Below are 230,686 nucleotides of genomic sequence, written 5' to 3' on the forward strand. Positions count from 1 at the left end.
GCCGTCACTGTCTTTATAAGCTACGCCTTGTTGTTTGATTATTTCCTGAGCTGCCGGCGACAAATCATCCCATACGTGCGGTAGCAGGTCTTCAATGATTTTTACTTCTTCATCTTCGAGCGGGGCGCCTGAATCCCCTTCCACACAGCATTCTCCTTTACAAGCAGATAAGTCGCATAAAAAATTTTCCTCTATTATATCCGATGCAACTATTGTATCGCCTATCTGAAACATTTATCTTTCGGTTTTTTCTTTCCTGTTCTGACTCTAATACATTTTTCGCCCATAAAGATACGCTTTTGTATTTACATGCGATATATTTTTATCTGTTAATAAAGCTTTACAAGCCTTTATATGATATATTTCATATTCCGTCTTTCAATATAAGAACATGAATTTATAAAATCTATTTGCCTTATCTCAGAAATTCTCTTATTTTTGCACAGGATTTACAAGTTGAAGAGTTGTAATACCATGGCGCAGTAGTTCAATGGATAGAATAGAAGTTTCCTAAACTTTAGATTCGGGTTCGATTCCCGGCTGTGCTACTAAAATTAACCATGCAAACCAGAACTATTGTAATTTCTTCTTTGTTAATATGTTGAAATATTAAAAATCACAAAACTAAAAAATTATGAAAACTAAATACTCTTTCGCTTTAGGACTAGTATTGTTGCTGAGCATTTTAAGTATATCCCCGGTTTTTTCCCAGATCGTAAGATATGGACTGAAAGCAGGAGTAGACGTTGCTGACCATAAGGTGAATTCAAACATATTGAATGTAAAGAACCGCGTGGGCTTCCAGATAGGCGGTACACTGGAACTTAATGTGCCATTGACCGGGTTCGGAGTGGAAACGGGCTTGTCTTACGGAAATAAAAACTACAATGTAGACAATGTTGAAAAACAAGGAGATATCAAAAACCTGAATTACCTGACTGTACCTATCAGCCTGAAAAAAAGATTTTCTATCCTCGGTGTTGCCGGAATCTATGTTTCAGCCGGTGTGTATGGCAATCTGCGACTTGGCGGCGGAGAACTTACAATCGACGGAGTAGAATATGGTCAGAAGAAAGCACAGACAGGCTTCGTTGCGGGTCTGGGAGTAAGCCTGCTTAATCATCTCGACTTGGGAATGAATTACCGTTATAAATTTACAGATACTTACGATCAGGAAGCTGCTCATGATTTCAGAAAGGTCGATAGACAGACCTGGACTGTAAGTCTGGCATACCTATTCTGATAAATGATATTATACGCCGACGTAGTATTACCTCTTCCGTTACAAGGACTTTATACCTATATCATCCCGCATGAATTTGCCTCATCGGTAAAAGAAGGTAGCCGAGTAATTGTACAATTCGGCAAGAAGAAATATTATACGGCGATAGTCTTCAAGATATATAAATCGGAAGAAAAGAAAACTCCGGTTAAAGAACTAACTTCGATTCTCGAAGATTACCCGATAGTGACCCGTTCCCAGCTTAAATTCTGGGAATGGGTTTCATTTTATTATATGTGTTCTCTCGGGGACGTCTACCGGGCAGCACTCCCGTCCGCTCTGAAACTGGAAAGTGAAACACATGTCTTTCTGAATCCGGATTTCGAAGCGGCAGAACCGTTTACACCAAATGAGCAGAAAATTTTTTACTTTTTATCTGCGGATAAAGCTAAGACAATAACCGAGATAGAAAAACATACCGGAATATCGAATGCGATTAACGCTGTAAAATCATTGGTGGATAAAGGGGCTGCATTTATCGATGAAAATATCCGTAACTTTTATTCACCAAGGAATATATCAGCAGTCAGGCTTCCATCGGATTACAGCGATAACGAATTAAGCGATATTTTAGACAATCTAAAACGGTCGAAAAAGCAGCAGCATTTGTTATCTGTTTTCTTGCATCTTAGAAATGAAAATAAAGTTATTCTGAAAAAGCATCTGTTAGAAGAGGCATCTGCTACAGCATCTGTATTATCGGAACTGTTAAAAAAGAATATACTCGAAGTATATAATATAGAAACAAGCCGCTTCGATTATGGAGATACGGACTTGGATTCTGCCTTTGCTCTAAATTCGTATCAACTGGAAGCTTACGAAGAGATAAAGGAATCCTTTAAGGAAAAGGATACGACATTGCTGTATGGGGTTACGTCGAGCGGAAAGACCGAAATATATATTAAATTAATCACGGATATTATCAATCAGGGTAAACAGGTACTTTATCTGCTGCCGGAGATAGCGCTTACCACCCAGATTACAAACCGGTTAAAAACCGTATTCGGAAATAAACTCGCTGTATATCATTCCCGTTTTAACGATAACGAGCGCGCCGAAACATGGAAAAACCTGCTTAAAAACGGTGAAACGCAAGTCGTTCTTGGCGCACGCTCTGCTATATTTCTTCCTTTCTCAGACCTTGGGTTAATCATCATCGATGAAGAACATGAAAGTTCGTATAAGCAACAGGAACCGGCTCCCCGTTACCATGCGCGTAATGCGGCGATTGTTCTTGCAGGCATATTTAAGGCAAAAGTACTGCTGGGAACGGCCACTCCGTCTATAGAAACATACACTAATGCGCTACAGGGCAGATATGGTCTGGTGCGCCTTACAAAAAGGCATGAAGATATTGCACTCCCGCAAATTGCTGTGATTAACACGAAGGAGTTAAGACGGAAGAAGCAGATGAAGTCGATTCTTTCCCCACCGCTTATCGATGAGGTCAGAGAAGCACTGGCAAAGAAAGAGCAAATAATTCTTTTTCAGAACAGGCGCGGATTTTCTTCGATGCTGGAATGCAAGAACTGTTCATGGACGCCTCATTGCCTGCATTGCGATGTCAGCCTCACTTATCATAAAGGGCAGCGGATGCTCGTTTGCCATTATTGCGGGGCAACCTACCGCGTACCGGAAGTTTGTGAAGAATGTAAGACCCCGACACTCGAGTTTCTAGGTTATGGAACAGAGCGGATTGAAGAAGAGGTCGAATCGTTTTTTCCGGATACGGCAATAGCTCGTATGGATTTAGATACTACAAGGGGCAAAAGGTCTTACGAACAGATAATATCCAACTTTGAAGAAAACAGGACAAATATACTCATCGGTACGCAGATGGTATCGAAAGGCCTTGATTTTGATAACGTGTCTGTTGTAGGTATTCTGAATGCCGATAACTTACTGAACTATCCCGATTTCCGCGCATATGAAAAAGCATTCCAGCTTATGACTCAGGTGAGTGGCCGTGCAGGACGCAAGAATAAACAGGGGCTAGTCATGCTCCAGACTTCGCACCCGTCGCATCCGGTTATCAATTGTATAAAAAACAATGATTACGAATCGTTCTATACTGCCCAGATGCAGGAACGCAAAGTGTTTCGCTATCCGCCTTTCTTCCGCCTGATAAATATTATAGTCAGAGGACGAGAGGAAAATATTACCGAGAGGGCTGCAAAACAATTTGCAGAAGCACTGCGACAATCATTCGGTGAGAGGATTCTGGGGCCGGGCAAGCCACCTGTTTCAAGAATCCAATCATTATATATCCGTAATATTTTAATAAAGATTGAGAATAATGCTTCTATACAGAAAGTCCGAGAGATTATTTATACTCATCAGGCTGCGGTATTTTGCAATAATGAATTCAAATCTGTTATTCTGCACTACGATGTAGACCCTGTATGATATACGCTTCGTGTTTTTATTCACATTTCTACCCAACAATTTAAATAATTAATAGCGAAACTTTATCTATAATAAGGAGCTGTTAGCTTATAGTTCTTTGAATTGAAATATTAGACACAAGTAAACCAGTAAACGAGTAGACAAGTTTTTAATCTGTATCTCGTATCTTGTTTGCTTGTCTACTAAAACATCTGTTACTTTTGTTACTTTTTAACAAAATATAGTTAAGGAATGTAAAATAAATTAGGAGTTGGAAGTTATGAGTTTTGTGTTATCATTTAGTGTCATTGGCACATTGGCACATTTACTAATTTACACATTGATTTCTGTTACTTTTGTTACCTTTGCAAAAATTATTTTCTATGGCATCTATTTTACAGGTAGACGGACTTACAAAAAGCTTTGGAGATTTGGTTCTGTTTCGCGAAATATCTTTCGGAATAGCCGAGGGAGAACGAATCGGCCTGATAGCTAAAAACGGCTCTGGAAAGACTACCCTACTCAATATACTTACAGGCAAAGAATCACACGACAACGGCGCTGTTGTATTCCGTCGGGATATTCGTGTGGCTTATCTCGAGCAAGACCCGATATATCCCGGAGAACTGACCGTATTGCAAGCCTGTTTCCAATCGGGTAATGAGATAACAGACCTGATTGCAGAATATGAGAAGGTTATCAATTCTAAAGACCAATCCAATCTGGATGCTATACTGCAAAAGATGGATATATTGCAGGCCTGGGATTATGAGCACCGTGCCAAACAGATTCTGGGTCAATTGAAAATCACGGATTTCGACCAGAAAATTTCCGAACTTTCGGGGGGACAGCTTAAGCGTGTAGCTCTTGCCAATGTCCTTATTACAGAACCCGACCTGATTATACTGGACGAGCCGACCAATCACCTCGACCTCGATATGGTGGAATGGCTGGAAGAATACCTGCAGCGTTCGCGCCTCAGCCTGCTGATGGTAACGCACGACCGTTATTTCCTCGACCGTGTCTGTAATGAGATTATTGAGATAGACCAGCAACAGATATATCAGTATAAGGGGAATTATTCTTATTATCTGGAAAAACGGGACGAACGCATCAGCGCACAAAATGCAGAATTAGACCGCGCCAATAATTTACTCCGCAAAGAACTGGAATGGATGCGCCGTCAGCCACAGGCACGCGGTACGAAAGCCAAGTCGCGCATCGATGCATTTTATGATTTAGAGAAGAAAGCCCAGCAGGCACGTGACGCAGGCAATGTACAACTACAGATGAAAGGCTCGTATATCGGCAATAAGATATTCGAGGCACAGCATGTTTACAAATCGTTCGGGGATATCAAGATACTCGAAGACTTTAATTATGTCTTTGCCCGCTACGAGAAACTGGGAATTGTCGGCAATAACGGTACAGGAAAATCTACTTTCATAAAGATGCTGATGGGAGAAGTCGCTCCCGATAAAGGGCAATTCGATATCGGGGAAACGGTAAAATTCGGTTACTACAGTCAGGACGGGCTGAAGTTCGATGAACAGATGAAAGTACTGGATGTAATACAGAATATCGCAGAAGTTATCGACCTTGGAAATGGCAGCCGCCTGACGGCTTCACAATTCCTGCAACATTTCTTATTCCCACCCGAAAAGCAGCATAACTTTGTATACAAGCTTTCGGGAGGAGAAAAACGCCGCCTATATTTGTGTACCGTTTTGATAACTAATCCGAACTTCCTTGTACTGGATGAGCCGACAAACGATCTGGATATTGTAACACTTAATATACTGGAAGAGTATCTGCAGCAGTTCAAAGGATGCGTCATTGTTGTTTCGCACGACCGTTACTTTATGGATAAAGTTGTAGACCATCTGCTTGCGTTTCAGGGAAATGCCAATATAAAGGATTTTCCGGGTAATTATTCCGATTATCGCGAATGGAAAGAGATACAAGAAACTCTGGAAAAGGAAAAAGAATTGACAGCCAAACCAAAAGAGGAGAAGCCGCAGCCACAAGTTTCCAAAAAGGAAGAGAAGAAAAAATTGTCGTTCAAGGAAAGAAAAGAGTTTGAAGAACTGGATGCGCAAATACCTCAGCTGGAAGAGGAAAAGGCGAAACTGGAAACAGAGTTATCTAGTGGTACGCTCTCTAACGAAGAACTATTAAATAAATCGAACCGTATCAGCGTATTGATTGACGAAATAGACGAAAAAACAATGCGGTGGATGGAACTAAGTGAGTTGTTGTAGTGTTAATTTGCTATGGAACTAGAGGAAACTAAACCAAGACTTTGGTCGCTAAGCTATCTGAATGTTTGTCTTGCAAACTTTCTGATGGCATGTTCATTTAATCTGTTGATGCCGTCTATTCCGCTCTATATTACCGAGCAGATGGGAGTAGCGCAGTCAAAGACGGGTATTGTACTGGCATCTTATGCCATAGCCCTGATGTTTGTGCGACCGTTTTCGGGTTATCTGGTCGACTTACATTCACGAAAGAAAATCCTGCTGATCGCTTTTTCGTGCTATGTATTGATTTTCTTCGGTTATTTCTGGGCTACCACAGTAATGCTATTTGTTCTCGTAAGGTTTCTGCACGGTATCACATGGGGGTTATCGACAGTTTCATCGAGCACACTGGCAATAGACGTCGTACCGTCCGAGCGACGCGCCGAAGGAATAGGCTATTACGGTACATTTATGAATGTGGCAATGGCAATAGGGCCGTTTGTAGCAATACATATATATAACAGCTGGGGATTCGATACTTTACTTTGGTGTGCTATAGGAATGGGTGCATTGGGAATTCTTGCAACAGCACTGATAAAAGCACCGACAAAACCGAAAATCGAACAACCGCAGAAAATGTCGCTTGACCGTTTCTTTTTATTAAAGGGATGGCCGATTTTCCTCAATCAGTTGCTTCCTTGTTTTGCATGGGGCACAATAGGGCCATTCGTAGCGCAATACGGAAAAGAGATAGGAATCTTCAATGCCGGAATATTCTTCTTATTCTGGGCAGGAGGTATTATTGCTTCACGTGTATTTGCAGGCAAGCTTGTCGACAAAGGAAAAATACATCAGGTGAATGTTTCCGCAATGGCCATTGTGGCTATAGCATTCTTCACCTTTGCCACGATACACAATATTTATGCCTTTTGCATATCGGGTCTGTTTATCGGAGTAGGTTTCGGAATGATGTTCCCTGCCCTGCAGACACTATATATCAACCTTGCTGAAAACAGCCAGCGCGGTACAGCCAATTCAACATACCTGATAGGTTTCGACCTCGGACTGGCAATCGGCATGTTGCTTGGAGGGTATATTACAGGATATTTTTCTTTCAATACTTTATACCTGATAGCCTCAGGCCTATGCCTAATAAGTATTGTTATTTACTGGACTTCATCGAGAGTTGTGTTCGAAAAAAAGCGGCTCAGGTAAAGAAGATATCAGGTTCTTTCCGTTCTGCATAGCTGGATTCGAACTTTTTTCGAACCATATTATAGACTAATCCTTTAAACCGTCGCGATTGTTTTGGGCAAGCCGCGATACACCGTGCGCAGGCGATACAGATATCCTTATTCGTCTTTTTAGGATTACCTTCAGGTATAGCATGTGTAGGGCATAACTTTACACAGGTACCGCAATTATCACATGTTGAATCGGCTTTTGGAACAAAGGGAATATTAGACGGCTCCCTGTAAGGGTGGTTTCCTCTAACTTTCAACTCCTTATCTTCATCTATATTCAGATTTAAGAACTCTGAATAACATTTCTCCCCGAACTCCATTAATTGAAGTTTATCCTGATCATCAGGACGGTTCTCGGCTATTTTGGGAAATATAGAATGACGTGCTATAAATGCTGCTCCTGCAAACGGAATGAATCCATTTTCCTTCGATAAATCTGCCAATTCCAGCAAAGCATCATCATAATCACGATTGCCATACACGCAGACCAAAACAGCCGGTGTATTTTCTCCTTTTATCTTCTGAAAAATATCGACAAAAGGTGCCGGAACTCTTCCCGAATACACTGGAACACCTAATATAACAAGGTCCTCCTTTCCGAAGAGCAGAGGCTCTCCTACTCCCTGAGTAATGTCATATTCCTTTGCGGGGCTTGCAATTCCTTTTCCTATAATCCGTAGAATTTTACGTGTCGAAAATGCCGGGCTGTAATAAACTAAATGTACCTTTTCCATTTTGTAGATTTATATCTATGTGAGTGAAGGATGTAATAACTAATTGATCAGAACTTTATTGTCATTATTGACAGTAAATGACATTGTGTAATAAGTAACCGTCTGAGATTTGGAACCGTTTGCTTTTATCCCTGCCTTATGAGGAATACGAGTGGTGATTTCATTTTTTTTGACCTCTTTGCACTCAAACACACTGTCTTTATCCACAGGAGCAACTTCTACTGTAAACGAGCATTTTCTGTATTTTGATCTTGCATCGAAAGATATATAACGAATGTTCAGATAATTATATGCTGGCGGAATCATAGCCAGAGCTTCCTTCAGATAAGATGACATTAATTTCAGTTCTATCTTATTTGGTATTTGCGGTTCTTGAGTCAATACCGTATCTCTTTTTGTAAGTATGCCGCCGAAATCATATTTCACATTTACTTTGATTCCATTATCGGGATCGACCCCGACAAAATTAATAAAATCAACGATGCTAGTACTGTCCGAACTGTTGAGAGTCAGATGCGTTATATTGAGATCGTCTCCTGCCAGAGAATCTATCAATTGCTGTATATACCCTAAACCGTTTTCCGTATCCATAATCATTTCTGCCCGGTTTAACTTGGAACAGCCCGGGAAAAGAAATATACAGATTAAAGATATTATCGGCAGATTATTAATTAATCTTTTCATTTAATTGTATGATCTTCAGAGTTATGTTTGCATTAAGATTTTAAAAGGCAAATAAATGCTAAGAATGTACTAATTTAATGAAAATTTTCAAATAATCCTCTGTTTCAGGCAGTAAAACAATTGGAAAAAGATTTGTATGAATGATTATTCAGAGATTGCCCCTTATATTTTTTATGCTACTTTTGTATATACAATCTTTGTGAATGAATACATCAACTGATATATTTGACCGCATCCTTAATTGTACAAAAGGATTTTACTCCGGCATAGAATCGCAGGTAATAAAAATAAATAATAGTAAATCTCAAAAAGCGATTTGCTGGATTATTGTTATTACTATATGTTTTTCAGCCCTGCTTGTTCTAAACCTACTCACACCCCTGATTTCGGATGACTTCTCTTATATGTTCATCTACGGAGAAAATACACGCATCGCTTCTGTCAGTGATATAGTACAATCTCAGATAAATCATTATCATCTATGGGGTGGGCGTAGTGTGGCGCATTTTATAGCACAGGTTTTGTTGTTGCTGCCTTCGTATATAACCGATCTGGTAACCTCAGTTGTTTATATGCTATATGTGGTTTTAATTTATTATCACATCAAAGGACATAGTAAACACAGCCTATCCTTATTCATAGTAATCAATCTTGCCATATGGTTTTTGCAACCTGTATTTGGAGATACGATTCTATGGATCACCGGCTCGGCTAATTATTTATGGTGTACTTTCATTATCCTGTTATTCTTACTGCCATACCGTTTATACAAAGGTAATAAGCAAAATATTCCGATAAGTGTATTATCTTCTTTTGTCCTTCTTGTATCAGGAATAATAGCAGGCTGGACAAATGAAAATACGGCCGGAGCCATGATCCTGATAATTATTCTCTTTTTCTTTTATTACAGATCGAAGAACATTAAAATTCCCGTATGGGGAATATGCGGTCTGATCGGAGCAATTGCAGGATATGCCATATTGATATTTGCTCCCGGAAATCTGGAAAGAGCCGGAGAATCAGCAATAACATTTTATACTGTTATTTACCGGATATTTAATTGTACACTAACATTCTTCTTCTACTCGGGAACGGCACTGTTGGTTTGTCTGATTACTTTCATACTATACAATAAATTTCACAGGGAAGAAAAGAATAATAAATTCAAACTAAGCCTTATATATTTCATTGCTGCTATTGCTGCTGTGTATGCTATGTTATTCTCCCCCACCTTCCCGCGCAGGGCACTGTTTGGTGTAGTCACTTTTCTTATAATAGGGGCAGGAATATTATATTATAATCTGGATTTCCGACATAGATTTCTCCGACAGTTACGAATGGCTGTTATAGCAATTGGACTCATCTGCTTTACTTTTACTTTCTATCTGGCTGCTAAAGACATTAATATTTTCAGGAATATGATGCTGGAAAGGGAAGCTAAAATTGATGCTGCTAAAAAAGCAAACGCTTCTTCCTGTGAATTTGAAAGGTATGAAGGAAGTACATTTATACACGGAGAAGACCCTTTTTCAGCCGAACTGATGAGTCGCTACTATGGAATAGAAATCAGATTTAAAAATCAGGATTAGAAGATATCGATACCCATCAGGGAGCCCGTAATAATACCCGCGATTCCTAATCCGATAAGAAGAAGGCCAATAATTCTATTAAATATCTGCAGTCCGCGTGGATTGAATCTGCTCCTGAGCTTATTTACGAAATAAGTGACCCAAAGCCACCAAAGGAAAGCGCCAATACCGATAAATAAGATAGTTATAAGGTCGTAACCGAAAGGTTTCGTGGAATCGATAACATTGAACCGGGCAAATAAGGCTATGTAAAGAAACAGAGTTGCAATATTGGAAACCGTAAGAATAAGTGACGAGACAAACACCTTCCATGCCGACATTGTGTTCTCTTTCAGTTTTGCAAGATTTCTCGAAGGGTTTTTATTATAGACAATATATCCGAAAACAATAAGTATAATACTACCCACGACCTTTAGCGGTCCTTCGTGTTGCTGGATAAATTCCGTACTAAATCCCAACCCAAGTGCAGCAATAATCGCAAGCAAAGCTATAAGCATATCTCCTGCCACCGCCCCAAGACCGGTAATCAATCCGTTTTTCCTGCCTTCGTTCAGGGTACGTTGCACACACAACATACCAACAGGCCCCATAGGAGCTGATGACAGGAAGCCGATAAATAATCCTTTTATAATGATGTAAACCATTAAGTACCTTTTATAACAGCCGTTTCTCCTTTGTAAAGAATGTTTGCAACAATTTTTTACCGAACAACTGACTGTTCTATAGTGCAAAGATAGTACCAAAATCCCGGAAACATATACAATAGAGGTCAAAAGCAAGTGATTTGTTATACATTTTTAATCTAATGACACAGGCATGTTAAATATATAAGGTTTATTTTCAACAGAATACATATGGTATATAAATACTCAATGATTAAAATGATAGGCTCCCATATTCATTATACCGATATCCGGTGTAAATAAAAGAGATAATTTCCCTGATTAATTTTTCTGCTTTATTTATTATTGAGTAAATTGCGACCGTTTTTCCTATACAGAAACTATTATAAAACAATATCAAGGTGAAGACTGTCTCTATTCTGAACTTTAACAAAATATACAAGACTGTTATAGAACCCGTAATATATTAAAAATCATGAATTATAATGTCAGCGGCAAATGAACCATTTAAGTTTTTTTATCTACGATATTGAAACGTTTTATTTAAATTTGCAGACTGATTAGATTTACACTTACTATATGGACGATAAGAAAGCGAAATCGAAAAAAAATAAACTTTCCGGCAAATTCTCATCCAAGAAAATTGTAAAAAAACTATGGATTGCTTTTGCCTGTATTGTTGTATTAATAATAGGACTATTTGCAGGAATAGGGGTAGGCGTCATCGGGTATATGCCGGATGTGGAAGAACTGGAAAACCCTATCGATAAATATGCATCTCAGATATATTCTTCGGATGCCGTGCTTCTCGGCACGTATTCGCAAGCAAAAAACAACCGTATATATTCCAATTACAGTGATCTTTCGCCATACCTAGTACAGGCCCTTGTAGCTACCGAAGATGCCCGTTATTATTCTCACTCGGGTATCGATGTATATGCACTGGCACGCGCAGTAGTCAAGACTGTAATATTACAGCAATCGAGCGGTGGTGGCGGCAGTACAATCACACAGCAGTTGGCAAAGCTGCTTTATTCTCCTCCGGCCGAAAACTGGATGGTGCGTGTTTTCCTGCGAAAGCCTATCGAATGGGTTATTGCTGTTAAGCTGGAACGATATTACACCAAAGACGAAATTGTAAACCTGTATCTGAATCAGTTCGACTTTCTCAATAATGCCGTAGGCATTCAGTCTGCATCACAGGTATATTTTAATAAAACGCCGAAAGACCTGACTATCGAAGAAGCGGCTACACTGATCGGCATGTGTAAAAATCCTTCTTATTTCAATCCGAGAAGGCATGGTGAACGCACACAGGGACGACGCAATGTGGTGCTCGATCAAATGCGAAAAAATAAATACATTACACAACATCAATATGATTCACTGAAACTGATACCATTAAAACTTGATTTCAGAAGAGTAGATCATAAAGACGGGCTTGCACCCTATTTCAGGGAATATCTGCGCCTGACCTTAAATGCAAAGAAGCCTGATAGGGCAAATTATGCATCGTGGCAAAAAGACCAATTCACCATCGATTCTATAAACTGGGAAACCAACCCGATGTACGGTTGGTGTAATAAGGTAAAAAAACCGGACGGATCAGCTTACAATCTGGCAACCGACGGACTTAAGATATATGCAACAATAGACTCCCGTATGCAGCAATATGCAGAAGAGGCGATGACCGAACATATGAGCAAAGAAATACAGCCGGATTTCGACAGGGAAAAAAGAGGCAGATCGTATGCCCCATATTCTTATTCTGTAGCCAAACAGGTAGACACATTACTACATAAAGCAATGAGAAATACAGACAGATACAGGGCTATGAAAAAAGGCGGTGCTTCCGAAAAGGAAATAATGGCAGCATTCAGAAAGCCTGTAGAAATGAAAGTATTCTCGTGGAGAGGCGAAATAGATACCATTATGACGCCGCTCGATTCGGTACGTTATCATAAAGGATTTCTCCGTTCAGGATTTATGGCAATGGATACGCACACCGGATATGTAAAAGCGTACGTAGGCGGAATAGACTACCGCTACTTCCAGTACGACATGGTAAATATGGGACGCCGTCAGGTTGGATCGACTATAAAGCCATATCTCTATGCCCTGTCTATGCAGGAAGGTATGACGCCTTGCGACCAGATGCAATACGAGCAGCAGGTTCTGGTAGATGAAATCGGCCGTACACATCCGCCACGAGGACTGAGAGCATCGAAGGTAGGAGAAATGGTCAGCATAAAATGGGGGCTGCAAAACTCCGATAATATGGTTACTGCATACCTGATGAACAGGACATCACCCTATGCTTTTGCACGGTTCCTGCGTTCTTTTGGATTGACAGGCCATATTGATCCGGTACCGGCCATGTGCCTGGGAACACCGGAAGTAACAGTTGCGGAAATGGTAGCTGCATATTCGGCTTTTGCCAATAAAGGTGTTCGCGCAAACCCGATATATATTACACACATAGAAGACCGGAGCGGAAATATCATAGCCAACTTTACTCCAAAATTGGATGAAGTATTCGGAGAAGGCACTTATGTAAAAATGATCGATATGCTTCGCGGTGTTATCGACGGTGGTACCGGAGGCCGAGTAAGACGCAATTATGGAATAACCGCACCAATGGGAGGCAAAACAGGTACGACACAGAATAATTCCGACGGATGGTTTATGGGCTTCACCCCTACCCTTTCTGCCGGTTGCTGGGTTGGCGGTGAAGAACGTGCCATACACTTCGACCGTACTACCGACGGACAAGGTGCCGCCATGGCTCTTCCTATTTATGGCCTTTTTATGAAAAAAGTATATGCCGACCCTAAGCTGGGTTATAAGCAAACCGAACAGTTCGGAACAGTTTCGGGATATGGTGTTTGTGATAAGATAACAGAAGATATTCCGGATGCTCCTGCTCCTTCGACGGCTGTAGGCATCGATAAGATGTTTAATTAAAAGAATATTTTCCTAAATCAACCCGAGCTTTACAAATCTTAGAACATGATAAAATACTATTATATAGACGATATATCGAAACAGCAATGCGGCCCGTTTCCGATAACAGAGTTGACAACAAAGAGGATTCGCCCCGAAACAATGGTGTGGAGATCGGGAATGGCCGACTGGGCGAATGCGGGAAGCATTCAGGAACTGTCTTTTTTATTCGATACTAAAATACCTGTACCCGAGGAAAAGAAAGAACCTGTAAGACCAAAACCGGAAGTACCTGTCAATACCGTCAATCCTCAGCCGCAAGCGGTACGGCCTCAGCCTGCACCTGCAAGCAATCCGCAAGCTAATTATAATAACCGACCGAGCGATAATCAGGAAAGATGGAACGATATATTGCCTATGCCAAAGAACTGGCTGGTAGAATCGATCCTGTTGTCTATATTCTGCTGCTCTCCTATCAGTGTAGTCGGTATCTTTTATGCATCGAGAGTTGAATCTCTGTATTATGCTAAAGATTATGACGGAGCTTCGCGGGCAGCCGAGAATGCAAAGAAATGGGCGTTAATAGGTATTCTTTTCCTCCCTGCATGCTATGTTATTTTTTCTATTTTCGGAGCAGTAATAATTGCAATGTTCAGTTAAGTGTCGGGTGAAATAAAATCAAAATATTTACCAAAGATACTCGTTATTAGTATTTTGCTTTTAATTGTAAGTATCGTTTATTACCTTTTCAGTCCCGAAGAATCCGTATTTTTTCCTCAATGTCCGTTCCATTCACTTACCGGATTGGATTGTCCGGGATGTGGCAGCCAGCGGGCAATACATCATTTATTACATCTACACATCAAAGATGCTTTTTTGAGTAATCCCCTTTTAATACTGGGAATACCTTATATTTTATTCTGCCTGTATCTGGAATACTTCGGTGGGAAACAAAAGCATCCCAGTATAAGGAAAATCCTATATAGCAGGAATGCTGTTTATGCTGTTTTAATTATTATTATCCTGTTCTGGATAGGCAGAAACCTTGTATAAATTATTTTACAGGTTCTACAGTATAACCTTTCTGAGCCAACTGGTTCAATAAGCCCTCTTCTCCTGCCAAATGCATCACACCAACAGCAACAAGGCTCGAAGCATCACTCATTATCTGAGGAAGTTTGAGCATCCATTTGTCATTTCGCTCCTTACCTAATGCATAAGCTTGTTTCTGTGACAATTGGCAAGGGTCATCCGGATTATTGAAAGTCAAGTCATATAGAGCGACCAGCTTACCGGCCCTGTAATATGTTTCGAACTTCTCTAATTGCTCCTTTGCCTGATCTACAGTTTTCGCTGCGCAAACCAACGCTTCGGCCTGTTCTTTTAACGGTTCGAAATCAAATAAAGCATAAATCTGATCTTCTACCGTTTCCAATCCCGAAACAGCCTTATTATTTTCTTTTGCTATCCGTTGAACATACAAGTCGATCGGTTCGTGCGACATGGGATTAAATCCCGGATAAAATTTTGAATAAAGTTTGATGGTAAAGGCTACAGAGATCATTCCCGGCTTGAACATCCCGAATTGATCCAGCCCCACTCCTATTATTGATTTGAGGCCTTCATCCAGTGTTGCATAATCTTCCTTTGACAATAATTTGTCATAAGTTTGTCCGGCCGGCATCATAGCAGCCTGCTGTACCTTTGCCTGCATAGCAGCCTGATCCGATAACAACAATTCACCTACTGTTTGTTGAGTATTCTTCATTGCATCTTTCAGTCCGGGTATGCTATCTACAAAACTTACATGCGTAAGGTGATGCGTCCCCAATATATACGAGGGCTGAGACAAGCCATTACCGGAAACTTTCCAAAGCAGCGCACCGTCAAATTGTTTCGCTTTCTGCGCCCAGCCGGCAGACACACTGAGAAAAAATAATATTACAGAAAAGATTACTGATGTAAGTGTTTTCATTTATTATAAAGATTAAAAATTAATCACTGATTATCTTTTTCAAATTCTTTTATTTCTTTAATCGAAGCTTCCAGTTTTTTTATATTTTTCGTGTACATATATTTATACAATATTAAAGTCACTGTGATACATAAAATAACAGCAGCAAAAAACTTGATAGCTACAATAGTCATAACACTGACAGAAGAATCGTCCGTATCAATTGTCAGATAAGAATAAGATGCAAAGAAAATAAATATGACAATCACGCCAACAATAATTTCCCTGTTTATATAAATCTTATACTTATTTACGTGTGACGATATCTCTAATATATTCATATTCACCACATTCAGTTTCTTCAAAAAGTTAAGTTTATATACTTGCCATATAAAACCCGATACCAATATACATGCGAGCATAACAAACAATGTAAAATGTATATTCCATGCAAGAATCAGTATCAATGAACAGGGTATAATCAGGAATAAACCTAATTTCTCATACCTCAACAGTTTTCCCAATGAACTGTGACCTTCATTAGAAATCATTTTCTGTATCTTTTCGTCATTAATGACAGGCTTTATATCAGTTTCCTGCCACGTTTTCTTTATATTGTCCAAATCCATAATGATCAGGTTTTTACGTTCGACATTTCTCTCAGTTTATCCTTTATACGGCTTATGCGTGTAGCTACATTGGTCAGCGTCAGTCCTGTTATCTCGGCAATCTCTTTATAGGATTTATCATCGAGATAAAGCAAAACCAAAGCGCGTTCTATTTTGCCCAAGCGGTTTATAAGTCTATAAAGTTCCTGTATTTCTTCTTTATTTTCAGTTACATCAGGTATATCCATCGAAATATCCACATATGTAATATTTTTCTTACTTCTGCGGTAAAACGACACACATGTATTCAATGCAATCCTGTATATCCATGTAGAATATTTACTCTCTCCCCTGAAAGACGGGAATGACTTCCACAGGTTGAGTACCACTTCCTGATAGAGGTCGCCTATCGGATGTTCAGCATCTGTATAAAAAGAGGTAACCTTGTAAATGATACCTTCATTCTGCCGTATCATTTCCAAAAACTGAGCATCCTCTTTTGCTTTATGCACCATCCTAAGAATAACGTTTTTAATTATTTGTCGCAATATCTAACGATAATGTCACATCCAATAGCTATTTTTTACTTTTTTAAACTAAAACTTATACGCTACCATCGTTTGATATCATTCAAATATAGTCTGTTTTTCGTACCTTTGTATCAAATCACAATTTTTATACCGGTGAAAAAAATAATTTTTGTGCTTTTCTTAAGCACGGTTCTTTTTGCTTGTAACTCAACAAAATATATGACTAATAAAGAAAAAACTATAACTAACAGTCACGGCGCGGATACCCCGTTCAGAGTCTTACAGACCGACAATTATGACGATTCCCTGTTTTTAAGACAAAAAAGTACGGATATAGATGTAAAAAACATTGCAGAAAATAAAGACTGGCAACATTTTATAGAACGTCTTAAGTTGACACTGGCAGTAGAATCGGGTGTCGGTATAGCCGCCCCGCAGGTAGGTGTAGCACGTAACCTGTTCCTTTTTATACGGATAGACCGTGCCAATAAAGCAGTTCAGGTAGCTATTAATCCACGTATAGTAAATTATTCAGATGAAACATTTTGCTTCGAAGGTGACGGATGCCTTTCTATCCCTGATTTGGCAGGAAGCACTAAACGTCATAAATGGATAGATGTGGAATATTATAACGAGAAAGGCGACTTCATTAAAGAACGCCTCTACGGAGCTTCCCGCGAAGGTGATTTTACAGGCGTGATTTTCCAGCATGAGTTTGACCATCTGTCAGGAATTTTATTTACCGACAGGCTGTTTGACTGTGCGGCAAGCCTGCATAGAAGCAAATAGGCAAGTACAAAAATAAAAATCAAACTAATTATCAATTTTATCATCCTTATATCACTGAAAATAGTATTTTTGTGGGATAAATAATTCTATCAATATTATTGACTGATAAAACTTTTACTAATATGAATACAATAGACTGGTCAAATCTGTCTTTCGGATATATAAAGACAGATTACAATGTGAGAAGCCACTACAAAGATGGCAAATGGAGTACACCAACCGAAACTACTTCGGAATCTATTGATATTCACATGGCAGCAACTTGCCTCCACTACGGTCAGGAAGCTTTCGAAGGACTGAAAGCGTTTAGGGGAAAAGACGGTAAAGTACGTATATTCAGAATGCGCGACAATGCTTTGCGTATGCAGTCGTCGAGCCACGGTATCCTGATGGAAGTACTTCCGGTAGAAATATTCGAAGAGGCTGTAGTAAAAGCAGTGAAACTGAATGAACGTTTCGTACCTCCTTACGGAAGCGGAGCATCATTATATATACGCCCTTTACTTATTGGTATGGGTGCGCAGGTAGGCGTAAAGCCGGCAAATGAATACCTGTTTCTGGTATTCGTTACGCCTGTAGGACCTTACTTCAAAGAAGGTTTCAAACCTACACCGGTAGTTATCCTGCGCGGGTATGACCGTGCTGCACCATTAGGAACAGGAACTGTAAAGATCGGCGGCAACTATGCAGCCAGTCTGGTAGCAGGAAATAAAGCCCACGAAATGGGCTATTCTGCAGTATTGTATCTGGATGCAAAAGAGAAAAAATATCTGGACGAATGCGGTCCTGCTAATTTCTTCGGTATAAAAAACAATACATATATCACTCCTCTTTCAACTTCTATCCTACCGTCTATCACCAACAAGAGTCTTATGCAATTGGCTAAAGACACGGGAATGGCTGTAGAACAAAGACCGGTCTTGGAAGAAGAACTGGCTACGTTCGAAGAAGCGGGACAGGTAGGAACTGCGGCTGTTATCAGCCCGATATTGAGAGTGGATGATATAGATGAAAATAAATCATACGTAATATCCAAAGACGGTAATGCCGGCCCTGTCAGCACGAAACTCTATAACAAGCTGAAAGGCATACAGCAGGGTGACGAGCCGGACACTCACGGGTGGGTGACTGTTTTGGATTGATATATTCTAAAAACAGGCATAGAGCAAATGCAGGCAGAACAACATATGGTGCTACGCACCGAGAATCTTGTTAAACGATATAAATCGAGAACAGTCGTAAACCATGTTTCAATCGATGTGAAACAGGGAGAGATTGTAGGTTTACTCGGCCCCAACGGAGCGGGTAAAACTACTACGTTCTATATGACTGTAGGGCTTGTGATGCCGAATGAGGGAAAAATATTCCTGAACGAACAGGAAATAACAAAATTTCCTGTCTATAAACGGGCCCAGAACGGGATCGGGTATCTTGCCCAAGAAGCTTCTATTTTTCGCAAGATGACGGTAGAGGACAATATCCGCTCGATCCTCGAGATGACAAAAACTTCACCTGCCTATCAAAAAGAAAAACTGGAAAGCCTGATAGAAGAATTCGGTCTGCAAAAAGTAAGGAAAAATCTGGGAGACAGGCTCTCGGGAGGAGAAAGACGCCGCTCGGAAATAGCCCGCTGTCTGGCTATCGACCCCAAATTCATCATGCTCGATGAGCCATTTGCCGGAGTAGACCCTATTGCCGTGCAGGACATCCAGGAAATAGTAGCAAAACTGAAATACAAGAATATCGGCATCCTCATCACCGACCACAATGTGGATGAAACCCTTAGTATTACCGACCGCGCCTATCTGCTTTTCGAAGGTAAAGTACTCTTTCAGGGAACGGCAGAAGAATTAGCCAATAATGAAATAGTACGGGAAAAATATCTGGGACGCGACTTCGAATTGAAACGCAGGAACTTCGAACACCTGAAAAATTCGGACGATGATGATGAGAGTAGCGGAATGGCCGATATCATACAAACTGGTATGGATTTGTTCCTGTAAGTGGTATTTACCTGATTTTCATGCAAAGAAATAAAGATTTTTTATCTACCTTTGCAACTTGATATGGGACGATTTTTGGCTTTAGATTACGGTACAAAGCGGACAGGAATAGCAGTTTCCGATATTCTTAAGATTATAGCAAACGGCTTGACTACTGTCCCTACACATACCCTATTCGATTATCTGAAAATCTATTTGGAGAGAGAAGATGTGGAACGCATCATTGTAGGGCTTCCTAAACAGATGAATAATGAATATTCAGAGAATATGAAACATATTCGGCCGTTTGTTAAGAAACTACAATCACTTTATCCGGACATTCCCGTTGAATATTACGATGAACGTTTTACATCAGCCTTAGCTCAAAAAACAATAATTGATGCGGGTCTTAAGAAAAAAGACAGACAAAACAAAGCGCTTGTAGATGAAATCAGTGCTGTTATTATTCTGCAAAGCTATATGGAAAGTCTGCGATTACAAAACAAATGAACAATAACATATGATATTACCCATATATTTGTACGGCCATCCGATATTAAGAAAAAAGGCTAAAGAGATTACGGCCGATTATCCCAACCTGAAAGAACTTATCGATAACATGTTCGAAACCATGTATAATGCAGACGGCATAGGACTGGCTGCACCGCAGGTAGGGCTTGACATCCGCCTCTTCGTTATCGATCTGGAACCTTTGGCCGAGGATAACCCGATGTATTCAGGCTTTAAGAAAGTTTTTATTAATCCTGTAATTGTGGAAGAAACGGGTGAAATAGTAAAACTGGAGGAAGGATGCCTCAGTATTCCCGGGATCAATGAAAACGTAGACCGCGAAGAAAAAATAAGAATCCAGTATTTTGATGAGAACTTTGTTGCCCATGATGAAACATACGAGGCGTTTTTTGCCCGTTGTATCCAGCATGAATACGATCATATAGAAGGAATACTTTTTATCGACAAAATATCGGGTATACGTAAGCAGTTGATTAAATCGAAATTAAACAATTTGATAAAAGGACGGGTAAACTGCCGTTATAAAGTAAAACCTTCGGATAGTAAAAATTGAGAAACCGGATATATAATTTATGAAAAGCGTCACGAAAGCACTTTTGTTATTATTCTGTACCATTTGCTTTTTCAGTTCCTGTATAACGAACAAGCAAACTGACTTGTTGCAGGATATCAAGCTAAATTACCCTCAGTTGATGGTTAAAGCCGAAGAATACAAGATTATTCCGGGCGACCAGCTAAGCATTATAGTTTATGCATGGGATCCCGAAACCGCAAATATGTTTGCCGGCTACAGTCCTCAATTCACATACAGAGGTATAAACGAATCGACGGGTGTAAGTGTCGGTTCTGAAATAAGAAGTTTGGAAAACACATGGAATATCAGGCCCACCAATGTTTACGCTGACGGTACAATCAACTTTCCTTATATCGGAAAAATATATGTTCAGGGTATGACACTTTTACAAATAAAAACTACTATAAGTCAAAAACTGAATACTTTTTCGGAAGGAACTATGGCCGATGTTACGTTAGCAAACAGATATTTTAGTATATTGGGAGAAGGAGGCGCTAATAGGATTACCATGACTAATACATCGATGACAATATTTCAGGCGTTGGCTATTGCATCTAATATAGGTCCTTATGGAGACAGGTCTAAAGTTACGATCATCAGGCAAAATGCAAATGGTTCAATAACTAAAACTTTTGACATTAGAAGTAAAGAAATTATAGATACAGAATTCTATTATATACAACCCAACGATGTTATTTATGTACCACAGACAAAGAGCAAATTCTTAGGTGCAACAACATCTTTTACCGGAGTCTTCGGATTGTTGGCATCATTAGCCGGAGTTGTAATACTAATTCTTAGAATTTTTTAATATGAAATACACAATATATTTTCTGATATTCTGCATATCTATTACCGGACTGTTTTCTTCATGTATATCCAGTGAGGAAACAAACTACATGCAAGCCATAAACAAACAATATCCAATGCAGGATTTTACAGAATACAAATTAAATGTGGGCGATATGATTACCTGTGCCATTTCATCTAGTGACCGTGAGCTTGTTGCTACATTTAACACCGTACTGACCAGTAGCCAAAATATATTGAAAACTTACACGATCTATGAAGACAGTACTGTTATTCTCCCCTTTTTCGGTACAGCCAAGATTGCAGGCCATACGATTCAAGAATCGGAGATCATTATCCAAAGAATTATGCAAGAATCTGTAAAGGATGTACAAGTGAAAGTAACAATGGCAAATAATTTCTTTTATATTTACGCTAACGATAAAAGAGGAGCATATCAAGTATATAAAGAAAACTTAACTATATATCAGGCTTTGGCTATTTCTCAACAAACAACAGGTTTAATGGATCTGACCAAAGTAAGCATTGTAAGAAAAAGTGAAGACGGAAGCACACAGGTTAAAACATTTGATTTGAGAAGTCAGGATGTAATACAATCGGAATTTTATTATATAAAACCGAACGATGTTATTTACTTCCCAACAAATAAGAACTCTTTCTTTAATATTAGTTCGCTAAGTTCATTTGTAACGACAATGACCATACCACTGCAATTCCTGCTTTATTCAATTATATACAGAGGTTTCTAACTGAGTTTAGTTACGGATTATAGAAAAAGGCTATAAATATGGATAACAATAATAAGAAAGTAATAGAATCGGATCCCTATTTTGAGGAAGTAAAGACAAAGACAAATATATCGTTTGACTTTGTTCTTTGGTTCTACCGCATCCTCAAATATTGGTATCTTTTCATTATATCGGTCGGATTATTTTTGGCTTATGCATATATTAAAAATAAGTCATGGGTTCCCGAATATTATGTTCAGGCACTGATGATCCTAGAAGACCGTAATTCGGCCAGTGTAGTCGCAGGATCGGTACCGACAGGAACACTTTTGCGCAATACGGAAAACCAACAGATTGTGTTGAGGTCATACGGATTGACTGAACTAACTGTAAAAAGTCTTCCGTCTAAAATGCGGATAGACTATTATATACAAACCCGTTTCAAATATATTAGTCTGTATAGCGACACGCCTATCGAGGTTGAAATGATAGACATAAAGCCGGAAGCTTATTATTACTCGTTCGATATCTCATACATAGATGAAGATAAATGCGAAATCAGCTATAAGGAAAATCCCGAATCGGAAACTAAGATATCTCTCATAGTGCCTTTCGATCAGGAAATAGATTATAAACTTTTCAAAATCAAACTGCACAAAACAGCTCATTTCAGGACGGATATAAAAGGTGCTTTCAAACCGGATATTTCTACTTTCAGCTTCCGATTTCTTTCTGAAAGCCAGTTGATCGGTATGTATAGCGGGCGAATCCAATCCTCTCTCCAAAATAATTCTTCCATTTTGGCTATTTCTCTATCGGGAACAAATCCTACGAGAGATATCGATTATCTGAATGTCCTACTCGATGAGTTTGAAAAATATAATCTGGGTCTGAAAAATGAACAGGCTGAACTGACCATAGCCTTCCTCGACAATCAGCTCAAATTAATAAACGATTCATTAGATATTTCACGTTTCAAATTAGAAAAATTCCAAAAAGAAACAGGGGTATATGATGTCTCGTCGCAATCCTTACGAATAGCACTCGATAGTGCCGACAGAGAAAAGGATGCCTTGTCTTTGCGGGAGAAATCAATATTACTTCTTACCGAAAAAATGAAAGAAAAAATCCTCGGTACCGATGATCTGATGGATCCTGCCAGCATGAATATACGAAATGTAAAACTGAGTGAGTTTGTTAGAAATTATAACGAGTTATTACAAAAAGCAAGGAATCTGGGAGCTAGAAATCCTCTCTACAATAAAACTGTAGACGAATTGAATGACTTAAGAACCAAGATTCTGCAGGAAATTCAGGTTGTTCAGATTAATCTACAAAATCAAAAAGATGCATTGGTCAGGAAATATGAAGTATTACAGTTAAAGATTGACAATCTGCCTCCTCAGGAACGTGATCTGATAAAGTTCCAAAGAGAATTCCGCGTCAATGAAATGTATCACCAGTATTTGACACAAAGACAATACGAAGCAAAAATACAAAAGGCATCAAACACACCTGATAACTTTGTATGGGAAGCTCCTCGCCAAATGGGCGGTGCAATAAACGGCGGTATAATAGGTCAGAATTACACCTATTATTTCATGATAGGACTTATACTCCCTTTATGTTTTGTAGTTTTAAAAGAGGAAATACTTAATTTCTCGATTACAACAAAAGAGGAATGTGAAAAGATATCCGGGCTACCGGTTATCGGAACGATAGAAAATGTGTCAAAGAAACTCAGCAATGGTGTCGTCCTCGTCAAGAATTATCCAAAATCGAGCTTTGCCGAATCGTTCCGTAATATGCGTGTGCGTATAGAATACATGGCGCAAAGGGAAAATAAGATCATGGTTCTTGTTACCTCGACCGAACCTGCTGATGGGAAAACTTTTATTGCTACCAATATTGCATCTGTATATCAGCTTATGGGTAAGAAAGTTGTAATTGTCGACTTAGACTTAAGGCGCCCATCCGTAGCAAAAACATTACAGATAGATTCCCAGAAAGGAATATCGAATTATCTGATCGGACAAGTATCGCTTGAAGAAATAATCTATACACACCCCGATTATGGCTTCGATGTAATACCGGCAGGGACACTGCCGCCAAACCCTAGTGAGTTGATAAAAACAGCAAAAACTAAGCAGGTATTGGAGTATCTTAAAGAACAGTACGATTATGTTGTTGTCGACTGTAGCCCTGTCGGACTGGTATCCGATGCATATATCTTATCCGAGATTGCCGATACTACACTGTTTGTCGTTCGGCGCGCCAAAACTAACAAATCATTCTTCAAAAGTGTGATCACTCAATTGAAATATGACGGTGTAGAAGATATAGCCCTTGTGTTCAATGATGTAAAAGGAAGGGAAGGGTATTATGGTACGTCCCGCTATTACGGAGACAGGACATATTATCTGAAAAAGAACTCTTATTATCACGACGATTATTTCGAAAACTAAAAAATATATTAAAAAGAGAGACTGTGATAGCCTCTCTTCTTTTTTGTTAACGTATTATTCATATATTTGCTGCTCAATGATTAATACAATCTATCGTGAAGAGATTTATATTTTCGTTACTACTTCTCATCAATAGTCTTTTTACTATTGCGCAGATTAACACAGACCGCGTTATACTGATAGGGCGGAATTCGCTCTACTTCGAAGACTACGTATTGGCAATACAATATTTCAATCAGGCAATAAAAGCAAAGCCATATCTGGCTGAGCCTTACTTCTACAGGGCCATTGCAAAATATTACCTCGACGACTATAAAGGTACAGAAGACGACTGTACACTTGCCCTGGAGCGCAATCCTTTTATGTCAAAAGCATATCAGCTGCGCGCCGATGCACGACAGAACCAGAACAAGTACGATGGTGCGCTCGAAGATTACAAAACATCGCTGGAGGTATATCCGAACGATAAGTTTGTGCTCATAAATATGGGTATAGTCAACATACAGAAAAAGGATTATGATGAAGCTGAAAAGTACCTTAATACTTTGTTGAAATCATATCCGTCTTATACTCAGGGTTACCTTACCAGAGGGGCGCTATATCTGGAAAAAGGCGATACGATACAGGCATTTGACAATTATAACCAAGCTATAAAACTCGATAAATATCTGCCACAGTCTTATTCGATGCGCGGTTTATTATATTACTACAAAAAAGATTTTGACAAATCACTTGCCGATTTCGACGAAGCCGTACGTTTAGAACCGCTTCAAGCCGGTAATTATATCAACAGGGGATTAGTGCGCTATTCTAAAAATGACTTGCGTGGAGCGATGTCTGACTACGACAAAGTCATCGATCTGGATCCGAATAATATTATAGCACGCTTTAACCGTGGTCTGTTAAGATCGCAAGTAGGTGACGATAATCGGGCAATAGCCGATTTCGATGTGGTTATTAATTTCGAACCGAACAACTATATCGCCTATTTCAACCGTTCACTGATTAAAAATAATATTGGTGACTACAGCGGAGCATTGGACGACCTGAATACAGTTCTGGCAGAATATCCTGAATTCTATCACGGATTTTACGCAAGGGCGGAAATTAAACGCCGCCAAAACGACCTGAAAGGAGCGGAGCGCGATTTCAATTATGCGCGTAACGAAGAGAGCCGTAAGAATAAGGAGATTGCGGCAGGACAAACAGAAGAGCAAGCAGAAAAAACCAGAGAAAAATCAGATAAAGACATCGATAAATTCAACCTGCTTGTCGTAGCCGATAAGACAGAAGAAGAAAAGAGCAAGTACAACAATGACAGCAGAGGCCGTATACAGAATAAGCAGGTGAAGCTCGATCTCGAACCTCAGTTTGTAGTATCATACTACGAAAAGCCTAACGATATACGTCGATTTGTCTACTTCAGCCAGTTGATAGATAACCTGAATAAACGGACAGTATTGCCTAAAAAACTGCGGATAACCAACAGTGAGGCATCACTCAATGAATTTCAGATAGAAGAGCACTTCAAATCTATAGATGATCTGTCGAAAAGAATTGCCGAGCAGCCTGCAAACGCCGACCTTTATTTCGCACGGGGAATGGATTACATGCTTGTTCAGGATTTCGTAAGTTCTGTTGAAGACTTTAATAAGGCTATCAGCCTCGATCCAAAATTTACATTGGCATACTTCAATCTGGCGGTTGTATATACTAAACAGCTGAACCTGAAAGAAAACGTTCCTGAATATGAAAAGAAGCCGGAACAGACAGACTTCACTACGTTGGGAGGAGGGAAAAAAGACCCTACACTGCCGGCAACGACTGTTATTGATCCGGGCAAAATGGAATATGACCTAATAATAAAGAATTATAATAAAGTTATTGAACTGAACCCTGAATTTATCTACGCATACTATAATCGTGCCGGAATACGATACAAACAGAACGATTTCCGCGCAGCGATTCTCGACTATAACGAAGCATTGCGTCGCGACCCTGAGTTTGCCGAAGGCTATTACAACAGGGGTTTGGCACGTTTTCAGGTGAAGGATAAGAACCGCGCGCTGGACGATATGCGCAAAGCCGGAGAAATGGGCGTTGTGGAAGCATATAGCATTATTAAGCGGATGACCGAATGATTATAAAGCAGCAAATTAAATTTGGTGGTACGGATAAAGATATAGATGAACTTGCCCAAAAAGTTTTATCCGGAGAAAAAACTGCAACTTCGTCATTGCTTGCCTACTATAAGGCGGGGCTTAAAGAATTAAGCACGGTAGGCGATCTTTTATCTGTTTTGGATTCGTCGGATAATATAGTCACTATTGTTAAGGTTACCCGTATACAAATTATCAGATTCGGAGATATCACAGAATCGTTTGCTATCGAAGAAGGTGATGAAAGCTTAGCCAACTGGAAAGCGATTCATCACCCATATTATATGCAACAGTTAGCTGAAATAGGAGAAACTTTGACCTATGATACAGAACTTGTCTGCGAATGGTTTCATATAGTAGATGAAGAATTTAAAGATTGATTGATCTTTATTCAATCGGAGATAATATTTTATTCTTCTTCATATTTGTCAAGTCGTTTTTCTAATCTTCCAATCTGTTTTTGCTGGTCTATAATATATAAAGTTAATTCTTCTACTTTTTGTAATAATTTCATCTGCATATCATTTACACTCACCCCCATTTCTTTCATTTGTTTTTCGGATGGAATTTCGGGCAAATGCTTGTTATCTTTAACGAAAGCCTCAACATCTGATAGCGGCTTTAATTTATAATCAGATTCAAATACAAAATCGGGTGCCTTATTGACTTTTATTTCCACTTCATCAGCGATTATTTTTCCTCTCACATCTAGTTTAGCCTTAGGATTTTCTGTCCCGAGACCAATATTTCCTGTTTGATCAGTTGCTGAAAAAACCTCAACAGGATAAGCTCCTGTAACATCTGTCTTACCGGCAGGATCATAAAAACTTACCGGAAAATATTTTGTTCCAACTAGAACATTAGATTGCACCGGATTTAACAAAATGGATTCTATATAGAAAGTAGCCCATTTGTGCGCAATTTCTACTACAAAATCATATGCATTATCAGATTCATATATTTTAAACACATATGTATGAGCATCATGACTACCTCCATTTCTATGCATAACTACTCTAAGGCCGTTTCTTATAGATATCATATAGTTAGATTCACCCAGATTGGCATTTCCCACTGTTCCTCCAAAAATTTTTATATTTAATTTACTGCGAGGCGTCGTTGAGCTTTTAGATAATGATCCCAATAATAACCATTTTGTACCGTCTTCTTCTTTAAAATATGAGTATCCCTGAGCATTGGAATAAGAAAAGGCAATAATTAAAAGACTCGTAATCAATAAAAGTTTTTTCATAGCTATAAAATTTTAGATTATTTGAAAATTATGATTTGTCTCCTTTTATAGATAATTTTAGTCCGCAAAGATATTCGTTTTTATGGTTTTATCAATATTTACTAATCATATATATTTTTCACCCTAAAATATGAAGGACATTATCATTAAGTGTGCAAAAATGATTACTTTTGCAAGTTGGAAAAAGCAGCTTGTTTGTAGAAGCTGCATAATTAAAATAGAAACTAAATGATAAAAATTACATTTCCGGATGGTTCTGTACGCGAATTTGCGAAAGGAATTACATCGATGCAGATTGCAGAAAGCATCAGTTCGCGTCTGGCGCAGGAAGTCCTCGCCGCTAAAGTCAATGGTGAAATATGGGATTTGACCCGCCCGATTGACACAGATGCGACGGTCGAACTGCTGAAATGGGAAGACGACGATGCAAAGCATGCATACTGGCATTCTTCGGCCCACCTGATGGCCGAGGCTGTACAGATATTGTATCCACATGCTAAGTTCGGTATCGGCCCGGCTATCGAAAACGGATTTTATTACGATATAGACTTTGGCGATACTCCGGTGAAAGACTCCGATTTCCCTAAGATAGAGGCAAAAATGATGGAACTGATTGCCAATAAGGAAGAGATTAAACGCCAGAGTATTTCGAAAGCAGATGCATTGAAAATGTTCGATGACCGTCACGAAAATTATAAGGTCGAACTTATCAACGACCTTGAAGACGGGACTATCACTACATATACACAGGGTGTGTTTACAGACCTGTGCCGTGGCCCGCATTTGCCAAATACATCTTACATTAAGGCAGTAAAAATCCTGAGTGCAGCAGGTGCGTACTGGCGTGGCGATGAGAAGCGCAAGCAGCTTACCCGCCTTTACGGTATCACTTTCCCTAAAAAGAAAATGCTGGATGAATATCTTGTGATGCTGGAAGAAGCGAAGAAACGCGACCACCGCAAAATAGGTAAAGAACTGGAATTGTTTGCTTTCTCTGAAAATGTAGGTAAAGGGCTTCCATTATGGCTTCCACGGGGAACACAGCTGAGACTGAAACTGGAAGATTTCCTGAAAAAAATTCAGAAGAAATTCGAATATCAGCAGGTAATGACTCCGCATATCGGCAACAAGACATTATACGTAACTTCGGGGCACTATGAGAAGTACGGAAAGGATTCTTTCCAACCTATCCATACACCGGAAGAAGGCGAGGAATTCTTATTGAAACCGATGAACTGCCCTCACCATTGTGAGATATACAAACTGTTTCCGCGCTCATATAAAGACCTGCCTGTGCGCATGGCCGAATTCGGAACAGTGTACCGCTATGAACAAAGCGGGGAACTTCATGGTTTAACAAGAGTTCGTGGTTTTACTCAGGATGATGCGCATATCTTCTGTACTCCGGAGCAATTGAAAACAGAATTTCTTAAAGTAATGGATATTGTTTTCATCATATTCAAAGCACTTGATTTTGAAAACTTCGAAGCACAGATATCTTTACGCGACCCTGAAAACCGCGAGAAATATATCGGTAGCGACGAAAACTGGGAAAAAGCTGAACGCGCCATTATCGAGGCCTGTGAGGAAAAAGGCCTGCCTGCAAAAGTGGAGCTTGGAGAAGCTGCTTTTTACGGTCCGAAACTCGACTTCATGGTAAAAGATGCTCTCGGACGCCGCTGGCAGCTGGGAACCATACAGGTAGACTATAACCTGCCCGAACGTTTCGAACTGGAATATACCGGTGCCGACAACCAGAAGCACCGTCCGGTGATGATACACCGTGCGCCGTTTGGTAGTATGGAACGTTTTATAGCCGTACTTATCGAACATACAGCAGGTAAATTTCCGTTGTGGCTGGCGCCTGATCAGGTAGTAATCCTGCCTATCAGCGAGAAGTTCAACGATTATGCTTATCGTGTAAACGGTTACTTTAATCAACAAGGCATTAGTTCACAGGTTGATGACCGAAACGAGAAAATCGGGCGTAAAATACGCGATAACGAATTGAAAAGAATACCATATCTTCTCATTGTGGGAGAGAAAGAAGCAGAAACAGAAGAAGTTTCTGTAAGAAAACAGGGCGAAGGTGATAAAGGTTCGATGAAATTTACTAACTTTGCTGCCCGATTGAATGAAGAAATGGAAAAAATGATGAATGCATGGGAACATCAGTCCTAAGTATTCATTATTTATATATTTGATAATTAAAATTTTACAATAAGAAAAAAAAGAAATTCTAACAGTTTTTGAATGAGGAACAACAGATTTAATAATCGTAAAGAAGAGTTACACAAAATCAATGGAAACATCCGGGCCAGAGAAGTCCGTCTAGTCGGTGACAATGTAGAACAAGGTGTATACACCATACACGAAGCCTTACGGCTGGCTGATGAACTTGAACTTGATTTAGTTGAAATATCTCCAACAGCTGATCCCCCTGTATGTAGAATTACTGATTATCAAAAATTTCTTTATCAATTAAAGAAAAAACAGAAAGAAGCTAAGGCGAAGTCTGTGAAGGTGGTTGTAAAAGAAATACGTTTCGGGCCACAGACGGATGATCATGACTTTAATTTCAAGTTGAAACATGCGAAAAGCTTCCTGGAAGAAGGATCGAAAGTAAAAGCTTATGTATTCTTCAAAGGCCGTTCCATCCTGTTCAAAGAACAAGGCGAAGTGCTATTGCTACGCTTTGCTACCGAACTGGAAGATTACGGAAAGGTAGACCAGCTGCCTGCACTCGAAGGTAAGAAGATGATCATGATGATGTCTCCTAAAAAGCAACCTGTAAAAGCGGCTCCGGTAAAACCGAAAGAAGGTGAGAAAAAACCGGATAAGAAAGAACAGCCGAAAGAGGAAGAAAATAGTTCTGAAGAATAAACAATACATCAATATGTATTTGTGTTTTTAAATAATTAAATTAAAAAACTGAGATGCCAAAAATGAAGACTAATTCCGGTGCCAAAAAGAGGTTCGCCCTTACCGGATCAGGAAAAATCAAAAGAAAACATGCTTTCAAAAGTCACATTCTGACTAAGAAAACGAAAAAACAAAAGAGAAACCTTACTCACGCAACTCTTGTTCACAAATCTGACGAGAACGCAGTGAAGAAATTGTTAGCTCTTAAATAACCATTCGTTTACTAAAAAGCAAGTTAAAAGATTTATTAACCGGATGTATGCACCAAAGAGTTCCGAAAGGGAGCCGCTAACATTCAAAACATCGTAAATTATGCCAAGATCAGTCAATCATGTTGCTTCACGCAACCGCAGAAAAAAAGTACTAAAACTAACAAGAGGTTACTACGGAGCCAGAAAAAATGTTTGGACAGTAGCCAAAAACACATGGGAAAAAGGTCTTACCTATGCATTCCGTGACCGTCGCGCTAAAAAACGTAACTTCCGCGCATTGTGGATACAGCGTATCAATGCAGCTGCACGTCTCGAAGGAATGTCTTATTCCCGCCTAATGGGCGCGCTTCACAAAAACGGAGTGGAAATCAACCGTAAAGTCCTTGCCGACCTTGCAATGAACCACCCAGAAGCATTCAAAGCAATTGTAGATAAAGTGAAATAAATATACTTTTTATATAAAAAGACCGGATAAAAATATCCGGTCTTTTTTATTTTAATTTATGTCCCGTCCTAAAATAGGTTTACAACAAAAACAACTTATTATGGAACATCAAGAAAATGAGTATTATGTCAAACGTACTCAAAAAGACTACAGCCTATCTTTTAAACTTCAAGTGGTTCAAGAAATTGAATCCCGAGAGCTCAACTTAACTCAAGCAGCTCTCAAGTATGGCATTCAATCAACCAGCACAATTCGCACTTGGCTCAGAAAATTTGGTACCTTAGACCGAGAATTACAAGTCAAATTTACTATGGAAAAGACTCCTGAACAACGGTTAATGGAACTGGAAGCTAAAGTTCGTCTGCTTGAAAAGCAAAAGGCGAGTTTAGAGAAGCAGCTTGAATTTCAACAGGATAAGGCAATCATGTTTGATATTATGATCGACATAGCCGAAAAAGAGTTTAATATTCCCGTCCGAAAAAAGTCTGTACCCGAAGCATCGAACGCTTCAAAGAAGAAAGGACAGCAACCATGATTTATTCATGTGATGTCTTCGGGATCAGCCGACAGGCTTATTATAAACGAGTTGACAGAGCTAAGCAGAAACAAGCTTATGGCGAGTATGTTATATCCAAAGTTCAGGATGTTCGAGTGGCTATGCCCAGACTTGGAACTCGCAAATTATATTACCTGTTGGGTTCTTCTTTGAATATTGGCAGAGATAAACTATTCAGTATCCTCAGGGCCAATAAAATGTTAATAAGTCCTGTTCGGTCATATACCAAGACTACTATGTCAAAACATTGGCTACATAAACATCCCAACCTGTTAAAGGATATGATTGTCTATCGCCCCGAACAGGTTTTTGTGAGTGATATAACCTATATTAAATCAAAACAAAAGACACATTATCTGTCTTTGATTACTGATGCCTGTTCCAGAAAAATAGTTGGATATCATCTAAGTAATGATTTGGGTGCACAAAGTGTATCTAAAGCTCTGAAAATGGCGATAAAGACTAGAGTTTACCATAACCCTTTGATTCATCACTCTGATAGGGGATTACAATATTGCTCTGAATTATATCAGAAAATATTAGCTAAGAATAAAATTACTCCATCGATGACTGATGGCTATGATTGCTATCAAAATGCACTGGCTGAGAGAATTAATGGAATACTAAAACATGAGTTCTTATTTACAAAATGCAATAACTATCAGCAATTAAGCCTGTTAATTAAACAATCTATTGATATTTATAACAATAAAAGACCACATTTGGCTCTGAATATGAAAACGCCTAACTTTATCCATCTGAAACAAAAAACCAATGAACATAAATCCATCGGTTCTTATACTATTTTAATATAAATCCTGTAAACCTATTTTAGGACGGGACATTAAGTGAAATATTTCATAATATTTGTTCTGCAAATTGTTAAAAATTAGATACATTTGTTTGCCAAACATTTATTTAATATACCATTAAAAGTAATTATCATGAAACGCATTATTTTATTCGCGACAGTATTGCTGATAACTTGCAGTATCTCGGTTTTTGGAGAAAACAACAGTAAAAAATGGAAGCCTCTTTTCGGAACAAACCTCTCGGAAGCACAATACAATGCTGAAGTATGGAGTGAAGAAGGCGGGGTACTCTCCGCTGTAAAAGATGAATCTATCTGGACAACAACAGAATATGAAAACTTTGAACTCGACTTGGAATTTAAAACAGACGTAAATACCAATAGCGGAGTAGTGATATACTGTACCGACAAAGTAAAATGGATACCTAATTCGGTAGAAATACAGATAGCCGACGACTATGGCGATCATTTTACAAATGCAAAAGCTAACGAAAAGTGCGGTGCTATCTATGGTCACTTAGGTGCAACACAGGACAAAGTGGTGAAAAAACCGGGAGAATGGAACCATATGCGCATTAAATGTGTAGGACAGAATATTACTGTAACCCTTAACGGAAAGAAAGTAACTGAAATGGATATGAGCAAATGGACTTCAGGAACTACAAACCCAGACGGGACAAGCATTCCAAGCTGGTTACCAAAACCATTTGCCGAACTACCGACAAAAGGCTATATCGGTCTGCAGGGCAAGCATGGAAAATCTCTGATCTGGTTCCGTAATGTGAAAATCCGCGACGCGAAATAATAGTATAATCATTCCATAATATTGAAAGAGCATATCCTGACAGGTATGCTCTTTTTCTTTTCCCCGAAAATGTCCTTTTTATCCAATTGGGCCTAAGACAGATATTTTAACTTTGTCCCCATTTCTTTTATTTATAAATTTGTATTGATGGAAATATTCAATATCATACAACCTGCACCGGTTCTGGCTCCGTATATCAAGCATTACTGGACACTGGAAATCGACAGTATAATATCCGTTTCGGAACGGATTGTTCCCGTCGGGTGTATGCAGATAGTTTTTCATCGTGGCGACCGGATGAATTCCCTCACCGACAGAAAATTACAACCGCAATCCTTTATCTGCGGCCAGTCCGATGGCTTTACCGACCTGATATCCACCGGAAAGGTAAATATGCTGGTCATTGTCTTTCATCCGCATGGAGCAAAGGCATTTTTTCCGATGCCGATGAGTGAATTCCACAAAATGGACATTCCTACAGGCGAGATAGGTGATATAGCGCTTCGGGAACTGGAAGAAAGGATATATGAAGAACCGGACAACACGAAAGCAATAGCATTAATTGAATCGTACTTTATCTTCCAACTTAGAAAGACTTTCGACAGCTATAATCACAAACGTATCCATGAAGTACTGAAAGCGATAAACAGGGAGCATCAGCCAAATATCACCTCATTATCGGAAATAGCCTGTCTCAGTTACAAACAGTTCAACAGGGTATTTACCGAATATATTGGTGCAAATCCGAAAGAGTTTACACGTATTGTCCGTTTTCAGCGGGCTTTATATATGCTGCAGCAAAATCCTGAGATCAATATTACAGAACTGGCTTTCGACTGCGGATACTACGACCAGCCGCACCTGATAAAGGAATTCAAAAGCTTCTCGGGCCATACACCATATGAATATATGGCTGTCTGCAGTCCTTATTCCGACTACTTTTCCTAACATCTAGAATGTCCTTTTTTTACAAGACTCGGAAATCCGGATGCACTAATTTTGTAAAGTCAAACCAATCAAAAAAAACAGATTTTATGAAAAGACTAGTAGCATTCTTCGAAATCCCCTGTAATGATTTCAACAGGGCAGTAAAATTTTATGAAACAGTATTCGGTATCAACATGAGTAAGTTCGATTGCGAACACGAAAAAATGGCATTCTTCCCCGAAGAAGAAGGCATATGCCCTGGAGCAATCTCATGGGCAGAAGATTTCAAACCCTCGCAGAACGGTGTACTTATCAGTCTGAATTGTGAAGATATAAGTCCTACCCTATCGACTATTGAAGCGAATGGCGGTAAAGTTGTTATCACGAAAACAAAGATCGAAGCAGAAGGACGCGGATACTTCTGCATTTTCGCAGACTGCGAAGGAAACCATATAGGCTTATACTCTGATAAATAAGAATTTAATTATGTAATAGAAGAGGCTGAATATATCCAGCCTCTTTTTTGTATACTAAAATATATGAGAAAACTTAACACTCCTTTAATATTCAAAAATAGCTAAACAATCTTTCAAAACTTATTGTTAGCAATATAAAACATTATAAACCTTTACGTTACTGAACACAAAAGCTATAACTGTAAATTTATAATTAAAACATAAAGCTTATGACATTAAAAGAAAAGATTAAAAAGCTTGCGAATGAAACAAATAATCCATGTGTAACAATCTCATTGAACACACACAGGACGCATCCCGATAGTCTGAAGGATGAAATATTATTGAAAAATTTATTGAATGAGGCCGACAAACGTGTAACAGATGAGTATGGAAAAAGATCTGCAGCCACAGTATTAAATAAGATATCTGATGTCGCAGATAAAATAAACAGGGATCATAATCTGGATAGCCTGCACATTTTCCTATCGCAGGATACAGAAGAGATTATCAAATTATCATGGCCGACTTATCAGGATAAAGTCAGTATAGGCAATACTTTTGATGTGCGCCCGTTAATTAAAGCTTACAACCGGAGCACAGAATATTTAATTCTTGTATTATCGCAGGGCGGTGTCACTCTATACGATGCAGTTAATGACAATATAACAAAAGAAATAAAAAACGATGATTTCCGTTTTGGAGAAACTCCTTACTATATTCCCGATAGAGAAGAGAGAAGCGATGCTAAAAGAGTTGACGACATGATCCGCGAATTCTTCAATCAGGTGGATAAAGCACTTATAAAAGTAGCAAATGAAAAAGAACTGAAATGTATTGTAATCTGTACCGAAGACAATTTCAGCAAATTGATGGAAGTCTCTGATAATCCTGAAACTTATACAGGACATGCGCTGATTGATTACGATAAATCCAAGCCGCACGATGTCGTAAAACAGGGCTGGGAGATTATCAAAAATTTACTGGAAGAACAAACGAAAACTGCCATCGCAGAAATGGATGATGCCGTTTCGCAACATAAAGTGCTGACCGATTTACAAGAGATATATCAGGCGGCAATCGACGGTCGGGGCGATGTGCTAATCATATACGAAGATTTTTCTCAGCCTGTACGTATGAATGACGAAAGAACTTTCGAGTTTATAGCCGAGGCTACTTCACCGGAAGAAAACGACGATATTATCAGCGATATCGCATGGGAAGTAATGTCGAAGGGAGGAAAGGTATTTTTTACCAAACAGGAAGAAATAAGAAAGTTTGGAGACATTGTATTAAGAACCAGATATTAAAAATAAAAAAGCCCTATTTTTTAAATAGGGCTTTTTTATTTACATCTGTATTATCAGCACGATGTACAATTTATCGGTTTCAACTGCTGGAAGAAGTCATTTCCCTTATCATCCACAAGAATGAATGCAGGAAAATCGACCACTTCTATTTTCCAGATAGCCTCCATACCCAGTTCTGGATATTCGAGACATTCGAGGCTCTTGATACTGTTCTGCGCCAGAATAGCTGCAGGCCCACCTATACTGCCGAGATAAAAACCGCCATGCTTCTTGCAGGCATCAGTTACCTGCTGGCTGCGGTTGCCCTTAGCAATCATAATCAAGCTACCGCCATGAGATTGGAATGAATCTACGTATGAGTCCATACGACCTGCTGTAGTCGGCCCCATAGAACCGCTCGCATAGCCTTTAGGCGTTTTAGCAGGACCGGCGTAATAAATAGGATGATCCTTTATATATTGAGGTAAACCTTCTCCGTTGTCGATTCTTTCCTGCAGCTTAGCATGAGCGATGTCGCGGCCTACGATAATTGTTCCCGTAAGCGAAAGACGTGTAGATACCGGATATTTCGTAAGCTCTGCCAGTATTTCTTTCATCGGGCGGTTAAGGTCTATTTGCACCCCTCCTGCTTCGCCTGCGTTGCGTAGTTCTTCAGGAATCAGACGAGCCGGATTATCTTCCATTTTTTCCAGCCATATACCGTCCTTATTAATTTTTCCTTTGATATTTCTGTCTGCAGAGCAGGATACACCCATACCGACAGGACATGAAGCGCCGTGGCGCGGAAGACGTATCACACGGATATCATGCGCAAAGAACTTACCACCGAACTGGGCGCCGAGTCCAAGCTCCTGAGCGGCTTTCAATAGCTTCGCTTCCATTTCCAGGTCGCGGAATGCACGGCCGCCTTCATTTCCCGAAGTAGGCAGTTCGTCATAATATTTGGTAGAAGCCATTTTCACAGTCTTCAGGTTTGTTTCAGCAGAAGTGCCGCCAATGGCGAATGCAATATGGTAAGGTGGGCAGGCTGCAGTTCCCAGCGATTTCATCTTTTCGATAAGGAACGACTCTAATTTTTCAGGAGTAAGCAATGCTTTTGTTTCCTGATATAAATATGTTTTATTGGCCGAACCGCCACCTTTTGCCACAAACAGGAATTTGTATTCGTTACCGTTCACGGCATATAAATCTATCTGTGCAGGCAAATTTGTACCCGTATTTACCTCTTTATACATATCCAGCGGAGCATTCTGGGAATAACGCAGATTATCTTCCGTAAATGTATTGTATACACCTTTCGACAAAGCTTCTTCATCATTACCGCCAGTCCATACATTCTGACCTTTTTTACCCATTATAATTGCCGTACCGGTATCCTGACAGAACGGAAGAACGCCCTTTGCAGAAATTTCCGAATTACGGAGGAATGTAAGAGCCACAAACTTGTCGTTATCGCTGGCTTGAGGGTCTGAAAGTATTTTTGCTACCTGTTCCTGATGTTCTGGACGAAGCAGGAATTCTACATTATGGAAAGCATGCTGCGCCAGCAAAGTAAGCGCTTCTGGTTCCACTTTCAGTATTTCCTGACCTTCGAAGCTTGCTGTAGAAACGAAGTCTTTCGATAAGAGATAATACTCTGTCGTATCCTTTCCTAAAGGGAAAGTTTCCTGATACTTAAACGGAGGCGTTGCCATGAATTGATAGTTTTTTTAGTTGATTGATTTTGTATGCAAAAGTAGCAAATATCCGCAACCTTATCAAGAATATGTGTTTATAAAAACTTAAATTGAATAACAATATTTGAGAGATATTTTTATCTATATTATATAAAAGCTTTTAGCAGTTAGCTGATAGCTCTTTGAAATGAAATATTAGACACAAGTAAACCAGTAAACGAGTAGACAAGTTTTTAACCTGTATCTCGTATTTTGTTTGCTTGTCTACTAAAATATCTGTTACTTTTGTTACCTTTTGCGACTTGGTGTCTATATTGCAAGAGAATCATTGTTAACTGATAACAGTTGACTGATAGCTGATAATTCGGTTACCTTTGTTACCTTTTAACAATATATTGTTAATTAATATAAAAATTGAATTCAGGAATATTATCTACCGTTAACAATAAAATGTGATATGCTAATTTTTGCAAGAGTAAAATTTCTTTCGGGAAAAACTTGTATCTTTGCTAAAGATATATTAATTAGGTGTATTGTATCAAAACATAAATTACATAAAGAGACACAAATGAGTACATGCAAATATATAATATTATTAATAATCCTGTTAGTACTTCCTTTCCTCGCGGAAGCTCAGATATACCGCGCTCCGACAAAGGTAGAGGCCGAGCAAATAGGAAAAAAAATATATGTCATCAGTACCGGTGATACCACACGCGTTGTAAATACAATCAGCGGAGGATTGACCGATGAATATTCAAAATTCCTGTTCCGAAAGAGCAATAGTGCCGAAGTGGATTCTATCCTCTCCGAAGGAAGTACGGATTATAATAATCTGGAAGAAGCTGTTTTGGATATCGACAGGCTATTGCGTGAAGTCGGTAATGAGAAAAAGGCAAATAGCGAGAGAAACAGTGCATTGGGCTTCCGTCTTGCCCGTGAAAACAGAAACCAGAGGAAGAAAGAACAAACTGCCATGCGCATAGCTGACAGCCTAATGAGAAAAGATGCAACAATAGAAGACCTTACACGCATGTATATCGGCTTCAATGGAAAACCTACTTATTATATTAATGGGCTTGAAGTGCCACAATCGATAACAAACAAGTTATACCCTGAAGAAGTTATCAAACGTGAAATGAGGGTGTCGGATACCGCTTCCGGAAATCCTTTTGGTGAAGTATGGTATATTGTATCGGAAAAAACATTAAGCCGGATTAATATCCCGATTCACCTGACAAATAATAATTTGTTTGAAACAAACGTAGCAAACTCAGTATCGACTCCGGCTATTGTTGCACCGGCAACAAAAAAACCTCCCAAAGCCCCTGAACCTGTGATAAGAAGAGAAATAGGCGCCGACGGTAAGCAGATAGACAGGGTGGTAAAGGCAAGTCCGGATAAAAATACTTCCGAAACTCCCGAAACGGAAGTCATGGACAATACACCAAAGACTACAACGCGCGTTATATCTAGAACTGTGAATGACGAAAAAGTAGGCACAGATAAAAATGCTACTTATATAATGAATAGACCGGGAATCAAGCGTGTAGCCAATCCTCCGCAATCTTCGATAAGACAGCAGCATTACGGCAATACGAATGAAGAGAATGTGAGAACAGCCCCGCCTGTGCGGAATGAGCCTTTGCAAATTGAGGAAAAGGCAGATGAGGACAAGCCGAAAAGTACTCCTAAAAAATCGGTAAGAAGAATAAAGGAAAGGTTACAGAACCAATATAAGGATAGAGACTAATCTTTCAACAGTTTATCTATAACAGCAGGAAAGTGCTTATACTCCAGTGTATGCACTTTTTTTGCGACATCTTCGTATGTATCCGTCGGTAATACAGGGCATTTGGCCTGAAAGATAACGGCGCCTTCGTCATAGTTCTCATTCACATAATGGATAGTTATACCCGATTCACTGTCTTTGGCATCTATCACAGCCTTATGTACATTATCCCCGTACATGCCTTTCCCCCCATGCTTGGGAAGCAGGGCAGGATGTATATTGATAATCTTATCCGGATATACATGTAAAAGATTAGCAGGCACTTTCAGCAAAAATCCTGCAAGGACGATAAAATCAATCCCTTTCTGTAATAAATATTCAGGAACTTTATCTGTATTACAGAAGTCGCTCTTTGAAAACGTAACCGATTCCACACCCAGATCTTTAGCCCGGTGATGTACATAAGCATCTTCCTTATTAGATACTACAAGCACCACAGACGCAGATTTACTGTTTTGGAAATAACGAATGATGTTTTCGGCATTAGTTCCTGATCCTGAAGCAAAAATGGCAATTCGAGTCATTCAATATATTTTAAGATGTTTGCACACAAATAAAAATAATGTGCAATTTTAACTATTTTATCAACAAAATATTTGTTTCATATATATAAAAAACTGTTACTTTGCACCGACAAAATTAGAAATAAAAATTTATTATTAATCAAAACTAAAAATTATGTCAGAAGTAGCATCAAAGGTGAAAGCAATTATTGTTGATAAGTTAGGTGTTGAAGAGTCTGAAGTAACAGATACTGCAAGCTTTACTAACGACTTAGGAGCTGATTCACTTGACACAGTAGAATTAATCATGGAATTTGAAAAAGAATTTGGCATTTCTATTCCGGATGATCAAACTGAAAAAATCGCTACAGTAGGAGATGCTGTCTCTTACATTGAAGCAAATGCAAAATAATTTTTTTTCCAATATTTACTTATGGAATTAAAAAGAGTAGTAGTAACAGGTCTAGGCTCAGTATCCCCATTAGGCAACGATGTCGCAACAACATGGGACAATGCACTGAAAGGGATGAGTGGGGCTGGACCTATTACTCATTTTGATGCGTCAAAATTTAAAACACAATTCGCCTGCGAGGTTAAAAATTTCGATCCGGCTTTATATCTGGATAGAAAAGAAATCCGCAAATGCGATAGATATACATTAATGGCTATCGGTTCTTCGGAAGAAGCCATTGCAGATTCAAAACTTGACTTTGAGAAATTAAACTGCGACCGGATAGGCGTAATCATGTCGGCTGGTATAGGCGGTATCAGGACTTTCGAAGAAGAAGTCGGATATTTCTATACACACGAAGACATGGGACCTAAGTTTAATCCGTTCTTTATCCCGAAAATGATTTCGGATATTGCTGCCGGATTAATCTCGATCCGTCATGGTTTAAGAGGTCCTAACTATGGAACAGTATCAGCTTGTGCATCTTCTACGCACAGTGCCATATCTGCGTTCGACCACATTCGTCTGGGTAAAGCCGATGTAATAGTTGTGGGTGGTGCAGAGGCAGCCATATCTGTATCGGGAGTAGGTGGCTTCAATGCCATGACAGCGCTTTCTACCCGAAATGACTCTCCCGAAACGGCTTCACGCCCGTTCAGCGCAAGCCGCGACGGATTCGTAATAGGTGAAGGCTCTGCCTGTCTTATTTTCGAAGAGTTGGAGCATGCCTTGGCCCGTGGCGCTAAGATATATGCAGAAGTTGCAGGTGGCGGTATGTCGGCAGATGCTTATCATATGACTGCATCACATCCCGACGGTCTGGGAGCTAAGCTTGTTATGAGAAATGCTCTGCAGGATGCGCACATGGATGCAACTGAAATGGACTATATAAATGTACACGGTACTTCTACTCCGGTAGGTGATCCTTCTGAAATCAAAGCGATTAAAGAAGTATTTGGAGAGCATGCTTACAATTTAAACATTAGTTCTACAAAATCGATGACAGGGCATCTACTTGGTGCTGCAGGTGCTTTGGAAGCTATGTTCTGTGTATTGGCTGTTCAGAACGACATCGTACCTCCTACAATTAATTTTACAGAGGGTGATGAAGATCCTGAAATAGACTACAAGTTGAATCTTACTTTTAATAAGGCACAACAAAGAACTGTTAATGTAGCACTTTCTAATACATTTGGTTTTGGTGGACATAATGCATGTGTAATAGTGAAAAAGTTTAAGAAATAAGGACACAACGTGTTTAAAAAGATATATCGAGGTGTAAGGCTTCTTCCTAAAAGAGGGAAGGAGCCTTATGTATCTTTTTATAAAATACTTGGCTTTTATCCTTTCAATATAACCTTGTACGAACAGGCCCTGCTTCACAAGTCGTCGTCTATAAAATTAAGGGACGGCAGGTGGATTAACAACGAGCGTCTCGAATTCCTCGGGGATGCTATTCTGGATGCCATTGTTGCGGATATTGTATTTAAGGAATTCGAGTATAAGAAAGAAGGATTCCTTACCAATATGCGCTCTAAGATCGTACAAAGGGAAACGCTGAATAAGCTGGCGCTCGAACTGGGGATCGATAAGCTCATTAAAACATCGACCCGAAATACGACCCCGAACACTCATATGTATGGCAATGCACTGGAAGCATTGATCGGAGCCATATATCTTGATCAAGGGTATCGGGCTGCTAAGAGGTTCGTATTTGAGCGATTAATTCAGGAGCACCTCAATATAGAGTCTGTGGCCGAACTTGAAGCCAATTATAAATCAAGGCTTATCGAGTGGAGCCAGAAGCAGAAAATATCCGTCAGCTTTGACCTGATAGATAGTTTTGTTGACGAGAATAACACGCCGATCTTCAAAACAGCGGTGATCATACTTGGAGAACAGGCCGGAGTGGGCACAGGTTATTCCAAGAAAGAATCGCAGCAGAAAGCAGCAAAGGAAGCTTTCAATAAGTTGCAGATTAACAATACATTCCGAAATCATATCTTTGAGTTGTTTGAACAGCAACAGCAGCTTCACAACGAGAAATATGTCAATTCATCAGAACAAGAGAACGTATAATAAATGAGGCCACCCTCTCGGATAGCCTCTCTATATACTATCAGTATTTGAAACTGCTTCCACCCAAAAACTCCCTGAGTAATGATGTTGGCGGCAGTTCCCTGTCATTTATATAGTTAAAGTACTTTAGGAACTTGAGCAAGCGATGTGCTTCCGCATACTCGGGCGCACTATTAGGTACTTGCGATAATATCGGCTCGGCATAACGTCGTAAGGCTGCAAACTCATACATCATAGCCGAGTTGAACATTACATCGGCATTTTCCTGATACGGGAATATCCACTTATCTTCCCCTTTGCGTACACTTGCCCAACGCGACAAAGTATCTATAGCCGAATAACTTCGATAACGGTAGTCACGAATCAGACGACGTAAAAGGCGATTATCTGTAGTAGGTATCCAGTTGTGGTTATCAAGTGATATAGTAGTCAATGCTGACACATATACTTTGAACTTCTGATAATCAGGTATACCTGCTGTAAGATCAGGATTTAACCCGTGTATGCCTTCGATTACCAATATAGAATGTTCATCCAGCTTAAGTGTATCACCTTTATACTCCCGTTGACCTGTTGTAAAGTTGAATGTAGGCAAGGCAACTTCTTCTCCTTTCAGAAGGCTTTCAAGGTCCTCATTGAACTTCGGGATATCAAGGGCATATAGTGATTCAAAGTCATAATCCCCATTCTCATCCAACGGTGTTTGATCCCTGTTTACAAAGTAGTTATCTAAAGACAATCCTACAGGCTTCAGTAAGTTAACCATTAGCTGAACTTCGAGCCTCATCCGGAAAGTAGTCTTACCCGATGATGAAGGCCCCGAAATAAGTACTACACGAACACCGCTCTCAGACTTTGAGGCAATCTGTTCTGCAATATTGGCTATTGTCTTTTCCTGATAAGCTTCTGAAACCTTTATCACTCCCGGCATAGCTCCTATCTCATTCGCCTTGTTCATATCGCCTACATTGTCAAGGCCAATTATATTAAGGAACTTAAGATGCTCTTTGTATACATTATACATTTTCGGTTGCTCAATAATAGGCTCAAGCTCAATTGGATTACTGCGGTTAGGCACACGCAAGAGCAATCCGTCATGATATAAGTGTAAGTCGAATATATTGATATATCCCGTAGAAGGGACAAGACATCCATAGAAATAATCGACGGTGTCACCCATACGATAATATTTGGAATACAACTCTCCGGAAGTTTCCAGCAAGATTGCTTTATCGTCGAAGCCTCTTTCCCTAAACATCTTCACGACCTTTTCGGTTTCTTCTTCCACTCCTTCGAACTGCATATCATCATCAATATATTCCTGTATTTTGGCTTTGATAGCTGCTATAGCTTTTTCATCAACAACCGACGATACGTTTATGATACGGCAAAAGTAACCCAACGAAATCGGATGTTCTATATATAGTTGTCCTTCAGGAAAGACCTCTGCCACAGCCTTTGCTAATAAGAAGCATAAAGAACGTACATAGGTGCGCATACCCGAAGGTTCAGTCATATCGACGAATGTAACCGTCTTATTATGGTAAGCCTGATAATCTAAAGGCTCCGTCTTATTATTTACTCTTGCATTGACAACCGGAAACTGTGTTTGTAAAGAGAAGCCTTTCATGATATCGATAAGGCTTGTTCCTGCCGCGAAGTCTTTGTAGCTGTTAGTGTTTGTACAGTGGATCGTAACTTTATTTTCCATGTTCTGCTTATTGAATTAATTGAAAAGACAAAGGATGTTCTAAAATCGAAACATCCTTCGTTTATAAAGTTAAATAAAATTATTTATATCCTGCCGTTCAATCTCGCCTTTCAAGGCTTTAAGCGGACTGATTTATATCTTTTTATGAAAAATCAGATCAATGGCATGCCCAGGCTTTCAGCCTCAACACGCATTTTCTCCGGCCATATTCCTGCCTGTATTTCCCCTATATGACCTTTACGCAAGTAGAACATACAAAGGCGTGATTGCCCGATACCGCCACCGATAGACTGCGGTAATTCACCATTCAACAGGCGTTTGTGGAAGTATAACTCCTTGCGGCTCTCTTGTCCGGACTTTTTCAACTGCTCCAGCAGTATCTCTTTATTGACACGGATTCCCATGGATGATAGTTCCATGCCCTGGCACAAAACCGGATTCCATACAATAAGGTCACCGTTCAAACCATGATAACCATTCTCCGACCGGGTAGTCCAATCATCGTAATCCGGAGCACGCCCGTCGTGTGGCTTACCATTACTCAGGTCGCCGCCAATACCAATGATAAAGACAGCTCCGTTTTCTTCCGCTATTTTGTTCTCACGCTCTTTGGCTGTCAGATCCGGATACTTTCTAAGTAATTCCTCAGCATGGATAAATGTAATCTCGCTCGGCAAAATAGGCACTATAGATGGAAACACTTCATATACAAGATATTCTGTGCGCACCATAGCAGCATAAATACGGTTAACTACCTCTTTTAGGAAATCAAGATTCCTGTTCTTTGGCGACATCACCATTTCCCAGTCCCACTGATCGACATACAGCGAATGCAGGTTACCCAATTCTTCATCGGCGCGTATTGCATTCATATCAGTATATATACCGTATCCCTCATTTATACCGTAATCTGCAAGGGTCAGTCTTTTCCATTTTGCCAATGAATGTACTATTTCGGCACGTTCGTCACCCATATCTTTTATTGGGAAGTTGACAGCACGTTCCACACCGTTGAGATCATCGTTGATACCCATACCTTTCAAAACAAACAAAGGAGCTGTAACCCGTCGCAGGCGCAGCTCAGATGATAAGTTTTGCTGGAAGAAATCCTTTATTCTTTTGATACCCAGCTCAGTTTGCTGCAGATCAAGCAAAGCACAGTACTGTTTAGGCTTAATTAAATAGCTCATTTTTAAGTTTCGAATATTTTTAATGTTAAAAGACTAGCAAAGTTAGCGGTTTAATATTAATATGGAAATATTTTTCTGTATAATTTAGACAATATGATAAAGTGTTAATAATATTGTTTTACATTAATTAACAATACATTGTTAAAAAGTAACGAAAGTAACGGATTTTACAATTAGTCAACATTATTTCTCGCAAAGACGCTATGTCGCAAAAGGTAACAAAAGTAACAGATATTTTAGTAGACAAGCAAACAAGATACGGATACAGGTTAAAAACTTGTCTACTCGTTTACTTGTGTCTAACATTTCATTTCAAAGAACCAACAGCTAATGGCTACAAGCTATCAACTAATACTATAGATAAAATTCCCAACACATATTTAATACAAAAAAGAAAAGTTAAAAGTTAAGAAAAAACGCGAAAACCCGCATGGGGACGGAATTACGTTTGTATCGTGTATAAAAAAAATCTACCTTTACATTTAATAGAGTATACTTTTAAATGAAAAACAATCTGGAACAATAAATCTTCATAAACACTAATGCCAAGTAAAAAAATTAACCGCAGAAAGTTTCTAAAAATTGCGGCAGCAACAGGTGTAGCAGGTGTTATCACCGCTACAGGAGTATATAAACTCACAGAATTCTCAAGTAAAGCAAAAGGTAAAATAGTCATTATCGGTGGAGGCGCAGCAGGACTTAGCATGGCCGCGCTGTTAGGCCGTTGGCTGGACAATCCCGACATAACGTTAATAGATCCCAGCGACCGCCAGTATTACCAACCGGGATTTACCCTTGTGGCCTCAGGAGTATACAAACCGGAGGATGTATGGAAAGAACAAAAAGACTGTATCCATAGCCATACCAAATGGATAAAGGACATTGTAAAAGAAGTAAAACCTGTTTCAAATCAGGTAATAACCGCCGAAAACGGCACTATTCCATACGATTTTCTGGTACTAACTCCCGGTTTACAAATAAATTGGGAAAAGACTGAAGGAATTACTCAGCAAACCTTGGGACTGGGAAATGCACATACAATATACGATTTCGAAGGGGCTCAAAAAACATGGGCAGCTATACAGGAATTCTCAAAGACAGGAGGAAAGGGTATTTTCACCGATACTTATACAAAGCATAAATGTGGAGGTGCTCCGAAGAAAATATGCTTGCTCACCGAACATTATACACGTAAACAGGAAACAAGAAATAACGTAGACCTGCATTATTATACAGCATCGCACGAACTTTATGATGTACCTTATTATACACCGCGCCTACTGGAAATTTATAATGAAAGAAATGTGCCTATTAACCTGAATACGCGCCTGAAAGGAGTGGATACCTCTGCTAAACGTGTATATATGGAACGTATAGAAACTATAGGTGATGAAAAGATCACTATTCCTTTTACTGAAGATTATGACTTTCTTCACTTTACCCCGCCTATGTCAGCGCCTGACTTTGTGAAAGAATCGGGCTTGTCATGGACTGAGGGCAAATTAGCAGCAGAAGGCTGGGTAATGGTCGATAAAGAAACATTGATTCACAAAACATACTCTAATATTGTTTGTCTGGGCGATTGCGCAGGTATACCTACCAGTAAGACTTCGGCTGCAGTGCGTAAACAGGTGCCTGTGGCTGCAATGAACCTGATTTCACTTATGGATGGGAAGACTCCCGAAACAAAATATAACGGGTATGCAGCTTGTCCGATAATAACGGATTACGGCCATGTACTGTTATGCGAATTCGACTATGATAAAAATCCGCAACCATCTACTCCGTTTACTCATCTCGATATGTCGAGAGAACAGGCTGCGGCATGGCATCTTAAAGTAAGTGTTCTGAAACCAATGTACTTCAATGGCATGCTCAACGGATACGGTATGTAACGATTTATAAAAGAGCGATATAAATAAAAAGCCGCTTTGTTAATGCAAAGCGGCTTTTTTATTTGTTATTCTGTCCCGTCCTAAAATAGGTTTACAACAAAAACAACTTATTATGGAACATCAAGAAAATGAGTATTATGTCAAACGTACTCAAAAAGACTACAGCCTATCTTTTAAACTTCAAGTGGTTCAAGAAATTGAATCCCGAGAGCTCAACTTAACTCAAGCAGCTCTCAAGTATGGCATTCAATCAACCAGCACAATTCGCACTTGGCTCAGAAAATTTGGTACCTTAGACCGAGAATTACAAGTCAAATTTACTATGGAAAAGACTCCTGAACAACGGTTAATGGAACTGGAAGCTAAAGTTCGTCTGCTTGAAAAGCAAAAGGCGAGTTTAGAGAAGCAGCTTGAATTTCAACAGGATAAGGCAATCATGTTTGATATTATGATCGACATAGCCGAAAAAGAGTTTAATATTCCCGTCCGAAAAAAGTCTGTACCCGAAGCATCGAACGCTTCAAAGAAGAAAGGACAGCAACCATGATTTATTCATGTGATGTCTTCGGGATCAGCCGACAGGCTTATTATAAACGAGTTGACAGAGCTAAGCAGAAACAAGCTTATGGCGAGTATGTTATATCCAAAGTTCAGGATGTTCGAGTGGCTATGCCCAGACTTGGAACTCGCAAATTATATTACCTGTTGGGTTCTTCTTTGAATATTGGCAGAGATAAACTATTCAGTATCCTCAGGGCCAATAAAATGTTAATAAGTCCTGTTCGGTCATATACCAAGACTACTATGTCAAAACATTGGCTACATAAACATCCCAACCTGTTAAAGGATATGATTGTCTATCGCCCCGAACAGGTTTTTGTGAGTGATATAACCTATATTAAATCAAAACAAAAGACACATTATCTGTCTTTGATTACTGATGCCTGTTCCAGAAAAATAGTTGGATATCATCTAAGTAATGATTTGGGTGCACAAAGTGTATCTAAAGCTCTGAAAATGGCGATAAAGACTAGAGTTTACCATAACCCTTTGATTCATCACTCTGATAGGGGATTACAATATTGCTCTGAATTATATCAGAAAATATTAGCTAAGAATAAAATTACTCCATCGATGACTGATGGCTATGATTGCTATCAAAATGCACTGGCTGAGAGAATTAATGGAATACTAAAACATGAGTTCTTATTTACAAAATGCAATAACTATCAGCAATTAAGCCTGTTAATTAAACAATCTATTGATATTTATAACAATAAAAGACCACATTTGGCTCTGAATATGAAAACGCCTAACTTTATCCATCTGAAACAAAAAACCAATGAACATAAATCCATCGGTTCTTATACTATTTTAATATAAATCCTGTAAACCTATTTTAGGACGGGACATTCGAAAAAATTATTTCTTCAAAATATACATATCTGCCATCTCTCCGGTAATCCTGTTACCCTCCATGTCCAGTTGAGTAAGCATGTTTTCTCCTACAAAATATTGATTTGGTGATTCTTTCACACCGTCAAGTATTACAGTATTACCAGCAGGATTCCAGGTATATTTACCTTTTTCTTCCGATTTACTGTTTTTCTTGCCTACATATTCAATATTTTTTACGTAAGTGCTGTCATCAAGCTTAATTGACACTATCATACCCTCTCCACTTGCAGTAGGCACTTTTCCAGTGTAAGTACCCTTATAGTCGAGTGAGTTTTTGGCATTATGTTGATCAGTTGTATTTTTTGCAACTTCCGAAAACTCATCCACAGATGGTTTTTCTTCCTGATTTTTTTGAGCGTTTCCACCACCGCAACTATATAGCATACCCATAGCTGCTATGATTACAAATAATTTTTTCATTTTAGTTTCTATTTTTTCTGTTCACTATTATGTAGCTTTACCTCATAGCCCAATTTTTCAATGGCAGCCTGAAGTTTTTCTACAGTTGTTTGAGCACTCTTGAACTCAATCTGTACAGTTTTATTTTCCAGATCGATCTTCATATCTGTTACTCCTTTTTCAAATGCAATATTTTTTTCAATCTTCTTTACACAATTCTCACAAGTCATAGATACATCGAATGTTACTATTTCCTTACCATTTTTTACAGGTTTCTTATCCTGAGCTTCCATAGTCGTTCCTATACCAAGCATTAAAACCAATGTAATTAATAAAATTCTCATCATAGTTTTTTGTTTTTGTGTTTAATAATAAACAGATTAGCACCAATAAAGTTTATTTACTCGCTGAAATAGCCGGAAATTTATAAAAGTTTAACGCCCAGTCAATTCCGCAATTTTAGCAGACATCTGATCTGCATCTAATCCTCGCTCAATAATCATGCCGTCTTTATCTAAAAGGAGGAGATGAGGAATTCGGTTTATACCATAAAATAACTTAAATATTATCGCGTCAGTTTGGATAACTTATTTTCTCCTGCTATTGGTATATTACCCCCTCTCTCCATTATTACCCCGTCTTTATCAATTAAAATATAATAGGGGATTAAATCAATCCCATAAGCAGAAATAGACTCGCTATCCCAACCTTTAAGGTCCGATATCTGAGGCCACGTAATATTGAGTTCCGCCATTGCCTTTTTCCACTCTTCCACATCTTTATCCAGAGATACTCCTACTACTTCAATATCTTTATTCTTGAATTGAGTATACCGCCCCAAAAGATATGGTATTTCTCGCCGACAAGATGCAAGGTTCCACGAAGCCCAGAAGCTTACCAGCACATACTTTCCCTTCCCCACATAATCTGATAAGGCAACATCATTTCCTTCCGGTGTTATCCCTTTTACATCTACATACTTTTTGCCTACAGATGTCTCTTCCCGCTTTTGTAATGTTTTTTCCATATTCTGAACAGCCTTATATTTTAGCAGTTCAGGCTTAAAGGATGCCAGTATATCTCTGACTTCACTTACATCCAGAAGCCGCGCATTACATGTGAGAAAGTATGCCCCAAGCAGATTCTGATTATTCTTTTTTGTAAATTCAGCAAGTAACTCACTATCGGGAGCCTCTGAACGAGCCATAGCAGAAAAGAAATCACGAACAGCTTCATTCATCGAAGTTCCCTTTATGTCCACCATTCTTCCCGAATCGTCCACACTCAGTTCAATATTGCCTGGTTCGATAAAAATCGGAATCATTGTAACCGTTTTTTCTTCTGGAGAATCTTCAAACGTAATAAAACAAAGACTTTCACTTTCTTTGACTGTTCTCTTAAACGTAAATTTTCCTCCTTTGACATATGTCGTATCTATATTCACCTTATCTTTCCAAATAGAATCCAGCGCTTGTAAATATACGGCCTTACCCTCATATTCATTACCGGCTACAGTACCCGATATAGTATATGTATCTTTCTCTGCACAAGACGTCATTAACAATATAATGACTGCCAAAAACAATGTTACTTTTTTCATATTATATAGATTAGTTAGCTAATATCTTATCCCATATCACACAGACATGTAATAAGATTCCTGTCTCCATAAGCATTATCTATACGTGCCACATTAATCCAGAACTTGTTATTCTTTACAAATTCGAGCGGATAAGCAGCTTTTGAGCGCGGATAAGCATGTTTCCATTCATCTGCGCAAATTTCATATTCGGGATGTGGAGCATTTACCAGTACATTATCTTCTTTGGTATATGTACCGTTTTCCACCTCTTTGATTTCTACCCATATCTGGTTCATTGTATCCACAAAGCGGTCAAGTTCAGCCAAGCTTTCACTTTCGGTAGGTTCTATCATCAATGTTCCGTGCACAGGGAACGATAGTGTCGGTGCATGGTAACCGTAATCCATCAAACGTTTGGCAATATCGGACTCTGTAATACCGGAAGTATCTTTTACTTTACGGCATTCGAGAATCAACTCATGCCCTACCCTACCTGTAGTACCACGGTAAACCACTCCGTAAGTATTTTTGAAACATTCTGCCAGATAATTAGCGCTTAGTATGGCAATCTTAGTAGCACGTGTCAGTCCCTCGGCACCCATCATACGAATATAACCGTAAGTGATAGGCAGAATACCCGCACTACCGAACGGAGCAGAAGCCACCGTATTTACCGTACTGCCGTCGAGTTCAGGATGATGAGGCAGGAACGGTACCAGATGTTCCGCAACGCATATAGGGCCTTCGCCCGGACCACCGCCACCGTGAGGTATAGCAAATGTCTTATGCAGATTGAGGTGACAGACATCCGCTCCAATAAAGCCCGGATTGGTAAGTCCTACCTGTGCATTCATATTTGCCCCGTCCATATATACCTGTCCGCCTTTTTCATGGACAACTTTACACATCTCCTTGATTTCTTTCTCGAAGATTCCGTGTGTAGACGGATAAGTAATCATGCAACCTGCCAGATTATCTTTATGCTGGTCAGCCTTTGCCTGCAAATCTTCCAATACGACATTGCCTTGTGCATCACAATCTACCGTTACTGTTTCATATCCGGCCTGTATAGCAGATGCCGGATTGGTACCATGTGCCGATGCAGGGATAAGAATGATATTACGGTGTCCCTGCCCGATACTTTCCTGATATTTGCGGATTGTCATCAGCCCGGCATATTCGCCTGCTGCACCCGAATTCGGTTGGAAACTTACGCCTGCAAAACCAGTTATCTCTTTCAAATATTCGCCGAGTTCACCGATAAGTTCGGTATAGCCCTGAGTTTGCGACTGAGGAGCAAAAGGATGTATATTTTGGAAACCGGCATGACCGAGAGGCAACATTTCAGATGCCGCATTCAATTTCATTGTACATGAGCCTAATGAAATCATCGAATGAGCAAGTGATATATCTTTTCTGTCGAGGCGTTTTATATAACGCATCAATTCGGTTTCGGTATGATAAGAGTTGAATACCTCATTTGTCAGGTATTCACTTTTGCGCAAGAATTTATCTGAGATAACCATCTTTTCCGGAAGGTCGTCTATCATGTATACTTCGCTGCGTCCGGCAGCCAAAGAGAAAACGGCTAGAAGTTCATGCGCTTTGTATTCGGTAATCGTTTCATCTATACTAAGGCCGACTTCGCCCGCTTCGTAATAACGAAGATTGATATCACGCATTTCTGCATATTCGCGAATAGAATATTGAGAAACTCCGCTTGGAAAACCGATTTTCAAGGTATCTAAATACTGCTCGTTAAGAATAGTATATCCCAGTGCTTTCAGTTCGTCCGCAATGAGAGCCGTCGCCGAATGAATCCGCTTTGCTATATTCTTCAAACCCTCAGGCCCATGATAAACGGCATAGAATCCGGCCATGGTAGCCAGTAAGGCCTGAGCCGTACATATATTAGATGTTGCTTTCTCACGTTTGATATGTTGTTCGCGGGTCTGTAACGCCATGCGGTACGCAGCCTTTCCGTAAGCATCTTTGGACACGCCGATGATACGTCCCGGCACATTACGTTTATAATCTTCTTTAGTAGCAAAGAATCCGGCAGACGGCCCACCATAGAACATTGGGATACCAAAACGCTGACTGCTTCCGAATGCAATGTCTGCACCCCATTCTCCCGGAGGAATGAGCAATGTCAATGCCATAAGGTCTGTAGCGACCGCTACTTTACATGCTGCATCATGCGCTTTTTCAGTGAATGCTGTATAATTTTCGATATTTCCGTTAGAGTTTGGATATTGGATAATAGCTCCGAAGAAGCTGTTATCGAATTCGAACGACTTGTAATCACCAACGACTACTTTTATTCCCTGCGGTTCGGTACGGGTATTGATTACTGCCAGTGTTTGAGGAAAGATATTTTTATCTACAAACAACTTGTTTGCTTCATTCTTTATCTGGTCACGACTGCGAAGCGCATACATCATAGCAGCAGCTTCGGCACCGGCTGTAGCTTCATCCAATAGCGAACAGTTCGACAAAGGCAAACCTGTGAGTTCGCTCACCATTGTCTGGAAATTCATCAGGGCTTCAAGGCGTCCCTGTGATATCTCAGCCTGATAGGGTGTATATGATGTATACCATACCGGATTTTCGAATACATTGCGAAAAATAGGTGCAGGGCAAACAGTATCATACCAGCCCATGCCGATATATGAAGCACATATACGGTTTTTCGACGCCATCAACGCCATTTCTTCGGCATATTCGTGTTCACTCAGGGCCTCCGGCAATTTCAATCCGCTTTTAAGACGTATATTCTGAGGAATAGTCTGGTCTATCAATTCATCGAGCGAGTTCAGCCCGATTTTAGCCAGCATAACTTTTTCTTCTTCTGCACTGATGCCGATATGGCGATCCTGAAATTTTTCGCTTTCCATGGTATTTTCCGTATGTTATTTATTGTAGATAAAAATTACTTTTCATTTCTTCTCCGATTGTAGTTAACGGCCCGTGACCGGAATAGACTACTGTTTCTCTCGGTAATGTCAGCAGTTTCTTTTTAATGCCGTCTATCAGTTTTTCGTGACTGCCTCCTGCAAGGTCGGTACGACCGACACTTCCGCGGAACAATACATCGCCTGCAAATACGCATCCGGCATCCTGATTATAAAACACAATACTACCCGGCGAATGCCCGGGTATCTCCAATACTATCATCCGCTGGTTGCCAAATGTAACCACGTCGTTTTCTTTAAGATATTTTCCAATCTTCGGAACCTCCATATTTTCATTTTTGAAACCGAACATCTGCAATTGTGTAGGCAATTGCTCCAACAGGAATTCATCCCCTTTGTTTGCTTCGGTGTCGAGATGAAATTGCTCTTTTATAAAATTGTTCCCGAAGATGTGGTCGAAGTGAAGATGCGTATTCAACAAATGCTTTACGACAAGGTCGTTATCGAGGATAAAATCCAGCAAGTGTGCTTTTTCGTCTGGGAAGAAACAACCCGGGTCGATGATAACACACTCCTTTGTTTCGTCGTATGCGACGTATGTATTTTCACTTATCGGGTTAAATTCGAATATTTTTACTTTCATATTTTATTTAAATGACTATCTGTTAAAAAAACAAGTTAAAGATATAATTTTTTTGTTGTAAAGGTATCTGGTTATATGCATAACTTATGTTATAACAATACAAAAAGGCAGTACATTTTAATAATTGTACTGCACTGTACTTTTAATGTGATATATGATCTTATTTCCATAAAGGAAATATTTCATGCATAATCACAGCATTTCCCCTTAAAAAGACCCTGTTATCAGGAGCAAGTTCACATTCTATACATCCCGACCTCGCGGAAGCCTGAAACCCATACATCTTTGTTTTCCCTAGCTTTTTGGCCCAATAAGGAGCCAGATAACAATGGGCTGTACCCGTTACGGGGTCTTCCGGCACTCCTACTCCCGGAGCAAAATATCTGGAGATGAAATCGTATTTGGGCAAATCTGACTTTACAGTTATAATAAACCTGCCTAAATCATCTGATTTGAGCAGTTCAAAATCAGGCTGTATAGACAGTAGCTTTTCATAACTTTCTATTTCAATCAGATATCTGTTGTCATTTTTGCCAATATATAGCGGCCTGATGTCAAAGGCTTTCTCTACAATTTCATTACTTTCAATTTCATCAACAAATAAGCGGGGAAAATTGAGCTCTATCTTATCTCCGGTCTTTCTCACCGTTAATGTTCCGCTTGCAGATATAAATTCGATACTTTCCGAAGAGTCACAATATTGCAATTCGTACAAGATGTGAGCGGCAGCCAGTGTTGCATGCCCACACAGATTAACTTCCATTTTAGGAGTAAACCACTGTATTTTATAGGAATCGTTTTGTGGAAAAACAAATGCGGTTTCCGAATAATTTATTTCCCTCGCTATTAATTGAATTAATTCTTCCGGAATTTCATTATCCAGAATACAAACTCCCGCCGGATTACCCGAAAACGGCCTGTCTGTAAATGCATCGACTGTAAATATTCTCATTTCACCTATTTTTTACAAAAATAGGATTTATTTTAAAATCAAATGAATCAATAACCGGCAGTAAAACGCTGGCGTGAATATTTATGATTTTCCAATTCGTCTACTATGGCTACCGCCAAATCCTGTACGGAAATAACAGAATCACCTTTTTCATTAAATACAGGGCTTTCGGTAGCCAACCGGTATTTACCTGTCCTCTCTCCCGGAAACATATCCAATGCCGGAGAAACGAAAGTCCAGTCCAGGGTTGTTTCCTTTTTCAATATATTCAGATAATCGCGTGCTGCAGTTGCTCCGGCTTTAAATTTGTCCGGAAAATCGGGGCCGTCCACTATTTGCTTTCCGTCGATAAAAAGGCTTCCACCTCCACCGACGGTGATATAACGCTTTACTCCGGCATCTTTAGCTGCCTGCTGTATAGCTTCCGACCCTTTAATAAAATCATCGTATATATTCGGATTAGACCAGCCCGCATTGAAAGCGCTTACTAAAGCATCACTACCTTTTATAGCTTCCGTTAATGCTTTTACATCAGTTACATCGACTGCAACTGTTTTAGGCTTTCCGTCTTTCACGGGAATTTTATCTACCGAACGGGCGAGCGCCGTCACCTCATATCCTCTGTTTATCAACTCCTGTAACAGGTGTGAGCCGACAAAACCTGTTGCTCCTATTAATGCTACTTTCATAATTCTTCTTTTTAATGTTATTCTGATTTAAGAACAACCCGATACGAAAGAAGGTTCGGCATTAATAATAAGAGTACAATATTAACTATTGAATTTCAGAGGAATAGGACAGAATTAATCCGGATATCAAATCAGCACATATACAATCTTCTTTGTCTTAAAATATTCTTCTTCGAAGAACATAGACAAGTCATCGGCCTCGGCAGTCTTTTTAAATGGTTTCAATTCACCTTCCAGATTACCGCCTTTAAGGCATATCAGCCCGTTAGGCAGGGCATTGCGCTGCTCTTTAGATATGTTTTTCTTTACAATTTTTACAAGGTCGGGTAAAGGCATTACAGCACGACTGACTACAAAATCGAATTTTTCTTTCACGTCTTCTGCACGGCAGTGTCGGAATTGTATATTCTTCAATCCGATAGTTGTAGAAACTTCTGTAGCCACCCTTATCTTTTTACCGATACTGTCCACCAGTAAAAACTCACATTTTGGAAAAAGTATGGCTAGTGGCACACCGGGAAAGCCGCCGCCTGTACCGACATCCATTATTTCAGTGCCGTCGGTGAACTGAATCAGCTTTGCTATAGCCAACGAATGTAATACGTGGTGGGTATACAAGTTTTCTATATCCTTGCGGGAAATGACGTTTATTTTTGAGTTCCAGTCGAGATATAAATCATAGAGTGCAGCAAATTGCTTTTTCTGCTCTTCGCTGATATTGGGGAAGTACTTAAGAATTATCTCCATATTAATCTTCTACGAATATCGATACAGGTGAATCTTCTTTCAGTATATTCCTTATTTCTTCATAAGGCAGGTACACTTTTATTTCCCCTACCGACGGTGCCGAATATTCTCCCGGATTGAAGATATAGGTCACACCATTGCTATCGACATAAAAATTTTCATTCGATGTAAGGTCTTCAATGCCCCAATAACCAAATTCGAGCAGGTCTTCCGGTTTCTGAACCTTATTCTGAGCAACTATCTTTCTGATAAGAAGTGTATTCAATATCTTCTTGTAATCATGCATAAAGATATCCTGCTCGCTCAGCATCTTTCCAGTCTTGAGGTCTATAACTACATTCCGGTAAGCAGTGGAAGAGTTCGCACCACCTTTATAGTCCATAGAAGATATCTGATACGAAAGGAGATTGTCCATATCGAATATCACTTTCGTATTTAATGTCTTATAATAGGAAAAATAATCTTCGGTATCACCCGATTCGCGCCAATCCGGAAACTGTTCTTTTGCATCACGCCTGTATTTATCGATATAATCCTCGATATATTTATTGACGGCATCCTGCGGAGTCATGCTTTCATACTTTTCATCTTCCATAAGGGCGAAATTCAACTCTTTCTGCATGTCTGCAAGAACCTTTTCGTCTTCAAATTTTACAGGAAAGATATAATTTATCTTCAGTGAACAGGAAGGCTTGGTTGAATCATTATCCAGATGATATATTTTAGCAACCGAAATGGAATCGTAAGTTATAGCATTAGGCTCATTAGTCTTTTTATCCGGTTTACACGAGATAAAAAGGACGAAAGTGAGTATTAATAAGCCGGCAAATGTTTGTATGAGTTTCATAAATACTATTTTTAACAAGACAAATATACGACAAAAACAACGAAAGCGGTTTTTTGTCCGGCATTTTTGCATGTACAAATTTTACATCCCTTTTCTACAGAGCGTTCCGGACGGAAAGAGCTACTCTCTACATCGGTGAAAGCAGCTCTAACATAAAAACAAAAAACTTAACGGATTTGTTCGTGCATGTCCACGAAAGACACTAAGAAATTTATTTGCTTATCGTATATCCTTTTTGGTTGGCAAATGCAAGTATAGATTCGTTTATTGCAGCACCGAGATCATCGCCTGTTGCATCTTTTTTCGACTGTTCATCGATGTATGCCTGACGTTTTTTTGCCAAATCGCTTATTTCTCTCTGAATGGCAGCACGTTCTTTTTCCTTCTCAGCTATCAGTCGCTGAACTTCGGCCTTTGATTTATTTTGCAGTTCGCGCGGGAGTTCCGACTGTTTGATTTCATTCAGGGCATTCCTGTCTTCTTTTACTTTGTCGACCAAATCCCATTCGCTGTTGCTGTATACACTTTTGGATTTGCTTACTGCACGTTCTGCAAAATTAGAACGCGATATTTTACTGGCATTTACATCCTGAGCAACCTGCATTTCTTTACGTGCATAACCTGCATGACCATATGACATATAAGTCGAATTCAGGCGGTCGTTGCAGGCGCTTATCCTGTCATCATACGGAGTATCATAATAACGTACTCTTGCATTATGGTTGATATTGAAATATTTGCCCTTTCCCCTGATAGCCGCATCGCGCCACATGCCCTGCACACCATCACTATCTCTTCCACAATGTATAGTATTTACAAATATATTTTTATTCAACGCCCTATCAATGGCTGTTTTGTAAGATATCCGGCCTTGCGTGAAAGGTTCGTTGCCGGCAATGTAAATCAGTTTCATATCGGAACTGTTATTTCCCCAATCGAGTCTTTCCACTGCTTTACTGATTACAGCACCGCAATATTCGTCACCGCCGTATGTAGTAAGGGAAAACAGTTTCTGAGAAATGAGATCGAGGTCGGTAGTCATAGGAGTTATCTGCCGTATATAATCACTTGTGCGGATATTATCGTTCCCGTATTCATACAAAGCTATCTCAATACGTGGTGACTGACCGTTATACTTAAGTGTAGTAAGGGTATTTACAATATTCCATAAACGAGATTTTGCCTGTTCTATAAGCCCGTCCATACTGCTCGAGGTATCGAGGAGAATGGCTACCTGTATCTTTGTACCACGATTCTGTACATCATTAATAATGTTTGTTTCTGAGACATCTTTTTGTCCGAAATTTTCTGATAATGTATTTGCACTGACAGTAGATGCAAGAGCTAAAGCCATCAGTAACGATGCGGATAGTATAAACTTTTTCATATCATTGTGTTTTAATTGGTTTCTTGCTCAAATTTATAGTTATAAAAAAAGAAAAAACGGGCAAAATGTGTGAACCAACGTTTTGAATTGGTGAAATATAAGGAATAAATGTTTTAAAAGTATTTACTTTACAATCTCAAGTAAACAGAATAAGATATGCACCTGAAATACATACTGACATTCATTTCTTTTCTCCTTTCATCCGCATGCTGGACACAGCCACCGCAGGATTCGAAAAGTGCTTCAAAAATGAAAGTATCGAGGGAGAATATGCGGATACAGGAAGTATCCAAAGCCATAGAAGAGGGAAAATCGGATATGGAAATTGCCGCAGGTTATGAAAAACTGGCAAAAGAATTATCCGCCAAAGGTGAGCATGCAAGAGCAGAAGATTACCTAAACAGAGCGAAAAGAATATATCAGGCCAAAAAGGATAAAGAAAAGCTGGCAGCAGTAGAACGTGAACTGGCAAAAGTACAGGAAGCGCAAAATAAATTGGAGGCAGCATATTTTAATTTCAGCAATGCACAGGCAAATACATCCAACATAAAACTTAAGAAACTGAGTGCTAATGACATGCAACGGGTTGCCAACACTAATAATCCCGAAGTGCAATCGGCATTCATCAGTCAGAATATAGCACTATCGGAAGAACTGGGCGATACTGAAGAGCAAGTATTGGCATACCAGCAAATGGCACAGGTAAACAAAGAAATGGACAATGCGCCGGAAGCCATTAAAAATCTGGAAAAAGCATTGGTTACCGTCAAAGACAAGCCCGAAGCATCAATGAACATAAAGAGGGAGATAGCCAATACATATGCTGCAGATAATCAAATAGGGAAAGCCATTGCTATAAACAAAGGCCTTGTAGCCGATGCAAAAGAAACAAATAATCCTAAAGCTGAAATACAGCAATTGCAGGCGCTATCGGAAAACTATCTGGAAGCCAATAAACTAAAAGAAGGCGTTACTACATTGCAGCAAGCCTATGATTTGGCAATAGATAAAGGTCAGACTATCGAGGCAAAAAACAGTTTGGAACTGCTTGTCGAACAATATAAAAGGATGCGGCAACCACAAAAGGCACTGGACATCTATTCCGACTTTATGACAAAACTGGAGGTTCTGGTGAAGAATGATAGTACCCTCATCGATGAAAGGTTCTTTCAGGTACAGGAAGAGAAAATACTGCAACTGGAAAAAGAACGGGAATTGAAAGACAAGCTTATTTCAAAATCCAATACATTTAATTATGTGCTGCTTTTAGCTATTGCACTCATACTTATATCGCTGATATTTATTGCCAAAGCGCTTTATTCGATAAAAAAGAAAAATAAAAGGATTGCATTGCAGTCATTACGCCGCGAGATGAATCCTCATTTTATCTTCAACAGCCTCAACAGTGTAAATCAGTTTATTGCACAGAATAATGAATTGGAAGCCAATAAATACTTGTCTTCATACTCGAAACTAATGCGTAATATTATGGAGAATTCCAATAAAGATTTTATTTCGCTGACCACCGAAATGGAACAGATGAAAGAATATCTCGATCTGGAATACATGCGCTTCCATGATAAGTTTACATATAAGATTGAAGTCGATAGCAGCCTCGATACCGATGCGGTCTTTATTCCGAATATGCTTATACAACCGCAACTCGAAAATGCCATATGGCACGGATTGCGCTATAAGGACAGTATGGGATTGCTTACGCTGACAGTAAAACCTGAGGGTAATCATCTCTCAGTTATTATTGAAGACGACGGAATTGGCCTCACTAAAAGCAAGGAATTGAAAACCAAACATCAAAAAGAACATAATTCGCGCGGACTGAATAATACGCAGGAACGCATCAATCTCTTAAATAGCCTTTATGCCGCAGATATATCTATTTTTATCGAAGAAAAGACAGGTGAAGAAAGCGGAGTTATAGTCAGATTGCAATTTCCCTTAATGAACAAAAACCTATGAACACACTGCAAAGAATAAAGAGCGTTATCATTGAAGATGAATCGGCAGCACGCGAAGCATTGAAAAACTACCTGACAAAATATTGTCCGCAGATAGAAATCATAGGGGAGGCACATAATTGCAAGGATGCTGTCCCTTTATTGCATGACTTAGAGCCGCAACTCGTATTTCTGGATGTGGAAATGCCGTTTGGAAATGCTTTCGATGTACTCGAAGGGTGCAAAGATTTATATTTTGAAACAATATTTGTAACTGCTTTTTCCGAATATTCATTAAGAGCATTAAATCAGAGTGCTGCATACTATCTGTTGAAACCCGTAAGTATCGAAGAACTCATCCTTGCTGTGAACAAAGTGCAGCAACATATTATGAATAAAGAAATCTTTAACCGCAACAGGATACTTGTCGAAAATTTTAAAGAAACAAAACCCGAAAAACAACAAGTGATACTTCCTACTCTCGAAGGTTTCGAAGTGGTGAAGATGGAAGATATTGTGCGACTACAAGGTAATGGCAACTTTACCGATATTTACCTTAGAGATAAAAGTAAGAAAATGGTCTGCCGTTTTCTCAAACATTTCAGCGAGATACTGCCCTACCCTTTCATCCGTGTGCATAAATCGCATATAGTCAATTTCAACTTTGTAAAGTCATATCATAAAAATTCGGGCGGATATGTAACTCTTGAAGATGGTACTGAAATAGAGATATCATCGAGTTATAAGGAAAATTTTCTGCAATTATTTAAACCGTAAAGAATTATTACCAAAGAGAGTATTATTTTTCTGATTATTTCTTGTCAAGCGTCAGCCTGCGCCATTAGCTTCACGGGCGGGGTAAAGGCTGAAAAACGAAAACGTGTTTGAGCTTATTTTCCGATTCGGATTTTGCAATCTTCCGGGCGAGTTTTTTGCCTCGCCTTCGCTTCGGCGAACGTTGTTTCGTTTAGCCTTTAAGCCCGTTACGGGTCGTACATTGAAGCGGGGCGCTAAAGCGTTTTTGGTTCCTTTTGGGGATTAGGTCAAAAGGAACGTAAGTAATCTTTGATTACGCGCAGCAAATGCTACTTTATTTATTAAAAAAACACAATTAATACCCATTTTAATTATCCATTAATCCATTTATTAATTGGTTGGTGTTTAATTTGTGTTTGTTAATTACCAAAAAAATTTAAAACACTATTATGAAACTTAGTAAACTGTATTTTTTATTTTGTGTTGTTATCCTTTCAACTTTCAATATCAAAGCTGAAAACAAAAACACAAATAAAGAGCAACCTGTCGACTACGTAAATCCTTATATGGGAAATATCAGTCATCTGCTCGTTCCTACCTATCCTACGATACATATGCCTAACAGCATGCTGAGAGTATATCCCGAAAGAGGCGATTTTACAGGAGATGTTATCAGCGGACTGCCCCTGATAATTACCAGTCACAGGGGACGTTCGGCCTTCAATCTAAGCCCGTATAAGGGAAGCAAAGAAAACGTAGCGCCTGTTATCAGATACAGCTACGACAACGAAAAAATAACTCCATATTCATATGAAGTAGACCTCGACGACCAGTTGACACATGTACAATATGCACTATCGCATCAGTCGGCTATCTATCAGATAGACTTTAAACAAGCGAATACTCCTGCTTACCTGATTCTCAATTCCCGTAACGGTGAGATGAAAGTAGATGGCAATGCAGTTAGCGGATACCAGAAACTGGCAAATAATACGGTTGTATATCTGTATCTGGAAACAGAACAGAAACCGCTTCAATCCGGAACATGGAAGAACAACGCCATAGACCAGAGTTCGAAAAAAGCAGAAGGTAACAACGCTTATGTCGTTCTTTATTTCGGAGATAAGGCACAGACCGTTAATATTCGTTACGGTATCTCTTTCATCAGCGAAGAGCAAGCCAAAAATAACCTGCAGAGGGAACAAAAAGATTACAATGTAAAACAACTTGCCGAAAAAGGGCGTGCCATATGGAATGAAGCCCTTGGCAAGATAATGGTAGAAGGAAACGACGATACCGAAAAGACATTGTTCTATACATCTATGTATCGTTGCTATGAGCGTCCGGTATGCATCAGTGAGAATGGCCGCTACTTCAGTGCCTTCGACGGAAAAGTACACGAAGACGGAGGAAAACCTTTTTACACCGACGACTGGATTTGGGATACTTACCGCGCTACACATCCACTACGTGTAATGATAGATGCCGGAACAGAAGTTGACATTATCAATTCATTCCTGCTGATGGCCGAACAAATGGGCAAAAACTGGATGCCTACTTTCCCTGAAATCACCGGAGATTCGCGCCGTATGAACTCCAACCATGCCGTGGCCACCGTAATCGACGGATATGCAAAAGGGCTGAGAGGCTTCGATCTGGAAAAAGCATATATTGCCTCGAAAAAAGGTATAGAAGAAAAAACATTGATTCCGTGGTCAGGCGCACCTGCCGGATGGCTGGATGAATTTTACAAAGAAAAAGGCTATATTCCTGCACTGCATCCGGGAGAAAAAGAAACAGTTGCCAATGTTAGCGGTTTCGAGAAAAGACAGCCTATAGCCGTTACGCTGGGTACTGCTTATGACCAATGGTGTCTGGGACAGATAGCTCAAGCTTTAGGTAGAAAAGAAGAAGCAGATTATTACCTGAAATGCTCTTATAACTACAGAAACGTTTACAATCCGGAAACTGCATTTTTCCACCCGAAAGATAAAGACGGGAAATTTATCGAGCCGTTCGATTACCGCTGGTCGGGAGGTATAGGAGCCCGCCAATATTACGGGGAGAACAACGGATGGATTTACCGCTGGGATGTTCCCCACAATGTAGCCGATCTTATCAATCTGATGGGCGGGAATGAAAAATTTATCAATAATCTCAACCAGATGTTCGTTGAACCGTTGGGCAGAAGCAAATATGACTTTTATGCACAGATACCGGACCATACCGGAAATGTAGGACAGTTCTCAATGGCTAACGAGCCTTGTCTGCATATTCCTTATCTGTACAACTACGCAGGTCAGCCATGGAAAACCCAGAAACGTATCCGTACATTGCTGAAACAATGGTTCAGAAACGACCTGATGGGTATGCCGGGCGATGAAGACGGCGGCGGTATGTCTGCATTCGTAGCATTTTCTATGATGGGGATCTACCCTGTGACCCCGGGAATGCCTGTATATAACATCGGCAGTCCCGTATTCAAGGATGTGAAAATGAAAATGAGCAATGGCAAAGTGTTTGAAATAGAAGCACAGAATTATTCCGAAAACAATAAATACATACAATCGGCAACGCTTAACGGAAAAGACTGGAACAAACCATGGTTCAATCATTCCGATATAGAAAACGGAGGCAAACTGGTATTGGTTATGGGCGACACTGCAAATAAGACATGGGGTGCAAATAGCGCTCCGCCGTCAGCTGCCCCACTTAAATAATATTAGGTAAAATAGGGATTGATAGGGAAGGCTGTAGCCTTCCCTACTTTTTTGTATAAGTAGTTTATACTATAAATTATGTTATCCTTCGGGCAGTTTTACGAGTTATATAATTATTAATTGTTCCTTCTTATTATTAATTGTTTTTCGCTACTTTTGTCACTATAATTTTTTCACCTCATAAAAACGTCATTTACTTATGAAAAGAGACACAGCTATTTTTGATATTATCGAAAGAGAGTATCAGCGTCAACTGAAAGGTATTGAGTTAATCGCGTCGGAAAATTTTGTCAGCCAGCAGGTAATGGAAGCTATGGGTTCATGCCTGACTAACAAATATGCCGAAGGCTATCCGGGGAAACGGTATTATGGGGGATGTGAAATTGTAGACCTTAGCGAACAACTTGCAATAGACCGCCTGAAAGAAGTCTTCGGCGCCGTATGGGCAAATGTGCAGCCTCACTCGGGTGCACAGGCTAATGCTGCCGTATTTCTGGCATGCCTGAAAGCCGGAGATAAATTCCTCGGGTTGAACCTGTCGCATGGCGGACACTTATCGCATGGTTCTCCCGTAAACTTTTCAGGATTGATGTTCCATGCTTTAGAATACAATGTCCGTCAGGATACGGAACAAGTGGATTACGAACAAATGGAGCAGGTTGCCCGTCAGGAAAAACCGAAACTTATCATAGCAGGTGCATCGGCCTATTCACGTGAATGGGATTATGCCCGCATCCGTAAAATTGCAGACGAAATAGGTGCAATCTTTATGGTAGATATGGCACACCCGGCAGGACTTATCGCTGCCGGACTGCTGGAAAATCCATTACCGCATGCACATATAGTGACAACCACCACTCATAAAACACTTCGTGGCCCTCGCGGAGGCGCTATACTCTTAGGAAAAGACTTCGAAAACCCTTGGGGAAAGAAAACACCGAAAGGCGAAATACGCATGATGTCGGCATTGCTCGATTCTGCTGTTTTCCCGGGAATACAGGGCGGACCGCTCGAACATGTTATTGCTGCTAAAGCCGTTTCCTTTGCTGAGGCTCTCGACCCGTCATATAAGGTTTACCAGACACAGGTAAAGAAAAATGCTGCGGTAATGGCGCAAGCATTTACGGATAAAGGATACAAAGTTGTATCGGGCGGTACAGACAACCACTCTATGCTTATCGACCTTCGCCCTAAGTTCCCTGAACTGACAGGTAAAATTGCAGAAAAAGCGCTTGTGGAAGCCGATATAACAACTAACAAAAATATGGTTCCTTTCGATAGCCGCAGCCCGTTCCTTACTTCGGGGCTTCGCTTCGGTACGCCTGCAATCACCACACGCGGAGCAAAAGAACCGTTGATGACCGAGATAGTGGAAATGATAGACACAGTGCTTTCAAATCCTGAAAACGATCAGACAATTAAGAGTGTTCGCGACAAAGTGAATTCTATTATGAAAGAATATCCTTTATTCGCTTGGTAATAAATAATTATATTTCTGTCCCGTCCTAAAATAGGTTTACAGGATTTATATTAAAATAGTATAAGAACCGATGGATTTATGTTCATTGGTTTTTTGTTTCAGATGGATAAAGTTAGGCGTTTTCATATTCAGAGCCAAATGTGGTCTTTTATTGTTATAAATATCAATAGATTGTTTAATTAACAGGCTTAATTGCTGATAGTTATTGCATTTTGTAAATAAGAACTCATGTTTTAGTATTCCATTAATTCTCTCAGCCAGTGCATTTTGATAGCAATCATAGCCATCAGTCATCGATGGAGTAATTTTATTCTTAGCTAATATTTTCTGATATAATTCAGAGCAATATTGTAATCCCCTATCAGAGTGATGAATCAAAGGGTTATGGTAAACTCTAGTCTTTATCGCCATTTTCAGAGCTTTAGATACACTTTGTGCACCCAAATCATTACTTAGATGATATCCAACTATTTTTCTGGAACAGGCATCAGTAATCAAAGACAGATAATGTGTCTTTTGTTTTGATTTAATATAGGTTATATCACTCACAAAAACCTGTTCGGGGCGATAGACAATCATATCCTTTAACAGGTTGGGATGTTTATGTAGCCAATGTTTTGACATAGTAGTCTTGGTATATGACCGAACAGGACTTATTAACATTTTATTGGCCCTGAGGATACTGAATAGTTTATCTCTGCCAATATTCAAAGAAGAACCCAACAGGTAATATAATTTGCGAGTTCCAAGTCTGGGCATAGCCACTCGAACATCCTGAACTTTGGATATAACATACTCGCCATAAGCTTGTTTCTGCTTAGCTCTGTCAACTCGTTTATAATAAGCCTGTCGGCTGATCCCGAAGACATCACATGAATAAATCATGGTTGCTGTCCTTTCTTCTTTGAAGCGTTCGATGCTTCGGGTACAGACTTTTTTCGGACGGGAATATTAAACTCTTTTTCGGCTATGTCGATCATAATATCAAACATGATTGCCTTATCCTGTTGAAATTCAAGCTGCTTCTCTAAACTCGCCTTTTGCTTTTCAAGCAGACGAACTTTAGCTTCCAGTTCCATTAACCGTTGTTCAGGAGTCTTTTCCATAGTAAATTTGACTTGTAATTCTCGGTCTAAGGTACCAAATTTTCTGAGCCAAGTGCGAATTGTGCTGGTTGATTGAATGCCATACTTGAGAGCTGCTTGAGTTAAGTTGAGCTCTCGGGATTCAATTTCTTGAACCACTTGAAGTTTAAAAGATAGGCTGTAGTCTTTTTGAGTACGTTTGACATAATACTCATTTTCTTGATGTTCCATAATAAGTTGTTTTTGTTGTAAACCTATTTTAGGACGGGACATTCAATATATACAAAGAGCCGCCAATTTATTTTGACGGCTCTTTTTTTATTTAAGATTAATCTTATAATTTATCTATCTGGTCTTTAAGATGCTTGCGATAATAGAGATGCTCTGCATCTTCGATTACTTCCTTCACATCGAAATCGACAGCATACTTCTCTATAAACTCTCGAATCTGCAACTTATTTACAGCCCGTTTATCACTGAGATAATCAGCTAAGCGCAGCAGCAAGACCTTTTGCTTCTCCAATGTTTCCTGTGCCAGTACCTCAGCTTTATTCAGCATTTCTTTGGCCTCGGCATTGATACCCGTCCTGTCGTCATCGAAAATGATGGCGGGTGCTTCATCCATATGTTCATTGCCAAAAGTTGCCAGTGTATTGCCCATACCACATGAATAAAGGATATGAGTAGCCAACTTTGTAGCATTCGTCAAATCGACATTCGAACCAATAGTTATATTCTCATCGCCGAAAACAATACGTTCGGCAACCAAACCGCCCATAAGTACTGCCAAACGATTTATGACCTCTTTCTTCGATACATAGTTCCATTGTGGACGAGCCAATACAAAACCGAGACTATTGCTGTCGGCAGTAACTGAAAATACCGAATCGGGTATTGTTTTCATCAGAATAGAGGATAATACTGCGTGACCACTTTCGTGTACGGCAGTAATAGCCTGCTCATCATTCAGTTTTTCTTTTCGTAGTTTGCCCAAGACAAGCGCCTGTTTTTCTGTGATGCTGTGAATCGACTGTTTATCTTTTATAAAATCGATACGGATAGCTGTGATATCCTTTGTCGATTTGGCTTCATCAACCGTAAAATCAATAGAATCTATTTCCAGACCTTTCAGGAAAATCTCATTCAGCACATTACCCAAACGTGTATTTATAACCTGATGAATAGTCGTGAATAACGGACGGGTGCCCTGTGTAGGATAAACCCCTTCTTCATAAATCAGATTCTCTATCTTGCTGTCGAAATTTGCATTAATCTGATATATATCGTTCAACTTTTTCTTTATTTTATTCAGTTCGAGCCGGATAATACCATGAAACGCCTTCCTGTTAAATGTAGGATAAATGATATGGATATTACCAAGACGCGCAATCTGCTCACTCCGGAAACGTGTCAATAACGCATTCTTAACCTGTGTCACAGTAATCTTTGATGATTGTTTATGAAATTCATCCGCATTCATATCGGGATTGAAGTCATAGGTCATTGTGTATACTTCATCCAGATTACCCATTACAAACACAAGGGCTTTAGAACAGTCGACCGTCTTCGGCTTCAATGATTTCTTATACAAATATATCAGATAGCTGATTGTTTCTTCCCCGTCCAGCTCGTTAAGTTTATTTCTTAACTCTGCTTTCGACAGGAACATATCCGATACGACATAGAAAATGGTAGTCAGATTATTTTCTGGTAGGAAGTATACTTTCTTTTCTTTTTTACCTCCGTTTTCTACTGCACCTTCTTCATCGTCATCCAAATCATCACCAGTATTGTTATCATCTTCGAGTTCCAATATATCTTTATGGATATCGAACTGGGCCGTGACAACTCCGTTCTCTACTTCAACACCCTTTGCCAGAGCAAGGTCGAGTTTCTTTATCAGCTTGTTAAAGACACCCATATTGTAATTGAAATCGAGAAGATCGAATTTGCCGCTATCCAACAAATCCCAGATAGCCCGTGAAGAAGCCTTGTCAACTTCCTCCTGTTTTTCATTTAATGTACGTGCCAGTTGGAATTCATCCAGACTGATAATAAACGGTTCCTTGTCGCAATTTTCGTAAATATCGCGGAAAGAATCCTGTATATCGTAATATTTGCCGGAACTTTCACCCAGATCGAAACGATAATAACGTTCATTGAAATCTATTAATTCGGCTAAGCGTTTTACAAGAGAAGTTTTACCAATACCTGTCAATCCCCAAAGGTTTATTACTACAGGTTTTTCCTGCATTTCAGGAAAGTAAAGCCATGAACTCAATGCGTCGGATATCTGATCTATTACATTATTAATTCCGACAAATTCTTTTTTTAGTTGAGCTACGGCATTTTCGAGCAGTGCTTTTTTATCAAATAGGTGCTCTCTATATTGTTCGATAAGTTTTTGTTCCATACTGTATTAAGAGTTTATAAGAGTCCTTCATCCTCTTATATAGGTAATATAAAGTTATGAAAATAAATAGAATAGGAAGCGGTGTATCATTATTTATTTTTCCTATCCCTATGCAATGTAGATTAGTGAAGTATCCTATCTTTTTGTTTAGTAATATATTATAAATTTATGCTCCGTAAATTATTAACTATTCGACATATAATACCAACCCTTTCAGATATTCTCCCTCGGGATGATAAATGTTCACCGGATGATCGGCAGGCTGTGTAAGCTGATGCAATATCCTTACTTTCCGCCCCGTCATTGCAGCAGCACTGAATACGGCTAGTCTGAATGCCTCTTTTGAAATCACCTGCGAACATGAAAATGTGAAAATGATTCCACCTTTAGCTATTCTCTCGAATGCTGCTGCATTCAGCCTTTTATATCCCTGCAATGCATTTTTTATGGCTCCCCTGTGCTTGGCAAAAGCAGGCGGATCAAGTATTATAAGGTCGTATTCATCTTCTTTTACCTTAGCCAGATATTTGAAAGCATCTTCTGCAAAAGCTTCATGCCTCTTGTCTTCCAGAAAGTTTATTTCTATATTTTTATTCGTCAGCATTATTGCTTTGGATGAGCTGTCTACCGAGTGCACGAGTTTGGCATCTCCCCGCATAGCATAAAATGAAAAACCTCCTGTATAGCAAAACATATTCAGTACCGAACGTCCTTTTGCATAATGCTCAAGCAACGACCGGTTGTCGCGCTGGTCTACGAAGAAGCCTGTTTTCTGCCCCTTTATCCAGTCAGGATAAAATTTTAGTCCATTCTCTATTGCTATTTCATTAACATCCTTACCACCGTGCAGATACTCATTTTCAGCACCGAGATTGGCTTTAAACGGCAATGTGGTCTCCGATTTATAGTAAATATTCTTTAAAGAGTCCCCCAATACGGCTTTTAATGCTTCACAAATCATCATCCGCGATTCGTGCATACCTACCGAATGCGACTGTATTACAGCTGTTTCAGCATATATATCTATTATCAGTCCCGGAAGGTTGTCTCCCTCACCGTGTACTAAACGATATGAATTATTATTATCAGAAATAAGACCAGCTGCTTTTCTCAGGTCTAATGCCGAAGACAGACGTTTTTCCCAAAAGGATGCATTTATCTCTTCTTCTTCAAATGAAAGGACACGAACTTCAATACTGCCTACCTGATAATGCCCGACTGCAATAAACTCATCGGCGGAAGTATATACAGAAACTACTTCGCCTTCTGTCAGGTCGTTATCTTTTTGTTGTACAGCGCCGGAGAATATCCATGGGTGAAACCTTTTCAGGGATTCTTCCTTTTTGGGCTTAAGCCTTATTTTTTTATAGTTCATATCCGAGATGATAGTATAAGAGGCGCAAAATTACAACTTTATTTCCAATAAAAAGATGAATAATTGTCAATTATGGTTTATCCCAAAAAGGCAATAAAATAATATTAGATTAGTCCACAGACCATTATAAAGGGATGTTTTTATGAATTAAACCATAAAATATTTGTGAAAACAAAAGAAAATTGTTTATTTTGCCATTGAGAATAGACATTAAAGACAAATTACAAATCCCTTTTTCAGGGGCATTTTACAAACACATACCCTAATGCAAATTTTCATTCAGGATGATATGGAATTAAAACCTATACTTTACATAAAAAGTATAGCAATTAAGCATAATAACAAAACTTTTACGACAAATCAAAATCATTCATACACACATTCACAAACTTGATAATAACCGGCATTTTTCCTCTTAATAAACAAATATTTCATACCAAATATTAGAATTATTTTTAGTATAATCCCGAAAGACAACATCAAAATATTGATACAAATTATGAAACTACCAAAACTTAAGAAGCGGCTATATATCTATATCCTTTTGTTTACAGCGCTTTTGTTTTCCGAAAAATTTAATGCACAGGTCACAGTCGGATCAAACGTTCCGTCAAACAAGGGCGCTTTACTCGACCTGAAAGAAGACGGTAATCTGCAGGAAAATGCAAAAAAAGGGCTATTACTTCCCCGAGTGAATCTGCAGGCTGTAAATATTCTCCCTCCCGAAAACGGGACTTTTACCGAAAAAGATATACATGTAGGCCTTACGGTATATAACCTGAAAAACAATACAGGCTATGCAACACGTAATGACCCCGACATGCTCTGTGAAGGCCCCTACGTATGGGACGGAGACAAATGGGTAAGACTATGGAAAAAATGTATGTGCGAATACCAGATCATCGGCTGGGGCGATGGTAAGACATATAATATATTGTGTGACGATTTTGAAAACATTACACAAGAGCAGGCAATCAATACCTGCAAGGGTGCAGCCAACGATAAATATTCATATCATCTGATGACATATGAAGAATATCAGCAGATATGGTCGCAACCTGTTTCTGTAGACGCTGTCCCGACTACCGACTATGGCTTTTCGAGCGGTATAGATTACTTCGTTCACAAAAAGAGTTCAATAACACCTGCTTTGGGATGGGTAACGGTAGGTTTTCAATCCGGGACAAGTTCAGGTGATACAAGAGAAGTCTTAGCGTGGGACAAACTCGGATATCAGGTAACCGCAACAACAAGTAAATATTTTCCGGGAGGTACTCCTATCGGAGGAGAATTGAGTAGAAATCTGGTGCGTTGCATAAGAGATTAACCAACGTAAACGAAGTAATTAAAGCAAATACACACAAACATAATACTGGCGAAATGAAAGATATAAAATATACAAAAAAACTATATACAGGTAAACGCTACTTTTTAGCCATACTTCTATTACTGGCTGTAACAAAAGTATCGGCGCAAAATTGTGATTTCAGCGTTAATATAAAAACAAAATCCGCATATTGCGGTCTAGACGGAGCTATAGAGGTAACCGTAAGCAATCCACAAAACTTTGGAGAAATTTCCTATCAAGTTAAAAATTCAACGGGGGGAATAGAAGTCCCTGCTCAGACGACAAATAATATTATGTCAGGCTTTGCAGCAGGAAATTATACATTGACTGTATCAGCGGCTTGTAAGAGCCTCCCTGCTGGCGCTCCTCCTGTAGAGCAGGAATTTCCTTTTACCATAAATCCCGGAACATTAGCAGGCAACCCTTTAACCACCAGCTTTAACCGGACTAAATCAAAATTGACTTCCTTCTCCAGCTGGAATGTAGGTAAATTAACCTTCGACCTATCGGGTGGTACCAAAACTTACATTATGGAGATAGTCAAAAAACCGGCAGCATACGACGGCCCGACCAGATTTATGTATTCAGGAGCCGGTTCACATGTCATAGATAGCCTTGCTCCATGCTCCGGTAGTGAGTATTATGAAATAAAAATAACGGACGGGTGTGAAACATATTATTATAACCAGATATTAATAAAACCTGTGACTTCGGAATTTCCGAATCTGACCGACAAAAGAGATATTTCATTTACATATTCACAGGTACCTCATATGGTGCCCCAACGGCCGGCATATCCTAATGACGATCATAAAAGCATATATGTGGATACGTTTAATCCCCAAGTTGTTCCCAGCGCCGGTTTGGGGACTGAAAATGGCGACGGGACAATAAACCTGAATGATTTTTTTAATTCTACCGATCTGAAAAATTATTACGAATTAGGCTTTGCATACACAACAAATCCAGATGCAGTACAGGAATGGCACCCGGCAAAGCAAGGTTATACATTATTTAAAGGTAATTATTATTATTCTCAAATATATAAAAATCCAACTGTAGGCCCCAGCGGTACATTACCTTATATTTTCTTACGATTAAAAGGTGCTCCTAATAAATATAGAGTCTATAATATAGCTACCCTTAATGATAATGAGTGGTTTCCTCAAGGTTCATTAAATGTTGAAGCAAAAACAGAAGGCCTAAAAGTAACCATGTCTTATTTTTATAATACAATTTTAACTTTACCATATGAATTTATAGCTACTAATACTTCGACGGGTGTTATAAAAAAATTCACAGCTCAGGTTCCCAGCGATCCCAGCGATCCTTACAATTATGAAATAGATCCATTCATAATTTTAGACTGGGGTTCCGGTAAATGGCAATTAAGCTATAAAGGTATTTCGGGAGGCGATACAGGAATGGATATTAAAACTATGACTGTAACTGTAGGAACCCGGGATGAGTACTTCAAGGGTATAAAATGGATAAGCTCAATTGGTAGCGATCTGACTTGTGGATCAAAATTCGGGAATTACTCTTTGAAAGTAGAGTACGAAATACCTAATGTAGTAAGTGGATACAAATATACAGGTCAGGTCGTTCCTGTTTTCTCAAAAATGGTTATAACTGAAAATCAGCCTAATCCAAACGGATTCCACTCTTCATATACTATTACCGACTTCGACTATAATCGCTTCTTTTTGTCCAGTTCAACTATAGATGGACAGGACCATACTATTAAAGTGGTAAATCCCGGAACATATACTTATACCACTCAGATATACGATGGCAATACACCATATCCGGGAAGCAATATTAGTTTCAACGTAAAGGAAATGGGAGGAGTCAGGATCGTAGGAACAAAATTAGGCGTTACTAATTCTGCTTCAGAGTGCTATGGGAGGAAAATCACTGTAAATATGGCTGATCTGAAGGCGATGGGAGAGAAACGACTTTCGGGAAGTAATACATGGCAGCCAGGTAATATCAAAATCTATTTCTTAAAGATAACAGGAAAAGACTCTAATGGAAATCCGACATATTCGCAGATAGTAAAAGTAAGTCCGTATAACTTTTCATTCTCCGATGCCAGTATTAAACACGAAAACTTTTTATTATCCGATCTTACTGGCAAATCAAATCTGGGAGCAAAAAATCCTGAATTTTTAATAACTGAAGAAGGCGAATTTGTTGTCGGCGTAGTTGCTTATTTCAATTCGGCTGATAGACCATCAGCGTCTATCAATTCTTTTACTGTCAGCGGGAACTGGTCTTCAGGTAGTGAATGTAAATTCACATCAACACCTTTTGTTATCACTCCGGAAGATTTATCCTTAGTAAAACTTGATCCTACTAATTCGGGAGGATACCGATGTAATGTTACGACAGCAGGATATTTCAGGGCAGTAGTTACTTCGACCGCGCCAACCAATACCATGTTAGAATACACGCTTACTGCCGTAGATAAAAACGGGAATCCGACAGGTGCATATATTCCTAACAGTGTAGCTACTACTATGAACAAAACACTTCTAAGAACAGACATACCTACCGGAATAAATTATATAAAGCTGGATGTAAAGCCTATACTTTCAGGATGTGTGGTATATCCGGTTACATATACTATCCCTATCTACAATTTATCCACATCGCCTCTGCTGAATTATACAGGCGGCCCTCTCTGCTCGTTGGGCGGAGGCCTGGGAGGCATGAACGACCTTACATTGATAGCAACTCCGATAATCAATACGAATTATAAATGGTTTTTCCCGGATGGCACTGCTGTTCCCGGAGGAACCGTTTCAACAGTTACGATCCCCGCAGCAAATGTCCAAGTCGGAACATATGTTTGTGAAGTAACAAATACTGTATCTTGTCCGGGAGAAAAATATATTCACAAAATAACCGTATCGGAAGACGGTTCTATCACCTACTACTGGGCTGTAGATGCTACCAGTCCTAACTGGAACTTTATAGGAAACTGGCGTGACGGAAGCGGTAACGAAGTAACCCGAATACCGGACAAATGTGTCAATGTGGTGATACCGGGCAAAGTGGACAGATACTATCCTGATTTGAGCGCATCATACACTACCGGAATAGCTATTTGTCACAATATTACTTTCCGCTACGGCGGACAGGTATATCATACCGAACGTCTCGATTATGACAACGCTTTCGTAGAATATAATACCAACTATTACGGTACTCTGCCTAGCGATGATACGACTCCATCTCAACCGGGTATAAACTTTGACGAAGGCCCTCAGCCTGAAGCTGGTGTAGGCAATCAGGTTACCGGGCTTACTGCAATGGCGCGTAACCGCTGGTGGATGCTGTCGGCACCGATAAAAGGCATGTATACAGGAGATTTCCAAATGGATGGGGCTCCATTCACATACTTGGGATTATATAACCGGACAAAAAATAATGCTTCATCCTATATTTATAAAGTAAACCCATCCGATACCGAATATATATCTGTCGTTAATGACAATACTATGAACTTAAGCAGTAATTATAATGCGCTTATGCTATGGGTACCTGCATTTACATTTGCTACAGGTGGAGGTCAGGGAAATTTGGAAAATGTCAACGGTAAAATTGTAAGTCCATCCAAAGATGACAAATTCAACAAATTTGATATGAAATCTTTGTCTATTACCGGAAACAATAGCGTTGCAAAAGGGACATCGGCCGGACGTTTCATTTACGAAAATTCGTCAAATCAACCGGGCACCGATTATACAATGTTGATAGGACCGGACATCAAACGTACAAACGGACTGGTAATGATCGGTAATCCATTTATGGCGCCAATAAATTTCAATTCACTATATGCTTATAACAACTCTTTAATCGAAGATAATTTCAAGATATTGACGGCTACAGGTTGGAAAGAGTATAATTCATCATCGGGTAAGGATGCTATAATAGCCCCTCTGCAAGGTTTTGTGATCAAACTTAAAAATCCGACTGCCGCTGCATCGATATTCTTCAACTTCCTGATGTCGCCGCCTATGGCTGACGGATTTAATATATGGCCTAAATAATAAAAAAATTATCCGGTCTTAAAGTATTGTTTTAAGACCGGATTATATAAAAGACATCTGTTCGTAAATCAGAAAGTATAGCCCAATCTCAATTGAAAAATATCCACTTTAGCTCTATCCTTATCCTGATATTTTTCATAAACAATCTGTCCAAAGAAAGATTTGTTATTTTTAGTCATATAATCCAATCCAATAGCCAGATTATAACCATAATAAAAATCAGAAGGAAGGAAGCTATCTTTATGTTCTGATACATCGAGGTATCCCAAATACCGATGTTCTGTATATAGCTTGCTCGAAGAAGCGAATAAAAACATAAATCCACCACCGCCCTGAATTGCGGGCCTGAATCTGCTATTTATCGGTATTATATATTTAGCATTCACTTTAAAAGTACCCATCATTGCATCAAAGCTATATCTGTCATAATAGGTTTGTTCCCGCAGATGATCTTCTGCCCCTTTTAGGGCTGAAAAAGATAAATCGGCCTGAAAACTTATCCATCTCGACCATCTCGGGTTTGAAATACTCATCAGTCCACCAATTACCGGAGATACAGACTTCATGGATTTATAAGGGCGGTCTTCCGGCAAGAAGGAATAACTTGCCACTTGCACTCCGGCATACACAGAAAACTTAAGAGGAATGAAATTTCTTTTATAATCATTTTCGAATACAATACACGATTCGCCGGAAGTACATGTAAGATCGTGGTACTGCTTGGTCAGTTCCACAAGAGAGCCACGGTCGAACGGTGTTTTTTCCACCTTTTCTGCCATACCGGGATATGTACCGAACATATACCTGAGAATATTTATATATCTGTTGTCTTCTTTAATTTTTGAGTTAACTATTTCATTTGGATGCTTTGTAATCTGCATCATCTTGCCGTTTTCATCCATAAAGAAATAATATTGGCGGTTGTTATCCGAATTTCTGTAATAATACAGATTCATCATGCCTTGCAAAAGATATTCAAGAAAGACCGTTTTCGTTTTTCCTTCTATTTCAATCTTCTGAGAGACGTAGTATTTACCTTCATTTATAAACCGATATTTCAGAATATCTTCGGGATAAAACATCTGCTCTTCAGCACTGTCCGATATTTTAAAACGGCAGGATTCTCCGCTCGCTTTATCAGTCCTGAAATCGATCAAGCCCATTATACTGTCGTTATCGTTTGTTATTATATAACCGGATTTATAATTGCGTTGAGCATAAAGATTTCCCGTTAATATCAAAAGTGTAAGTATTATATATAAAATTTTCATATTATATTAGAATGATATTTGTAAAAGAACGGAATTAAATAGTTCCTGCCATTTGTTTTACTGTTACTGCTTTTACCTGCTCATATTCTCCCTTGAATTTTATTACGGCTGTTCTCTCTGCAGGTTCTTCATTATTAGAATAACTAAAAGATACTATATTTTCAATCTTTTTTATATTCGTTATCCAGTCAGCTTCACACTCCACCTCATAACTTACATTTGTCGAAACAGTAATGCTCTTTTTTCCCGAATTATTACTTATTTCTATATAGTCTTTATCAACTTTTAAATAGGCATCTTCCGATAAGGTGTTCAGAGTCATATCAATTTCCAGTTTTTGTCCGCCCCTGAATCTGGCATCTTTAGATTGGGAAGTATAGCCATCTTTACTGAATACCAAAAAAGCCGTTCCGCCCGACGGCATATTAAAAGAATAATAACCATTGGATGATGATTGTGTATCGATATTACCGGACGTCGATTCCACTTTTACAGTCACACCTTGGATTCCTTCTCCGGATGAATTTTTTATAATACCCGATATTAATACAGTGTCGTCTGTTTTATCGATAACGCAAGATGCTTGAGCAAGACATAGTATTGCTGTAAGAATAAATGAAAGGTTACGCATGTTAATTATATATTGTCTAATTTTCGGCTGCAAATATTATACTTTTTTAGATATAAATAAAATTAATCACATATTATTTTAATAAACTTTTACTTTCTATTATTGAATATCTATTTATTATAGATTTATGCCTTCTGATAAAGCTTTGATATACAAAAAAACAATAGTGCATCAAGCTTAACAAATGTTGGGAAAAGAATATGTATTGGTGTCCCTGATAACACAAACAAAAAAACTCTATCTTTGTTATATTTTTGATCCAAACTAAAAAATTCATATATGAATTATTTCAACTATAAGAGGCGTCTGTCATCTGAAACGAGGATAGGGAATATTCCGATGGGGGGCAGCAATCCGATTCGTGTGCAGTCGATGACCAATACCAACACAAACGATACGGAAGCCAGCGCCGAACAGGTAATAAGGATTGTAGAAGCCGGCGCAGACTATGTGCGTCTTACAGCTCAAGGAGTACGTGAAGCAGAAAACCTCAGGAATATAAAGGAAATTGTAAGGGAACGCGGATATGACACGCCACTTATCGCAGACATACACTTCAATCCGCGGGCAGCTGAGGCAGCAGCAAGAATAGTTGAAAAAGTGCGCATCAATCCCGGAAACTTTGTCGACAGGGTCAAGACTTTCCAGACATTCGAATATACAGATGAAGAGTATGTACAGGAGATAGAAAAAATCCGCGCAAAACTTATTCCTCTGCTCAATATATGTAAAGAGCATCACACAGCGATACGTATTGGAGTAAATCACGGCTCCCTGTCGGATCGCATTATGAGCCGTTACGGAGATACACCGGAAGGAATGGTCGAATCATGTATGGAATTTCTTCATATATGCACCAAAGAAAATTTTAGAGATATAGTGATCTCGATGAAAACTTCCAATACTGTAGTAATGTCGCAGGCAGTCAGGCTCCTGATTGTAAGAATGGAAAAAGAAGGACTTAATTTCCCGCTGCATCTGGGAGTTACAGAAGCGGGTGACGGAGAAGACGGCCGTATAAAATCGGCTGTGGGTATAGGATCACTTCTTGCCGATGGCATAGGTGATACAATACGCGTATCATTGAGTGAAGATCCCGAATTCGAAATACCTGTAGCAAAAAAACTGGTTGCTTACATTAAGGAAAGAGAAAATCATCCCGAAATTATAGCGGAGGCAAGTGGTAAATTCTCCCCGTTTTCTACCGATCGCAGGGAAACATATACTGTAGGAAATATCGGAGGAGACAATCTGCCTGTAGTTATATCCGACCGTTCGCAGGGAAACTTTGAACTGAATAGTCACTTCCTGCCCGATTATATATATGTAGGGAAAGAGTTACCGATAGCTGCTCCGCGTGCCATTCCGTCTATTATAGATATCGATGGATGGAAAGCGGAAAAGAATACTTATCCTCTCTTCAACAAATCCAATTGGGAAGGTATAAAAGGTAATAATGCAGCTATTAAGTTTTTACAGCTATCATATCCTGAATTAGATAATGATATCATTTCATTATTAAAAGCCGATACATCGATTGTTATTATCCTTACTGCCAATCATCTAAATGGCGTGGGTGAGCAACGCGCTTTTATCCATACCCTGATGAATAATGATTGCAATACTCCGGTTATACCTTGCCGGCAATACCAAGAAAATGAAGATGAAGATTTACAGATAAAAGCTGCTACCGATTTCGGCACGCTTTATCTCGACGGTTTCGGAAACGGGATAATGCTCCAAAATGAAGGAAATATATCGTTAAAAAATATTGACGCATATATGTTCGGCATACTTCAGGCATCACGTATACGCACCAGTAAGACCGAATATATTTCATGTCCAAGTTGCGGACGCACACTTTTCGATCTGCAAACAACCGTAGCACATGTCAAAGCAGCGACATCGCATCTGAAGCATCTCAAAATAGGGGTTATGGGCTGTATAGTAAACGGGCCGGGAGAGATGGCTGATGCCGACTACGGATATGTAGGAGCAGAAAAAGGCAAGATATCGCTGTATAAAAAGAAAAACCTGATAGAAAAGAATATTGCCTCCGAAGAAGCGGTTGAAAGGCTTGTCCAACTGATTAAAGATAACGGTGATTGGGCAGAACCGGAAAAATAAAAGATAAGGAGTAAGTTTCAGAAATTTACTCCTTCTTTATATAGACCTATAAAGTTGATCGTAACATTAAATTAACAGACCCATATTAAATTTGTATCTTTATAGCAGTAACTTTATGCCTTTTTTAAACAAGCATTACCAGCTTATTGTTAAATAATACAGTTCACATATATAAAGAATAATGGAAGGAAAAAAGAATCTCACCGGACTTACTGATAATCAGGTAAAAGAAAGCAGGCAAAAGCATGGTGCCAATATACTCACGCCGCCTAAAAAAGTACCACTATGGAAGCTATTCCTTCATAAGTTCGAAGACCCTATAATACGTATATTATTAATAGCGGCATTCCTTTCTTTGGGCATCTCTATCATACATAACGAATATATAGAAACGATCGGGATCTTCTGTGCCATTCTTTTGGCAACAGGCGTATCCTTCTGGTTCGAAATGGACGCAAATAAAAAGTTCGATGTCCTAAATCAGGTAAACGATGAAGACTTGATTACCGTTATGCGCAACGGAAATATACAGCAGGTTCCTAAAAAAGATATCGTTGTAGGCGATGTCGTATTCCTTGAAATGGGGAATGAAGTGCCTGCCGACGGGGAACTGATCGATGCCGTATCTATGCAGATAGATGAGTCCTGCCTCACAGGTGAACTCAGTATCGATAAGACGATAGACCCCGAGCATTTCGAAGAAGGCGTCACATATCCATCCAATTGGGTGCTACGCGGTACGAAAGTTATCAACGGACATGGAGTTTTCGAGGTTTCAAAAGTGGGCGATGCAACAGAATTTGGTAAAGTTGCAGAAAAGGCGACCGAGAAAGTAGAAGGAGAAACACCGCTGAACCGCCAGTTGGATTCGTTGGCTAAATTTATCGGAGTTATCGGACTTGTACTGGCTATACTTACGTTCTCTGTACTCTTTATTAAGAATATCTTCAACGATCCAACCGTCTATGTCACATTAGGTGAGTTAGGTTTACTTGGCGCTGTGATGATAGGTGTAGCGATTGCTATGATAAAAGTATGGCTTCCTATTATCTATGACGGGCTGGAACTTACAGGAAAAAAGATAAAATTACCGAAAGCGGTTGCTGAAGGTAGTTGGCTAAGATGGCTTCTGACAGGAGCTATAGTTGCAATACTACTGATTTGCTCGGGATATCTCTTCGGGGTAAATCCGCTCGATGACGATTCGTGGATAAGTATCGATGTCGCTGCGAATATACTTCAGGCATTTATGGTAGCTGTCACTTTGGTTGTGGTAGCTGTGCCGGAAGGCCTGCCGATGAGTGTTACACTGAGCCTTGCGCTGAGTATGCGCCGTATGCTGAAAATGAACAATCTTGTTCGCAAGATGCATGCTGTAGAAACAATGGGCGCAACCACCGTTATATGTACAGACAAGACCGGAACATTGACGCAAAACCAGATGCAGGTAGCCAGTACTAATTTTTACGGCCTCCCCGATCAAAGGCTGACTGATAGCGAAATCAGCAGGCTGGTCATCGGAAATATTTCTGTTAATTCTACCGCGTTTTTAGATTTTTCAGATCATCAGAAAGTGACTGCCTTAGGTAATCCTACCGAAGGCGCTTTACTTTTATGGTTGAATAAAAATAAAATACTGTACAGTAATATACGTACCAAAGAAGAGGTAATGGATCAATTGCCTTTTTCTACAGAGCGTAAATTCATGGCCACGCTTGTCGATTCGCCTAAACTTAAGCGTAAGGTGTTATATGTAAAAGGAGCACCCGAAGTAGTATTTTCCAAATGTAAGACTGTAGCCACTACCGACGGAAATCTTCCTGTCGTGGATTTCAAGAAAACAGTTGAAGAGCAACTTCTTCAATATCAGGATCAGGCTATGCGTACCCTTGGGTTTGCCTACAAATATATAGATTCGGAAACAAGCCAATCTGTAGAGGAACTTGCATCGGACGAGCTTATATTTTTAGGCATTGCAGGCATTTCCGACCCTGTACGTGCCGATGTTCCGGAAGCTGTAGGGCGTTGCCTGAATGCCGGTATCGGAGTAAAAATAGTTACAGGTGACACATACGGTACAGCAAAAGAGATCGGTCGGCAGATCGGCATCTGGCATGACAATGAAGATACAGACCTAAATATTATAGGCGGGGTGGATTTTGAAAATCTGTCCGATGAAGAAGCCTATGACAGGGTAAAAGACCTGAAAATAATGTGTCGCGCCCGTCCTACCGATAAGCAACGGCTTGTACACCTGCTGAAAGAAAGAGGTGAAATAGTCGCTGTTACGGGTGACGGAACAAACGATGCTCCTGCACTGAATTATGCCGATGTAGGACTCTCTATGGGTTCGGGAACTTCGGTTGCAAAAGAAGCCAGTGACATCACGTTGCTCGACGACTCATTCAGCAGTATTGCTACGGCAGTAATGTGGGGGCGCTCGCTATATAAAAACATACAGCGTTTTATATTTTTCCAATTGACGATAAACGTAGCTGCATTGTTGATTGTTTTCCTCGGTTCCATATTCGGGCAGGAACTGCCATTGACTGTAACGCAGATGTTATGGGTAAATCTGATAATGGATACATTTGCTGCCGGAGCGCTGGCCTCTCTCCCGCCCGACCCAAATGTAATGAATAGTAAGCCAAGAAAAAACAGCGACTTTATTATTACTCCCTCTATAGCAAAACATATATTGACTACGGGAATAATATTTGTCATACTTCTGTTGGGTATGATGTACTATTTCTCCTCTCCTGAACATCTGAACTCGTTCTTTAGCTATATACCTGAAGCCGAACGTGGGGCTTATTTCTTATCATATTTCTTTACTGTGTTTGTTTTACTTCAGTTCTGGAATATGTTCAATGCAAAGGCATACGGTACGGGGAAATCGGCTTTTGCCGGAATGAGTAAAAGTGCCGGATTTGAAGTCGTCGCTCTTATAATACTTGTCGGACAGATACTGATTGTCACTTTCGGAGGTGAGGTATTTCGTACTGTACCACTTACTATACAAGACTGGGGTATCATTATCGGAGGTACTTCATTCGTATTGTGGATAGGTGAACTGATCCGCTTAGTAACTAAAAAATAACGCATTTATAGTCAGATACTTTATCTATACCCTGTAGGCTGAGGCTTGCAGGGTTCTTTGATATATACAGAAAATAATTTAAAAATCTGTTACTTTTGTTACCTTTTGCGATTAGCGTATGTGCAAGAGATTGATTTGCATTGAATTCTAACGGCTAAAAGCTATTAGCGAATAGCTATAATCCGTTACCTTTGTTACTTTTTAACACTGTATTGTTAAAATATATAAAATGCTAATGATTGATAATTACGAGTCCAAATTTTCCCGCTTTGCGCAATCGGCATATTGGCACATTTGATAATTGGCATATTAATTTTCTATCAGCTTTTCGCCTGTATAATCTTTAGGCACTACGCCAAACTGTGCCTTAAAGCATTTGGCAAAATAGGACGACGAATTGAAAGCCACGGCATCGCATATTTCCGATATAGACATATCGCCCTGAAGCAATAATTCTGCAGCCCTATTCAGGCGGAATACCTTCAGATAGTCATTCGGAGACATTCCCGTGACACTCTTTATTTTGCGGTAGAAGCTGGAACGGCTCATAAACATGGTTTCGGCAATGATATCTATAGAGAAGTCCGGTTCGGTGATATGATTCATTATTTCGGTATGCAGTTTCTCCATAAACTCCCTGTCTTTTTTAGGCATGGAGATATCTATTGCTGCAGATGAAGTGCTTTCACCCAATAATTTACGCAAGGATATTCTGAGTTTAAGGAGGTTCTCTATCTGTTTGCGTAATTGCCTGATTGAAAATGGTTTTTCGAGATATACATCTGCTCCATACTCCAGTCCTTCTATTTTTGCTTCGAGAGTTACTTTAGCAGTAAGTAGAATAACAGGGATATGGCTGTAATTGATATCGGACTTTACAGTCTTACACAGTTCGAAACCGTCCATTTCAGGCATCATAACATCGCTGACAATCAAGTCTACACTCTCTGAAGAAAGGGTATCCAGTGCCTGCCTTCCATTGGATGATTTCAAGATGGTAAAGTAAGGTTTTAACGAATCCTCTATCATATTAAGAAGTTCGGTATTATCCTCTACCAGCAGTATTCTGAAATCTTTGAAAGTAGCATCTGTTTCTTCGATTATCTCTTCGGTGTCGGATTCTATAATTTCGGCTACTTGTGTTTCCGAATCATTTAGCTGAGCATATAAGACAGGAATAGATAACATAAAGCAAGAGCCGCCATACTGACTATCTTCCAATGAAAGAGTACCGTTGTGATTTTCGGCAAGCATTCTTGAAAAAGCTAGTCCTATTCCTGTTCCTTCACTCGTTTTAGATACCTCTTCCGACTGATAGAATGCAGCAAAGACTTTTTCTTTCTCATTATCGGGAATACCTTTACCATCATCTATCACACTTATGCGGAATGAGTTATTCGAAACTTCAAGGCTGACTTCAATTTTCGTATTGGCGAACTTCACAGCATTGCTGAGAAGATTAGTGATAATCTTGGTTATCTTGCCTTTATCAACGAGCGTAATCACCTCATCGGACGGTAGAGTAATAGACATAGCTATATGTTTCAGTTCGGCAGGATGTACAAACTGCATATATATTTCATGCAGCAAAGTATTGATATTCTCCTCTCTAAGTGTAAGTGTATTGTTCTGATTCTCCAGTTTCTGGAAGTCGAGAAGCTGATTTACGACATTGAGCAGATAATTGACATTCTTGTCGATAGCATGGAGGTATTTCGATGTCTTGTCATCCTGATAATTCTTTTCTGTAAGTTTATCCAACGGTAATTTAATGAGGCTCAGAGGAGTCCGGATTTCATGCACCAGATTGATAAAGAAACTTATCTTCGACTGATAGACTTCTTTCTCTTTAGCAATACGATACTCGTCCATCTGTCGCCTCAATTCTTTCTTTGACTTTTGTACAAAGTATCGGCTAAAGAAATACAGCAAGGCTAGAAAGCATAAGGCATAAAAGGTATAAGCGTATGCAGAACGCCACCATGGCGGCAATACAGTTATTTTTAGGCTAGTACCCTGTTCATTCCATTTGTTGTCGTTGTTCGCGCCCCTTACACGGAAAGTATATTCGCCCGGCGGCAGATTTGTATAAGAGGCGGCATTCGAGTTCCCGCTGTTCACCCAGTCGCGGTCGAAACCTTCCAAGGTATACATATAACGGTTTCTGTTCGGTTCCTCATAGCTAAGCGCACCAAATTCGAGTACGATACTGTTGTTGTCGTAAGGCAGGGATATCTGCTTTGCAAGATATACAGGCTCACTCAGGTTCAACAATTTGCGGCTCTCACTCTCATCAGTATTATACAACCTGATATCGACAAGGTAAACCGGCGGCACATAATTATTCTCTCTGAATTCATTCGGATAAAAAGCATTGAATCCATTGATGCCTCCAAAATAGAGTTTCCCGGTACTTGCCTTTAACGAAGCTTTGAAATTGAACTGGTTGCTTTGAAGGCCGTCTTCCTGCGTAAAGAGTTTACGGTCAGAGGGATCGTTCGGATTTACTCTGAGAAGGCCGCCATTGCTGGATATCCAGAGGTTAGCCTGATTGTCTTCTTCTATGGAATAGATGACTTTATTAGGCAGTATTTCGTTCTGTGGGTCGAAATCAATGAATGTCTGCTCTTGCTCGTTGAAATAGCTTAAGCCACCGCCATTCGTTCCAAACCAAACTATTCCTTTAGAGTCTGTAAATAATGTGATTACGGCATTACTGGTAATCGATTGCGGATTCTTCTCGTGGCGGGTAAAATGCTTCCATTCGTTAGTCTGCGGATTAAATCTGAATACTCCCGAATTGTAGGTAGCTACCCATATATGTTTATTGTGGTCTTCAGTAATATCCGATACCGAGGTCATGCTGCCGACAAAGGTCAACGTTTCGAATATGTCCGATTCGGGTTTATATCTGCATAGCCCCCAGCTGGTACCTACGTATATATCGTTCTTGCTGTCCTTGAACAGTGATTGCACTTCGTCACTGCAAATGGTCGCGGACGATTCCCGCGAATGATAATACTCCGTGAGCCTCTTAGTGTTGACATTATAGACTTTCAACCCTTCGGAATATGTACCTATCCAGAGATTGTCTCCATCGAGCAGTAAGGAACGTATATCGAGTTTCTGTACTTTCAACGGAAGTAAAAATGGCTCCAATTGCTGATTGCCGATACTCAGAAACTTTAAACCGTCTTGCGAACCGACCCATATATTGCGGTACTTATCTTCGCAAAACTGGCTGATAACCTTGCCTGTACTTAAATTAGCATCAGATGTAGGACTATAATACTCAAAGACTTTGGTTTGCTGCGGCAAATAATTTACTCCCCCCAGATAGGTTGAAATCCAAAAGCCGCCTTCCGCATCTTTTACAATGGAATAGATAGACTGGTCACTAAGGCTACGGGAATCTAGAGGATTGTCGACACGGGTAAAGTCTCCGTGCTGAATATTGAAAATATAGAGGCCGTTGTCGGAACCGATAAGCAGTTCCCATTCTGAGAATTGGGAAATCGCCCTTATAGTACCTATATTCTGATTATTGTTATAGTAAGTGACCTGCTTGGTATTGTTGTTAAGCAATCCCAGATTATTAGTGCCTATACTAAACCAAATTTTATCCCCTACAACTTGTATGCAATTAATTTTCAGGCTACTAAAATCATTCTTATCGGGAGAGAATGTAAAGGATTCGACATATTTGCCTTCACGGTCGTAACAGATTAACCCTTCCTGTAGTGAGGACGAATATATATTCAGTGCGTTATCTTCTGCAATATCCCAGACAAAAGATGTGTAGCGGCTCTCCTGAACAAGCGTTCCGCTTTCGGGGTCATAACTGAAAATTCCTTGCCCCAATGTTGCAATACGTATAACACCCTTCCCTGTTCGTATTATTCTTTTTACTTCGGCACTTATCGAAACTCCGTATTGTGTCTTATTCTCAAAGCGGCGAAACTTATCGGTCTGCCTTTCATAGATATAAATGCCACTGCTGGTTCCTACCCAGATATCTTTGTTTCGGTCTTCATAAAGGGCCTGCACAGAATTATTACCCAGAGAAAATTTATCCTGAATATCATTCCGGTATATCTTGAATTTCCTTCCATCGAATCGGTTAAGTCCGTCACTTGTACCGAACCACATGAAACCGTAACTATCCTGCAATGTACACCAGACACTATTATGCGACAAACCGTCTTCCACCTGATACTTCTTAAAAAAGAACTGCTGTGCATGCAGTGTACCGGCAAAAATAGAGAGTATGAGGCAAAATATACTGAGTCTTTTCATTGTGCTTGCTGTGCGAAGATCGTACTACTTAATACCAGAGGGCTTCTTTATTTTGTCTATTTCCGACAAGGCTTCACCCAACACCGGGAAACCGTCATCCCCCCACTCCATTTTCTGCATACGTGGCGAACGCGTGTCCACGTCTTTTGCGGGAAGTGAACCATAAGGCTCTTTATCGACAGGCCGTGCCTGATAAAGAAAATAAACTTCCTCACTGTCGGGCGACGGAATAAAGCAAGGGCTTCCGGTCGAATAAACCTGGTTCTCTTCATTCTGAGAAAAGACTGGATTTTCCGATTTAGTCCATGAATCAGGGTTCAGTAAATCACTGTTTGTATCGGCATATAATAGTCCCACGGCATAATACGGAGTCCATATTCCGCTTGCCGAATAATATATCAACACCTTGTCTTTATCTTTTGTATGGAAGTAGTGAGGGTCTTCATTTACATAAATAGGATACCCGGCCTTGCTTCCGTCGGGACTTATCCATTGTCGTTCCCATTCATATTCGGGTTTGGATATCAGTACCCGTTCACTTGCCAGAGTCCACGGGTTTTCCATACGGGCGATATATATGCACTGGGTTTCGGCTTCTATCCTGCGTTTTTGCCATCCCGACCATATCATGTACAAGCTATCCTTGTGGGTAAATACGCTTGGCAGAATTGCCCAGTTATTATCCTTATCTGTCTTTACCCTTCCTTTCATAATAAACTCACCTTCGAATGGATCCTCCGACGAATTCTCAATCACATATATCTGGTGATTGTCCGTATTGCCGTCATCAGCCGAGTAATAGATATACCATTTATTATCTATACGGTGTAGTTCCGGGCCCCAAATGTGGAAAGCATTGCTTTTCTCTTTCGGTATCCAGATATTTTTGCTGGGTGCATTCTTCAGATCAGTAATATCCTCTGTCTGCCACATTACGATTTTATTCTCCGCATCCTGAAGATAATAGTATTTACCCTTATAAAAAACAGCCCATGGACGTCCTCCGTCCGGTAATAAAGGATTGGTATATGTATTTGCCGGAATACTATTTTCCTCGTGCTGATTATTATCTTTCTTCTTGCAAGAGAAAGATAAAATCATACAGAGTGTTATCAGAATATAGCTTATATTAGTCCGGTACATAATAATTTTCAAGGTATCGTAACAGGTCTTTTCATTTGAAATAAATGAGGGCGTAAAGTTAAGATTTTTTGCCTGATAAAATGAATAAACGACGATTCTGTAATCTTTTTTTAGAAGCTTTATCTATATATTGAAAGCGATAATCATTTTTTTATTTTACAAAAATGTACATGTTCATTCATCATATCAATTATAAAAAAATCTACCGGCAAAAATAGCCGGTAGATTAACCATAACATTCTCTATTTACCGAGAAATACCTATTTTAAAAACCTGTCGCTTAACATTTTCATATAATATCCGCCGACTACAGAGCGGGCCTTGAAGCCTACGTGCGTCTTACTGTCGGTATTATACCAGTCACTCATCGGCACACGGTCTGTCGTTTCATTCATAAATTTATATAATGGAGAGACAAATTTCTGGAATGTGGCATCATCATCTGCAAGGGTGGCTGTCCAGATAATCCAGTCCGATTTTGTATAATTCTTACGGCTGTCGAGTGGGAGTCCGTATTCGTTCTGTTTAGTCAGATAATACGGGATTTCTTTCTGAGCAACACTTTCAGGGAATACATCCAGCTTAAGAACCTTATTCCAGATCAGGTTGTACTTTTGGCTCCATGTTCCCGGCTGGTCGAATGTGAGGCGATAATGATCACCGTCGTCTGCCATTTTCATCCATTCCTGAGCCATCTCTTTAGCCTTATTAGTATATTTCTCCGCTACATCCTTTTTGCCCAGTTTATCGGCAAGGTAACCGTAAGACGCAATACCCATTATTGCTTTTACCGAAAGATTAACATTGTGAGCAAAGTGTCCGGCGAAGTCATCGGTACAAAGCTGATTTTCAGGGTCGAGACCTTTTTCTACCAGATAGTCAGTCCAGACAGTCAGTACATCCCAATGTTTCTCAGCGTATTTGGCATTGCCTTCTACAGCAGCTATAGCAGCAGTCAAAGACAGCATATTCCCGGCCTCTTCCACAGGCATGTCTCCGCCGTATGTCTGGCCGTTTGCCCAAGGGTAAGTACCCACATCATGAGAAGGGAAAGGCTTGGTCCATTTACCGCTTTCGCTGTAATAGAATATCTGATTCATCATACCTTTCAACAACTCCGGGTTGTAGTAAAGATACATAGGAGAAGAAGGATAAGTGATGTCGACAGTACCGATAGAACCGTTACTGTTATTCTCTTTCGATAAGAAAAGCAGGTCTCCATTCGGTGCTTCTACCAGCTTATGAGCCGATATAGACTGACGGTACGCAAGTGCACAGAGTTCGGCATATTCTTTTCCGCCTGCCTGTTGTGCATCTGTCATGAACTTGTAATCGAATTCGGAGCACTTTTTGCTAAGAGCCGGATAATCTTTGTTTGCTTCTACAAAAGCCTGTTCGATTGTCTTATCGCCATTCTTGTTCCAATAGCCACGGAGGTTATCTCCGAAATACTGGATTGAATAGATATCGTCATAGCCAATCAGTACTTTACCCGAGGCAGACTTACTATTACCCAACGATTGGGATATAGCCAGGCTGGCATCATTCTTAGAAGTTACATCGCCTGCCAGCTTTCCATTCTTAACAAACTCATTCCTCATCTGGTACGGATCACCTACGTTATAAGTTGAATTCGCCTTTTCTCCGCTCAAATAGAAATATCCCCAGTCGATACGGATATCATCACCTCTTTTACCCAGTACTTTCTGGCTGGTGCTACCTGTTTTCAGGAACAGAAGTCCATCTTTTTCATAACCCTCGGCTTTGCTTTCCTGAGATGCCATATTCAATGCCCAGTTTGGAGAGGCCTCGAAGTATATCTGTATATCATGCTCTTTGCCATCCAGCGAATTGATATCATAGGATATGTAATTAACAGGACGGGACATCAGATTAAGATCTTCCATCAACAATGGTGCAAGGAAGGACAGATTGAGTTCCACATTTCCACACTGAAAAGTATAGCGGGTCTGTGTTGCCTGCACGTCTGCCGACTTTTGCTCTGCAGTGGTTGTAAGGAAAGTCTCTACATTATCCTCTATATATATTCCGAAGTCGACAAGAGCACCGCCTGTCTTATTATTACAATGCGCAGCGATGACATTCTTGCCAGCTTTAAGAGTCTTCTTTACTTCGTCGGAAAGTTCTACTTGTACATCTTTTCTCCATTCATAGCCGGTTTTAACCACCTGTATTCCGTTTATATACAATTCAAATGTATCGTCGTGAGAGTATATAAGGAATACCTTTTTATCGGTCAGATCCTGCTCGAGGTTTATGCTTCTGCGTACCCATACATCTTTAGTTTCCCAAAGCGTATTGACGTTCATTTCGTCCGGCGTACCGAAAGCAGCCTGTCCTTCCTTCCAGCTGTTATCGTTAAAGCCTGTCATTTCCCAGCCTTTGGCCGGAGCAGTAAACGTATACTTTCCTGCCCACGGAGCGGTCGTTGACATGCCAGCAACAGCTTTAATCGGCGTCTGTTCTATCCCCATAAAACGATACACTTCTCCATCGACACGGATCACTCCTAAGAGAGGAAATTCCTTCCCGGTCCAGTGTTTAACCGATTCATCATACAACCTGTCGGTAGCAGACCATGCTGAAGTATAAGGGTCGATGCTTACCAAAGGATAAGCCGGAGCCCGCAGGTCGTTCTTCATTATTTTTGCCGGGTCTTTCTTTGTGCCATCGCAACTGAACAGCCCGACAAAGCATAATAGATATAATAAATGTTTCATCCAATCTTATTTTAATGAATTACATATCTCTAGATTTATCTGACGAAGACGAGGCTCTTCCAGTTTAATCACTTTACGGTCATAAGTCATCAATCCGTTTACTTCACCTTCAACATCTGTTGTCTGAGTATATACGGCGGCAGTAAATCCTCTTTTGATATAGCCTTTCAATGCTTCTGCATATTTGATATATTCATCGGTTACTTCTTTCGAATTCTTGAACTGAACATATCCCCAGTTCCTGTCTGTTTGCCACAAGTGGTCTTTAAGCGGCAAACCGATACCGCCATATTCACCCAGTACATTCGCACGTTTCGTATCGAACAACTGCATAGCAGGCCCCGGGTAGTTGTGCAAGTCTATCATATCACCTACATGATAGAAGTTACCGCCACTGGCAGGATTTACAAGACGGGACGGGTCATGGCTTTTAGTCCATGCAACAATTTCCTCTGTCTTGAACTGTCCCCATGCTTCATTAAACGGTACCCATACTACTATAGAAGGATATGAAATCAGATAATCCATGATCTCTTTCCATTCTTTGCGGTATACATTTTCTGACTCGATAGAGCGTTGTACTTCTACTCCATCGAAGTAGTCCTGGTTTTGCCAGCGTGGAGAAGGGCCGCCGTTAGGCATATCCTGCCATACCAGCATTCCCAGACGGTCGCAATGTGTATACCAGCGTGCAGGCTCAACTTTCACATGTTTACGGATCATATTAAATCCGAAGTCTTTTGTTTTCTGTATATCATATACCAAAGCTTCATCCGTAGGAGCTGTGTATAGTCCGTCAGGCCACCAACCCTGATCGAGCGGACCGAACTGAAATAAGTCTTTATTGTTCAACTGGAAGCGGTAAATACCATTTGCATCTCTTTTCGAGGAGATTTTACGCATTGCCGCATAGCTTTTTACTTTGTCAGTTGCTTTACCTTTGTCGAGAAGGGTAACTTCCACATCGTAAAGGAATGGAGAATCCGGCGACCAAAGTTTCATATCGGGGATATTGATATCTACCGGTTGTCCGGCGGCAAACTTACTGGATGCTACAGTTTTCGAACCGTCTTTCACCACAACTTCCAATACATCACCATTTGTTGTACCTTCTGCACATACATCAATCGACAATTGGTTAGTGTCAATATTCGGAATAGTTTTGATTGCTGCAATATGTTTCTGAGACACCGGCTCCAACCATACAGTCTGCCAGATACCGGATACAGGAGTATACCAGATTCCTTCGGGATTCTTCACTTGCTTACCTCTTGCCTGATCTCCGTCATTGGTAGGGTCCCATACTTTGACAACCAGTTTCTGATTGCCGGATGTCAGGTATGGAGTGATATCATAAGAGAATGGAGTATATCCACCTGTATGAGTACCTACTTTAATATCGTTTACAAACACTTCTGCTTTCCAGTCTACAGCACCGAAGTTAAGCATGATGTTCTTTCCTCTCCATCCTGAAGGAATGGTAAAAGTACGCTTGTACCAAAGTTCTTTTTCTTTTCCCAGTTCTTTTTGTACACCCGAAAGACTGGATTCTACTGCAAACGGAACCAATATCTGTCCGTCGAAAGTCTGAGGTTCTGCCTTGCCGACAGGAAGGATAGCATATTCCCATAGCCCGTTAAGATTCGACCAATCTGCACGCTCCATAATTGGACGCGGATATTCGGGCAATACATTATTAGGGTCGATAGATTCGGCCCATTTTGTTTTCATCTTATCGCCAGCAGGCTTCCACTGGGCAAACATACTTGTGCTGCATAGCACCATCGCTAATAAAAGGATTTTCTTCATTTAGATAAATGTTTAGTGATAGGTATTATAAAATAAGTATTTCGATTCTCTTTTTTCATGGACTCAGTATGGGCCTAACTTAGATTTAAATATTCTTTCTGAATTAAACACAAATATAGAGCGACTGACAGAAAAAGGGTAAAAGATATTGTTCAAAAAACAAAAATATCCGGTCATCACCTGTTGAGGGTCACCGATTTAGTTACTGTAGATGGAAAAATGCAGGATTTCTTTTGTTTTTTAATAAAATTGATATACTTTTGTACCGCCTTTCGGGCTACAGGATTGTCTCGTGGTGTAATGGTAGCACTGCAGATTTTGGTTCTGCCTGTCAAAGTTCGAATCTTTGCGAGACAACTGAATTAGCTTTAACAAGCAAATTAGAAAGATAAGCTCCTGGTATTTTCTTATAAATAGATAATATCAGGAGTTCTTATTTGGGGGAAGATTACTATAAATGCTTTTTTCTGCATTGATCCTATTTTTTGCATCCATTATAATTTTTGTAATCGCCGGTGAAGGTATTTTTATTTCTTTCATTGTAATAATTCTTGCTATCTCCATAGCTTTCTCGGGCTGCCCTTTTTCATCATATATTTTCATTCTCCAATAGAGAGGATAAAATCTGTTGGGGCACATATTCGAGGCTAACATGTAATGTTTTTCAGACTCGTCAAGATTATCCAGATTATAATAATTATCAGCCAAAAGCATCTGAACATCATAATCGTTGAAATAATTTTCACATTGATGAAGGATATCTAAGCTGCTCGTGTATTCTTTTCTATGATTTAACACAGCTCCATAGTTATACAAGAACAAAGGGTTGCCATTCCAATTGTTATGCAAATATTTGTATGGAGAGAGTACTTTTTCGATTCTCCCTAAAGAAATGGGTTTCGTAAGTTTTTTCCATCTATATTCAAAGGATACATCTTTAACCAGAAAATATGATCCGAGGGCACAAATAAGTATGATTATTACAGACAGGATAGAAGTTGTAAGTTTTTTCATTGTAAATATAATCGGAGTTTTTTTACTCATTTCTGCCAAACAATAAGCCAAAATAAGCCATACAAAAGCATACCGCAGAGGATACGAAAAACAGGCAAAAACAATAATGGATAATAATGCTATCAAATGAGGCGATTTGTCTTTCAGATTATATTTAAAACCAATAAAAATAACAACAAAACACAACAATAAACCTATTAACCCGTATTCAACGGTGACAAGTAAATATTCGTTAAAAGGATGGGCTACATTGTCCGCAAGTATAGAAAATTTGTTTTCGGGATTTTCTTTAAAAAAGTTTGCCTGATATGTCATGTATTTGGAACGAAAAGAACAGTTGCCTTTGCCAAACACAGGGTTATCTTTAATCATGTTCGAACTTACTTTCCATATCAATAGTCGCCCATTAGATGAGTCTTGTTTTAATGAAAACAGAAAGCCCAAAAACACTAATACCGAGATAAATAAAACGGATAAAAAATATTTGCTTTTTTGTCTAAACAAACCTTTAATATCTTTGTAGTAAAAGAAAATTGCAGCAATAAGTATACTCAAAATACCTGCTCTCGACTCGGATAGAACTATAGCAGTAATAATTATTATAGATGCTGATATTTTCAGATATTTACTTACTTTGGATTTTATATTAATTGTTAAGCAGAATGGGAAGCCGATTGCTAGACAAGCTGCGAAGCCTGCTGGATTGTCAAACTGCCCTACTATGGGGAATTCGGTATAATTATTTACAATGTGTGCATACTGCAATAGTCCATAAATGGCAGTTATTATGCAAGAAATCGCAATAATAGAATTTATAAGATGGCTTTTATTATACAGCTTGAAAAAATAAAACAATAATAAAAAACAAATACTGTATAATGCTGTAATATCAATGATTGGAGAAAAACATAAATTAAAAAACATATATACGAAAAAAGTCAATATCGCTACTGATAATAAGTCAAATTTACATTTTTTGCCAATGATTGATTTTACAATAATTAGACCTGCAATTAAAGCAAACATGCAAAAAACTATTCGCTGGGGGGAAATTTCTTTATCTACAAATAGACTTGAATTAAGGAAAATGCTTCCAAAAAAAAGCAATAATGAAAATATGATATACAATATTTGTTCAATATTATTCTTTATCATCCTGATTGTGTTCTTATTAAGAAGCATCCTTTGATTTTTTTAATCAATAGAAAGATTAGTTAAAGTAAAATTAAGAAAAAGGAGGTGCCTTCTAAAAAAGACACCTTCTTAACCTAAGCTTGAATATAAATTAGAGTCTATTAGTTTTAGTAGGCGGTGTGTGTCGGGCTCTGTAAAACTCGTGATAGTATCTAATCCTTCATCAGAGTCATTGCTACATGATACTAGCGTCATGCCGGCTATTACAAAGAGAAATAAATAAAATAATTTCATATTGACATAATTTTTAAAATGATTAATTATATATATTCAAATTTATGGTTCAAATGGTGAATATTCTGCTGTTATTGGCTTACTTGTAGTAGTAATTCCACCCGTAATACCAAAAAATATTTGATCGAAAAAAACGCCTATGCCTTCGTCAGAAACAATGGCTATAGATTTGTATTTAACACCTTTGTAGCTCCATTCTGTTTCTAAAAATTCCCAGCCGACACGAACAGCGTAATTAAAGGTTTGCCTTAATTTATCCCTGTCTATTAAATAAGGGGCTTCTATAGCTTTTCCTACCGTTATTATATCAAATAGTGGATATTTTGTTTTCGTAATTGTACGCCTATCTTCCGAATAGGTGGTATCTGTAACAATAATAGGCGGTAGTTCTATCGGAAAGGGGGCATCGGGAGACAACATGGAATCAATTATAGCAGATTTGACACTTTCAGATTCAATCACACCTTTATAGGTATAATCAATTAAAGTCAAATATTTACTATCGCCTTTTTCTTCTTCATCCGGAACTCTGTTTTTTGCATACTCTACTTTATCCTTCCAGGTTATTAGAGAGTCTTGCAATGATTGAGATGCAGCTATACTTGCATATAGAAAGCAACTTACTAATAAAAACAACTTAATTTTTTTCATAGAGATCCTAGTTATGTTAATCTTTTTAGGCATGTTATTTGAAATTATTTTATTATTTACCACCATATTGGTTTATTATTTTCATTTATTCAAACAATATTTTAAATAAGAATCAACATGTAAGAGCACATTAATTATGTAATATGCTTTTTTTGTTGTAAACGTTTAATTATCGGTGCAATATCCATCACATTAATATTTTGACCTTCAAAAATTCAAAAAATGAATGTGTATAAAAAAAGACTTATTATAAGTATAAATCCTATTATGCCTATAATAAGTCTTTTTTTAGTGATTTGGGGAGGTTTGTTTATAACATTCATCTTCAGCTATTACCATTACATTTATAATATTCTTGTAAACTTAAAACGCATTTTACGCATGCAGCTGCACCGACGTAATTCCACACCAAGCACTATCGCTACTAATATCTTTGCCGATTAGTTTTTTCACTCATCAACCATATCATCAATGAGTTTTGCAGCTCTTTCAATATTTCCTTTGTATATTAATTTACTTTCCTTGTCAAAAATAAGAACAGTAGGAAAAACTTCTACTCCAATACCTTCTTTTAATACTGAATTTTCAATATCAATTGATAAAGCAGGAAGAGAATATCCATTTTCACTTAAGATACGAGCTCCTGTTTGGACTGACTCATCTCTGTCTTCCATACGGCAGTGAAGTGAATATATTTTAATAAGTGAGTTGTCCTTATATTTGTCATATGTTTCCTGTACATAAGGAAGTTCCTGATAACATACTCCACAAAAGCTATGCCAGCAGTCTAAAAGAAGGTATCTGCCTCTAAAATCCTTAATTGAAAGGGTATCGCTGTCTGTATTGTTGAATGTCAGATTATAATCAGTATCGTCCGTTACTTTTCCTGTAAAAGTATGAAAGTTTATTTTATGCAACCACATCTCATATCCCGGAATTGACAACCAGGCAGCAACCAATAGACTGAGTACGGTTAATGTAATTTTGAAATATATTTTTTTGATATAGAAACAACTAAAACCCAACAAAATACCTAGTAAATGGATAAAATATTCAGGTAAGGAGATTAATCTCGGTTCAAAATCTGCGGCATGCATCGGCACGGTAACAATTGAAACACCAAGTAATATCGCTCCTAATATCTTTGCCGGTTTAATTTTTTCATTATACTTATATGTAATATAATAAGTAAAAGAATAATAAACCACAAAACCCACAATGGATGATAATAGAAATCCGGTAATCTCTCCAATTTCTATATATCCTCCTCTTAATGGAGATATTATGAGAAAGATCAAAAATGATAAAAGAAAAATTTTAACTAATGGTTTCATACAATAATTTATATTTTTCACAAGAGGTTGTCTGACAATTCAGAGCAACCTCTTGTAAGTGTTTTTTATTAATATTTCTAGAAACTCAGGTTTTAGTCTTTACTAAATGAGTAAATTTATTTTAACCCGGATAACATTCTCCGTCACATGGTGAATTCCAAAAAGCCCCGCATCCCTTTTTCTTTTCTCTACATGGATTTTTAGGATCAAGTCCTCCTTTGTAACACTTGAAACCAATCATATTTGAACATTTTGTAAAAACAGCATCATAATTACAGTCACAATCCTGTTCACCCATAGTCTTTAATGTCGTTGTCTTTTGAAAATCCACTTTCAAATCTCCCTCTGTATTTATCAAGAATCTCCCGTCAAAGATTAAAGCATATATAATCTTATCCGTCCAGCCGAGTTCCTCCCGCGCATACTCTATCCACTTATAGATGAAAATATTCTCTTCTTTAGTCGTTTCTGTACTAAAATTGATATTTCTACTGAGATAGTTTTGAATTTCTTTTAAATGAGCCTTCTCTTTCTCATTCCAATTTAATTTTAAAGCTTCATCCATTTTTTGCATCCAAAAATTCTTTTTCTGATCAGGGACAAAAGCTACATATGCAGCCCTTTGCAAGCCTACATCTACATTAAGCCACTCGCTACGTGTCATTTTCCGGATATCATCCAGATTATCTTTTGCCCATTCATTTGCTTCCGGGTCACAGCTGTAATACTCGTCGTCTCCCGAACATGAGAACAAACCTAATCCACACAAGACAAGTAAAATACTTAATAATTTAACTTTCATAAATTAATGTTTTTAATTAATAATAAATTAATACTGAAAAGGAATATCTCTTATTCCTTCATTTTTTAATTTCGCCCGTTTTGTGTAGTAGTTTCATAGCATTCCTATAAATCTATTTATCTGTCCATTGTCAATTTATTAATCAATTTTTCCGCTCCATCTATATCACCCCTATAGATAAGTTTACTATTTTTATCGAAAATAAGAACAGTAGGGTATGATTTTACTCCTATTTCTTTCAATATAGTATCATATATATTAACTGACAAAGAAGGTAAATCAAAGCCTTTCATTCTTAATATTTCATTTCCTGTCGAAACATTCTCATTATAGCTTTCTATGCGTGAATGACAGGAATAAATAGAAATAGTCCCATCGTTTTTGTACTTATTATATAATTGTTGTACTTTTGGAAATTCTTCGTAACACCCATTACAATATGTAAACCAACAATCCACAATCAAATATTTTCCTTTAAATTCGTTTATTGAAACTTTGGTATTATTAGCAATATCAAAAGTCAAATTATATATATTATCATCTGAAACTTTCCCCCGAAAAGTTCCATATGCCAGTTTGTAATTCCAAAAATTATATCCGATCGTCGATAGCCATAAGCAAACATTAAGGCTGATTATCGTGAACCAGACCCTAGATTTTTTAGTCTTTATTTGAGAACATAAAAAAGCGAGTAAAATACTCAAAATCCTTATAATATATTCTAAAAAAGATGTTGAATTATGTTTCAGATCAAAAATATAAAGTGGTAAAGAAAATATTGAGGCTCCTAAAAATATACTAATAATAATTAAAAGCTTCGGTATTTTATCTTCATATCTGATAATCAACACTAAAGTAATGAAATAATAGCCTATCATTCCAACTATAGAAGAGGTCTGTACTCCTTGAAGATTACAAAAAGTTATAATTTCCCCTCTAAAAGGAGAAATTAATATGAAGAAAAGTAATGATAATAAGAATATTATTAATACTTTTCTCATTTTATAGGCCAAATAAAGGATAACATCTTCCATCACAATCAGTTTGCCAGGCCCAACTACACCCTTTTTTACCTTTACATATAGAGACTTGAACACCCATACATTGTTTATTATTATTTTTGTTACAACTTTCGGGCTGCCCTATTGTAGGATTAGTTAGACAATCACATTTGGAAGATTCACTATAAAACTTAAGCCTTTTTGTAGAGATTTGTGCAATTTCCATATTTCCTTCTTTGTCTAATAGTTTATATCCTTCCATATACATTGACGAAATAAGATTATCATTCCATCCAAGCCTATCTTTAGCAAATTCGGACCATTTATAAAAGAATATATCTGCTTCCTTTAATATTTGCTCTGAAGGTATATCATCGTCAAAAAAATCAAGATTATTATTGAAGAAATTATATGCTTTTTTCAAATGTTCTGCTTCCATATCAGACCAACCCAAAGCCATTATTTCATTTGTTTTTTCTAACCAGAAAACTTGTTTCTGTTTTGCTGTAAACGCTAGATATGCTACCTTTTGAAGATCCACATCTACATTAAGCCACTCGCTACGGGTCATTTTCCGGATATCATCCAGATTATCTTTTGCCCATTCATTTGCTTCCGGATCACAGCTGTAATACTCATCGTCTCCCGAACATGAGAACAAACCGAATCCACACAGGACAATAAAAATACTTAACAATTTAATTTTCATAAATTAATGTTTTGAATTAATACAGAAAAGGAATATTTCTTATTCCTTCATTTTTTGATTTCTCCCGTTACGCGTAGTAGTTCAACATCATTTTCGGCATTCGATTTTACATATACATTTTTAGTGAAGTGCCCTGTAAGCTGTTTTGTATCCAATGATACATTTACAATTCCTCTTTCCCCTTTTAGGATAGGCTTATCGGGTATCTTAGTGGAAACACATCCACACGAAGCATCTGCCTTAGTAATAATCAAAGGCTTTTCATTCCGGTTGATAAAGACAAACTCTTTGGATATGAATTCATTGTCTTTATCATTAGCGTTTACTGAGCCAAAATCATATTCATCTTCTTCAAATAGAATGAGGAAACCATTTTTAGCAATTTTCTTTTCTTTAGCTATTTCTTCATTTTCCTTTACTGACTTGTTGCTACAGGAAAGAAAACTCAGAATAAGAAAAGCCATAAATACAATTCTAATAATTCTACTTTTTTCCATAATTATACCATTTACCACCATATTTGTTTATTATTTTCATAAGTAAAAATCCGTTCTTCCTTTCCTTTTGTATGGTTGCGAAGCAGAAAGAGTGCATTTGTGGGGCAATTCTCATATTCTATGTAAAAATCTTGGGCTGTTTTCTTACCCATTGATACCCATGCATCTTTGCCCCAATACAATAGTTCATATTCATTTTCCGGTTCTACGCAGTTACCATCGCCCCTTGCTATACACACAATCCTGTTAATAGATACAGGTTCTCCAAAATCCATTCCCACCCAGGCACCAGATGTACTAGGCGATTCGAAGAATGTCAATAGAGTTTTATCAAATGCCAATTCTTTTTTATCTGATTCGTTTCCAATGGCCCGTCCATACGTAGGTTTAACTGAATCTTTCTCGAAAAAGGCCAGTTCAGCTATGCTGCAAAAACTCCAATCAGAAGAAAAATATCTCCAATAGCGATAAGTGAGACTGTCGCCTGACAACCGGATATCTTCCACCTGTGTAGCTTTGGGGATTGTATGAACAGATCTTAAATCCTGAAAGAGAGAATCATTAGAAGCTTGTAATTTCGCACCTACCATACGTTTTCCTCCAAAGTCGGTATAAGTAAGCTGCGGATATTTTCTATATAGCTTTAATGTTTGTTTATGAAGTGTATCGGCAATAAGTTCTTTTGTATCTCCTTTTGCAGTAATAATAAAAGGTACGGCAGCAGCCTCAATTCCTTTCACAGTATAATATACCGGTAAATAAGCGATATCCCGTCCCATATTATTAAAGGTTACGGTATTCCCTTTACATCTGCCCCAATGTATTGGTTGCCATTGCTTGTTGTCAAATACAGTGAGATATGCATAAGAATGTTTATTCTTGTTATCGATATTTATAGTCACATTCCGTGTTGCCATATATTCAGGAGTGACATCTTTAATAAAGGGAAGATCAAATACGGAAGGAATAAATTTTTCACTTTCATGTATATCTTCTATTTCCTTATTTATAGCATATGTTCTCCGAAAAACTTTTGCCATTTTATGATCTTCTTTGTGTAATGTTCCGGGACTGGACATCGCGCCTTCAAAAACCATATGTTTACCAAAATTATTTAGCAAGACATTCCATGAATGCCCTTTGCTTTGAAACGGCCATTGGGGCGTAAAGTCTATGGCGGTCGGTATTCCCTTAGCCCGCATGACGGATAAGGCCAGAATGGAATATTCATCACATGTGCCATATGGTACTTTTGTTAAGGTATTCATTTTTAATATAGGATAGCCATCTACTGATTTTAGATGGGGACGTATTTCGTGAGATAAATCGTTGTTGACACAGCCACATGCCAAATATGCCATATTTTTATGCTGGTCGCAATATATTTCACTCACTGTTTTTTCACAATATCCGGAGAAATACTCTTTCCAGTTATCCAGGATTTGACCTTCGGTAATTTTATAGGGTAATATATATTCACAAAACTCATCAAAGTTTATATGTTTTGCCCAATTACCATCTTTCCACAGAGAGAAGGATTCTTCTATATTTTTGATTAGATAATCTGCAGTTATAATCTCTATATCGGACACATAGCTTGGTTGAATATCCTTATATTTGTTATTAATTATCAGAAACAGTGAATCCCTTTTATCATGTTTGGGAAAATCATATAATTTTGCTAAAGAATCGATTTCATTATAATAAGCAATAATTGTTAATGTATCTTTAATAGATAAATGTCCCGGCATATTCTCAATAAGAAAGCAGGCTGCCTTATACTTCAAACTGTCTTCGATATTTTCACTGTAGTGTTTCAGTACCTTTTCTAGCTCTGGCTTATTTTCTTTTGCTTGTTTAATAGCATTTTCCAATCTGTTTTCTTTGAGTGAACAGGAGTAAAGGAATATTACAAAGGAGAGTAATATCAGATAGATTTTGTTGGGCATAATATAATGATTAGTATAATAGTCAGATTGATTACTTGTTAGTAAACGAGTAATACATTAAATCTTAACTAAAACAAATTTATGTAAATAGATATTAGGGATTAAACACAGATGTAGCAAATAATATAACAAATGCCGCAATTACGAGATATAATCTGTCTGTATTTGTTTCTCATAATCGGAATTATTACTTTAATTATCACTCGGTATCATGTAGAAAATAAAGCCGCACCCGAAGAGATGCGGCTTTAAGAACTCCAATAAATAATCTGATATTATATAAATCACATAGGTTTAAAACGAACTACCGCTCCCCCGTCAACAGCAAGTGGCAATTCCAAAATATCTTTAGCCGTCAATTGTTTTATTTCTTTCTTCAAATGATTCGGATTTGTTTCAGCATCGGGAGCATCGGTATATACTTCCGCTTTGTATGTTCCTGTACCCAAGAAATCAAGTTTAATATCCAATATCCGTCCTTTACTATTATTTATAACTCCCAGATACCATTCTCCATCTTTCTGTCGGGCAACTGCAACATACTCGCGTAATGATGCATCAGGTACGACAGTCTTATCCCATATTGTAGGCACATCTTTCAGAAAGTCAAATCCCGGCTGTCCTTCATATGCCTCGGGCGTATCGCAAACCATCCCCAGATAACTTTCCAACACTATATACATAGCCAGCATATGGCAGCGCGTACTGGTAACGAAAGGATTTACATATTGTATCTTAAACTCCGAACGGGGAAGAGCCCTGAATCCTCCTAAGTGATAATCAGCCGCTCCTGCCAGCAAACGGGTAAATGGCATATTGATATCATGATCGGCATTCACCTGTTCCGCATTCCATTTATATACTTCGTAGTTGAGTGTTCCTTCCCGGGTAAATTCATTGGGATAGGTACGGTGCAATCCTGAAGGTTTACTCGAGCCGTGAAACTGTATGTATAGCTTATGCTTTGCTGCTTTGGTCAGAATTTCTTCCTGAATAAGGATCATCTCCTGATCATCCCTGTCCATAAAGTCTACCATCATGCCCTTTATACCCCACTCTTCAAATCTGGCGAATGCTTCGTCCAATTTAGGATACAATGCTCTCCAGTTGAGCCAGACATGGATGCCTACACTTTTACTTTTTGCATAATCGCAAATATATTTCATATTCAGCGGTGCAATCGGCTTCGTTATATCTACCTCTGTACCAATAGTACCGAAGTTAAAGCCGTTATCGGTATACCACGGGGTTTCGGCATAACCATATATAGAATGATAATCGAGCCCGTTGCGGGAAGCAAAATCTATATAATACTTATTGGTTTCAAAGTTATTTCCCGGTGAAAATGTTGTATCGGGAACCACGTTGCCACTCCACCACGTAAAGGTAGTTTTTCCCGGTTTTATCCACGAAGTATCTTCTATTTTGCATGGTTCGTTGAGGTTGGTTAATATATCCGATTCTATCAATGCGCCAAGCCTGTCACTTATCATCAGTGTTCTCCAAGGAGACTTATGAGGCAATGCAGCTTCGACTTTTATGCGCGCATCTCCTAGTTTCGGCGATAATTTACCGTAAAGCATACCGTTTTCCTTGCTTAACATCATTCCTGCATAATCACGAACGGAAGCTTCGGTTATCGACATATAGATACCATAGCCAAAGCGGAATGTAGCCGGCATATCCATTAACTTGTTTTCTTCGATCCCCTTGTATTTTCCATATGTATATTCCCCTTCATGAGAAGATATAAATCCGGGTAAATGCAGCCGCAATACATCCGGATTACCTACCGCATTAAAGGTGGTGGCTTCGTTATATATTACATGTGAAGAACGTCCCTTTTGTTTCGGATATTCATAGCGGAAAGCTATACCGTCGTTAAACGCACGAACGACTAGATTGACCTGTCTCTTTAACTTATTAGTTTCTGTAAATGGAATGAGTACTTCATTACAATGGCTGTGTACTTTTCTCGATTTACCCACTATCAGTTCATAGTCTTCTTTCAAAACCCGATGAACCGGTTTCGTTATTTTCAGGTTCTCACCCCACCATCCATCCGAAAATTCAATAGAAAGAGGCGAGTCTTTTATAAGCATAACTTTATCATAAGAAATGTTGTATTCCGGTTGTTTCGCTCCTAAACGCAGTTCAAATTTCAGTTTACCGTCAGGAGAGGCAAGTTTTACACTTTTTTGCGCCCAAATAGGGAAAGTAATAAATAATAAAAGTAAGATTGTCTGTATTTGTTTCATCTTATATTAGATTTGTGTGAGATATGAGTTTTTCTTATAAACATGATTCTGTAAATTTCCCTATCTGTATGTACCGTTCATATAATGACTTATATTTTTCATGATTATTCATGTCCGGCTTATACTCACAGACAAAGCCCTGCCCCATTTTTGATTGAGCTTCTTCAATAGTCTTATATTTCCCTGCTACTACAGCAGCAAACATAGCTGCTCCTAATGCACAGGTTTGTTGTGAGCGGGCAACTTTTATAGGCACACCTATCACATCTGAAAGTGTTTGCATCACAAACGGGGATTTTAAGGATATCCCCCCAATGCCTATAACCTCTTTTATTTCAATACCCGATTCGATAAATCGTTCGATAATAGCTTTCGAACCGAATGCCGTAGCTTCTACCAATGCCCTGAAAATTAGTGGAGCAGAACTACCGAGTGTCAAACCGGTTATCGAACCGGTAAGGAGCTGATTAGCATCCGGCGTACGGCGTCCATGCATCCAGTCGGTAGCCACAATAATACTTTTTTCAATAGGTACCTTTGCCGCTTCCTCTGATAATAAAGGAATGATTTCATGGCTGATATCTTCTATTAGTGAAGTTTTTGCCTCTTCATTGAGTGCCTTTGACTTCTGTAAGATATTTTTCAAAGGCCATTCCAATACATTCCTAAACCATGCATATAAATCGCCAAATGCCGACTGTCCAGCTTCTAAGCCGATAAATCCGGGAATTACAGACCCGTCTACCTGTCCGCAAATACCGGGAATAAGCTTATCTTTCATTTCGTCATACGGCACAACCATTATATCACAGGTCGATGTTCCCATTACCCGTACAAAAGAACCGGGTTTTATTCCGACTCCTACAGCACCCATATGGCAATCGATAGCACCTATACCTACTTTAACTTCCGTAGTCAATCCTAGACGACCAGCCCATTCTGCGGTAAGATTTCCGGCTGAAGTATCTGAGGGATAAGTTTTTTCGTAAAGATGCGAACGGAATCCGGCAAGGTAAGGTGATAACGCGGTCAGAAATTCCTCCGAAGGAAGTCCGTTCCATTTCTCATGCCACATAGCTTTATGCCCTGCTGCACAACGACTGCGAAGCACTTTTTCCGGCTTGGTATTTCCGGTAAGCAGAGCCGACATCCAGTCGGTATGCTCGATCCACGAATATGCCTTTTGTCGTACCTTTTCATCAGCCCGAAGAACATGCAGTACTTTCGACCATACCCATTCTGCTGAATAAATTCCTCCTTCATATGCAGTAAAGTCTATTTCCCATTTTTTCGCCAGTTCATTGATCTCTATTGATTCCTGAATGGCTGTATGATCTTTCCACAATATAAACATTGCATTCGGATTATCTTTGTATTCATCGAGTAAAGCGAGAGGCGTCCCTTGTTCATCTACAAGTGAAGGAGTACTGGCTGTCAGATCGAAAGAAATACCGATTATATCTTTCGAAATATCACCCGCTGCTTTAGATAATGATTCTTTTATCGCAAGTTCCAATGTATCTATATAATCCTGCGGATGCTGCCTGTATTGATTTTCCTCCGGATTGCAGTATAATCCTTTTTTCCATCGTGGGTAATAATAAACGGCAGAAGATATTTCATCCCCGTTTTCCACATCGATTATCACGGCACGGCACGAATCTGTTCCGTAGTCTATGCCAATAACATATTTCTTAGCCATATATAGTATATATTAGTTTTCTGTAGTTAATTCTGCTTTCATCAGGAAAATATTATAAGGCCGCCACATCGACATCAGGAAATACAGTTCGTCACCGTCGAGTGAGGCGGGATGAATAAATGAACCATACAATTGAGAATACTGCCTGCCTGTAGCCAATGTCAGCGGCTCACTCCATTCCCCTGTCAGTTCGGTCGCACAGCGCAGGGATATTTCATATCTCTTTCCACAAAAATATGCCATAATCCAGCACTTGTATTTTGTATTGTAAGCAATGGATAATTCACCTACTGTATCTTCGAATAAGTTGGTTGCCTCAGACTCATCTCCTCTTATCCATTTATTTTTATCTTTGTTCCAATACTCGTATAAGTATTGTTTTTCAATATCTTTTTCTTTAAACCGAACCAAACGCGGATTGCTTTTCCTACCGGTTTCAGTGCCGACCATATATACATATCCGTCTTTTTTAAAGTATCCGGCCTGTCCGAAATTGCTGTCTGATGTGAAATACACATCCGGACATTCAGACCATGTTTGCCCGTTATCTGTTGATTTGTATAACCCTGAATAATTAGTAACCCAGCCTGTCCAGTTTTTCATATTGAAATAATGGACATAATCTATGTTGTTTGCTCGGATAGCTGCCGTCGGAATCGAAGTCCAGTCGCCATTACCCGATTTGTCCTTTCCTCCGGGAATCAATTCTTGTGCATATCCTTTTTCATCGACTGACATTGCATCAATGGTTATTCCATCACGAAGATCATTATCTTTTGAAAAAGCCAATACGTTACATCTCCAATTGTCGCCGAAAGTTGCCGGGTCATCCTGATCGGGAATAAATCCTTTGCCATAGGTATCTCCCATAAATATGCCGTATTTTCCTTTTTCCATTTCCCAGACAATACCTAAATCTGTTCCGCCTACATCATACATGTCCGTCGTATTATTCGGAGAAGGTAGGTTGTCCCCCTGTACAGGTGTTCCGGTTACACGTGCTACCTGTTCTACTTTCTTTATTTTTAAGTTTAGTTTTTTCCTATTTTGTGATAATCCGGATTTTAAGATGTTAGTATTCGCTGACATTGCCAGAAAATGAAACAATCCTATTATTAATAGTGAATATCCGGTTTTATTTTTTAATTCCATTACTCTTATTATTCTTAATAGAATAAACTACCCCTGTCAATAAGGGGTAGTTTGCCCCTCTTTAATTAAAAACACTTACTTTGGCATTTCATTCCCCCAAAGTTTCGGGTCTTCGCCTCTGTTCTTTCTCCATTCATGGCGCCAGCGATGCATATCAGGCACATTAATAAACGGCTTCAGTTTGCGAACTTCCTTCGATGGGGCAGGCGGCAATTGGCTAGCCTCCGTCTGATACCAATATGCTACTGTAGCCAGATCGAGCGTCAGATTATTTGCATGTCCGTGTTCTATACTTGCTTTCAGACTTTTTTCAAAAAACACAGGGTCTTCGATAAAGAAACGGTATATATGTGTACGTCCCAACCAGCCCACATCGTTATTCACCCGTGGATATCCATAATAAGGATGCGAATACGGTTCTTTAGGACACCATGAAGTATTAAATAAGTCTTCCGTACCTGTTCCTAATATGGAAGCATTCGTTTCTCCATCGATAAACCAGAAATCGTCTCCCTCACCGTACCATATCGGTGACGGACAGTGTACATAATAATTCAAACCAACAAAGTGACCTTTGCCTTTAATATCAGCAAATACATAATTACGCTCTCCGGTCGTATTCTTATCCTGTGGACCTACTACTCCCCATTCCGTTTCCCCTTCTGAGGCAGCTTCAGTTAGTTCATGGTTGTACCACGCATGGAAGCGGCCTAGATTCTCCGGCAGTTTCTTTGTTTCATAATAGTCTACATAGAAATAGAACTTATCGAGGTTTACATCTGCCTGATTCTCTATTTCGATCTTCGCTCCTTTTGCAAAAGGCATAGAAAAATACGACACCAATGCTGTACCATTTGCCGGACCTGCAGTGATAGGCAAAGCTGAAAAATTATACTGCTCGTTCCATCCCTGTCCGAAGAACGGGCCGATAGGAGACTCCACAGAAGGGTAATCATTTCCATCCCAATATATGCGCAGGATAATATCACTGCGGTTGATGATATGAGGCTCCGGCCCCATTGTCATCCACATATGATTGATAATGCCCGAACCCGGTATTTCGGCAATTATCCGTTTCTCTCCCGGTTTGATATTAGATAAATGGTCGACAACTCCTCCGGTAGGATCATTACTGCTGATACGCCTGCTGCGCATACCATTCTTAATCTGGGAAAGTTCATACATTGTACCCGGCACAGGATTCTGCGCTTCCATATCCGGCATACAAAAGAATGCTGCCAGAAAACAAACAAAAGCTAATTTCAATTCTCTTTTCATAGTAAATTCTGTTTATATAAATCAATTCATACACATTTATTTTTATCATAGTTATACATCAGCCCCTTTCCCCAAAAGATCGGGGCTGAATGTAAACTCACCATTACTCAAAAAATCTCTATAAAATAATAATTCAAAGCTTCTGTGATCGAATAGAATGCAGTCCCACTGCCAGACAAATGTTCTGAGATCCGTTTCCTATTAATGACTCTATTTACATAGAATAGCTAAACTTAATTAGTATTATAGGATATTGGAAACTTAATTTCATAATCTTCAGCTACAATCATCATGGCATTTATACTGTAAAATTTGGCCCAGTGTGTTGCATTCGGACCAGACTGGATTTTAATATTTATTTTTCCTTCATCATCAGGAACAATCTGTTCTACTATAGCAACCCTGTCTCTGTTATGAGCTGTATTAAGAAGAGCTGTGCTTTCATTTTTACCTTTGACAATATATTCGTTTTCCGTATTAGAATCATTAATTGAACTGTAGAAAACAAGTGTATATTTATACTCCTTATTCAAATTTGAAAGGACAAATCCTGCCGATTCAACATGAATACCGTCATTAAAGAACATATCTCTTCCTACATCTGCCGGAAATCCTAAATCGTTAGTAAAATCCCGGGTCATTTCATTAAATGTCCCTACCATTTCAATTGTATACCCTGTGTTCTTCTTATATTCATCTGTCAGATTCTCGAGTTTCTGATCCGTCGGCCATTCAAAATTATTGAAAGGTGTCGGCGATTTTACAGGTCCAAAATCAATAAATATGGCATCGAAAATAGGTGCCTTTACCACCACCAATGTAGTGAAATACTTGATTTTACCATCTTCCGATTCTATCTTGAGAACTGTTTGTCCCGGGATAAGTCCTTCGATTGTGGCAGAATTATCTGAATTCGTAACTACAGAAGCCAATTTAGAATCTGAAACACTCCACGTAAATTTCTCAGCAGCCGTTTCTTCACTATCAAAATGTGCATTTACAGTTATTTTATTTGTCTCCTGAGTTCTGACTGTTATACTTTGCTGAAGAATGCGGGCATACTTTGTAGGAAATTCGGGCAAATCGCTGTCGTTCTTACACGAACTGACAACCAGAGCAAATAAAAGTACATATATAATAAATTTAATCGATTTCATAAGATATTATTTATATTTATTATTACTTTTTATAAAAGAGCTGATTCTGAAAAGGCTAAAATCAGCTCTTCTAATTTTTAGTATTAGTAACCCGGAGCCTGGCTTAATTTCGGATTTATGTCAATCTGCTTTTGAGGAACAGGCCAAACATACATCCTCTTATTAAATATGCGGTTTCTATAGAAAGTACGCTTGTAAAATGCATTCGGATTGTTTACATCATCGCTCTTTTCAGAACCGGAAAAATTCATACCATAATAAGGACGTGTAAATTCTGTTTCTGCAATTTTCCAGCGACGGACGTCATGGAAGCGTATACCTTCACAATTGAACTCAATTCTTCTTTCTAGTTGAATCAATTTGCGAATTGCATCTTTATCTTTTGTATTAACTTTTATACCGTTTATGCCGGTTTCATTGTATTCTGGTATTCCGGCTCTTTTTCTCACTTCATTTATATACTTCAGAATGTCGGCATTCCCGGGATCATACTCATTTAGTGCTTCGGCATAGCCCAAATATGCTTCAGCCAAACGATAAATAATACCAGGCTGGTATGTCCAACCTCCTGTAACCAAAGGATTCGTTTCCAGACTTATTCTTTTTCTTACATTATAGCCATTTTGAGGAGCATCGAATGTAGGACCGGTATCTCTTCCTCCATTCTGTAGAAATTCCACCCTTCTGTTAGCAACTCCCAGCCATGCTTCATTATAAATCACTGAAACATAAAAACGAGGCTCACGATTACAGTACATATTAAATGTGCCCGGAAGTGTTATCTGCCCTTGTACATTGTTTTCTCCCAAACCACCTTTCCATTTAGTATTCCTTATTTCTCCGTTCTGCGAGAATCCTCTTTCTGAATATCCTGATTCAGGATTAATAATCGGCATATTGTTAGTATCATAACCCAATATCGGGCTCAATCCGTTTTTCATAAAGAACGCATCCACCAGTTCCTGAGTTACACCCATCCCGGCGTTTCCTCTTATTCCTTTTGGCAAATGATGTTCCTGCCAAGTTCGTAAACCTTCATAATTATCGTTATCCCTATTCCATGTCCTCCCAAATATGATTTCCTTATTACCTTCCGAAAATCTTTTCAGCGACATGTTATAATATGACATAAATGGATCGCCCCCTTCATCATATAATTTATAACCATTCGTATGTGCAAAATCAATCAATTCTTTGTGAGCATCTGCAGCACGTTTCCATTTGGCCGGATCTACGGTTGGCTTGAAGAGGTTTACTCCTTCACTATTTTTCCAGTCTTTAAAATCGGGATTTCCGTTAAATAAAGGGCTTGCAGCAAAAAGAAGAGTACGCGCCCTTACAGCATGACACATTGTAGAAGTAGCTCTTCCCCAATCTGTGTCCGGATAAACTGCAGGTAGATGCTTCGCTACTTCTTTCAGTTCATTGTCTATCCAATCAACAATATCATCATATGGAGATTGACTGGTCATCAATTCGGAAGCAGGAGCATCAACAGACTCGATAACTCCGGGCTTGAATGGAATAGGGCCATATAATTCAATCATAAGAGAATAAAAATAGGCAATAAGAAAACGGGCCTCATACTTCATTCTGGTAACATATGCTTCACCCATATTTTGCGCCTCATTCGGACGAGCATTTTCAATAAAAATAAGGGCACTACGTATCTTCTGAGGCAATGTAACCCAATAATTAGGTCCCCATTCAGACTGAGAGTTCCAATCTCCTACAGTATATGCATAAGAATTTCGCCAACCGAAAGGCTGCCATTCGGAAGGAATAGTTATATCATCTGCCATAATATTCCATCCTTGGTCTTTAAAATAACCCCACATTGGGTTAGGAACCCCCGAATACACGCCGGCAAGCCAGTCTTCTGTCCTGATCTTATCTGTAAATACCATTTCTAATGTAAGATAGTCGTCAGGTTTCTTATCGAGATAATCAGAACATCCTGTTGTGTTTATAATTAGGATAAAGCACACAGTAGTCAGTATTAAGTATTTTATATTTTTCATATTTTCTGTTTTTTATTTTAAGGCTTCTATTATTTCCTATCGGAAATTAATACTTAATCCGAATGATACCGACTGAGTCATCGGATATTTAAGTCCGTCAGTTGTATCCAGCTCGGGATCCCATAGTTTAAATTTGGAGAAAGTCAACAGATTAGACCCTCTGGCAAAAACACGAAGGTTTTCTACACCAAATGTATTTAACCACTTCTGAGGGAAAGAATAGCCTGCCTCTAATGTTCTTAAACGTAAGAAACTCATATCCTTAAGCCACCACGTAGATGCTTGTTCATTATTTATATTAGGGCCGTAAGTAAGTCTTGGCCAGAACGTATCATCTCTTGGATTATCTTTAGTCCAACGGTCATTATAGTTGCTAAAGATATTTCCGGTAGCGCCCTGCGCTGTTCCCGGCAACCAATTCTCTCCTCCTAACAATTGATAGGTATTGCCAACTCCCTGAAAGAAAAATCCAAAATCGATAGCTTTATATCTGATATTAGCACCAAACCCATAGACAATCTCAGGATTAAATGTACCACCTATAGCAGTCCGGTCTTTCGGATCAATTACATTATCCCCGTTCATATCTTTATATTTAATATCTCCGGGACGTAGGGTAGTCCCGATATAAACAGGTATTCCGGGTTTGACATTTCCTGAAGAATCAAAATCATCCTCTGTAAAAAGGCCATCGGCAATAAATCCGAATAACTGGTTTACCGGATGGCCGGTTTCAGCCCTGCTTGTTCCTATTACAGCTTCAGGTTCATCTTTCTCGATAATTTTATTACGAGCAAAGGTGTAGTTAGCCATTGCTGTGATATACCAGTCATCTGATAATTTCTTATTAATATTAAGTGACATCTCAATACCTTTATTTTCTACTTTACCAAAATTTGCGTAAGGAGTTTGGATAAAGCCCGCAGAACCCGGCACCGTTGTTCGCTGCATAAATATATCTTTACGTTTATCCATGAAAATATCGACCGTATAGTTTATTGCATTACCCAAAAGCCCAATTTCAAGTCCTAAGTTAGTTTTAGTAGATGTTTCCCATGTTAAAGAAGCATTTTCAACATTCCCTTCAGCCTTACCAACACGGAAGAAATTACTTTCCGTACCCAAGGTATACCATCCATAATCATTAATTGTGGATAGATATGCAAATCTGTTATCCCAAATGTTTCTGCCAAGTATACTGTTCCCAACCTGTCCCCACGAACCTCTTAATTTTAGGTTTGAAATAGTTTTTGATATGCCTTGCATAAAACTTTCCTGCGATATAATCCAACCTAATGAAACGGAAGGGAAAAATCCATAACGTTTGCCTTTAGCAAAGTTTTCCGATCCGTTATATCCGAAGTTAAATTCCGCTATGTAACGGGTATCATAAGTATATGAAAATCTTCCGGCAATACCTTGTGTACGATAAGGTAGTCTGTCCCAAGCTTCCTGACCCCTCTCAAGCTCCCTTTGGTTGTACATCAGCATAGAATTTACCGCATGCTTTCCATCAAATACTCTGTCGTAATTAACAGCACCTTCCATATAAATGCTTTGTTCTCCCCATTCCGAGCCTTTATCGTAACCTAAAAATTGCTGTCCGTTCACATCTATTTCTAAATTTAAACTTCCGTCCGGATTTCTGTAACGAGCTTCTTTGTAATAATCCGGATTTTTGCCTCTAACTTTATATGCTCCGGAATATCTGTCAAAAGAGAAACTTAACTTAGCGCTCAATCCCGGTGTTATTGCTTTTAAATCCTGTTCAATAGATGCTAACGATTCTATTTTGTGACGATTCAGGGTTTCATATCCCCGTTGTGTAGCCCAAGCCCATGGGTTTTCTCTGAATTCGACCCGAGGTATCTCTCCTGAAGAATAAATCGGAGGGTGTCTATATGGTGGTACCCTTGAAGCCTGATAAAAAATACCGAAATTAGTTTCATCCCATCCCGGAGGTGAATTACGTGTTATCAAATGGCCCCCGATATTAAATCGAAAAAGAGTCGTCTTCGTTAAATTAATATCCACATTAGAGCGAACATTATAGCGTCTTACCTTCAAAGATGAGTCCCATTCCTGATTTCTATCTCTTTCAATAATCCCGCTTTCATTATATACACCCAGCGTTAATGCATAGCGTAATATATCACTACCTCCGTTAATATCGATATTGGCAGTTGTACTACTTGCATGGTCCTTTGCTACTACATCCCACCAATTGATATCAGGATATAAGTCCGGGTCAGTGTTATTTCTATAATTTTCAAGAACGGCCTCGCTATTAGGTACAGGTTTCAGCGGATTAGCATCCAAGAAAAGTTCATTCATAAGTTCCAGATATGGAACTGAACCTATATATTTAGGTATCTTAGTAGGCCGGGTAAATGCCTGCTCAAAACGGGCAGTGACTTTCGGAGCTCCGATTTTCCCTCGTTTTGTAGTAATCATTACCACTCCATTTGCTCCTCGAACACCATATACGGCACTGGCTGCAGCATCTTTCAAAACTGAAAAAGACTCTATTTCATTTGGATCCATATCGTGCATAGAACGCTCTATACCGTCTATCAATACTAAAGGTTTGGAATTGCCAAACGTACTCATACCTCTGATCCAAAAATCAGAATCATTGAACCATGGATTTCCTGTTCGTTGTACTGCAATGACACCCGCCAGTTTACCTGCGAGGTTATTACTTATTGAACGAGCCGGAGCCGATAATAAACTCTGAGGTTCTATAGTACTGATAGCACCTACTACAGAGGCTTTCTTCTGAGAACCGAATCCGACTACCACTACTTCATCAAGGAAAGCGACATCTTCATCTAAAGCAACGTCTACAATAGCATTTTTTCCGGTTTCGACAACTTTCTCTTTAAAGCCGATACATGTAAATTTTAATACCGGACTTCCAGACTTTACCATAATGGTATAAGTCCCATTTTCATCAGTTATCACACCATTCGTAGTTCCTACTTCAACAACCACTACTCCCGCGAGTAATTCTCCTTTCTGATCACTTACACGTCCTGTAATTTGTTTGCTTCCTCCTGATTGGGCAAGAATAAAAACAAAATTTAGAAGAAGACATGTCATCAAAAAGCAAGTTCTTACAAGTTTTTTTAATCTAACGTTTTTCATAGTTTAATACTAAATTTGTATTTACAATAGAGCACATAACGATACAATAAACATTAAGTAAGGCGTATGCATAGCAGGGAGTAATGAATCACCCCTTATGCAATGAAGTTTTATTTATTTGTGTATCAACAATATAAAATGTGTTTTTCAGAGTATTAAAAATCTCTATAGAATCATCTTACAAAAAATCTAATATTTATTACGCCTTAATTTGTTTTTTAATAATGAGGTAATTTCGATATGGCAATTTTACTTATATAGCTGAAAAATTGCCATATAACATCAATGAGCACTGCACTTGATTATGCATCTGCATTCTCGTTCTTATTTATAGATCGGGCCATATGTATTGCATGCCCTGTAGTCTGCACCTTCGGTATCAGAGCCGAATGCTCCCCACGCCGAAGGTCGGAATATCTTACCTTCTTCAACATTATGCATACATACAGGTATACAAAGCATTGATGCCAAAGAAATAAGATCGGCTCCGATATGGCCATAACTTATTGCTCCATGATTAGAGCCCCAATAGTTCATTACAGAATATACATCCTTGAAATATCCTTTTCCTGTAACACGTGGTACGAAGAATGTGGATGGCCAAGTTTTATCTGTACGTTGATCGATAATTTCAAATGCTTTATCAGGGAAGGTTGCAGTCCAGCCTTCGGCAATCTGCAAGACCAGCCCCAAACCCTTCACGGAATTCAGACGGCACATAGTAACAGGCATATCCGGCCTGGTGAGAAACTTTGAGGAGTATCCGCCCCCACGGAAATATTCGAGAGATGAAGGCCCCCATTCTGTAGCTTTCAACATTTTATCAACCTCAGCTTCTTCTATTTCCCAGAATGGTTTCATTGCAGGTTTTCCGTCTTTAGACTGCTGTCCGGTTCCATCAAGTGTACATGATCCTGAATTAATGAGATGTATAGCACCGTCTTTCATCCTGCCTTCCGGTTTCCATCCTGTTACTCGCTCGATAGATTGAGGGCTCCAGTAGGTACGAACGTCTGCGAATATCTGCGCAGTGTTGGTCAGCAATTTATTCATCAACATAGACATTCCGTTCAGATGATCGTTTTCGGTAGCAAAAGCAAATGGCTCACGTATCCCGTTCCAGTCGAAAGAGGAATTCAATATCGCTTCTGCAAAATCACCGTTCGGCATAAAGTCAGTCCATTGACGTTGTCCCTGAAAACCTCCGCAAATAGCATTATGCCCCATGGCTTCTTCACCCCAACCTGCTCCCAACTTATCATTTCCTATCATTAGATCACGGAAAATCAGAGCCATTTTCACAACAAATTCCCAGTCTTTATCTTTTTGTTCACGTGAACGAATCAGATGTTCCGGATTATGGTCATCCATTTCGTTAGGGACACAGTTTTTCTTCGTCCATGCCAATGCTTTTTCATATTCATCCTTATCATATATTTCCAGCTGAACACGGCGAAGTATTTCAGAGCAGTCAACATATTCCGTTCTCATACCGAAATACTCCTGAAGCATATCTGCATTTACCATCGATCCGGCTATACCCATAGATACCGTGCCTATAGCCAGGTATGACTTTCCGCGCATCAAAGCCACTGCCAGTCCGGCCTTTGCAAAGCGAAGAAGCTTTTCCTGAACATCTTCCGGTATATTATTATCGCCGATATCCTGTATTTCATGTCCGTAAATTCCAAAAGTCGGCAAACCTTTCTGGTTATGAGCCGCCAAAGCTGCAGCCAGATAAACAGCACCCGGACGCTGTGTTCCGTTGAAGCCCCAAATGGCTTTGGGTATCAACGGATTCATATCAATTGTTTCCGAGCCGTAGCACCAGCATGGCGTTACCGAAAGCGACAGACCGACATTTTCCTTTTCAAATTTTTCAGCACAATTAGCTGCTTCTTTTACACCACCTATGCATGTATCGGCTATTACGCACTGAACCGGAGAACCGTCAGGATATTTCAGGTTGGCTGAATAAAATGCAGCTACATTTTTAGCCATACCCATTGTAGTTTCTTCCAGCGATTCGCGTATGCCTCTTCTGCGTCCGTCGATAATAGGACGAATACCGATTTTAGGATAATTAGTTTTTTTCATGATTGTCAGTTTTAAGTTCTATTTTCTGTTATTGTTTTTCAAGTGTCAGTATATCGAAATGGAATTTCGAGCCCTTTTCTGTCTTCTTTACTTTAATAGATATAGAGTTTGTGTGCCGTGTGAGTGTAAATGTACCCAAGTCGGCATTCTCTATTCTTACTTCTTGTTCGCTATAAGCATCTTCCCATGATTTTATTGGTTTCTGCCGGTTCCATACCTCGAATGCTCCGCCATCCGGTGTTTTATAGTATGTCAGTTTTATCCTGTAAACTCCTTCCGGCACCTCGTCCAGCATGATACGTACCATACCTTCGTTTTCAGTTTCAGCAATAAGGCGTTCTCTGTTTTCTAATTTAAGTCCATGTCCGATAGACAGGTTCATTAACTGTGGGAAGTAAATATGAGTAGAGGGATAATATACAGTACGTAATTTTTCCGTCGGTTGCACACTGCAATCTGCGGGTTTAGAACCATAATAGAATGCAACTGAAGTATAATCTACCGGAAATCTGTTTTGCTCTGGCCCGTGTTCTATTGTTACCAAAAGATTATTTTCGAAAACGACTTTGTCTGTCAGGAAGAAACGGTAAGCGCCCGTACGCGCCATAGGTAAGGAGTAGTCGAGAGAACCGTGTATCGGTAAACTTACACCACGATCCCAACGGTCGAGCAATGCATACCAGCCGCCATTGTAATAATCTTCCGACCCAGTTCCATGCATTCGCAGTTTATTGTCCACTACAGTAGAATCATCTCCTTCGAAGAACAAAGTCATCCCCGGACGTAAGCCTTGTGCGATATGGGTAATACCTACATAATGCCCGCGATCTTTTACATCTGCAAACAAGTAAGGTTCAAAATCTTTAGGATTGATCTCTCTGCGCCAAATAGTATACAAGCGGCCTTCTTTTCCAGGATTTTGAACTTCCTTAGTATAATATACTTTTGCCTTAACTTCAACTTTAGACTGATTTCCGCCTTGTCTTTTCTCATATATAAGGCTCATATCAGCCTTCTTCTGATACGGCATTGGTATATAGCAATAGTTTGTTCCCTGATAAGAGCCTAATAGCAAGCTTTGCATTGCCGGTTTACCATATGCATAACCGAAGAAATCGGCAGCAGGACTGTAAATCGCCGGAGATTCATCGTCATCCCATTGTGCTTTAAGAATGATATCTTTATTTGTCCCTTCAAGAGCCGCACCGAAATCAAGTTCTATTCCCGCAATTCGTCCACCTTCATTTGTTGTGAAAAGAGGTAGTACTTCACCGGGAGCAAGAAAGAATTGCTTGGTTTCAGTTAACAATCCGGACTTATCTAAGCAAGTTAAAGGTTTAACCTGACGGTTCCAAAAATTGCATGCTTTATCCAGAACCTCTTTTTGAGCCTCAGTCCACGCCATATTAAATGGCTCTACTTTCGTATTTTGCGGATATGGGCGGTACTGTATCTGATGAAACATTATTTTTTCACCGCAGAATACAATTTTACATGATTTTGCAAATTGTATAGGTACATAACAATAATAACCGCCTACTTCGTTACCGCATACCGGATTGACAAAAGGAAAAGTCTTACCTGAGAACAAATCGATAAACGGTATGCTTATACGCGGTACTTTTTCCCCGTCGATATAGAATCGTATTGTATCGGTAGTCGGCGTAGGAGTCCATATACGGTTAATAACTCCCGGGCCTTTATAATCGGCCAATACCAGTTTATCTCCTTCTTTTCGTATATAGGAATATTTGCCCGAGAAACCGTCATCGTTGTTTCCCGTACGGTCGTAACTCGATTCCTGCTCCATTATACCTTCTCTATACTGCGGCAATAATGAAGGGTTATAGAGTTGCTCAAGTTCATTGACCAGAGTAATGGGCGGTGCAGTTTGTTCTTTACTCCCTTTTTTCTGAGGATAGAGAGGTATAAAAAATAAAATACAGAACAATATAAAAATAAGTCTTTTCATAATTATAAATATTCAGAGGCCATTTATTTAAAAGCATTCAAAATATCATTTACAGAAACGCCTAAAACTTTCTCTGTAATTTTCGATAAATCAGCCGGTTCCCCAACAAAGTGGAATACATTGTGATTATGTGACTGTGATTCATTCGGCTTCAGAAATGCAGCAGGCGAACAGCTTTCTACTTCAAGGAATGGTCCCATAATGCTTCCATCGGCAAGCGGCCCGTCATTATATGCATTCATTGCATCCCCAATGAGCGGATCTTTTGTCGGATTCCACTCTTGGTTGAGATAAGTCGCACTTCTTTCAACATCGAAAGTTGTAATTGTCAGTCTTTTCGAATCCGGATCGTAATTACCAGCAACTCCTGTCGTACGATTTGAATTTAAACCTAACTTACCCCGTTCAGCACCATCGGTTTTAAAATAAAGCGTATTATTCTTAGTCACTAATCTGTCTGCCGGTATTTCACCGAAATAGTCACTTGTTACAATTTTCCCTAATGCCTTCTCGTCACCCTCATTGAATGGAATAATCGTCACAGCTTTAGGTGCAGGAATAAACATATCGAGTATCCATGTAGAAATTGTACCCGTTTGTTTTGTCCATTCAAAATCATTTTTATTAGTAATAACATTTTGTGTGCTGTATGCTACAGATTTTACATTCTCACCCAATTCTATGTCTAATAATGATTTAATTCTGGCCGAATTCAGAAATTCAACAGTACGGTCAACATTAAGTTTTAATTGTATACCAAAATAGTTTGCAACTTCCATCTCTTTACTCATTACTGCTTTCTGTGCTGTAGCCGATACCAGATTCCAAGGCTCGATATCAATCGGTTTCGGTGTATGCCAATTATCATAAACCTGTTCCTTACCTTTTTCAAAGTAAACAGAATACTTACCGCCTTCAGGCCCCAGCCAGAAACGATTTTCACCGCCGTACCCGTTCATATGCTCATCAGGAGTAGTCAATTCAAAGGCCTTATATCCAACAAAGCCCGTACTCTTGCCCGATAAGCCATCTACTGTACTGGTAAATACTTTAGCCTGATATTTAGGGGAGATTATAACCTGTGCCTTGTCATTATCCCCTTTCAGTATTATCAAGCTGTCTTTCGAAGACAAATAATTCAGATCATATCCGAATGTTCCTTTTTCATAAGTTTCCATAGCTGTTTCTTTTCCCTCCTTTTTAGTATTCTTATTACTACAACTAAATAATAAGCCTGATGCCAATATGATAGCGACCAGTGGATTAATCTTGCTCATATATTTATTTTTTATTATTTGATTTTAACTGACAAACATATTTATAATACATTCATAGTCGAATAAATCGATTAAGCGATATTACAAAGAGATAAGCAGTGTTTGAATTAATCTCTTATCAGAGAAAAGATAGATTTAAAGTCCCATAATGAGGAGTATTGGTATACTCCTCATCTTTACATCTAAGTTTACAGAAAATACTGTATTATATAACTTCCAAATCTTCCCATTTAGGTAATTGAGGGAATTTTGCATGAGGCTCGCTCTGGTACCAGAATACTACCGAAGAGATATCAGACTTTTGCTGTAGATACCTGCCTCCTATTCTCCATCCTAAGTCCTGTATAGTTACCCTCAGGTCTTTATCGAAGCGCACCGGATCTGTAATGTGCCACCTGTACATTCCAAAGCGCTGTTGAGAACGGTATGTCCCGTCCGGACGGATGACCTGATGTAACCCTGCGTAAGGAGTACTGAACTCTTTATATTGGCCTTCACGATCGAAATTGTAAGACCCGCAGAAATAATCCTCAGCTCCCGTACCACAGATTGTAGGGTATTTTGTATCGCCATCCATAAAGAATTTGATTTCACCTTCGCCCCACCATCCGTTATTGTGAACGCCGCAAGCCATATATGTACCGACATACTGTCCTTTTCCTTTGATGCCATCGATCAAAGTATAATCGGATGTTTCATTATAGTGTGTCCGACGGAACTGTGCATGGAAATAAGCAGCATCTGCAGGAACATCTGTTAATGTATAATCAATCTGATAATATAATACCATTGCATCATCCGGATTTACATTCTCCATCGTTATTTTACATTTTTTCCTGAAAGGCATAGTCCAGTAGCAATTGAATGCACTTCCCGGATTAACACATACTGCCAAAGAGTTTAACGGAGCATAAACTCCCCAACCCATTCCAAAGAAATCTCCCACAGGACATTCTACTGAGGGCTCCTTTTCATCATCCCAATAGAAACGAAGAATAGAGAAACGCCAGTTTCCGGTAGGGGTCATCCAGATATGCTGAATTGCTCCCGATCCATCTATTTCTGCTAATGTAAAAGTTTCACCCGGGGCAATATGAATATACGGATTCACTTTCCATGTTTGTCCCAGATCGCGTGACTGATGATGTGCATTTGCTACATTCCGTTTGTCACCTTGCATTTTTGGATCAGCCATTCCACCTTTACCTTTTTCGCCTGTAAAGTTTTCAGGACTGATAGAGCGTGTTTTGGCATCTGACAACCGATACAGATTACCCATATTCATATCCAATCCATTAAACGATTGTTGTGAAAAAGAAAATTGTGCTAACAAAAAAACACTGATAATAAAGCAAATTTTTTTCATAGTAATTTAATTATAGAATATATGTTAGTTTTATTTTAGTCTGTACATACCTTATATCCACGCAAACCGAAGTATAGTATAAATAAGAAGCATGCTAAAGGAATAAAGAATCCTATTGCCATATTCTCTTCCCCTAAGGCTCCCATTATAATTGGAGAAAATGCTCCTCCAGCCACGGCCATTGTTAGGAATGAAGCGGCACGTTTTGTATATGCACCCATCTTAACAAGGCCTAATGCATAAATAGTCGGGAACATAATCGACATAAAGAAGAATGTTACATACAAGGCATACAATGATATTTTGCCCAAAGTAAGAATAACCAGAACCATCATTATTGTACACATCAAAGCGTAGAATGATAAAATATGATGAGGTTTGAATTTAGACATTATGAAACTACCCGAAAGGCGCCCGATCATAAAGAGTAGCATCCCTCCGAATGATAACAACCGGGTCGCTTCTATCTTTGTAATTGAAGAATCCTGTTCCATCACATAATTGATAAAGAATCCAAAAATGCCGGACTGGGCCATCATATAAGCTATCAAAGCCAGCACAGCTAATACAAAATGCTTATGCTTAAATAAGGGCTTTTGTTTTTCTTCAACTACAACAGCCTGAACATTTTGCACTTCCTCATCATTCGATTCCTGTATATTAGGTAATTTTACGAAGACGAAGAGTACAGCAATAACTAATGTGCATATACCCAAAAGGATATAAGGCTTTGTTAAGGCTAACGTATCTCCTTCTTCGGCTCCGAAAATAAGATAGCCTCCGATAAGTGGTCCCAAAATCCAACCTAATCCGTTTAGAGACTGGGAAAGATTCAGACGTTGTGCGCCGCTTTCTTTAGGACCTAGCACCGTCGAATATGGATTTGCTGCCGTCTCCAAGAAGCATAATCCGCAGGCAACGACAAACAATGCGATGAAAAACGGATTTGCCGAATGTAAATATGCAGCAGGCAAAAATGAGAAGGAACCTACCGCGTATATCAGCAAGCCTAATATAATCCCTTTTTTATATCCGTACTTACGCATAAACATCCCGGCCGGAACGCTTATCAATCCATAAGCAATATAAGTGGAGAACTGGACAAAGCCTGATTGTGCTTTTGTCATCGTAAATGCTTCCTGAAAATGCTTGTTCAGCACATCGAGCAAGCCATGTGCAATGCCCCACATAAGGAAGAGGCTGCTGACTAAAATAAAAGGAATCAGATAACTACTCCCAGTTGGAGAAGTGAATAAAGTAATTTTCTTTTTTGTGTTTTCCATTATAGTATTATTAAAACTAATTAGCTAATACGTTTAACTGAAATGGCAAAAAAACAGTTGGGCTTAAAAGGCTATTCTTTCCCCGGTATTACAATATTTGCTTGCAGAGTTACATACTCCACAACTCTGTATTTCGGGTTCTCAATATATTTGAATAAAATATCTAAGGTTCTTTCGCCCAATTCCTTGACGGGCTGAGCTATACATGTAATGTCTATATCTGCAAAAATATATTCGTCAGGATTGTCTATGCTGACATATTTAAGTTTCTTGTAATCTACATAGTCCTGTAATGCTATCAATGATTGAACACCTACCCTGTTGGTAGCAAACACCACAGAATCTATATCATTATCGATTAAGGTTTTTATAGCACGCTTTACATTCTCTTCAAAATTTTCAAAACTCACCGAACAAACTAGGTTACTATCTATCGGCAAACCTCTCATCTTTAAGGCCTTTTCATATCCTTCGTATCTTTTCTTTATATTCGGCAAATTAATATTATACGCCATAAAGCCGATACGTTTGCATCCGCGATCGAGAAGTATATTCGTTAATTCGAAAGATGCACCTACATTATCTATCTGAATAGAGCTCACTGGTAGTCCTTCGATTCCTCTATCTACCAATACTAAAGGCACTTTACGCTTGACCAGTTCCATTATAGAACCTTCACTATCCTGAGGTGGCACAACGATTATACCGTCCACATTCTTTTCTATAAAAAGATGGGTAAGCTTTTCGAATTTAATGCTTGACTCATCCGAACTGCCGAACATTACCTGATAACCTTTATCGGCTGCGATATTCTCAATATGTCGGGCCAGTTTAGCAAAAAATGGATTTGAAATATCAGCCACAATCAGTCCTAATGTCTTTGTCTTCCCTGTTCTCAGACTTCTTGCTGCCATATTAGGCCTGTAATTCATCTCTATTGCAGCCTTACGCACTTTTTCTGCAACTTCCTTACCTATACGGGAATCTTTATCTTTCTCGTTTAAGACCAAGGAAACTGTGGCGCTGGACACCCCTAATTTTTCTGCAATATCTTTTATAGAAACTCTGGCCATTCGAATAGAAATGTATGCTTAAATAATACGATTTATTCTTAACAATAGTGCAAATATAATTCAATTAATCGTTTTAGCAAATTTTTTCCGGAATTTTTGAAAAAAAAATTTTCAATCATATTTGTGATAGCAAAGATTGATCTTTTGAATGGAAATATGAATAAAAGTTTCAATAAATTACAGATGAATGACAAATAAAGAAATTATAGTATTAATATATTTCCGAAGGATTTTTATGGAAAAACTCCTTAAAACATTTCGTGAAGTACGAAGGAGATGTGAAACCTACTTCATAAGCGACCTCCGACACAGTCTTTCCGGATTTCAATATTTCTATAGACCTGTTTAGCCTTATGGTCCTGATAAATTCATTCGGACCTTGATTGGTTATCGCTTTCATCTTTCTGTAGAACTGCGCTCTTGAAAATCCGAATTCGCTGCTGATATCTTCTACATTTAAGTTAGTATCTGAAATTCGTTCCAAAACATAATTTCTGAATTTCAGAATAAGTTCATCGTCTAGTCGGCTAATATTTAGTACATTCTGATTTTGAAAGAAAGCATTCTCCGTTAAAGACTTTCTGATTTTTTGTCTGTTCTCGAGCATCTTCTGTATTCTTACCTCTAATATCTGAGGGTTAAAAGGTTTAGAGATGTACGCATCAGCACCGCTCTCAAAGCCCTTTATACGTTGTTCGTCCAAGGAACAGGCTGTTAATAATACGATAGGTATATGGCAAACGCGAATATCTTCTTTTATTTTAGTACACAATTCCACTCCGTCTATTTTCGGCATCATCACATCACTGATAATGATATCGATATTGTTTTCGTACGCCAGATGTAATCCCTCCTCTCCGTCAGAAGCCTCTATTATATGATATTTATTCCTAAAAATAGAGCGTATATAGAAACGAATTTCCTCGTTATCATCTACTATGAGCATAGTATATTTATCGTCCGTCTCGTTATCGAATCCGGAATCATCAATTTCAAAATCTTTATCGTGTAAAAAAATCTCATATGAAACTATCCTGTCCTCAACTTTATTTACAGATTCTTGCGGCTTAATATAAGGTATCTTGACAATAAAAGTCGTAAGGTTATTTTTGCTCACAGCAGCGATACTGCCACCGTGCAATTCGACTAGTGCTTTGACCAATGCCAGTCCGATGCCGGAACCTGTAACATGAGACTCAACTCTGTAAAACCGTTCGAATATATTATTAATATCATCGTCCGATAATCCATTTCCTGTATTGGAGATTGTAATCTGAATAAAATCCTGCTCATCTTCGATTATTTTGGAAAGACCGACATAAATATTCCCTCCTTTTTCTGTAAACTTAAATGCATTGGATAGTAAATTGAAATAGATTCGTTCCATTTTTTCGAGGTCGAACATGAATGTAAAATATGAATCATCTGTTTTATAGTGAAACCTGATCTTATTTTTCTGTGTAAGTTGTAAAAAAAGCAAGTTCCAGTCTTTGAGACAATCATCAATATCGTTAGAAGTAAGGTTCAGCTTTACATTATACGTTTCTATTCTCCTGAATTCTATTATCTGATTAACCAGACGCAAAAGTACTTCAACATTTTTCTTTATTATTTTCAACCATTTATAGTTCTCATTCTGGGGCTCAGTAGTTTCTAACAATACATCTATTGGTCCCGATATGAGAGTGAGCGGAGTTCGGAAATCATGCGAAACATCGGTAAAAAAAGCTAATTTAGCATGTGTGGCCTCTTCCAGTTGCTTTGACAATGCTAATAGTTGCAATTGGTTTGTTTCCAGTTCATTCTTTTGCTTTATTATTTCCAGATTACTTTCATGAAGTCTATTGTTCAGCTTCTTCTTTATGTGATAAGCCCGGAATAAGCCGATAAGCAGTATGCAAAACAAAATAGCCAACACACTGATAAGATACATAATATTGCGCTGAGCAACGTATCTCTCCAACTGCTTATTAATCCGCTGGTTCAATAGCAATATTTTATTCTGTTGTTCAACAATCTGGTCGGTCTGTAATTTCAATATTTTGGCATTTGTTTTATCTATTACCGAAGTAGCCAATATATTTTCCTTTCTGAAATATCTTTTCTCCAGAATGTCTGTAGCCAGTTGAATTGTTTTATCTCCCCCTGTAGGATAAAGAAAGGTAGCTTCCAGTTTATTATCCAATACCATATCGATACCTTCTCCGGGACCGGGAAGACCGTCTATTCCTATAAAGTAAATATCTTTTGCCCTGTTTACTTTCGTCGCTTCTTCATAAGCGCCTTTCGCCATACGGTCGTTATGGACAAAAACCAAATCTATTTTATCATGGGCACTTAGAGCTTTACGCATCTGAACACCGCCTTCGTCTCTAAACCAACCGGCATCACCTTCAAAAACTATATTCATTTCAGGATACTGCTGTAACACATCATAGAAACCCCGGTGCCTTTCTATGGCAGGACTTGAGCCCGTCAATCCTTTTATCTCTACAATATTCCCTTTTCCATTCAACAAAATCACTGCATAACGTCCTACTTCCGCTCCAATCTGATAATTATCTGCTCCGATAAAGGCTGAAAATTTATCGGAATCTATTTTCCGGTCAACCAAAATTACAGGTATGCCACTCTCATAAATTTCCTCTATTAAAGGAGTCATTGGTGCTATCTCATTAGGGGTTAAAATCAGCAAATCGACTTTCTGATCGATCAGATATTTTATATCCGCTATTTGTTTTTCCGTATCATCGTTTGAGGAAAGTATGATGAGATCGATTTTCTGAGAAAGAGCCGCTTCATTTTGCATCTCCATATTCATTTTATCGCGCCATTCATCTACGCTGCATTGCGACACGCCAATCACATATCTATTTCTTTCTGTACATGATGACGAACAGAAGGTTAACAAAATAAAGAATATGGCAGATATTAGAAATTTCATTTTTGCGCTTTTCCAGACTATACAAATATAGCACTCCGTTTTGATTTTTTTATTTAAGGAATTATATATAAAAAGCGGGACTAATATGTAATTAATTATGCATAAATCATTTATAAAAATATAAAAATAAATGATGCAACATTTTTATATGAATTTGCAACATTTTTTATTAATAATGAAAAATAGATGCTTTATGTTTGCAATATTAAAATAGTCTTCGATTATTTACAGAGAAAGATTGAACTATATTAACTTTAAATCATTTAATACTAAAATATACTATATGAAATCACTAGTATCAAAAACGCTTACGATTAGTCTTTTTCTTCTTGCAAGTTTTTCAATATCGGCAGGAGAAATAAAAATCAAAATCAACAAAAAATATCTGAATTTCCCTGTATCTCATAAAGAGGACAGGCAAAGAATGATATTCAAAACAGATGGAAAACCGGATTTATCTGTAGTGATACGACTAGCTCCCGAGGAAGCCGACTATTGGGTCTTTAAAGATGTCTCAGACCTGAAAGGAAAAACTGTTACAATAACCTATAACGGAAGTGATAAAGCCCTCAACAGAATATATCAGGATGATATAATAGCAGGACAAGACAGCCTGTATAAGGAAAAGAATCGCCCGCAATTTCATTTCACCACACGTCGTGGTTGGATAAACGACCCTAACGGACTTGTATATTATGACGGTGAATATCATCTGTTCTATCAGCACAACCCATACGAAAGAGAATGGGAGAATATGCATTGGGGACATGCTGTAAGTAAAGACCTTATCCATTGGGAAGAACTCCCGGATGCATTATATCCGGATCACTTAGGCGGCATGTTTTCCGGATCGGCTGTTATCGACTATGATAATACCGCCGGATATAACAAAGGAAAGACTCCGGCGATGATCGCAGCTTATACTGCTGCCGGCGACAAACAGGTTCAGTGTATTGCATACAGCCTCGATAAAGGACGTACTTTTACTAAATATACAGGAAATCCTGTAATCGATTCGAAGCATATATGGAACAGTCAGGATACACGCGACCCTAAAGTGTTCTGGTACAAACCGGGTAAACATTGGGTAATGGTATTGAATGAGCGCGACGGTCATTCGATATATACTTCTCCTAATCTTAAAGACTGGAAATATGAAAGTCATGTAACCGGATTTTGGGAGTGTCCTGAATTATTCGAACTTCCTATCGATGGAAATCCTGCTAATACAAAATGGGTAATGTATGGAGCAACGGGTACATATATGCTCGGTTCGTTTGACGGAAAAGTGTTTACTCCTGAAAAAGGAAAATATCAATACACTACCGGCTTAATATATGCGGCCCAAACTATTACTAATATGACTGATGGACGCCGTGTGCAGATTGGCTGGGGGCGCGTAAGTCATCCGGGAATGCCTTTCAACGGGATGATGTGTTTACCTACTGAGTTGACTTTGCGCACGACAAAAGAAGGTCCGAGATTATTTAATGTTCCGGTAAAAGAAACAGAACAGCTGTTTACTCCTGCTGGCAATTGGACAAGCTTGACAACTGATAAAGCAAATGAGTTACTGAAAGAATTCTATTCAGCCGATTGCCTGAGAATAAAAACTAAGTTTAAATTATCTCATGCTACCAGTGCCGGTTTTAACTTATTCGGGCAAAAGATTATAGATTATGATATGAATTCTAATACAATAAACGGAAGATTTTATTCTCCTGAAGATATGACCAGTATGGAACTATCTGCTGACATATATATAGACAGAACTACTATAGAAGTATTTATCGACGGAGGTGTATATTCATACTCTATGGGTAGAAGGCCTGATAGTAACAACAAAGAAGGTCTGCATTTCTGGGGCCATAATATAGATATAAAGAATCTCGAGGTGTTTAAGGTAAAATCTATCTGGTAATAAATTATTTTATCCCTGCGGGCCAAATGCCTATATGACCTGCAGGGAAAATTATTCTTAAAAAAATGCCTTCAATATACTACCTTTTGTATTCAGACAAAAAATATACTCTATACCATATAATATAACAAACCTATATAAAATCTCAATTAGATTTTATTCAGACTAAATTAAATGATGAATATGAATAACAAATATTTGTATTGGATTACTTTCGTTGCCGTTAATGGCGGATTGCTTTTCGGATTAAATATGGCCGGAATTTCAGGAGCGAACGACCTGATTGCCGATGAATTTAGTTTAAGCGTCACTAAATTAGGAACTGTAGCCAGCTTCCTTATGATCGGCTGCCTGATCGGCGCACTTTTTACAGGTAGCTTTACCGATAAATACGGCCGAAAAAAAGTAATGATTGCAACCGCCGTCTTATATATAATCTCATCATTAGGCTGTGCTTTTGCAACGGGTTTTACAATGCTGACTATTTTCCGGGTACTCTCGGGTTTAGCTGTGGGTGCTACTTCGGTAGTGGGACCAATGTATATATCAGAGATATCGCCTGCTAATAAGAGAGGAACCTTGGTCTCGTTCAATCAGTTTGCTATTACTATAGGTATATTATTAGCGTATATTTTCGATTACATTCTTCTCGATCTGTCTACAGATAGTTGGCGCTACATGCTTGCCGTACCTGCAATATTTTCGGTTATATACCTGATTTTTCTGTTGGTATCTTTTCCCGAAAGTCCGCGATGGTTGTTATCTAAAGGAGATAAGAAAAATGCTCTGAATATATTAAACAGAATAAATGGGAACGCCGATGCATCTGATGAGATAAAAGAAATGGAAGAGTCCCTCAGTACCGAAAAACAAAAAGAGAAAACATCTCTCGGCGAGTTATTTAAAGGCAAAACCGGAAAGATAGTTGTTATCGGAACTTTACTGGCTGCATTTCAGCAAATAACAGGGATAAATGCTGTTATCATCTTCGCCCCCGATATATTTAAGGCTGCAGGTGTGGGCGGCGACACGGCATTATTACAGTCTATGTTGGTAGGATTAGTAAATGTATTGATGACAATCGTTGCACTTTGGCTTATTGACCGTAAAGGACGTAAGACTTTGTTGCTCTGGGGAGCCGTAGGTATGTTGTTTGCATTGGCTTACCTGACTTTCGCGTTTGGAGGAGAAACCCAGGATAGCACGGGTGTTCTGCTCGCTTTGCTTGTATATATTTCATTTTTTGCTGCATCATATGCACCGGTAATGTGGGTTATTATATCCGAAATTTATCCCGTTAAAATTAAAGGAACGGCTATGTCTTTTTCTACGGCCGTAAGCTGGGGTTGCACTTTCCTGACTGTTTATTTTGCACCTATTATCCGTTCAGAATTAGGTGATGAATGTCTTTTCGCCATTTTCGGAGGCTTTACTTTATTAGCGTTCATATTTGTTAAAATATGGATACCTGAAACTAAAGGTAAAACATTGGAGCAAATAGAAAAGGAACTTAAACTATAAAACAAATCTTAATGATAAAAATAGTAGGGATAGGAGAATTACTATGGGATTTACTCCCAGATGGTAAAAAAGCAGGAGGAGCACCGGTTAACTTTGCCTTTCATGCATCACAATCGGGAGCGGATGGATATGCCATAAGTGCCATAGGAGATGATGCATTAGGCGAAGAATTGCTTCAGGAATTAAACAACAATAAAATAAAATACCTGATAGAGAAAGCTGATTATCCGACAGGTACAGTGCAGGTAGATTTAAAAAACGGAATACCGCAATATACAATAAACGAACATGTAGCATGGGACTATATTCCACTGACAGAGGATATGAAACAATTAGTATCCGAGGCAGATGCTATATGTTTCGGTACACTGGCACAGCGCAGTGAAGTATCAAGGAATACAACTGTAGAACTTCTCAAAATGACCAAGCCCGACGCCTATAGATTATATGATATTAATCTGCGTCAACACTTCTACTCAAAAGAACTGATTGTAAAATCTCTTACGTATGCCAATGCTTTTAAAATAAATGACGAAGAAATAGAAATATTAAAAGATATATTTTCTATTGAAATGGAAAATGAGCACGTTTGTTATTGGCTCATTTCTCAATTTGACCTTAAACTTGTAATTCTTACCGCAGGAGAATCATACAGCATAATATATACACCGGATGAATCATCGATGATAGAAACACCTAAAGTTAATGTTGCCGATACAGTAGGAGCAGGCGATTGCTTTTCAGGAGTATTAATAGCTTCTTTACTATCCGGGAATAGTTTAAAAGAATCACATAAAAAGGCTGTAAAAGCTGCCGCTCATGTCTGCTCACATCCGGGGGCTTGGATTCCTCATCCAAAAGAGTAATTAATATCTGCTACTTTAAATCTAACATATATGAAACAAATTAAGCACATTCTATTATTTATTATTCTGATTGTAACGTTCAATTGCTGCAACAGTCAAAAGGACATCATCAAACTGGAATCACTTCTGGATGAAATGGTGTCAGTAGAGGAATTGTCACGCTTTCCCGATCCATATTACACTTGTCATCAGGAAAGCAGTTACGACAGGCGTTCCGTATCACCGGGCAATCCCGGCTGGTTTGCCAATGATGATGGTTTCGGCATCATACGGACAGACTCTGTTGAAGGGAGGATAGAAAAAGTAATGTTTGATGAAACAGGGCCGGGAGTAATAACCCGCATATGGATTACAACAATTGATAAAAGAGGTACATGGCGGTTTTATTTTGATGGTTCATCTATTCCCGGGTGGACTATTCCTGCTTATGACCTAATGAAAATAAATATTCCCGGCTTAGGACTGGGAATGCTTCAACCTCACACCAGTTACGAACCGGAAGGAAAAGGAGGAAATACACTTTTTCTGCCTATACCATACGCGAAAGGTTGCAAAATTACATTCGAAGACGAAGTCGGTGTTAATCCGACGCCTAAATATTATGGAATAAATTACAGGAAATATTCACAGAATACAAAAATTGAAACTTTTTCTGCTGAAGTTGTAAAAAGAGCCGAAAAGAAAATAGCCGAAGTGGATAATTTACTTCTAAATCCGACCCTATCTCGAAATGGGAAAACAGTGGCTGATAGCAGGGTATTAGCCGCATCAGATTCATTAATTATACAACTTCCGGAAGGAGAAAATGCGATTTACGAAGTTAAGTTTAATGTAAATACTAAAGATAGTATCCACTTTGATCAATTAATGAGAGAAATTATATTCTCTGCTGAGTTCGACGGTAAGCAAACAATATGGGTGCCATTGAGTGACTTCTCTGCCGGAGGGATGGGCGCACCATATGTAAAAAGCTGGTATTTGAATTCGGATGGAAAAGGAAATATAACCAGCCGATGGCTGATGCCATATCAACATAATGGTACTCTAAAACTGATAAACATTTCAGATTCTCCATTAGATGTAAAACTGGAGGCAAATGTATCTCCTTTACCATGGGATGAGCGTTCACTATACTTCCACAGTTCATGGCGACAGGAAACCGGAATCCCCGTACATATCCATAGCGAGCCCGATAAATGTGCCGATTGGAATTTTAGCACAATAGAAGGTCGGGGAGTTTATAAAGGGGATCTCCTGTCATTATTCAACCATGCTCCACGCTGGTATGGAGAAGGTGATGAAAAAATATGGGTGGATAATGACACTTTCCCTTCTCATTTCGGTACAGGTACAGAAGATTACTATAATAGCTCATGGGCACCTGTAGTACCTTTCCATACACCTTTCGGCGGTGCACCCCGGGCAGACTTAGCCAGTTCGCATGGGTATAATGCCTTCTTCCGCACACGTAATCTTGATGGTATACCTTTTAAGGAAAAAATGAAATTCGATATTGAAATGATCGGTTGGCAAAACGGCTATTCTGATTATGCTACAACTACTTATTGGTATGGCGATTACAATTCGCGGGCTATTGGTACATCCGGTGTCGAAGAAGCTAAAAGGAAACTGGTGCCAACACCCGAGAATCCGGTTAATTATAAAATAGCAAACAGTATAGAATTTGAAGAACTAAAAGCTTCTGATAAATCTGCATCTCTAAGGCTGGAAAAACAAGATGCTTCTGATTCATGGGATGGAAAATGGAGTCGGGCAGCACATTTGTTATGCCGCGATGGAAAAGTCGGGGATTATGTCGAATTTGAATTCGACAATTTAAAAGAGAGTAAATATGAAGTCATATTGTATGCTACACAATCTTTCGATTATGGCATTATCAATTTCAGAATAAATAATAAACTATCTCCTATAACCTTTGATGGGTACAATAGAAATGTAAAACATTCGAAACCTCTGAATCTCGGAATCTTCACATCTACAAATAGTAAAATTAAATTACGGGTTGAAATAACAGGCGCAAATAAACTATCACAAGGTGCAAGATATATGTTCGGTCTTGATTGTATACAAATAATATCAAAATAGGGAAACATTAATTAAACAATTAGAAACTTTAAATTTAAGCATTATGAAAATAACCTTTTACTTGTTTATTTTACTGGTAAGTTTTTCCTGTTCTAATATCGAAAATGACATACAAATACAGGATAACAGTTTTTTTGAAGAAGTTGATAAAGAAACGAAATCTTCTCAAATTTCTTTCGGAAGTTTTTATGTATCTCTAAATAATGGTTCCGGAAATGTAACCTGGAATATAACGGGACCTAACCCCTGTCATGTTGGTTATAGGATGAAATTATTCGCGGCTTCATCCGGATCTCCACTTTGGAGCTACACCACCCCTTATAACGGTGGGTTAAGCGGTAGTGCTATAATATCTATATCAAATGGATATTCTGGGAAACTTCGTCTTGAGGTACAGAATCTATGTAATTATAGCACAATAACAATTGAGCTTGCCCCTGATCCTAATTATTCAGGCCGTTATTCCGGCTCGAATGGAAATGAAAAATGCAACCACGAAAAAGAGTTTGGTAGATATACGGCATATATGCCTTCCCTAGAATTTAATCGCTCATTAAAACGCATTGAAGGTAGTTATTATGTAACTGATAATTACCTTTTGATGCTAAAGATCAATGTTCATAAAACAAACTTTACCACAGGAGGAATTTTTGATCATAGAACAATAAGTAAAACAACATATATTGATTTAATTTCTTTAGGTTATTACGATAATACTCCAATATTAGTCCCTCTTTCTAATTTTGATGATAGTGATCACCTTTCTGGAACAATTCGCATTTATACCAAGAATTGTCGACATGTAGGAGATTCCCAATTTACCAGATGTTCTGATTGCACTTATTATTTAGAATCAACTTTTTCATTTAATGGTCAGGAGGGACCTGGCACTGTAAGAATTAATATTCAACCAACATTTATTAAAAGATAAACATTCTTTCAATTTATTCCTATAACATCAATAATATATTCTATTTATATTATAGCAGTAATTGTCTATTAATAAATTCAAAACAGCTCCATTTATCTCTTTCTATTACTTACAATGCATATGGCAAATTAATATTAATTTGCCATATGCATTGTTATTTATATAATTCTTTCTGCCAATACTTATCCGATTATATGTTAATGAAAAATACTATATTTACATCAAAATCAAATTCTATGCCCTTAAAACTAAATAACTAAACCATGAAAATTGTAAGACTGATTATTATTAGTTTACTCATTTATACCACATGTTGTATTTCTTTTAATTGTTATGCATGTAAAAAAAGCGATCCTGATAATAAAATTTCTCTAATTATATCGAATACTCTCCCAATAGCCGATCCCTTTATTCTATATCATAATGGCCTGTACTATGCTTATGGAACATCTACCGATCTGGGTTTTGAAGTTTATTATTCAAAGGACCTCGAAAAATGGAAAAGATATGAAAATCTAGCTTTGAGTAAAAACGATTCCTATGGCGAAAAATGGTTTTGGGCTCCGGAAGTATATTATAATAAAATGAATGGGAAATTCTATTTGTACTATTCTGCCGAGGAACATATATGTGTGGCAATATCCGATTCGCCTCTGGGACCCTTTGTGCAAGACGAGAAAAAGCCGATGAGGGAAGAAAAAAGCATCGACTCTTCTCTTTTTATCGATGAAGATGGTACTCCTTATCTGTATTTTGTTAGATTTACCGATGGTAATGTAATCTGGTGCGCCGAATTGGAAAAAGACCTGATGACAATAAAAGAAGAGACGTTGGTAAAATGTATAGACGTTTCTCAGGTATGGGAAAAATCATTAGGGAAGGTGACAGAAGGACCATCTATATTAAAAAAAGACGGGACATATTATTTAATTTATTCAGGCAACGATTTCCGAAGTCAGGATTACGGAGTCGGTTATGCAACATCCTCATCACCTTTAGGCCCATGGAAAAAATACGAGAATAACCCTGTATTACAAAAACCGAAAGAACATCTTGTAGGAACCGGGCATGGAGCGCCATTTATAGATAGTAAAGGAAAATACAGATATATATTTCATGCTCACGCTAACACAAAAGATGTAGGCCCCAGAACAAGCTTTATTACTGATCTGTCAATTTCGCCACAGGGAATTTTATCGATTGGGGGAAATATCATAGAACCCAAGGTAACAGAATAAGCTTATTATTTAATAATATGCTAACCATACATAACTCATATATATAACATGAAACTTCTTAAATCTTTTATTAGTATATCTATCATCACTTTACAGACCCTTACTTTATCTGCAGGTAATTATAAGCCATATGGCCTGCTCACCGACTTAATCGAGCATACAGACCGTACATGGCAAAACGGATACCTTTCAAATGTACCTGTTTGGGACATTGAAAATGCTATCGAACCTCTACAATATGTACAAATTGCTTCATATAAACCGACCTTTAGCTGGATTGTTCCCGGTAAGGCTGAAAATACAAAACAAACTACCTATCGGATTATGGTTTTTGATTCTTTCCCTGACGATTCATCCGACAAAGGAATAATCTGGGATAGTGGAACAATAGAAAGCAAACAGTCAACATCTGTAACTTACAAGGGGAATGCCTTACAGCCTGACAAAACATATTTTTGGAAAGTCAGGTTAACAACCAATACAGGCGGAGAAAGTGATTGGTCTGACATCAAAGCTTTCCGTACAGCTTCGAAACTTTCAGGATATGCCTCCGGTTTCTATCCACAAATAAAGACCTTACAACATCCGGTTTCTATAAAGAAACTTTCACAAGAAACGACAATGATTGATTTCGGAAAAGATGCTTTCGCCCAATTACTATTGACTCTCTCTTCCGAATGTGATAACGATAGCATTATCATTCATCTGGGCGAGCAAATAAAAGGGAACAGGGTCGACTGTAAACCGGAGGGAACAATTCGTTATCAGCAATATCCGTTACTTTTAAATAAAGGCACCCATACTTACAGGATAAAGATAAGAGCTGACAAGTTAAATACTCGTAAAGTAGCAATCCATATGCCTGATTACATAGGTGAAGTCTTGCCTTACAGGTATTGTGAAATAGATAAATACAGCAAACCGCTTTCAAAGACAGATATAGCTAGAGAAAGCGTACATTATCCGTTCGATGATTCTGCCTCATACTTTCAATGTAGTAATGATACGTTGAATCAAATATGGGATTTGTGTAAATACTCCATTAAAGCGACATCCTTTACCGGAATTTATATAGATGGCGATAGAGAAAGAATTCCTTACGAAGCGGATGCCCTTATCAACCAACTTTGCCATTATGGCGTTGACCGTGAATATTCGATGGCTCGTCGTTCCCATGAATATTTGCTCCAATTTCCGACATGGCCTACAGAATGGATATTGCAGTCTGTTCTGATAGCATGGTATGACTATATGTACACAGGCGATAGCCGATCTCTCAAATCTAATTATAATATTCTCAAAGCACGCACCTTATTGCAACTGAGAGAAAAAAATGGTCTGATAAGCACAACTACAAATCTGCAAACTCCCGAATTCCTCTCTTCCATTAACCGTAATAATGAGAAAATTAGGGATATTGTTGACTGGCCACACACCGGCATCCTTGGACTAAACAAGCATGAAGGAGGAGAAGCCGACGGATTTGTTTTCACTGATTATAATACGGTAACAAATGCTTTTCATTACAAAACATTAAAGCTTATGGCTAAAATCGCCAAAGCCCTTAATTTTAATTCCGAAGCGGTTTATTTTAATAAAGAAGCAAATACATTTTTAACTAGATTCAATGATACTTTCTTAAATAAAAAGTACGGCTATTATGTAGACGGAAACACAACAGATCATTCCTCTTTGCATTCGAATATGTTTCCCGTTGCATTCGGAATGGTTCCGGATAATAAAATAAATAAAGTAGTCGATTTTATACATTCCAGAAAAATGGCCTGCAGTGTATATGGCTCACAGTTTCTGATGGATGCGCTGTATGAGGCTTCGGATGCTGAATATGCCCTAACAATGCTTACCAAAACCGACGACCGCAGCTGGTATAATATGATTCGTATTGGTTCAACCATTTCATTGGAAGCATGGGATAATAAATATAAGCCGAACCAGGATTGGAATCATGCATGGGGAGCTGTTCCTGCAAATATAATCCCAAGAAAACTTATGGGTGTTGAGCCTTTGCTTCCGGGATTTGATAAAGTAAGGATAAAACCGCAAATAGCTTTTCTTAAATGTGCTAAGGCTAAGATACCGACAATAAAGGGAAGTATAAATCTTTATATAGAAAACAAAACAAGTGAATACCTTATGCAGATAACGATACCTGCTAATATGGAGAGTGAAGTATACCTACCCCGATTGGCTAAAAAATACGAAATAGAAATCAATGGGAATAGACAAAAAACAACAGAAATGAAAAATGCTCCTTTTATCTCGTTGGGTGATATACCATCGGGTACGTATACAATAAGAATGATATATCAGTAGCCTGATTTTAATTAAAATTCTATAGGTAGTATTTATAGCGCATTTCATTTAAAGGGATGCGCTATATTATTTGCTTTACTAACAGGTATAAACAATTGACAGTAAAATACATCAAACTTTTTCTATACAAAAGTGCATATTGCTTATCAACTTTTAAGTCTTTCTTAATATATTTTATAATACATCATTGCAACTTTTTTTATGCCTTATTCATCTATATATACAGACAACAAATAAACATTAATGATATTATAATTATGAAAACATTGAGATTTTTTTTGATGACCCTAGGACTTATGTGTTTCACTCTGACATTCCAGTCTTGTCTGGATGATGATGACGATGATGGATGGGAACTAAGACATCCCAATGCTCTTGTAACCGTAAAGCCGATTGATGATAAATCATTCTTTCTACAATTAGATGACAAAACAACACTGTTGCCTACAAATATCGGAGCATCTCCTTTCGGTGCAAAAGAAGTACGGGCTCTTGTTAATTACAGTGAAGTAAATAAACCTAGCGAAGGATACAGCAAGGCTGTACAGATCAACTGGATAGATAGTCTTCTTACAAAACAGATTGCTCCTGATTTAGGAGCAGATAATGATAAAATATATGGAACTGACCCTGTAGAAATAATTAATGATTGGGTAACAATTGCCGAAGACGGTTATTTGACCCTCCGCTTCAGAACAATATTTAATGAGGGGAGCAAGCCTCATTTTGTAAATCTATTGGCAAGTACTGATCCTGCAAAACCTTATGAGGTAGAATTCAGGCACAATGCTTATGATGATGTTTACGGCAAAGAAGCTGACGGCTTAGTGGCATTCAATCTAAGCAGCCTGCCGGACACAGAAGGTAAGACTGTGAAACTAAAACTAAAATGGAAATCATTTACTGGCGACAAGTCTTACGAGTTTGATTATTGCACACGCAAAGCTACTGAGGGAAAATCCGGAGTTACGGATGCAAGAAGCGCATTAAAATTGAAATAAAGTTTTAGATAAAGAAAAAAACGATTGCGGAGCATTCCGCAATCGTTTTTTCGTTTTTAGATATGTCCCGTCCTAAAATAGGTTTACAACAAAAACAACTTATTATGGAACATCAAGAAAATGAGTATTATGTCAAACGTACTCAAAAAGACTACAGCCTATCTTTTAAACTTCAAGTGGTTCAAGAAATTGAATCCCGAGAGCTCAACTTAACTCAAGCAGCTCTCAAGTATGGCATTCAATCAACCAGCACAATTCGCACTTGGCTCAGAAAATTTGGTACCTTAGACCGAGAATTACAAGTCAAATTTACTATGGAAAAGACTCCTGAACAACGGTTAATGGAACTGGAAGCTAAAGTTCGTCTGCTTGAAAAGCAAAAGGCGAGTTTAGAGAAGCAGCTTGAATTTCAACAGGATAAGGCAATCATGTTTGATATTATGATCGACATAGCCGAAAAAGAGTTTAATATTCCCGTCCGAAAAAAGTCTGTACCCGAAGCATCGAACGCTTCAAAGAAGAAAGGACAGCAACCATGATTTATTCATGTGATGTCTTCGGGATCAGCCGACAGGCTTATTATAAACGAGTTGACAGAGCTAAGCAGAAACAAGCTTATGGCGAGTATGTTATATCCAAAGTTCAGGATGTTCGAGTGGCTATGCCCAGACTTGGAACTCGCAAATTATATTACCTGTTGGGTTCTTCTTTGAATATTGGCAGAGATAAACTATTCAGTATCCTCAGGGCCAATAAAATGTTAATAAGTCCTGTTCGGTCATATACCAAGACTACTATGTCAAAACATTGGCTACATAAACATCCCAACCTGTTAAAGGATATGATTGTCTATCGCCCCGAACAGGTTTTTGTGAGTGATATAACCTATATTAAATCAAAACAAAAGACACATTATCTGTCTTTGATTACTGATGCCTGTTCCAGAAAAATAGTTGGATATCATCTAAGTAATGATTTGGGTGCACAAAGTGTATCTAAAGCTCTGAAAATGGCGATAAAGACTAGAGTTTACCATAACCCTTTGATTCATCACTCTGATAGGGGATTACAATATTGCTCTGAATTATATCAGAAAATATTAGCTAAGAATAAAATTACTCCATCGATGACTGATGGCTATGATTGCTATCAAAATGCACTGGCTGAGAGAATTAATGGAATACTAAAACATGAGTTCTTATTTACAAAATGCAATAACTATCAGCAATTAAGCCTGTTAATTAAACAATCTATTGATATTTATAACAATAAAAGACCACATTTGGCTCTGAATATGAAAACGCCTAACTTTATCCATCTGAAACAAAAAACCAATGAACATAAATCCATCGGTTCTTATACTATTTTAATATAAATCCTGTAAACCTATTTTAGGACGGGACAATATGAATTTAATTTTTTGATCTGTTCTCAGACTAATCAATAAATGAAGATGACTTTTCATTTCCCATTTCAAAGGTGACTTGCTTAGCCTTTATCAAATCAAAATAATTGATAAAAGACTTTTCTATCTTTTTGTTATCAATATAAACACCTTTTACATATTTATTTTCTTCTGAAAGATTATTAGCTTTTATTGTCAGTATTTTCTCTTCGCCATCAATTTGCAATTTCATTCTTATCTCAGGAAATTGTGGTGCACCAATAGCAAATTCATTACTTCCCGGCGTAACAGGATAGAAGCCCATCACTGAAAATAGATACCATGCTGACATCTGTCCGCAATCGTCATTGCCATTAACTCCATCGGGTGAATTTCGGTAATTAATCCGTGTATGATGACGCACCAGTTCTTGAGTTTTCCATGGTTGCCCACAATAATTATAAAGGTATACGTAATGATGCCCCGGCTCATTATCGTGGCGATAATGGTTCTCATTGAAATTTCTATCCAACTTTTCCGCAAAAGCTTTATTACCTCCCATCATATCGATCATACCGGGTATATCTTGCATAACACAGAAAAGGTAGGTCCATTTAGAGCCTTCAGTCATGCCATGATGTGTATTATCATCTGTATCTATCCATTCTCCATTATATTTTCGGGGAAGCATAAATCCCTTATCTTTTTTATAAACATTTTTATAATTCCCCGACCAGCGCATCAGTTGTTCATAATCGTCTCTTTTTCCCATATCTTTGGCAACCTGTGCGATACACCAATCGTCATAAGCATATTCCAGCGTCCGCGAAGTCGATTCTGCAGTTTTATCATCAGGGACATAACCGATTGTATGATAATAGCTGGCTCCTGCTCGTGCCTCGAAAGAAGTCCAGCGGTCACGATCTCCGTAACGCCGTTGGGTATCGCAATCGGGAGGAGTCATTGCATTTTTACGCATAGCCTCGTACGCCAGACTTACATCATAGTTGCGTATACCTTTCATATATGCATCGGCAATAAAGGCATCGGCATGCGTCCCTATCATAATATTAGTGTATGTCGGATTTGGCCATATAGGCAACCAGCCACCCTCTTTGTACATCTGTAACAACGACGTTATCCAGTCATTTGTTAGGCTAGGTTCTAATAAGGTCATTAATGGGTGAAAAGCCCTGAAAGTATCCCATAATGAATAATCGTTGTGGGAAACCCCTTCGTGTATTTTATCATCAAATGCACTGTAATATTTCCCGTATTCTGAAAATTCCCGTGGGAAAAGATAACAATGATACAAAGCCGTATAAAAAATAGATTTATCATTTTCATTATCACAACTCACCTGAAGCTTCGAAAGTTTTTCTTCCCATTTTTGCTTTGTACTTTGCTTTAGCTTGTCAAAGCTCCATTCGGGCACTTCAATTTCTAAATTTCTTCTGGCCTGATCAATACTGATAAATGAGGTAGCAATGCGGGCTGTAATCTTTTCTTTATTTTTAGTGGAAAAAGAAATGTAAGCTCCCATACGAGTACCAGATTGCTCATTTTTTCCTGAAAAGATTTCTGATTTCTCCCAAGTCCCGTATTTTTCAATAGGCTTGTCGAACTGTATAATAAAATATCCCTTGAAGTTTGGTAATTCCGGTCCTAACTGAGCCGATTGCCGATCCGGATTATATCCTATTATTTCATTCTTTTCAACGTCTATTTTAATCCATCCTTTTAGTTTATTTATCCTGTCCTCATAATCGTTACACCAATCCTTCAATTCAGGATTTAGATTTATCCCTTGGATAATAATGTGAGACTCTTCACTTTTTGGAAAAGTAAAACGAAACAAAGCGCAACGACTACTTGCTGCAATCTCTCCCTGAATGATCCTCTTATCATCAGTCTCCATCAGTGCCGAATAGTAATACGGACTAGCTTGTTCATTCTTTTTATCCAGCTTTAATCCCCTTTTTTCAGGTAGCACTTTAAGTTCGCCTATCTGTGGCATAAGCGATACATATCCATAATCACCCATCCATACTGTAGGCTGATGCGATGCCAAAAATCCAATCATATGGCTATCGTCATACACATATGCCATTGTGCCCATCTTATTTTCGCGGGTTTGCGGCAGAAAATTAGTCATGGCAAAAGGTGAACAGACAAATGGTGCAGTACCCCCTTCCCCTTTTAATGCTGTTCCGATAAAAGGATTAACATAATCTGTCAAATATTTCTTTTGCGGGTAGCAAAATGAACTCACTAACAATAGTAAAATAAGAATATTGATTTTAGAGTACATGTTTTTCATTTATATTTAATCTAATTACAGTTTTTCAAACTTAAATACACATACATCTCGTGGCGGTAAATTATAATTAAGAAATTCTTCTGTTGCTTCTACATTCTTATCAGACCACAGTTCTTTTATTTCCTTAATGTTGCTTTTGGATAAGCCCAATCTCTTTAAATCAACTTTAGCTACAGAGTCCTTATTATCATAATTAAAAACTGCAAGATAAAAGTTCTCTTTTGTATCGAGCATAAACATTGTTTCCGCTCCGTCTTTTTTAGATAAATTATATCCTTCAACCGGCTTAAATGAGCGTCCTATGCGGGCTATTTTATTTATTTCCTCATTACATGCATATTTTAACGATTTAGAACGTGCTTCGAGAGTTCCTATCAGACTGCCTTTTGTACTAAAGTTATCTCCTAATAAATAGAGTCCGGTGATTACGCCTGATGTGATACGCGCCCTGTTCTCCCCGTCTGAGAAGCCATCAAGAACAAGATGATCCGCATCATTATAAGGATATAGTTCATTCAGCCACCAACCAAAAGTCAGTCCATTTAATGTGTATTCAGTATCGTTTATACTTCCCCATGCATCGCATCCTATACGTTTCGAATGACCATACTGTGATGGAAATGACGGTGCTATCGACAGTGCCATAAACATATCTTTTGCTTTATCTCTAACATATTGCATTCCAAAATTGTATGCCTGTATTCCTGTAGTAATTTTCTCATCATAATGCTTATCCGCTTCAAGCGCACCATGTGTAACGAAATCCAACTTTACATATTCAAATCCGGCAGTATGGAAGATATTCATAAATTCATCTATTCTCGCCTGAGTTGCCGGATGCGTCGGGTCAATTGCATAGGCACCGTCCAGATCCTGAGGTTTGCCGTTTGCATACAGGTAAATATCTTTATATTTATATGGCAGGCTGCCTACAACTGTTGCCTCCGGATTTTTGCCCCAATCGGCAAAAGGCCCCCAATATATTCCGGGAATTTGGTTATGCGATTTACAATAATCGGCAAATTGCTTTAATTCTTCTCTCGAAAAATTATCCCAGAATGAGTCCAGATCAATAATTGTTGTGCCGTTATTTTCAAAGCCCTTAGGTTGTAAATTTTCTTTTATGAATAAAGAGACATCCTTTGCTCCTTCATAGTTAACATGTTGTTTCATGCTGCCCCAGCTATTCCATCCGAATGGAGTTCCCTTATCCCATTTGCGGGGAGGAGTTATAGCGGCATTGGCTTTCCCATATTCTTCCATTCCTGTTCGCCAATCGTTAAAATAACCGACAAGAATTTTGGCTGATTTAACTTCCCTTCCTTTTATCGTTCCATGAGAAAGTATATCACGTGTAAGTTTGTGAGTGACACCTGAAAAACATTCCAATGTATCGATATATTTATTTTCAGAAGCAATAATTTTCACCCCGGTTTTCCATATGTCATGTTCAACGGAACCTATAATTAATCCATTCCTGCCTAACCCGTTATAAATTGCTGTAGCTTCAAAAGATAGATTACTGGTATCTAACGGAAGTGTTGCATACCGTACCCACGCATCATTATCGAAAGGGATAAACAACATATTGTTGCTATCCTCATCTGAGAAAAGGTCTTTCGAGCAAGTGAAAATCGGAGCTAAATAATTTGTTGATATATCTGTATTGGAAGAAAGCTTTACTTCTGTAAAAAAGTAATCTTTATCGGGATAAGTATAAAAAATCTGATTAAGAGAAGGTTTATCTTTCGAAGTATAGCTGATAATATACTTTTTCCCTTTTCCAAAATTATCATTGACATCTTCCGAATGAATTTTCGCCTTTTCATATTCATTGCTTCGCAATAAAACATCACCGAATAAAGCTTGGGCATTTACTCCTGTCAATATGTTTTTTCCATTATATATATAATCAACTGATTTAGTTTCTGCAGAATATTTTATTTTCCATTTGCCACCATCTAAAAATTGAGATTCTGCCTGCGAGCACGATTGTATTATACATGAGAGGACAGCAATAAGTACGATATAGAATTTAAATTTCATGGCGTATATTAATTATTTGACTTGTTTAAAATATTATCCCTTTGGAACTTAGCAATGTTTTGTCTGCGATTACTTCCAGCCCTCTTTGGTTTGTTCTACCATTTGTATTGTTCCGTCAGTATTGTAATATAATTTATCTACACAGATAGATCGCAGTCCTTGATTGAACTCACCATTTTGGGTTGAAAGATCTGTGTTGTGGTAAAAAGCATACCATTGACCTTTATATTCAACTATTGAGCCTTGATTTGTAAAACATTGTGTAGGCTGCATATAGATACCCTGATGTTTCCAGGGCCCAAGCGGGCTATCGCTGGTAGCATAGCGCAGTCTGTTGTAGCCCTTAACTCCGTCATTCCAATTATCGTCATGGTTGTCTGAATACGACAGGTAGTATATACCATTACGTTTGTGCACCCAGGTACCCTCATGGAAATCGTAGAGACCTTCCATTGTTTGCAGTTCGCCGTCGACTTCCATCATATTATCTTTCAGTTTGCCGGCTCTGCAAATTCCGCCGCCACCCTGGTAGATGTAGGCCTGCCCGTCATCATCTATAAATACATGGGGGTCGATATGAGATTCCATCCCTTTTACATAACCTTGCACTACAAAGTCTTTTGCAGGATGTTTACTTGTAGCTACTCCGATTTTCCAGCTGTCGTTGGTATACGATTCGCTAGGATGTGGAAAATAGAAATAATAAGTTCCATCTTTGTAAGCACAATCGGGTGCCCACATAAATCCGCCTTCCGGCCTGCCCCAAGGTACCTGACTTGCCCTTAATATTTCTCCATGATCTACCCAGTTTATCATATCGTCAGTAGAAAATACATGATATTGATCCATGAGGTCGCAACCCCTTGGCGGATTTATATCATGTGAAGCATAGACATACAGGCGGCCATCGTCCCACACACGGGCAGAGGGATCGGCAGTGTACATATGCTGTATAAACGGATTTTTCTGCCCAAAGGCATTGTTTGTTAATAAAATAAATGCCAGAATACACAGAATGGATATGATTTTCTTCATTTTCCTGATTTTAAACTTCATAGTATATATTTTTATTAATAACTATTTTTTATTCTAAGAACCATATACATTCATCAGATATAATTTTATTGTCAAAATTTCCTGTAACAGAAATTTTATTTTCTCCTTGTTTTAATGTTATATCTTTCCAGATATATACACAATTCTCACTAATAGCACTACCTTTATCTTCGCCGTTGACAAATAGCTTTAAACCCGCAGTATTAGAATATACTTTAACTTCGCATACGGGGTCTTTTCTAGTTATATGCCTGCGACTGGTTATATAGACTACAGGCTCATCGGACCAATTTGCCTTGTAAAAGAAGAATGCATCTTTCTTTGTCTTTCTGTCATATGTGACTAGTCCTTTATCATTCATTCCGGGAGTATCTCCCTCGTTTCGGGATGCAACAGCAAAATCAAACATATTCCAAACAAATGAGCCCCATACAAAATCGCGTTTCTTTATCTCTTTGTAGTTTTTCTCATGCACAATAGCCTGCCACTCTTCGGGATGCCACGACCCATCTGTTTTTGCTGTATTTTTCATGCCCTGCTCATGATGATGAATACTTGCTCCGGCCCCGTATTCGCTGACTGCAATACCTTTATTGCCCATTGAACCATTCCAATTATCAAGAGAGCCGCCCATTCCTTCTGGTCCGGCCCAGTACCATCCTGGATAGGTATTGTGAGCTAAATGATCGGATATTTTATTTTCTGCTCTGTTTTGATGATTGGGTGCTGCTACTGTAATTCGGGTAGGGTCTTCTCTATGAGCCAAATCATTCAATTCCTTTACAATATTCTGAGGTTCACCTTTGGTCAATTCATTGAATAGCCCCCAACAAAATATAGACGGATGATTGTAATTCTGTCTGATAAGTTCAGTTAGCTGTGTCTTTATATTATTTATAAATTCTGTCGATTGTGTTGCCCTTTCTATAAAAGGTATTTCTGCCCAGACCAACAAGCCATTCTCATCGCATAAATCATAAAAATAATTTGAATGAGGATAATGAGCCAGACGTATACCATTTGCGCCAATTTCTTTTATCAACTCCATGTCCTCTTTATGTTCTTTATTTGATATAGCCCAGCCCATTCCCTGACGATCCTGATGGCGGTTGACTCCACGGATATTATAAGGCTTTCCATTTAATATAAATCCTTTTTGAGGATGAATCTCAAAATACCTTAATCCGATACGCTGTGTCAATGAATCTTTGAGTTTTTTTCCTTCCATAATCCGGGTCGACAGAGAATATAAATGGGGATTATTCTTTGCATTCCACAATATTGGATGATTAACAATCATTTGACTATGCACGTCATTTGTTTCACCTTTATCTACTGTGACTTTTTGAATATCCGAAGTTATAAGTTTATTCGTATTGTCGAAAAGCTGAAAAAGAATATTTAATTCTTTTCTTTTATCTGAACCATTGTTGATTTTTGCCTTTATATCAATTGTCGCCTGATTGTCCGTTACCTTGCTTTGAGTTACATATATTCCAGATGAAGCATGATCGAGAGGACTGATGCATATTTTATCCAAAGCTACTAGCCATACGGGACGGTATATCCCACCAAAGACAGTAAAATCACCGGCTAATGGAGCTATATTTTCATTCCATTCATTCGTAGCCTTTACCACCAGTTGGTTATCCCCGGCCTTAGCAATATCTGTTATTTCAAAACAAAAGGCATTGAATCCGTTGTCATGCTTTCCTAAATATTCTCCATTCAGATAAACATCGGCTACAGTACTCACTGCCTCAAAGCGTAAAAACAAACGTTTATTCTTTAACTTCTTTGGTATATGAAGTTTATGACTATATGTACCATATCCACGATAATACTTCCTGTCGGCATCACCAGTTCCGTCTTCTTTATTCCATGTATGCGGGATGGCAATCTGCTCCCAAGTCGAATCTTCAGGAGTATTCGATTCTATTAAACCTTTATAGAACCGCCAGTTATCTGAAATACGGATATATTGTCTGACTTGAGAGTTTACACTTATAATATTTAATAGTAAAAGTAATACAATAAGCATTTTTCTCATTTTCATGGTATTTATTAGTTTAAAGTTATTTATATGAATGCAAAATAATATATTACCGAATAATCTTCATGTCACAAATACGTCAAATAATATAACAATTATACGATAAAAGATTTAGTTACAATACATTTTTCGCAATTTGCTACCATTTTGTTATTTTTTGAAACCTGTGTAATTTTTTATATACTTATATTTGTTTGCCCGAGAATTGTTAATCTAACCCTATGATTTGCATGATCTTACCATGAAAAAAAAATATTTATATATCTAATAATTTTTATTGTAATACCGATATATCCAAACAACTATCTATCGAATTTTTATTTCACGAAAATTGATGGAGAGAATGGATTATCTCAGAACAATATAAAATCAATTTTGCAACATAGCTCAGGTTTTATGTGGTTTGGCTCCCGTAATAAATTAAATCGCTATGACGGGACATCAATAAAAGTATATGACTGTTATGACCCGATAAAACAAAAAAGGGACAATAATATATCTGCATTATATGAAGATGGCGAAAAGAATATATGGATAGGTTCCGATAAAGGTGTTTTCATATTCGATCCGGTTATGGATACTTTCTCTTTTCTTGATGACAGAACGGATCAGGATATGTCGATGAACGACTGGATCGCCGATATACGAGGCGATTTAGATAATAATGTATGGATTGTTATACCTAATCAAGGATTATTTAGGTATAACAATATAAGCAAAAAATTATTTTATTATGAGATAGGAAGCACCGCATTACCCGATCAGGGAAACCCTCAATGTATATGTATTGAACAAAGTGGGCGTGTATGGATAGGTACAAACGGTGGGGGTATTTATCTTTATGATAAATCTACAGATTCTTTTACCCAATTTCTGGGGAATAAAAACAATGAAACCTTAGAAGAAGAAAATATATATACTATGTGTGATATCGGTGAATATTTAATAGTAGGTATCCACGAAGAAAAATTACTCAAATTCAATAAGCGAAAGAATTCCATAACCGCTGTGAATGCCCCTGAAGTACATTATAAAATAATTAGACATGTTACTTATATAGATGGAGAAATATGGGTAGCTACTGATGCCGGTCTTTATGTAATTAACGAGCTTAAAAATACAGTAGTCCATATTCATGAAGATCCAATGCATTCATTCGCATTATCTGACAATTTAACAGAGAAGATATATCAGGATAAAGAAGGTGGTATATGGATTGCTACTCACTTTGGTGGTGTTAATTATTTGCCCAACAGAAGCATCGAATTTAAGAGACATACGCCCGTTCGCTGGAATAACTCTATAGGAAGTAAGCGGATAAGAGAACTGCGTGAAGATAAAAATGGGAATATCTGGATTGCAACAGAAGATGCGGGAGTAAATATATTCAACCCGAAAACGGAGAAATATACCATGGTTGGCAAAGACACACGATATCCCCTCCACTATAATAAAATACTCAGTTTACTATTGGATGATAATAAAGTATGGGTAGGGCTTTTTAAAAACGGCCTCGATATAATTCAATTACCACAACTTGCCGTACAGCATTATTCAGGAGAAGACCTGGGACTAAATGAATCAAGTATATATGCCATTTGTGAAGATAGAAATGGAAAAATATGGATTGGAAATGCCTGGGGTGTGTACAGCAGCAGCAAAAAAGATATGAAGTTCAAGAATGAAGAACAATTCGAATTGAACTTTATATATGATATTATCGAAGATACTGATTGTGATATCTGGGTCGCAACAATGGGAAGGGGTGTATACCGATATAATCCTGAATCTGGGAAAACAGACCATTTTGTTAATAATATAGACGACCCTACTTCTTTAAGTTCTAACTCTGTTAGCAATATTACACAAACATCGACCGGAGTAATTTGGTTTTCTACCGATAGAGGGGGGATATGTCGATATAATAAGGACAAAAACAATTTCACCGCTTATTCCGTAAAAGATGGGCTGCCTGACGATGTAGCATATAAAATACTTGAAGATAAAAATAAATATCTGTGGTTCGGCACAAATAAAGGATTGGTGAAATTTCACCCCGAATCTAAAGTCGTCAAGGTATTTACTACAAATGACGGACTATCAAGCAATCAGTTTAACTATAAATCGGCATTAGCAAGTAGCGATAATAAATTTTATTTCGGAGGATTGAATGGCATGATCGAAGTAGACCCTTATAGATATACAGAAAACAAGTTTGTACCGCCTGTCTATATAACGAAACTAACAATATTCAATGAGGAAATAAATATAAATACACCCGATTCACCTCTCAAAAAGAGCATTGTATATACCAACAATATTGTATTGAATTATAACCAGTCAAATATAAGTCTGGATTTCGTTGCACTTAGTTATACAGCTCCTTCGGTGAATAAATATGCATACATGATGGAAAATATCGACAAAAACTGGATTTATGCAGATAATAACCATACTGTCTCGTATGCAAATTTACCTCCCGGCGAATATGTATTTAGAGTTAAGGGGTGCAATAATGATGGTTTTTGGAATGAAGAAGGAACTTCGATTAATATCAGGGTACTTCCTCCGTGGTGGAGTTCAAAACCTGCCTATATAATATACCTTTCAGGCCTATTATTTATTACTTTTTGTATGGTACGAAGATATATCAGAAGAAATGAAAAAAGAAATGCCGAAAAACAATGGATTTACGAAACTGAAAAAGAAAAAGAAGTATATACTTCAAAATTAGACTTTTACACAAATATAGCCCATGAAATAAGAACACCTATAACATTGATAAACGGACCGTTGGAATCGATGATGGAAATGGACATAAAAGATCCGGACATTAAGAAGAATTTAAAAATAATGAGCCGTAATACATCTGAACTGTTAAACCTTATAAATCAATTGCTGGATTTCAGGAAGGCCGATAGCAATAAGTTTTTAATGAGTTTTGCAGAAGTCAGTATAAGCAAGATACTGAAAGATTTTTATGCAAAATTTGAAACACTTGCAGTAAAAGAAAAGAAAAAAATCCGATTGAATTTACCCCCAAAAGAGATAATAGCCCCGATAGACAGGAACGGCTTTACTAAGATTCTAAACAATCTATTTTCTAATGCCATCCGTTACTCAGAATCTTATATAGAAATACAACTCGATAGTGATGATAAATATTTTATTATTAAAATGGATAATGACGGGAATTTGGTTCCGGAAGAATTAAAAGAAAAAATTTTTGATCCCTTTTATCAATTAAGTAATAAAAATGAGGCTTCCAGTTCAGGTATAGGTTTATCACTAGCAAGATCATTAGCTGAATTACACAAGGGAAGTCTTATTTTTTCAGAAACCGACGGATTGAATTCATTTATACTGAAAATACCATTAATACAAGAAAAAACAGAAAAGAAGATACTTCAAAACGATGATTATATTATTGAAGACAGCGACAATAAGCATGAAAAACTTAATGCGGAAATAATATTGATCGCCGAAGACAACAAAGAAATGTTGAATTTTATTGCAGACCGTTTAAAAGAACAATTTATAGTGGAAAAAGCGCTCAACGGCAAAGAAGCAATGAAAATACTGGAAGAAAAAAATATCGATCTGGTTTTAACTGATATCATGATGCCTGAAATGGATGGGTTCGAATTATGCAAAAACATTAAAACGAATCTTGAATACAGCCATATTCCTGTAGTATTGCTGACTGCAAAAAATGATTTTAAAAGTAAGATACATGGATTGGAGATGGGTGCCGATGCATATATAGAAAAACCATTTTCATTCAATTACCTGCTCACGCAGTTGATGACCTTATTAGGGAACAGGCAACGAGAAAAAGAAGCATTTATACGAAAACCATTTTTACCGATTCAACAAATGGGAATGACAAAGGCAGATGAAGAATTTATGGCAAAGATTGTCGGTATTATTGAAGATAATATTACTGATACGAATTTCAATGTAGAAAGGTTATCCGAAATTGTTTATATGAGTCGTTCTACGCTACACCGCAAAATAAAAGCACTGACAGATACTCCGCCTACCGATTTTATACGCCTTATCCGACTAAGAAAATCGGTAGAATACATCGCCAGTGGAGAATACAGAATAGGAGAAGTCTGTTATCTGGTAGGCATCAACTCACCCTCATACTTTATAAAATTATTTCAAAAACAATTTGGAATGACACCTAAAGAGTTTGAAAAACAACAATTACAAAATCGAAATAAAAATAAAACAAACACTGAGAATCATGAAAAAGATGACAAAAATTATTTTTAGTATGTTTTTGCTTGCTTCGTTAAGCATTTGCCCGGCATTAGCCCGGGATATAATAAATTTAGGAAATAGCCCATGGAAGTTCTCAAAAGTGATGCTCTCAACACGGAATATTTCTCCTCAATGCAAATTTATAACAACTGATAATCGTAATCCCAATAATGTAATTGATAATGATGTCAATACTGTGTGGACATTTCCGGCCGGTGAAAAACCCAGTATTATAATAGATACAAGGGGAAACAAAAATATAAGCTATATTATTTGTAAATTCAAGAATACCAATGTCGAAAAAGTTTTTTATAAACTCGAATCGTCAGATAAGATTAATGAGGGCTGGCGAAATATTATAGATCGACTTAACAATCCCATAACCTCATCTTACAAAGAAGTTGAAACTATAGCCGAAGTTGAAAATACAGTAGGACGTACAAGTCAAAAACTTTACACATTTATCAACGAAGGAATGAAAAAGCCATGGAACCCGCCTACTCAAAGCTTTGATTTTATACGTTTATCTTTTAATGAACTTCAGGACAAAGATGGTAAGACTCTTCCTCTTGAGATAAGTGAAATAGAAGTGTTGTCGGATGATGAGACCTTAGATATGACACCAGAGACCATAATACAAAAAAACTACGATGACAGCAATTGGGAAACTGTAGGAATACCGCATTGCTACAACGATATGGATACTTACCTCAACGATTCGGAAGTTGCAATGTGGACAGGTGAAGCATGGTATCGCAAACAGCTGTTTATTGATAAAAAATATAAAGGAAAACGTATATTCCTCGAATTTCAGGGAGTCAATAACGGGTCGGCAATATATATAAACGGAAAATTTAAGAAAGGAAATACCACGGTTCAGCAACCGGGAGATGTGACACATGTGGGTGGTTTTATTCCATTTGCTGTAGATATAACCGACGATGTTAACTATGGAGCCAATAATGCTCTGGTTGTCAGAGTATCTAATGCAAACGATTCATTTTTCACATGGCCCGGATTCGGAGAATTTGCACCTTTTGGCATGGGATGGGGAGGCATAGTTTCACCTGTATCTATGGTTGTGACAGACAATGTACATATTCCTTTAAATGTCTATTCAGCCCAAAGTAAATACGGTACATATAATGCTGTAACGGATGCAACGGACAACGAAGCAACATTGAGATTTCAGACAAGGATTGATAACATGGGTAAAGACAGTAAGAATATAACCTTACAAATTTTGCTTCTTAATGCTGAAGGTCAGGAAGTCGGAAAACTAACTTCTTCAAAACAAGTTAAAAATGATAATCTTGTAGAATTTGATCAGGAGCTAAAACTGCAAAACCCAACCCTCTGGTATCCTAATGCCAGCTTATTTGGAAAGCCATATTTATACACCGTAGTGCGTAACATATTACACAAAGGAAAAGTAATCGACACCTATAAAGAAAAGATGGGTATCAGGGTTATAACATGGGATGCCGATTATTGCTATATAAATGGCAAAAAGCATCTGCTCAACGGATTTGGTTATCGGAATATTTACCCAGCTTTAGGCTCTGCCATGCCGGCCGAAATTATATGGAAAGATGTCAGTTATATTGCAGCTTGTGGAGGAAACACACTACGTGTAGGACATTTGCCTCCACCAAGAGAAATGATGAATGCATGTAATGAATACGGAATAATGGTAATGCTGAATAGTGGAGATGGAGAATGGTCTTTAAAAAATGAACCTGCCAAAACTTACAAGGCTGAATACGACCGTAATACAGTAATCGCTTATCGCAATTATCCATCTGTCGTTATCTGGGAATCTAATAATGGCTTAGCGTTCGATGGTGATAAATATATGCCGATGAAGACTTTGGAGATAGTGGAAAGATGGGATTCTCTGCAACCTCGTGCTGTATTAAATAGGGATGGATATATTACAGAATGGGATAAATCAAAGACTCTCATTGTAGGATATACAAACAGGTACTCGAAAGTAGAAGGATGCCCATCATTAAATACGGAAGTATATGGAGCTAACTGGGAAGGAAGAGCCTGTTGGAATGCAGCACGTTTCGATTATGATAATGAAAAGAAACTATCGAACTGGTATGTAAACAATTATCTAGAAGATTTGGATAATAAAGCTTGCGGTTGGATCGACTGGATGCTGGCAGAAACACAGGGAGAAGGATATACAGTATATCTGAATGGTATGCATCATCAAAAATCACTGGGATCGAGTGCCATGGATGCTAACCGTTTTCCTAAACTGAAATATCATATTTACAAAAATGCTTTATGGATGCCATATGAAATAAAGCCTGGAGTAACAACACAAAGTCACTGGAATTATAGCAAAGTACAAGATATAGATGCATGGAGCAATTGCCCTTACGTTGAAATGTTTGTAAACGACCGTAGCTATGGTACTCGTACACCGAATCCTAAAACGAAACACTGTAAGTGGGAAAACATTATCTGGCAAAAAGGAAAAGTCCGCATTGTCGGACTTGATTCAGACAAAAAGCCGATTTGCGAAGAATCTATACAAACAGCAGAAGAACCATATGCTATTGAACTGACCGTAGAGGGCGGTCTGACATCTCCATCCGGACGAACATTCCCTCGTCAGGCAAACGGATCGGATGCGATCATTGTTACAGCCCGTATTGTTGATAAGAACGGGGTATGGTGTCCTTTGTATAATGAAAATATTCAGTTTGAAGTAGAAGGAGAAGGCGCATACAAAGGTTCGTCAGATTTCTATATTACAAAAGGAAAAGATATCAATTATCATACACCGGGGGATAAAGAATTATCTGTAGAGGGAGGACTGGTAAGAGTCGCCATCCGTAGTACTTTCAAACCCGGTGAGGTAAGGGTACGGGCAACATCCGGCAATCTGAAAGCAGGAGAAACACATTATGCTTTCCAACCTGTAAAATCGAAATAATTAGTTAATAAATAGAATATGAAAAAAGTATTTTTAGCCGCATTTTCGTTTATTCTTTTACTACTCATATCATGTACAGCTAAGAATGTCAACCAAGAAAATCAATACAAATCATTCAAGCCGGGCGAAATCTGGTTGGATACAGATGGTAATCCGATAAACGCACATGGCGGTGGCGTTTTATTTCATGAAGGAACGTATTATTGGTATGGTGAATATAAGGGAGATTCTACTTATCGAAATCCAAATCCGAATGTCGCAGGTTGGGAGTGTTATCGCACTGAAGCAGGTGGTGTTTCTTGCTATTCTTCAAAGGATCTCTATAACTGGAAATTTGAGGGCAAAGTGCTCGAACCGGATACAGTAAATATAGGCTCGGACCTTCATCCTTCTAAAGTACTGGAACGTCCGAAGGTTATTTATAACGAAAAAACGAAGAAGTTCGTTATGTGGCTACATGTCGACAGCGACGATTATTGGAAAGCTTCTGCCGGAGTTGCGACTTGTGACTCTCCGGCAGGTAAGTTCAACTATATAGGCTCCATGCACCCTAACGGGCAAATAAGCCGGGATATGACGCTCTATAAAGATGATGATAAGCGTGCTTATCTCCTATATTCATCTGAAGGAAATGCCACGTTATATATTAGTTTGCTTACCGATGATTATCTGCAACACTCGGGTAGATACACACGTAATTTCCCTGAAAAATATCGTGAAGCACCAGCTGTATTCAAACACAATAACAAGTTTTACCTTATATCGTCAGGCTGCACAGGTTGGGATCCGAATAAGGCTGAATATGCAATGGCAGACTCTTTACTCGGGCAATGGACAGCTTTGAATAATCCTTGCCGCGGTGTAGATGCCGAGAAGACATATTATTCACAAAGCACATTTGCTCTTCCTGTGAATGGGAAAAAAGATACTTATATAGCAATGTTCGACAAATGGAATAAAACAGATTTAATAGCCTCCCGTTATGTTTGGCTTCCGGTTTCCTTCAATTCTGATTCTCTTGTAATCAATTGGGCGGACGAATGGTCATATTAAACTCATGGAAAAGTCAATCTAAAAATAACATGCCAGAAAAAGAGGCTAAAAATGATTTAGCCTCTTTCCACTTTTAAGTTATAATAATTACTGCTTCTTAAAAACAGCCAAAAAATACAACAAAGGTATCACAACAAGCATATGTGCCTCCCAGTCTGCAAATCAACAACGACAATTGCTACATCTGTTCTATTTTTTGATGTGTTGATGCAATAAAAAAAGAGATTAATAAAATAATTTTGATAACGGAAAAAAGCGGAAAAAACAAACTCGATAAGTTATAATAAAAATTTAACATGTTTATAAAACCTTTTATTCTAATCTATGTACTAAAATCTCAATAATTTTTGAAAACATATGCCGTTTTGCCCACAAATAGCATACGACTTCTTATGAAAGATAAAATACAATCTTAAGCAAAAGGTCAATTATACCAATTGTTAAAGCCCACATATACACTAATATTTAAATTGACAAATTGTAACAAATGCCATTTAATAACATGAAAAACTATGAAAAGACTTAATTTAAAAGTATTAATGGGGTTGTTATTCATACCCTTCTTGATTTTCTCGTTAGTGGTATCCTGTAGTGACGACGATAAGTCTTCAGAAGGCCCACATGACCCGTCCAGACCAATAGAACTTACGAGTTTCTATCCCGATTCGGGAGGAATAGCTACCAAAGTAATATTAAATGGAGCAAACTTTGGAAATGATGTAAGTAAAATCAAAGTGTATTTTAATGAAAAAGTAGCGCCGGTGGTTAGTTCTATCGGGTCGAAACTTTATGTGATAACACCTAAACAGCCGGGTGATACATGTAACATTTCTGTGGTGGTAGGAAAAGACTCTATGGTATATGATAAGAAGTTCATATACAAAATTATGACTACTGTCAGTACTGTATGCGGTAAGCCTGGCACTAAAGAGGTGGTTGTAGGAACACTTGGCGAAACTGAGCTCGATAATGTCACTTTCCTTATGACCGACGAAGAAAATAATATATTCGTTAGTAATCGTGGTGAGGAGGGAAGAAAACATAAATATTTAATGGTAAATGAGGAGCAGAATCTAAGTACGGTTATCATACCGGATGTAGGAAGTCCGCCAAATCAACCGGGATTGCTGAACGACGGAAAAACAATTTATATTCCAAATGATGGGGGTAGAGGTTATTGGACAATTACTTCTGAAAATATGTGGAAACCCCGCAAACATGAAATGTCAGGGCAAAATATCGACATAAACTACAAACATGCCTTTACTATGTGTTATGCTGATGGCTACATGTATACACGTGCAAAGAATGGACGACTGATAAAAATGAATCCTAAAACAGGAGAAAGTGAGGTAGTCGATATTATCATGTCTGAAAGCGATTCCTATATACAATTCAGCAGAAAAGAACCGCATATGCTGTATTTGACATATACAAATCAGCATTGCATTTATACATATAATATCAATACAAAAGAACATAAATTATTTGCAGGTATACAAGGACGATCGGGGGCACTCGATGGAGAATGTCTGAGCGCCCAATTTAACGAACCTCGTCAAATGTTATTCGATGAAGAAGATAATATGTATCTGGCTGATACAAAAAATCATACTGTCCGGAAAATTACTCCTGAAGGAATTGTAAGCACTGTAGTAGGACAACCCGGTAAAAGTGGATATGCAGACGGTAATCCCGAGGAAGCTTTATTCAATGAACCTCAAGGTGTAACAATAAATAAAGATGGCATCATATACGTTGGAGATACTAAGAATAATTGTATTCGTAAGCTTGCCATAGAATAAGGAGTAAATAACATAAAGAACAACTATAATGAAAAACATATTAATAATACCTCTGTTGTGTATTTGCTGCCTACATATGTTCGGGCAAAAAACATCAGAACCTGTAACTATAGCGGGAACTGTATACGATGAAAAAGACATCACATTACCCGGAGCCAGTGTTTACCGAAAAGACAGGCCGGGTGTCGGTACTGCAACAGATAATGATGGGAAATTCACTTTAAAAGCAAATATCGGTGATCATATTATATTTTCATTCATGGGCTATGAAACATATGAACTGCTTGTAAGTAAAGCTGAAAACAATCTCGTCATCAAAATGGAACCGAAGACCCAGATGATGGATGAAGCCATTGTTACAGGAATGGGTACACAAAGGAAAATAAGTATTGCAGGTGCAATAACAAATGTAGATGTAAAAGATTTACAAACACCGGCGACTTCAATTCCGAATATGCTCGGTGGTCGCGTTCCCGGAATTATTTCACTTCAAACCAGTGGAGAACCTGGAAAGAATATTTCGGAGTTCTGGGTACGCGGTATAGGTACATTCGGTGCCAACGATAAGGCACTCGTACTTATCGATGGGCTTGAGGGTAATCTGAGCAGAATCGATCCTGCTGATATAGAAAGCTTTTCCGTACTGAAGGATGCTTCTGCAACCGCAGTTTATGGTGTGCGTGGAGCAAACGGAGTAATTATAGTGACCACAAAGCGCGGATCGGAAGATAAACTTAGGATAACTGGCCGTGTGAATATGACAGTTTCAAACTTGACCCGTATGCCTGAATATGTTGGAGCGTACGAGTATGCCAAGCTTGCAAATGAAGCGCGTGTTGTGCGTGGCAATCCTCCATTATATAATCAGATGGAACTTGACCTAATACAAAATGGGCTCGACCCAGATCTTTACCCGGATGTCAACTGGCAGGATGAAACACTGAACCGTACTTCGTTACAACAAACCTATTATGTAAATGCACGCGGTGGCGGTAGTGTCGCACGTTATTATTTAAGCTTAGGAATGTCGAATGAGTCTGCAGCATACAAACAGGATAAAAAATCAAAATATAGTGCTGATGTAGGCTACAAGACATATAACTACCGGGTCAATCTCGATGTAAAAATGACTAAAACAACGGATGTATATTTTGGAGCTGATGGTTTCCTCTCCGAGAAGGCAGAACCGGGCAATGCTAACACAGACCTTTTATGGAAAGCTCAGCAAAAACTTACACCTCTGACAATTCCTACAAAATATTCAACAGGTCATCTGCCGGCTTATGGCCCTACTGATTCATACTCTCCTTATGTGATGCTCAATTATACAGGTATGGCTAAGGTAAAGAATTTTACTCATAATGTTACGTTGGCTGTAAATCAGGATTTGGCGATGCTGCTAAAAGGACTTACGTTGAAGGCACAGCTAGCTTATAGCAATGAGGCCTTTTTCAAAGAAGTACGGAGCGTTATGCCCGAAATGTACTATGCAATAGGAAGATCTCCACAAACCGGGGGCCTCTCGCTAGTCAGAAGGGTAGAAAGCGAGCCTGCAAAATATAATAATGAGCAAAATCAGTACTATAAATTGCATTTCGAATCTACAGCAAACTATAGCACTATTGTCAATAAAGATCATCGTTTTAGCGGCTTGGCTTATTTTTATATGAGTGAACAACAATGGGCCAATTGGGCAAGAAAAGACGGTAATTCTAATAACGAGATAGAGAAAGATGGTAGTATGAGAGCTATTCCTCAAAGATATCAGGGTTTATCGGGACGTTTTACTTACGGATTGAAAGACACCTATTTTGTTGACCTCAATTTTGGATATACAGGTTCGGAAAATTTCCAGAAAGGCCGTCGATTCGGGTTCTTCCCGTCAGTAGCAGCAGCATGGGTACCTTCATCCTATGAATTTGTTAAAGAAAAAATGCCATGGATCGACTTTTTCAAGATCAGAGGATCTTACGGAACTGTAGGTAATGACCGTATATCCGACAGACGATTTCCATATCTGACAATCGTAAATGTCGAATCTGGCGGCGGATGGGGTTCCAATAATGGAAAAATAACCGAAAGCCAGATTGGTGCTGATAATCTTAATTGGGAAAAAGCTAAAAAGATAGATGTAGGTATAGAAGGTAAATTCCTGAATAACCGGATATCTTTTGTTGTTGACTTCTTCAGAGACCAACGCGACCGTATATTTCAACAGCGTACACAAATACCTGATTTCGTAGGGCTGGTGCAAATGCCTTATGGTAATGTTGGTAAGATGAAAAGTTATGGGTCGGATGGAAATATAGAATTTACACAGAACATAGGTAAAGATATGTCTTTTACTGTAAGAGGAAATTTCACATACTCTAAGAATAAGGTTCAGAACTGGGAAGAAGTGGAACCGAAATATCCATATCAGACAAATACAGGCTGGGCACATAATGTATATCGCGGATATATAGCCCTCGGACTCTTCAAAGATGAAGATGATGTGAAATACAGTCCTCAACAGAAAGTAGGTAATACAAGCCCATTGCCGGGAGATATTAAATATAAGGATGTTAACGGTGACGGTATAGTTGACGGCGACGATAAAGTACCTATTTCGTATTCCAATTTTCCTCGTCTGATGTACGGATTCGGAGGAGAGTTTAGATACAAGAAACTCACTGTGGGTGTTCTATTCAAAGGAACAGGAAATACTGATTTTTATCATGCAGGAAACTACAATGAATTGGGCTATATACCTTTTATCGAACAAGCGATAGGTAATGTTCCAAAAATAGTAGCTAACCAGAATAATCGCTGGACTCCGGCATCATATTCAGGTGATCCTTCTACAGAGAACCCAAATGCCAGATTCCCGAGGTTGACTTACGGGGGTAATGATAACAACAATCAGGCATCTACATTCTGGCAGGGAAATTCCAGATACTTACGCCTGCAAGAAGTTAACGTTAATTACAACCTGACAGGAAACTGGATGAAAAGAGTTGGATTGAGTTCTGTCGACATACAGTTTGTAGGTTCAAACCTGTTGATTTGGGACAGTGTAAAATTATGGGATCCTGAGCAAGCCGATAAGAATGGTTCACAATATCCAATTCCGGCGAGATACGCAATTCAGTTATACCTTAATTTCTAGTAGTATAAAGACATAAAATATCTACAATTATGAAAATTTTGATAAGATCAATAATAGCAATAATCATATCATCTGCAGCAATCTTTAGCTCTTGCGAGAGTTATCTGGATGTTGACAACTACTTTGATGATCAGATGAAGTTCGATTCTATTTTTCAAAGTAAGCGAAACCTACAGCGGTATATGTGGGGAATAGCCGAATCATTCCCGGATGAAGGTGAGATTTTTGGGTATGAGCGAACCCCGGGAGTAACTGCGACCGATGAAATATTTACACTCATGACTGATGATATATTCAGAGGAAAAGCATTTACTCTTGGAAAGGTAACGGCCGATGATACAAAAAGCATGGGTGTATGGGGCGATATGTATAAAAAAATACGTAAAGCCAACCTTATACTTGCCCGTATGGATGAATGTAAAGACCTGACCGCCTTAGATAGACGCGAAATATTAGCATACACACATTTTATACGTGCATATGCATATTATCAGTTATTTATGGCCTACGGACCGGTTATAATTGTCGGTGACGAAGTATTTCCAACAAATGAGGAGCCGGAAGCATACAACAGAGGCCGTAATACTTTCGACGAAACCGTTGATTATATATGCAATGAATTTGAAAATGCAGCACAATATCTCCAGAAAGAAGTTCCAATGAGCCTTTATGGGCGACCTACACAGGGAGCTGCCTATGCTCTTATAGCACGTGTGCGTTTACAGGCTGCCAGTCCGGCATTTAATGGGGGCGATATGGCCAGAAAATATTTTGGTAACTGGAAGCGTTCCGAAGATGGAGAATACTATGTTTCTATGAATTATGATGAAAGGAAATGGGCTTTAGCTGCTGCTGCTGCAAAACGTGTTATGGATATGACACTATACAAATTACATACCGTAGACAGCGACGAGAATACACCTAAGCTTCCGGCAAATGTTCCTAGCGCTAAGTTTCCGGACGGGGCAGGAGAAATCGATCCGTACAAATCTTATTCACAATTATTTAACGGAGAATCTTTTCCTCAAAGGAATCCTGAACTTATCTGGTCGCGAATGTCTGGACAGGTGAGAGATTTTACAAGGCAATCTTTTCCTGTATACATGGGCGGATATAATGGAATGGGGTTAACCCAGAAAGTCGTCGATGCATATCGTATGGTAGACGGTAAAACCATACAGGAAGCCGAAGCGGTAGGAGAATACTCTGAAGAAGGTTTTACAAATGAAAGAAAATCTTTCTCCGGATATGAACTTAATAATAATGTATTCAAAATGTATGAAAACAGGGAGATGCGTTTTTATGCCTGTGTTGGATTTAGTGAATGCTTCTGGCCCGCCACATCCACATCCGATAACAGTGTAAAAAATCAAACTGTAACATATTATGTCGATGCAAGAGGAGGTAAAAACGGTACTAATGCAGACCCAAATAACTACACGCCTACAGGTTATGTATTGAAAAAATATGTACATCCGGATGATGCATGGACTGGTGATGGTAATCAAAGAATGGATAAAGCTTTTCCTATTATACGATATGCCGAAATACTGCTTTCTTATGCGGAAGCCCTGAATAATCTGACAACCACACATACTGTGGAAATGAGCAGTGGTGAAACTTATACAGTTAGTAGAGATAAAGATGAGATGGCTAAAGCATTTAATCAGGTTCGTTTCCGCGCAGGTTTGCCGGGATTGACCAACAGCCAATTAGAGTCGGTCCCTGAAATGTTTAACCAGATCGTAAATGAAAGATTTATTGAGCTTTTATGTGAAGGCCGCCGTTTCTACGATTTGCGTCGTTGGGGAATATATGAAGAAGAGGATAGTAAACCTATATCAGGGATGAACGCCGAAGCTAAAAGGGATGAAGGATTCTATACACGTACTGTTATGAGTCAATATGCCGATTATCGTAATCGGGTTGTCGATAAAAAAATGCTATTCCTGCCAATAAATCGGAATGAAATACGAAAGGTTCCTAAGCTGGATCAAAATCAAGGCTATGGAGATTAAAGTATAAACAATTAAAACGATATATAATGAATACTATAATAAAAAAATTGTTACTCATATCGGCTATTTTCTTCATATTCATTGCCTGTGATGAGAATGAGGCGTTTAAAGAAGAACTTTATAAAAAAGTGATCTGTATACTCAGCAACAATGATAAAGTTTTTGAAGTTGAATATGATCTGAATTACGAAGAATCGAGTGGTTACGTTTCGATAAACTGCGGGGGAACTAATCGCATAGATAGAGATGTATTTGTAGAAATTGAACCTGAAACGGAATTACTGGCTGAATATAACCGATTGCAATATGATACAGCAACTCTTCGCTTTGCAAGAAAATTGCCGGATTGGCGTTACAGCATTCCTACAATGTCTACAACGCTCAAGGCCGGAGCGCAAAATACTCATAGCGTTATTGAAGTCAAAGTGACACCCGACGGCCTATCGCCAGACTCTATTTATATGATTCCTTTACGGATAAAAAGTGTTTCAGATTTTGAAGTCAATCCTGATAAGGATAAAGTCCTCTTTCGTGTGCTCATCAAAAACGATTATGCCGAGCAAAAAACGACAACATATTATAAAATGAGAGGTACCCAAAGGGATGACCTTGGCAATGACACTCCTGCAATTGGGGTTCCTACCAGTAGCGATAAGGTATTTTATCCTATCTCGAAAAATAAAGTACGTATGTTGGCAGGCATAAGAGCATTTAAAGATAAAGCACCAACGTTACAGGAGATCGATCAGATGGCTATCATTGTGACAATAAATGATGATAATACAATCACTTTAAAGTCGGCGGGATCTCTTCCTCTTGAAATGATTGGTGAGCCTGAGGATAACAGATATGCTGAGGAATCGGGAATGCAGGTATTTTATTTTTCATATAAATATTATTGGGATAATAAGTGGATAATTATGACAGAAAGGTGCACTAGGCAGAAAGAAGCATTGACAGTGTGAAAGTTTTTATCTATGGCTTTGTAGTCGCAAAGCCATAGATATTTTAAAAATTATTGTTCAATCATGAAAAAATCAATTTTTGTTTACATTCTTATTTTATTTGTATATAATTCCTCATACGGATATACTCAAAACAAAGATTATGTCAGTTATGTAAATCCTTATGTGGGCAACATAAGCCATCTGCTTGTACCCACTTATCCTACCGTGCATTTACCCAATAGTATGTTGAGAGTATATCCTCAGCGGGGGGATTTCACTTCGGACCGAATAAATGGTCTTCCTCTGATTGTAGCAAGCCATAGAGGATGGTCTTGTTTTAATCTGTCGCCATATCAGGGAAATGAAGATGGACTGCGTCCTTCCATTTCTTTTAATTATGATAATGAGAAAATTTTACCCTATTATTATAAAGTCGACCTCGACGATCAGAAAATAAAAATTGATTTTGCGCCATCACATCAATCTGCAATTTACCGGATAAAATATAAAGATGATGAACCGGCCTATCTTATACTTAACTCCGGAAACGGAGACATAGAAATATCGGGAAATACGATCAAAGGCTATCAGAATCTGTGGAATAATACACGTGTCTATATTTACATGGAAGTAGATGCAAAGCCTCTGAAAAAAGGAATATTATCAGATAATAAAATAGATACTTCACGCTCATTATCACAGGGAGACAATGCCTGTGCGGTATTATACTTTGGAGATAAAGCAGGTACACTGAATGTAAGATATGGCGTTTCATTCATAAGCACCGAACAGGCAGAAAAAAACCTGCGTCGCGAGATTCCTGATTTCAAGATAGAGAAAGTTATTGACAAAGGGAAACAGATATGGAACGAAGCTTTAGGCAAAATAAAAATAGAAGGAGGAGAATATAATGATAAGGTTGTTTTTTACACCTCATTATACAGATGTTATGAACGGCCGATAAATATCAGTGAAGACGGCCGTTATTTCAGTGCTTCCGACGGAAAAGTGCACGATGACGAAGGACAGGCATTTTATACCGATGACTGGCTATGGGATACATACAGAGCCACTCATCCATTGAGGGTATTGATCGATTCGCAGGTTGAAGTTGATATAATCCAATCTTTCCTACGCATGGCTGAACAATCACCGAACAATTGGCTGCCGACATTTCCCGAAGTGAACAGAGATTCCCGAAGAATGAATTGTAACCATGCTATCGCTACAATAGCAGATGCTTGGGTAAAAGGATTACGAGGCTTTGATCTGGCTAAAGGATATGATTACGGAAGAAAATCTATAGAGGAAAAAACACTAGCGCCATGGTCGTCAAAGCCAGCCGGGTGGCTCGATAAATTTTATAAAGAAAAAGGATATATTCCTGCCTTAGCGCAAGGAGAAAAAGAAACTGTTCCGGAAGTAGACGGCTTTGAAAAACGACAAGCTATTCCTGTTACTCTTGGTACAGCTTATGATCAATGGTGCTTGTCTCAGATGGCCTCCTTTTTAGGAAAGAAAGAAGAAGCCGATTACTATTTAAAGTGCTCATATAACTATCGTAATGTATTCAATCCGGAGACCGGTTTTTTCCATCCCAAAGATAAAAACGGAAATTTCATTCATCCTTTCGATTATCGTTTTTCCGGAGGATTGGGTGCTCGCGAATATTATGACGAGAATAACGGATGGGTGTACCGTTGGGATGTTCAGCATAATATAGCGGATCTGGTAGAATTAATGGGAGGAGCGGAAAAGTTTTCCCAAAATCTTGACGATATGTTTAATGAATGGTTAGGAAGAAGCAAATTCGAATTTTACGCTCAGTTACCCGATCATACCGGTAATGTCGGTCAATTCTCGATGGGTAATGAGCCTTCTTTACATATACCATATTTATATAATTATGCTGGTAAACCATGGATGACTCAAAAACGGATACGTCATCTTATAAGACAATGGTTTAGAAATGATTTAATGGGGGTTCCGGGAGATGAAGATGGAGGCGGATTGTCTGGTTTTGTTGTTTTTTCTCAATTAGGTATATATCCAGTCACTCCCGGTTCACCTACTTATAATATTGGAAGTCCGTTTTTTCCACACATAACTATTCAGCTTAGCAACGGCAAAACATTCGAAGTAATAGCCCGTAATTGCTCTGCCGACAATAAATACATCCAATCGGCAAAATTAAATGGTAAAGTATGGAACAAACCATGGATAAAACATGAGGATATAGCCGATGGAGGAAAACTGGAATTAGTAATGGGAAATGAATGTAATAAAGATTGGGGCAGTGACCCGGCAGATGTACCACCGTCTGCAAATCCGATGCCTTTTTGATTTAACCAAAATAATATGTAATAAGAACATCATGAGACTAAAAATTATTTTTTGTGCCATTTTTCTAATTCATTTATCGTGTAACGATTCGCCAAAAGTAGAATGGATTTCATCTACAGATGAAAATCGTTGGCAAAAAGAAGAAAAGATTATAATTAAAGATAAACAACCGAATGTTGAATTAGATATTCAGATAAGTGATCAGAAAGCGCAGCTTATTGACGGATTCGGAGGTTGCTTTAATGAACTGGGCTGGGATGCTTTAATGTCACTCACCGAACAGGAAAGGGATAAAATCCTTAAAGATTTATTGAGTCCTGACGGAGTAAACTTAACCTATAACCGCACTCCTATAGGAGCAAATGATTTTGCTCGCGACTGGTATAGCTATAATGAAACGGCAGATGACTTTGAAATGAAGAATTTCAATATAGATCGCGATAAAACAGGATTAATACCCTATATAAAAGCTGCACAAGCCATTAATCCGCAGATGAAGCTATGGGCATCACCGTGGAGCCCGCCTGTATGGATGAAAACCACCAGACATTACGCGACGGCTGCCGGAGATCACAATGATTTTACAAAAGAAAACGAAGTGGAAGGGGATCATTTTATTCAGGAGCCAAAATACTTAGATGCCTACGCCCTGTACTTATCCAAATATATCGATTCATATAAGGAAAATGGTATTGATATTTCCATTTTACAGTTCCAAAACGAACCATATACGAAACACCAATGGCCAAACTGCAGTTGGACTCCAAATGCTATGGCAAACTTTATCGGGAAACATTTAGGGCCTGTATTTGAAAAAAAACATAAGGATGTAGAATTATGGTTTGGCACTTTCAATTGTAATAAAATGGAGGATCTGGCTACTGTTGTGGAAAATGCAGAAGCCTCAAAATATATCAGGGGAATAGGATTACAATGGGAAGGAAAGGACATAGTAGGTGAAGTACATAGCAAATATCCGTCTCTGAAGCTTATGCAAACCGAATCGGAGTGCGGCGATGGAGCGAATAATTGGAATTCTGCAGAATATACATGGAGCTTATTGAATCGTTATTTAGGGAATGGAGTTAATTATTATTCTTATTGGAATATGGTTCTAGACCATACAGGAAAAAGTACATGGGGATGGAAACAGAATTCTCTTATATCAATAAATAAAGAAACTAAAGAAGTTGTATATAATCCGGAATATTATATAATGAAACATGTTTCCCACTACGTTAAACCCGGAGCTTACCGGTTGCAAACCAACGAAAATGATAACCACCTAGCCTTTGTAAATCCTGATAATACAATTATTCTCATTGTAGTTAATAAGGAAGACAGCAATAAAGGAATCAAGATAGGTGTGAAAAATAAAATAATAGAAGCTGATGTAAAAGCAAAATCTTTCAATACATTCTCTATATCTCTAAAATAATATTGATTTATGAAAACTAGATATGCCGTATTTATAACTTGTATGATGTATGTTCTTTCGACCCATGCCCAGCAAATAGAATGGTTTTCATCTACAAATGAAAGCCGCTGGCAACAGGAAAAGAAAGTAAAAATAGAAAACAAAAGGTCGGATGTAAAATATGATATTGAAATAAGTGATGATAAAGCTCAGCTTTTCGAAGGATTCGGGGGATGCTTCAATGAAATGGGCTGGGATGCATTGATGGCTCTCGACGAAACGGAAAGGAACAAAATTACAGATGATCTGTTTAGCCCCAAAGGAGCAAATTTCAATTATAACCGTATGCCTATGGGCGCGAGCGATTACGGGCTAAATTTTTATTCATTTAACGATGTTGCAGATGATCTGAAAATGATCAATTTCAATATAAACCGTGACCGGTATATTTTGATTCCATTTATAAGAACTGCTCAAAAAGCTAATCCGAACTTCCGTATCTGGGGATCGCCATGGTCTCCTCCTGCATGGATGAAAACAAATAACCACTATGCCTCCAACATATATGAAAATGAGAAAGACCTCAACGGCCTTCCGCGTGAAAGAATACTGGAACTACCTACTACAGGATTTAAAATGCAAAAAGGTTATTTAGAAGCTTATGCTCTTTACTTTGTAAAATATATTCAGGCATATGCAAAAGAAGGAATCAAAGTAGAGGCGGTACATGTACAGAACGAACCTTGTTCCAATCATAAGTTCCCGAGTTGTACATGGCGACCCGAAGATATAGCATATTTTATCGGTGAGTTTCTGGGACCAAAGTTCGAGCAAGAGAAAGTAGATGCGGATATATATTTTGGAACTATAAACAGAAATAATCCTGACTATACACGTGCTGCACTCAAAGATGAGAAGGCAGCCAAATATATAAAAGGAGTAGGCTTTCAATGGGATGGTAAATATGCAATTCCAACTATACACAAAGAATACCCTCATTTAAAACTTATGCAGACCGAATCTGAGTGTGGAAACGGAGAAAACAATTGGGGCTCGGCAGAATATACATGGGGGCTGATAAGTCATTATCTCCGCAACGGAGCCAACACTTATGCTTATTGGAACATGGTACTCGACCATACAGGAGTAAGTACATGGGGCTGGAAGCAAAATACTCTCATTTCTGTAAACAAAGAAACTAAAGAAGTAACTTATAATCCGGAATATTACATAATGAAACATGTTTCCCATTATGTTATGCCGGGAGCATATCGTCTGGAAGCAAGCGAGGGGAATGATCATCTGGCCTTTTTGAATCCGGACGGTAAAATCATAATTATTGCTGTGAACAGAGATGATACAGATAAAAAAATAGCGGTAAGCGTGAAAGATAAAGCTATAAATATAAACCTTAAAGCTAAATCATTCAATACGTTTGCATTATCCATAAATTAATAATAAGATTAAAAAAGATGAAGAAATCAATTTTATTTGTAGGACTCTTTTTGGTATTTTCATTAACGAGCATAGCACAAAAAGTATATAAGGATATGAATGCCCCTATGCATGACCGGATTCTGGACTTGCTGTCGCAATTGACTCCTGATGAAAAAATAGATTTGCTTATTGCCAATTCCAACGGAGTTCCACGGCTTGGCATCGATAAATATTATCACGGAAATGAAGCCTTACATGGAATCGTCCGCCCCGGTAAATTTACTGTATTCCCACAGGCAATTGGTTTAGCCAGTACATGGAACACCGAATTAATGCTTAAAGTTTCTACTGCTATATCGGATGAAGCAAGAGCCAGATGGAATGAACTGGAGTTGGGTAAAAAGCAAAACAATACATCCAGCGACCTCTTAACTTTTTGGTCTCCGACAATAAATATGGCACGTGACCCACGTTGGGGACGCACTCCCGAAACATATGGTGAAGACCCATTTCTGACAGGTGAACTGGGATTGGCTTTTGTAAAAGGTCTACAGGGAGATCATCCCCGTTATCTGAAAACCGTATCTACACCGAAGCATTTTGCAGCTAATAATGAAGAACATAACAGGGCGAGTTGTAACGCAATAATCAGCGAACGCGATCTGCGCGAATATTATCTTCCGGCTTTCGAGAAATGTATTGTAGACGGGAAAGCACAATCTATCATGACAGCATACAATGCAGTTAATGGCGTACCATGCACGGTAAATACTTATCTGATAAAGAAAGTACTGCGCGGAGATTGGGGCTTCAAAGGATATGTCGTGTCAGACTGTAGCGCTCCCGATTGGATGATTACGCAACATAAGTATGTGAAGACTCATGAGGCAGCGGCAACACTGGCAATAAAAGCCGGACTGGATATAGAATGTGGAGATAATGTATATAAGAATGGATTGAAGAATGCGTACAAACAATATATGGTAAGCGATGCGGATATCGATTCGGCCGCCTATCATGTGCTTCGTGGACGTATGCTGCTGGGCTTGTTTGATGATCCTGCAAAAAATCCCTATAATAATATAGACCCTTCGAAGGTCGGATGCAAAGAACATCAGGAATTAGCATTGGAAACAGCGCGCCAGAGTATCGTTTTGCTTAAAAATGAAAAGAGCTTCTTACCTATAAATCCGAACAAAGTAAAATCGATAGCCGTTGTAGGTATTAATGCTGCAAATTACGAGTTTGGTGATTACAGCGGGGAGCCTAAAAATGCTCCTGTTTCTATTCTCGAAGGTATTCAGGCAAGAGTGGGGAATAAAGTAAAAATCGTACATGCACCTTGGGTATCGAGTGTATCGGGATACGAACTTATATCGAAAAGTTTTTTCCCGAACGGATTGAAGGGAGAATATTACTCAAATAAAGATTTCAATGGTACGCCGGCAGTAAGGACAGATGAAAATATTGATTATAATCCTGAAAACAGACCGCCTGATCCATTCTTGCCTAAAGCCCCCACATCAATAAGATGGACAGGTGATCTGCAACCGACCGTATCGGGCGAATATACTCTCAGTCTGGAAACTGACGATGGTTGCCGCCTCTATTTAGACGGAAAGAAGCTCATAGATTCATGGGTAGAACGTAGTGCCCAAGCGGACAAAGTGATTGTTAATCTCGAAGCGGGTAAAAAGTATAAGCTTCAGGTAGATTACTTCGATGGTGGAGGTCAGTCCCTAGCCCGTTTATACTGGAAAGCTCCGAATATTGACAGTCGTGCACGTCTGGATTTGTTTGGCGATGCAGGAAAAGCAGCTAAAGAATGCGATCTGACAATTGCTGTACTTGGAATAAATAAATCGCTTGAGCGGGAAGGTCAGGACAGATATACGCTGGAGCTGCCGATAGATCAGCAAGAGTTCATAAAAGAGATTTATAAAGTGAATCCAAAAACAGTTGTTGTATTAGTTGCCGGAAGCTCAATGGCGATTAATTGGATAGATAGTAATATACCGGCAATAATAGATGCATGGTATCCGGGAGAACAGGGAGGCAATGCTGTAGCGGAAGTCCTGTTTGGCGACTATAATCCTGCCGGACGATTGCCTCTGACATTCTATAATTCACTGGACGAACTCGCTCCGTTCGATGATTACAATGTAAAAAATGGCCGTACTTATCAATATTTTACAGGAAAACCATTGTATGAATTTGGTTACGGGCTAAGCTATACTCAGTTCAAATATAGCAACATGAAGGTTACACAGGATAATCAGAATATCCAAGTTAACTTCAAAATAGCAAATACAGGCAAATATGACGGAGATGAAGTTGCCCAACTATATGTGCAATATCCGGAAACAGGAACATATATGCCGCTAAAACAACTGAAAGGTTTTAAAAGAATATCCATAAAGAAAGGAAAGACGGAAAACGTTACCATTACGGTTCCTAAGAAAGAATTACGTTATTGGGACAATAAAACAGAATCTTTTGTGACTCCAAACGGGGAATACCTGATTCAGGTAGGATCTTCTTCTCAAAAGATAAATCTCAAAGAAGCCATAAGATTGTAAATAAGGTCACGGCAGTATTAACCGTGACAAATAAACAGAAAGAGTCTTATAATTATAAGACTCTTTTTTTATTTCATAATAAGATTGAACATAACAGTTTTCTCATTTTACCCTCTAGCCTATCAGATATATTCTCATGTATGAATCATATTATCTACGCTATACTCAATATTTTCCCTTTATAATACGAAAGGATAAAGAAAAATCGTAAAACAAAGAATCCGGATATTATTTTGAATAAAATAAATCCGGATTTTTTATAAAAATATTATGGAATCAAAATTTCAATTCTTTTTCCAGAGTTTTTCCATATCTTCCAATGTTTTGCCTTTAGTTTCAGGTAGGCGTTTCCATACAAATAAAGCTGCAAGTATCGCTAATGCACCATATACCCAATAAGAGAAGCCATGATTAAAGGCGCTGACAAGCGTTTCGTTTTTATCCATAATAGGAAATGTCCACGAAATGAGGAAGTTTGATACCCATTGTGCAGCGACAGCGATAGACATTACACTGGAGCGTACCGAATTGGGGAATATCTCTGACAACATCACCCAGCAAACAGGCCCCCATGACATGGCAAAACCAGCTGTATAGGTTAGCATGAATACAAGCTTCAAACCTCCGGGTAAACCCTGGGAAAAAGAAGTACCCAGTCCCAGCATAGATACAGCCATCACTAAAGCTCCTGTAATAAGTAATGGTTTGCGGCCAAACTTATCTACTGTCATAATTGCCAAAACGGTAAACGATAAGTTGATAATACCTACGATTATGGTCTGCAATAATGCGGAATCCGTTCCCGAACCCATACTCTTAAATATTTCAGGGGCATAGTAAAGAACGACATTGATACCGACAAACTGTTGGAATGCTGATAGCAATACTCCTGTAATTATAATCAGGAAGCCGTAAGATTTTATAGGCACATATAATGCTATAATAAAGCTGGCAATCATTGATATTTCCAAAGCACTGGAGACCCCGGCTAATGAAAGTGAAATTATTCCTACAACAAACAGTATCAACCACGTCATCATAAAACGATAATATGGTTTCAACGATACCTTTTCTTCTTTATCGAAACTTTGCTGTATTTCTACTATCTCTTGCTGGGCCATCGATTTACCTACTAATTTTGTTAGAATTCCTTCTGCCTGAGCAACACGGCCTTTCATCACAAGCCATCTTGGAGTTTCAGGAGCGATGAATAATAGAAGGAAAAATATTACTGACGGAATGGCCAATGAGGCAAACATCCATCTCCAGCCTGTTGCATGCAACCACTCTGTATCTCCTTGCTTTGCAATAAAATAATTCACAAAGTATACAACGAGCATACCGAATATAATGGCAAACTGGTTTAACCCGACAAGGCTTCCGCGCTTGGCTGGAGGAGCTATTTCAGCAATATACATAGGGGAAACCATAGAGGCTATTCCAACCCCTATACCACCGATTATTCGATAAAACACAAAGTGATAGACAAAAGAATGATCTCCGGCCGACGGCATGCGAAACCCGATTTCGGGCCAAGCAGAACCTACCGCAGCTAATAAGAATAGAATGGCAGCTGCAAACAATGCTTTTTTACGTCCAAAAGTCTGGCTTATCCAGCCTGCCATTGCAGCACCGAATATACAGCCTATCAATGCACTGCTTATTACAAAACCCTCCATAGCATTGGCTTCATTCAGCGATAAGCCCATCGGCTCTATAAAGAAATGCCGCAGGGATTCTACTGTTCCGGATATAACAGCCGTATCATATCCGAACAATAATCCTCCGAGAGTAGCTATCAGGGTTAATTTTAGTGTATAAGATTTACTTACTTCGTTATTCATGGTTTCTTAGTTACAGGTTACGAGTTACAGGTTACGAGTTACAGGTTAATAGCTTGTAACTCGTAACAGCCCGAAAAGGCGAAGTAACTTGTAACTGGGTTTTAAATATACATATTTACAATAGCTTCATAAAGCTCTTGTTTACCGCTTATTTGTTGAGGTTCTCCTACTTTATGAGCTATAGTGCGCAGGTCTTCAAGTGTGAGTTTCCCATCTTCGAATGCTTTGCCGTCACCACTATCGAATGAGGCATAACGGGTCTGACGCATTTTCTTGTAATCCGAATTTTCAAGAATATCTGCAGCAATTAAGAGACCACGTGCAAATACGTCCATACCGGAGATATGAGCAATGAATAAATCATCCCTATCTGTAGAGTTACGGCGAATCTTAGCATCGAAGTTAACACCTCCGTTTCCTACCCCTCCGGCAGGAAGCATCACTAACCATGCCTGCGCAAGGTTGTACAGGTCAATAGGGAACTGGTCTGTATCCCATCCGTTTTGATAATCGCCGCGGTTAGCATCGATACTGCCCAATAATCCTGCGTCGACAGCAGCCTGCAATTCATGTTCGAATGTATGGCCGGCAAGTGTAGCATGATTTACCTCTATATTTACCTTAAAGTCCTTTTCAAGACCATAATTTTTCAGGAATCCTATTACCGTTTCAGTATCATAGTCATATTGATGCTTGGTCGGTTCCATAGGCTTAGGCTCTATAAGGAACGTGCCTGTAAATCCTTGCTTGCGGGCATAATCGCGAGACATGGAAAGGAATTGGGCTAAGTGGTCTTTCTCACGTTTCATATCTGTATTAAGTAAGCTCATATAACCTTCGCGGCCGCCCCAGAATACGTAATTTGCACCTCCAAGGGCAATAGTTGCATCGATAGCATTTTTTACCTGAGTACCGGCACAGGCTACTACATCAAAATCAGGGTTTGTAGAAGCTCCATTCATATAACGCTCGTGTCCGAATACGTTAGCTGTGCCCCAAAGTAATTTTATACCGGAAGCTGCCTGTTTTTCTTTTGCATATTCTACGATAGTTTGCAAGTTCTTTTCATATTCAGCCCAGTTGCTGCCCGAATCTACCAGATCTACATCATGGAAGCAATAGAATGGAATTCCCATTTTAGTCATGAATTCGAATGCTGCATCCATTTTGTATTTTGCCCGGGTGATAGCATCGTTGCCGATATTCCATGGATGATGAATTGTCGGACCACCAAATGGGTCACCGCCATTTGCACACAATGTATGCCAATAAGCCATAGCGAAACGCATCCAGTCTTTCATAGTCTTACCCATTACCACTTTGTTCTCGTCATAGAAACGGTAAGCCATTGGATTTTTACTTTCTTTACCTTCAAATTTGATTTTTCCGATACCCGGGAAAAATTCTTTTGTACCTTTTAAAATTTCCATAATTATAACTCTTATTTATAATGATTAATATAACCTTTAAAATTTATATCAAGTTGTATTGACTGCCTGTTAGCTTTTTGCCGTTGGCACATGGAACGTATTAAGTGACTTAGGTTTCATATCCACAGAAAACATTTGTTCTCCGATTTTCACATTCAACGTTTTCAGCTTATCATTCTCATTTGCCACAATTACTATTGTTGAATTATCAGGATTAACAAAAGCCAGCAAATTCTCATACGCACCTTCGGTTTTCAACCTTTTAGCCCCCGGTTTTACGAAATGGCTGAATTGTTTCATGAGGTAATATTCGGGGTTATACTTATAAGTCTTGTTAACCTGATCGACTGATATCAATGAGTTTTGTGCCCATTTCCAACGACTGTTTGCCGGATCTTTGTCCAATGATATATTCCAATACATATAGGCAGATATACCATTATTAAAGTAATGTTTCATCAGATTCCATGTATAAAAGCAATATTCCCATGAGTTTTGCCCGTTACCGCATTCGCTTTCGGTCTGCATCAGTTTCATATCCGGATATGTTTCATGTATCTTGGAAATAGCCTCTTTTCCTGCCCATTGGAAACCAATTTCCGAGATATACTCCCCGCTCTTATTATTCATAATGGTATCGACCAACAGATGATTAGGCCGTTCCATTGTTCCGAACATTACACGCACACCAATCTCTTTCATCTGAGGCCCCAGATAATCTCCAATAAATGTACTTAATGCGTCAGCAGTCCATGTACATGAAGGAAATATCTGGCATGAATTGAACTCATTCTGTGGTGCAACCATTTCAATATTGATACCTTCTTCTTTATATGCCTCCAAGAATTTTTTGAAATACAATGTATAAGCTTTGAAATATTCCGGCTCCTGAATAAATAAATTTGTACCTTCTGTATCTGTTGTGGGGCTTCCTTTCAGGTCGTTTACATCCGGACTTGGTTTGCATGCGTAATGTTTCGTATATTTCATCCATGTTGGCGGACACCATGGTGATGCCCACACTCTGAGATTCGGGTTTACTTTCTGTGCAGCTTTGATATAAGGAATTAGTGTTTCCTTATCATTTGCTATGGAGAAATTTTTCATTTCGAAGTCACCTGCCGTTTCATTGTACGAATACCAGTCACGAGAGAAGTCATTTGCCCCTATCGGCATGCGGCACCATGTGAAGTTCATCCCTTCTTCACTAAACAGATCTTTTATTACTGCATCCCTGTCTGCATCATTTAACGCAGAGATTGTTACCCACCCCAGCTCATTGAGACATCCTCCAAAACCATCCACTGTTTGTAATGTCTGGTCTGTTAAAATTGTTACTTCAGTAGCGCCATCTGCTTTTACCATCGTAAGAGACGGATTCTCAACAAAACAGGAGGTGTGGGTAGTACTCACCCACTTTACCATTTGGGGCGAGTGTGAACATGAGGCCGATAATAAAATAATTACGGCTAAATAAAGTTGTTTTTTCATAGAATTAGGTTATTTATTTACGACTAAGGTCTTCCATTTTTCATATGCCTCTCTATATTTATCTTTCTTATTATTCTCTGGCTCAGTTACCCCTAATTTCTCAAGTGATGCGAAAGCTTCCTGTGGACTCGAATATAATCCGATACCGATTCCTGCTCCTTTTGCTGCACCAGCCGCACCGTCTGTATTATACAGTTCAATCGTAACATCGCTGACACTAGCCAATGTTTGAGCAAATACCGGACTTAGAAACATGTTGGCGTATCCGGCTTTCACTGTACGGATATTCATTCCCATTTCACGCATAATCTCCATTCCATACTCGTAGGAGAAGACGATGCCTTCCTGTGCAGCTCGCAGGATATCTTTTTTATCGTGTATATTGAAGTTGATGCCGTGAATAGAGCAGCTTACTTCTTTGTTTTCTAATACCCGTTCCGCTCCGTTGCCGAATGGGACGATACTTATTCCTTTCGAACCTATAGGCGACTGTGCAGCCAGATTATTCATATCATTATAGGATAATCCTTCCAAAGCCAGATTACGCTTTAACCAAGAATTGAGAATACCCGTGCCGTTAATGCACAGCAAAACTCCTAAACGGATTTGTTCCGGAGTATAATTAACATGTGCAAACGTATTTACACGGGATAATTTATCGTAGTTGAGTTGGTCTAATACCCCGTATACTACCCCCGATGTTCCTGCTGTGGAGGCTATTTCTCCCGGCTCAAATACATTGAGAGATAAAGCATTATTTGGCTGGTCTCCGGCACGATACGAAACTGGGGTACCTTCTTTCAATCCTAATTCTTTAGCAGCCTCTGATGATACATACCCTTGGATACCGAATATCGGTTTTATTTCAGGAAAGAAGCTTTTCGGTATTCCATAATAATTGAGTACATCTTCGGATAAAGTATTCGTTTTGAAATCCCAGAACATGCCTTCCGACATACCTTCTATAGTAACAACTATATCTCCTGTCAGCTTCATACCAATATAATCGCCCGGAAGCATCAATTTATCAATCTTTTCATAAATGTGAGGCTCATTCTCCTTAACCCATGCCAGTTTAGATGCAGTAAAATTCCCCGGAGAATTTAACAAATGGTTTAAACATTTCTCTTCTCCAATAGACTTAAAGGCTTTCTCTCCATAAGGGACAGCACGACTATCGCACCATATGATAGAGTCACGCAGTATATTTTTATGTTTGTCAACCAATACCAGACCATGCATTTGCCATGTTATACCGATTGCCTGAATATCATCGGATTTTACTCCTGACTTTTGCATTACTGATTGATGCGCCAGTTTGAGATTTGCCCACCAATCGGCCGGATTTTGCTCAGCCCATCCTGATTTTACAGCCTTGATAGTCATTTCTTCTTTCGGAAAGAAGTCTGAAGCAACTATTTTTCCATTATCGGCGTTTACCAAGCAGGCCTTTACAGAAGAGCTGCCTATATCGTATCCAAGTAAATACATAATATTCAGAGTTATGTGTTATATGTTAGCTTTAAATTTATTTCTAGCTTTTTTATCAAATTTGTAATAACGGGCAGCCCGATGCGATACATTTTTTTGTTTTTCATCCAACTGAACTACATAGGGCATGGCTGCAACTTTTTTATGAAAATTGCGTATATCAATTTGCTTATCATATATAGCTTCATACAAGCGGTGTAGCTGACTGATCGTAAATTTATTAGGCAAGAGTTCGAAAACGATGGAAGGGTCATACTCTATCCATCGGCGTATTTCGATCAGCGACTTTTTTACTATTTTATTATGGTCGAAAGGCATCTTTGGCATTTCGTTCAGAGGGCACCACTTTGTCTGTTTATATTTTGAAACATTATTCAATTTCCGGTCTATTTTACAGAGCGATAAATAAGCGACTGTAATCAGGCGATTTATATTAGGTTGATACTCTTTGTCTAGCCATTTCACATCTTCAGGCTTGCTTGCCCTGTCGGGAGAAGCAAAGCACCGAAATTGCCGAAGAGACATTTTCTTAATACCTGTCAACTCAAAAAGGACACGATTGGCTGCATCGTCAACATCTTCTTCATTGTAGATTAAGCTTCCTGGTAATTTCAAATCTTTCGCATTAACTTCATTTTTCCTGACTAAAAGAATATTCAATTGTTCATCATCAAAACCGAATACGACACAATCGACTGAAACATAGGTATGGATAAACTGGTTTTTCATAGCTGGCACTCTGAATACTTATTGTATTTGATACAAATATAGATATTCAGAATAATCCCCCAATACATTTAACAATATATTTTTAGTTAAATAATTGTATTACAATGTTTTATATTTCATATATTATACAATAAGATAAAACTATAATAGATAAGTTTAATAATCTCTAAAACCGCTATATAAAACGGTTTCTAGAAATTATACAAATAAATAAAATACTAAAACTATATATGTTAAATTCTACAAGAAGTAGGCGAGTATTTTATATGATACGGAGAGGACATAAAGTAAAATTTAAAAGTTTATCACATCAAAACCTCAGAATTAAAATGAGTTTCGTTGAGCATTCTGTTCTCTAACCCAATTTTAGAGTTGATTTATGTGTTGAGAAGATGGACCGTCAAGCCATAAGTTTTTTTTGTAAAAACTCATTGCATACAATCAGTTTATTAATAACATACCCTGAAGAACGTCCTCGAAGTTGATGGTACATATTGTTTACTGTGACTCGATTCAGTTATAAATTCGGGAGTCTTTTTTGCCCCACATAAAGACCTAAAACGACCCTGATTTTATCATACAAAAATGACTGTTAATCACTAATTCTAAGAAAGTATAACTTAAATATCCATTTAAATAATCTTAAACCATAAAATATTATTATATTTGTTTTTATTTAGTATGATTCTAACACAACTTTATGACTACCTAATTTGAAACTAAACTACAATACCCTCTTTAATAAAGGGCTATGAATAATTAACACCTTATAACAGACAATAAAAACTAACTTCTAAAATCCAACCTCTAATTTCTTAGATTATGAACGAATATGTAACAACGGGAGCCATAATGACCTGTACCAATGGGGCTGCACCCGTCCAACTATTAGTTACAGCCAATACATTGTTTTCCGTACAGGGGAATATGGTAGCTACCACATCCGATAAAGCCCCGATAAATAATATTCCGTCTTTTGGTGCTTGTGCCGCAAAAAATGGTTCATCTTGTGTACCCTCTACAATGACATGGACAGGTTTTTTGGCCTCCGTGCAAATACCCGGAGGTAATCCCTTATTGAAAACATCCATGATTATGTGTTCCTGTGGCGGATGTATAAAGTTTCAAAATTCGGGACAGATTAAACCGAATAAATTAGTTACCATTCCTAATAGCCTACAAATTGAAACGTTGAAACGGGCGGCACAAAATGCAACTCCGTTTTGTGAGGAATGCGAAAAGAAAAAACAAGAAAAGAAAAAGGAAATAACACGCATTTTTTGGGTGGATGAAGAGGGCGACCAAAGGACTTTGTCGGAATTACCATGTGGGAAAGAGATTACTTTATGTGTAGAAACAAAGGGGGTGAGTGAAGGGGAAATCATCAATATAGAGCTTAACGACAAGGACGGACGTATATACAAAGGCGAAAAAGAAACATTGAAATTCAGTGCCACTGTGGAATCAGACAATACAGCATATATAGATGCTGTAAAATTAGAATACGAATAAATATATTTAGTACATGGAAAATATAACAACTGTTATAGCAACATTGGATTCTGACGGTGATGTCACCAAAGAGAACGAAACCCCTAATATGATTCCGGAGGTTTTGGATGCCTATTTTACTTATCAGACAAGTAAAGAAAAGAAACCCCTAATCAAAAAAAAGGCTAAGTCTAAAACAAAGACAGAAACACAATCAACAGAACCCGCAGAAGAAAAATCAAAATATGAATATACCTTCACTAAAATAGATAGATCTAATGTTTCAGCAAATTTTCATATTGTGGTTGAATCGAAAAACATTGCTGATAAGAAGATAAAAATTTCGCTTTGTTCAGTATCCGAAAAAGTGTTGTCGGAAATAGATGCTACCGTAACTTTATTGTATGGTGAGGAGGAATTAAGTGAAAAGGAATTAGACGTTGAAAATTATTATGCTGACGAGTCCGTATACAATAAAGACGATTTCAAAGACAAAACAATTTTCGAAGTTACATTAAGCCCCAAAAGCGATGAAGATAAGAAGAAATGGATCGATGCAATAGCAAATTCAACAAGCAAAAAAGCATCCCTATATATAAAAGTAGAGGTTTTGGATTTGGATAATGTGGTATATAAAGGTAAAGGTGATAGAAATAAATGCTTTTTATATGAAAAACCGTTTGAATTATATGTATGCCATTGCGATAGAAAGATAGGTGCCGGAGAATTAAGTTACATCATATATAAATTAAGTGGTGGAGAAACATCTAGTTTATTTGCAGGTTATAATTCTAAGATAAAAAAATCAGACAGAACTTATGAACGTTTAGCGGAGGAAATGAATGCGGTATTTGAGAAATATGAGATCAATACCTGTAATCGAAAAGCGCATTTCTTAGCACAATCTTATGCTGAAACGGGATTCAGCACAGCCACTGAATTTGCCGGAGGGAAAGACTATGAATTAGCGAACTGGGAAGCTGAGAAAAAGAAATTGGAAGATAATATATCCGACATAGACACCTTGAAACCAAAGATTGATAAAATATTGACAGACTTACAAAAAACGGCTTTGGATGAAAAAAAATCTCAATTAGATGAGATATCAGCTAAGATAACATCTGATATTAAACTTACTAAAGAACAAGAAGAAACAGTCAATAAATACAAAGCTATTTTTGAAACTAAATGGAAACCACAGTTAGATGAAAAAGCTACAAAGCAATATACTACTAAAGAAGCCTATACGGACGCTCTTAATGGAAACAGTGGTAAAAAAATAAGGGGAGCAATCCCTCGAATTAAAACAATTAAGGACAGTAAAAATTTGGAAATAGGAGATGGCCCTCGCTATAAAGGAAAAGGCGTAATTCAAATAACATGGAGGGCGACTTACGAAGATTATTTTAAATATATTAAAACTAAAGACCCGATACCGGATTCTGTAAAAGATAAAACAGTAGAACAAATACTAAGTCGTAAAGAAGATGATATGTCTCAGTTGTTAGGTTCCGACCTATTTTATGCAATAGATTCCGCGGGATGGTTTTGGAATGAATATAAAAAAGGATACAAACTTGCCGAAACGGCCGATTATGACGGGGACACAATCGCGCCGGAGAATCCATATAAAGGGAAAAAAACGATCGAAAAAATTTCACGAATAGTTAATGGAGGAACGTATCATTTAAAGGAGAGAACCAATAATTACAATATGTTAAGAAACGATCTTTTTAAGATTAAGACTAATTGTAGTAAACGGGATGAAATAAAATAAAACTTCAAAATTCATTATGAAAAAAGCATATCTTATCATATCCTTCTTATTTTGCTTGACTACCATTTATGCGCAAAGTAAAATGTCATTAATACTGAAAGATTTGGATGGGGACTCAAAAACAGATAGTATATATATTGAAAATTCGGCTGTCGTTTGTTGTCTTTCGAGCCAAGGGTATAAAAGAATAATCGGTCCTGAAGTTTATAACAACGAAAATTCTTTTCCAAAGAGTTCATTATCCGAATGGGAGCAAGGATTTGGATTGGATGAGAATGATATGAGATATGGTTTTTCATACGGATACACCTATGATAGCCTCGCTAAAAGAATAAGATTGATTGCACAATCCCATTATTCTTACGGAAATGCTTTTAATGACGGTAGCGGCGAAGGTGGACTAAATTTGCTTACGGGTGAATATCAGGGACATTGGCATTATTATGATCAAGTGAGAGATACGTTAATTAGCGTATCTGTAAATGAAGTTATTCCCGTACCACCTATCTATTTTGACGGAGAACACACATGGGATTATATAGACGAAGAAGCCGCTTTGATCGAAAAGCAGCAATCAATTACCAGGGCAGAGATAGACGGAGCAGTTCCACGAACAAGCAAATGGCTTTCACAAGAAGATAAAGATAGAAGTGAGTGGTTTAATAAGATTGCCGAAGAGCACGAATTAGAGTATTTTTTCATAAGATTGACAAGTACAAAAAGCATCAATGACAAATATGCGGAATTTGAGAGTATACAAGTATTTGAAAAAAAAAGTCGGAAATTTATACAAGAGTTAATAATACGGGATTACCAGTATCCATGGATTGATTTATGTATACGGACAGGTGACTATAATTTCGACAGATGGCAAGACTTTTCTTTGTATGGCCTTTTTCCCGATGATGAAAAGTGGAGTATTTATTTTTTGCATGATTCGGTGAAACAGGTATTTTTTGAAAGCGACTTAAATACAATCGAAGATTGTAATAACACAAATAAAAAAGCTAATAAGGATTAATAACATTTTATGATTATGGGCGAGTGGATATTACCGGAAGTAAAACAAGAAATTGAGGCACGCCAGGCGTCACGTAAGTTGAACCAAGAGCAAGAAGTGATAGAAAGTCGGATATCAGTTTCGCCTAACTATGTATTAATTGATGGTGCTTTGTGGGAAGATGATTTGTATATCGCAAAACAAAAGAATATACTATACCGCTCCTTATATAGGGGAACAATGAGTGAACAATTGGATAGCATAGCACCTTACCTTTTTAGTTTAGAACAGAACGGCGAATTTGAAAAATGGATAAAAGAGCAAGACCCGATAAAACGGCGTGTTACATGGATACATTCATCGTCAAATATTGATGCATTGAGAAAACACCTGCGGCGGTTCTTACGGATGAAAACGGAGCTAGGCAGTTATATTTATTTTAGATTCTATGACCCTTATGTTATCGACTACACACTGCCATGTTTCACCCGGGAGCAGTTAATGGAGTTTTTTAAAGAAATAAATTATATACGGGTACAAGATACAAGAGCTGACGAGGATACTGTTTTTTATATTTTAGAAGCCGCCGGATTACAAATCGACAGGAAAGCACTATGTGGACAATAACTGACACCCAAATGAAAGCCATGGCACAAGCGGTACGTGAAAAATTCGAACGGATAGTACTGGTCGCCATACGAAGAAGCGGTTCGGCTACTCTGCCGGTTGCCGAGTGGCCGGCACTTGTAAAAGCAAAAACCGATGAAGCCTTAAGTTGTGGGTTTAAAAAAGATGATACATTGGTTGCTTACCTTGTACTCTGTTCCCGATATGAACTTTTGCGACAACAAACACCGGATAAAGAGTTAAGAAACATATTGTATAACACACACTATACGGCACAGCAAAAATTAATCCGCTTCGAAGAATATGTGCGAATTTATGGTTAAAGGTAAAAAAGAAAAATTATGGAAGAAAATGACGAAATTGTTTGCCCTTGTCAGCAACAATCGCAAAATACGCAAGCAGAACCGGTAGAGGATACTGAAACGGAAGAAACTACCCCGCGGTATGCCATCATTCACCTGACCAATGAAATAATGACATCTGTTAAGATGACTTATACCAAGCATACTGCAGCCACAGCTCCTACCGGAACGGTATTCTATAAGAAGATAGATTATATTCCTATTTCTGCAGCCGAACGAAATGATACGGCATTGGAAAAGCATACAACAACCGATGGCAATACATTTACTAAGCACACAGATGATACCTTACAGGATGATGAAGTATATTATAAGAAGCTAAAAAAATATGTACCGCTGGAAGGCACTACCACAGAAACAAGGTACACCACTACGAACGGAGAGACATACAATGCTGTGGCAGCCAGCGATACGGGAGCAACTACCTATTACATACAACAGGACGATGAAAGATATGAACGATTTACCGATAAAGAATTAGCTGATAGAACCCGGCAAACCTATACGGAAACAATAGCTGACGATGGCCAAATCACTTATACACTTGCTGCATCCGGCAAAACGGGTACTCACCTTAAGGAAGAGACATACCGTTTGGCAACCGAGACCGACGAAGGTCCTTTTTATAAAAAAGATTTTGTGGCAGCGCCTGCGGGCACGTTGGGTAGCCATGCAAGGGTCGAAAATGAATACAAACCGCTTGGAGAATTAACTAACGAGCAATTAAAGACTGCTCACCTTGGTACTCTGCCCACCTACACCAAAGACAGCTATGTGGCGGCCGAAGATAATTATACCGGTGAAAAATATATGATGCAAGTAGAATATGCTTCTTTGACACATAATGAAAAAATTATACGAACAAAGCACAAGTATACAAGAAATGTGAATGCAGATACAGCTCCTGATACAGGAAAGCGAAATCAAGCAACACTTACAGATGTAGAAATAAATGGAAATATCTATCGTCGACAAAATATGGCCGGGAATAGTAGTACAGCTATAACATTCCCTGTCTTTCGGGCATACTACTATACCGGAAATACGGAAGAAGCAGTAAAGCAGCTATTAGAAACGGATATTTTAAATGGGAATCATAGTAATGCAAATAAAATTCTTCCTTTTGGCATTGCAAGGCATACTGGCGGTGGTACGAATAGTAATTTAACCTATTATGAGGGAGGTAACTGCATTCCACCCAATGAACAAAACGATCAACCGCTATATTATAGACTTTGTTTTGTAGAAGCATCTGATACAAAGGGAATAAAGACATGGCGTTATCGCATAGTTTTACCGCCTGTAGCCGAAAGTAGTTCTTCGCCTGCCTGTAGTCATCATGCAACAATGAGCAGTATGATCACAATCAAACAACGTACAATTACTATAGATGGGACATCCTATAGTTGTCCTCAACGCACATCATGTTCTTTCGATCCATATAAATCAAAGGATATGTTAGGATGTCAGGGCTTTAGAAAATATGACGGAACAAACCTTGTTAGTATTACACCAAAGCGCGAGGCCTTTTTTAAGTTGGATAAAAAACTGGAAGAGATTATGCCTGAACTTAAAGGAGTGCAAGGCAGACGAGATTTCACTAATACTAGTGAATACAATTCGAATAGCGATGCTCATTTGGTCGACCCAAACATAAGTGCGACCGATGAATATGAGGTTTTCATGAAAATTGACCCTTTGCCGGAAATACATACAAAGCCATATAAAAAATGGGAACGACTAAAACGCTACAAAAAAATTATCAAAGACTTTGAATTTGAAAATTACATTACTCCAGAATATTGTGAAAAAACTTTTTCGGTTCATGTCAATAATGCTTCGCGCCCTAAATACCTTTCGGCAGATGTAGCGTGGTCCGAAATATACAGCAAAGGACGAACAACCGATCCTCCTACAAATACCGATTTGACTGATAGGCATTGTTTAACCTGTCAAAATCAAACAGTCAACCGAACTTCGACTTTTCCTCATATCGAAGGACATGAGCTGCAGAATAGCACATTAGCCCGTTTTTTGGATGAAATACGAATGGTAGACTATAATGTGGAAAAAGAAAATGCATCATGAAAACGATTAAAAAAATTATTATATTAATACTTATAATAACTTGGACTATACAAGTTATTGCGCAAACAAAACAAGATACCGTTATGAGAAATTGGGCCTTTAAGCAATATGAAAACCCTGAAACATTACTAGATGAAGAAGGCTACGAAGATGAATTGGGCCAGCGACAGGGAGAATGGTACGTTTATCTTCATAAAGGGAGAGTGCCTTACCGAAAAGGCACTTATAAAGATGGGGTTAGGCACGGAATATGGTTTTCGTTAAAACCAGATGGAAAACCTCGCACAGAAGGAACTGGATGGGTAAATGGCGTTACTTTTACTCAAATATATTACGACGTATTTCATAAGCAACTCCAGGAAGAAAGATGGGAAAATGAGAAAAGACAAATTTCCGGAATTTATAAATCCTATTTTGGCACCGGCGATTTAGAATGCGTGGGTAATTACAATTGTAACAAAAAAGTAGGCCATTGGGCTTGGTATTACCCCACCAAAATGCAAATTTATATAAATAGCGAAGAGAAAGAATACCTTGGTTACCCCTCAAATAATTGGGGTGGTTTCTCCCCATTATACAATGAATGGAATGCAGCACAACAACTTTTACCATACGCAGACAGAGACGGCATCGTATACTGTGAAGGCGAATATGTAAACAACTACCCCGAAGGTGTGTGGACATGGTATCGCCCCACGGGCGAAAAATGGTTTGAGCGTACTTACCGTGAAGGACGAAAACACGGCACATGGCGTGGATGGAATAAAGATGAAACGCTATATGGTGAAGCTGAATACAACGATGGGAAACTGTCTGGTAGCGGTACTTTTTATTTTAATGGGAATACCACGACCTATAAACTCTTGGGCAAGATATGCCAACATATTACAAACTTGGAGGGTATTGATTCTATAATATGGCTTCCCAACGAAGAAAGGATGGACGATAAGCAACAGTGGGAAAATGCAATATGGCACCCCGGCGATTATAATAAAATTAGAAATTTAGCCGATAGTGGCTCCATAATTCGCCCCTACTACATGGAATCACTTTGTGACCATTGGCTTAGCTGTATGCGGAATCAAATAAGCGAAGACAAAAAGGAAAATATACGGCAACTTAACATCATGCAATCTTGCATAGAATATCTGAACAATACATACAATGTAAAAGTACCCCTTCGTTTCCTGCAAAATTTATTTTATGCTGGTGAGAATGATTATTACATTCCATTTGTAGGACACAATGTTGCCAATTATTTTTTCCTTAAGTCGAATCATAAATGGGATACGCTATTTTACAAAGAAGAGTATGATTTGACCCACAAGGGTCCTAAAGACTTTTTAGATATTGCACTGGTAAATAGATGGCCTATGCCCGATATGGTAGAATATTTGATAATGATGGGAACAAAAGTAGAAAAGCGCCACCTCGAAACAATCGATAACTTAAGGAAAAGCATACAAGCCGACTTGGATTACTATGCCGATAAAAGCATTGATCATAGTGATGAACCCGGAAGTGATTTCAACCAAAAGAATGTCAATGATTGTAATAAAATCATCAAAATGTTTGAAAAAGAATTGAAAAAGAGGAATTAGCATAAAAATGGGTTTATGTATATTGTTTATTTACGTTGTTACTTACGCTGTTATTTACAAGTGGAAAATCCCAGTAAAAATGCCCCTTTGTACCGATTAAAAGTGGTCAGGGATTCCTGCTGAAAGTGACCCCTTAAAAAAGGGCAAAAAGTATCGAACCTAAGTCGGCATACTCTATTGACTTGATAAACAATATGGATTATTATCTTCGAGATGCTAAAGTAGAGGTAAAATGTAAGCTGATAAGTTCGATTTTTCCAAAAAAATCACATTTGATGGAAAAACATATCGAACCAATTCTTTGAATAAGGTATTAGATTTAATCTATCAGCAAACCAATGAATTACGATATAATAAAAATGGAAAAAGCTCAAATAATTTGAACTTTTCCCACCTAGTACCCAGAGCCGGGATCGAACCGGCATGGAAGTGAATCCACTGGTGTTTGAGACCAGCGCGTCTACCAATTCCGCCATCTGGGCGTGTGAGGTGCAAAAGTACATAATATTTTGAAAATCCAAACAGACTTCTTAACTTTTTTCAAAAAGAATTGCTTATTTCCCAATCTCTATTGTTATTATTTGTTTTGTTGTTATCTTAGTAAGATGTAACTTTGCATAAATTCTGAAATAACATGAATAATAAGAACAACTACTGTGTAATAATGAGTGGCGGTATTGGGAGCCGTTTTTGGCCCTTTAGCCGGGAGGCGCGCCCAAAACAATTTCTCGATTTCTTTGGCACAGGCCGTTCACTGCTTCAGATGACAGTGGATCGGTTTAAAAAGATATTGCCTATTGAGAACATATTCATCGTAACGAATGCGGAATACGCTCATATGGTTAAGGAAGAACTCCCTGAGTTGAATTCCAAGCAGATATTACTCGAACCAATGCGTAGAAATACAGCACCATGTATCGCTTTCGCTACTTATCATATCAACTCATTCAATGCTAATGCGAATATTGTAGTTGCTCCGTCCGACCATTTAATATTAAAAGAAGATGATTTTCTTTCAATAATAGAAAACGCTTTTGCTTTCGTTGAAAAGCACAATACTTTGTTGACCTTAGGCATCCGCCCTAGCCGTCCGGAAACCGGATATGGTTATATTCAAATGAGTGAAGAAAAGCTGGACGATGTGACTAAAGTAAAGGTGTTTACAGAGAAACCTAATCTGGAACTGGCAAAAGTATTTTATGAAAGCGGAGAATTTCTTTGGAATTCAGGAATATTTGTTTGGAATAACAAAACAATACTAGAGGCATTTCATCAATATCTACCGGAAATCACTAACCGTTTTGATCAGGGCTTAGACAAATTTGGAACTGACAAGGAAAAAGCATTTATCGATGAAAATTTCCCTTTCTGCCCTAATATCTCTATAGACTATGGCGTAATGGAAAAAGCCATGAATGTATATGTACAGGCTGCTGATTTCGGTTGGTCCGATTTGGGAACATGGGGGTCTCTGTACGAGATTTCGGATAAAGATGAAAATTCCAATGCAACATTAATTTCAAATACGCTTTTCTATGATAGTTCGGAAAATGTCGTAACCCTTCCTGCAGGTAAATTAGCCGTAATACAAGGATTGGAAGGATACATTATAGCAGAAGCCGATGGCGTTCTTTTAATCTGCAAGAAAGATGACGAACAACGCATCAAGCAATTTGTCGCAGACGTAAAACTGAAATACGGAGAAAAATATATTTAAAATCAAATAAATACATGTCAAAACAACTTTTACCGGATTTGCCATATCTGGTTGCAGACATAAGTCTTGCGGATTTTGGAAGAAAAGAAATTGAAATAGCCGAACACGAAATGCCGGGACTTATGGCGCTTCGCAAAAAATACGGAGAATCTAAACCATTACGTGGTGCCCGCATTATGGGATCGCTTCATATGACTATACAGACAGCCGTTTTGATAGAAACGCTTAAAGAGCTAGGAGCTGATATACGCTGGGTAAGTTGTAATATCTTCTCCACACAAGACCATGCTGCTGCAGCCATTGCAGCTTCAGGAATTCCTGTATTTGCATGGAAAGGTGAAACCCTTGAAGAATACTGGTGGTGTACAGAACAAGCACTTCGTTTTCCTGATGGAAAAGGCCCGAATCTTATAGTAGATGACGGTGGAGATGCTACACTCCTGATTCACTGGGGTTATAAAGCAGAAGAAAATGCCGATTTTCTTAACCGCAAAGGTGACAATCACGAAGAACAGGTTATCCTCGATACTTTATCCCGTATATTAAAAGAAGATAATAATCGCTGGCACCGTACAGTAGCCGAATGGAAAGGCGTATCTGAAGAAACGACAACCGGAGTTCACCGACTTTATCAAATGATGGAACGGGGAGAACTACTTATTCCGGCCATTAATGTAAATGACTCGGTGACCAAGTCCAAATTTGATAACCTCTACGGCTGTCGCGAATCGTTAGCCGACGGAATAAAACGCGCTACCGATGTAATGATAGCCGGAAAAGTAGCTGTCATTGCAGGATATGGCGATGTAGGCAAAGGTTGTGCACATTCAATGCGCTCATACGGAGCCCGCGTTATTGTGACCGAAATAGACCCTATATGTGCCCTACAGGCTGCAATGGAAGGTTTTGAAGTGACAACGATGGAAGAAGCCGTTAAAGAAGGGAATATATTTGTTACTACAACCGGAAACAAAGATATAATCACCATAGAACATATGGCCCGCATGAAAGACCAAGCTATCGTATGTAATATTGGTCACTTCGACAACGAAATACAGGTAGAAAAGCTGGTTAGCTTCCCGAGTATCAAACATACCAACATCAAACCGCAGGTAGACAAATACACATTCCCTGAGGGGCATTCTATATTTTTACTGGCTGAAGGCCGTCTGGTAAATCTGGGTTGTGCTACAGGGCATCCGTCTTTTGTAATGAGTAATTCATTTACTAACCAGACGCTGGCACAACTGGAACTTTGGCAGAAAGACTATCCCGTAAATGTATACCGTCTTCCTAAACATCTCGATGAAGAAGTCGCACGTCTGCATCTGGAACAAATAGGAGTAAAATTAACTAAACTCAGTCAGGAGCAAGCCGATTATCTGGGTGTACCTATGGATGGCCCTTATAAACCTGAACATTACAGATATTAATTTGAATAGATATGCTTAAAGAGGATGGATATTGTGTCTATCCTCTTTTTCATATGTCTACTCGTCTCTGCTTTTCAACCCCAAACATAACAGAACGCACCTACAATATTAACTTTTATTTACATTTTATAGTTAAAAAGTAACAAAAGTAACGTTTTTTTCAGTTATCAGTCAGCAGTTATCAGTTAGCAATCTCGCAAAGACACCAAGTCGCAAAAAGTAACAAAAGTAACAGAAATCAATTAATAATTAAAATGAACAATTAATAGATCTGCAACTCGTAACTGCCCGTAGGGCGAAGTAACTTGTAACTACTATATCATTTGGCTTCGCCTATTTTCAATTCAAAGAGCTAATAGCTAAATACTTTTACACAATATAGATAAAACTTCTGCGAGAAATTAAATTTCTATATATTAATCCAAACTCGGCCCCTTAATTCATATCCACATGAATTCTGTCCGGATTTAGTAAAAATAAATAAAAGCTTTTCTTTAAAAGAAGAATTATAGCTAACTTGCAGCCGTTTTCGAATAGCCTCTTTTGAGGCTATGTTTTTTATCAACTAAACACCTATAAATGAAGGATTTTATCTCACTGATCAGGCGCTTTGTCCCTCCCTATAAAAAACAGGTTATACTGAACATTTTCTTTAACATTCTGAGTGCATTCCTGAATGTCTTTTCATTCGCGCTGATCGTTCCTATCCTACAGATCCTATTTAAAGTCAATGATAAGGTTTACGAATATATGCCAATGGACTCATCCAGCATATTCAATTTTAAAGTACTTGAAAACAATGCGTATTATTATCTCTCACAAATAATGGATACTCACTCCGGTGGAATCGTCTTACTGATTCTTGGTCTGGCTCTGGTAGTAATGACTATTTTGAAGACCGGAACTACTTATCTCAGCAGCTATTTCATCATAGACGTACGAACCGGAGTAGTAAGGGATATACGCAAGCAGATAAACGATAAGGTCTTATCTCTACCTCTGAGTTTCTTTTCGAATGAGCGAAAAGGTGATATAATGGCCCGTATGACAGGGGATGTGGGAGAAGTAGAGAATTCAGTAATGAGCTCCCTCGATATGGTTAGTAAAAATCCCATTATGATAATGATTTATCTGGGTACACTCTTATTTATCAGCTGGCAGCTTTCCATTTTTGTATTTATACTACTACCGGTTGCAGGATATATAATGGGTAAGGTAGGAAAAAGCCTTAAAAGGCAATCCGTAGAAGCCCAAGGCCAGTGGGGAGGACTCATGTCGCAGATAGAAGAAACACTTACAGGGCTGCGCATTATCAAAGCGTTTAATGCCGAAGATAAGATGACACAACGTTTCGACAAATCCAGTAATATATTCCGGAATATGTCTAACAAGATAGCCCGCCGTCAGCAACTCGCACATCCGATGAGTGAATTACTGGGGACGATTACAATCGTATTAGTTTTATGGTACGGGGGCACATTAATATTAGATAATACAGGCTCTATGGATGCATCCCGTTTTATCTACTATCTGACTGTGTTCTATCTGATTATCAATCCGGCAAAAGACTTATCGAAATCGGCTTACGCCATTCAAAAAGGAATGGCTTCGGTAGAGCGTATCGATAAAATACTCAAAGCTGAAAATAACATCACAAGCCCGGCCAATCCGAAACCGATTCCTTTCAATAAAGAAATAACATACCGGAATGTGAGATTCAGATATGCAAGCAATTGGGTAATCAAAGACGTAAGCATCACCATACCTAAAGGAAAAACAGTGGCTTTGGTAGGACAGTCCGGCTCCGGAAAATCAACTATGGCCGACCTCCTTCCACGCTTCTATGATGTAAACGAAGGAGGTATTTACATCGATGATACGAATATCAAAGATGCTGATGTGCACGACCTGCGGGCACTTATGGGCAATGTGAATCAGGAAGCAATATTGTTTAACGATTCATTTTTCAATAATATAGCATTCGGTGTAGAGAATGCCACTCCAGAGAAAGTGATTGAGGCTGCAAAAGTAGCGAACGCCCACGATTTTATTATTGCAACCGAAGACGGTTATGATACCAATATCGGTGACAGAGGTGGTAAACTATCCGGAGGACAGCGTCAAAGGGTAAGCATTGCACGGGCAATACTTAAGAACCCACAGATATTGATTCTCGACGAAGCAACGTCTGCCCTAGATACCGAATCGGAACGTCTGGTACAGGATGCTCTGGAAAAACTGATGAAGAACAGGACGACTCTTGTCATAGCCCACCGCCTATCCACTATAAAGAATGCGGATGAAATCTGCGTAATGAGTGAAGGCGTTATTGTAGAAAGAGGTCATCATAACGAATTATACGAAATGAACGGATACTATCGCAAACTTTGCGATATGCAACAATTCTGATAAACACAATGGGAAAGAACAAGCTTGCCAAATTTGCCAATATGGAAGAATACCCGCATGTATTCCAGTATCCGTTTGCCGTTTTGCAGGAAAAAGGATTCGAAATGAAAGGCAAATGGAACGAATTGTTTTTCAAAAACAATAATCCTATCGTGCTGGAACTTGGTTGTGGAAAAGGAGAATATACCGTAGGACTGGCTAAATTATTTCCGGAAAAGAACTTTATCGGCATAGATATAAAGGGCGCCCGCATGTGGACGGGAGCAAAACAGTCTTTCGATGAAAAGCTGCTGAACGTTGCTTTCCTACGCACCCATATTGAACTGATTACCCATTTTTTTGACAAAAACGAAGTCTCGGAAATATGGATTACTTTCCCCGACCCGCAAATGAATAAGGTAAACAAACGCATGACATCTACCCGTTTCATGAAGCTATATCGCCAGATACTGACAGACAACGGCATCATTCATCTGAAGACGGATAGTAACTTCATGTATACATATACCTGTGAAATGGTAAAAGAAAACTCCCTGCCGGTATTGTTCAAGAGTGACGATCTGTATCATTCGGGACTTGTGGACGAGATTCTTAAAATACAGACCTTCTATGAACAACAGTGGCTGGCACGCGGTTTAAATATCAAATATATAAAATTTGAATGCTCCGAACGCGACAATTGGATTGAACCTGAAGTGGAAATAGAAAAGGATGACTATCGAAGTTTTGGACGTAGCAATGTACTTAATCAATCAACTAAAAATGGCTAATATATATCCTAAACTAATTCTAGATGCACTACGCAATGTGCGTTATCCCGGAACGGGAAAAGATATTGTAGAAATGGGATTCGTATCCGACGACATACATATAAACGGTATGAAGGTTAGTTTCTCCATGCTTTTCGATAAGCCGAACGACCCGTTCATAAAGTCTGTGGTGAAAGCCGCCGAAACGGCTATCCTTACATATGCCGACCCCAATATAGAAATAAAAGGAAACATAGAAGTAAGGACAAAGCAGGTCGAACAACCCCAACCGGCTAAGCTGCTACCGCAGGTAAAAAACATCATTGCCGTATCTTCGGGTAAAGGCGGTGTGGGAAAAAGTACTGTTGCGGTCAATCTTGCTGTCGCTTTAGCAAAAAAAGGATATAAAGTAGGATTACTGGATGCAGATATCTTCGGCCCGTCTCTCCCGAAAATGTTCGGAGAAGAAGAGGCCCGTCCGTATCTGGAACCTGTCGACGGTAAAGAACTTATTATTCCGGTTGAAAAATACGGAGTAAAAATGCTGTCTATCGGTTTTTTCGTTAACAAAAATGATGCTGTCGTATGGCGCGGAGCCATGGCAGGCAACGCTCTTAAACAACTTATCGGAGATGCCAATTGGGGTGAACTCGATTATTTTCTGATCGATTTTCCACCAGGCACAAGCGATATACATCTCACATTGGTGCAAACACTTGCAATAACAGGTGCCGTAGTGGTAAGTACACCGCAGCAAGTAGCATTAGCCGATGCACGTAAAGGTATAAATATGTTTGCCAACGACAAGGTAAATGTTCCTATTCTGGGCTTGATAGAAAATATGGCATGGTTTACTCCGGCCGAATTACCCGAAAATAAGTATTATATTTTCGGAAAGGATGGGGCAAAGAATCTGGCAGAAGAAATGAACGTACCTTTGTTAGGGCAAATTCCGATAGTACAAAGTATTTGCGAAGGTGGAGACAATGGAGTACCCGTTGCTCTGAATGAAAATACAATAACAGGCATGGCATTTGCGCATCTGGCCGATAACTTTATTGCTTCGGTCGATAAAAGGAATGCTGAACTGGCACCGACACAAAAGGTCGATATACATACAAAATAAAATTCAGGAGGATAATTTCAAGAGATATTATCCTCTTTTTATTTGATATAAATTATCCGACATATTTGTTATATTTGTATCTGTAAAAACACTATTCTTATAGCACTAAATCATTATCTATGCAACTGATCGACGGAAAGGCCATTTCGGCACAAATGAAAAAGGAAATAGCAGAAGAAGTAGCGAAAATTAAGGCCGAAGGAGGTAAAACACCGCATCTTGCAGCTGTTCTTGTAGGACATGACGGAGGCAGCGAGACATACGTTGCCAGCAAAGTGCGTACCTGTGAAGAAGTAGGCTTTAAATCGTCGCTTATACGTTTCGAGGATAATGTTAGTGAAGAAGAATTGCTTGCTTGTGTCGAAAAATTGAACAAGGATGCGGATGTAGACGGATTTATCGTACAGTTGCCGTTACCTAAACATATATCGGAACAAAAAGTAATCGAAGCAATCGATTACCGTAAAGATGTAGACGGATTCCACCCCATTAATGTAGGGCGTATGTCCATTGGGCTGCCTTGCTTTGTTTCTGCGACTCCGGCCGGCATTCTGGAATTACTGAAAAGGTATGATATACCGACTCAGGGAAAACATTGCGTCGTATTAGGACGAAGTAATATAGTGGGAAAACCCGTTGCAAACCTGATGATGCAAAAAGGATATCCGGGCGATGCTACCGTAACCGTCTGCCATAGCCGCACACCTAATATAAAAGAAATATGCCTGAGTGCCGATATCATTATTGCAGCATTGGGCGTTCCGGAATTTCTAAAAGGTGATATGGTGAAAGAAGGTGTTGTGGTAATCGACGTAGGTACAACCCGTGTACCGTCTACTGAAACAAAATCGGGATTCAGGCTGAAAGGCGATGTAACATTTGATGAAGTAGCACCGAAAGCCTCTTATATAACTCCTGTTCCCGGAGGAGTAGGTCCAATGACTATAATCTCTTTGATGAGAAATACGTTGTTGGCCGGAAAGAAGGAAATATATAAATAAGAACGTCTTTTTTAAAAATAAAAGCTTGTAAATAAGATTTACAAGCTTTTGCTTTTTCATTCAATATTTATTTTCTCATCAAACATCCTGATAGCTTTCCATAATACTCCGGCAGAGCCTCGGAAACTTCCGCAATTAGGTTTTCCATCCGGTGTCCACCATTCATAGAAATTATTATGTGCGATAGTCCTGTCCAGTATAGGAGAAATAGCTTCGTATGCCTCTGCGTAAAATCCATTGGCAATTAACTGTTGAACCGTCCTACCCCCATACCATGTCCAGTCTCCTCCATTCTGGTAACTATTTGGCGTCATACCCTTATTCTTAAAGAATCCTTCGGGATAAGTCGGATACATTGTCAGGCCGATACTTTGAGCCTTGGCAGCCTTAACATTTTCTTTCATCTTATTATATGCGGCGAGAATTTCGCTTTCTGTCAGCAATCCGGCTTCAATAGCAATGGTTGTTCCCCCATGATAATAGATGGCATTTTCGTCAAAATCGGACGGGAACGGAGAACCGTCAAGATAGAGATGAGGTATAAATTTTTGCTTATCCGCATCCCACAGATATTTTCTTGCATTCTCGGCAATTTGATTGCTTGTCTTATCCCATGATGCTTTATCTGCATTATCAACTACATCAAGATAATCTTTGATAGCAATAATAAACATGGCGTTATCATAAATATCTATACACAGGTGGGAAGTACTGTCTATATTTACACCCCATTCGTGCTCCGGTTGTACATCACCCCAATCGGCAGTGGTAGCTCCCCATAACAAACCATATTTCTCATTATATCTTTCTGTTGTCAAAAACTTTAACGCATCTTCCATCCGTTGTTCAACGGTGCGTTCGCCGATAGTTTCCCGAAGAATCGATTTATCTCCCGTTGCCCGGATATATTTTGCTATAGACTGAATAAGGGATGATTCCTGATCTGTTTCAACAGTATTCTTATGAGCTGCAAATTCCGGTGAAAGGTCGCTGTAATAGAAATTATAAGAGATTGGCGAATCGCCTTTTTTTACGTACCCGTCAACAATATTACCATCCTTGCCCTGAAACTTGAAGAAAGTAATCAGGGATTCCCGAATCTTACTTACATCACCAACTTCACATGCAAGTTCTATAAAAGTATTCAGGTCGCGAATCCATATCTCGTTATAGCTATCCCCGGCATTCAGGCCTTCTTTTAATAAGGCTTCAGCCATATTACTGACTTTCTCTATTCTTTCATCATTTTGAATCTGTTGGGCCAGTTCGGGGCTTATCTTTTTCCCTGAAGTATCTTTACAACTAAATGCGAATAAGATACAAGCGATAATTAAAATGTGCTTTTTCATATTATATGTTTTACCTGATAATAGTTTCTCAACTTCTAATCCCCACCCTTATCTGTCTTGATAAAGAAAGAGCAGAATAAAAGATAAACAACGCATATTCCTATAACAAATAAGGAACCGGTCTGGCTACCAAAACCATCTGCACTAATACCCATTAATGGCGGAATTACAGCACCTCCGGCTACACCCGTAATCATAAGGCCGGAAATTTCATTTGCTTTCTGAGGATAAAGCTGCAATGCCATTCCATAAATAACGGCGAAGATGCTGGATGCGGCAAATGCAATTATACATACCATAGTGAGGATTAATGGCTGGGTAGTAACGATAAACAAACCTAATAAGCCCAATAATACAACCAACATGTTGACTCTAAAATAAGACTTGCCCGCTACCTTAGCCAGTAAAAATGCCCCTACTAATGTACCTAGTGTACGTGCTGCAAAATACCAGCTTGTTCCATAACCTGCCGCTTCTTTTTCCAGCCCGGCACGTTCCATCAATAACTTAGGAGTTACTGTATTCATACCTACATCTAATCCCACAATGCAGAGAATACCCAGAAACAGTAAGAGTATCTTACTGTCACCGAGCAGACTGAATATCCGGGTAAAGGATAAAGATCTTTCTTCTTTTGTATCCTCCTTTATATTCGTAAAGTATAACCACAATGACGAAATAAGTGTTATTACGGCATATATCGGAAACATCTTCTCCCAGCCTCCCAGATAAGACGAACAGAATCCGGCTACAATCGGCCCCAGAAAAGAAGATATAGCTTTGATAAACTGTCCGGCTGTGAGGCTGCTTGTTAACTTATCCCCTTTTACTACATTTGTGAGCAAAGGATTCAATGAAACTTGCAGTATCGTGTTCCCTATCCCCAACAAAGCAAATGCGATATAGCACGTTATTTCATCGAATACGAAGAACGGAATAAGCATTCCAAGGAATGTAAATGCCATACTAAGCATTACAGTATTCTTTCGCCCGATCTTATTGGTAAGCATGGCCGACGGAACAGATAGTACAAGGAACCAAAAGAATACCATCGATGGTAAGAATCCCGCTTCTGTTTCTGTCCATCCGAACATATCTTTTGCATAAGTAACGGATATGCCGACAAGGTCGCAAAAGCCCATAATGAAGAATCCGAACAGGACGGGAAATACTTTAGTTAACGAAGTTGTATTTGAAGATTTCATATATGATTATTCTTATATGTTTATTTTATTCCCCAATTTTTATTTGGTTCAGGTCCCATTTCCAGTTCAAGAGTACCGCCTTTCAACAGTTCTTTTGCAGGAAAACTGAATGAATCGAGAGGAGTGCCGTTGAGTTTTGCCGACTGCACATATTTATTGACACGTGAAGCACCTTTTGCAACAATTTCAAACTGCTTACCTCGTCCGAATTTCTCTCCGAGATTGATGACAGTCCTTTCGAATAACGGGCTGCCTATTTCATATACAGGTTCTACGCTGCATCCGCCATCCGTCTGGAATAAGCCCAATGCAGTCATTACAAACCATGCACTCATCTGCCCCTGATCTTCATCACCTAAATAAGCATTCGCCATTTCGTGCCCATAATAGCGGTCGAGGATAGAACGGCTCCATTTCTGAGTTTGCCATGGCTGACCCACCCAGTTGAACAGGAATGCAAAATGCATCGATTGCTGGTTACCCTGCACCACCGGATAATCCCAATACTGGTCGCCCGGAGCATTATAACGCAAAGGCTCACTAGCTTCAAATCCCCATGTCAGACGCTCGATAAATTGTTTTTTTCCTATTACTTCGGCCAATGCCGGAACATCCTGAGGAACAAAGAATGTCAATTGCCATGCATTACCTTCCACATAGTGATGATTGGCACCGGATTTGAACGGATCGAAATCTTTTTCCCATTCACCGTTGCTGTTACGCATACGGGCATAACCTGTTTCCGTATCTATTACATTGCACCACCAGTAACCTCTATCTATAAATGTCTCATAGTCTTTTTCTTTACCCATCGCCTTAGCCAATTGCGAAACAGTCCAGTCATCGAACGAATACTCCAATGAGTTGGAAAAACGTCCTTTATCGGCAGGAACATATTTATGTTTCATATAAACAGCCAGATCTCGATTCCCTGCTAAGCCGTCTCCTACATGTTGAGGCAAGGTAGTCTGCATTTTCTTGATTGCAGCAAACATTTTCTCTGCATCGTAATTTCTGATTCCCATCTGGTATGCACTCACAAGCAACGGTATTTCGTGCTCGGCAACCATTACCGGAATATATTCCATTCCGGCAGGCCCTTTTGCCAGCCAACCATTAGCATCGTACATACCTAGTTGTGATTTCACCCAACGCGACGACCATTCAGGAGTGGCAAGATTCCAAAGCTGATTGAGATTCCAGAATGTGTTCCAGAATGCATCGCAACCTAATGCTACGGCATCGGGGTCTTCAAACTTACGGATCTTTTCGGTAGCGTCTACCCATCGTCCGTCTACATCACTAAATGTATTACGGCAGTATGAACGATACATATTCGTATAAAAGCGTTTCTTCTCACGCTGGTCGTTAGTCTGTATATCGATGCGGGAGAGAATATCGTTCCATGCCTGACGATGACTGTCACGCACCGAATCGAAATTCCAGTTGAACGGCTTGGTTATTTCTTCTTCGAGATTTCTCCTTGCCCCGTCCAGATCGACATATGAAATTCCGCTACGTACTTGCACAACAGGATTCTGTCGGGTATCAAATTCTGCATAACAACCCATTTTTTCAGGATTCTTCGCAGCTATAACTTCTTTATCCGATAATTCTTCGTTTGTCCATCCTCCGAAACGGGATATATCCTGGTCGAATTCGATAACAAAATATATAGTGTAATCCTGGTCTGCATCTCTTGACCAGACATGCTTTGATTGTTGTACACTATATCCCTCAATCCTGCGATTGTTTACTTTAGTTATTTTCGCATCCAATATGTTAAATCCATATTCCGCAGGAATCTTTAAATCTATCATTACCCGCGAATCTTCAGCCTGTGGATAAGTATAGCGCTGGAATCCGCATCGGGTAGTAGCCGTCAGCTCCGCTTTGATATTATAATCAATAAGGTCAACCTTATAATAACCGACTCCTGCTTCTTCGCTCGATTTGTCGAATGATGAACGATACGAATCATTATCTTTTTCAAATACAGACTGGTCACCTATTTTGGTTTTCAAAACGCCGTTTGTAGGCATTATACCCAAGCCAGCCATTGTCCACTCGTGTATATGGCTGAATGTACCGATACTTTCAAAGCTAGGCTCATACCCTGCCTGCCATCCCGGATTCTGATTATCTGGACTCAGTTTTACCATACTGAAAGGCATCCACGGTCCGGGGGCAATCATCCAGCGTGAGTGTGCCGCTCCCATACGTGTATCTATATAGTCGGCAACAGTTATTTCTTTTTGAGGGGTGCGGGTAACTGTACCTTTTTCTACTGTTTCGCCATCTATGAATACAGCATATTTACTTTCATGATGCGCACTTACAGCAGGCATAGGGGCTTCCAATACATATCTCCCTTGCTCCAAGACTTGTTCCAATATATTATTCCCATCGACTTTTACTTCCACTTTCGGATTACCGGATAAGTATTCCAAATCTACAAGTAAAGGTTGGGATGATGCGGAAGTCTGATAATCGGCAACGGATACCCTACGCAGATATGCCGACCCGATTTCATCATCCAAATCCGCATTTCCCGGACCTTCGAGCCTTATATCATCGAATACAAGCCATGAACCTTCCAGATTAGTCAGATTTATTTCATTACCGCCTTTTCTTATCAGCCCGGAATCTAATGGGATTTCAATTGTATGCTTCAGACTTTTCTCATAGTTGCCTGCCAGCGACTCATCTCCTCCTCCATTCGGTAAAATGTATTTCCACGATTTACCGTTAACGGTAGCCTTAAAATATGGCGGTCGTTCTTTATTTGTATCCAAAATATCGATTATCAGTTTCCAATCGCCATGCTCAGGTACTGATTTCATTCTGAAAAGTATATTCAATACATGCGTGCGTATGCCTGCCGTGTGGCTGGTACCACCCCACCCGTCGGCAGGACCGGGCAGAACATATGGAAAATCTTCTTTCGGATTCGATTTTCCGACCAAAAAGAAACGGTCTTCCCACCCGAAGTCATGATTCAGGAATTCTTTATAATCTCCGGGAGCCAAAGCCAGTTCAGCAGCGCTATTATCTTTAACGACTATTTGCCAGACTATTTTCGGCTCGTTATTCTGTCTGCAACTTTGTAATACAGCCAAAAGGCTGATAAGCATACTTAGTTTAAAAAGGTTTTTCATCTTATAGTTTTAATTTGATGAATTTATTTTTATAATCCTTCCGCTATTATTTATTTAATGGCATTTATAATGGAAAAGGTAACCGGATTTATCAATAATTATCAGTACAGATTTATCATCGTTTATTTAACGTATAATCAAAAATACATAATCTTTTTCTCTTTATATAACTATTAGGTATAACCGGGCTAGGAAGCTAAATTAAATTTGTCAGTTTTAGTGATCTGGTAGCAAATAATCTGTTTTTTAATTACTTCACGAACGATTTTACCATTATAGCAGGCTTACTACCCTTATTGATAAGTGTATAGCTATGGGCTGCTGCAGGTATCACGAATGTTTCGGCATAATTGAAGTCATATTCCATTCCATCATTTGTCTTTAATGTTACGGAACTGCCTTCAACCAGCATCCAGACATGACATTTATTGTTAGTGCTTATGTTGATTTTTTTATCGAAGCGATAGCGGTGAACATCGTAAAAATGCTCTTTGTGTGTAGGTACATGCTCAAGTGTATAGGAATCCGTTTTTTCCAGTATATAAGGTTTTGATATCAGTTCTTTTGATACTATCTCTCCCTGACGGTCGAAGCGAAGATTATTCATTCCATGCTCTATATTGATTGGACGCGGCTTTCCATCGAGGTCAAGGCGTAGCCAGTCATACATCTTAAACGTGAATATGTATGGCGCACTGCTTATTTCAAGTACAAGGTTATTCTTACCCGAGGCATGGATAGTGCCGTTAGGTATAAGATAAAGATCGTGCTTCTTTGCCTTAAAGACCTGTACGAAATTTGGCACATCTATTTCTACCGCTTCTTTTTGGCTATGAATAAGTGAATTATGGAATTCTTCCCGATTCACTCCGTCCTGAAATCCAAGATATACTTCCGCATCTTCTTCACAGTCCATTATATAATAGGTTTCATCCTGTGTAAATGGCATCCCGAATTTTTCTTTAATATATTCATTGCTGGGATGGCACTGAATAGATAAATTGTCCCCGTCGAACGTATCGAGAAAATCGAAGCGGATTGGGAAATCGTATTTGAAACGTGCCGCACTATCGCCTAATACTTCTTCATAACTATTATACATGACGAAATCGAAAGAAACTTCCAATACCCGGTTATCACTTTCGAATAACAGACCGTTTTCCAGCACCATCAGTTCGAAAGACCATGCCAGATTATCAGCATCTTTACTCAGCCCTTCTATATGATTCATCATCCATGTTCCGCCCCATACTCCCGGTTCGAACCACGGGCGCACTCTAAAGAAATTTCGGGACATCGCTGAAAGACCTTTCCTTAAGTCCTCTCCCGACATAAATAGATAATTATCGATACGCTGTTCGTCTACAATCAAATCTATATAAGGGAGTAGCCTTCTTTTATGATCGTTAAGCACGCGCCAATCTACAAAATAGAAGCGCTTATACATTTGTTTATTATCCAATACTTTATCAGAACCCAGATTTGTAATGCAACCAGCCCTCATACGGAATTGCATCTCATTTTTAGGAAGATCTACATACACGAGCGGAGCGTTCCATCCGCATAATGAGGCTCCGCAACCAATCAGAATATTGACATCTGCAGCAGTATCCGGCTTTATGCTTTTGAGTTTTTCCCTATCGAACCAATCTATAAGCTGCTTATCCGTTATTTTACCGAATATAGGATCATCTCCCCCAAGGTATGGTTCCAGCATTTTATCTATTTTATCTGGTTCGAGCATGGCTGCATCGGTATGGAACCATAGGGCTTTTTTTCCAAGTTTAGCCAATTCCTCATCTATATTCTTTATAAATTCATCCCACAAGACGCCTACATATCCATCGATAACAACTGTTTTATACTGTATAATCCATGAAGCTAAAGCCTTGCTTCCCGCATGAATTTTTCCACTACCGATTGGAAAACCCGGATATATATTGTACTTACCCTCCGATGTAGGAGAAACCTTTTCCGGAATCAATAGCTGTGTTGTTTTTCTTTTTTCTGAATCCATTATTTTTTTATCTAATTGATTAATAGCCATGGCTGCACCTACAATAGGCGCATGTTCCTGAAGGGTCGCCATTTTAATTCTTACATCTCCAAAGCCTGCTTCTTTGATAAGATCAGTTACTATATTCAGAAATAGATCGGAAGCTTTTGCTATATTGCCTCCAATAATAAGCGACTGTGGTTTAAAACGATGAAACCATTGAATCATCAGATTTGCCAGATTATTTGAGAATTTGTCGAATAATTCCAACGCAATTAAATTTCCGTTTCTGGCTTCGTCTGCTAATTCCTTTACTCCCGCAATTGGCTTTCCTGTTCGTTCGTACCAGGTATTAGTAAACCATCGGGTAGATAATTTGTCATCGGCAATGCCATCTTCTACCGGACAATTATATAAATAGCCATTCCGGGGAACATCTTCACCAGAAGTCTGAGGTAGCCCTTCAATAAGAAAAGCCGAGCCGAAACCTGTACCCAACGATATAAAAATCGATTTTTTCCCCAAAGTATTATCCGCATAATATTCGCCTAATGCATGTGCAGTTGCATCGTTTAAAAATACGACAGGTTTTTGTGTATCGGGAAATATATATCTTATGGCTTGCTTTATATTCAACCCGAACAACGACTCATATTTGCTGACTCCACCGATTTTTGAAATTCCCCTTGAATAATCGAAAGGGCCCGGTATTGCCACACCTATTCCTAAAATATTCATATCTACAGACTGATGAAGAATATCAGCAATAAATGATTGCCAACTATTAATTATTTCTGAAGTTGAGGCATGAGGTTCTACTTCCTTTTCAAATACATGATTATTGTATATCTTTTTTGTTCCGCATTCAACTAGTGCAGCCGAGATGTGAGAGCCTCCGATGTCTATTCCCAAATAGTAACTTATCATAATAATAACCGGGCTTATAAAATAAATGCTTAAATGTCCATATGTATATACATACACAAAATAAATCATAGTATTTTAGATAACCAAAAAATTAATAATAAATTTGAAGAAAAAATTAATGAATATGAAGATATCAATCAATCATAATAGTCCTGTTCCTCTGTATGCACAAATAGAAGAACAGTTGAGAAATATAATCAAACTACCCGAATATAAGAATGGAAAAAGATTGCCGAATGAGGTGGATTTAGCCCGGCAACTGGGCATATCTAGAAATACATTGCGACAGGCGATCAACAAACTTGTTTTTGAAGGATTATTAACAAGGAAGAAAGGTGTAGGTACGGTGGTAGAAAAGACATCTATCAGTTCGAAAGCAAAGAACTGGCTCAGCTTCTCTCAGGAAATGAAGGCTTTGGGCATAACCCCTACTAATTATGAACTGCATATTTGTTGGGAAAAACCAACAGAAGATATATGTATCTTTTTTGATATAAATGAGAACACAAATGTTCTCAGGCTCGACCGGCTGAGGGGAAATCCCGAATATCCTTTCGTCTTCTTCCGCTCATTCTTTAACCCACGTATCGGACTCACTGGCAACGAAGATTTTTCACGTCCTTTATATGATATATTAGAGAAAGACTATAATTCTATAGCAAAGATATCGAAAGAAGAAATAAGTGCTTTGTCAGCGGACAAATTTCTGGCAGAAAAGCTAAAAGTAAAAGTAGGAGACCCTATACTCAAACGTAAACGTTTTGTGCTCGATCCCGGAGGCCGCGCTCTGGAATGGAATGTGGGCTATTACCGTGCTGATAGTTTTACATATACATTGGAGTTTGAAAGGACTATTTAAATTTGCAAAGCCTAGTGGAACTAAAAATGGTTTTAAGCATCCGAACGAATAACTTAAAACCATCTAAATAATTTCTGTGACCCTGGCGGGAATCGAACCCACAGCTAAGGAACCGGAATCCTTTATTTTATCCATTAAACTACAGGGCCATATAGGCGACACAAAAATATAAAATAATTCTTATCTTTTTGATCTAATTCTGAAAAACAATCATAAACCTTTAGCGGTTGCCAAGATCGATATACATATTCTGGAAAAATGTTTTCGCTTCTTTCTCCAATTCCGGATTACCATTTTGATTTATAATTTCCTGCTTATCATTATCATATGTTACTGTACCTGTACTATCGGTCATACAGAAACCATTTACATAAGAGTAAAAAGCAAATTTACGGCTATCGGGATTAAGCATGTCCGTACTGAATCTGAAATCCTCGTATTTCAGTTTCATCTGAGATAATAATGTTGCTGCCAGATCATTCTGCGAACCATAATCGGATATTACACGCGGTTCTTTGACAGCTCCACCCAGCCATATCATCGGTATACGGAATCGCTGCGGATCGCTGTTATTCAATCCTCCGGGGTAGGACTGCATGGCGTGGTCGGCAACAAATATGATCAGGGTATTATTCCATAATGAAGAATCGGTTTTCAGCTTATCAACAAAACCGCCCAAACATTCGTCTGTGTAAGAAACGGCATTCAGAAACGGCTCTTCAAATTTATCTACCGGCACATCAAAGGGCTCATGGCTACTGAGTGTAAGTACAGTTTTGATAAATGGCGTTTTTTGCTCTTTAGCCGTTAAATCATAATACACTCGGTCTATAAGATATTTGTCGGGTGCACCCCATTTTGTCATCCGTTCACTCAACGGAAAATCCTTATCTGAGAATACATCTTTAATACCGCAAGCCCCTACAAAATAAGACCGCATATTGGCGAAATCAGCATCACCTCCATAATAAAATGATAGGTTTTCGTATCCTATTTGCTTTAACTCCCTTGTTATAGTAGGCAGATTCTCCGTTTTCTGCGGGTATTTCATTATCGCAACAGTTGGATGGGCCGGATAGCCGCTTAAGATAGACACCAATCCCCTGTCAGTCCTAAAACTGTTTGCATAAAAATTATCGAATAAAATGCCTTCTTTTGCAAAGCGGGTCATATTTGGAGCCACAACAGAATCTAAGGCTGCAACCGAAGAAAAGCTTTCCAAAATAAATAATATTATGTTAGGACGGGAAGTATTCAATAATTGCGGAATACTATCATTGTGCGGATGACTCATCAGTTTATCAAAAGATGCAATCGCCTCATCCTTATCATAAAACTGATATTGTGATGCGAAATTATCCGATTTGAAGAAAGAGTACATCAGATTGAAATGCGGATTAATAGCAGCATGATTCAAGAACATATTATCGCTAAAGTATGCCTTACCTACATTCATTGTCGATACGGTTACTCCGCCACGTATAGGCAAAAACAAAGCGCCCGTCAGCAAAACCATAACCAGACAAGTCTTCCAAATATCCTTGGGTACAGTAAGATGAAGAACTTGCTTCCTGATTATAAATATATAGCCAATATAGATAATTGCAAAAAATACGGCAGACGCCAAAATTCCCGAAAGTATTTCAAGTCCCGATGCACTGGCAAAAGTTTCCTTCGGCTTTTGCAGATAAAGAAAAACCGAGGAATCGAAATGGAAACCCCAATATGGATATACCACCAGATCGACCACCGTTATTATGGCTACCAGCGACAGGAAAATAGCAAAATAAACATTCATTATTTTAGCTATCAACTTAGGTTTAAGCCAGATTGAAGAAATAAGGATCAAAGCCGGAATGGCTGTCAAATATCCGCTCATTGACATATCGAGTGGCAATCCATGATATATTGCCTGTAACGCATCGGAAGATGTTATACCACCGCCCATTGCCGAATGCAAGAGCAGAAAAGCTATCTTCCCGATACAAAAGACAAGTATAAAATAGAGGAATATGGTAATAAGTAGGAATATTCTTTGTTTCATCGGAGAAAGTATATTTATTATCGGGAAACTAACCGCGGATAATAATACTTAATATATGTAACTGCACGTCAGATTTCCCTTAATTGATGTTTTTGACTGCTTACATATTACAAAGATAAGATATATCTAAAAAAATTAAGATTCTTTTATGGAATTTCAACATATAATACCTCTATTAAGTGTAAAAAGGAAGTTTAACCCTTAAAATAATAATATCATGGCTAGTATAGATACTAATAACGGCAACGACGGAAAGAAAGGTAAACCGAGCAGAAAAACATTAAGAGTGGATTTTACTCCAATGGTGGATATGAATATGTTGCTTATCACATTCTTTATGTTCTGTACCACGCTGAGTATACCACAGGTTATGGACCTTGCAATGCCGGCAAGTAGTGGAGAAATTAAAATCCCGGGATCAAAATCTGTTACTGTAATTCTTGGTGAAGATGACAAAGTATATTATTATGCAGGAGTTGCTGACTATGATGATTATACATCACTAAAAGAAACCGACCAAACCGGATTAAGAGCAATGCTTCTTGAACGTAACAATATAGTGGCTTCTAAGATTAAAGCATTAAAACAAAAATATTACAGAAAAGAAATAAATGAAAACGCATTAAAGCAGCTTATATCCGAAGCTAAAAAGTCTGATGAAGGGCTGAATGTAGTTATCAAAGCCACCAAAGATTCCAATTACAAAAACCTTGTAGATGCACTTGACGAAATGCAGATATGCGGCGTGGATAAATACTCTATAGTAGACTTGCAGGAAGGCGATAAGTTCCTGATGGACAACCTTAAACAAAATGGTGCACTGACTGCAATGGCTCAAAGACCTGAATAAGAAACAATCTTCTCACTCTTATACATAATTGTAAAAGGCATGGCTTACTAAATGATAAGCCATGCCTTTTCTATCCGTAGGTCAATTTTATTATATCATAAAATGAAGGCGATTCTGTAGATTTACTTCCGCAATACCTCCGTCGATATCCAGATACAGGATATTCATATTCGGATAAATCTCTTTCATACGTTTCTCAACACCTTTTGCAACAATATGATTGGCAATACAACCGAACGGTTGCAGGCAAACTACTTTGTTGACTCCTTTACGGGCATAGTGGGCAATCTCGCCCGGTATCAGCCAGCCTTCGCCGAACTGGTTAGAAAGGCTTAACACCTCGGATGCAGCATCAGCTTTTGCATAAATAGATTCAGATGCTTCGTAGAATTTGAACTTGCTCAGTATCTTTTCGGCTTTCTTCACCTTACCATTGATATACCACCAGATAACAGGCTTCAATGTCTTGGAGAAAATAGATTCTTCAGCCAGTCCGTTTTCAACATTCACCTTACTGTTTACGAAAAACTGGGTAAGGAAGTCGAGTAATGGCGGAGTAGAAACTTCTACATTCCTTGAGCGTAACCATTCCGTAATATTTGCCTGAGCGTAATTGTTATACTTCACAAAAATTTCGCCTATCAACCCGACTTTAGAGAATTCCCTGTTATAAATTGGTACATTATTGAAATCTTCGACAGCCTCTTTCAGTAAGCGGAATAAAGTCTTTACATCCTTTGCACGCACCGCGTCTATACCACGCTCTATATAGAAATCGAATACTTCTTTCGAAGCCCCTTCTTTCTTCTCGCGTACCGAAATAGCGCTATGCATCTGTTGCAATCCGTCACCATACAATACCAGCGGAATAGCCAGCTTCGCTATCTTCTTCCACTCGAGGTTGAACTCACTTTCCCCGTTCTGGTATGTATCTCCCGAACTAAGGGCAATGACCGGAATATCATTAAATCCGGCATTCTGTAACCCCATTTTTATCTGGGCTATATAGTTTGTGGCACGGCATTGACCGCCTGTTTGCGTAATAGCCAATACTACATCTTTGACATCATAATTTCCTGACTGTAAAGCGCTGATTATATCACCGAGTACCAGTGTAGACGGATAGCAAACTTCATTGTTCCCGTACATCAATCCGAGGTCGGCAGACAGTTTATTCGACTTTGGTAAGTTCTCTACTTTCAGACCTAATAATTCACCCAAAGCAGGTGCAAAAGGAGATATAAAGTCGCAAAGCCACGGAATCAGAATCGTCTTATTAGCGTCTTTTGCTTTCTTATACGGAACAGAATAACCGTTATACTGAGCCGATGTCTCTACGTCCAATAACTTCACGGCTTTCAGCGATTCCACCAATGAACGCAAACGTAGACGGATAGAACCCGGACTGGCAATCTCATCGATACGCAGCACCGTTATATTTTTGCCAACCGCTTTTAGTATGTCGCGCGTTTCATCCATAAAGAACGAATCGGGCCCGCAACCGAAAGAGTTAAGTTGTATCAGTTGTATATTCTGTGGAAGCTTAGCTACTTCCATAGCAGCCTGTACCACGCGGTTAGGATAAGACCATTGCGAAACGATATTCAGCTTGCCGAAACCGTGGCTTTCCGGCTTACGGAACACATCGTCGGTGAGAACTGTTACACCTAAATCGGAAAGAATCTGACCAACTTTCTGATGAATCAGCGGGTCAGTATGGTAAGGGCGTCCGGCAACAATAAATAATAGTTCACCGCTTTCGACAGCCTTATCCAGCATTTCTTTCTGGAAATCATAAAGGTCTTTCCTCAATCCGTTCTTTACTACCAATGCTTTTTGGAAAGCCTTTTCAAATACCGATTTGGAAACACCTATGCCTGAAAGATAATTGAAGCATCCTTTAAATAAAGCCTTATCACTGCTGAAAGTAACAACAGGCTTATCGAACGGAATACCGTGCCTGCACTGAGGGTCTATCGAACTTTCTATTACATCGGGATAACCGCTGACAACAGGACAGTTAAATGAGTTGGACGCCTGCCCGAACTCTTTTTCTTCTTTGGGTACAATCGGATAAAATATCCGGTCTACTTTCTGCTCTATCAATGCCAAAATATGCCCGTGCACCAGCTTGGCAGGGAAACATATATTATCCGACATCACCCCGCCTACCCCTTTCTGATAGAGAGGAAAAGTCGATTCGGGTGACAAACGCACATTGAATCCGCATTCCGACAACAGCGTATGCCAGAACGGATAATTGTCGAACATATTCAGTACACGCGGAATACCGATAGTACGCCCGCGCTCTATATTTTCTGCATTTACAGGACGACTGAAAAGTATTTCATTCTTCCGGTCGAATGCGTTATAGCCCTCTTTACGGGCTACATTTTTATTGTAAAATACCTTTTCGCATTTATTTCCCGCATAGCTGATATTGCCGTTATTGAATTTGAAGCGGAGCACCGAACAAAGATTGGTGCAGCCTTTACAGGTAAGCTCTTTAGAATCGATAGTACTAACATCAAACAAGGCTTCCTGTCCGGCAAAAGACGTATCATTTTTACCCTTTTCCCACAAACGTTGAGAATAAAGCGCAGCGCCCAGAGCACCCATAAGTTCGGGATGGTCAGTAGAACTTACTGTCTTCCCCGACAGCATTTCCAGTGCACGGTAAACAGCATCGTTACGGAATGTACCACCCTGAACCACAATATGGTCACCCAACAAATTCAGATTAGATATTTTCAGTACTTTGAACAGGCAGTTCTTCACTACCGAATAAGCTAATCCCGCTGCAATATCGTCATTCCCGGCATTCTCACGAAGCGATTGCTTTACCTTAGAATTCATAAACACGGTACAACGCGAACCCAGATCACTCGGATATTTTGCAAGGCAGGCAGCACGGGTAAAGTCTGCCAGTTCCATGTTCATTGTCGTGGCAAAATTCTGCAGGAACGAACCGCAACCGGCCGAGCAGGCTTCATTCAGTTCGATATTGGATATCAGCCCGTTGCTGATAAATATAGATTTAATATCCTGCCCGCCAATGTCTAATACAAATGATACATTCGGGTCAACATACTGAGCACCCGAAAGGTGAGCAATGGTTTCCACAATACCGTAATCGAGCCCTAAAGCGGATTTCATCAGGTCTTCACCATATCCGGTAGCAGCCGATGAAAGGAATTTTACCGTTACTCCTTTTTCTTCTGCTTCTTTATAGAACAGGTCTAATCCCTCCATTACTTTTTTGAGCGGATTGCCTTCATTGTTTCCATAGAATTTGTAAATAATATTCGCATCGGTATCCATCACCACTATCTTAGAAGTAGTAGAGCCGGAGTCGATGCCAAGGAAACATTCTACATATTTATCTTCACCGAGCGCCTTAAACTGCAATTGCTTCACATTACGGTTGGCATCCCATTCAATATATTCAAGTTCATCTTTGAATAAAGCAGGCAATGCCTCGCTATGATTGGAAGAGGTTGATTCTCCTAATTTTGCAATAAGGTCCGTCAGGTCGAAGTTTTTCACATCTTCTCCTTTATAATGGGCAGCACCCCATGCAGGAAAATATTCGCCGTTTTCCGGTACAATCATATCCGCATCCGCTATCTTGAGCACATCGCGGAAAGCATGGCGCAGAGCCGGAATAAACGTCAACGGGCCGCCGATACATATCACCTTAGGAACTACATCACAGCCCCGCGATAAAGTAGTCACCGACTGTAAAGCTACTGCGTGCAGGATAGAAGCTGATATATCCGAAACAGGGATATTACGGCTGATCAGGTTCTGCACATCCGTTTTGGCAAATACACCGCAACGGGATGCTATTGGATATATTTTATCGTAACCGAGAGCCTTTTCTCCTAGTTCATTTAAAGATATATTCATCAGACTGGCCATCTGATCGATGAAAGCACCAGTACCACCCGCACAACTACCGTTCATACGTATATCGGGGTGACGTCCTTCACTGAAGAAAACCATTTTGGCGTCTTCGCCTCCCAAATCGATAAGTGTATGCGCAGCCGGGTAAACATTCTTAACCACCTCGACAGCAGCAACAACCTCCTGTACAAAAGGAATGCCCACGCGCTCACCGATACCCATACCCGCCGAACCGGAAATATTAATATTGAATTCCGTATCGGGATACAAGCCGGCCACCTTTTGCAACTCGGCAACAAGTGTCTGCTGTATATTGGCCTGATGGCGGCAATACGATTTGTGTATAATCTGCAGGTTGTTGTCTAAAACTACAATCTTCACAGTTGTCGACCCTACGTCGATACCCATTTTATATTGTTGTTTATTATTCATCGTGTATGTAGTTTATTTTTTCTTTAATTCGTTATTGCAAGGTCTGAGCGCGTTTATTGTGAATTCTATTACGTATCTTTCGTGATTGGCTATCAGTTCGTTATAGATATTCGAAGGAATTTCCATAAGCGTCATAGCCATATTGCCGAATATGAAAGGGAACATGCACATCGACAGCATATTGAGTAGGAAATCGGCGGCAGGTGTTTCCCGTATTGTACCTTTTTTAACTTCTTCCTCTATACGTTGCTCGATCCTACTGAAAGAATTATAGGGATTGCGTTTCTTTATGCGTTGGGTAAGACCCTCCGGATTCAGGCTGACTTCATTCAGTATAAAGGCGGCAATCTGCGGATACTGGAACAAGAGTTCGTAATAGGTATGTATCCAGTTTTCTATCAATTCAAAAAACGGCAGGTCGGAATTAATTGTCTCGAATATCCTCTTCGTAAATATATCCAATGCTTCTTCGAATATAATTTCAAACAGGTTATATTTCGATTTGAAATAGTAATTCACCATTGCTACATTGGTACCCGATGCCTTGGCTATATCCCTGACACTGGTGCCTTTATAACCATTTTTGAGAAAAAGAATCTGGGCTTCTTTCAGAATGCGGTTTCTTACTTCTGACGAATCTTCATTATTAAACATGTGTTCTAAACGATTGTTTAGCTGCAAAAATAGAAAAGATTATTGAACTAAACAAGTGTTTAATTCAATAAATAATAATTTTAAAAGATTCTTTTTGATATATTAAAATTCAGCTTTTCACAATCCTACTTGCCCTATCCACAAGGTCATCTACCTGAGCAACAGACTCCAGGCCGATTGTCATACAATGTACATTCGATTCTTTTATGGCAAATTTAAGGGATTGTTCGCGCTCTTGCTCACTGGAATTTTTACCTTCGCCGAATATTTTCATTCCTATAATTCCTTTACCGTTCTTCCGCGCTTTGCCCAGAAGTTCGTTCACAGCCTCGGTAGTACCGTCCATATGTGTGCCGAACGGATTGATACGGGCAAGAATAACATCCACCCACGGGTTCTCGGCAGCTTCGGCCATGGCATCCCAGTTGTGGCACGACACCCCGACTGATTTTATTATGCCGTCTTGTTTTGCCTTCGAAAGCGCGTCTATATAATATTTGCGGGATTCTGTCCAGTTAGCTTCCATGAGACAGTGCATCAGCAGGATATCGATATAATCTGTGCCGAGGTCGGTACGGAAACGGTCGAGCATCTTTTCTACAGGCTCTATCTTATCCGAACCGTTAGGATGCGTCCATATCTTCGTATTCAATGTTATATTCTCGCGGGGCAGTCCTTTTATGGCATTCCCTACATAGGTATGTGAACCGTAGGATTCGGCCATATCGAAATAGCGTATGCCCCTGTCATATGCATGGCGTGCCATTTTTACAAAATTATCCATCCCTAGGCGTGTCTGATTCGAGCCGTGATTATAGCCGATTGTGCCCGTGCCCATGCCGATACGGGATATCGACAATCCGGTTTCCCCGAGTTTTACAGTATCAATTGTTGCATCGTTTAGAAAACGGTATTTCATACCCGCTATGGCTTTAGACCTGCTGAGCGTCAAGCCTGCTACTCCGGCAATCCCTGCCTTGATAAATTTACGCCTGTTCATTTGTTCCGGTTATTAGATTATTTTGATTGATGCAATATAGTAATTATCTCAAAAAAAATGACTTAATTGCAAAAATAATCTATCAGTACATCCATTATAAACTATTATCACTCATGATAAGAAATATCATTTTACCCCTCGCCCTCCTATTTCTTTCATCATTTTCAGCTTTCGGGCAAAAACAAACAAGCATCATCGCACCGGGAGCAAAAGTAGAAAAACTCGCCGACGGTTTTAGTTTTACCGAAGGACCTGCCGTTGACAAAAAGGGAAATATATATTTTACCGACCAGCCGAATGATAAAATACTGAAATGGTCGACAGACGGTAAACTGACTACATTTATGGAAAACACGGGACGGGCAAATGGGCTTTACTTTGATAAAGACGGGAATCTGCTTTCGTGCTCTGATATGGATAACGAACTCTGGAGTATCGAACAGGACGGCAATCACACCGTTCTGATTACGGATTTTGAAGGAAAGAAACTGAACGGACCGAATGATTTGTGGGTGCATCCGAAAGGTGGCATTTATTTCACCGACCCTTTATATAAGCGAGATTACTGGACGCGAAGCCCTGAAATGCAACAGGCAGGACAGTATGTCTATTATCTTTCACCTGATAGGAAAACACTTGTAAAAGTCGCAACTGACCTTGTGCAGCCTAACGGGATAATCGGCACTCCCGACGGGAAGCGTTTATATGTTGCAGATATAGGAGCGAATAAAACATATGTATATGCTATTCTTCCCGACGGCTCTTTATGGAACAAAAGCCTTTTCACGTCCTTAGGCTCTGACGGAATGACAATAGACAGTAAAGGAAATATCTACCTCACGGGAAAAGGGGTAACTGTTTTCAATCCGCAGGGAGAAAAAATAGAACATATTCCTGTAGATGCAGGCTGGACAGCAAATGTCTGCTTCGGAGGAAGGGATATGAAGACCTTATTTATAACCGCCTCTGAAAATCTCTACAGTATAAAAATGAATGTAAAAGGAGTGAGATAACTCAATTGATATTCCGAAGAAATGCCAAGGCCTTCTCCATATCTTCGGGCGTATCGATGCCGATAGTTTCCACATCGGTATAACCTACGCGTATACGATAGCCGTTTTCAATCCAGCGGAGTTGCTCCAACGATTCGGCTTTTTCCAAAGAGGATTGCGGAAGTTGTGTGATTTCATTCAGCACATCTGTACGGTAAGCATACATGCCTATATGCTTGTAGAAAGTATGTTTATCGAGCCATTCGGTATGATGTGCATCGCGAATATACGGAATAATGGAACGGCTGAAATATATGGCCTCATCTTTTTTATTGATAACAACTTTCGGTGAATTGGAATTGAACAAGACATCGAATCCGTCTTCTTTCCTGAAAGGTTTTACCAGTGTTGCCAGTTCGACAGACTTACTATCAAAACAGTTTCTCAATGTTTCTATCTGTTCCGGACGAATAAAAGGCTCATCGCCCTGTACATTTATTATTACATCGAAAGTACTACCAATTTTATTATAAGCCTCCTGTATACGGTCGGTTCCGCTCTTATGGTCGGGCGATGTCATTACAGCCTTTCCGCCGAAAGACTCGACTGTATCGAAAATGCGGGAATCGTCGGTTGCCACCCATACCTCATCGACAGCTTTCTTTACCTGTTCATAAACACGCTGGATCATCGGTTTGCCCGCCATATCGGCAAGCGGCTTGCCCGGAAAACGGGTAGAGGCATAACGGGCGGGAATAATGGCTATAAAGTTCATAACGGATTTCTTTTAGAATCAGGTTGCAAATTTATAAATAAAGCGGGGAAAGTTTATCTATATTTAGCTGAGATATTTGTTTTAGCAAATAGTTCTTTGAATTGAAAATCGGCGAAGCCAAATGATATAGTAGTTACAAGTTACTTCGCCCTGTGGGCAGTTACGAGTTACGGTAATATTAATTGCTCATTGTTAATTACTAATTGATTTCTGTTACTTTTGTTACTTTTTGCGACTTGGTGCCTTTGCGAGATTGCTAACTGATAACTGCTGACTGATAACTGAAAAAAACGTTACTTTCGTTACTTTTTAACAATATATAGTTAAAATACGTATACAAAAATCCCTAATTGGGAGTATATACTACAGCTAATATTTTCGCTCCATTCTCGCCTGCTGCATGTAAATGATGCGGGATTATCGAATCATAATAGATGCTGTCTCCTTCTTCAAGGATATAAGTTTCTTTGCCATACTTAATTTCTAAAACTCCTTCAATGCAATAGATAAATTCTTCTCCTTCGTGTGTGGATAATACGAAATCAACCCCCTTCGGCGTAGGATTAATATGGATGATGAAAGGTTCCATATTACATCCTTGCTTTGCAGAAGAAAGGGAATAATAAGCCATATTACGGTGCGGATTGCTCTTCTTATTCAGGGAACAAATATTCTCTTCATATTTGTCTTTGCGCGAAATCACAGGGCCGTGTTCATCAGACTGGTCGTAAAGGGCATTAAGTCTGACTCCTAACAGGCGGGCTATTTTTACGAGGGATGACAATGATGGGATAGCTCCGGTTTCTTCAATGGCATTTATCTGATTTTCATCCAAACCCGAGCGTTCTGCCAATTCGGCTGTACTGATAGATTCGGATTCGCGGATTTCCCGTATTCTCTCCCCTACTTTCTTGTTTGTTTTCATCGATATATCTAATTAACTCACTGCAAGGTACAAAAATATGATAATAAACCATATAAAATAGTAGAAAATATAAAGCCGATACGGGTGGCGAATAAGATCAAAGAGGGATAATCAGTTCTATATTCTTTAGCTCAAGGTCTGTAAGAGTCATACCCTCACTTCTCACAGATAATAACTGGTTGTCGACAGTATAGAAAAAGGCAAAAAAGATGGGGGTCTCGGAATCAGTAATGCCCAATTTGGAAAAATCGAGAATGAATTCTGCCGCACCCTCTGCATTTGTTGCCATATTCCATTTTGCACTTTCCGGCGTGATATCATCCGCAACATTCCGATCTACATAGAGATAGACTGATTTATTGACCTGATAGGCGCCTTGGGAATCCTTTACGGTAACGTAGACCGTTGCTCCTGTCATCGGTGGATTATTATTGGTATCACTGCTGCATGAATTGAGTGTAAATATGAATGCCACAATGAGGATAAAAAGTATATTCTTCTTCATAACTAAAGTTTTAATAAGATTACTATGTATTGGGGAAGATCCTTGATAATATTCATTAACATCGGCTGTAAAGAAAAGGTTCGAAAAAGAGAGCTAAAGTTGTTTTGAATGGAATTTTGCTTTTAATAGTTATTTAAAATGCTTAACTGTTAAGATAAAAACAAAAGCGACGGGTTCTCTGTTTTAAAAATATCCCCTGAATTATACAGTAAGAGTAAATCGCAGATATATGAATCATATCTGCTAAAAATATCATTAAATTAAATAAATAAGTTATGGAAGATAATACTAATAGCAACGACCCTAGGATTCAGATCTATGCAAATCTCGACCATGTACAGAATGAGATTGAAAGCGCAGCCAAAGACCGCAAGGACGACATTAAGCAGGAAATTAAGGAGGAACTGAAATCCGTAAAATCGGAGGTGAAGGATTTGAAGCAGGAAGCAAAAGACAGCTTCGAAGAATACAAAAAATATAAGGAAGACTCTGACGACCCTATGGCGAAAGATAAGATATCGACAGCCAAGGAAGCCTCTAAAGTGGTGATAAAAAACATCGAACAAGATTACGAGGAAACTAAAGCCCGTATTGAAAGGGAGGCGGAACAACGATTGAGGAGTATCGACGGCATGATGGATAAGTCGAATGATTAAACCCAGCTGAACAAATAAAAAAGACGACACTAAATATGTCGTCTTTTTTTATATAATGAGTACTAGTCTATTTATCCTACACTACCTTCAAGGCTTATCTGCAATAGTTTTTGCGCCTCAACGGCAAACTCCATAGGCAGATTCTGCATCACCTCTTTTGCATAGCCGTTTACGATCAATCCGACAGCTTCTTCTGTGCCAATACCACGCTGGTTACAGTACAATATCTGATCTTCGCTGATTTTTGAAGTCGTAGCCTCGTGTTCTATAATTGCAGACGGATTAGCTATATCCGAATATGGGAATGTATGCGCTCCGCATCTGTCGCCTAACAAAAGGCTATCACATTGTGAATGGTTGCGCGCTCCTTCGGCTTTGGGGGAAACTTTTACCAATCCGCGATAGGAGTTCTGGCTCTGACCTGCAGATATACCTTTCGATACTATGCGGCTTTTTGTATTCTTACCGATATGTATCATCTTTGTTCCTGTGTCTGCCTGCTGGTAATTGTTAGTCACAGCTACAGAATAAAACTCGCCGATAGAATCATCTCCGGCCAGTATACATGAAGGATATTTCCATGTTACCGCCGAGCCTGTCTCTACCTGAGTCCATGAAATCTTTGAACGACGGCCTTTGCAGATACCGCGCTTAGTCACAAAGTTGTATATACCGCCTTTGCCCTCTTTATCTCCCGGATACCAGTTCTGGACGGTAGAATACTTCACTTCTGCCTGCTCTAAAGCTACGATTTCCACAATAGCGGCATGTAACTGGTTTTCGTCACGCATCGGCGCTGTACAGCCTTCGAGATAGCTGACATATGAATTATCGTCGGCGACAATAAGGGTACGTTCAAACTGTCCCGTATTTGCAGCATTGATACGGAAATAGGTAGATAACTCCATCGGACAACGGACACCTTTCGGTATATATACGAATGAACCGTCGCTAAACACAGCCGAGTTGAGCGTGGCGAAGAAATTATCGCGATATGGAACTACAGTTCCGAGGTATTTCTTCACAAGTTCGGGATGTTCCTGTACCGCTTCGCTGAACGAGCAGAAAATTATTCCCTTTTCTCCTAACACTTCTTTAAATGTCGTCTTTACCGATACACTATCCACTACCGCATCCACTGCCATTCCGGTAACTCCGGCTAGCATTTCTCGCTCGTGCAATGGAACACCCAGTTTATCAAATGTCTTCAATAATTCAGGGTCTACCTCATCCAGACTCTTTGGCCCGTCTTTCTTCTTAGGGGCGGCAAAGTAACTGATGCTTTGATAATCAATTTCGGGAATATCGAGATGCGCCCAATGAGGCATATCCATTGTCAGCCAGTGGCGGTATGCCTTCAGTCGGAATTCGAGCAACCATTCCGGTTCGTTCTTTTTGGCTGAAATCAGACGCACTACATCTTCATTCAGGCCTACCGGTATGACCTCTGTTTCAATGTCTGTTACGAATCCGTATTTATAATCACCGGATGTAACATCTTCTAAAATTTTATCTTGAGTTTCCTGCATGGGTAATTTGTTATATATAAGTTCAGCTAACAGCTATTAGCTTTGAATGTGCAAAGATACGACATTCTAAGCACTTAAAATACATTTATAAATATTTTGCATCACTCATAGAACAGATATAACAGGCTTTTGTTTGCCATTTTTCATTTTTATAATGACTTATGGGTTTTAGTATAATATTACTAAAACTAGCCGAAAGTAGATGAATTTTCCTTTTTTACCATTCTTAAAAACTTAATCCGTATTTTTGTATCTCATAGTCGAAAACAAAGTGGGTAATAGTAAATTCTATACAAAAGAGGAAGAAGTAGCTAACTGTATATCACATGCAACAGGTATCCTGATCGGTATCATCGGCGGATATATCCTCTTGGCTGCATCTATCGAAAACGGTAGCGGATGGGCTATCGGCAGTGTTATTATTTACCTTTTCGGCATGCTGGCGTCATACATCACATCTACATGGTATCATGGCTGCAAAAACCACAAAAGAAAAAGCATGCTCCGCAAGTGCGACCATGCTGCTATCTATCTGCATATAGCCGGCACATACGCACCATTTACTCTGCTTGCTCTGCGCAATGAAAGTGCATGGGGATGGTCGCTTTTTATTTTCATCTGGTTAGCTGCTATAGCAGGACTGATACTTAGTTTTGCCAAACTGAAAGACCATAGCAACCTCGAAACCATTTGTTTTGTACTAATGGGCGGAGCTATACTTGTTGCACTCAAACCTCTGACGAATGTGTTATCTACCGACGGACGTATCGAATCCCTTTATTTACTTATAGCAGGAGGAGTCTCTTATGTCGTGGGTGCATTGTTTTATTCATGGACAAAGAGGAGATATATGCATACTGTCTTTCATTTCTTTGTATTGGGCGGAAGTATTTGCCATATGATTGCAATCTATCTCCTTTTATAAAAGTAATCATTTTACAGAAATACAATTCTGACTACTCAATCCAATCTTTATTTCTCAAAGAACTTCCCAACCACAGGTTCTTTCTATAGATAAAATACTGATGTTATAATAACTTATAACTTGTAAGTTTTTTTACCTTTGTATCATTCTTATTCTAAAAACTAAAGAATGGAAACGTTGCCTTCCAGCCCCTATATTCAGTTTACACGCCAGCAATGGGCTGCTCTTCGCGAGTCGGAGCCGATGACGCTCACATACGATGAGTTGCTTAATCTGCAGGGTATCGATCACGAACTGTCTATCGATGAAGTGGAAGATATATATCTGCCTCTGTCGCGCCTGTTGAGTTACTATGTAGCTGCACGAACAAGCCGGCAATCTGTATTGATGAAATTCCTCAATCAGAAATCGATGAAGGTTCCTTTCATTATAGGGATTGCAGGTAGTGTATCTGTTGGCAAAAGCACTACTGCACGTGTATTGCAGGCATTGCTCAGTCGGTGGAAAGAGAATACGCGTGTTTCTCTTATTACTACGGACGGATTCCTGTATCCTAATGCAGTATTGGAAGAGAGAGGAATAATGCTAAAGAAAGGATTTCCGCAATCGTATGATATAAAAAGACTGCTAAAATTCGTTACAGATATCAAATCGGGAAAGCCCAATCTGAAAGTACCCAAATACTCGCATCTGACATATGATATAATTCCAAATGAATATCAGATCATAGACCAGCCGGATATCCTTATCCTCGAAGGGTTGAATGTACTGCAGAGCGGCATAGATTTCCCGAGTGAGAAAGCCCGCAGATTCGTTTCCGATTACGTGGACTTTTCTATCTATGTGGATGCTAATGAAGAGAAGCTGGAAGAATGGTATATTTCTCGTTTTATGAAGTTCAGAAAAGGGGCATTTACAAATCCCGACTCATACTTCCACAGTTTTGCCCAACTGGCAGAAATGAATGCCATAAATACGGCAAAGGGAATCTGGCGTGAAATAAACCGCAAAAACTTACGCGAGAATGTCTTGCCTACACGCGAACGTGCCAGCCTGATACTACACAAGGGAGAAGGGCACGCCGTAGATCATGTAAGGCTTAGGAAGTAGCCTTATAAATAAAAAAGAGGCCTCCGCCGGAAGCCCCTCTTTCTTACTATCTCATATAAGATTAATCTATAAAATCGACAGTTTCTTCTCCGATCATCTGGCGAAGCGTATTTTTCAGCTTCACATACTGGATGAACAGGTCATGCTCTGCAACCTTGCTAGGCTCGTGCATAGGACTCTTGAAGTAGAACGACAGCCAATCCTGAATTCCGCTCATACCTGCACGTTTTGCCAAGTCTGTAAACAGAACCAGGTCGAGGCAGAGAGGAGCAGCAAGGATAGAGTCTTTACAAAGGAAGTCGACCTTCATCTGCATTTTATAACCAAGCCATCCGAAAAGGTCGATATTATCCCATCCTTCTTTATCATCGTTGCGAGGCGGGTAGTAGTTAATACGCACTTTGTGGTATACATTACCGTAAAGTTCAGGATACAAATCAGGCTGAAGAATGTTATCGATAACCGAAAGCTTCGATTCTTCTTTTGTTTTGAATGAACCCGGATCGTCAAGTACTTCTCCGTCGCGGTTACCGAGGATGTTTGTAGAGAACCATCCGTTAAGACCGAGCATACGAGTCTTAAACATTGGAGACAATACAGTCTTCAACATTGTCTGACCTGTCTTGAAGTCTTTTCCGCAGATAGGAGTCTGAGTTTTTTCAGCCAGTTCCCACATTGCAGGTATATCTACAGTCAGGTTAGGAGCACCATTGATATAAGGCACACCCATAGATACGCAAGCATATGCGTATACGTTAGACGGAGCAATGTCTTTATGGTTTTCTTTCAATCCTTTTTCAAGGGCAGCGAGAGTTTTGTGTACTTCGCCCAGTGGAGTAAATACCTCAGTACTTCCGCACCAGATAACTACGACGCGGTCGCAATTATTTTCTTTTTTGAAGTTCTCGATATCTTGTTTTACCTGTTCCATCAGTTCCCATTTTGTAGGAGCCGATTTTACCCAAGTACCATGTAAGCGCTTAACAAAGTCCTGATCGAATACGGCTTTCATCGGTTTGATAGCCTTCATTTCGTCCTTAACCTTGTCCAAGTCTTCTTTTGTTAAAACATCTGCATGTTTTGCAGCCTCGTAGGCGTCTTCTTCAAAGATATCCCATCCACCGAATACGATATCGTTCAGACTAGCCAAAGGCACTGCATCTTTGATTTTAGGGAAGCGGTTTTCTTCTCTTTTCCCTAAACGCATTGTAGCCAATTGCGTGATTGAACCTACAGGAACACCTTGTCCTTTACGTGTTAGCAACGTTCCTGCCATGAATGTTGTTGCCACAGCACCAACACCGACTGTTAGAATACCAAGTTTTCCATTGGCTTCTTTTAACTGTACTTTTCCCATTTTTTTTAATTAAATTAAAATACACTGCAACCCGCAGCAATCCTTTAAACTCCGGGATACGCCTTGTGAGGATATCCCATATAATAATACAGCTTCACCGAATACCTGTTTCATTTTATTCTCCCAACCCGGGCTTTTCCACCTTACAAACGGCTTCCATTATTAAAAGCAGGCAGTCGAATGACACCATAATTATTATCAAAAATTCAAGTACGCGTCCTTCAATTCATTTGAAAAACTGACTTCAACTCCATGAAGTCGGAAATAATAGCATCTGCCGTTGCATTTTCTTCATCGTCGCACCATCCCTGACCTTTCAGCCAGATGGTCCGGCAACCGATTTCAGAAGCCGGCAAGATATCTTTCGAATAAGAATCGCCGATAACAACGACTGCGGAAGCAGGTAACCCCAAACTTTCCACACCTAATCCGAATATAGCCGGATCGGGCTTCCTTACACCGACAACTGCCGATTCTATGATATCATGGAAATATTCGAGCAGACCAAAATCGCTAAGTACCGATTGTACATTTCCGTAGAAATTGGAGACCAATACCATTGGATAGCGATCTTTTAATATTCTGAGCAAAGACTTTTCTTTGTCTATTAAATCCTTGACAAAGGTATAACAATGTGTGGAAATAGCAAGGCTATAGTCCTTTGTTTTATCATCATCGGTTAAAAAACCTTTCTCTATGAGGTATTTCACCTGTAAATCTGTCTTCTTTTGTAGCAGGATATAAAAGTTATCTTCGGGCTGAATTACAGGATGAGTAGCCAGATAACGCTCAGTATAGACGTATGCTTCCCGGAATTGCTCTTTTGTTACAGACACTTTCTGCTTCTGATAAGCGTGCCATAATACTTCGGCCCAATGCTTGCCATTGCTGTCAATTGTGCCGCCATAATCGAAGATGATCCCTTTTATTTTGCTTATATCCAACATTTATCTGTTAGGCTTTCTTTTCATCGCATAAGTCTGCGCTTTGAGAAATTCGCCGAATTCTTTTACATCTTTATATTTCGCCTGTTCTTCTACAGAAATCGGCTTGCCGAAACGGACATATATTGTTTTCCCTTTCTTATTCGTTGTCTCATGCAATAACCGCACAGTACGGATGCGCCAGTCTATGAAACCGAGAAAGCGATAGAACCATGAGTTATTACCTGATATAAACATCGGAATTACAGGCACTTTTGCCTTTTGAATTATACGCAAAACAGTCGGTTGCCATTCTCTGTCCTCTGTCTTGCTAAGATGTGGAGAAGAAACTCCTCCTGCCGGAAACAGTCCGAGCGGATGCCCGTCGCGAAGATGTTCGAGGCATTGCTTGACACCTGCAACACTCGACTTAAGGTCTTTCATCTTATTTCCCTTTGCATACGGATTGACACCGATAAAGTGTTCATCCATGGTATCTATCTGGCTTAGCATCCAGTTTACCATCATCTTATAATCGCGGCGTTTGCTTGCTACCGTACTGATTGCGATAATACCGTCGATATGTCCGTAAGGGTGATTTGATACGGTAATGAAAGGCCCCTCTTTGAACTGGTCGAGTACTTCATAATTCTCATATTTGCGGATGATACCCATTTTATCCAGCATATCATTCACAAATGCAAGCCCCGTATATTGTTTGGAAGCATCATAAATGGCATTTACCTTATTCAGCCCGCCTACACTAAATATAATATTGGTGAGTATATTTCCAAAACGCCCCCTCAGCACAGGGTGCAGGTTTTGTATCATATCCCTGCTTATCAGTTTATCTTTCATCAGTGCTACTTGATATAATTCAGATATTTACTATAGAACGACTTGAACCAGCCAAGCCTCATCAATACCGCTTCGAATAAGGCTATGCCGACAATGGCACAAAGGATGCCCAAAAGCACATCGATAATATAATGATGAGAAGTATACACGGCTGTAAACCAAATACCAAATAAGAAAATCAATACAATAGACAGTATACGCCAATTGCATTTTTCCTTTATAGCATAAAACAATACCACTACAAGATATGCCGAGTGTAAAGAAGGCACTGCTGCAAATACATTCGCATTACGCCCGTAAATAGAATTGAATAAAGGGAAGCCTATCAGTTCATCGAACCGTACAAGACCTGCCATATTGCCCGGAGTATCCAGTATAGCCTCAAATCCGTAATTCATCGCGTACCAAGGCGGGGCGGCAGGATGTATATAATATCCGCTGAATCCGATAAGATTAACCAGCAGGAACACCATCGAGAACCGCAGGAACATATCCCTGTCTTTTTTGAAATAAAGATATAGCCCAAAAGCTACCGGAACAGGTACCCAGCCGAGATAAAAGACTCCGGCAAGGAAATCGGCTATTCCATTATTATATAATGCAAAATATTCACAGGGAATGAGTGTTTTCCCATCTACATTAATACCAAACAATGATTTTTCCAGATTATATAACCCCTCGACATCGATAGGATTTACCATATAATTGGGAAAAACGCGCATCCAGTCATAGGATATACCAAATATGAGAAAAGGCAACAGGCCGACGGCAAGCTTCCTAGTCTTGACATTGAAAAAGAATAACAAAAGGAACAGTGTAATCAATAAGAAATGTTCCGGACGAAGACCTATAAAAACAGACGTTAATATAGAAAACAGGACAATTATCCCAATTACAATAATACCTTCTCTAAGGCTTGGTAAAGAAATTTTGAAATTCATTTATTTATTCTCCTGCTTATCTTTTCTATCGAGTTCCTGTAATACCTTTTTACAATGTCTAAGGCGGTTAATAGCTGTAATATTCGAAAATATAGCCACAAATGCAATCGGAATTACCATTATTAATATAGGTTCGAACAACGGAATGCTTTCTTTACTTGGAATCGCCACCCTGTAGTGAGGGAAGAAATAATCGAACAGCCCGCAGAGTATGCACCCCACAGCAATAGTAACAACACGCTCGGGACGTTGCATAAATCCGCCTTTACATTCTATACCTAATCCCTCAGCACGTGCACGCACATAACTTACCATCATAGAACCGATAAGGGCGATGAAAGCAAATAACGAACTCAGAAAGTACCCTTGCAGAATAAGGTAATAACAAATCCCGAACAAAGTTATCAGTTCGCTGTAACGGTCAAGTACCGAATCGAACAAGGCACCGTAACGCGAGCTCATTTTTCCGATACGCGCCACCTGGCCGTCCATCATATCGAAAAGTCCGGCAAACAGGATCACAAACCCTCCCCAGCCGACAAACGATAGATCACCTTCCTGCCCGTAAGTATTACCATAAAAGACTTTCCCCCGCATTGCACCGGTAATAAAAATAATGCATGCAACTATATTCAGTATCAATCCTGTAGCCGTAATAAAATTGGGTGTAATCCCAATTTTCACCATCCCTTTTACGAGAGGATTGATAATCTTGTAAATAATTTGTTGGGCAACATCTCTAGCTCTCATTTTTATCCTTTAATTTAAAGGTTTATATATTTGTTTACGGTCGGTAACTCTCTATATACCGCCCGCATCTTTATCCTTATGCTTATCATCAATAATGTCCGACTCTTCTGTTTTGACCGTTTTCCCCTTTTTAGTGAAATATTTTCTGAAATTTCTGTCTTTGTAAACAAAAAGCCGCTGCATATTGTAATTCCATAAAAAACCTACAATGATCGATACAACAATCTTAGATACGATAAATACATCGTCGAAGAAAGCTCCGAGAAAATCTCTCAGCCATGTAAATTCACCTAATAATTCTGTCATCAGGTACGTACCTGATGTATTGAATAATATACTGCATATCCATACCGAAACGTATTTGATAGCAACATATCTTTTCTTGACGCCTTTCGCCTTAAAGGTCCATTTATAATTGATAATGCAATTGACTATACCGCCGCAAACCGAACCCAGAAAGGTTGCATATACATAATAGACACTGAAAAGCTTTGCAAGTACTATCGTTACGGTAAAGTCCGTTGCACTGGATATTTGCGAGGAGAACTGGGCCCGCAGGAACATGAAAATACCTCCCTTTTCAGAGATTGTTTTAGTTACTTTCTTTATCCAATCAGCCATTTTCCTCCAAATAATATTATAAATCCGTATATCCCCGCCAGGATATCGTCTAGCATCACACCCCAACCACCTTTAATATCTTCCATCTTGCGAATACCCAAAGGCTTCCATATATCGAATATCCTGAACAAGGCAAAAGCAATAAGCGCATGCCATATATTACCGGCATCGGCAGCCAGTAAAGTAATCCACACACCTACCATTTCATCCACCACTACACGCGAGGGATCTTTTCCCCATGTAGGTTCTAAGACATCTGTCGACCAAACACCTAGTATGGTAAATATAAAGATTAGAATGATTGTTGTAAAAAGTAGTGGAAGCGGAGTAACAAAAAGAGACAAAACGATCCATATAGCAGTGGCTAAGGCCGCTCCTGCCGTACCCGGCGCAAAAGGAGAAAATCCGGTACCGAAACCCGATGCTATAATAATATGAAAAAGATGTTTTTGTTTCATTTACCAAAATAAAGCCACAAAGTTATCAAAAAATGAGTTGATATCAAAGTGACTGTTTTTATATAATTTACGTAAGATATATTTAAAACTAAACTACTAAAAAACAAACAATTAAAACAAGATACCTTTTAAAACTATAATGCAGCCATTACTTTTTTCGATATACGCTCCGCAATATATGGAACAGATGCTTCCCGGCAAGGTGCAAAGCTGGGCCAGTCGTTAAAGTCTATAATCTTGAATGAACCATCGGCTGCAATAATACAATCACCTCCGTAAATTTCGACATTCAGTACTTCTCCCGCCCGGTTACATGTATTTCTAAGCTCTTCAACATCGAACGAAAATTCTTTTGCTTTTCCGTTCACTGCTTCCAACCCGAATTTTGTAAGACTGAGGTCGAAGGGATAAAACCAATAGAAAAAGTCGGTTCCGTATACTCCGTAAAATTTCACCAGATCCCCTACCAGATGCTCATTAATGACTGCATTGGGAATATCACGCAAAGCAAATTCCTGTAAAATTGATTTAGCTTCTTCTATATTACGGGCATAGGTCACATCTTCCCTATGAATAGTATGCGAGTCACCCCTTTTGATCCAAAAAGCTCCGGAATCCATTGCTTCCAGTTCTTTTGTGGGGTCATCCGTTACATCTACAATCAAACTTTGCGGATGAGGTATATTGTTTTCAATCAGAAGACGGGTCATCGTCGTACGGGTACAGTTTTTGATTCCTGTACCGGGATTGATAATAACAGATCCGTTCTTTTCCGACTGCTTAAGTCGTTTTATCGTACTTTTTTCGCGGGCCATATTGAAAATGTACTTTTCGTTCTCTTCACTCAGTACAAATTCCGATTCGGTATATTCCCTTATCTCATAACCCATATTGCGCAGGCATTCAGCCGTAAGGTTGAATATCATGCCGTCGTTACCGATATGGTTGGGAGAGAATTTCGTGTTTCTCTTGACTCCTGCGATTCTAATTTTTGACATTCTTATTCTTTACAAATTGTTCCGCTTTCTTTATATCTTCCGCATGGTCTACATCCAGAATCTTTGAGAAAGGGTATGCTTTCAGTTTTAGATTATCCGTTACCAATTGCCGCTGGAAATTGCGCATCCGCGATTGTCCTGCATTCAGACAGGCTTCGAGTGTATCGATTGCCTTTGGTGTTAAGCAATATATCCCACCTGAAATATAGTTGCAATCGTTAGCTTCATCCAGAAAACCTATTATATTCATTTTTTCGTCTACCTTTACATACAGCGGCTTCTCGTCGTCTATATAGTCTGTAACCGCCATCATCCCGTCATTCTTCGTATCTGCATCGAATGCCTGTATAAAACGGGAAAACTCCTCTTCATCGAATACCGTATCTACTGTGGTAAGACAAAATTTTCCATCCCGCAGAAAATTACGTAATTCGAAAAAGCTGTGCATCGAACTTGGAGTCGATTTCACTACGATATTGAACGGTACCTCAAGCTTTAGACCGGAAACATAATCCTGTACCTCTTTCATTTCCTCATTAATAATAACGCTTATAGAAGCCGCATTATTATTCAGAAAAATATCGATCAGGCGGCGGATCATTTCCTTTCCGTCCAGCTTGACTAAAGGCTTCGGCAAAGAAATGCCTTCCTGAGCCAACCTTGAGCCTTCTCCCGCTGCAATTATCGCATAATTCATATATATTAACGAATTTTGACCAAAACTCGATTTAATAGTTCAGATCAAAATAAATAATTTACTCATCCCCTGTCAAGTCCAGCACTTCGTTATCGCCACCTCTTTCTACATACAATTTCTTCAAAGGATTGGCATGTGCCTTGTCATATTCTATCCTGTTAGAAAATGTATCTATTGCCATATACACAGCCTGACGGAAAGATTCTTCCGACGCTTTATTCTGCCCTGCGATATCGTAGGCAGTACCATGTGCCGGCGATGTGCGAATGACAGACAGACCTGCTGTAAA

Annotated in this window: 163 protein-coding genes, 3 tRNA genes and 2 pseudogenes (2 of these 168 only partly in view); 82 read left to right on the forward strand and 86 right to left on the reverse strand. The window is 38.8% G+C overall.

Annotated elements, in window-relative coordinates; translation table 11 throughout:
• Positions 1-234, reverse strand: the 5' end (the start) of a protein-coding gene (locus tag K348_RS0109755; protein ID WP_029904786.1) for a DUF3109 family protein. It extends 360 nt beyond the left edge of the window; 234 of the gene's 594 nt are visible here — the first part of the coding sequence; the start codon lies at positions 232-234; its stop codon lies off the left edge, out of view.
• Between the two features lie 242 nt (positions 235-476).
• Between K348_RS0109755 and K348_RS0109760 the strand changes: the two genes are divergently transcribed.
• The 5 genes from K348_RS0109760 to K348_RS0109780 all read left to right on the forward strand — a co-directional run bounded on the left by K348_RS0109760 (position 477) and on the right by K348_RS0109780 (position 7,122).
• A tRNA-Arg gene (locus K348_RS0109760) sits at positions 477-548 on the forward strand.
• A gap of 86 nt (positions 549-634) precedes the next feature.
• Positions 635-1,243, forward strand: a complete 609-nt coding sequence (locus tag K348_RS0109765) for a porin family protein (RefSeq protein ID WP_029904787.1) — start codon at positions 635-637, stop codon at positions 1,241-1,243.
• Positions 1,244-1,246: 3 nt separating this feature from the next.
• Positions 1,247-3,688: a primosomal protein N' gene (priA, locus tag K348_RS0109770; RefSeq protein ID WP_029904788.1), complete on the forward strand. Its 2,442-nt coding sequence runs from the start codon at positions 1,247-1,249 to the stop codon at positions 3,686-3,688.
• A 362-nt stretch (positions 3,689-4,050) separates the two neighbouring features.
• Positions 4,051-5,928, forward strand: a complete 1,878-nt coding sequence (locus tag K348_RS0109775) for an ABC-F family ATP-binding cassette domain-containing protein (RefSeq protein ID WP_029904789.1) — start codon at positions 4,051-4,053, stop codon at positions 5,926-5,928.
• Between the two features lie 12 nt (positions 5,929-5,940).
• Complete coding sequence (locus K348_RS0109780; RefSeq protein ID WP_029904790.1) at positions 5,941-7,122, forward strand: MFS transporter; 1,182 nt, start codon at positions 5,941-5,943, stop codon at positions 7,120-7,122.
• Here K348_RS0109780 and K348_RS0109785 read toward each other — a convergent pair.
• Both K348_RS0109785 and K348_RS0109790 read right to left on the reverse strand, forming a co-directional pair.
• On the reverse strand, positions 7,115-7,885 hold the full coding sequence (locus K348_RS0109785) for a 4Fe-4S binding protein (protein WP_029904791.1): 771 nt from the start codon (positions 7,883-7,885) through the stop codon (positions 7,115-7,117). The genes K348_RS0109780 and K348_RS0109785 overlap by 8 nt on opposite strands.
• A gap of 39 nt (positions 7,886-7,924) precedes the next feature.
• The gene (locus K348_RS0109790) at positions 7,925-8,569 is read right to left on the reverse strand and encodes a hypothetical protein (protein WP_029904792.1); all 645 of its coding nucleotides are present in this window, start codon (positions 8,567-8,569) and stop codon (positions 7,925-7,927) included.
• A gap of 203 nt (positions 8,570-8,772) precedes the next feature.
• Between K348_RS0109790 and K348_RS0109795 the strand changes: the two genes are divergently transcribed.
• On the forward strand, positions 8,773-10,158 hold the full coding sequence (locus K348_RS0109795) for a DUF6056 family protein (RefSeq protein ID WP_029904793.1): 1,386 nt from the start codon (positions 8,773-8,775) through the stop codon (positions 10,156-10,158).
• On the opposite strand, the gene K348_RS0109800 is transcribed toward K348_RS0109795, so the two are convergent.
• Complete coding sequence (locus K348_RS0109800) at positions 10,155-10,802, reverse strand: LysE family translocator (RefSeq protein WP_029904794.1); 648 nt, start codon at positions 10,800-10,802, stop codon at positions 10,155-10,157. The two genes, K348_RS0109795 and K348_RS0109800, sit on opposite strands and share 4 nt — an antisense overlap.
• 558 nt (positions 10,803-11,360) lie before the next feature.
• Here K348_RS0109800 and K348_RS0109805 point away from each other — a divergent pair.
• The 3 genes from K348_RS0109805 to K348_RS0109815 are packed head-to-tail and all read left to right on the forward strand — an operon-like array spanning position 11,361 to position 14,777.
• A complete protein-coding gene (locus K348_RS0109805; protein WP_036930412.1) occupies positions 11,361-13,745 on the forward strand; it encodes a transglycosylase domain-containing protein in 2,385 nt (794 codons plus the stop codon).
• 45 nt (positions 13,746-13,790) lie between these two features.
• The gene (locus K348_RS0109810) at positions 13,791-14,384 is read left to right on the forward strand and encodes a CD225/dispanin family protein (RefSeq protein WP_029904796.1); all 594 of its coding nucleotides are present in this window, start codon (positions 13,791-13,793) and stop codon (positions 14,382-14,384) included.
• Complete coding sequence (locus tag K348_RS0109815) at positions 14,385-14,777, forward strand: DUF2752 domain-containing protein (RefSeq protein ID WP_231496769.1); 393 nt, start codon at positions 14,385-14,387, stop codon at positions 14,775-14,777.
• Between the two features lies 1 nt (position 14,778).
• Here K348_RS0109815 and K348_RS0109820 read toward each other — a convergent pair whose 3' ends face one another.
• Genes K348_RS0109820 through K348_RS0109830 form a run of 3 tightly spaced genes read right to left on the reverse strand, consistent with a single transcriptional unit; the run spans position 14,779 to position 16,801 of the window.
• A complete protein-coding gene (locus K348_RS0109820; protein WP_029904798.1) occupies positions 14,779-15,699 on the reverse strand; it encodes a TraB/GumN family protein in 921 nt (306 codons plus the stop codon).
• A gap of 23 nt (positions 15,700-15,722) precedes the next feature.
• Positions 15,723-16,307 (reverse strand): hypothetical protein, encoded by a 585-nt coding sequence (locus K348_RS0109825; RefSeq protein ID WP_029904799.1) that lies wholly within the window; start codon positions 16,305-16,307, stop codon positions 15,723-15,725.
• A 5-nt stretch (positions 16,308-16,312) separates the two neighbouring features.
• Complete coding sequence (locus tag K348_RS0109830; protein WP_029904800.1) at positions 16,313-16,801, reverse strand: RNA polymerase sigma factor; 489 nt, start codon at positions 16,799-16,801, stop codon at positions 16,313-16,315.
• A 234-nt stretch (positions 16,802-17,035) separates the two neighbouring features.
• Here K348_RS0109830 and K348_RS0109835 point away from each other — a divergent pair, with 234 nt between their 5' ends.
• The 10 genes and pseudogenes from K348_RS0109835 (at position 17,036) to K348_RS0109880 (ending at position 27,234) form a co-directional block, all read left to right on the forward strand.
• Complete coding sequence (locus K348_RS0109835; RefSeq protein WP_036930416.1) at positions 17,036-17,605, forward strand: peptide deformylase; 570 nt, start codon at positions 17,036-17,038, stop codon at positions 17,603-17,605.
• A gap of 122 nt (positions 17,606-17,727) precedes the next feature.
• Positions 17,728-18,747 (forward strand): branched-chain amino acid aminotransferase, encoded by a 1,020-nt coding sequence (locus K348_RS0109840; protein ID WP_029904802.1) that lies wholly within the window; start codon positions 17,728-17,730, stop codon positions 18,745-18,747.
• A gap of 27 nt (positions 18,748-18,774) precedes the next feature.
• Positions 18,775-19,524, forward strand: a pseudogene (gene lptB, locus K348_RS0109845) (LPS export ABC transporter ATP-binding protein); the annotation flags it as partial.
• A gap of 147 nt (positions 19,525-19,671) precedes the next feature.
• Positions 19,672-20,097 carry a Holliday junction resolvase RuvX gene (gene ruvX, locus K348_RS0109850; protein WP_029904804.1) on the forward strand — a complete coding sequence of 142 codons (426 nt, stop codon included), beginning with the start codon at positions 19,672-19,674 and terminating at the stop codon, positions 20,095-20,097.
• A 10-nt stretch (positions 20,098-20,107) separates the two neighbouring features.
• Positions 20,108-20,671 (forward strand): peptide deformylase, encoded by a 564-nt coding sequence (gene def / locus K348_RS0109855; protein WP_029904805.1) that lies wholly within the window; start codon positions 20,108-20,110, stop codon positions 20,669-20,671.
• Between the two features lie 19 nt (positions 20,672-20,690).
• On the forward strand, positions 20,691-21,503 hold the full coding sequence (locus K348_RS0109860; protein WP_029904806.1) for a polysaccharide biosynthesis/export family protein: 813 nt from the start codon (positions 20,691-20,693) through the stop codon (positions 21,501-21,503).
• 1 nt (position 21,504) lies between these two features.
• The gene (locus K348_RS0109865; RefSeq protein WP_029904807.1) at positions 21,505-22,251 is read left to right on the forward strand and encodes a polysaccharide biosynthesis/export family protein; all 747 of its coding nucleotides are present in this window, start codon (positions 21,505-21,507) and stop codon (positions 22,249-22,251) included.
• A 38-nt stretch (positions 22,252-22,289) separates the two neighbouring features.
• Positions 22,290-24,695: an exopolysaccharide transport family protein gene (locus K348_RS0109870; RefSeq protein ID WP_029904808.1), complete on the forward strand. Its 2,406-nt coding sequence runs from the start codon at positions 22,290-22,292 to the stop codon at positions 24,693-24,695.
• Between the two features lie 95 nt (positions 24,696-24,790).
• A complete protein-coding gene (locus K348_RS0109875; RefSeq protein WP_029904809.1) occupies positions 24,791-26,836 on the forward strand; it encodes a tetratricopeptide repeat protein in 2,046 nt (681 codons plus the stop codon).
• Positions 26,833-27,234 (forward strand): ASCH domain-containing protein, encoded by a 402-nt coding sequence (locus K348_RS0109880; protein ID WP_029904810.1) that lies wholly within the window; start codon positions 26,833-26,835, stop codon positions 27,232-27,234. Before K348_RS0109875 ends, K348_RS0109880 begins: the two co-directional genes overlap by 4 nt.
• Before the next feature lie 29 nt (positions 27,235-27,263).
• On the opposite strand, the gene K348_RS18770 is transcribed toward K348_RS0109880, so the two are convergent.
• Entirely contained in the window at positions 27,264-28,106 is an 843-nt protein-coding gene (locus tag K348_RS18770) for a hypothetical protein (protein WP_051697759.1), read from the reverse strand.
• Positions 28,107-28,334: 228 nt separating this feature from the next.
• On the opposite strand from K348_RS18770, the gene thrS reads away from it, so the two are divergent.
• The 9 genes from thrS to K348_RS0109940 all read left to right on the forward strand — a co-directional run bounded on the left by thrS (position 28,335) and on the right by K348_RS0109940 (position 36,549).
• Complete coding sequence (gene thrS, locus K348_RS0109895; RefSeq protein ID WP_029904812.1) at positions 28,335-30,287, forward strand: threonine--tRNA ligase; 1,953 nt, start codon at positions 28,335-28,337, stop codon at positions 30,285-30,287.
• A gap of 72 nt (positions 30,288-30,359) precedes the next feature.
• Complete coding sequence (infC, locus tag K348_RS0109900) at positions 30,360-30,989, forward strand: translation initiation factor IF-3 (RefSeq protein ID WP_029904813.1); 630 nt, start codon at positions 30,360-30,362, stop codon at positions 30,987-30,989.
• A 53-nt stretch (positions 30,990-31,042) separates the two neighbouring features.
• A complete protein-coding gene (gene rpmI, locus K348_RS0109905; protein WP_029904814.1) occupies positions 31,043-31,240 on the forward strand; it encodes a 50S ribosomal protein L35 in 198 nt (65 codons plus the stop codon).
• A 100-nt stretch (positions 31,241-31,340) separates the two neighbouring features.
• Entirely contained in the window at positions 31,341-31,685 is a 345-nt protein-coding gene (gene rplT / locus K348_RS0109910) for a 50S ribosomal protein L20 (protein WP_006798843.1), read from the forward strand.
• A gap of 100 nt (positions 31,686-31,785) precedes the next feature.
• A protein-coding gene (locus K348_RS0109920) for an IS3 family transposase (RefSeq protein WP_231496770.1) occupies positions 31,786-33,056 on the forward strand; the annotation gives its coding sequence in 2 pieces (ribosomal slippage) (positions 31,786-32,161 and positions 32,161-33,056; 1,272 coding nt in all).
• Positions 33,057-33,185: 129 nt separating this feature from the next.
• The gene (locus K348_RS0109925; protein WP_029904817.1) at positions 33,186-33,857 is read left to right on the forward strand and encodes a DUF1080 domain-containing protein; all 672 of its coding nucleotides are present in this window, start codon (positions 33,186-33,188) and stop codon (positions 33,855-33,857) included.
• A gap of 147 nt (positions 33,858-34,004) precedes the next feature.
• Entirely contained in the window at positions 34,005-34,805 is an 801-nt protein-coding gene (locus tag K348_RS0109930; RefSeq protein ID WP_029904818.1) for a helix-turn-helix domain-containing protein, read from the forward strand.
• A gap of 86 nt (positions 34,806-34,891) precedes the next feature.
• Complete coding sequence (locus K348_RS0109935) at positions 34,892-35,260, forward strand: VOC family protein (RefSeq protein WP_029904819.1); 369 nt, start codon at positions 34,892-34,894, stop codon at positions 35,258-35,260.
• A 209-nt stretch (positions 35,261-35,469) separates the two neighbouring features.
• Positions 35,470-36,549 carry a hypothetical protein gene (locus K348_RS0109940; protein WP_029904820.1) on the forward strand — a complete coding sequence of 360 codons (1,080 nt, stop codon included), beginning with the start codon at positions 35,470-35,472 and terminating at the stop codon, positions 36,547-36,549.
• Between the two features lie 53 nt (positions 36,550-36,602).
• Here the strand turns inward: K348_RS0109940 and K348_RS0109945 are convergent, their stop codons facing one another.
• Positions 36,603-38,243, reverse strand: a complete 1,641-nt coding sequence (locus K348_RS0109945) for a fumarate hydratase (RefSeq protein WP_029904821.1) — start codon at positions 38,241-38,243, stop codon at positions 36,603-36,605.
• 550 nt (positions 38,244-38,793) lie between these two features.
• Here K348_RS0109945 and K348_RS0109950 point away from each other — a divergent pair.
• On the forward strand, positions 38,794-39,978 hold the full coding sequence (locus K348_RS0109950; RefSeq protein WP_029904822.1) for a hypothetical protein: 1,185 nt from the start codon (positions 38,794-38,796) through the stop codon (positions 39,976-39,978).
• Here the strand turns inward: K348_RS0109950 and purN are convergent.
• Entirely contained in the window at positions 39,975-40,541 is a 567-nt protein-coding gene (gene purN / locus K348_RS0109955; RefSeq protein ID WP_029904823.1) for a phosphoribosylglycinamide formyltransferase, read from the reverse strand. The genes K348_RS0109950 and purN overlap by 4 nt on opposite strands.
• 154 nt (positions 40,542-40,695) lie before the next feature.
• On the opposite strand from purN, the gene K348_RS0109960 reads away from it, so the two are divergent.
• Genes K348_RS0109960 through rnc form a run of 3 tightly spaced genes read left to right on the forward strand, consistent with a single transcriptional unit; the run spans position 40,696 to position 43,050 of the window.
• Positions 40,696-40,932 carry an acyl carrier protein gene (locus tag K348_RS0109960; RefSeq protein ID WP_006798850.1) on the forward strand — a complete coding sequence of 79 codons (237 nt, stop codon included), beginning with the start codon at positions 40,696-40,698 and terminating at the stop codon, positions 40,930-40,932.
• A gap of 21 nt (positions 40,933-40,953) precedes the next feature.
• A complete protein-coding gene (gene fabF, locus K348_RS0109965; RefSeq protein WP_029904824.1) occupies positions 40,954-42,216 on the forward strand; it encodes a beta-ketoacyl-ACP synthase II in 1,263 nt (420 codons plus the stop codon).
• Between the two features lie 9 nt (positions 42,217-42,225).
• Positions 42,226-43,050, forward strand: a complete 825-nt coding sequence (gene rnc / locus K348_RS0109970; protein ID WP_029904825.1) for a ribonuclease III — start codon at positions 42,226-42,228, stop codon at positions 43,048-43,050.
• Positions 43,051-43,090: 40 nt separating this feature from the next.
• On the opposite strand, the gene K348_RS0109975 is transcribed toward rnc, so the two are convergent.
• A complete protein-coding gene (locus K348_RS0109975; RefSeq protein ID WP_029904826.1) occupies positions 43,091-44,761 on the reverse strand; it encodes a nucleoside kinase in 1,671 nt (556 codons plus the stop codon).
• A 152-nt stretch (positions 44,762-44,913) separates the two neighbouring features.
• On the reverse strand, positions 44,914-45,951 hold the full coding sequence (gene asnA, locus K348_RS0109980; RefSeq protein WP_029904827.1) for an aspartate--ammonia ligase: 1,038 nt from the start codon (positions 45,949-45,951) through the stop codon (positions 44,914-44,916).
• Between the two features lie 542 nt (positions 45,952-46,493).
• On the opposite strand from asnA, the gene K348_RS0109985 reads away from it, so the two are divergent.
• Positions 46,494-47,846 (forward strand): NAD(P)/FAD-dependent oxidoreductase, encoded by a 1,353-nt coding sequence (locus K348_RS0109985; protein WP_029904828.1) that lies wholly within the window; start codon positions 46,494-46,496, stop codon positions 47,844-47,846.
• A 112-nt stretch (positions 47,847-47,958) separates the two neighbouring features.
• Positions 47,959-49,229, forward strand: a protein-coding gene (locus K348_RS0109995; RefSeq protein WP_231496770.1) for an IS3 family transposase whose coding sequence is annotated in 2 segments (ribosomal slippage) — positions 47,959-48,334 and positions 48,334-49,229 — 1,272 coding nt in all. Because the reading frame shifts where the segments join, the coding sequence is not laid out codon by codon here.
• A gap of 39 nt (positions 49,230-49,268) precedes the next feature.
• On the opposite strand, the gene K348_RS0110000 is transcribed toward K348_RS0109995, so the two are convergent.
• From K348_RS0110000 to K348_RS0110045, 10 genes are all read right to left on the reverse strand, one after another.
• Positions 49,269-49,724 carry a copper resistance protein NlpE gene (locus K348_RS0110000; protein ID WP_029904829.1) on the reverse strand — a complete coding sequence of 152 codons (456 nt, stop codon included), beginning with the start codon at positions 49,722-49,724 and terminating at the stop codon, positions 49,269-49,271.
• A gap of 8 nt (positions 49,725-49,732) precedes the next feature.
• Positions 49,733-50,050: a heavy-metal-associated domain-containing protein gene (locus K348_RS0110005; protein ID WP_029904830.1), complete on the reverse strand. Its 318-nt coding sequence runs from the start codon at positions 50,048-50,050 to the stop codon at positions 49,733-49,735.
• Positions 50,051-50,268: 218 nt separating this feature from the next.
• Positions 50,269-51,303: a TlpA disulfide reductase family protein gene (locus tag K348_RS0110010; RefSeq protein ID WP_029904831.1), complete on the reverse strand. Its 1,035-nt coding sequence runs from the start codon at positions 51,301-51,303 to the stop codon at positions 50,269-50,271.
• A 26-nt stretch (positions 51,304-51,329) separates the two neighbouring features.
• Positions 51,330-54,182, reverse strand: coding sequence for an aminomethyl-transferring glycine dehydrogenase (gene gcvP / locus K348_RS0110015; RefSeq protein WP_029904832.1), 2,853 nt, complete (start codon positions 54,180-54,182; stop codon positions 51,330-51,332).
• A 19-nt stretch (positions 54,183-54,201) separates the two neighbouring features.
• Positions 54,202-54,843, reverse strand: a complete 642-nt coding sequence (locus K348_RS0110020) for an MBL fold metallo-hydrolase (RefSeq protein WP_029904833.1) — start codon at positions 54,841-54,843, stop codon at positions 54,202-54,204.
• A gap of 160 nt (positions 54,844-55,003) precedes the next feature.
• On the reverse strand, positions 55,004-55,795 hold the full coding sequence (locus tag K348_RS0110025; protein ID WP_029904834.1) for a PhzF family phenazine biosynthesis protein: 792 nt from the start codon (positions 55,793-55,795) through the stop codon (positions 55,004-55,006).
• Positions 55,796-55,842: 47 nt separating this feature from the next.
• Entirely contained in the window at positions 55,843-56,484 is a 642-nt protein-coding gene (locus K348_RS0110030; RefSeq protein WP_029904835.1) for an NAD(P)-dependent oxidoreductase, read from the reverse strand.
• Between the two features lie 126 nt (positions 56,485-56,610).
• Positions 56,611-57,231 (reverse strand): 16S rRNA (guanine(527)-N(7))-methyltransferase RsmG, encoded by a 621-nt coding sequence (rsmG, locus tag K348_RS0110035; protein WP_029904836.1) that lies wholly within the window; start codon positions 57,229-57,231, stop codon positions 56,611-56,613.
• Position 57,232: 1 nt separating this feature from the next.
• Positions 57,233-58,078, reverse strand: a complete 846-nt coding sequence (locus K348_RS0110040; RefSeq protein ID WP_029904837.1) for a DUF3298 and DUF4163 domain-containing protein — start codon at positions 58,076-58,078, stop codon at positions 57,233-57,235.
• A gap of 211 nt (positions 58,079-58,289) precedes the next feature.
• Positions 58,290-59,465 carry a VWA domain-containing protein gene (locus tag K348_RS0110045; RefSeq protein WP_029904838.1) on the reverse strand — a complete coding sequence of 392 codons (1,176 nt, stop codon included), beginning with the start codon at positions 59,463-59,465 and terminating at the stop codon, positions 58,290-58,292.
• A gap of 156 nt (positions 59,466-59,621) precedes the next feature.
• Between K348_RS0110045 and K348_RS0110050 the strand changes: the two genes are divergently transcribed.
• The 4 genes from K348_RS0110050 to glyA all read left to right on the forward strand — a co-directional run bounded on the left by K348_RS0110050 (position 59,622) and on the right by glyA (position 66,376).
• Positions 59,622-61,442 (forward strand): histidine kinase, encoded by a 1,821-nt coding sequence (locus K348_RS0110050; RefSeq protein WP_029904839.1) that lies wholly within the window; start codon positions 59,622-59,624, stop codon positions 61,440-61,442.
• Positions 61,439-62,197, forward strand: coding sequence for a LytTR family DNA-binding domain-containing protein (locus tag K348_RS0110055; RefSeq protein WP_029904840.1), 759 nt, complete (start codon positions 61,439-61,441; stop codon positions 62,195-62,197). Before K348_RS0110050 ends, K348_RS0110055 begins: the two co-directional genes overlap by 4 nt.
• 428 nt (positions 62,198-62,625) lie before the next feature.
• Positions 62,626-64,896 (forward strand): GH92 family glycosyl hydrolase, encoded by a 2,271-nt coding sequence (locus tag K348_RS0110060; protein ID WP_029904841.1) that lies wholly within the window; start codon positions 62,626-62,628, stop codon positions 64,894-64,896.
• A gap of 199 nt (positions 64,897-65,095) precedes the next feature.
• Complete coding sequence (gene glyA / locus K348_RS0110065) at positions 65,096-66,376, forward strand: serine hydroxymethyltransferase (protein ID WP_029904842.1); 1,281 nt, start codon at positions 65,096-65,098, stop codon at positions 66,374-66,376.
• Between the two features lie 45 nt (positions 66,377-66,421).
• Here glyA and K348_RS0110070 read toward each other — a convergent pair.
• The 3 genes from K348_RS0110070 to K348_RS0110085 form a co-directional block, all read right to left on the reverse strand.
• Positions 66,422-67,692 (reverse strand): IS3 family transposase gene (locus K348_RS0110070; RefSeq protein WP_231496770.1). Its coding sequence is split into 2 segments (ribosomal slippage): positions 66,422-67,317 and positions 67,317-67,692, totalling 1,272 coding nucleotides; the frame shifts between segments, so codons are not numbered across the junction.
• Between the two features lie 103 nt (positions 67,693-67,795).
• Positions 67,796-69,874: an AAA family ATPase gene (locus tag K348_RS0110080; protein ID WP_029904843.1), complete on the reverse strand. Its 2,079-nt coding sequence runs from the start codon at positions 69,872-69,874 to the stop codon at positions 67,796-67,798.
• A 187-nt stretch (positions 69,875-70,061) separates the two neighbouring features.
• On the reverse strand, positions 70,062-71,249 hold the full coding sequence (locus K348_RS0110085) for a class I SAM-dependent rRNA methyltransferase (protein WP_029904844.1): 1,188 nt from the start codon (positions 71,247-71,249) through the stop codon (positions 70,062-70,064).
• 499 nt (positions 71,250-71,748) lie between these two features.
• On the opposite strand from K348_RS0110085, the gene K348_RS18775 reads away from it, so the two are divergent.
• Positions 71,749-72,576, forward strand: coding sequence for a hypothetical protein (locus K348_RS18775; protein WP_156032851.1), 828 nt, complete (start codon positions 71,749-71,751; stop codon positions 72,574-72,576).
• A 53-nt stretch (positions 72,577-72,629) separates the two neighbouring features.
• On the forward strand, positions 72,630-76,655 hold the full coding sequence (locus K348_RS0110095; protein WP_156032853.1) for a hypothetical protein: 4,026 nt from the start codon (positions 72,630-72,632) through the stop codon (positions 76,653-76,655).
• Positions 76,656-76,723: 68 nt separating this feature from the next.
• On the opposite strand, the gene K348_RS0110100 is transcribed toward K348_RS0110095, so the two are convergent.
• Positions 76,724-77,926, reverse strand: coding sequence for an outer membrane beta-barrel protein (locus K348_RS0110100; RefSeq protein ID WP_051697761.1), 1,203 nt, complete (start codon positions 77,924-77,926; stop codon positions 76,724-76,726).
• 34 nt (positions 77,927-77,960) lie between these two features.
• Positions 77,961-78,557: a carboxypeptidase regulatory-like domain-containing protein gene (locus K348_RS0110105; RefSeq protein ID WP_029904848.1), complete on the reverse strand. Its 597-nt coding sequence runs from the start codon at positions 78,555-78,557 to the stop codon at positions 77,961-77,963.
• 279 nt (positions 78,558-78,836) lie between these two features.
• On the opposite strand from K348_RS0110105, the gene K348_RS0110110 reads away from it, so the two are divergent.
• Both K348_RS0110110 and K348_RS0110115 read left to right on the forward strand, forming a co-directional pair.
• Positions 78,837-80,684 carry a 4-hydroxy-3-methylbut-2-en-1-yl diphosphate synthase gene (locus K348_RS0110110; RefSeq protein ID WP_029904849.1) on the forward strand — a complete coding sequence of 616 codons (1,848 nt, stop codon included), beginning with the start codon at positions 78,837-78,839 and terminating at the stop codon, positions 80,682-80,684.
• Positions 80,685-80,865: 181 nt separating this feature from the next.
• On the forward strand, positions 80,866-83,784 hold the full coding sequence (locus K348_RS0110115; protein ID WP_029904850.1) for a calcium-translocating P-type ATPase, PMCA-type: 2,919 nt from the start codon (positions 80,866-80,868) through the stop codon (positions 83,782-83,784).
• A 309-nt stretch (positions 83,785-84,093) separates the two neighbouring features.
• Here K348_RS0110115 and K348_RS0110120 read toward each other — a convergent pair whose 3' ends face one another.
• The 26 genes from K348_RS0110120 to K348_RS0110255 all read right to left on the reverse strand — a co-directional run bounded on the left by K348_RS0110120 (position 84,094) and on the right by K348_RS0110255 (position 127,885).
• Positions 84,094-88,080: a hybrid sensor histidine kinase/response regulator transcription factor gene (locus K348_RS0110120; protein ID WP_029904851.1), complete on the reverse strand. Its 3,987-nt coding sequence runs from the start codon at positions 88,078-88,080 to the stop codon at positions 84,094-84,096.
• A gap of 24 nt (positions 88,081-88,104) precedes the next feature.
• Complete coding sequence (locus K348_RS0110125) at positions 88,105-89,181, reverse strand: family 43 glycosylhydrolase (protein ID WP_231496771.1); 1,077 nt, start codon at positions 89,179-89,181, stop codon at positions 88,105-88,107.
• A 302-nt stretch (positions 89,182-89,483) separates the two neighbouring features.
• On the reverse strand, positions 89,484-91,964 hold the full coding sequence (locus K348_RS0110130; protein ID WP_029904853.1) for a glutaminase family protein: 2,481 nt from the start codon (positions 91,962-91,964) through the stop codon (positions 89,484-89,486).
• 6 nt (positions 91,965-91,970) lie between these two features.
• Positions 91,971-93,773, reverse strand: a complete 1,803-nt coding sequence (locus K348_RS0110135; RefSeq protein ID WP_029904854.1) for a glycoside hydrolase family 2 protein — start codon at positions 93,771-93,773, stop codon at positions 91,971-91,973.
• 423 nt (positions 93,774-94,196) lie between these two features.
• Entirely contained in the window at positions 94,197-95,942 is a 1,746-nt protein-coding gene (locus K348_RS0110145; protein ID WP_197027646.1) for an O-antigen ligase family protein, read from the reverse strand.
• Positions 95,943-96,257: 315 nt separating this feature from the next.
• The gene (locus tag K348_RS0110155; protein ID WP_156032855.1) at positions 96,258-96,866 is read right to left on the reverse strand and encodes a hypothetical protein; all 609 of its coding nucleotides are present in this window, start codon (positions 96,864-96,866) and stop codon (positions 96,258-96,260) included.
• Positions 96,867-97,315: 449 nt separating this feature from the next.
• A complete protein-coding gene (locus K348_RS0110160; RefSeq protein ID WP_029904858.1) occupies positions 97,316-98,200 on the reverse strand; it encodes a TlpA disulfide reductase family protein in 885 nt (294 codons plus the stop codon).
• A gap of 121 nt (positions 98,201-98,321) precedes the next feature.
• Complete coding sequence (locus tag K348_RS0110165; RefSeq protein WP_029904859.1) at positions 98,322-99,002, reverse strand: bacteriocin fulvocin C-related protein; 681 nt, start codon at positions 99,000-99,002, stop codon at positions 98,322-98,324.
• A gap of 116 nt (positions 99,003-99,118) precedes the next feature.
• Positions 99,119-100,003: a TlpA family protein disulfide reductase gene (locus K348_RS0110170; protein WP_197027647.1), complete on the reverse strand. Its 885-nt coding sequence runs from the start codon at positions 100,001-100,003 to the stop codon at positions 99,119-99,121.
• A 1-nt stretch (position 100,004) separates the two neighbouring features.
• The gene (locus K348_RS0110175) at positions 100,005-100,712 is read right to left on the reverse strand and encodes a bacteriocin fulvocin C-related protein (protein ID WP_029904861.1); all 708 of its coding nucleotides are present in this window, start codon (positions 100,710-100,712) and stop codon (positions 100,005-100,007) included.
• A 47-nt stretch (positions 100,713-100,759) separates the two neighbouring features.
• Positions 100,760-101,209 carry a DUF1573 domain-containing protein gene (locus K348_RS0110180; RefSeq protein ID WP_197027648.1) on the reverse strand — a complete coding sequence of 150 codons (450 nt, stop codon included), beginning with the start codon at positions 101,207-101,209 and terminating at the stop codon, positions 100,760-100,762.
• Between the two features lie 11 nt (positions 101,210-101,220).
• Complete coding sequence (locus K348_RS0110185) at positions 101,221-103,158, reverse strand: transglutaminase-like domain-containing protein (protein ID WP_029904863.1); 1,938 nt, start codon at positions 103,156-103,158, stop codon at positions 101,221-101,223.
• A gap of 284 nt (positions 103,159-103,442) precedes the next feature.
• A complete protein-coding gene (locus K348_RS0110190; protein WP_029904864.1) occupies positions 103,443-105,416 on the reverse strand; it encodes a glycoside hydrolase family 97 protein in 1,974 nt (657 codons plus the stop codon).
• A gap of 34 nt (positions 105,417-105,450) precedes the next feature.
• Positions 105,451-107,118, reverse strand: coding sequence for a ribulokinase (locus K348_RS0110195; RefSeq protein WP_029904865.1), 1,668 nt, complete (start codon positions 107,116-107,118; stop codon positions 105,451-105,453).
• 12 nt (positions 107,119-107,130) lie between these two features.
• Positions 107,131-108,270: a DUF4185 domain-containing protein gene (locus K348_RS0110200; protein ID WP_029904866.1), complete on the reverse strand. Its 1,140-nt coding sequence runs from the start codon at positions 108,268-108,270 to the stop codon at positions 107,131-107,133.
• A gap of 75 nt (positions 108,271-108,345) precedes the next feature.
• Positions 108,346-109,548, reverse strand: a complete 1,203-nt coding sequence (locus K348_RS0110205; RefSeq protein WP_029904867.1) for a glycoside hydrolase family 172 protein — start codon at positions 109,546-109,548, stop codon at positions 108,346-108,348.
• 233 nt (positions 109,549-109,781) lie between these two features.
• Positions 109,782-110,705 (reverse strand): hypothetical protein, encoded by a 924-nt coding sequence (locus K348_RS0110210; protein ID WP_051697764.1) that lies wholly within the window; start codon positions 110,703-110,705, stop codon positions 109,782-109,784.
• An 83-nt stretch (positions 110,706-110,788) separates the two neighbouring features.
• Entirely contained in the window at positions 110,789-112,726 is a 1,938-nt protein-coding gene (locus K348_RS0110215; RefSeq protein WP_029904869.1) for a RagB/SusD family nutrient uptake outer membrane protein, read from the reverse strand.
• Between the two features lie 36 nt (positions 112,727-112,762).
• Complete coding sequence (locus tag K348_RS0110220) at positions 112,763-115,873, reverse strand: TonB-dependent receptor (protein ID WP_029904870.1); 3,111 nt, start codon at positions 115,871-115,873, stop codon at positions 112,763-112,765.
• Positions 115,874-116,197: 324 nt separating this feature from the next.
• Positions 116,198-117,970, reverse strand: coding sequence for an L-fucose isomerase (locus tag K348_RS0110225; protein WP_029904871.1), 1,773 nt, complete (start codon positions 117,968-117,970; stop codon positions 116,198-116,200).
• A gap of 28 nt (positions 117,971-117,998) precedes the next feature.
• On the reverse strand, positions 117,999-119,942 hold the full coding sequence (locus K348_RS0110230; protein ID WP_029904872.1) for a glycoside hydrolase family 172 protein: 1,944 nt from the start codon (positions 119,940-119,942) through the stop codon (positions 117,999-118,001).
• A 23-nt stretch (positions 119,943-119,965) separates the two neighbouring features.
• On the reverse strand, positions 119,966-121,219 hold the full coding sequence (locus tag K348_RS0110235; RefSeq protein ID WP_029904873.1) for a DUF6786 family protein: 1,254 nt from the start codon (positions 121,217-121,219) through the stop codon (positions 119,966-119,968).
• 205 nt (positions 121,220-121,424) lie between these two features.
• Entirely contained in the window at positions 121,425-122,585 is a 1,161-nt protein-coding gene (locus K348_RS0110240; RefSeq protein ID WP_029904874.1) for a glycoside hydrolase family 172 protein, read from the reverse strand.
• A 35-nt stretch (positions 122,586-122,620) separates the two neighbouring features.
• Complete coding sequence (gene fucP / locus K348_RS0110245; protein ID WP_029904875.1) at positions 122,621-123,868, reverse strand: L-fucose:H+ symporter permease; 1,248 nt, start codon at positions 123,866-123,868, stop codon at positions 122,621-122,623.
• A 71-nt stretch (positions 123,869-123,939) separates the two neighbouring features.
• Positions 123,940-124,941 (reverse strand): LacI family DNA-binding transcriptional regulator, encoded by a 1,002-nt coding sequence (locus K348_RS0110250; RefSeq protein ID WP_029904876.1) that lies wholly within the window; start codon positions 124,939-124,941, stop codon positions 123,940-123,942.
• A 211-nt stretch (positions 124,942-125,152) separates the two neighbouring features.
• The gene (locus tag K348_RS0110255; RefSeq protein ID WP_029904877.1) at positions 125,153-127,885 is read right to left on the reverse strand and encodes a substrate-binding domain-containing protein; all 2,733 of its coding nucleotides are present in this window, start codon (positions 127,883-127,885) and stop codon (positions 125,153-125,155) included.
• A 283-nt stretch (positions 127,886-128,168) separates the two neighbouring features.
• Between K348_RS0110255 and K348_RS0110260 the strand changes: the two genes are divergently transcribed.
• From K348_RS0110260 to K348_RS0110305, 9 genes are all read left to right on the forward strand, one after another.
• On the forward strand, positions 128,169-129,806 hold the full coding sequence (locus tag K348_RS0110260; RefSeq protein WP_029904878.1) for a glycoside hydrolase family 32 protein: 1,638 nt from the start codon (positions 128,169-128,171) through the stop codon (positions 129,804-129,806).
• Positions 129,807-129,989: 183 nt separating this feature from the next.
• Positions 129,990-131,327, forward strand: coding sequence for a sugar porter family MFS transporter (locus tag K348_RS0110265; protein ID WP_231496772.1), 1,338 nt, complete (start codon positions 129,990-129,992; stop codon positions 131,325-131,327).
• 11 nt (positions 131,328-131,338) lie between these two features.
• On the forward strand, positions 131,339-132,193 hold the full coding sequence (locus K348_RS0110270; protein WP_029904880.1) for a carbohydrate kinase: 855 nt from the start codon (positions 131,339-131,341) through the stop codon (positions 132,191-132,193).
• 30 nt (positions 132,194-132,223) lie between these two features.
• Entirely contained in the window at positions 132,224-134,299 is a 2,076-nt protein-coding gene (locus K348_RS0110275; protein WP_029904881.1) for a glycoside hydrolase family 172 protein, read from the forward strand.
• A gap of 43 nt (positions 134,300-134,342) precedes the next feature.
• Complete coding sequence (locus tag K348_RS0110280) at positions 134,343-135,230, forward strand: hypothetical protein (RefSeq protein WP_029904882.1); 888 nt, start codon at positions 134,343-134,345, stop codon at positions 135,228-135,230.
• A gap of 263 nt (positions 135,231-135,493) precedes the next feature.
• Complete coding sequence (locus tag K348_RS0110285) at positions 135,494-136,468, forward strand: glycoside hydrolase family 43 protein (RefSeq protein ID WP_029904883.1); 975 nt, start codon at positions 135,494-135,496, stop codon at positions 136,466-136,468.
• 48 nt (positions 136,469-136,516) lie between these two features.
• Positions 136,517-138,802, forward strand: a complete 2,286-nt coding sequence (locus K348_RS0110290) for an alpha-L-rhamnosidase C-terminal domain-containing protein (protein WP_051697766.1) — start codon at positions 136,517-136,519, stop codon at positions 138,800-138,802.
• A 257-nt stretch (positions 138,803-139,059) separates the two neighbouring features.
• Positions 139,060-139,803 (forward strand): NigD-like protein, encoded by a 744-nt coding sequence (locus K348_RS0110295; protein ID WP_029904885.1) that lies wholly within the window; start codon positions 139,060-139,062, stop codon positions 139,801-139,803.
• 104 nt (positions 139,804-139,907) lie between these two features.
• A protein-coding gene (locus K348_RS0110305) for an IS3 family transposase (protein WP_231496770.1) occupies positions 139,908-141,178 on the forward strand; the annotation gives its coding sequence in 2 pieces (ribosomal slippage) (positions 139,908-140,283 and positions 140,283-141,178; 1,272 coding nt in all).
• A gap of 61 nt (positions 141,179-141,239) precedes the next feature.
• On the opposite strand, the gene K348_RS0110310 is transcribed toward K348_RS0110305, so the two are convergent.
• The 4 genes from K348_RS0110310 to K348_RS0110325 all read right to left on the reverse strand — a co-directional run bounded on the left by K348_RS0110310 (position 141,240) and on the right by K348_RS0110325 (position 148,665).
• The gene (locus tag K348_RS0110310; RefSeq protein ID WP_029904886.1) at positions 141,240-143,507 is read right to left on the reverse strand and encodes a GH92 family glycosyl hydrolase; all 2,268 of its coding nucleotides are present in this window, start codon (positions 143,505-143,507) and stop codon (positions 141,240-141,242) included.
• Positions 143,508-143,522: 15 nt separating this feature from the next.
• Positions 143,523-145,553, reverse strand: coding sequence for a hypothetical protein (locus K348_RS0110315; protein WP_029904887.1), 2,031 nt, complete (start codon positions 145,551-145,553; stop codon positions 143,523-143,525).
• A 69-nt stretch (positions 145,554-145,622) separates the two neighbouring features.
• Positions 145,623-146,588: a family 43 glycosylhydrolase gene (locus tag K348_RS0110320; protein ID WP_029904888.1), complete on the reverse strand. Its 966-nt coding sequence runs from the start codon at positions 146,586-146,588 to the stop codon at positions 145,623-145,625.
• 49 nt (positions 146,589-146,637) lie between these two features.
• Positions 146,638-148,665 carry a glycoside hydrolase family 2 protein gene (locus K348_RS0110325; protein ID WP_036930425.1) on the reverse strand — a complete coding sequence of 676 codons (2,028 nt, stop codon included), beginning with the start codon at positions 148,663-148,665 and terminating at the stop codon, positions 146,638-146,640.
• Positions 148,666-148,950: 285 nt separating this feature from the next.
• Here K348_RS0110325 and K348_RS0110330 point away from each other — a divergent pair, with 285 nt between their 5' ends.
• The 11 genes from K348_RS0110330 (at position 148,951) to K348_RS0110380 (ending at position 172,631) form a co-directional block, all read left to right on the forward strand.
• Positions 148,951-152,943 (forward strand): two-component regulator propeller domain-containing protein, encoded by a 3,993-nt coding sequence (locus tag K348_RS0110330; RefSeq protein WP_369793892.1) that lies wholly within the window; start codon positions 148,951-148,953, stop codon positions 152,941-152,943.
• Positions 152,915-155,884: a glycoside hydrolase family 2 gene (locus tag K348_RS0110335; protein WP_029904891.1), complete on the forward strand. Its 2,970-nt coding sequence runs from the start codon at positions 152,915-152,917 to the stop codon at positions 155,882-155,884. The genes K348_RS0110330 and K348_RS0110335 overlap by 29 nt, the downstream gene beginning before the upstream one ends.
• A gap of 18 nt (positions 155,885-155,902) precedes the next feature.
• On the forward strand, positions 155,903-156,937 hold the full coding sequence (locus tag K348_RS0110340; protein ID WP_029904892.1) for a glycoside hydrolase family 43 protein: 1,035 nt from the start codon (positions 155,903-155,905) through the stop codon (positions 156,935-156,937).
• 512 nt (positions 156,938-157,449) lie between these two features.
• Positions 157,450-158,742 (forward strand): IPT/TIG domain-containing protein, encoded by a 1,293-nt coding sequence (locus K348_RS0110345; RefSeq protein WP_029904893.1) that lies wholly within the window; start codon positions 157,450-157,452, stop codon positions 158,740-158,742.
• 28 nt (positions 158,743-158,770) lie between these two features.
• Positions 158,771-161,890 (forward strand): TonB-dependent receptor, encoded by a 3,120-nt coding sequence (locus K348_RS0110350; RefSeq protein WP_029904894.1) that lies wholly within the window; start codon positions 158,771-158,773, stop codon positions 161,888-161,890.
• Between the two features lie 29 nt (positions 161,891-161,919).
• Positions 161,920-163,908, forward strand: coding sequence for a RagB/SusD family nutrient uptake outer membrane protein (locus tag K348_RS0110355; protein WP_029904895.1), 1,989 nt, complete (start codon positions 161,920-161,922; stop codon positions 163,906-163,908).
• Between the two features lie 26 nt (positions 163,909-163,934).
• Positions 163,935-164,873: a BT_3044 domain-containing protein gene (locus K348_RS0110360; protein ID WP_051697769.1), complete on the forward strand. Its 939-nt coding sequence runs from the start codon at positions 163,935-163,937 to the stop codon at positions 164,871-164,873.
• Between the two features lie 63 nt (positions 164,874-164,936).
• Positions 164,937-167,198 carry a GH92 family glycosyl hydrolase gene (locus K348_RS0110365; RefSeq protein WP_029904897.1) on the forward strand — a complete coding sequence of 754 codons (2,262 nt, stop codon included), beginning with the start codon at positions 164,937-164,939 and terminating at the stop codon, positions 167,196-167,198.
• A 31-nt stretch (positions 167,199-167,229) separates the two neighbouring features.
• Positions 167,230-168,636: a glycoside hydrolase family 30 beta sandwich domain-containing protein gene (locus K348_RS0110370; RefSeq protein WP_029904898.1), complete on the forward strand. Its 1,407-nt coding sequence runs from the start codon at positions 167,230-167,232 to the stop codon at positions 168,634-168,636.
• A gap of 9 nt (positions 168,637-168,645) precedes the next feature.
• On the forward strand, positions 168,646-170,070 hold the full coding sequence (locus K348_RS0110375; protein WP_029904899.1) for a glycoside hydrolase family 30 beta sandwich domain-containing protein: 1,425 nt from the start codon (positions 168,646-168,648) through the stop codon (positions 170,068-170,070).
• 17 nt (positions 170,071-170,087) lie between these two features.
• Complete coding sequence (locus K348_RS0110380; protein ID WP_029904900.1) at positions 170,088-172,631, forward strand: glycoside hydrolase family 3 protein; 2,544 nt, start codon at positions 170,088-170,090, stop codon at positions 172,629-172,631.
• 284 nt (positions 172,632-172,915) lie between these two features.
• On the opposite strand, the gene xylE is transcribed toward K348_RS0110380, so the two are convergent.
• The 5 genes from xylE to K348_RS0110405 form a co-directional block, all read right to left on the reverse strand.
• A complete protein-coding gene (gene xylE, locus K348_RS0110385; protein WP_029904901.1) occupies positions 172,916-174,475 on the reverse strand; it encodes a D-xylose transporter XylE in 1,560 nt (519 codons plus the stop codon).
• Between the two features lie 101 nt (positions 174,476-174,576).
• Complete coding sequence (xylA, locus tag K348_RS0110390) at positions 174,577-175,905, reverse strand: xylose isomerase (RefSeq protein WP_029904902.1); 1,329 nt, start codon at positions 175,903-175,905, stop codon at positions 174,577-174,579.
• Between the two features lie 69 nt (positions 175,906-175,974).
• Complete coding sequence (locus K348_RS0110395; protein ID WP_029904903.1) at positions 175,975-177,396, reverse strand: glycoside hydrolase family 30 beta sandwich domain-containing protein; 1,422 nt, start codon at positions 177,394-177,396, stop codon at positions 175,975-175,977.
• A gap of 9 nt (positions 177,397-177,405) precedes the next feature.
• Complete coding sequence (locus tag K348_RS0110400) at positions 177,406-178,887, reverse strand: xylulokinase (RefSeq protein WP_029904904.1); 1,482 nt, start codon at positions 178,885-178,887, stop codon at positions 177,406-177,408.
• A gap of 18 nt (positions 178,888-178,905) precedes the next feature.
• Complete coding sequence (locus tag K348_RS0110405) at positions 178,906-179,616, reverse strand: NUDIX domain-containing protein (protein WP_029904905.1); 711 nt, start codon at positions 179,614-179,616, stop codon at positions 178,906-178,908.
• 822 nt (positions 179,617-180,438) lie between these two features.
• Here K348_RS0110405 and K348_RS19030 point away from each other — a divergent pair.
• From K348_RS19030 to K348_RS19395, 8 genes and pseudogenes are all read left to right on the forward strand, one after another.
• On the forward strand, positions 180,439-181,128 hold the full coding sequence (locus tag K348_RS19030; RefSeq protein ID WP_081852550.1) for a DUF4280 domain-containing protein: 690 nt from the start codon (positions 180,439-180,441) through the stop codon (positions 181,126-181,128).
• 13 nt (positions 181,129-181,141) lie between these two features.
• Positions 181,142-182,884 (forward strand): hypothetical protein, encoded by a 1,743-nt coding sequence (locus K348_RS0110420; protein WP_029904908.1) that lies wholly within the window; start codon positions 181,142-181,144, stop codon positions 182,882-182,884.
• 16 nt (positions 182,885-182,900) lie between these two features.
• On the forward strand, positions 182,901-183,905 hold the full coding sequence (locus K348_RS0110425; RefSeq protein ID WP_156032857.1) for a hypothetical protein: 1,005 nt from the start codon (positions 182,901-182,903) through the stop codon (positions 183,903-183,905).
• A gap of 15 nt (positions 183,906-183,920) precedes the next feature.
• A complete protein-coding gene (locus K348_RS0110430) occupies positions 183,921-184,511 on the forward strand; it encodes a DUF4123 domain-containing protein (RefSeq protein WP_029904910.1) in 591 nt (196 codons plus the stop codon).
• The gene (locus K348_RS0110435; RefSeq protein ID WP_029904911.1) at positions 184,499-184,834 is read left to right on the forward strand and encodes a hypothetical protein; all 336 of its coding nucleotides are present in this window, start codon (positions 184,499-184,501) and stop codon (positions 184,832-184,834) included. The genes K348_RS0110430 and K348_RS0110435 overlap by 13 nt, the downstream gene beginning before the upstream one ends.
• A gap of 18 nt (positions 184,835-184,852) precedes the next feature.
• Positions 184,853-186,961, forward strand: coding sequence for a hypothetical protein (locus tag K348_RS0110440; protein ID WP_029904912.1), 2,109 nt, complete (start codon positions 184,853-184,855; stop codon positions 186,959-186,961).
• Between the two features lie 83 nt (positions 186,962-187,044).
• Complete coding sequence (locus K348_RS0110445) at positions 187,045-188,562, forward strand: toxin-antitoxin system YwqK family antitoxin (RefSeq protein WP_156032858.1); 1,518 nt, start codon at positions 187,045-187,047, stop codon at positions 188,560-188,562.
• Between the two features lie 149 nt (positions 188,563-188,711).
• Positions 188,712-188,995: pseudogene (locus K348_RS19395) on the forward strand (recombinase family protein); the annotation flags it as partial.
• Here K348_RS19395 and K348_RS0110450 read toward each other — a convergent pair.
• Positions 188,961-189,044: transfer RNA gene (locus K348_RS0110450), tRNA-Leu, on the reverse strand. The pseudogene K348_RS19395 and the gene K348_RS0110450 sit on opposite strands and share 35 nt — an antisense overlap.
• A 152-nt stretch (positions 189,045-189,196) precedes the next feature.
• Here K348_RS0110450 and K348_RS0110455 point away from each other — a divergent pair.
• The 6 genes from K348_RS0110455 to folD all read left to right on the forward strand — a co-directional run bounded on the left by K348_RS0110455 (position 189,197) and on the right by folD (position 196,997).
• Positions 189,197-190,279, forward strand: coding sequence for a mannose-1-phosphate guanylyltransferase (locus K348_RS0110455; protein ID WP_029904914.1), 1,083 nt, complete (start codon positions 189,197-189,199; stop codon positions 190,277-190,279).
• 14 nt (positions 190,280-190,293) lie between these two features.
• On the forward strand, positions 190,294-191,712 hold the full coding sequence (gene ahcY / locus K348_RS0110460) for an adenosylhomocysteinase (RefSeq protein WP_029904915.1): 1,419 nt from the start codon (positions 190,294-190,296) through the stop codon (positions 191,710-191,712).
• Positions 191,713-192,291: 579 nt separating this feature from the next.
• On the forward strand, positions 192,292-194,121 hold the full coding sequence (locus K348_RS0110465; protein ID WP_029904916.1) for an ABC transporter ATP-binding protein: 1,830 nt from the start codon (positions 192,292-192,294) through the stop codon (positions 194,119-194,121).
• Positions 194,122-194,129: 8 nt separating this feature from the next.
• Positions 194,130-194,891: a tRNA (guanosine(46)-N7)-methyltransferase TrmB gene (trmB, locus tag K348_RS0110470; protein ID WP_029904917.1), complete on the forward strand. Its 762-nt coding sequence runs from the start codon at positions 194,130-194,132 to the stop codon at positions 194,889-194,891.
• Positions 194,884-195,996 (forward strand): Mrp/NBP35 family ATP-binding protein, encoded by a 1,113-nt coding sequence (locus K348_RS0110475; protein ID WP_029904918.1) that lies wholly within the window; start codon positions 194,884-194,886, stop codon positions 195,994-195,996. Before trmB ends, K348_RS0110475 begins: the two co-directional genes overlap by 8 nt.
• 119 nt (positions 195,997-196,115) lie before the next feature.
• Positions 196,116-196,997 carry a bifunctional methylenetetrahydrofolate dehydrogenase/methenyltetrahydrofolate cyclohydrolase FolD gene (gene folD, locus K348_RS0110480; RefSeq protein ID WP_029904919.1) on the forward strand — a complete coding sequence of 294 codons (882 nt, stop codon included), beginning with the start codon at positions 196,116-196,118 and terminating at the stop codon, positions 196,995-196,997.
• 56 nt (positions 196,998-197,053) lie between these two features.
• On the opposite strand, the gene K348_RS0110485 is transcribed toward folD, so the two are convergent.
• The 4 genes from K348_RS0110485 to K348_RS18425 all read right to left on the reverse strand — a co-directional run bounded on the left by K348_RS0110485 (position 197,054) and on the right by K348_RS18425 (position 205,632).
• Entirely contained in the window at positions 197,054-198,346 is a 1,293-nt protein-coding gene (locus K348_RS0110485) for a GH36-type glycosyl hydrolase domain-containing protein (RefSeq protein WP_029904920.1), read from the reverse strand.
• 35 nt (positions 198,347-198,381) lie between these two features.
• Positions 198,382-199,551: a sugar MFS transporter gene (locus K348_RS0110490; protein ID WP_029904921.1), complete on the reverse strand. Its 1,170-nt coding sequence runs from the start codon at positions 199,549-199,551 to the stop codon at positions 198,382-198,384.
• Positions 199,552-199,571: 20 nt separating this feature from the next.
• Positions 199,572-202,685 carry a GH92 family glycosyl hydrolase gene (locus K348_RS0110495; RefSeq protein ID WP_231496777.1) on the reverse strand — a complete coding sequence of 1,038 codons (3,114 nt, stop codon included), beginning with the start codon at positions 202,683-202,685 and terminating at the stop codon, positions 199,572-199,574.
• A 274-nt stretch (positions 202,686-202,959) separates the two neighbouring features.
• Positions 202,960-205,632 (reverse strand): ROK family protein, encoded by a 2,673-nt coding sequence (locus tag K348_RS18425; RefSeq protein WP_081852554.1) that lies wholly within the window; start codon positions 205,630-205,632, stop codon positions 202,960-202,962.
• Positions 205,633-205,762: 130 nt separating this feature from the next.
• On the opposite strand from K348_RS18425, the gene K348_RS0110505 reads away from it, so the two are divergent.
• A complete protein-coding gene (locus tag K348_RS0110505; protein ID WP_197027651.1) occupies positions 205,763-206,491 on the forward strand; it encodes a GntR family transcriptional regulator in 729 nt (242 codons plus the stop codon).
• A 77-nt stretch (positions 206,492-206,568) separates the two neighbouring features.
• Here K348_RS0110505 and K348_RS0110510 read toward each other — a convergent pair.
• Positions 206,569-206,640 (reverse strand) — tRNA-Arg (locus K348_RS0110510).
• A 71-nt stretch (positions 206,641-206,711) separates the two neighbouring features.
• Positions 206,712-208,535, reverse strand: coding sequence for an LTA synthase family protein (locus K348_RS0110515; RefSeq protein WP_029904925.1), 1,824 nt, complete (start codon positions 208,533-208,535; stop codon positions 206,712-206,714).
• Positions 208,536-208,752: 217 nt separating this feature from the next.
• Here K348_RS0110515 and K348_RS0110520 point away from each other — a divergent pair, with 217 nt between their 5' ends.
• Positions 208,753-209,385 (forward strand): biopolymer transporter ExbD, encoded by a 633-nt coding sequence (locus K348_RS0110520; RefSeq protein WP_029904926.1) that lies wholly within the window; start codon positions 208,753-208,755, stop codon positions 209,383-209,385.
• Positions 209,386-209,475: 90 nt separating this feature from the next.
• Here the strand turns inward: K348_RS0110520 and K348_RS0110525 are convergent, their stop codons facing one another.
• The 3 genes from K348_RS0110525 to K348_RS0110535 all read right to left on the reverse strand — a co-directional run bounded on the left by K348_RS0110525 (position 209,476) and on the right by K348_RS0110535 (position 215,377).
• Positions 209,476-213,723: an acyl-CoA dehydratase activase gene (locus K348_RS0110525; RefSeq protein ID WP_029904927.1), complete on the reverse strand. Its 4,248-nt coding sequence runs from the start codon at positions 213,721-213,723 to the stop codon at positions 209,476-209,478.
• Between the two features lie 12 nt (positions 213,724-213,735).
• Positions 213,736-214,377, reverse strand: coding sequence for a TetR/AcrR family transcriptional regulator (locus K348_RS0110530; protein ID WP_029904928.1), 642 nt, complete (start codon positions 214,375-214,377; stop codon positions 213,736-213,738).
• Positions 214,378-214,486: 109 nt separating this feature from the next.
• Complete coding sequence (locus K348_RS0110535; RefSeq protein ID WP_029904929.1) at positions 214,487-215,377, reverse strand: aldo/keto reductase; 891 nt, start codon at positions 215,375-215,377, stop codon at positions 214,487-214,489.
• A gap of 113 nt (positions 215,378-215,490) precedes the next feature.
• On the opposite strand from K348_RS0110535, the gene K348_RS0110540 reads away from it, so the two are divergent.
• A complete protein-coding gene (locus tag K348_RS0110540; protein ID WP_029904930.1) occupies positions 215,491-216,390 on the forward strand; it encodes an SMP-30/gluconolactonase/LRE family protein in 900 nt (299 codons plus the stop codon).
• 1 nt (position 216,391) lies between these two features.
• Here the strand turns inward: K348_RS0110540 and kdsB are convergent, their stop codons facing one another.
• The 3 genes from kdsB to K348_RS0110555 form a co-directional block, all read right to left on the reverse strand.
• Positions 216,392-217,144, reverse strand: a complete 753-nt coding sequence (gene kdsB, locus K348_RS0110545; RefSeq protein WP_029904931.1) for a 3-deoxy-manno-octulosonate cytidylyltransferase — start codon at positions 217,142-217,144, stop codon at positions 216,392-216,394.
• Between the two features lie 346 nt (positions 217,145-217,490).
• On the reverse strand, positions 217,491-218,069 hold the full coding sequence (locus tag K348_RS0110550) for a helix-turn-helix domain-containing protein (protein ID WP_029904932.1): 579 nt from the start codon (positions 218,067-218,069) through the stop codon (positions 217,491-217,493).
• A 97-nt stretch (positions 218,070-218,166) separates the two neighbouring features.
• Complete coding sequence (locus tag K348_RS0110555; protein WP_029904933.1) at positions 218,167-218,574, reverse strand: hypothetical protein; 408 nt, start codon at positions 218,572-218,574, stop codon at positions 218,167-218,169.
• A 275-nt stretch (positions 218,575-218,849) separates the two neighbouring features.
• Here K348_RS0110555 and K348_RS0110560 point away from each other — a divergent pair, with 275 nt between their 5' ends.
• Entirely contained in the window at positions 218,850-219,230 is a 381-nt protein-coding gene (locus tag K348_RS0110560) for a hypothetical protein (protein WP_029904934.1), read from the forward strand.
• 71 nt (positions 219,231-219,301) lie between these two features.
• Here K348_RS0110560 and sufB read toward each other — a convergent pair whose 3' ends face one another.
• Positions 219,302-220,759: a Fe-S cluster assembly protein SufB gene (gene sufB, locus K348_RS0110565; RefSeq protein ID WP_029904935.1), complete on the reverse strand. Its 1,458-nt coding sequence runs from the start codon at positions 220,757-220,759 to the stop codon at positions 219,302-219,304.
• A 247-nt stretch (positions 220,760-221,006) separates the two neighbouring features.
• Here sufB and K348_RS0110570 point away from each other — a divergent pair, with 247 nt between their 5' ends.
• Together K348_RS0110570 and coaA are read left to right on the forward strand one after the other, a co-directional pair.
• Positions 221,007-221,684, forward strand: coding sequence for a hemolysin III family protein (locus tag K348_RS0110570; RefSeq protein ID WP_369793889.1), 678 nt, complete (start codon positions 221,007-221,009; stop codon positions 221,682-221,684).
• Between the two features lie 168 nt (positions 221,685-221,852).
• Positions 221,853-222,794, forward strand: coding sequence for a type I pantothenate kinase (gene coaA / locus K348_RS0110575; protein WP_029904937.1), 942 nt, complete (start codon positions 221,853-221,855; stop codon positions 222,792-222,794).
• A gap of 61 nt (positions 222,795-222,855) precedes the next feature.
• Here the strand turns inward: coaA and K348_RS0110580 are convergent, their stop codons facing one another.
• From K348_RS0110580 to pdxA, 10 genes are all read right to left on the reverse strand, one after another.
• Positions 222,856-224,151 (reverse strand): inositol-3-phosphate synthase, encoded by a 1,296-nt coding sequence (locus tag K348_RS0110580; RefSeq protein WP_029904938.1) that lies wholly within the window; start codon positions 224,149-224,151, stop codon positions 222,856-222,858.
• Between the two features lie 221 nt (positions 224,152-224,372).
• Positions 224,373-225,098 carry an HAD family hydrolase gene (locus tag K348_RS0110585; protein WP_029904939.1) on the reverse strand — a complete coding sequence of 242 codons (726 nt, stop codon included), beginning with the start codon at positions 225,096-225,098 and terminating at the stop codon, positions 224,373-224,375.
• Complete coding sequence (locus K348_RS0110590; RefSeq protein WP_029904940.1) at positions 225,099-225,932, reverse strand: lysophospholipid acyltransferase family protein; 834 nt, start codon at positions 225,930-225,932, stop codon at positions 225,099-225,101. It lies immediately after the preceding gene.
• A 5-nt stretch (positions 225,933-225,937) separates the two neighbouring features.
• Positions 225,938-226,873, reverse strand: coding sequence for a phosphatase PAP2 family protein (locus K348_RS0110595; RefSeq protein ID WP_029904941.1), 936 nt, complete (start codon positions 226,871-226,873; stop codon positions 225,938-225,940).
• A complete protein-coding gene (locus K348_RS0110600; protein WP_029904942.1) occupies positions 226,874-227,623 on the reverse strand; it encodes a CDP-alcohol phosphatidyltransferase family protein in 750 nt (249 codons plus the stop codon). It lies immediately after the preceding gene.
• Positions 227,624-227,674: 51 nt separating this feature from the next.
• Positions 227,675-228,244 carry a GtrA family protein gene (locus K348_RS0110605; protein ID WP_081852552.1) on the reverse strand — a complete coding sequence of 190 codons (570 nt, stop codon included), beginning with the start codon at positions 228,242-228,244 and terminating at the stop codon, positions 227,675-227,677.
• A complete protein-coding gene (locus K348_RS0110610) occupies positions 228,229-228,702 on the reverse strand; it encodes a phosphatidylglycerophosphatase A (RefSeq protein ID WP_029904944.1) in 474 nt (157 codons plus the stop codon). The genes K348_RS0110605 and K348_RS0110610 overlap by 16 nt, the downstream gene beginning before the upstream one ends.
• Positions 228,703-228,836: 134 nt before the next feature.
• Complete coding sequence (locus K348_RS0110615) at positions 228,837-229,700, reverse strand: hypothetical protein (protein WP_029904945.1); 864 nt, start codon at positions 229,698-229,700, stop codon at positions 228,837-228,839.
• Positions 229,687-230,397: a sugar phosphate nucleotidyltransferase gene (locus tag K348_RS0110620; RefSeq protein ID WP_029904946.1), complete on the reverse strand. Its 711-nt coding sequence runs from the start codon at positions 230,395-230,397 to the stop codon at positions 229,687-229,689. Before K348_RS0110620 ends, K348_RS0110615 begins: the two co-directional genes overlap by 14 nt.
• Before the next feature lie 58 nt (positions 230,398-230,455).
• Positions 230,456-230,686: the final stretch of a 4-hydroxythreonine-4-phosphate dehydrogenase PdxA gene (pdxA, locus tag K348_RS0110625; RefSeq protein WP_029904947.1), read on the reverse strand. Its footprint extends 852 nt past the window's final position; 231 of the gene's 1,083 nt are visible here — the last part of the coding sequence; the start codon falls outside the window, past its right edge; its stop codon occupies positions 230,456-230,458.

This window comes from Prevotella sp. 10(H) (genome assembly GCF_000711235.1).
Lineage (GTDB): Bacteria > Bacteroidota > Bacteroidia > Bacteroidales > Dysgonomonadaceae > Dysgonomonas.

Coding starts and splice junctions, on each gene's coding strand:
- K348_RS0109765 (WP_029904787.1), top strand. CDS start 635: ATGAAAACTAAATACTCTTTCGCTTTAGGACTAGTATTGTTGCTGAGC.
- priA (WP_029904788.1), top strand. CDS start 1,247: ATGATATTATACGCCGACGTAGTATTACCTCTTCCGTTACAAGGACTT.
- K348_RS0109775 (WP_029904789.1), top strand. CDS start 4,051: ATGGCATCTATTTTACAGGTAGACGGACTTACAAAAAGCTTTGGAGAT.
- K348_RS0109780 (WP_029904790.1), top strand. CDS start 5,941: ATGGAACTAGAGGAAACTAAACCAAGACTTTGGTCGCTAAGCTATCTG.
- K348_RS0109785 (WP_029904791.1), bottom strand. CDS start 7,885: ATGGAAAAGGTACATTTAGTTTATTACAGCCCGGCATTTTCGACACGT.
- K348_RS0109790 (WP_029904792.1), bottom strand. CDS start 8,569: ATGAAAAGATTAATTAATAATCTGCCGATAATATCTTTAATCTGTATA.
- K348_RS0109795 (WP_029904793.1), top strand. CDS start 8,773: ATGAATACATCAACTGATATATTTGACCGCATCCTTAATTGTACAAAA.
- K348_RS0109800 (WP_029904794.1), bottom strand. CDS start 10,802: ATGGTTTACATCATTATAAAAGGATTATTTATCGGCTTCCTGTCATCA.
- K348_RS0109805 (WP_036930412.1), top strand. CDS start 11,361: ATGGACGATAAGAAAGCGAAATCGAAAAAAAATAAACTTTCCGGCAAA.
- K348_RS0109810 (WP_029904796.1), top strand. CDS start 13,791: ATGATAAAATACTATTATATAGACGATATATCGAAACAGCAATGCGGC.
- K348_RS0109820 (WP_029904798.1), bottom strand. CDS start 15,699: ATGAAAACACTTACATCAGTAATCTTTTCTGTAATATTATTTTTTCTC.
- K348_RS0109825 (WP_029904799.1), bottom strand. CDS start 16,307: ATGGATTTGGACAATATAAAGAAAACGTGGCAGGAAACTGATATAAAG.
- K348_RS0109830 (WP_029904800.1), bottom strand. CDS start 16,801: ATGGTGCATAAAGCAAAAGAGGATGCTCAGTTTTTGGAAATGATACGG.
- K348_RS0109835 (WP_036930416.1), top strand. CDS start 17,036: ATGACTAATAAAGAAAAAACTATAACTAACAGTCACGGCGCGGATACC.
- K348_RS0109840 (WP_029904802.1), top strand. CDS start 17,728: ATGAATACAATAGACTGGTCAAATCTGTCTTTCGGATATATAAAGACA.
- ruvX (WP_029904804.1), top strand. CDS start 19,672: ATGGGACGATTTTTGGCTTTAGATTACGGTACAAAGCGGACAGGAATA.
- def (WP_029904805.1), top strand. CDS start 20,108: ATGATATTACCCATATATTTGTACGGCCATCCGATATTAAGAAAAAAG.
- K348_RS0109860 (WP_029904806.1), top strand. CDS start 20,691: ATGAAAAGCGTCACGAAAGCACTTTTGTTATTATTCTGTACCATTTGC.
- K348_RS0109865 (WP_029904807.1), top strand. CDS start 21,505: ATGAAATACACAATATATTTTCTGATATTCTGCATATCTATTACCGGA.
- K348_RS0109870 (WP_029904808.1), top strand. CDS start 22,290: ATGGATAACAATAATAAGAAAGTAATAGAATCGGATCCCTATTTTGAG.
- K348_RS0109880 (WP_029904810.1), top strand. CDS start 26,833: ATGATTATAAAGCAGCAAATTAAATTTGGTGGTACGGATAAAGATATA.
- K348_RS18770 (WP_051697759.1), bottom strand. CDS start 28,106: ATGAAAAAACTTTTATTGATTACGAGTCTTTTAATTATTGCCTTTTCT.
- thrS (WP_029904812.1), top strand. CDS start 28,335: ATGATAAAAATTACATTTCCGGATGGTTCTGTACGCGAATTTGCGAAA.
- infC (WP_029904813.1), top strand. CDS start 30,360: ATGAGGAACAACAGATTTAATAATCGTAAAGAAGAGTTACACAAAATC.
- rpmI (WP_029904814.1), top strand. CDS start 31,043: ATGCCAAAAATGAAGACTAATTCCGGTGCCAAAAAGAGGTTCGCCCTT.
- rplT (WP_006798843.1), top strand. CDS start 31,341: ATGCCAAGATCAGTCAATCATGTTGCTTCACGCAACCGCAGAAAAAAA.
- K348_RS0109925 (WP_029904817.1), top strand. CDS start 33,186: ATGAAACGCATTATTTTATTCGCGACAGTATTGCTGATAACTTGCAGT.
- K348_RS0109930 (WP_029904818.1), top strand. CDS start 34,005: ATGGAAATATTCAATATCATACAACCTGCACCGGTTCTGGCTCCGTAT.
- K348_RS0109935 (WP_029904819.1), top strand. CDS start 34,892: ATGAAAAGACTAGTAGCATTCTTCGAAATCCCCTGTAATGATTTCAAC.
- K348_RS0109940 (WP_029904820.1), top strand. CDS start 35,470: ATGACATTAAAAGAAAAGATTAAAAAGCTTGCGAATGAAACAAATAAT.
- K348_RS0109945 (WP_029904821.1), bottom strand. CDS start 38,243: ATGGCAACGCCTCCGTTTAAGTATCAGGAAACTTTCCCTTTAGGAAAG.
- K348_RS0109950 (WP_029904822.1), top strand. CDS start 38,794: ATGAGTACATGCAAATATATAATATTATTAATAATCCTGTTAGTACTT.
- purN (WP_029904823.1), bottom strand. CDS start 40,541: ATGACTCGAATTGCCATTTTTGCTTCAGGATCAGGAACTAATGCCGAA.
- K348_RS0109960 (WP_006798850.1), top strand. CDS start 40,696: ATGTCAGAAGTAGCATCAAAGGTGAAAGCAATTATTGTTGATAAGTTA.
- fabF (WP_029904824.1), top strand. CDS start 40,954: ATGGAATTAAAAAGAGTAGTAGTAACAGGTCTAGGCTCAGTATCCCCA.
- K348_RS0109975 (WP_029904826.1), bottom strand. CDS start 44,761: ATGGAAAATAAAGTTACGATCCACTGTACAAACACTAACAGCTACAAA.
- asnA (WP_029904827.1), bottom strand. CDS start 45,951: ATGAGCTATTTAATTAAGCCTAAACAGTACTGTGCTTTGCTTGATCTG.
- K348_RS0109985 (WP_029904828.1), top strand. CDS start 46,494: ATGCCAAGTAAAAAAATTAACCGCAGAAAGTTTCTAAAAATTGCGGCA.
- K348_RS0110000 (WP_029904829.1), bottom strand. CDS start 49,724: ATGAAAAAATTATTTGTAATCATAGCAGCTATGGGTATGCTATATAGT.
- K348_RS0110005 (WP_029904830.1), bottom strand. CDS start 50,050: ATGATGAGAATTTTATTAATTACATTGGTTTTAATGCTTGGTATAGGA.
- K348_RS0110010 (WP_029904831.1), bottom strand. CDS start 51,303: ATGAAAAAAGTAACATTGTTTTTGGCAGTCATTATATTGTTAATGACG.
- gcvP (WP_029904832.1), bottom strand. CDS start 54,182: ATGGAAAGCGAAAAATTTCAGGATCGCCATATCGGCATCAGTGCAGAA.
- K348_RS0110020 (WP_029904833.1), bottom strand. CDS start 54,843: ATGAAAGTAAAAATATTCGAATTTAACCCGATAAGTGAAAATACATAC.
- K348_RS0110025 (WP_029904834.1), bottom strand. CDS start 55,795: ATGAGAATATTTACAGTCGATGCATTTACAGACAGGCCGTTTTCGGGT.
- K348_RS0110030 (WP_029904835.1), bottom strand. CDS start 56,484: ATGAAAGTAGCATTAATAGGAGCAACAGGTTTTGTCGGCTCACACCTG.
- rsmG (WP_029904836.1), bottom strand. CDS start 57,231: ATGGAGATAATTCTTAAGTACTTCCCCAATATCAGCGAAGAGCAGAAA.
- K348_RS0110040 (WP_029904837.1), bottom strand. CDS start 58,078: ATGAAACTCATACAAACATTTGCCGGCTTATTAATACTCACTTTCGTC.
- K348_RS0110045 (WP_029904838.1), bottom strand. CDS start 59,465: ATGAAAAAGTTTATACTATCCGCATCGTTACTGATGGCTTTAGCTCTT.
- K348_RS0110050 (WP_029904839.1), top strand. CDS start 59,622: ATGCACCTGAAATACATACTGACATTCATTTCTTTTCTCCTTTCATCC.
- K348_RS0110055 (WP_029904840.1), top strand. CDS start 61,439: ATGAACACACTGCAAAGAATAAAGAGCGTTATCATTGAAGATGAATCG.
- K348_RS0110060 (WP_029904841.1), top strand. CDS start 62,626: ATGAAACTTAGTAAACTGTATTTTTTATTTTGTGTTGTTATCCTTTCA.
- glyA (WP_029904842.1), top strand. CDS start 65,096: ATGAAAAGAGACACAGCTATTTTTGATATTATCGAAAGAGAGTATCAG.
- K348_RS0110080 (WP_029904843.1), bottom strand. CDS start 69,874: ATGGAACAAAAACTTATCGAACAATATAGAGAGCACCTATTTGATAAA.
- K348_RS0110085 (WP_029904844.1), bottom strand. CDS start 71,249: ATGAACTATAAAAAAATAAGGCTTAAGCCCAAAAAGGAAGAATCCCTG.
- K348_RS18775 (WP_156032851.1), top strand. CDS start 71,749: ATGAAACTACCAAAACTTAAGAAGCGGCTATATATCTATATCCTTTTG.
- K348_RS0110095 (WP_156032853.1), top strand. CDS start 72,630: ATGAAAGATATAAAATATACAAAAAAACTATATACAGGTAAACGCTAC.
- K348_RS0110100 (WP_051697761.1), bottom strand. CDS start 77,926: ATGAAAATTTTATATATAATACTTACACTTTTGATATTAACGGGAAAT.
- K348_RS0110105 (WP_029904848.1), bottom strand. CDS start 78,557: ATGCGTAACCTTTCATTTATTCTTACAGCAATACTATGTCTTGCTCAA.
- K348_RS0110110 (WP_029904849.1), top strand. CDS start 78,837: ATGAATTATTTCAACTATAAGAGGCGTCTGTCATCTGAAACGAGGATA.
- K348_RS0110115 (WP_029904850.1), top strand. CDS start 80,866: ATGGAAGGAAAAAAGAATCTCACCGGACTTACTGATAATCAGGTAAAA.
- K348_RS0110120 (WP_029904851.1), bottom strand. CDS start 88,080: ATGAAAAGACTCAGTATATTTTGCCTCATACTCTCTATTTTTGCCGGT.
- K348_RS0110125 (WP_231496771.1), bottom strand. CDS start 89,181: ATGATTTTATCTTTCTCTTGCAAGAAGAAAGATAATAATCAGCACGAG.
- K348_RS0110130 (WP_029904853.1), bottom strand. CDS start 91,964: ATGAAACATTTATTATATCTATTATGCTTTGTCGGGCTGTTCAGTTGC.
- K348_RS0110135 (WP_029904854.1), bottom strand. CDS start 93,773: ATGAAGAAAATCCTTTTATTAGCGATGGTGCTATGCAGCACAAGTATG.
- K348_RS0110145 (WP_197027646.1), bottom strand. CDS start 95,942: ATGATAAAGAATAATATTGAACAAATATTGTATATCATATTTTCATTA.
- K348_RS0110155 (WP_156032855.1), bottom strand. CDS start 96,866: ATGAAAAAAATTAAGTTGTTTTTATTAGTAAGTTGCTTTCTATATGCA.
- K348_RS0110160 (WP_029904858.1), bottom strand. CDS start 98,200: ATGAAACCATTAGTTAAAATTTTTCTTTTATCATTTTTGATCTTTCTC.
- K348_RS0110165 (WP_029904859.1), bottom strand. CDS start 99,002: ATGAAAGTTAAATTATTAAGTATTTTACTTGTCTTGTGTGGATTAGGT.
- K348_RS0110170 (WP_197027647.1), bottom strand. CDS start 100,003: ATGAGAAAAGTATTAATAATATTCTTATTATCATTACTTTTCTTCATA.
- K348_RS0110175 (WP_029904861.1), bottom strand. CDS start 100,712: ATGAAAATTAAATTGTTAAGTATTTTTATTGTCCTGTGTGGATTCGGT.
- K348_RS0110180 (WP_197027648.1), bottom strand. CDS start 101,209: ATGGAAAAAAGTAGAATTATTAGAATTGTATTTATGGCTTTTCTTATT.
- K348_RS0110185 (WP_029904863.1), bottom strand. CDS start 103,158: ATGCCCAACAAAATCTATCTGATATTACTCTCCTTTGTAATATTCCTT.
- K348_RS0110190 (WP_029904864.1), bottom strand. CDS start 105,416: ATGAAACAAATACAGACAATCTTACTTTTATTATTTATTACTTTCCCT.
- K348_RS0110195 (WP_029904865.1), bottom strand. CDS start 107,118: ATGGCTAAGAAATATGTTATTGGCATAGACTACGGAACAGATTCGTGC.
- K348_RS0110200 (WP_029904866.1), bottom strand. CDS start 108,270: ATGGAATTAAAAAATAAAACCGGATATTCACTATTAATAATAGGATTG.
- K348_RS0110205 (WP_029904867.1), bottom strand. CDS start 109,548: ATGAAAAGAGAATTGAAATTAGCTTTTGTTTGTTTTCTGGCAGCATTC.
- K348_RS0110210 (WP_051697764.1), bottom strand. CDS start 110,705: ATGAAATCGATTAAATTTATTATATATGTACTTTTATTTGCTCTGGTT.
- K348_RS0110215 (WP_029904869.1), bottom strand. CDS start 112,726: ATGAAAAATATAAAATACTTAATACTGACTACTGTGTGCTTTATCCTA.
- K348_RS0110220 (WP_029904870.1), bottom strand. CDS start 115,873: ATGAAAAACGTTAGATTAAAAAAACTTGTAAGAACTTGCTTTTTGATG.
- K348_RS0110225 (WP_029904871.1), bottom strand. CDS start 117,970: ATGAAAAAAACTAATTATCCTAAAATCGGTATTCGTCCTATTATCGAC.
- K348_RS0110230 (WP_029904872.1), bottom strand. CDS start 119,942: ATGAAAAGACTTATTTTTATATTGTTCTGTATTTTATTTTTTATACCT.
- K348_RS0110235 (WP_029904873.1), bottom strand. CDS start 121,219: ATGAGCAAGATTAATCCACTGGTCGCTATCATATTGGCATCAGGCTTA.
- K348_RS0110240 (WP_029904874.1), bottom strand. CDS start 122,585: ATGAAAAAAATTTGCTTTATTATCAGTGTTTTTTTGTTAGCACAATTT.
- fucP (WP_029904875.1), bottom strand. CDS start 123,868: ATGGAAAACACAAAAAAGAAAATTACTTTATTCACTTCTCCAACTGGG.
- K348_RS0110250 (WP_029904876.1), bottom strand. CDS start 124,941: ATGGCCAGAGTTTCTATAAAAGATATTGCAGAAAAATTAGGGGTGTCC.
- K348_RS0110255 (WP_029904877.1), bottom strand. CDS start 127,885: ATGAAATTTCTAATATCTGCCATATTCTTTATTTTGTTAACCTTCTGT.
- K348_RS0110260 (WP_029904878.1), top strand. CDS start 128,169: ATGAAATCACTAGTATCAAAAACGCTTACGATTAGTCTTTTTCTTCTT.
- K348_RS0110265 (WP_231496772.1), top strand. CDS start 129,990: ATGAATAACAAATATTTGTATTGGATTACTTTCGTTGCCGTTAATGGC.
- K348_RS0110270 (WP_029904880.1), top strand. CDS start 131,339: ATGATAAAAATAGTAGGGATAGGAGAATTACTATGGGATTTACTCCCA.
- K348_RS0110275 (WP_029904881.1), top strand. CDS start 132,224: ATGAAACAAATTAAGCACATTCTATTATTTATTATTCTGATTGTAACG.
- K348_RS0110280 (WP_029904882.1), top strand. CDS start 134,343: ATGAAAATAACCTTTTACTTGTTTATTTTACTGGTAAGTTTTTCCTGT.
- K348_RS0110285 (WP_029904883.1), top strand. CDS start 135,494: ATGAAAATTGTAAGACTGATTATTATTAGTTTACTCATTTATACCACA.
- K348_RS0110290 (WP_051697766.1), top strand. CDS start 136,517: ATGAAACTTCTTAAATCTTTTATTAGTATATCTATCATCACTTTACAG.
- K348_RS0110295 (WP_029904885.1), top strand. CDS start 139,060: ATGAAAACATTGAGATTTTTTTTGATGACCCTAGGACTTATGTGTTTC.
- K348_RS0110310 (WP_029904886.1), bottom strand. CDS start 143,507: ATGAAAAACATGTACTCTAAAATCAATATTCTTATTTTACTATTGTTA.
- K348_RS0110315 (WP_029904887.1), bottom strand. CDS start 145,553: ATGAAATTTAAATTCTATATCGTACTTATTGCTGTCCTCTCATGTATA.
- K348_RS0110320 (WP_029904888.1), bottom strand. CDS start 146,588: ATGAAGAAAATCATATCCATTCTGTGTATTCTGGCATTTATTTTATTA.
- K348_RS0110325 (WP_036930425.1), bottom strand. CDS start 148,665: ATGAAAATGAGAAAAATGCTTATTGTATTACTTTTACTATTAAATATT.
- K348_RS0110335 (WP_029904891.1), top strand. CDS start 152,915: ATGAAAAAGATGACAAAAATTATTTTTAGTATGTTTTTGCTTGCTTCG.
- K348_RS0110340 (WP_029904892.1), top strand. CDS start 155,903: ATGAAAAAAGTATTTTTAGCCGCATTTTCGTTTATTCTTTTACTACTC.
- K348_RS0110345 (WP_029904893.1), top strand. CDS start 157,450: ATGAAAAGACTTAATTTAAAAGTATTAATGGGGTTGTTATTCATACCC.
- K348_RS0110350 (WP_029904894.1), top strand. CDS start 158,771: ATGAAAAACATATTAATAATACCTCTGTTGTGTATTTGCTGCCTACAT.
- K348_RS0110355 (WP_029904895.1), top strand. CDS start 161,920: ATGAAAATTTTGATAAGATCAATAATAGCAATAATCATATCATCTGCA.
- K348_RS0110360 (WP_051697769.1), top strand. CDS start 163,935: ATGAATACTATAATAAAAAAATTGTTACTCATATCGGCTATTTTCTTC.
- K348_RS0110365 (WP_029904897.1), top strand. CDS start 164,937: ATGAAAAAATCAATTTTTGTTTACATTCTTATTTTATTTGTATATAAT.
- K348_RS0110370 (WP_029904898.1), top strand. CDS start 167,230: ATGAGACTAAAAATTATTTTTTGTGCCATTTTTCTAATTCATTTATCG.
- K348_RS0110375 (WP_029904899.1), top strand. CDS start 168,646: ATGAAAACTAGATATGCCGTATTTATAACTTGTATGATGTATGTTCTT.
- K348_RS0110380 (WP_029904900.1), top strand. CDS start 170,088: ATGAAGAAATCAATTTTATTTGTAGGACTCTTTTTGGTATTTTCATTA.
- xylE (WP_029904901.1), bottom strand. CDS start 174,475: ATGAATAACGAAGTAAGTAAATCTTATACACTAAAATTAACCCTGATA.
- xylA (WP_029904902.1), bottom strand. CDS start 175,905: ATGGAAATTTTAAAAGGTACAAAAGAATTTTTCCCGGGTATCGGAAAA.
- K348_RS0110395 (WP_029904903.1), bottom strand. CDS start 177,396: ATGAAAAAACAACTTTATTTAGCCGTAATTATTTTATTATCGGCCTCA.
- K348_RS0110400 (WP_029904904.1), bottom strand. CDS start 178,887: ATGTATTTACTTGGATACGATATAGGCAGCTCTTCTGTAAAGGCCTGC.
- K348_RS0110405 (WP_029904905.1), bottom strand. CDS start 179,616: ATGAAAAACCAGTTTATCCATACCTATGTTTCAGTCGATTGTGTCGTA.
- K348_RS19030 (WP_081852550.1), top strand. CDS start 180,439: ATGAACGAATATGTAACAACGGGAGCCATAATGACCTGTACCAATGGG.
- K348_RS0110420 (WP_029904908.1), top strand. CDS start 181,142: ATGGAAAATATAACAACTGTTATAGCAACATTGGATTCTGACGGTGAT.
- K348_RS0110425 (WP_156032857.1), top strand. CDS start 182,901: ATGAAAAAAGCATATCTTATCATATCCTTCTTATTTTGCTTGACTACC.
- K348_RS0110430 (WP_029904910.1), top strand. CDS start 183,921: ATGGGCGAGTGGATATTACCGGAAGTAAAACAAGAAATTGAGGCACGC.
- K348_RS0110435 (WP_029904911.1), top strand. CDS start 184,499: ATGTGGACAATAACTGACACCCAAATGAAAGCCATGGCACAAGCGGTA.
- K348_RS0110440 (WP_029904912.1), top strand. CDS start 184,853: ATGGAAGAAAATGACGAAATTGTTTGCCCTTGTCAGCAACAATCGCAA.
- K348_RS0110445 (WP_156032858.1), top strand. CDS start 187,045: ATGAGAAATTGGGCCTTTAAGCAATATGAAAACCCTGAAACATTACTA.
- K348_RS0110455 (WP_029904914.1), top strand. CDS start 189,197: ATGAATAATAAGAACAACTACTGTGTAATAATGAGTGGCGGTATTGGG.
- ahcY (WP_029904915.1), top strand. CDS start 190,294: ATGTCAAAACAACTTTTACCGGATTTGCCATATCTGGTTGCAGACATA.
- K348_RS0110465 (WP_029904916.1), top strand. CDS start 192,292: ATGAAGGATTTTATCTCACTGATCAGGCGCTTTGTCCCTCCCTATAAA.
- trmB (WP_029904917.1), top strand. CDS start 194,130: ATGGGAAAGAACAAGCTTGCCAAATTTGCCAATATGGAAGAATACCCG.
- K348_RS0110475 (WP_029904918.1), top strand. CDS start 194,884: ATGGCTAATATATATCCTAAACTAATTCTAGATGCACTACGCAATGTG.
- folD (WP_029904919.1), top strand. CDS start 196,116: ATGCAACTGATCGACGGAAAGGCCATTTCGGCACAAATGAAAAAGGAA.
- K348_RS0110485 (WP_029904920.1), bottom strand. CDS start 198,346: ATGAAAAAGCACATTTTAATTATCGCTTGTATCTTATTCGCATTTAGT.
- K348_RS0110490 (WP_029904921.1), bottom strand. CDS start 199,551: ATGAAATCTTCAAATACAACTTCGTTAACTAAAGTATTTCCCGTCCTG.
- K348_RS0110495 (WP_231496777.1), bottom strand. CDS start 202,685: ATGCTTATCAGCCTTTTGGCTGTATTACAAAGTTGCAGACAGAATAAC.
- K348_RS18425 (WP_081852554.1), bottom strand. CDS start 205,632: ATGATAAGTTACTATTTGGGAATAGACATCGGAGGCTCTCACATCTCG.
- K348_RS0110515 (WP_029904925.1), bottom strand. CDS start 208,535: ATGAAACAAAGAATATTCCTACTTATTACCATATTCCTCTATTTTATA.
- K348_RS0110520 (WP_029904926.1), top strand. CDS start 208,753: ATGGCTAGTATAGATACTAATAACGGCAACGACGGAAAGAAAGGTAAA.
- K348_RS0110525 (WP_029904927.1), bottom strand. CDS start 213,723: ATGAATAATAAACAACAATATAAAATGGGTATCGACGTAGGGTCGACA.
- K348_RS0110530 (WP_029904928.1), bottom strand. CDS start 214,377: ATGTTTAATAATGAAGATTCGTCAGAAGTAAGAAACCGCATTCTGAAA.
- K348_RS0110535 (WP_029904929.1), bottom strand. CDS start 215,377: ATGAACAGGCGTAAATTTATCAAGGCAGGGATTGCCGGAGTAGCAGGC.
- K348_RS0110540 (WP_029904930.1), top strand. CDS start 215,491: ATGATAAGAAATATCATTTTACCCCTCGCCCTCCTATTTCTTTCATCA.
- kdsB (WP_029904931.1), bottom strand. CDS start 217,144: ATGAACTTTATAGCCATTATTCCCGCCCGTTATGCCTCTACCCGTTTT.
- K348_RS0110550 (WP_029904932.1), bottom strand. CDS start 218,069: ATGAAAACAAACAAGAAAGTAGGGGAGAGAATACGGGAAATCCGCGAA.
- K348_RS0110555 (WP_029904933.1), bottom strand. CDS start 218,574: ATGAAGAAGAATATACTTTTTATCCTCATTGTGGCATTCATATTTACA.
- K348_RS0110560 (WP_029904934.1), top strand. CDS start 218,850: ATGGAAGATAATACTAATAGCAACGACCCTAGGATTCAGATCTATGCA.
- sufB (WP_029904935.1), bottom strand. CDS start 220,759: ATGCAGGAAACTCAAGATAAAATTTTAGAAGATGTTACATCCGGTGAT.
- coaA (WP_029904937.1), top strand. CDS start 221,853: ATGGAAACGTTGCCTTCCAGCCCCTATATTCAGTTTACACGCCAGCAA.
- K348_RS0110580 (WP_029904938.1), bottom strand. CDS start 224,151: ATGGGAAAAGTACAGTTAAAAGAAGCCAATGGAAAACTTGGTATTCTA.
- K348_RS0110585 (WP_029904939.1), bottom strand. CDS start 225,098: ATGTTGGATATAAGCAAAATAAAAGGGATCATCTTCGATTATGGCGGC.
- K348_RS0110590 (WP_029904940.1), bottom strand. CDS start 225,932: ATGAAAGATAAACTGATAAGCAGGGATATGATACAAAACCTGCACCCT.
- K348_RS0110595 (WP_029904941.1), bottom strand. CDS start 226,873: ATGAATTTCAAAATTTCTTTACCAAGCCTTAGAGAAGGTATTATTGTA.
- K348_RS0110600 (WP_029904942.1), bottom strand. CDS start 227,623: ATGAGAGCTAGAGATGTTGCCCAACAAATTATTTACAAGATTATCAAT.
- K348_RS0110605 (WP_081852552.1), bottom strand. CDS start 228,244: ATGGCTGATTGGATAAAGAAAGTAACTAAAACAATCTCTGAAAAGGGA.
- K348_RS0110610 (WP_029904944.1), bottom strand. CDS start 228,702: ATGAAACAAAAACATCTTTTTCATATTATTATAGCATCGGGTTTCGGT.
- K348_RS0110615 (WP_029904945.1), bottom strand. CDS start 229,700: ATGTCAAAAATTAGAATCGCAGGAGTCAAGAGAAACACGAAATTCTCT.
- K348_RS0110620 (WP_029904946.1), bottom strand. CDS start 230,397: ATGAATTATGCGATAATTGCAGCGGGAGAAGGCTCAAGGTTGGCTCAG.